Annotated in this window: 179 protein-coding genes, 3 tRNA genes, 2 pseudogenes and 1 CRISPR repeat array (2 of these 185 only partly in view); of the genes and pseudogenes, 106 read left to right on the forward strand and 78 right to left on the reverse strand. The window is 43.6% G+C overall.

What is annotated here, in order from left to right:
• From BQ7394_RS04915 to BQ7394_RS04940, 6 genes are all read right to left on the reverse strand, one after another.
• A protein-coding gene (locus BQ7394_RS04915; protein ID WP_161951776.1) for a TonB-dependent receptor crosses the window boundary here: on the reverse strand, nt 1-3,033 show its 5' portion. Its footprint begins 180 nt before the window's first position; only the first 3,033 of its 3,213 coding nucleotides appear in the window; it begins with the start codon at nt 3,031-3,033; the stop codon falls past the left edge of the window.
• 354 nt (nt 3,034-3,387) lie between these two features.
• Complete coding sequence (locus BQ7394_RS04920; protein ID WP_075556346.1) at nt 3,388-4,470, reverse strand: FecR family protein; 1,083 nt, start codon at nt 4,468-4,470, stop codon at nt 3,388-3,390.
• A gap of 125 nt (nt 4,471-4,595) precedes the next feature.
• Nucleotides 4,596-5,159, reverse strand: a complete 564-nt coding sequence (locus tag BQ7394_RS04925) for an RNA polymerase sigma factor (RefSeq protein WP_075556347.1) — start codon at nt 5,157-5,159, stop codon at nt 4,596-4,598.
• 548 nt (nt 5,160-5,707) lie between these two features.
• Nucleotides 5,708-6,892 carry a class I SAM-dependent rRNA methyltransferase gene (locus BQ7394_RS04930; protein ID WP_075556348.1) on the reverse strand — a complete coding sequence of 395 codons (1,185 nt, stop codon included), beginning with the start codon at nt 6,890-6,892 and terminating at the stop codon, nt 5,708-5,710.
• A complete protein-coding gene (locus BQ7394_RS04935) occupies nt 6,893-7,477 on the reverse strand; it encodes a 3'-5' exonuclease (protein ID WP_075556349.1) in 585 nt (194 codons plus the stop codon).
• Complete coding sequence (locus BQ7394_RS04940; protein ID WP_075556350.1) at nt 7,474-8,016, reverse strand: DUF5063 domain-containing protein; 543 nt, start codon at nt 8,014-8,016, stop codon at nt 7,474-7,476. The genes BQ7394_RS04935 and BQ7394_RS04940 overlap by 4 nt, the downstream gene beginning before the upstream one ends.
• Before the next feature lie 255 nt (nt 8,017-8,271).
• Here BQ7394_RS04940 and BQ7394_RS04945 point away from each other — a divergent pair, with 255 nt between their 5' ends.
• From BQ7394_RS04945 to BQ7394_RS05040, 20 genes are all read left to right on the forward strand, one after another.
• On the forward strand, nt 8,272-8,991 hold the full coding sequence (locus tag BQ7394_RS04945; RefSeq protein ID WP_075556351.1) for a hypothetical protein: 720 nt from the start codon (nt 8,272-8,274) through the stop codon (nt 8,989-8,991).
• Nucleotides 8,992-9,133: 142 nt separating this feature from the next.
• A complete protein-coding gene (locus tag BQ7394_RS04950; protein ID WP_075556352.1) occupies nt 9,134-9,556 on the forward strand; it encodes a 6-bladed beta-propeller in 423 nt (140 codons plus the stop codon).
• A 58-nt stretch (nt 9,557-9,614) separates the two neighbouring features.
• On the forward strand, nt 9,615-15,071 hold the full coding sequence (locus tag BQ7394_RS04955) for an alpha-2-macroglobulin family protein (RefSeq protein WP_075556353.1): 5,457 nt from the start codon (nt 9,615-9,617) through the stop codon (nt 15,069-15,071).
• A 24-nt stretch (nt 15,072-15,095) separates the two neighbouring features.
• Nucleotides 15,096-15,911 (forward strand): immunoglobulin-like domain-containing protein, encoded by an 816-nt coding sequence (locus BQ7394_RS04960; RefSeq protein WP_075556354.1) that lies wholly within the window; start codon nt 15,096-15,098, stop codon nt 15,909-15,911.
• A 98-nt stretch (nt 15,912-16,009) separates the two neighbouring features.
• Nucleotides 16,010-16,552, forward strand: coding sequence for an RNA polymerase sigma-70 factor (locus BQ7394_RS04965; protein WP_075556355.1), 543 nt, complete (start codon nt 16,010-16,012; stop codon nt 16,550-16,552).
• A gap of 21 nt (nt 16,553-16,573) precedes the next feature.
• Nucleotides 16,574-17,713, forward strand: a complete 1,140-nt coding sequence (locus BQ7394_RS04970; RefSeq protein ID WP_075556356.1) for a DNA alkylation repair protein — start codon at nt 16,574-16,576, stop codon at nt 17,711-17,713.
• Nucleotides 17,714-17,831: 118 nt separating this feature from the next.
• Entirely contained in the window at nt 17,832-18,815 is a 984-nt protein-coding gene (locus BQ7394_RS04975) for a FecR family protein (RefSeq protein WP_075556357.1), read from the forward strand.
• Between the two features lie 210 nt (nt 18,816-19,025).
• Nucleotides 19,026-22,439, forward strand: a complete 3,414-nt coding sequence (locus tag BQ7394_RS04980; protein ID WP_075556358.1) for a TonB-dependent receptor — start codon at nt 19,026-19,028, stop codon at nt 22,437-22,439.
• A gap of 10 nt (nt 22,440-22,449) precedes the next feature.
• Nucleotides 22,450-24,156, forward strand: a complete 1,707-nt coding sequence (locus BQ7394_RS04985) for a RagB/SusD family nutrient uptake outer membrane protein (protein ID WP_075556359.1) — start codon at nt 22,450-22,452, stop codon at nt 24,154-24,156.
• A 6-nt stretch (nt 24,157-24,162) separates the two neighbouring features.
• Nucleotides 24,163-25,614, forward strand: a complete 1,452-nt coding sequence (locus BQ7394_RS04990; protein ID WP_075556360.1) for a sulfatase family protein — start codon at nt 24,163-24,165, stop codon at nt 25,612-25,614.
• A 187-nt stretch (nt 25,615-25,801) separates the two neighbouring features.
• A complete protein-coding gene (locus BQ7394_RS04995; protein ID WP_075556361.1) occupies nt 25,802-28,324 on the forward strand; it encodes an FtsK/SpoIIIE family DNA translocase in 2,523 nt (840 codons plus the stop codon).
• A gap of 9 nt (nt 28,325-28,333) precedes the next feature.
• Nucleotides 28,334-29,008: an outer membrane lipoprotein periplasmic chaperone LolA1 gene (locus BQ7394_RS05000; protein WP_075556362.1), complete on the forward strand. Its 675-nt coding sequence runs from the start codon at nt 28,334-28,336 to the stop codon at nt 29,006-29,008.
• Between the two features lie 54 nt (nt 29,009-29,062).
• A complete protein-coding gene (gene trxB / locus BQ7394_RS05005; protein WP_075556363.1) occupies nt 29,063-30,016 on the forward strand; it encodes a thioredoxin-disulfide reductase in 954 nt (317 codons plus the stop codon).
• 42 nt (nt 30,017-30,058) lie between these two features.
• Nucleotides 30,059-31,537 carry a glycoside hydrolase family 10-like protein gene (locus tag BQ7394_RS05010; RefSeq protein WP_075556364.1) on the forward strand — a complete coding sequence of 493 codons (1,479 nt, stop codon included), beginning with the start codon at nt 30,059-30,061 and terminating at the stop codon, nt 31,535-31,537.
• A 47-nt stretch (nt 31,538-31,584) separates the two neighbouring features.
• Complete coding sequence (locus BQ7394_RS05015; protein ID WP_075556365.1) at nt 31,585-32,022, forward strand: hypothetical protein; 438 nt, start codon at nt 31,585-31,587, stop codon at nt 32,020-32,022.
• Between the two features lie 205 nt (nt 32,023-32,227).
• Nucleotides 32,228-34,438, forward strand: coding sequence for a TonB-dependent receptor (locus tag BQ7394_RS05020; RefSeq protein ID WP_075556366.1), 2,211 nt, complete (start codon nt 32,228-32,230; stop codon nt 34,436-34,438).
• A gap of 40 nt (nt 34,439-34,478) precedes the next feature.
• On the forward strand, nt 34,479-34,811 hold the full coding sequence (locus BQ7394_RS05025; protein ID WP_075556367.1) for a cation transporter: 333 nt from the start codon (nt 34,479-34,481) through the stop codon (nt 34,809-34,811).
• A gap of 155 nt (nt 34,812-34,966) precedes the next feature.
• A complete protein-coding gene (locus tag BQ7394_RS05030; RefSeq protein WP_075556368.1) occupies nt 34,967-35,494 on the forward strand; it encodes an RNA polymerase sigma factor in 528 nt (175 codons plus the stop codon).
• A gap of 9 nt (nt 35,495-35,503) precedes the next feature.
• Complete coding sequence (locus tag BQ7394_RS05035) at nt 35,504-36,760, forward strand: porin family protein (RefSeq protein WP_075556369.1); 1,257 nt, start codon at nt 35,504-35,506, stop codon at nt 36,758-36,760.
• 42 nt (nt 36,761-36,802) lie between these two features.
• Nucleotides 36,803-37,588 (forward strand): BFO_2992 family lipoprotein, encoded by a 786-nt coding sequence (locus tag BQ7394_RS05040; protein WP_075556370.1) that lies wholly within the window; start codon nt 36,803-36,805, stop codon nt 37,586-37,588.
• 55 nt (nt 37,589-37,643) lie between these two features.
• On the opposite strand, the gene trxA is transcribed toward BQ7394_RS05040, so the two are convergent.
• Nucleotides 37,644-37,943, reverse strand: a complete 300-nt coding sequence (gene trxA, locus BQ7394_RS05045) for a thioredoxin (RefSeq protein ID WP_075556371.1) — start codon at nt 37,941-37,943, stop codon at nt 37,644-37,646.
• A 794-nt stretch (nt 37,944-38,737) separates the two neighbouring features.
• Between trxA and BQ7394_RS05050 the strand changes: the two genes are divergently transcribed.
• Nucleotides 38,738-39,577: a helix-turn-helix domain-containing protein gene (locus BQ7394_RS05050; RefSeq protein WP_075556372.1), complete on the forward strand. Its 840-nt coding sequence runs from the start codon at nt 38,738-38,740 to the stop codon at nt 39,575-39,577.
• 87 nt (nt 39,578-39,664) lie between these two features.
• On the opposite strand, the gene BQ7394_RS05055 is transcribed toward BQ7394_RS05050, so the two are convergent.
• Nucleotides 39,665-41,035, reverse strand: coding sequence for a PepSY-like domain-containing protein (locus BQ7394_RS05055; protein ID WP_082211662.1), 1,371 nt, complete (start codon nt 41,033-41,035; stop codon nt 39,665-39,667).
• A gap of 276 nt (nt 41,036-41,311) precedes the next feature.
• On the opposite strand from BQ7394_RS05055, the gene BQ7394_RS05060 reads away from it, so the two are divergent.
• A complete protein-coding gene (locus BQ7394_RS05060) occupies nt 41,312-42,064 on the forward strand; it encodes a GNAT family N-acetyltransferase (protein WP_075556872.1) in 753 nt (250 codons plus the stop codon).
• A 65-nt stretch (nt 42,065-42,129) separates the two neighbouring features.
• Here the strand turns inward: BQ7394_RS05060 and BQ7394_RS05065 are convergent.
• Both BQ7394_RS05065 and BQ7394_RS05070 read right to left on the reverse strand, forming a co-directional pair.
• A tRNA-Asp gene (locus BQ7394_RS05065) sits at nt 42,130-42,206 on the reverse strand.
• Between the two features lie 32 nt (nt 42,207-42,238).
• Nucleotides 42,239-42,312 (reverse strand) — tRNA-Asp (locus BQ7394_RS05070).
• 290 nt (nt 42,313-42,602) lie between these two features.
• On the opposite strand from BQ7394_RS05070, the gene hisH reads away from it, so the two are divergent.
• From hisH to BQ7394_RS05135, 13 genes are all read left to right on the forward strand, one after another.
• Nucleotides 42,603-43,193 (forward strand): imidazole glycerol phosphate synthase subunit HisH, encoded by a 591-nt coding sequence (hisH, locus tag BQ7394_RS05075; RefSeq protein ID WP_075556374.1) that lies wholly within the window; start codon nt 42,603-42,605, stop codon nt 43,191-43,193.
• A 6-nt stretch (nt 43,194-43,199) separates the two neighbouring features.
• Nucleotides 43,200-43,919, forward strand: a complete 720-nt coding sequence (hisA, locus tag BQ7394_RS05080) for a 1-(5-phosphoribosyl)-5-[(5-phosphoribosylamino)methylideneamino]imidazole-4-carboxamide isomerase (RefSeq protein WP_075556375.1) — start codon at nt 43,200-43,202, stop codon at nt 43,917-43,919.
• Between the two features lie 21 nt (nt 43,920-43,940).
• Entirely contained in the window at nt 43,941-44,696 is a 756-nt protein-coding gene (gene hisF / locus BQ7394_RS05085; RefSeq protein WP_075556376.1) for an imidazole glycerol phosphate synthase subunit HisF, read from the forward strand.
• Nucleotides 44,697-44,709: 13 nt separating this feature from the next.
• A complete protein-coding gene (gene hisIE / locus BQ7394_RS05090) occupies nt 44,710-45,306 on the forward strand; it encodes a bifunctional phosphoribosyl-AMP cyclohydrolase/phosphoribosyl-ATP diphosphatase HisIE (RefSeq protein WP_075556377.1) in 597 nt (198 codons plus the stop codon).
• Between the two features lie 6 nt (nt 45,307-45,312).
• Nucleotides 45,313-45,990, forward strand: coding sequence for a cell division ATP-binding protein FtsE (locus tag BQ7394_RS05095; RefSeq protein WP_075556378.1), 678 nt, complete (start codon nt 45,313-45,315; stop codon nt 45,988-45,990).
• Nucleotides 45,991-46,055: 65 nt separating this feature from the next.
• Nucleotides 46,056-47,372 (forward strand): aspartate kinase, encoded by a 1,317-nt coding sequence (locus BQ7394_RS05100; protein ID WP_075556379.1) that lies wholly within the window; start codon nt 46,056-46,058, stop codon nt 47,370-47,372.
• Nucleotides 47,373-47,433: 61 nt separating this feature from the next.
• Complete coding sequence (gene lysA / locus BQ7394_RS05105) at nt 47,434-48,591, forward strand: diaminopimelate decarboxylase (protein ID WP_075556380.1); 1,158 nt, start codon at nt 47,434-47,436, stop codon at nt 48,589-48,591.
• A 152-nt stretch (nt 48,592-48,743) separates the two neighbouring features.
• Nucleotides 48,744-49,499 carry a hypothetical protein gene (locus BQ7394_RS05110; protein ID WP_075556381.1) on the forward strand — a complete coding sequence of 252 codons (756 nt, stop codon included), beginning with the start codon at nt 48,744-48,746 and terminating at the stop codon, nt 49,497-49,499.
• Nucleotides 49,500-49,626: 127 nt separating this feature from the next.
• Complete coding sequence (locus BQ7394_RS05115; protein ID WP_075556382.1) at nt 49,627-50,193, forward strand: YIP1 family protein; 567 nt, start codon at nt 49,627-49,629, stop codon at nt 50,191-50,193.
• A 13-nt stretch (nt 50,194-50,206) separates the two neighbouring features.
• On the forward strand, nt 50,207-50,668 hold the full coding sequence (gene smpB, locus BQ7394_RS05120; protein ID WP_075556383.1) for an SsrA-binding protein SmpB: 462 nt from the start codon (nt 50,207-50,209) through the stop codon (nt 50,666-50,668).
• 48 nt (nt 50,669-50,716) lie between these two features.
• Nucleotides 50,717-54,409: a methionine synthase gene (gene metH, locus BQ7394_RS05125; protein ID WP_075556384.1), complete on the forward strand. Its 3,693-nt coding sequence runs from the start codon at nt 50,717-50,719 to the stop codon at nt 54,407-54,409.
• 9 nt (nt 54,410-54,418) lie between these two features.
• A complete protein-coding gene (locus BQ7394_RS05130; RefSeq protein WP_075556385.1) occupies nt 54,419-55,477 on the forward strand; it encodes a DUF3810 domain-containing protein in 1,059 nt (352 codons plus the stop codon).
• A 91-nt stretch (nt 55,478-55,568) separates the two neighbouring features.
• On the forward strand, nt 55,569-57,011 hold the full coding sequence (locus BQ7394_RS05135; protein ID WP_075556386.1) for a TlpA family protein disulfide reductase: 1,443 nt from the start codon (nt 55,569-55,571) through the stop codon (nt 57,009-57,011).
• Between the two features lie 33 nt (nt 57,012-57,044).
• On the opposite strand, the gene BQ7394_RS05140 is transcribed toward BQ7394_RS05135, so the two are convergent.
• Nucleotides 57,045-57,635 (reverse strand): RNA polymerase sigma-70 factor, encoded by a 591-nt coding sequence (locus tag BQ7394_RS05140; RefSeq protein ID WP_075556387.1) that lies wholly within the window; start codon nt 57,633-57,635, stop codon nt 57,045-57,047.
• 129 nt (nt 57,636-57,764) lie between these two features.
• Here BQ7394_RS05140 and BQ7394_RS05145 point away from each other — a divergent pair, with 129 nt between their 5' ends.
• The 6 genes and pseudogenes from BQ7394_RS05145 (at nt 57,765) to BQ7394_RS05165 (ending at nt 67,871) form a co-directional block, all read left to right on the forward strand.
• Entirely contained in the window at nt 57,765-58,778 is a 1,014-nt protein-coding gene (locus tag BQ7394_RS05145) for a FecR family protein (RefSeq protein WP_075556873.1), read from the forward strand.
• A gap of 232 nt (nt 58,779-59,010) precedes the next feature.
• Nucleotides 59,011-62,307 carry a TonB-dependent receptor gene (locus BQ7394_RS05150; RefSeq protein WP_075556388.1) on the forward strand — a complete coding sequence of 1,099 codons (3,297 nt, stop codon included), beginning with the start codon at nt 59,011-59,013 and terminating at the stop codon, nt 62,305-62,307.
• 14 nt (nt 62,308-62,321) lie between these two features.
• Nucleotides 62,322-64,013: a RagB/SusD family nutrient uptake outer membrane protein gene (locus tag BQ7394_RS05155; RefSeq protein ID WP_075556389.1), complete on the forward strand. Its 1,692-nt coding sequence runs from the start codon at nt 62,322-62,324 to the stop codon at nt 64,011-64,013.
• Between the two features lie 220 nt (nt 64,014-64,233).
• Nucleotides 64,234-66,051 (forward strand): annotated as a pseudogene (locus BQ7394_RS26600) (glycoside hydrolase family 3 protein); the annotation flags it as partial.
• An 84-nt stretch (nt 66,052-66,135) separates the two neighbouring features.
• The gene (locus tag BQ7394_RS26605; protein ID WP_394333689.1) at nt 66,136-66,426 is read left to right on the forward strand and encodes a fibronectin type III-like domain-contianing protein; all 291 of its coding nucleotides are present in this window, start codon (nt 66,136-66,138) and stop codon (nt 66,424-66,426) included.
• A gap of 14 nt (nt 66,427-66,440) precedes the next feature.
• Nucleotides 66,441-67,871, forward strand: coding sequence for a family 43 glycosylhydrolase (locus BQ7394_RS05165; RefSeq protein ID WP_075556390.1), 1,431 nt, complete (start codon nt 66,441-66,443; stop codon nt 67,869-67,871).
• Between the two features lie 160 nt (nt 67,872-68,031).
• Here the strand turns inward: BQ7394_RS05165 and BQ7394_RS05170 are convergent, their stop codons facing one another.
• Complete coding sequence (locus tag BQ7394_RS05170; protein WP_075556391.1) at nt 68,032-68,637, reverse strand: HU family DNA-binding protein; 606 nt, start codon at nt 68,635-68,637, stop codon at nt 68,032-68,034.
• Between the two features lie 254 nt (nt 68,638-68,891).
• On the opposite strand from BQ7394_RS05170, the gene BQ7394_RS05175 reads away from it, so the two are divergent.
• The 3 genes from BQ7394_RS05175 to BQ7394_RS26610 are packed head-to-tail and all read left to right on the forward strand — an operon-like array spanning nt 68,892 to nt 69,854.
• Nucleotides 68,892-69,395: a BT4734/BF3469 family protein gene (locus BQ7394_RS05175; RefSeq protein WP_075556392.1), complete on the forward strand. Its 504-nt coding sequence runs from the start codon at nt 68,892-68,894 to the stop codon at nt 69,393-69,395.
• A gap of 23 nt (nt 69,396-69,418) precedes the next feature.
• Nucleotides 69,419-69,610, forward strand: coding sequence for a VapE domain-containing protein (locus BQ7394_RS25880; protein WP_161951777.1), 192 nt, complete (start codon nt 69,419-69,421; stop codon nt 69,608-69,610).
• Between the two features lie 4 nt (nt 69,611-69,614).
• Nucleotides 69,615-69,854 (forward strand): DUF3874 domain-containing protein, encoded by a 240-nt coding sequence (locus tag BQ7394_RS26610; RefSeq protein ID WP_161951778.1) that lies wholly within the window; start codon nt 69,615-69,617, stop codon nt 69,852-69,854.
• Here BQ7394_RS26610 and BQ7394_RS05190 read toward each other — a convergent pair.
• The 3 genes from BQ7394_RS05190 to BQ7394_RS05200 all read right to left on the reverse strand — a co-directional run bounded on the left by BQ7394_RS05190 (nt 69,828) and on the right by BQ7394_RS05200 (nt 71,625).
• The gene (locus BQ7394_RS05190; protein WP_075556394.1) at nt 69,828-70,652 is read right to left on the reverse strand and encodes a hypothetical protein; all 825 of its coding nucleotides are present in this window, start codon (nt 70,650-70,652) and stop codon (nt 69,828-69,830) included. The two genes, BQ7394_RS26610 and BQ7394_RS05190, sit on opposite strands and share 27 nt — an antisense overlap.
• Before the next feature lie 511 nt (nt 70,653-71,163).
• Nucleotides 71,164-71,373 carry a DUF3791 domain-containing protein gene (locus tag BQ7394_RS05195; RefSeq protein ID WP_075556395.1) on the reverse strand — a complete coding sequence of 70 codons (210 nt, stop codon included), beginning with the start codon at nt 71,371-71,373 and terminating at the stop codon, nt 71,164-71,166.
• A gap of 3 nt (nt 71,374-71,376) precedes the next feature.
• A complete protein-coding gene (locus BQ7394_RS05200; protein ID WP_075556396.1) occupies nt 71,377-71,625 on the reverse strand; it encodes a DUF3791 domain-containing protein in 249 nt (82 codons plus the stop codon).
• Nucleotides 71,626-71,922: 297 nt separating this feature from the next.
• Between BQ7394_RS05200 and BQ7394_RS05205 the strand changes: the two genes are divergently transcribed.
• From BQ7394_RS05205 to BQ7394_RS05230, 6 genes are all read left to right on the forward strand, one after another.
• Nucleotides 71,923-72,894: an aldo/keto reductase gene (locus tag BQ7394_RS05205; RefSeq protein ID WP_075556397.1), complete on the forward strand. Its 972-nt coding sequence runs from the start codon at nt 71,923-71,925 to the stop codon at nt 72,892-72,894.
• 113 nt (nt 72,895-73,007) lie between these two features.
• Entirely contained in the window at nt 73,008-76,436 is a 3,429-nt protein-coding gene (gene ileS / locus BQ7394_RS05210; RefSeq protein WP_075556398.1) for an isoleucine--tRNA ligase, read from the forward strand.
• Between the two features lie 120 nt (nt 76,437-76,556).
• Nucleotides 76,557-76,937, forward strand: a complete 381-nt coding sequence (locus BQ7394_RS05215; RefSeq protein ID WP_007657507.1) for a TraR/DksA family transcriptional regulator — start codon at nt 76,557-76,559, stop codon at nt 76,935-76,937.
• Nucleotides 76,938-77,561 (forward strand): lipoprotein signal peptidase, encoded by a 624-nt coding sequence (locus BQ7394_RS05220; protein ID WP_075556399.1) that lies wholly within the window; start codon nt 76,938-76,940, stop codon nt 77,559-77,561.
• On the forward strand, nt 77,562-78,371 hold the full coding sequence (locus BQ7394_RS05225) for a DUF4296 domain-containing protein (protein ID WP_075556400.1): 810 nt from the start codon (nt 77,562-77,564) through the stop codon (nt 78,369-78,371).
• A gap of 7 nt (nt 78,372-78,378) precedes the next feature.
• A complete protein-coding gene (locus BQ7394_RS05230; protein ID WP_075556401.1) occupies nt 78,379-78,711 on the forward strand; it encodes a hypothetical protein in 333 nt (110 codons plus the stop codon).
• Here the strand turns inward: BQ7394_RS05230 and BQ7394_RS05235 are convergent.
• Nucleotides 78,634-79,401, reverse strand: coding sequence for a TrmH family RNA methyltransferase (locus tag BQ7394_RS05235; RefSeq protein ID WP_075556402.1), 768 nt, complete (start codon nt 79,399-79,401; stop codon nt 78,634-78,636). The genes BQ7394_RS05230 and BQ7394_RS05235 overlap by 78 nt on opposite strands.
• Nucleotides 79,402-79,475: 74 nt before the next feature.
• Between BQ7394_RS05235 and tamL the strand changes: the two genes are divergently transcribed.
• From tamL to BQ7394_RS05290, 11 genes are all read left to right on the forward strand, one after another.
• Nucleotides 79,476-81,830: a translocation and assembly module lipoprotein TamL gene (gene tamL, locus BQ7394_RS05240; protein WP_075556403.1), complete on the forward strand. Its 2,355-nt coding sequence runs from the start codon at nt 79,476-79,478 to the stop codon at nt 81,828-81,830.
• Nucleotides 81,831-81,897: 67 nt separating this feature from the next.
• Nucleotides 81,898-81,971: transfer RNA gene (locus tag BQ7394_RS05245), tRNA-Arg, on the forward strand.
• Nucleotides 81,972-82,157: 186 nt separating this feature from the next.
• Nucleotides 82,158-82,709 carry an RNA polymerase sigma-70 factor gene (locus BQ7394_RS05250; RefSeq protein WP_075556404.1) on the forward strand — a complete coding sequence of 184 codons (552 nt, stop codon included), beginning with the start codon at nt 82,158-82,160 and terminating at the stop codon, nt 82,707-82,709.
• Nucleotides 82,710-82,793: 84 nt separating this feature from the next.
• Nucleotides 82,794-83,750, forward strand: a complete 957-nt coding sequence (locus BQ7394_RS05255) for a glycoside hydrolase family 43 protein (protein ID WP_075556405.1) — start codon at nt 82,794-82,796, stop codon at nt 83,748-83,750.
• Between the two features lie 39 nt (nt 83,751-83,789).
• The gene (locus tag BQ7394_RS05260; RefSeq protein WP_075556406.1) at nt 83,790-85,805 is read left to right on the forward strand and encodes a beta-L-arabinofuranosidase domain-containing protein; all 2,016 of its coding nucleotides are present in this window, start codon (nt 83,790-83,792) and stop codon (nt 85,803-85,805) included.
• Between the two features lie 80 nt (nt 85,806-85,885).
• Entirely contained in the window at nt 85,886-87,625 is a 1,740-nt protein-coding gene (locus BQ7394_RS05265; RefSeq protein ID WP_075556407.1) for a DUF6057 family protein, read from the forward strand.
• Nucleotides 87,626-87,636: 11 nt separating this feature from the next.
• A complete protein-coding gene (locus tag BQ7394_RS05270) occupies nt 87,637-89,106 on the forward strand; it encodes a TolB family protein (RefSeq protein ID WP_075556408.1) in 1,470 nt (489 codons plus the stop codon).
• A gap of 185 nt (nt 89,107-89,291) precedes the next feature.
• Entirely contained in the window at nt 89,292-90,278 is a 987-nt protein-coding gene (locus BQ7394_RS05275) for a FecR family protein (protein WP_075556409.1), read from the forward strand.
• Nucleotides 90,279-90,378: 100 nt separating this feature from the next.
• On the forward strand, nt 90,379-93,843 hold the full coding sequence (locus BQ7394_RS05280) for a TonB-dependent receptor (RefSeq protein ID WP_075556410.1): 3,465 nt from the start codon (nt 90,379-90,381) through the stop codon (nt 93,841-93,843).
• A gap of 5 nt (nt 93,844-93,848) precedes the next feature.
• The gene (locus BQ7394_RS05285; protein ID WP_075556411.1) at nt 93,849-95,681 is read left to right on the forward strand and encodes a RagB/SusD family nutrient uptake outer membrane protein; all 1,833 of its coding nucleotides are present in this window, start codon (nt 93,849-93,851) and stop codon (nt 95,679-95,681) included.
• Nucleotides 95,682-95,697: 16 nt separating this feature from the next.
• Nucleotides 95,698-96,372, forward strand: coding sequence for a DUF3823 domain-containing protein (locus BQ7394_RS05290; protein ID WP_075556412.1), 675 nt, complete (start codon nt 95,698-95,700; stop codon nt 96,370-96,372).
• A 125-nt stretch (nt 96,373-96,497) separates the two neighbouring features.
• Here the strand turns inward: BQ7394_RS05290 and BQ7394_RS25650 are convergent, their stop codons facing one another.
• The gene (locus BQ7394_RS25650; RefSeq protein WP_129735132.1) at nt 96,498-96,872 is read right to left on the reverse strand and encodes a hypothetical protein; all 375 of its coding nucleotides are present in this window, start codon (nt 96,870-96,872) and stop codon (nt 96,498-96,500) included.
• 112 nt (nt 96,873-96,984) lie between these two features.
• Here BQ7394_RS25650 and BQ7394_RS05300 point away from each other — a divergent pair, with 112 nt between their 5' ends.
• The gene (locus BQ7394_RS05300) at nt 96,985-98,811 is read left to right on the forward strand and encodes a glycoside hydrolase family 2 protein (RefSeq protein ID WP_075556874.1); all 1,827 of its coding nucleotides are present in this window, start codon (nt 96,985-96,987) and stop codon (nt 98,809-98,811) included.
• A gap of 95 nt (nt 98,812-98,906) precedes the next feature.
• On the opposite strand, the gene BQ7394_RS05305 is transcribed toward BQ7394_RS05300, so the two are convergent.
• From BQ7394_RS05305 to BQ7394_RS26440, 13 genes and pseudogenes are all read right to left on the reverse strand, one after another.
• Nucleotides 98,907-100,112, reverse strand: a complete 1,206-nt coding sequence (locus tag BQ7394_RS05305) for a DUF418 domain-containing protein (RefSeq protein ID WP_075556414.1) — start codon at nt 100,110-100,112, stop codon at nt 98,907-98,909.
• 19 nt (nt 100,113-100,131) lie between these two features.
• Nucleotides 100,132-101,124: a family 43 glycosylhydrolase gene (locus tag BQ7394_RS05310; protein ID WP_075556415.1), complete on the reverse strand. Its 993-nt coding sequence runs from the start codon at nt 101,122-101,124 to the stop codon at nt 100,132-100,134.
• A 24-nt stretch (nt 101,125-101,148) separates the two neighbouring features.
• The gene (locus BQ7394_RS05315) at nt 101,149-102,030 is read right to left on the reverse strand and encodes an aryl-sulfate sulfotransferase (RefSeq protein ID WP_075556416.1); all 882 of its coding nucleotides are present in this window, start codon (nt 102,028-102,030) and stop codon (nt 101,149-101,151) included.
• A gap of 10 nt (nt 102,031-102,040) precedes the next feature.
• Nucleotides 102,041-103,837: a c-type cytochrome gene (locus tag BQ7394_RS05320; RefSeq protein ID WP_075556417.1), complete on the reverse strand. Its 1,797-nt coding sequence runs from the start codon at nt 103,835-103,837 to the stop codon at nt 102,041-102,043.
• Nucleotides 103,838-103,842: 5 nt separating this feature from the next.
• A complete protein-coding gene (locus BQ7394_RS05325) occupies nt 103,843-106,332 on the reverse strand; it encodes an HzsA-related protein (protein WP_075556875.1) in 2,490 nt (829 codons plus the stop codon).
• Nucleotides 106,333-106,467: 135 nt separating this feature from the next.
• Nucleotides 106,468-107,163 carry a deoxyribose-phosphate aldolase gene (deoC, locus tag BQ7394_RS05330; protein ID WP_075556418.1) on the reverse strand — a complete coding sequence of 232 codons (696 nt, stop codon included), beginning with the start codon at nt 107,161-107,163 and terminating at the stop codon, nt 106,468-106,470.
• A 12-nt stretch (nt 107,164-107,175) separates the two neighbouring features.
• On the reverse strand, nt 107,176-108,210 hold the full coding sequence (locus BQ7394_RS05335; protein WP_087880591.1) for a zinc-dependent alcohol dehydrogenase: 1,035 nt from the start codon (nt 108,208-108,210) through the stop codon (nt 107,176-107,178).
• A gap of 21 nt (nt 108,211-108,231) precedes the next feature.
• Nucleotides 108,232-109,755 (reverse strand): xylulokinase, encoded by a 1,524-nt coding sequence (gene xylB, locus BQ7394_RS05340; protein ID WP_075556420.1) that lies wholly within the window; start codon nt 109,753-109,755, stop codon nt 108,232-108,234.
• Between the two features lie 17 nt (nt 109,756-109,772).
• Nucleotides 109,773-110,252 (reverse strand): Lin0368 family putative glycerol transporter subunit, encoded by a 480-nt coding sequence (locus tag BQ7394_RS05345; protein ID WP_075556421.1) that lies wholly within the window; start codon nt 110,250-110,252, stop codon nt 109,773-109,775.
• Nucleotides 110,249-110,632, reverse strand: a complete 384-nt coding sequence (locus tag BQ7394_RS05350) for a Lin0368 family putative glycerol transporter subunit (RefSeq protein WP_075556422.1) — start codon at nt 110,630-110,632, stop codon at nt 110,249-110,251. Before BQ7394_RS05350 ends, BQ7394_RS05345 begins: the two co-directional genes overlap by 4 nt.
• 18 nt (nt 110,633-110,650) lie before the next feature.
• Nucleotides 110,651-111,688, reverse strand: a complete 1,038-nt coding sequence (locus BQ7394_RS26615; protein ID WP_207213401.1) for an SMP-30/gluconolactonase/LRE family protein — start codon at nt 111,686-111,688, stop codon at nt 110,651-110,653.
• Nucleotides 111,680-114,193: pseudogene (locus tag BQ7394_RS05355) on the reverse strand (glutaminase domain-containing protein); the annotation flags it as partial. The pseudogene BQ7394_RS05355 and the gene BQ7394_RS26615, both read right to left, overlap by 9 nt.
• A gap of 439 nt (nt 114,194-114,632) precedes the next feature.
• Nucleotides 114,633-114,767: a hypothetical protein gene (locus tag BQ7394_RS26440; protein WP_262497529.1), complete on the reverse strand. Its 135-nt coding sequence runs from the start codon at nt 114,765-114,767 to the stop codon at nt 114,633-114,635.
• 230 nt (nt 114,768-114,997) lie between these two features.
• Here BQ7394_RS26440 and BQ7394_RS05360 point away from each other — a divergent pair, with 230 nt between their 5' ends.
• The 5 genes from BQ7394_RS05360 (at nt 114,998) to BQ7394_RS05380 (ending at nt 124,944) form a co-directional block, all read left to right on the forward strand.
• The gene (locus BQ7394_RS05360; RefSeq protein ID WP_075556424.1) at nt 114,998-117,805 is read left to right on the forward strand and encodes a glycosyl hydrolase; all 2,808 of its coding nucleotides are present in this window, start codon (nt 114,998-115,000) and stop codon (nt 117,803-117,805) included.
• A gap of 2 nt (nt 117,806-117,807) precedes the next feature.
• A complete protein-coding gene (locus tag BQ7394_RS05365; RefSeq protein WP_210436519.1) occupies nt 117,808-120,576 on the forward strand; it encodes a family 78 glycoside hydrolase catalytic domain in 2,769 nt (922 codons plus the stop codon).
• Nucleotides 120,577-120,735: 159 nt separating this feature from the next.
• Nucleotides 120,736-122,220, forward strand: coding sequence for a TolC family protein (locus tag BQ7394_RS05370; protein WP_075556425.1), 1,485 nt, complete (start codon nt 120,736-120,738; stop codon nt 122,218-122,220).
• 33 nt (nt 122,221-122,253) lie between these two features.
• Nucleotides 122,254-123,633, forward strand: coding sequence for a sigma-54-dependent transcriptional regulator (locus BQ7394_RS05375; protein WP_075556426.1), 1,380 nt, complete (start codon nt 122,254-122,256; stop codon nt 123,631-123,633).
• 9 nt (nt 123,634-123,642) lie between these two features.
• The gene (locus BQ7394_RS05380) at nt 123,643-124,944 is read left to right on the forward strand and encodes a sensor histidine kinase (RefSeq protein ID WP_075556427.1); all 1,302 of its coding nucleotides are present in this window, start codon (nt 123,643-123,645) and stop codon (nt 124,942-124,944) included.
• Between the two features lie 52 nt (nt 124,945-124,996).
• On the opposite strand, the gene BQ7394_RS05385 is transcribed toward BQ7394_RS05380, so the two are convergent.
• Both BQ7394_RS05385 and BQ7394_RS05390 read right to left on the reverse strand, forming a co-directional pair.
• On the reverse strand, nt 124,997-125,881 hold the full coding sequence (locus BQ7394_RS05385) for a beta-propeller domain-containing protein (protein ID WP_075556428.1): 885 nt from the start codon (nt 125,879-125,881) through the stop codon (nt 124,997-124,999).
• Nucleotides 125,878-129,207, reverse strand: a complete 3,330-nt coding sequence (locus BQ7394_RS05390) for an SUMF1/EgtB/PvdO family nonheme iron enzyme (protein WP_075556429.1) — start codon at nt 129,205-129,207, stop codon at nt 125,878-125,880. The genes BQ7394_RS05385 and BQ7394_RS05390 overlap by 4 nt, the downstream gene beginning before the upstream one ends.
• 162 nt (nt 129,208-129,369) lie before the next feature.
• Here BQ7394_RS05390 and BQ7394_RS05395 point away from each other — a divergent pair, with 162 nt between their 5' ends.
• Nucleotides 129,370-130,269 carry an AraC family transcriptional regulator gene (locus BQ7394_RS05395; protein ID WP_075556430.1) on the forward strand — a complete coding sequence of 300 codons (900 nt, stop codon included), beginning with the start codon at nt 129,370-129,372 and terminating at the stop codon, nt 130,267-130,269.
• Between the two features lie 66 nt (nt 130,270-130,335).
• On the opposite strand, the gene BQ7394_RS05400 is transcribed toward BQ7394_RS05395, so the two are convergent.
• The 6 genes from BQ7394_RS05400 to BQ7394_RS05425 form a co-directional block, all read right to left on the reverse strand.
• Nucleotides 130,336-132,753: a hypothetical protein gene (locus BQ7394_RS05400; RefSeq protein ID WP_075556431.1), complete on the reverse strand. Its 2,418-nt coding sequence runs from the start codon at nt 132,751-132,753 to the stop codon at nt 130,336-130,338.
• 10 nt (nt 132,754-132,763) lie between these two features.
• Entirely contained in the window at nt 132,764-134,476 is a 1,713-nt protein-coding gene (locus BQ7394_RS05405) for an alpha-L-fucosidase (protein ID WP_075556432.1), read from the reverse strand.
• A gap of 33 nt (nt 134,477-134,509) precedes the next feature.
• On the reverse strand, nt 134,510-137,314 hold the full coding sequence (locus BQ7394_RS05410) for a sugar-binding domain-containing protein (RefSeq protein WP_075556433.1): 2,805 nt from the start codon (nt 137,312-137,314) through the stop codon (nt 134,510-134,512).
• 260 nt (nt 137,315-137,574) lie between these two features.
• On the reverse strand, nt 137,575-139,605 hold the full coding sequence (locus BQ7394_RS05415; RefSeq protein ID WP_075556434.1) for a RagB/SusD family nutrient uptake outer membrane protein: 2,031 nt from the start codon (nt 139,603-139,605) through the stop codon (nt 137,575-137,577).
• Between the two features lie 12 nt (nt 139,606-139,617).
• Nucleotides 139,618-143,070 carry a TonB-dependent receptor gene (locus BQ7394_RS05420; RefSeq protein WP_087880592.1) on the reverse strand — a complete coding sequence of 1,151 codons (3,453 nt, stop codon included), beginning with the start codon at nt 143,068-143,070 and terminating at the stop codon, nt 139,618-139,620.
• A gap of 229 nt (nt 143,071-143,299) precedes the next feature.
• Entirely contained in the window at nt 143,300-144,352 is a 1,053-nt protein-coding gene (locus BQ7394_RS05425; RefSeq protein ID WP_075556436.1) for a FecR family protein, read from the reverse strand.
• A gap of 126 nt (nt 144,353-144,478) precedes the next feature.
• Between BQ7394_RS05425 and BQ7394_RS05430 the strand changes: the two genes are divergently transcribed.
• Nucleotides 144,479-145,066, forward strand: coding sequence for an RNA polymerase sigma-70 factor (locus BQ7394_RS05430; RefSeq protein WP_075556437.1), 588 nt, complete (start codon nt 144,479-144,481; stop codon nt 145,064-145,066).
• 87 nt (nt 145,067-145,153) lie between these two features.
• Here the strand turns inward: BQ7394_RS05430 and BQ7394_RS05435 are convergent, their stop codons facing one another.
• A complete protein-coding gene (locus BQ7394_RS05435; protein WP_075556438.1) occupies nt 145,154-146,251 on the reverse strand; it encodes a phosphotransferase enzyme family protein in 1,098 nt (365 codons plus the stop codon).
• 149 nt (nt 146,252-146,400) lie between these two features.
• A complete protein-coding gene (locus BQ7394_RS05440) occupies nt 146,401-146,655 on the reverse strand; it encodes a type B 50S ribosomal protein L31 (protein WP_028726229.1) in 255 nt (84 codons plus the stop codon).
• Between the two features lie 220 nt (nt 146,656-146,875).
• Between BQ7394_RS05440 and BQ7394_RS05445 the strand changes: the two genes are divergently transcribed.
• From BQ7394_RS05445 to cas2, 4 genes are all read left to right on the forward strand, one after another.
• Nucleotides 146,876-147,874: a class II fructose-bisphosphate aldolase gene (locus BQ7394_RS05445; protein WP_075556439.1), complete on the forward strand. Its 999-nt coding sequence runs from the start codon at nt 146,876-146,878 to the stop codon at nt 147,872-147,874.
• A gap of 691 nt (nt 147,875-148,565) precedes the next feature.
• A complete protein-coding gene (cas9, locus tag BQ7394_RS05450) occupies nt 148,566-153,086 on the forward strand; it encodes a type II CRISPR RNA-guided endonuclease Cas9 (protein ID WP_075556440.1) in 4,521 nt (1,506 codons plus the stop codon).
• Nucleotides 153,087-153,109: 23 nt separating this feature from the next.
• A complete protein-coding gene (gene cas1 / locus BQ7394_RS05455; RefSeq protein ID WP_075556441.1) occupies nt 153,110-154,042 on the forward strand; it encodes a type II CRISPR-associated endonuclease Cas1 in 933 nt (310 codons plus the stop codon).
• A gap of 1 nt (nt 154,043) precedes the next feature.
• Nucleotides 154,044-154,376 carry a CRISPR-associated endonuclease Cas2 gene (gene cas2, locus BQ7394_RS05460; protein WP_075556442.1) on the forward strand — a complete coding sequence of 111 codons (333 nt, stop codon included), beginning with the start codon at nt 154,044-154,046 and terminating at the stop codon, nt 154,374-154,376.
• Between the two features lie 108 nt (nt 154,377-154,484).
• Nucleotides 154,485-155,838: a CRISPR direct-repeat array (repeat unit 47 nt; unit sequence GCTGTATTCAATATGACAAAGATATAAGTTTGAAAGCAAATCACAAC).
• 36 nt (nt 155,839-155,874) lie between these two features.
• Here the strand turns inward: cas2 and BQ7394_RS05465 are convergent.
• A complete protein-coding gene (locus BQ7394_RS05465) occupies nt 155,875-157,278 on the reverse strand; it encodes an MFS transporter (RefSeq protein ID WP_075556443.1) in 1,404 nt (467 codons plus the stop codon).
• Between the two features lie 10 nt (nt 157,279-157,288).
• A complete protein-coding gene (locus BQ7394_RS05470) occupies nt 157,289-159,292 on the reverse strand; it encodes a hypothetical protein (protein WP_075556444.1) in 2,004 nt (667 codons plus the stop codon).
• Between the two features lie 115 nt (nt 159,293-159,407).
• Between BQ7394_RS05470 and BQ7394_RS05475 the strand changes: the two genes are divergently transcribed.
• On the forward strand, nt 159,408-160,028 hold the full coding sequence (locus BQ7394_RS05475; RefSeq protein WP_075556445.1) for a DUF4923 family protein: 621 nt from the start codon (nt 159,408-159,410) through the stop codon (nt 160,026-160,028).
• Nucleotides 160,029-160,116: 88 nt separating this feature from the next.
• On the opposite strand, the gene BQ7394_RS05480 is transcribed toward BQ7394_RS05475, so the two are convergent.
• From BQ7394_RS05480 to BQ7394_RS05490, 3 genes are all read right to left on the reverse strand, one after another.
• The gene (locus BQ7394_RS05480) at nt 160,117-160,788 is read right to left on the reverse strand and encodes a YczE/YyaS/YitT family protein (RefSeq protein ID WP_075556446.1); all 672 of its coding nucleotides are present in this window, start codon (nt 160,786-160,788) and stop codon (nt 160,117-160,119) included.
• Nucleotides 160,789-161,055: 267 nt separating this feature from the next.
• Nucleotides 161,056-163,176, reverse strand: a complete 2,121-nt coding sequence (locus tag BQ7394_RS05485) for an HRDC domain-containing protein (protein WP_075556877.1) — start codon at nt 163,174-163,176, stop codon at nt 161,056-161,058.
• 113 nt (nt 163,177-163,289) lie between these two features.
• Nucleotides 163,290-164,888: an aspartate:alanine exchanger family transporter gene (locus BQ7394_RS05490; RefSeq protein ID WP_075556447.1), complete on the reverse strand. Its 1,599-nt coding sequence runs from the start codon at nt 164,886-164,888 to the stop codon at nt 163,290-163,292.
• Between the two features lie 124 nt (nt 164,889-165,012).
• Here BQ7394_RS05490 and truA point away from each other — a divergent pair, with 124 nt between their 5' ends.
• Genes truA through BQ7394_RS05505 form a run of 3 tightly spaced genes read left to right on the forward strand, consistent with a single transcriptional unit; the run spans nt 165,013 to nt 167,349 of the window.
• A complete protein-coding gene (gene truA, locus BQ7394_RS05495) occupies nt 165,013-165,765 on the forward strand; it encodes a tRNA pseudouridine(38-40) synthase TruA (protein WP_075556448.1) in 753 nt (250 codons plus the stop codon).
• Between the two features lie 44 nt (nt 165,766-165,809).
• Nucleotides 165,810-166,706 (forward strand): DMT family transporter, encoded by an 897-nt coding sequence (locus tag BQ7394_RS05500; protein WP_075556449.1) that lies wholly within the window; start codon nt 165,810-165,812, stop codon nt 166,704-166,706.
• 10 nt (nt 166,707-166,716) lie between these two features.
• Nucleotides 166,717-167,349, forward strand: coding sequence for a DUF3256 family protein (locus tag BQ7394_RS05505; protein ID WP_075556450.1), 633 nt, complete (start codon nt 166,717-166,719; stop codon nt 167,347-167,349).
• Nucleotides 167,350-167,505: 156 nt separating this feature from the next.
• Here the strand turns inward: BQ7394_RS05505 and BQ7394_RS05510 are convergent, their stop codons facing one another.
• The 5 genes from BQ7394_RS05510 to BQ7394_RS05530 all read right to left on the reverse strand — a co-directional run bounded on the left by BQ7394_RS05510 (nt 167,506) and on the right by BQ7394_RS05530 (nt 171,413).
• Nucleotides 167,506-167,958: a PepSY-like domain-containing protein gene (locus BQ7394_RS05510; protein WP_075556451.1), complete on the reverse strand. Its 453-nt coding sequence runs from the start codon at nt 167,956-167,958 to the stop codon at nt 167,506-167,508.
• A gap of 122 nt (nt 167,959-168,080) precedes the next feature.
• The gene (locus BQ7394_RS05515) at nt 168,081-168,929 is read right to left on the reverse strand and encodes a PepSY-like domain-containing protein (RefSeq protein ID WP_075556452.1); all 849 of its coding nucleotides are present in this window, start codon (nt 168,927-168,929) and stop codon (nt 168,081-168,083) included.
• A gap of 23 nt (nt 168,930-168,952) precedes the next feature.
• A complete protein-coding gene (locus BQ7394_RS05520) occupies nt 168,953-169,393 on the reverse strand; it encodes a PepSY-like domain-containing protein (RefSeq protein ID WP_075556453.1) in 441 nt (146 codons plus the stop codon).
• Nucleotides 169,394-169,463: 70 nt separating this feature from the next.
• Entirely contained in the window at nt 169,464-170,729 is a 1,266-nt protein-coding gene (locus tag BQ7394_RS05525; RefSeq protein WP_075556454.1) for a sensor histidine kinase, read from the reverse strand.
• 3 nt (nt 170,730-170,732) lie between these two features.
• On the reverse strand, nt 170,733-171,413 hold the full coding sequence (locus tag BQ7394_RS05530; protein WP_075556455.1) for a response regulator transcription factor: 681 nt from the start codon (nt 171,411-171,413) through the stop codon (nt 170,733-170,735).
• Nucleotides 171,414-171,510: 97 nt separating this feature from the next.
• Here BQ7394_RS05530 and BQ7394_RS05535 point away from each other — a divergent pair, with 97 nt between their 5' ends.
• The 5 genes from BQ7394_RS05535 to araJ all read left to right on the forward strand — a co-directional run bounded on the left by BQ7394_RS05535 (nt 171,511) and on the right by araJ (nt 175,181).
• The gene (locus tag BQ7394_RS05535) at nt 171,511-172,020 is read left to right on the forward strand and encodes an RNA polymerase sigma factor (protein WP_075556878.1); all 510 of its coding nucleotides are present in this window, start codon (nt 171,511-171,513) and stop codon (nt 172,018-172,020) included.
• Complete coding sequence (locus BQ7394_RS05540; protein ID WP_075556456.1) at nt 172,017-172,544, forward strand: hypothetical protein; 528 nt, start codon at nt 172,017-172,019, stop codon at nt 172,542-172,544. Before BQ7394_RS05535 ends, BQ7394_RS05540 begins: the two co-directional genes overlap by 4 nt.
• 12 nt (nt 172,545-172,556) lie before the next feature.
• The gene (locus tag BQ7394_RS05545; RefSeq protein ID WP_075556457.1) at nt 172,557-173,030 is read left to right on the forward strand and encodes a DUF6108 family protein; all 474 of its coding nucleotides are present in this window, start codon (nt 172,557-172,559) and stop codon (nt 173,028-173,030) included.
• Nucleotides 173,031-173,050: 20 nt separating this feature from the next.
• A complete protein-coding gene (locus BQ7394_RS05550) occupies nt 173,051-173,938 on the forward strand; it encodes an outer membrane beta-barrel protein (protein ID WP_075556458.1) in 888 nt (295 codons plus the stop codon).
• A gap of 67 nt (nt 173,939-174,005) precedes the next feature.
• Nucleotides 174,006-175,181 carry an MFS transporter AraJ gene (gene araJ / locus BQ7394_RS05555; RefSeq protein WP_075556459.1) on the forward strand — a complete coding sequence of 392 codons (1,176 nt, stop codon included), beginning with the start codon at nt 174,006-174,008 and terminating at the stop codon, nt 175,179-175,181.
• A gap of 1 nt (nt 175,182) precedes the next feature.
• Here araJ and BQ7394_RS25950 read toward each other — a convergent pair whose 3' ends face one another.
• Nucleotides 175,183-175,374, reverse strand: a complete 192-nt coding sequence (locus BQ7394_RS25950) for a hypothetical protein (RefSeq protein ID WP_167369464.1) — start codon at nt 175,372-175,374, stop codon at nt 175,183-175,185.
• Nucleotides 175,375-175,602: 228 nt separating this feature from the next.
• On the opposite strand from BQ7394_RS25950, the gene BQ7394_RS26065 reads away from it, so the two are divergent.
• Complete coding sequence (locus BQ7394_RS26065) at nt 175,603-175,764, forward strand: hypothetical protein (RefSeq protein WP_210436520.1); 162 nt, start codon at nt 175,603-175,605, stop codon at nt 175,762-175,764.
• A gap of 20 nt (nt 175,765-175,784) precedes the next feature.
• Here BQ7394_RS26065 and BQ7394_RS26205 read toward each other — a convergent pair whose 3' ends face one another.
• The 7 genes from BQ7394_RS26205 to BQ7394_RS05595 form a co-directional block, all read right to left on the reverse strand.
• Nucleotides 175,785-175,961, reverse strand: a complete 177-nt coding sequence (locus BQ7394_RS26205) for a helix-turn-helix domain-containing protein (protein ID WP_235848674.1) — start codon at nt 175,959-175,961, stop codon at nt 175,785-175,787.
• Between the two features lie 142 nt (nt 175,962-176,103).
• Complete coding sequence (locus BQ7394_RS05570; RefSeq protein WP_075556879.1) at nt 176,104-176,661, reverse strand: NAD(P)H-dependent oxidoreductase; 558 nt, start codon at nt 176,659-176,661, stop codon at nt 176,104-176,106.
• 26 nt (nt 176,662-176,687) lie between these two features.
• Nucleotides 176,688-177,437 (reverse strand): SDR family NAD(P)-dependent oxidoreductase, encoded by a 750-nt coding sequence (locus BQ7394_RS05575; RefSeq protein WP_075556461.1) that lies wholly within the window; start codon nt 177,435-177,437, stop codon nt 176,688-176,690.
• 32 nt (nt 177,438-177,469) lie between these two features.
• Nucleotides 177,470-178,486, reverse strand: a complete 1,017-nt coding sequence (locus tag BQ7394_RS05580) for an aldo/keto reductase (protein WP_075556880.1) — start codon at nt 178,484-178,486, stop codon at nt 177,470-177,472.
• Between the two features lie 21 nt (nt 178,487-178,507).
• Nucleotides 178,508-179,155 (reverse strand): NADPH-dependent F420 reductase, encoded by a 648-nt coding sequence (locus BQ7394_RS05585; RefSeq protein ID WP_075556462.1) that lies wholly within the window; start codon nt 179,153-179,155, stop codon nt 178,508-178,510.
• A 4-nt stretch (nt 179,156-179,159) separates the two neighbouring features.
• Nucleotides 179,160-180,026 carry an aldo/keto reductase gene (locus tag BQ7394_RS05590; protein WP_075556463.1) on the reverse strand — a complete coding sequence of 289 codons (867 nt, stop codon included), beginning with the start codon at nt 180,024-180,026 and terminating at the stop codon, nt 179,160-179,162.
• A 42-nt stretch (nt 180,027-180,068) separates the two neighbouring features.
• Complete coding sequence (locus tag BQ7394_RS05595; RefSeq protein WP_075556464.1) at nt 180,069-180,917, reverse strand: aldo/keto reductase; 849 nt, start codon at nt 180,915-180,917, stop codon at nt 180,069-180,071.
• A 23-nt stretch (nt 180,918-180,940) separates the two neighbouring features.
• On the opposite strand from BQ7394_RS05595, the gene BQ7394_RS05600 reads away from it, so the two are divergent.
• Nucleotides 180,941-181,870, forward strand: coding sequence for a helix-turn-helix domain-containing protein (locus tag BQ7394_RS05600; protein ID WP_075556465.1), 930 nt, complete (start codon nt 180,941-180,943; stop codon nt 181,868-181,870).
• Nucleotides 181,871-182,310: 440 nt separating this feature from the next.
• A complete protein-coding gene (locus BQ7394_RS05605; protein ID WP_075556466.1) occupies nt 182,311-182,706 on the forward strand; it encodes a YkvA family protein in 396 nt (131 codons plus the stop codon).
• Nucleotides 182,707-183,213: 507 nt separating this feature from the next.
• Here BQ7394_RS05605 and bioD read toward each other — a convergent pair.
• From bioD to BQ7394_RS05675, 14 genes are all read right to left on the reverse strand, one after another.
• Nucleotides 183,214-183,921: a dethiobiotin synthase gene (gene bioD, locus BQ7394_RS05610; RefSeq protein ID WP_075556467.1), complete on the reverse strand. Its 708-nt coding sequence runs from the start codon at nt 183,919-183,921 to the stop codon at nt 183,214-183,216.
• Nucleotides 183,922-183,929: 8 nt separating this feature from the next.
• Entirely contained in the window at nt 183,930-184,685 is a 756-nt protein-coding gene (gene bioC, locus BQ7394_RS05615; protein ID WP_075556468.1) for a malonyl-ACP O-methyltransferase BioC, read from the reverse strand.
• Nucleotides 184,661-185,311: a DUF452 family protein gene (locus BQ7394_RS05620; protein ID WP_075556469.1), complete on the reverse strand. Its 651-nt coding sequence runs from the start codon at nt 185,309-185,311 to the stop codon at nt 184,661-184,663. The genes bioC and BQ7394_RS05620 overlap by 25 nt, the downstream gene beginning before the upstream one ends.
• Nucleotides 185,312-185,426: 115 nt before the next feature.
• Nucleotides 185,427-186,566 carry an 8-amino-7-oxononanoate synthase gene (locus BQ7394_RS05625; RefSeq protein WP_075556881.1) on the reverse strand — a complete coding sequence of 380 codons (1,140 nt, stop codon included), beginning with the start codon at nt 186,564-186,566 and terminating at the stop codon, nt 185,427-185,429.
• Complete coding sequence (gene bioA, locus BQ7394_RS05630) at nt 186,563-187,840, reverse strand: adenosylmethionine--8-amino-7-oxononanoate transaminase (protein ID WP_075556470.1); 1,278 nt, start codon at nt 187,838-187,840, stop codon at nt 186,563-186,565. Before bioA ends, BQ7394_RS05625 begins: the two co-directional genes overlap by 4 nt.
• A 13-nt stretch (nt 187,841-187,853) precedes the next feature.
• Complete coding sequence (gene bioB / locus BQ7394_RS05635; RefSeq protein ID WP_075556471.1) at nt 187,854-188,834, reverse strand: biotin synthase BioB; 981 nt, start codon at nt 188,832-188,834, stop codon at nt 187,854-187,856.
• Between the two features lie 38 nt (nt 188,835-188,872).
• Complete coding sequence (locus tag BQ7394_RS05640) at nt 188,873-189,253, reverse strand: hypothetical protein (protein ID WP_235848675.1); 381 nt, start codon at nt 189,251-189,253, stop codon at nt 188,873-188,875.
• A gap of 14 nt (nt 189,254-189,267) precedes the next feature.
• On the reverse strand, nt 189,268-190,929 hold the full coding sequence (locus BQ7394_RS05645; RefSeq protein ID WP_075556472.1) for a peptide MFS transporter: 1,662 nt from the start codon (nt 190,927-190,929) through the stop codon (nt 189,268-189,270).
• A gap of 19 nt (nt 190,930-190,948) precedes the next feature.
• Nucleotides 190,949-192,016 (reverse strand): DUF4831 family protein, encoded by a 1,068-nt coding sequence (locus tag BQ7394_RS05650; protein ID WP_075556473.1) that lies wholly within the window; start codon nt 192,014-192,016, stop codon nt 190,949-190,951.
• A gap of 276 nt (nt 192,017-192,292) precedes the next feature.
• Nucleotides 192,293-192,652, reverse strand: coding sequence for a DUF3244 domain-containing protein (locus tag BQ7394_RS05655; RefSeq protein ID WP_075556474.1), 360 nt, complete (start codon nt 192,650-192,652; stop codon nt 192,293-192,295).
• A 113-nt stretch (nt 192,653-192,765) separates the two neighbouring features.
• A complete protein-coding gene (locus tag BQ7394_RS05660; RefSeq protein WP_075556475.1) occupies nt 192,766-194,490 on the reverse strand; it encodes a tetratricopeptide repeat protein in 1,725 nt (574 codons plus the stop codon).
• Between the two features lie 210 nt (nt 194,491-194,700).
• On the reverse strand, nt 194,701-196,212 hold the full coding sequence (locus BQ7394_RS05665; RefSeq protein ID WP_075556476.1) for an NAD(P)H-hydrate dehydratase: 1,512 nt from the start codon (nt 196,210-196,212) through the stop codon (nt 194,701-194,703).
• Nucleotides 196,213-196,313: 101 nt separating this feature from the next.
• Nucleotides 196,314-197,636, reverse strand: a complete 1,323-nt coding sequence (locus BQ7394_RS05670) for a sensor histidine kinase (protein ID WP_075556477.1) — start codon at nt 197,634-197,636, stop codon at nt 196,314-196,316.
• Entirely contained in the window at nt 197,633-199,000 is a 1,368-nt protein-coding gene (locus BQ7394_RS05675; protein ID WP_075556478.1) for a sigma-54-dependent transcriptional regulator, read from the reverse strand. Before BQ7394_RS05675 ends, BQ7394_RS05670 begins: the two co-directional genes overlap by 4 nt.
• A 452-nt stretch (nt 199,001-199,452) precedes the next feature.
• Between BQ7394_RS05675 and BQ7394_RS05680 the strand changes: the two genes are divergently transcribed.
• The 12 genes from BQ7394_RS05680 (at nt 199,453) to rny (ending at nt 211,588) form a co-directional block, all read left to right on the forward strand.
• On the forward strand, nt 199,453-201,840 hold the full coding sequence (locus BQ7394_RS05680) for an ABC transporter permease (protein ID WP_075556479.1): 2,388 nt from the start codon (nt 199,453-199,455) through the stop codon (nt 201,838-201,840).
• Nucleotides 201,841-201,863: 23 nt separating this feature from the next.
• Nucleotides 201,864-204,272: an ABC transporter permease gene (locus BQ7394_RS05685; protein ID WP_075556480.1), complete on the forward strand. Its 2,409-nt coding sequence runs from the start codon at nt 201,864-201,866 to the stop codon at nt 204,270-204,272.
• Nucleotides 204,273-204,299: 27 nt separating this feature from the next.
• Entirely contained in the window at nt 204,300-204,974 is a 675-nt protein-coding gene (locus tag BQ7394_RS05690; RefSeq protein WP_075556481.1) for an ABC transporter ATP-binding protein, read from the forward strand.
• Nucleotides 204,975-205,059: 85 nt separating this feature from the next.
• Nucleotides 205,060-205,596 (forward strand): hypoxanthine phosphoribosyltransferase, encoded by a 537-nt coding sequence (gene hpt, locus BQ7394_RS05695; RefSeq protein ID WP_075556482.1) that lies wholly within the window; start codon nt 205,060-205,062, stop codon nt 205,594-205,596.
• A gap of 35 nt (nt 205,597-205,631) precedes the next feature.
• Entirely contained in the window at nt 205,632-206,204 is a 573-nt protein-coding gene (locus tag BQ7394_RS05700; protein ID WP_075556483.1) for an adenylate kinase, read from the forward strand.
• A gap of 14 nt (nt 206,205-206,218) precedes the next feature.
• A complete protein-coding gene (obgE, locus tag BQ7394_RS05705) occupies nt 206,219-207,376 on the forward strand; it encodes a GTPase ObgE (RefSeq protein WP_075556484.1) in 1,158 nt (385 codons plus the stop codon).
• On the forward strand, nt 207,330-208,172 hold the full coding sequence (pgeF, locus tag BQ7394_RS05710) for a peptidoglycan editing factor PgeF (protein WP_235848676.1): 843 nt from the start codon (nt 207,330-207,332) through the stop codon (nt 208,170-208,172). Before obgE ends, pgeF begins: the two co-directional genes overlap by 47 nt.
• 7 nt (nt 208,173-208,179) lie before the next feature.
• Nucleotides 208,180-208,869, forward strand: a complete 690-nt coding sequence (locus BQ7394_RS05715; RefSeq protein ID WP_075556486.1) for a B3/B4 domain-containing protein — start codon at nt 208,180-208,182, stop codon at nt 208,867-208,869.
• Nucleotides 208,870-208,997: 128 nt separating this feature from the next.
• Nucleotides 208,998-209,198 (forward strand): winged helix-turn-helix domain-containing protein, encoded by a 201-nt coding sequence (locus BQ7394_RS05720; RefSeq protein ID WP_028726278.1) that lies wholly within the window; start codon nt 208,998-209,000, stop codon nt 209,196-209,198.
• A gap of 148 nt (nt 209,199-209,346) precedes the next feature.
• Nucleotides 209,347-209,640 carry a hypothetical protein gene (locus BQ7394_RS05725; RefSeq protein WP_075556487.1) on the forward strand — a complete coding sequence of 98 codons (294 nt, stop codon included), beginning with the start codon at nt 209,347-209,349 and terminating at the stop codon, nt 209,638-209,640.
• A gap of 5 nt (nt 209,641-209,645) precedes the next feature.
• Nucleotides 209,646-209,942 (forward strand): cell division protein ZapA, encoded by a 297-nt coding sequence (locus tag BQ7394_RS05730; protein WP_075556488.1) that lies wholly within the window; start codon nt 209,646-209,648, stop codon nt 209,940-209,942.
• Nucleotides 209,943-210,049: 107 nt separating this feature from the next.
• On the forward strand, nt 210,050-211,588 hold the full coding sequence (gene rny / locus BQ7394_RS05735) for a ribonuclease Y (protein WP_075556489.1): 1,539 nt from the start codon (nt 210,050-210,052) through the stop codon (nt 211,586-211,588).
• 243 nt (nt 211,589-211,831) lie between these two features.
• Here the strand turns inward: rny and BQ7394_RS05740 are convergent, their stop codons facing one another.
• Both BQ7394_RS05740 and BQ7394_RS05745 read right to left on the reverse strand, forming a co-directional pair.
• Nucleotides 211,832-213,670 carry an LTA synthase family protein gene (locus BQ7394_RS05740; protein WP_075556490.1) on the reverse strand — a complete coding sequence of 613 codons (1,839 nt, stop codon included), beginning with the start codon at nt 213,668-213,670 and terminating at the stop codon, nt 211,832-211,834.
• Nucleotides 213,671-213,732: 62 nt separating this feature from the next.
• Complete coding sequence (locus tag BQ7394_RS05745; protein WP_075556491.1) at nt 213,733-215,346, reverse strand: ABC-F family ATP-binding cassette domain-containing protein; 1,614 nt, start codon at nt 215,344-215,346, stop codon at nt 213,733-213,735.
• A 248-nt stretch (nt 215,347-215,594) separates the two neighbouring features.
• Here BQ7394_RS05745 and purH point away from each other — a divergent pair, with 248 nt between their 5' ends.
• From purH to rodA, 6 genes are all read left to right on the forward strand, one after another.
• Entirely contained in the window at nt 215,595-217,118 is a 1,524-nt protein-coding gene (purH, locus tag BQ7394_RS05750) for a bifunctional phosphoribosylaminoimidazolecarboxamide formyltransferase/IMP cyclohydrolase (protein ID WP_075556492.1), read from the forward strand.
• A 19-nt stretch (nt 217,119-217,137) separates the two neighbouring features.
• Complete coding sequence (locus tag BQ7394_RS05755) at nt 217,138-218,157, forward strand: rod shape-determining protein (protein ID WP_028726286.1); 1,020 nt, start codon at nt 217,138-217,140, stop codon at nt 218,155-218,157.
• A 95-nt stretch (nt 218,158-218,252) separates the two neighbouring features.
• Nucleotides 218,253-219,107, forward strand: a complete 855-nt coding sequence (gene mreC, locus BQ7394_RS05760) for a rod shape-determining protein MreC (protein ID WP_075556493.1) — start codon at nt 218,253-218,255, stop codon at nt 219,105-219,107.
• A complete protein-coding gene (gene mreD, locus BQ7394_RS05765) occupies nt 219,100-219,618 on the forward strand; it encodes a rod shape-determining protein MreD (RefSeq protein WP_075556494.1) in 519 nt (172 codons plus the stop codon). The genes mreC and mreD overlap by 8 nt, the downstream gene beginning before the upstream one ends.
• Nucleotides 219,608-221,485: a penicillin-binding protein 2 gene (gene mrdA, locus BQ7394_RS05770; RefSeq protein WP_075556495.1), complete on the forward strand. Its 1,878-nt coding sequence runs from the start codon at nt 219,608-219,610 to the stop codon at nt 221,483-221,485. The genes mreD and mrdA overlap by 11 nt, the downstream gene beginning before the upstream one ends.
• Nucleotides 221,475-222,920, forward strand: coding sequence for a rod shape-determining protein RodA (rodA, locus tag BQ7394_RS05775; RefSeq protein WP_075556496.1), 1,446 nt, complete (start codon nt 221,475-221,477; stop codon nt 222,918-222,920). The genes mrdA and rodA overlap by 11 nt, the downstream gene beginning before the upstream one ends.
• On the opposite strand, the gene gldH is transcribed toward rodA, so the two are convergent.
• Nucleotides 222,921-223,433: a gliding motility lipoprotein GldH gene (gene gldH, locus BQ7394_RS05780; protein ID WP_075556497.1), complete on the reverse strand. Its 513-nt coding sequence runs from the start codon at nt 223,431-223,433 to the stop codon at nt 222,921-222,923.
• Nucleotides 223,372-224,829, reverse strand: coding sequence for a PSP1 domain-containing protein (locus BQ7394_RS05785; protein WP_075556498.1), 1,458 nt, complete (start codon nt 224,827-224,829; stop codon nt 223,372-223,374). Before BQ7394_RS05785 ends, gldH begins: the two co-directional genes overlap by 62 nt.
• A gap of 160 nt (nt 224,830-224,989) precedes the next feature.
• On the opposite strand from BQ7394_RS05785, the gene BQ7394_RS05790 reads away from it, so the two are divergent.
• Nucleotides 224,990-225,181 (forward strand): phage integrase SAM-like domain-containing protein, encoded by a 192-nt coding sequence (locus tag BQ7394_RS05790; RefSeq protein ID WP_075556499.1) that lies wholly within the window; start codon nt 224,990-224,992, stop codon nt 225,179-225,181.
• Between the two features lie 156 nt (nt 225,182-225,337).
• Here the strand turns inward: BQ7394_RS05790 and spt are convergent, their stop codons facing one another.
• Nucleotides 225,338-226,525 (reverse strand): serine palmitoyltransferase, encoded by a 1,188-nt coding sequence (gene spt / locus BQ7394_RS05795; RefSeq protein ID WP_075556500.1) that lies wholly within the window; start codon nt 226,523-226,525, stop codon nt 225,338-225,340.
• A 198-nt stretch (nt 226,526-226,723) separates the two neighbouring features.
• On the opposite strand from spt, the gene BQ7394_RS05800 reads away from it, so the two are divergent.
• Entirely contained in the window at nt 226,724-227,695 is a 972-nt protein-coding gene (locus BQ7394_RS05800; RefSeq protein ID WP_075556501.1) for a diacylglycerol/lipid kinase family protein, read from the forward strand.
• Here BQ7394_RS05800 and BQ7394_RS05805 read toward each other — a convergent pair.
• Nucleotides 227,680-228,396, reverse strand: coding sequence for a tRNA1(Val) (adenine(37)-N6)-methyltransferase (locus BQ7394_RS05805; protein ID WP_075556502.1), 717 nt, complete (start codon nt 228,394-228,396; stop codon nt 227,680-227,682). The two genes, BQ7394_RS05800 and BQ7394_RS05805, sit on opposite strands and share 16 nt — an antisense overlap.
• Before the next feature lie 108 nt (nt 228,397-228,504).
• Between BQ7394_RS05805 and lon the strand changes: the two genes are divergently transcribed.
• Nucleotides 228,505-230,686, forward strand: the 5' portion of a protein-coding gene (gene lon / locus BQ7394_RS05810) for an endopeptidase La (protein ID WP_374048198.1). The gene runs 278 nt beyond the window's last position; 2,182 of the gene's 2,460 nt are visible here — the first part of the coding sequence; its start codon is at nt 228,505-228,507; the stop codon falls past the right edge of the window.

A 230,686-nucleotide genomic window follows, 5' to 3' on the forward strand; every position in this document is an offset into this window, starting at 1 on the left:
TAACTGAATATTTTTACAACGAAGATAGGCCGCATTATGAATGAAAGCAGTACTAGCCGTGTTGTTCTTGCTGTTTGCGCTGTTACGCAGTATCGGATACTTGGAGTTGTAAGGATTTTCCGGAGTCCAGGCATTGTCGGTAATATCCTTTATGAGCGATTGCCCCATAACGGTAGTGAAACGGAAAGCCTGGTTGTTATAGTACACCTTATAGTCGCCTACACCCTGGAGAAGCATGCTGAAATCGAAATTGTTCCAGTTTAAACTGAGGTTTGCACCGAAGGTCAGTCTCGGACTGTCGCCATGACCGACTTCTATACGGTCGTCGGCATTCAGGTTACCGTCACCGTTCGCATCGGCAAACAGGAAGTCTCCGAGTTCGGGACGTTGATACGTAGCGAAATAATTCGGGTTCTTATCGACCAGCGATTGTACGTAATCCAGGTCGGATTGATCGCGGACAATACGATCTACATCAAGTACATAATACTGATTGATCGGTTTACCTTCCTGAAGTTTCTTCACCCCGCTGATAGAGGCGACATCACCCTGGAATTTTGTGACCTTGTTGCTCACAAAACCCATATTGAAGCCGACAGAGTAGGTCAACTTGTCGATCTGGTCGGTCCAGTTGATTTCGAGGTCTATCCCCCGGTTGTTGACTTCACCAGCATTTTGGTTAGGCACGGAGGATGTTCCATGTTCCAGTGGAACCGGAAGTGAGATCAGGATGCCTTTGGTATCCCTGTTAAACCATTCCAGAGATCCGCTTAAACGGTTCTTGAAGAAACCGTAGTCGATACCGACGTTAGTCACATAGGTACTTTCCCAGGTCAGGTACGTATTGGATAATGTGGTTTGCGAAAGACCGCCGGTGACAGCATTTCCCAATACATAATTCGTTGCGGCATAAAGCGACTGATACATATAATTGTTGGATGCCGCATTATTTCCCAGTGAACCGTAAGATACACGAAGCTTCAACGAACTCAACCAATCCTGATAATCTTCCATGAATTTCTCCTGAGTGATACGCCAGCCGGCTGATACCGACGGGAAATAACCCCAGCGTTTATTCGGTGCGAATCGGGAAGAACCGTCGGCACGTAGATTGGCTTCCAGCATATATTTATCGTCCCAGACCAGATTGATACGGCCAAAATAAGAACGCATGGCCCATTCGTTGTAATTACCGGTAATACGTCCGAGCGTAGAAGCGGCATCGAGAGCTGTCAGCGATTCGTCCACAAGGTCGTATTTCAGATAATAATCAGTATCATACTTATTGTATTCCTGACTGGCACCGGCCATAACAGAGGCATCGAGTTTATCAATTTTAAATTCGTAACGGGCGGTTACATCTGAGGCACGGAAATCATTACGATAGTTGTATCTTCTGATATACGTACGAACAACTCCGGCACGTAGTAAAACCGGTCCGTCTGCTGTGAAACGATACAGGTCACGGTCTGTTAAATGATGCTCTGTCCGGCGATCCCAGGCATTATAAGTATAAGAAGCATCGATGGTCAGCCCTTTGACCGGAGTGACGCGTCCATACATTTTAGCCACGGTACGGCGGGAGATAGTAGGGAAGTCTTCTTTGTAGAACCACATACGACGATACGGGTTGGCATTGCTGACATTTTCTTCTTCCGGATTCTGGATACCGCCATAGAGATCGGTTGCCGGATCATAGAGTGTCATACCCGGTACCGTATTGAATGCACCGTAACCCCAGATAACATCACCACCCTCGGCGGCTGTACCAGCAGAAGGGTTGTTGTAATCCACGTAACCGTATGCGTTGGCTCCGACTGTCAACCAAGGTTTGATATCGACATCCACATTGGCACGCATCTGGTAACGTTTGTAGTTCGAATGATAAATCATACCCGGATTGTTGATATAGCCGAAAGAGAGGTTGTAGCGGGCTGTCTTGGAACCACCGTTGGCTGTAACAGTGTGGTTTTGAACCACCGAAGGACTGCGGTAGATGTGGTCTTGCCAGTCGGTATTAGGATAGATCGTAGGATTTCTACCTGCATCATTACGCCATTCGTCGATTTTACCCTGTGAGAAGCGGGCAGCCTGGCCGTTGGCTAATAAACCGGCATTCTGAATCTCCATGAAATCGGCATAATCGGTAACAAGATTCAGGCGTTTGGCTACTTTTTCAAATGAAACGTTTCCGCTGTAAGTGATTCTGGCAGATCCTTCCGATCCTTTTTTAGTCGTGATCAGGATAACACCGTTGGCGGCACGTGAACCATAAATGGCTGATGAGGCAGCATCTTTCAGGACAGAAATAGACTCGATGTCCTGCGGATTGATATCGCTGATACTGGCACCAGCCATACCATCGATCACGACAAGCGGGTCTGAATTATTCAAAGTACCCTGGCCACGAATACGGATCGTCGGGCTTTCTAATCCCGGTGTACCGCCCCCTGTATTTGTAACAGAAAGACCGGCAGCCAAACCAGCCAATGCATTAGTAGCATTCGTCACGGGACGATTATCCAAAGCATCCACTTTGACTGAAGAAACGGCACCGGTCATATTGACCTTCTTTTGTGTACCGTAGCCGACAACGACGACTTCATCCAGCAATTCGTTATCCTCACTTAAAGTAATTGTCAGTTTTTCAAACGCTTTCACTTCCTGACTTTTGTAACCTATGTATGAGAACAGGAGAGTAGCTCCTTTCGGAACATTCGGCAGGTCGAAGTGACCGTCGATATCCGTTACGGTTCCGATCGTTGCTCCTTTTACGACCACGTTCACTCCGACAAGCGGCATACCTGTGTGATCTGTCACAGTGCCTCGCACGACAATGGCGTCTTGCGCAGTAACAGGTGACGACATCAGACCTGTCGACTTTTCATTTTTTACAATTACTTGCCTGCCTTTGATAACATAAGAAAAACCATTTGAAGAGAAGACTTCTTTTATAATATCTTCAATGGATTTGTCTGAAATATTGACATTGACCCTTTTCCCAAGATCTACGGCTTCTTCATATATAAACACGTAGTTACTATTTTTCTCTAAATATGAAAAAACTTCTTTCAATGTTTTGTTCTGCATCTGAACAGTCAATATTTCCCCGGAGATTTCTGAGGGATTTGATGCATGGGTAATTAACGCAGGAAATGATATTAAAGATATCAATAAACATGCTAATTTTATGTAATTAATCTTTTTTCGATTAATTGCTGTGATATTTTCCATACCTTTGTATATTAATCTTTTAAACAACTAAGGATTATTTCTCAAAATAGATCGGATAATTGCGCCAACAGTGTCCGATCTTTTTTTATTTATACTTTTTACTTCTTCATAGGCAAATCTGTTATTCGTTAATACTCTTTTTCTTTCTTCTCCCTATTCGTGAAAATGATATCCTCCGCCATTTATCTTTTCAACATTCAATGAGGCTGAAACCTTTACGATTTCCAGTACTTCATCGATGGATTCACAGAGGTCGAGTTTACCGGAAAGTTTCCGGCCGGCTATATTCTTATCATACCAAACAGGCACTCCATAATAGCGGGATAGATTGTCCAAAACCTTTGAAACGGTTTCGAGTTCTAAAAGCATGACATTATCTTTCCAGCAGATATATTTTGTTACATCCACTTTCTCTTTTTTCATTATACCATCTTTCCAGTTAACCATCTGGGAAGGATTTAAAATCAGTTTCTCTTTTGCAGATGAGTTTACCTCCACACGTCCGTTTACCAATACGACTGAAATATCATCTGCTTCATAGGCTGTTACATTAAAAATAGTCCCCAGCACCTTTACATCCAACCCTTTTGTTTTCACTATAAAAGGTACTTTCGGATTATGCGCCACTTCCAGAAACACTTCTCCTTCTACGGCTATTTCCCGTTTGTCATCACTGAAAACCGATGGATAAATGACATGACTGGCTGCATTTACATACATTTTTGTTCCGTCCGATAGCGTTATGTGGGTGCGTTTTCCTTTGGGAACAATTATATGGTTCAGATTATTTGCTCCGGTTGCCTGGTCTTCTGCAACTTCCGGGGATTGGTTATTTACGGTTACGCCACCTTTCTTATCATAATTGACATAGGCTTCGTTCTCTAACGTAACTTGTTGATTCTTGGAAAGAACCAGGTATATCTGATTTAAACTATCGATAGGTGCGACTTTTTCCAGTTCAGTAAGAAAAGAGGGCTCTTCCTGTGGTTGGTTATTATAAGGAATAGAAATAAGGAAAAGAATGGCTATCGATGCAGCAACAGATAATCCGGCAAGAACATATCGAAGGGTTTTCTTTTTATCCTTTCCTATGGACCCGGCAGATGACAATTCTTTCACGTTTGCCCACGTTTCCTCTATTTCCATATCGGGAACCTGTTCGTGTTTCTTGACTAGTGAAATGAACTGCTTCATCTCGTTGTCGAACTCTGTCTTTGGTATTTTGTTTTTAGCCATAGAAGCAGTGCTTTTTATATTAATTACAATTTGCCTGCTCCGATGGTACTCAATCAAACTGCGATTTAACACTTAAGTAACTGTGTTTAACATTTATTGTTGAATAGCCGTTAATATGGAGTGTGTTATTTATCATTCAAGGAAGGATCGGAGAGAAGTAAATCTCTTAATTTGGCAATCGATCTGAAAAGAAGATTTTTGCTGGACTGATAATTGATATTCAGCAGGTTGGCTATTTCATCATGAGTTAATTCCCTGATATAATAGAGGTACAGGATCTCCTGTTGTTTGGAAGACAGCTTTCTGAAGGCTGCACTTATAAGTTCGTTCCGGGGTGACAGATCTTCTTCATCTAAAAATTGATCTGATCTGACGGTTAGGATCTCATCGGGGTAACAGACCAGTTTGCCGTTACGGATTTGTTCGGATTTCAATTCGTTATACAAGGCATACCGGAAAGCTTTCAGTAAATAACAACGTACGGAAGCTGTTTCTGATAAGCTTGAGTAGTTGCACATTAGTTTGACGAAGAAATTTTGCAGGCAATTCTTTACGAGATCGGTATCTTTCGAATATATCTTCCCGTAATTATATAATATGGGATAATATCTCCTGTATAAAACTTCAAAAGCTTTACGATCTCCTTTAAGACAAAGGTTCCATATTATTTCATCCGTTTTTTGATACATTCTCCTGGGTTATTTCAATTACACTCGCTGTAAAATGCCGCAAATATAGCTATTACTCCTTTTCCTGGATATTACATTTCGATTAACTATTAACTACGAAATACTACAAATGTAATCATATATTTGATATATTTTCTTTCATGTTTATATATTATAAAGTCACTGTATATCACTTTACAATGACGACATTATTAATATTTTGAATACAAAAAGAAGCGGGTCACTGTCTACACTTCGTTAGGTATCGCCAGAAACCCATAGCACACGTAGACAAGCAACCCGCTAGATATAGCAAGGACTTGTACCTTGTGTGCTGTCAAAACTGGCGATTTTAACGAAAGTAAGGCACTTCCTAATTTTCTAAAATGTATTTGTTCTATCGAACATTACAAAAATAGGCATATTTCTTCACTTTAGACAAAATATAGACATTAATATTATATCATGAAAGACAAGGAAGATAAGATAATCATAAAAAATACCCAGGAATACGTTGAGTACCGTAAACCTGGGTAATATATTTTGAATAGAAAAAATCAGTCTCTTTTTTATTCTACGTATAAGACCAATCCTTTCAGATATTCTCCTTCCGGATGGTAGATATTGACCGGATGATCGGCCGGCTGCGTCAATTGGTGTAGGATACGTACGCTACGTCCTGATTGTGCGGCAGCACTGAACACTGCCAGGCGGAAATTCTCTTTGCTGACCACCTGTGAACAAGAGAAGGTAAACAGGATACCTCCCGGTTTGATCTTTTCAAATGCGATCGCATTCAGTTTGCGATATCCTTGCAAAGCGTTGCGCAATACATTCTTATGTTTGGCAAAAGCAGGAGGATCGAGAATGATGAGGTCGTAATTGCTTCCCATCTTTTCCAGAAATTTGAAGGCGTCTTCGGCAAATGCTTTATGACGCGGATCGTTGGGGAAATTCAATTCCACATTTTTATTCGTCAGCGAAATCGCTTTGGCTGAACTATCAACCGAGTGAACCACTTCGGCACCGCCACGCATGGCATAGAAAGAAAAACCACCCGTATAGCAAAACATATTCAATACCGAATGACCTTTTGCATACTTTTCCAGTAACGAACGATTCTCACGCTGGTCTACAAAGAAACCTGTCTTTTGTCCTTTCTGCCAGTCTACGCAGAATTTCAAACCGTTCTCTGTGGCAATATCTTCTACCTCTCCGCCATATAAATAGCCATCTTCACTTCCGAGATTGGCTTTGTAGGGAAGAGTTGCTTCCGATTTGTAATAGATATTTTGTAAATTTTCTCCCAGCACAGTTTTTAATGCTTCGGCAATATCATGACGAGCATAATGCATACCCACCGAATGAGCCTGCATAACGGCTGTGTGAGCATAAATGTCGATGACCAGTCCGGGGAGGTTGTCTCCTTCACCATGAATCAGACGATAGGTATCATTGTTTTCCACTTCTGCCAGTTCCAGTTCTTTACGGAGCGTGTAGGCAACACGAATACGTTCTTCCCAAAAATTCGCGTCGATCGAGATCTGCTTAAATGATAAAACACGCACGGCAATACTGCCGATCTGATAGTGGCCGATAGCCAGGAAGCGCTGATTTGTTCCATACACTTCTACCAGGTCACCCTCTTCCGGATTACCTTCAATGCTTTGGATAGCTCCGGAGAATACCCACGGATGAAAGCGAAGCAACGACTCTTCCTTTTTCGGTTTGAGAAAAACTTTACAGTAACTCATTTATTTATCTTGATTCAATTGGTTGTATATTTTCAGGCAGGCCCAGGCGTCGAGGGCTGCATATTTCTTTTGTTGTTCGGTCAGTACATCGGCTTCCCAGTTGCTCAGGCGCTGTCCTTTCGATATTTTTTTATCAAAAAGGATGGCATATATTTTTTGCAAGCTGGCATCTTCAATTCCGAATTGGCCGACATAATTCTGCAAATCGAGGAAGTTGGCCGGTTTGATGTCAGTCCGTTTCCGTATGGCACCAAAATCGTCACGCAGGGAAAGCCCGATTTTCAGTATTTTGTCATTCACAAGAAAATCTTCCAGCGACTGCGGAATACCGATCCGGTTCAGCCGGAAAAGGAAGCAGGCCTCATCTGTAGAGATCTGCATCAATGAAATTTTATAGCGTGTCCCTTTTTTAAAACTGGGACGTGTTTCCGTATCGAAACCTACCGCTTCGAATCCGGATAAATAGCTGACAGCCTTATCCGTGTCTTTCTCTGTGTCGATCACGATAATCCGTCCTAAAAATTCTTCTATTTCAAGAAGAGATATTTCTTCTTTTGTTATTGTGTGTGTATATTGTGTCATCATTCCTCGTTCGTTTCAAAAATTTCATCATCACTGTAACGGGCAGCGTGGAGTGCCTTCAATGCGTTAAGGAGTTGCTGTCCCCAGAACTCCTGGAAGTTAGTACGGCATAAGGCAATAGACTGAAGCATGACTTCTTCGTTTCCTTGACGGAAAAGTGAAACGAAATTTCCGGTATCCTGATAGACATCGGCGATATTTTCGGAGATAAAAGCGGCGATAGGCGTATCACTGTACTGCATGTCCGGATGAAAGGTTTCCAGATAAGAATCCTTTTCTCCCAGCAATCCTGCAATCCGGGTACGGACAGACTCGTACATGTCTTCCGTAACGGTCAGTTCCGGTTCATCATCTTCGTCCGGCTCGACATCCGGCAAAAGTGTTGCTTTCAGATAAAGTAACGGCAATAGTTTGACAGCTTTGTCCACAAAGTCGAAAAGGCCTTTTTCTCCGGCTGTTTCAACAAATGTACAAAACTCCAATGCTACAGTTACAAACTCCAGCGTATTACGTTCGTATATGGGGTTGTTTTCCTTTTCCATGTTACTTCTTATGGTGTACCTAAGATTTCTAACCTGCAAAAGTAACAAATATATTGCGATAATTAGAATTATTAATTCTTAATTAAGGTCTTTCTCCTTACATTGTGAAAGTTTAAAACGTATCGTCAACTAATCTTATTATTGAGTATTGTCAAAAAAATAACGGATAACCGGAATAATTCAAGGCTTTCTATTGTATATTTGTAACGAATGAAATCAGCGGCTGATAATTATGAACCGTACATTTAACTAATTATGGAATATCCTCAATCTTATTCGTTAGGAAATGGTAGCTTGTGGCAGAATGTGAAATCGAAATGGAATAACATGCCTGTACCGATATCCTGCAGCTTGTATTTGTTGAAAGAAAACCGTTTTTATATTGATATTAGTGTTAATGAGCTAATTGATGTTGTGTTTACTATGTTTCCGGCTTATGGCTATTTTTCAAAAAAAGGTAAGTTGTATTATCTGAAAGACATTTCAAGTGGAGCAGAGCTTGTGTTAGAAGAAATAAAACATTCGAATTTGTTAGTGAAGAAGGGGTTTTGCTTTATGGAAAATGAGCTTTTTCATAAAGATGAATATATTTACGATTCGGATGAAGGTGCCCTAAATTTTGATGAAGATGTAGTGAAGAGTAAAAATAGAGAAATTGATTTTAAAGAAAATAAAAAGCCGGAACCTGTACCTTTACAATTGGGTATGTATAGGAATGGAGATATTTCATTATTTTTAGAAGTCGGTTTTCATTATAAGATTCTTTTTTCTAGTGAGAGTCCTTTATGTTTGCTTTCAGAAGGAAAATGGGAAAAAGAGGGAAATGTGCTGAAGTTATATACGCCTTCATTGGATTATACGTTTTTAGCCTTGATCAGTAGTTCTGGAAAATTGAAAATGATTCGTTTCCCCAATTGTGGTTATCCTGACTGGGTATATGAATTAGCAATAGAATATCCTTTTATTATGAGGTAAAAAAGAGGTATCTGGTAATCTCTGATTTTAAATGTTTGATCTATTGAAAAATAAAAGATGTGGATGTTGTTTTAATGTTTATCTTTATGTAGTTTTACGATTGAAAGAAATTCCGGATTAAACACCTTAAAAAGATCAGCTTATGAAAACCCATATTTTTGTTTATTGCCTAATTCCATTGATGTCGCTGTTATCCTGTACGAAGGAAAAGGGAACTATTTATACGGTTGATTTCTCTTCCCGAGACTTTCCTCAAAAGAGCGTTGATCTGGATGAATATGTCGATTCTTGGAGAAAAGTGATTCTGGAAACTGATTCGCTTTGTCTGGTTGATAAGTCTGCTAATTTTTATCCATGCAAAGAATATATTATTGTCTATTCGCCCAATAAAATTATGATGTTTGATTATGATGGTAAGTTTATAAAGAGTGTTGCTCAGGGAGGTAACGGTCCGGGTGAAATTAACTATTTATCAGATTGTGTGGTTGATAAAGAAAACCAAATCTTATATTATCTTGAAATATTTGATACAGAGAATATACACTCTATATCATTAAAAAAATGATTAATATGTAACTGTGTGGGTAGGGATTGTCTGATTGTAAACAAAAAACGAAGGCTTTATGAAAAAGAATAGATTATTCCGTGTTTTTCTGCTATGTCTTTTAGTATTGTATACTGTTTCTTTCCGGACTGTAGCCCAGTCTTATGAGCAGATGTGGGAACAGGTAGAGATGATGGAACAGAAACAACTGCCGAAATCAGCTGTTGGAGAAGTTCAGAAAATCTATGATCGTGCCAGCCGGGAAAAGAATGTCCCTCAATTGATGAAAGCCTGGTTGACGAAAGCCTCTTTACATATCGATGTAACGCCGGACAGTCTACCCGGCGAGTTAGACCGGTTGAAAAAATGGGCTATCGAAGAAACGGATCCGGTACATCAAGCCGTACTGAATAATCTGTTGGGGTATTATATATTGGACACAGGAAAAAGAGATGAAGCGGCAATCGACAGTGCTATTTCTTATTTTCGTCTTTCTCTCCAAAATCCGGAGATACTGGCTACGCAACCGGCCGGGAGCTATCGTCCTATGACGGTAAGTGCGAAACTGAGTGAAACATATTATAACGATAACATGTTTCAATTGCTTGCCAGTCAGGCTATCACACGGTTGAAAGGATATTGGATCGTTGATCCGGCGTTGAGGACAAAAATAGAAACAGAAGTTCTTGCCATCCATGACCGTTTAATATCCTATTATAAGCAACAGGGAATGAGAGATGCCCTGTTGTTGTCGTTACTGGATAAGTTATATATGGAAGGGTATGATGTCGGTCGGGGAGGAGTGGGTGAAAAGCTGAGATTGAAACAGGAGCGTGTTGTCGATTTGCTGAAACAGTGGACTGTCGAGTTTGCGGATTCTCCGGTTTGTGGTGAAGTGTATAACCAGTTGGCTGTACGCTATGATGCGATGGGTGATTATGTAGCCAAACTACAAGTGGCGCAAACAGGGTTAGAGAAATATCCCCAATCGCCTTCCTGTCGTGACTTAAAAGAGCAGGTTGCTGAGGTACTGACACCTCGTTTCAATGCTGATATTCCTTTTGCCTATCCCGGAATGGATGTTGATTTTAAGATTCATTATCGGAATCTGTCGGGTTTTACTGTTGAACTCTACCGGATGGATTTGACGCCGACAAGTAGTGTATTGGCAGGTGGAGAAATTCATTCTTCAGTTGTAAAAAAGTATGGCAGGTTAGTGGATAGCCGTCATTATCAGTTAGCCGAAACTCCTGATTACAAGGAAACGGATACATTGGTACATTACAGGTTTCCGACGGAAGGTATTTATGTCGTTAAGTCTATCCCGGACGGTAATCCGGCATATACTGCTTACGGAAGAGCTTATGTTTCCACCCTCCAGGCGGTTTTATTGGATTTGCCCGATGGGAAACAGGAAATAACAGTCGTCGATAAACTGACCGGGCATCCGGTGGTTGGTACGGAAGTTGCTTATTATCGTGTGGATCAGGGAGGAGGTTTCCGGTTGATTGAAACACATCCGACCAATAATAAAGGGTGCGTGACACTGGTTCCTCCAAAAGAAGAGAACTGGTTGGGTATCAATGTGCGCAAACCGGAAGCCGATTATATGGAAATTACTTATGCGGAACGTTCTGTTCATAGATATAATGGAAATACCAAGCCGGGAGAACAGAAAAAGATATCTCTTTTTACGGATCGTGCTCTTTATCGTCCCGGTCAGATAGTCTATGTGGCAGGATGGGTCTACGGACAACAAGGAGACTCGACCTATGTGCTTCCGGCAACGGAAAGTGAAGTTATTCTGCGTGATGCGAACAGACAGGAAATAGGCAAACTGAATTTGACAACGGACAGTCTAGGTTCATTTTCCGGAAACTTTGTATTACCGGAAACCGCTCGGCCTGGGGAGTTTGAACTGGCGGTGAAAGATGGAGACAGCCGTTATATTCGGGTGGATGAATATAAACGCCCCACTTTTGATGTAATTTTTCATCCGTATCGCTCCTCTTATCAAATGGGGGATACATTATTAGTAACGGGGGAGGTTAAAACCTTTGCCGGTGTGCCGGTAGGAGAATGTGAGCTGAGCTACAAAACGGTTCGTTCACAAAATGAGTTTTGGCGTATTTCCGGTAGTGAGACGATATTGGAGACCGGAAAACTTTTGACAAATGCTGATGGAAGTTTTGAATTACCTGTTTTTCTGCGTAAACCGGATGATTTCAATACGAATGATCCCGGACGTTATTATACTTTTAACGTGACGGCCCAGGTGATTAATAAAGTCGGTGAAATGGAAAGTAATTCTCTCTCTTTGCCTGTAGGCTTACAATCGTTGGCTTTGCGTATCCGTGGATTACGTTCCAAAGTGGCACGGGAGAAGCGTGACTCCATGGAAATCCTTGCTACGAATCTGAGTGGCCAGCTTGTAAAAAGCCAGACGGTCTGTGTGGTTTATTCTTTGGATGAGGCTGGGAGAAAAAGAGATGAAGTTTGGCGAGATACCATTGAAACCCAGCGAATGTTTGTCCCCCACGAGCTATTGAAACTTCCTGCTGCTAATTACCGAATGGAAGTTGCTGCAATGGATGAACAGGGTAGATTGTGCTCGGCAAGTCAGGACTTTGTCCTCTTTTCACTGTCTGATCGTCGACTTCCGATCGCTTCGCCGGAATGGTTTTATCAAGATGGGACAACATTCTATGGAGAACAACCTGTAAACTTGTATGTTGGAACCAGTGAGAAAGATGTCTGTCTGTTTTACGATGTATTTTGTGGAAAAAAACGTATCCATTCGGAAAGGATGACACTGTCTGATGAAATCCGTCCGTTTTCTTATGTGTATAAGCCTGAGTATGGTGATGGTATTACTGTTAATTTCGCTTTTATGCGTAAGGGTGTTTTTTATTCCAAGCAAGTAAAAATAACCCGGCCTTGTCCGAAGAAGGAACTCAAACTGCAATGGAAAACTTTTCGTGATAAGTTGCTGCCGGGAGGAGAGGAAACCTGGGAACTCCGGATAATGTCACCGGCCAAGAAAGCAGCGGATGCCTGTTTGCTGGCGACTCTTTATGATGCATCGCTCGATAAACTGTATCTCAATGACTGGGACTTCAGATTGAATTATCCTCGTTTTACGCCTGACATACGGCATAATATGATTGTTCATGGCCATTCGATCTGGATGTATAGCAGTTTCCCTTATTCTGCCAGTTCTGCACATGGTTTTAGCTGGAATGACTTTAGTTATATGCGTGTTCCTCTATGGCGTGTTCCGTATGCCGGTCTTAGTTTCAAGGAAAAAGTAACAAGCCGGATGAAGAAGGCTACAAACGTTGAGATTGCAGATGAAATCTCGGTGGATAATGGTTTTGATTTTGGGGACGGAACTTCTGTGATGGCTATAGCTGAATCTTCATCTCCTCTTGAATTGGACGATAGTTCTCCGTATGTTCCCCTCCGTGAGAACTTTGTAGAAACTGCATTTTTCTATCCTTCTCTTCGGACGGATACGAATGGAGTTGTCAGTATCGCGTTTACGCTTCCGGAAACGCTGACTGAATGGAAATTTATGGGGCTTGCTCATACATCTACTATGGATTATGGTTTTATAACCGCTAAAGCGAAAGCTGTTAAGTCATTTATGGTGGAAACAAATATGCCGCGTTTTATCAGGGTGAATGATGAGGCGGTTATCAGTACGACAATTACCAATATCTCGGAAAAAACGGCTCAGGGGATTATCCGGATGGAATTGATAGTTCCGGAGACCCGCGAAGTCATATCGACTCAAAAGCGGACGTTCAATGTTGATGCCCATCGTACAATGGCAGTTTCGTTCGATGTGAAAGGGGATGATAAATATTCGGCTTATATTTGTCGGATTGTTGCCGAGACTGATGGGTTCAGTGACGGAGAGCAACATCTTCTTCCGGTTTTGTCAGATAAACAGTGGATGACAGATGCTATATCCGTCCAGTTGAATGGAACGGATAATAAAACGGTTGCATTGGACGGTTTGTATAACGACGATAGTAAAACGGCAATTCGTAAGCAACTGACAGTCGAGTTGACAGCTAATCCGGAATGGTATGCCGTACAAGCTCTTCCAATGATTGCTGAGGCGGATAACGATGATGCTTTATCGTGGGCAACTGTTTTTTATGCCAATTCTTTGTCTGATGCGATTCTCAATATCAATGCTGATAATAAGACGGCTGTTTCCCGTTTACGTGAATTGCAGTTACCTGACGGATCATGGAGTTGGTATAAAGGTATGCGAGGAAATGATTATGTTACCTACCAAATAGCGGAGATGTTTGCCCGACTGCAAGCGATGAATATATCTGTAGAACCTGTGAAAGATATGTATGATAAAGCTTTGGACTATTTAGCTGATCGCTGGATGACTACTTACAGGCAAATGATAGCAGAGGAAAAGAAAGGAAAAAAGGATTTGATGCCGGACGGACAATCCATCAATTATTTATACATCTGTGCACTGGATAAACAAGCTGCTTCCCAAATTGAAAAAAAGGCCTGTTCGTACATGATCGATAAACTTGAATCCGGGAAATCTGATTATACGATTTACGAGAAAGCCCGTGTAGCTCTCATACTATATGAGGCTGATAAACAAGCAAAGGCAAAAGAACTGGTACGCTCTATAAAAGAATATACTGTGGCTACAGATGAAATGGGACGTTATTTCGATACATCTAAAGCAACCTATTCCTGGAACAGTTTCCGTATTCCTACACAGGTCGCTGCAATCGAGGCTATATCCCGCATAGACTATGATTCCGTCATGATAAATGAAATGAAGCAATGGTTGTTGAAACAGAAACAGGTGCAAGTATGGGAGACATCTGTTGCTACTGCCGATGTGGTGTATGCTTTTCTTTCCGGCAGTAAAAAAAGCATATCCGGAAACAGTCGTGTAAAAGCAAAAATAGCAGAGAAGGAAGTGGTGACTCCTAACGATACGTTGGGGTATGCCAGTCATACGTTTTTCGGAAAAGAAGCAGAAGTTCGGGAGATAGAGATCTGTCGTTCCGGTGCAGGTATGGGATGGGCCGCTGTATATGCACAATATATGGAAGATATGGGAAAGGTTCGGAAGGCAAAAGGAAATGGTTTAAAAATAACCCGCACTTATAGTAAGAATGGAAAGACTGTTTCTCCGAAAACAGAGTTGCATGTGGGAGATGAATTAACGGTACAGCTTACGGTGAAGGCTGACCGAGACATGGATTTTATACATATCACGGATTCCCGTGCCGCCTCTATGGAGCCTAAAGAGAAATTATCCGGTTATGTTTTTTCCGATAATATCAGTTATTATCAAGTGATAAAAGATTCTTCTATCGAGTTTTTTATAGATAAGTTTCGTAAAGGCACTGTTCAGTTAGAATATAAGATCTATCTGGATCGTCCGGGAGTTTATCAGACCGGAATAACGACTGTACGATCTGTGTATGCTCCTGAGTTTACAGGGTATTCAGGAAGCACGGTTATTGATGTACAAGAATAGTTTAATACAAAATTTGACTGCTATATGATGAAAAACAAACTTTTTTATTATTTAATAGCAATTGCATGCTTGGGGTGCCAGCATAAGGAAGGGAATAAGGAGCAGATATCTTATTTACTCAAACAGGATACTGTAAATAAGTCCTCTGTCGCAATGGTTCCGGATGAGAGTTCCTTTGAAATGAGATTATATGCAGAAGTTCTCCCTGTAACAGAGGATAGAGTGTATTTTACAATATATAATCATTTGGACAGAGAAGCTGTCTTCGGTGATGATGTGAAGATTGAGTATTATGATACAATCACTTCTACTTGGGTGAATACTTATCCGGAGAATGCTGTTTACACCTTGATGGCTCATCCTGTACCTTCTCATGGATATTGTGATGGCAACGCTTTTCTATATAAGCATGAACCAGGAAAGTATCGGATTGTAAAGACAATAGATAAGGCAAACCAATCTTATTTGGTTATCGGTAATTTTTCTCTTTCCAATACGCATGAGATTGCTCAAATATATAAGGAGCCGGATTGGGGTCCCGTTCAATATAAGGATGGTTATGAGGCATTGGATATGTTTATTAAAAAAAATACATATTATCCTGCTGCATTAAAAGGATCCGGCTTGAAAGCGGTAGTGGTTTGTGAATTAACTATTGACACATTGGGACGAATACAAAAAACTAAAATATTGAGTAAAAAAACGAACCTTCTCTTTGAAGAACAAGCAATAAAGTTAGTTGGAGAAATTCCGGGAAAATGGCAGCCCGCTTGTGATAGTCATGGTCGTTATCCGGACAAATATGGAATTTTTGTGAGATTTGACGAAGGCAGTAAGTAGATTTTAATTTGTGATCTTATTTTGTTTTATCCATCAAATGAGTACTTTTACGCATATTTTATTGAGCAAACCTGTATCCGTATAAGGGAGATTGAGGAATGGATTTCGAGAACTTTTATATAACATGGTATTCGCGTGTTAAGCACTTTGCACGCGACTATGTACTTTCTGAAGAAGAAGCGGAGAACATTACACAAGATGTTTTTCTTGATTTCTATCAAAAGAGAGATTCGCTTGATTTCCATATAAATGTGATAGCCTATTTGTTTACGTCTGTAAAAAACAGGTGTATTGATTACCTGCGACGTAAACTATTGGAGCAAGAAGCAGCTTCGAGGATGCAGGAGGATTTTGACTTGTCCTTCCGTATGAAGTTCGATTCTTTGGAAGCCTTCGATATGGACGGACTTTCGGAGGATAATATAAAGAATATAATAGAAAAGGCACTTAACGCACTTCCCGAACGGTGCCGGGAGATATTCATATTAAGTAAACTGGAAGGAAAAAAGCAGAAAGAGATAGCAGAAGAACTGAATGTGTCTGTAAAAACCATTGAAACACAGATGACTATCGCTTATAAAAAGTTAAGAGAGGAATTAAAAAACTATTTACCACTATTGATATTTATTTTGTCCTTTTGATAAGGCGTAAAAATTAAAAATATGGCAGAACCTTTTAAAAACATGTACAACGAGCAATTTTTCGATAGATTTACGAAAGATTTGAAACTTGTTATCAAAGATTTTGATGCTCGTGAGTTTGTATCCCAAATAATGGATAATGAATGGGAAAACAGAGAGCTTAAACAACGTTGTATGCACATTACAACAATTCTGAAAAAGTTTTTACCGGCAGATTACAAAGAGGCGATCGCCAAAATACTAGAACTGTTGGATTATGTAAAAAATACACAGCCTGATTTTTCAAAAATAGACGATACGAAGTTTGGTTTAACATTGGAGTATGGTCCGGTTTTAGATAATTATGTAGAACAATACGGATTGGACGATTACGAAACCTCTGTTAAAGCGATAGAAAAAATCACCCAGTTTACAAGTTGTGAATTTTCTGTTCATCCTTTTATTATAAAATATCCGGATGAAATGATGCAGCAAATGTTAGTTTGGTCGAAGCATGAACATTGGGGAGTAAGACGGCTTGCGTCAGAAGGTTGCCGTCCGCGTCTTCCCTGGGCGATGGCTTTGCCGAATTTGAAAGAAAATCCTGCCCCGATCATACCAATTCTGGAAAACCTTAAAAACGATCCGGCGAGATTTGTGCGCTTGAGTGTTGCCAATAACTTAAATGATATAGCGAAAGATAATCCCCAAACGGTGATCGATTTGGTGAAAAGATGGCAAGGAGAGTCGAAGGAAGTGGATTGGATTATCAAACACGGTAGCCGGACACTTTTAAAACAAGGTAATCCGGAGATGATGGAACTGTTTGGCTTTAATTCTACTGCAAAAAGTATCCGCATTGAGAATTTTCAAATTTCAATACCCGAAGTTAAAGTTGGAGACTCGTTGGAGTTTAGTTTTAACTTATTGAATAATAGCAATAAAAGAACCAAAATACGGCTTGAATACGGAATTTACTACCAAAAAGCAAATGGAACGTTGACAAAGAAAGTCCACAAGATCAGCGAAAAGGAGTACGCCGAAAATTCTACAACACAAATTACTCGAAAACACTCTTTTCGCGTGGTAACAACCAGGAAACTTCATCCCGGACTTCACCAGGTTGCTGTAATAATCAACGGGAATGAGTTTGAAAAGTATGATTTTGAGCTGATTGAGTGATAAATACGGCATACAGTAATTAGTCTTTCCGGGAAAATTAAGAAAAATGAAAAAATAATCAGATTTCTTTAGGGGGATTATTTTTTCTGTTCGTTTACTATATAAAGAACAGTGAATAATGGATGAAAGAATCATAAAATATTGCCAGGGAGTATTACCGAAGCAGGAACAGGATCAGCTTTTAAAAGAAGCTTATAATGATCCTGAACTGAAATCTCAAATCATAGACTATCAACATTTGCATAGTCTGTTGGAGTTGGTTCCGGAAAAAATAGATGCGCAGCAGGGATCTGAAAGATATGGTAACTTTAAGAGGCTTGTGAATTCCCGCAAAAGAAGAGTTTGGCTGATCTCGTTCAGCCGGTATGCAGCAATAATTGTGATCGCCTTTGTGTCTGCTTGGATGTTGGCATCTTACGATTTCTCCGGAGATGTCACAAACCGGCAAGAGTTAATCGCTTTTCAGCAGGAATTAGTCGTTCCGGCCGGACAGCGTGCAGAACTTACATTGCCTGACGGTACGAAAGTCTGGCTGAATGCAGGTTCTAAATTATCCTATCCTTCTTTTTTTGGAAAGGAACGGAAAGTTTTTTTGTCGGGTGAAGGTTTTTTTAATGTGAGTAAAAATGAAAAGGTACCTTTCATTGTCTCTACCCGGACGATAGATGTCAAAGCTCTGGGAACTCAGTTCAACGTATTCAGCTATCCGGAAAGTAATTATACCGGCGTTTATCTTCAGGAAGGTTCTGTGAAAGCTTACTTTCCCTCTTCCGAGGCTGAAGGTGTGATCCTTTCTCCGGAACAGTATCTTGTTCAAAAAGGAAAACAGTTAGTGCTCTCTACAATGGACCCGGATGAATTATTATGGCGCGAAGGTATTTATACGTTTAAAAGGCAGAAGTTGGGAAGAATCATAGAGAAGCTGGAGTTGTATTATGATGTGAAGATCGTTGTGAAAGATCCGGAAATATTGGATTATGAATATGTCGGGAAGTTCCGTCAAAGGGATGGGGTGATGGAGATTCTTCATCTGATCCAACGGATACATAATTTTAAAATCAAAAAGAATGATGAACTGAATCAGATAATACTGAGTAAATAAAAAGAGTATTAACCTTTAAATCTAGTATGTATGAGTCCATGAAGAATTAAAAAAAATCGGCAGATATTGGCCTATCTACCGATTTTACGAAAAGTAAAACCATTTGTGTTCAAAAAATTAGTATTTACTTAACAAAGCAAAGATATGAAAATAAATCCTTTGTTACCGCATTTCTTATGTCTAAAAAATCACCAAAAGGCATTCAGAATTATGAAACTATCCTTTTTTATCCTGTTTGTTTTTGTGTGCCAGTTATTTGCATTGAATACTGATGCACAGACTGTTGTTGTCGAATTGAAATCGAATAAACTTTCAATTGAAGAATTGTTTAAGGAAATAGAAAGACAGACTGACTATCTCGTCATATATAGTACGAGTGGTGTCCGTTCAAACTTCGATTTGTCATTAACTAAGAAGAAAGCCAAAGTCTCCGAGTATTTGGATGAAGCATTGAGAGGACATGGCTTGAAATATGAGTTTGTCAATAATTATATCATATTGTCGAAAACAGAAGAGGCTGTTGTCCAACAAAATAGAATTAAGATCGAAGGGACTGTTTATGATCCGGCCGGAGAACCCATCATCGGTGCTAATGTCGTTGAAAAAGGGACAATGAATGGTATTATCACGGATATAGACGGAAAGTTTTTTCTGGATGTCGTTTCTGGTACAACTTTGGTTGTCTCTTATATAGGATATAAAACGGAAGAAGTGGCAGTCGGTAATAAACGTAACCTGTCGATAACCCTGAAAGAAGATTCGGAGACATTGGAAGAAGTGGTGGTTGTCGGTTATGGAACGCAAAAGAAAGTAAACCTGACAGGAGCTGTTTCGCAGGTAACTTCCAAGGTATTGGAAAATCGTCCGATAACGAATCTGGGACAAGGACTTCAAGGGGTGGTTCCGAACCTGAATGTTTCTTTTAACGGAGGCGATCCCAATGCTGAAGTAAGTATGAATATTCGCGGCCTGGCTTCTATCAGCGGGGAAGGTAGTTCTCCTTTAGTGATGGTAGATGGCGTTCAGATGAATATGAATATGGTCAATCCGGAAGATGTGGAAAGCGTATCGGTTTTGAAAGATGCTTCTTCTTCGGCTATTTATGGTGCCCGGGGTGCTTTCGGCGTGATTCTGATCACAACGAAAAAGGGAAAAACGGATCGTAAGCCAGTGATTGAATATTCCGGAAGTATCCAGTTGAATACACATACTTATTTACCGGATATGTTGAGTGCTCCCGATTATATGGATGCCATGAATGAATCTTCGTTCAATAATACGGGTAAAGACAAATATTCGGCTGAACAGGTACAGTGGGTGAAAGATTATTATAATGACCCGGTTAATAATCCGGTTTACCATATGATGGAGAATGGAAAAATTTTCTGGAACTCAAATAATAACAACTATAAACAGATGCTTCAGAAATGGGCTCCCACCCATAAACATACGGTAAACATCAGTGGAGGTAGCAAAGCTATCCGTTTCTATGCTTCAGCAGGTTATATGAACCAGGAAGGGATGTTTAAGGATGCGACCGATATATTTAAGAGGTATAATTTCCTGAGCAATATCTCTGCGGATCTGACTCCTAATTTTCGTGTAGGCTTTAAAGCGTCTTATACACATACGGTATATGATGCACCTCATGCTTACTCGACGAAGGGTACTAATTGGTGGGAACAGATGACACGCGGTGAACCGCAGATATTATTCCCTGTCACAACACCTGAAGACAGCCCTGTCGGCGGTGGTATTCCAACGGAGCATTTTTATAATTTCCTGACAAGCGGTTCAAGAAATGTGACAAACAATGACTTGACCCTTTTGATGGGTAATGCAGAATGGGATGTGGTAAAAGGCTTGAAGATTAAAGGTGACTTTAGTTATAGAGCTACCAATGACAGACAAAAAGATGTACAAAAGGAATTTGATTATATCCGCGATTCCTGGACTACACAGAATAGTGCGACCTTCCCTTCCTCTATCCTCGCTCAGAATGCACGAAGTAACTATTTCGCTGCGAACCTATACGGGGAATATATGACTTCGATCAACGATAAACACAATATTACAGTATTGGCAGGTTTTAATCAGGAATGGGAAACTTATCGGGAAGATTATACCAAACAAGAAGAACTGGTGTCGAGTGATATTCCATCGATCAGCCTGGGTACAGGGAAAGTAACGACAAAAGACAAGGAGTACAGTTGGGCGATTCGTGGTATGTTTATGCGTCTGAAATATGACTATATGAATAAGTATTTGTTTGAAATGAATGGTCGCTACGATGGTACATCTAAGTTCCCGCATAATTCCCGTTATGGTTTCTTCCCTTCGTTCTCTGTTGGATGGCGTATTTCTTCAGAATCTTTTATGGAATCTACACATTCCTGGCTGAACGATTTAAAGGTTAGAGTTAATTACGGTAGTTTGGGGAATCAGAATGTCAAAGGTTATTATCCTTATATTTCCACGTTCGAAGTAACGCAGCAGACTCCTTTTATCATTAATGGCTCTTTGCCTATTTCCGTTGCTGCTCCCGGAATGGTTTCTCCGGATCTGACATGGGAAACTGTGAAGTCTTTAAATCTGGGTATTGATGTAACAGTGTTGAATCGTTTAAGTGCAAGCTTCGACTGGTTTAACAGGAAAACTACAAATATGCTGACTGAAGGAGATAAGCTTCCGTCTATTTTAGGTACAGATGTTCCAAGACGTAATAATGCAGATATGAAGACTGCCGGTTGGGAGCTTTCTGTCAATTGGAGGGATCAGTTGGCTAACGGTTTTTCTTATGATTTAGGTTTGATTCTGTCTGACTATCAGAGTGAAATTACCAAGTTTGATAATAATCCAAGCAAGTTATATGATAATTATTATGTAGGAAAAAAGATTGGAGAGATCTGGGGATATGAAACCGTCGGAATCTTCCAGTCGAAAGACGAAGTGGCGACGGCTGCCAATCAGAGTAAATTAGGTAATGGCGATAAATGGGGACCTGGTGATACACACTATGCAGATTTGAATGGTGACAAAATAATAGATTGGGGTGATAAAACAGTAGATAACCCAGGCGATACGAAGGTAATTGGAAATACGACACCGCGTTATCAGTTCGGTATAACAGCCAATCTGGGATGGAAAGGTTTCGATTGTAATATCTTTATTCAAGGTATTGGTAAACGCGATTTCTTCCCGATCGGTAGTTATTTCTGGGGACATATTAATAATGGGAATGCTGTCGGTACCTATGAAGTGTATAAAAATGCCTGGAGAGAAGATAATCCGGGAGCATTCTATCCTATGTGGAAAGCTTCTTCAATGAGTTATAATGTAAGAACACAGACTCGTTATTTACAAAGCGGAGCTTATGCACGGTTGAAAAACTTTACGGTTGGATATACGATACCAGCTGAGATCACCCAGAAAGTCAGATTGAACAAAGTTCGTGTTTACTTTTCCGGTCAGAACTTATTCGAGATTACCAATATGCGAGGTAAATTCGATCCTGAGCTTATCGGAAATGTGGATGATGAAAAATCAAAGTCAAATGTAGGCAAAGTGGGTGAATTTTATCCGTTGCAGCGTTCAATTTTATTCGGTTTACAATTATCATTATAATTAGAGCAATATGAAATCAATTAAAATATTACTTACAGGTAGCATCATGTTGGCAACGTTGGTTGCCTGTAATGATGATTTTATGGATCGTTTTCCGACAACAGATATCAGTGATCAGAATTTCTGGCATTCGACCAGAGATATGGAGTTATATTGTAATGGTTTATATACTTTCATTAAAGGACACGGAACCGGTCACGATAGAAGCCCGATGTTATCCGGTGATAACCAGAGCGATAATATGGCCCCTCAGGATTATAACAAGGTGGCTGCCGGCGAACATATAATACCGGAAAGTTCTAATACCGACGAATGGAATTGGACTTTTATCCGGAAGTGTAATTATTTCCTGGCCCGTTATCAGCAGGCGGAGATCAGTCAGGAGGAAAAAGATGCGTATGCTGCTGAAGTATATTTCTTTAAAGCCTGGGATTATTTTGAGAAGGTGAAACGATATGGAGATGTACCCTGGTTGACGAAAGACCTTACAACAGAATCGGAGGAACTTTTTGGGTCAAGGGATTCACGTGTTGAAGTGATGGATTCTGTGTTAGCTTGCATCGATTGGGCTATTGAAAAGCTGCCGGCTAAAAAGAGTGCTGTTTCCGGCCGTATCAACAGGGATGTAGCACTGATATTAAAGGCGAGAATCTGTCTGCATGAAGGAACGTTCCGTAAATATCATCAGATTGATAATTCGGAAAAGTTCTTGAAAGAGGCTGTAAACACAAGTCAGACTTTAATGAAAGAAGGTCATTACCAGATTTATAACACAAATAATCCGGAGTCTGATTACCGTACGCTTTTCTGTTCTCTGGATTTGAAGGATAATCAGGAAATGATTTATTATAAAGTCTATGAAGAAGGATTGTTAGGTAACAGGACAAGTAATCTTTTGGAAGGTGGAGAATCAACTTTAGGATTTAGTGTGACAAAATCTTTAATTGATGCTTATCTTTGTGAATGTGGAAAACCGATATCTCTTTGTAAAGAACATTTCCTGGGGCATGATAGTATTCAGGCTGAAATGTTACATCGTGACCCGCGTTTGTGTCAGACGATCTGTTATCCGGGAAAAGATTTGCAACGGGATACGAAGAAACCGGCTATTCCGGGATCAAATATTTCTACAGCAAATATTCCGACCGGTTACCAGATTATCAAATATTGGGTAGATGATCCGGCAGAATATTTACGTTATCAGAACGGTATTCTGGATGCTCCTGTATTCCGTTATGCGGAAGCCTTATTGGTTTATGCGGAAGCGAAGGCGGAATTGGGTGAGTGTACACAGTCTGATTTGGACTTGTCTGTTAATTTGTTGCGTAAACGTGCCGGTATGCCGGATATGAAAATCGATCAGCTGGTGAAAGACCCGATGTCTGATTTCCCGTCTTTACCGGTATTGATAGACGAGATCAGAAGGGAAAGACGTGTGGAGTTTGCTCTGGAGAATATGCGGTATGATGATTTGATGAGATGGAAAGCGGGTAAGCTGATGGAAAAAACGGTTCGGGGAATGAAGTTTGTTCAGTCTCAGTATCCGACAGTCGTTATCGGTAAACATATCGATGTGGATAAAGAAGGTTTTATTCTGCCGTATTGGAATATTTTACCGAACGGACGTAAGTTCGATGAATCGAAACATTATTATTTCCCGCTTCCGACAGAAGAGCTGGTTATTAATAAAAACTTAAAACAAAATCCAGGTTGGTAATCGATTATGAGAAAGATTTTTTATTCTGTAGCGGCCTTGGCTACATTGAGTTGTTCGGTAGGAGCAAAGGAGAAAGAGGCTAAGAATGTATTGTTTATTTTGGTTGACGATATGCAGAAAACCTGCATTCATGCCTATGGTAATAACCAGGTCGTATCCCCTAATATTGACAGGATCGTCGATCAGGGTATTTCTTTTATGCATACCTACACGAATGGTTCTTTGGGAGGTGCTTTGTCGATGCCGAGCCGTGCCATGATCATGACGGGGAGAGGTGTCTATGAGGTAAGTGGAGACGGCGCGGTGATTCCGGAACAACAAGTTACCTTGCCGGAATTGTTGCGGTCTAACGGTTATGAAACGTTTGCCACAGGGAAATGGCATGCAGATCCCTTGTCGTTTAACCGCTCATTTGCCAAGGCGGAAAATATTTTCTTCGGAGGAATGCATTCGTATGCAACAGACGGACATGTATCTCCCCGTCTGAACCATTATGATCCGGAGGGCAAATATGAAAAGACTTTTATCGGGGATAAGTTCTCATCAGAGATGTTTGCCGATGCGGCCGTCGATTATCTGAATAAAAGAAGTAAGAATGATAAACCGTTCTTTGCCTTTGTTGCTTTTACTTCTCCGCACGATCCACGTATGAAGCATCCAGAATACGGACATCACTATAATCCGGAAGAGATGGAACTGCCTGTTAATTTCCTGCCGCAGCATCCGTTTGACAACGGAGAGTTGAAGATCCGTGATGAGGTATTGTTACCCTTCCCGAGAACAGAGGCTATGATGAAAAAAGATTTGGCTGATTATTATGGAATGATCAGTGAAGTCGATACGCAGATCGGACGTATTATGAAAACCTTGAAGGAGAAAGGGGAGTTGGATAATACCATCATTGTTTTTGCTTCAGATAACGGTTTAGCAGTAGGACGTCACGGACTTCTTGGCAAGCAGAATTTGTATGAACACAGTGTCTGTGTACCGATGGCTATGGTTATTCCCGGCATGGAACAAGGTACCCGGAAAGATGTGGATTGTTACCTGTATGATATCTATCCGACCCTTTGTGATCTTCTGAATATTAAGCCGGCAGAATCTGTTACAGGGAAATCGTTGGCTCCGGTATTGAAAGGGGCGGAAAAGCACAGGGATCAATTATTCCTGGCTTACAACAGCTTCCAGAGAGCTTTGGTGAAAGATGGTTGGAAATACATTATTTATAATGTGGATGGTGCCATTACGGAACAGTTGTTCAATCTGCAGACAGACCCAGATGAAATGGTGAATCTGGCTTCTGATGCAAAATACGATTTCAAAAAACAAGCTTATAAGCGTATTTTGAAAGAAGAGATGAAAAAGAACAATGATTTCTGTAATTTGGATTTACATTACTGGATGGGAAGACCGGGAAAGATGTCCTGGGATGAAGCTTCTAAATTGTATGTTTATTGATCTGATCTGACATCAATTTCATATTTGGAGAACCGTATGTTTTCTTTAGCGCAATTTTATATTGTCGAAAAAGAAAGCGTACGGTTTTTCCGCATACCTATGCGGCTTTATGGAGATAATCATGTATATTTGCAAGTTATAAAAGATATCTCGGACATATTTCGGATATCATTTAACGAGGATTTATATGGCAAAGAAAGCAACTACAACAAAACAAAATAGTAACAACGAACCTGGTAAGTTTGCCCTGATGAAGATGTTCTTCACCAACGAACGTACCCGTTTTATTACCGGGCTGGTAATAGCAATTATTACCATTTATATCGGATTATCCTTGATCTCTTTCTTCTTTACGGGAGGAGCCGATCAAAGTAAGATCGAGAATGTCCCGTTATCGGATCTGCTGACGAACAGAGGTTCGGTTGAGAACTGGACGGGTGTGCGCGGAGCTGTCCTGGCAGACCTGTTGATGAACCGCTGGTTTGGTATCTCTTCGTTTATGATCCTGTTTTTCCTCGGTTCGGTCGGGGCGAAGCTGATGAATCTGCGTAGGGTGTCGTTGTTGAAACGTTTCCTATTCTGTGCGGCTATGCTAGTTTGGGGATCGCTGTTCTTTGCTTTCGTTTTTATCAGCGGATATGAAGATACTTTTATTTATCTGGGAGGACAACACGGATATTACCTGTCTGAAATGATGATCACCAATATCGGTATCCCCGGAACCATTCTGTTATTGGCCGGTATTTTTCTGATCATTGCCATATTCAGCAGTAAGAAAACGATACCGTTCCTGCAAAGCCTGCTTTCTTTCGGTTGGTTGAAGAACCGCCTGAAAAGAGAGAAGAAAGAAGATACAGAAGACGATACGACTTCGGAAGATGATACCGCATCCGAACATCTTATTGCCGACCAGCCGGACGAACGACCGGAAACGGATGATTTTGTTTTTGATACGGCAAAAGAAATGGAGTCTGCCGATGAGGTGGAAAGCTATCGTAAGCCTGAACCGCGTACTGAAACTTATTCGAATATCTCCAATGATGATACATTTGAAGTAACAGTCCCCCAGGAGGAAGAAGCGTATGATATTCCGGATGCAGGAAATCAACCCGATGATCCGGAAGACCTTCCGGGAGATCCTCGTTTTACAGTGGAAGTTCCCGCCGGCGACGATGAAGTATACGATGCTTCTTCATTGGGTGAATATGACCCGAAACTGGATCTGTCCGGTTTCCGCAATCCTCCGATCGAGTTACTGAAAAAATATGATGTAAGCGACCATCAGGTGGACATGGAGGAACAGATGGCTAACCAGAAACGTATCAAGCAGACATTGGAAAGCTTTGGTATCAGTATCTCCTCCATCAAGGCGACAGTGGGTCCGACCATCACCTTATACGAAGTAATCCCGGATACCGGTGTCCGTATTTCGAAGATCAAGAACCTGGAAGATGATATTGCCCTGAACCTGTCGGCTTTGGGTATCCGTATCATTGCCCCGATGCCGGGTAAAGGAACGATCGGTATCGAGGTGCCGAACAAAGACCCGCAGATCGTATCCATGCAGTCGGTGGTGGCTTCTCGTAAATTCCAGGAGTCCAAATATGACCTGCCGGTAGTATTGGGTAAGACAATTACCAATGAGATATTTATGTTCGACCTGTGTAAGATGCCTCACTTATTGGTGGCTGGTGCTACCGGACAAGGTAAGTCGGTCGGTCTGAATGCGGTGATAACCTCTTTATTATATAGAAAGCATCCATCTGAACTGAAGTTTGTATTGGTCGACCCTAAGATGGTTGAGTTCGGTATCTATTCAGACCTGGAACGTCATTATCTAGCAAAATTGCCGGACGCAGACAAAGCTGTGATCACTGACTGTACGAAGGTTATTATGACGTTGAATTCCGTATGTAAAGAAATGGACGACCGTTATGAATTACTGATGAAAGCTCATGTGCGTAATATAAAGGAATATAATGCTAAATTTACCTCCCGTCACCTGAATCCGGAGAAAGGACATAAGTTCATGCCGTTTATCGTAGTGATTATCGACGAGTTCGGCGACCTGATTATGCAGGCTGGTAAAGAGATCGAAACACCGATTGCCCGTATCGCACAGAAAGCACGTGCCGTCGGTATCCATATGATCATTGCCACACAGCGTCCGTCTACCAATATCATTACCGGTATCATCAAGGCGAACTTCCCGGCCCGTATGGCGTTCCGTGTGATGCAGATGGTCGACTCGCGTACAATCCTGGATGCACCCGGTGCCAACCAGTTGATCGGTCGTGGCGACTTGCTGTTCTCGCAGGGTGGGGAAACGAACCGTGTTCAATGTGCTTTTGTGGATACGCCTGAAGTAGAACAGATCGTAAACTATATCTCCGGCCAGGTTGGTTATGCAACCGCCTTCCTGTTGCCTGAATATGTGGGAGAAGGTGGCGAAGATAAAGCGCCGGGCTCTGTCGACCTGTCGGATCGCGATCCTTTGTTTGATGAAGCTGCCCGCCTGATCGTTATCCAGCAACAGGGTTCCACTTCTCTTATCCAGCGTAAGTTTGCGATCGGTTACAACCGTGCCGGACGCCTGATGGACCAGTTGGAAGCGGCAGGAATCGTAGGGCCGTTTGAAGGAAGCAAAGCTCGTCAGGTGTTGATCCAGGACGAGTATAATCTGGAACAGTTACTGAACTCTTTGAAATAATCGTTATTTATGGAAAGAGAAAGAAAGATAAAGATATGGCGTATTATCGCTATTTGGGGGTTGTTATTATGTCTCCTTTTCGGTGTCAGAGTGATAAGCAGGGCACAAAATCCGGTGTCGATTCTCGATAAGGCAGCTTCTGCCTACGAAAATTCCAATGGTATCTCTGCTTCCTTTGCTTTGAATACCCGTTCCGATATGCAGAAAATGTCGGAAAGTTTCGAAGGGACGATCAATATGAGAGGGGATAAGTTTACCTTGGTCACTCCGGATATGATTACCTGGTTTGATGGAAAGACGCAATGGAGCTACGTGGAACGTAACGACGAAGTGAATGTCAGTACCCCTTCCGGAGAAGAATTACAGTTTACCAATCCCGCCATTTTATTACGTGTATATAAGAAGGGTTTTACTCCTAAATATATCGGGGAAAGTACGGCTGCGAACGGAAAAGCGGCTTACGATATAGAATTGACGCCAAAGAAGAAAGGAGATATCATCCGGGTGGAATTACAGATCGAAAAGTTCTCGAACTTCCCGGCTGCAATCAAAGTCGAAGCAAAAAACGGCATTACCAATACGATCCATATTAGTAAACTGAAAACGGGTGTAAACCAACCGGACGACTTTTTTGTTTTTAAGGAAGGTGACTATCCGGATGCAGAGGTGATCGATCTCCGTTAAAAGACAGTAGAGTGATTCCTTAAATTAATTATCAATTATCAATAAATAAACGCTATGAGCAATTCAACAAATGAAAAGGTCCGTTGCCTGATTATAGGTTCCGGCCCTGCAGGATATACAGCAGCAATTTATGCTTCACGTGCAAATTTATCACCCGTATTGTATGAAGGAATTCAACCGGGCGGACAGCTTACGACAACAACGGAAGTAGAGAATTTTCCCGGTTATCCGGAAGGCATCACCGGTCCGGAACTGATGGAAGACCTGAAGCAGCAGGCATTGCGTTTTGGTGCGGATATCCGTTTTGGAATTGCTACGGAAACCGATCTTTCCGCAGCTCCTTACAAGGTGACGATCGACGGTGAAAAAGTAATTGAAACGGAAGCCCTGATCATTGCAACCGGTGCGACTGCCAAGTATTTGGGTATTCCCGACGAACAAAAATATGCCGGAATGGGCGTTTCTGCCTGTGCTACCTGTGACGGTTTCTTCTATCGTAAGAAAGTCGTTGCTGTTGTAGGAGGTGGAGATACAGCTTGTGAGGAAGCTGTTTACCTGGCCGGATTGGCAAAGCAGGTGTACCTGATCGTTCGTAAGTCTTATCTGCGTGCCTCCAAAGTGATGCAGGAGCGTGTATTCAATACGCCGAACATTATGGTATTGTTCGAACACAACACGATCGGCCTGTTTGGCGAAAATGGTGTGGAAGGTGCTCACCTGGTAAAACGGATGGGTGAATCGGATGAAGAAAAAGTCGATATTGCCATCGATGGTTTCTTCCTAGCTATCGGTCATAAACCGAACTCGGATATATTCAAACCGTGGATCGAAACCGATGAGGTAGGATATATCAAGACAATCCCCGGAACGCCGCGTACCAAAGTGGCAGGTGTCTTCGCTGCCGGCGATGTGGCCGATCCTCATTACCGCCAGGCTATTACAGCTGCCGGAACAGGTTGTCAGGCAGCTATCGAGGCTGAGCGGTATTTGTCGGAAATTGGAAAATAACGAAAAAGTACTACCTTTGCCCCGCTGAATAAATAAGTGGAAATGAGAAAGTATTGCCTGTTATTCCTGGTCCTTTTATTGCTTCATCCGGTTGGAGCAGTTGAATCTCCGAAGCACGAGATACGTGCTGTCTGGCTAACCACCGTCTATGGACTGGACTGGCCTAAAAAGCCGGCTACAACGGAAGCGGGAAGAAAGGCTCAGCAACAGGATTTATGCAATATACTCGACCGGTTGGCTGATGCGAATTTCAACACCGTATTTCTGCAAGTTCGTTTGCGGGGGGATGTTATTTATCGTTCGGCAATAGAACCGGCATCCAAAACTTTCTCAGGTAAATATGGAACAATGCCCGGATATGATCCGTTGGCTTTTGCGATAGAAGAATGTCACAAACGGGGAATGGAATGCCATGCCTGGTTTGTGACATTTCCTGTTGGTACGGAGAAGGCAGTAAAAGAACAAGGTAAATTATCTGTTGTAAAACGCCATCCGAAACTATGTAAACGCCATAACGGGGAATGGTATCTGGATCCGGGGGTGCCGGAAACAGCCGATTATATTTTATCCCTGGTAAAGGAAGTGGTGAACGGATATGATATCGACGGGATTCAGTTTGACTATATCCGTTATCCGGAGCAGGCCAAGAGTTTTCCGGATAAAGCCGTTCATAATAAATACGGTAAATCGCAGAAACTGTCTGACTGGCGGCGCGAGAATATCAACAAGATGGTCTACCGGATTTATGACTGGGTAAAACAGGTTAAACCCTGGGTGCAGGTCAGCAGTTCGCCGTTGGGTAAGTATAACCGGATCGAACGTGTTCCCAATGCCGGTTGGACAGCTTATGAAAGTGTCTTTCAGGACCCAAAGATGTGGATGCAGAAAGGAAAGCAGGATATGATCGTTCCGATGATGTATTATCTGCATGAAAACTTCTTCCCGTTTGTAGACAACTGGGTGGAGAATTGTAACGGACGTTTGGTCGTGCCAGGATTGGGAGCTTACCGCATGGAGAAGAATGAAGCGGACTGGACAGTAAACGATATTACCGACCAGATTGATTACAGCCGTTATTATGGAGGTGCAGGCTGTACCTTTTTCCGTTGCGAGAATGTGTTGGATAATTCGAAAGGACTTTATAATGAGTTGAAAGATAATTATTATAAATACCCGGCCCAGTTATTGCCTCTCACCTGGTTGAGCGATAGGGTGCCCGCTGCTCCGGCAGAGATTCATGTGGAGAAGGAGGGGAGCGACCTGAAACTGTCCTGGCAGAAACCGCCGGTGGAGAAGGAAGATCTAACTTATACGGTTTATTATTCATTGACGGACTCTATCGATACGGCATCGGCTAAATCTATTCTGGCTACCGGAGTGCGGGATACGGTACTTTATCTTCCGGTTGCCCCGAATGCGGAGAGAGGATATAGCTTCAGCGTTTCGGCTTCTACCCGTTACCATATCGAGAGTGCTGTGTCTCCTGATACTTATTATTATCTTTCCGAATTTCCTAAATAATATTAACGGTTAGGAGCGGATAGACGAAAGCATTATCTTTGTGTCGGATGAAAAATGCTGTAACATATCTGTTTATTGTTTTCTTGGCGACTCTTATTTTTTACGGAGGTGCCGGGGTAAATCTTATTACCTATTGCTGCGGTGATTGCCGCACGGAAGGGGTTGCAGTATTGTTGAAAGATAATTGTTGCGAAGTGCACGAGCATAGCTGTTGCAGTACCACCGATGAATCTTCGGTTTGCCACTCCGGCTGCTGCGAAGATGAATGCTGTGACCTGGAACGGATCAGTTTCGACTGGAGCAGTTCCAATAATCCGATAGTAGAATTACAACCGGCAGTGATCGACCTTTTGTCGTTTGCTTCTCCAATAGCTTCACTCGTTCCGACTCCTTCCATAAAAGAATATATTGCACAGGGTCAGGATGGACCGCCTGTGGTCTGCCCGCGTATTTACCTGAATTTACTTACTACGCTTTTGATTTAGATCGTTATTAGGAAAATGTGAAACATTTTTCAATTGTCAATTGGGCTTCGCGCTCGGCGATAGAAAAAGGTGAGTCTTTTTTATGAGCCTGCGGCACAAGGCAAAGCCTTGTTGAAGACAACGACACGAATAGGCTCAAATTTGACAATAATAAAAATATCTATTCCCTTACACCGGAATACTTACCGAATCAAAACGTAAAGCAATGTTGAAACAATTCTATATTACTCTATTTATACTATTCTCTGCCATCGCTGCCCGGGCGGAAGAAGTGAAAGGGCATGTGTTTGATGATAATAACCAGCCGATAATCGGTGCCAACGTTTATTGGGAAGGAACCCAACAGGGAACCACCACTGATGTAGACGGTGCGTTTGAATTGGCAACAAGAAAAAGTACCAATAAACTGGTCGTTAGTTATATCGGCTATACAACTTTCACGATGCAGGTAACAGATCCGAAGGAACCGTTACGGATAACCTTGAAGGGGGAAGTAGCCTTGGAAGAGGTCGTGATCAGCGAACGTAAAATGGGAACGATCGCTTCCCGTACCAGTGTGTTGCAGACGCAGAAAATCACCTATGATGAAATATGCCGTGCCGCCTGTTGTAACCTGGCGGAAAGTTTCGAGACCAACCCGTCTGTCGATGTATCGTATGCCGATGCTGCGACCGGCGCCCGGCAGATCAAATTGTTGGGACTGGCCGGAACGTATGTGCAGATGTTGACGGAGAATTATCCGAACTTCCGTGGAGCCGCCTCCCTGTACGGGTTGGATTATGTGCCGGGCGCCTGGATGGAAAGCATACAGGTTTCCAAAGGTACTTCATCGGTAAAGAACGGCTACGAAGCCCTTGCCGGACAGATCAATGTGGAATTTAAAAAGCCTCCTACGGCGGATATCTTTTCAGTGAATTTATTCGGAAGCGATGCCGGACGTTATGAAGGAAATGCAGACGCCTCCTGGCATATTAACGATAAAGTATCGACCGGTTTGCTGGTTCATTATTCCAATGACAAAAAGCAACATGACGGCAACGACGACGGTTTCCTGGATACTCCGTTGAAAGAGCAGGTCAACCTGATGAACCGCTGGTATCATAAACTGGATAACTATGTGGCCCAGTACGGAGCTCGCTACCTGCACGAAAACCGCACCGGCGGACAGGCAACCAAGCATCATGATTTTGTCGATCCGTATCAGGTTCATCTGGAGACGAACCGGGCAGAACTCTTCACCAAGCAGGCCTATATCATCGATAAGGAAAAGGTGGAGAGTGTAGCCATGATCCTTTCCGGCTCTTATCATGAACAGAAATCCATGTACGACCGTACGCCTTATAATGTCTATCAGAATAATGTGTATGCCAGTTTGTTGTATGAGAAAGAGTTTTCTCCGGCACATAGCCTGAGCACCGGCCTGAGCATGAATTACGACGGTTTCGATGAAAATCTGTTGCAAGATGGTACGCGCAAGGTCTTCGACCGTACGGAAGTTGTCACCGGAGCTTATGCACAGTACACTTACAATCTGAACGATAAACTGATCCTTCTGGGAGGTATCCGTGCCGATTACAGTTCTTTGTATGATTTCTTTGTCACGCCCCGCGTACATATTAAATATAATCCGTTCGACTGGTTCCATATCCGTGCCTCGGCCGGTAAAGGGTTTCGTACGGCCAATATTCTGGCAGAGAATAATTTCCTCTTGTCGAGTAGCCGTAAGATGAATATTGCCGACAACCTGGATCAGGAAGAGGCCTGGAATACCGGCTTGAACCTGTCTTTTTATATCCCCTTGTTCGGAAAAGAATTATCTTTGAACGGGGAATGGTATTATACCGATTTCCGGAAACAGGTGGTAGTCGATATGGATAGCGATCCGCACGCCGTCAGCTTTTATAACCTCGACGGAAAATCCTATTCCAACAGTTTCCAGGTGGAAGCGACTTATCCTTTCTTCCGGGGATTTACCTTGACTGCGGCTTATCGTTACACGGATGCCAAGACGGATTACCGGAACGCAGAAGGGCTGACGCAACGGCTCAAGAAACCACTGGTCAGCGATTATAAAGGACTGGTGACGGCTTCTTATCAGACCCCGTTGAAGAAATGGCAGTTTGACCTGACCGGACAGTTTAACGGGGGAGGACGTATGCCGACTCCGGATGCAGCCAATCCGTTGTGGGAACCGAACTTTAATGCATATACCGTTGTCAATGCACAGATCACCCGGTATTTCCGTCGTTGGTCTGTCTATATCGGGGCGGAAAACCTGTTTGACTACAAGCAATCTCATCCGATCATCGATGCGGAGAACCCGCGCGGAGATAATTTCGACGGTTCGATGGTGTGGGGCCCCGTTCACGGGCGAAAGATATATGCCGGCTTACGTTTCAACATCAGCCGCGATTAAATAACAAGATAAATTACTTACCCATTAATACAAATACATTATGAAACAGTTAGTAGTAGCATTGATTTGTGCCGTATTTACTTTTTCTACGGCTTATGCACAGGATGCAAAAAAGAAAAAAGACACAGTGACTTTCTTTGTTGAAGAGATGGAGTGTGCCAATTGCCAGAAGAAGGTAGAAAAGAATATAGCTTTCGAGAAAGGAGTGACAGATTTGAAGTGCGATTTGAAAACCCGCACGGTGAACGTTACCTATAAGACAGATAAGACTTCCAAGACAAAATTGGCTTCAGCCTTTAAAAAGATTGGAATGGAAGCTGTGCCTGTCGATGACGGTGCCGGCTGTCCGGTTAACCCTGCGAAAAAAAATTAAGCAGTCTATCTCCGTTAACATGGAAATTCGTTAGAACATCTTATCTTTGCAAAAGCATACCTGTATGGGGCGGATCTATGTGTCCGCCTCTTTTATGAAAAAAAAGTTCATAAAACATGCAGCGTTTTGTACGAGAATAACATCATTATAGTTGAATGGACGAGTCACAACTGATAAGGGGTTGTAGGAAGGGGGACAGGCTGGCTCAGAAAGAGCTTTACGAAACGTATTCCCGCAAAATGATGGGAGTTTGTCTGCGTTATGTGAACGACAGGGAGACTGCCCGCGATTTGTTGCAGGATGGTTTTGTAAAAGTTTTTACCAGTATGGACTCTTATTCGGGAGCTGGTTCATTCGAGGGATGGATGCGAAAGATCTTTGTAAATTGTGCATTGGAGTATTTGCGTAAGTCAGATGTATTGCGCGAGTCGACCGATCTGGATAACACGGCGGAATTGATCCAGCCGGACAGTTCGGTTATATCGAGTATGTCGGCAGCGGAGCTGATGACGTTGGTACATGAGTTGCCAACCGGTTTCCGTACGGTATTCAACCTGTTCGCAATTGAAGGGTATTCTCATAAAGAGATCAGTGAGATGTTGAATATTACGGAAAGTACGTCACGTTCACAGTTCACTCGCGCCAAACAGATGTTACAGAAGAGGATTAACGCTTTGTATTGAAAGGAAAGAATGAAAAAGGAAAGAGATACATTTGATGATATGTTCCGCTCGAAGTTGCAGGATTTCGAAGTGGATACGATGCCGGGAGACTGGGAGGCTATTGCCGATCGTTTACCGGTAAAAGCACCGGTACCTTTCCGTCGAACGCTACGTTACTGGGCTGCTGCGGCGGTCATTTCATTACTGATGATAACGGGAAGCGTTTATATGTTTAAGTCGGAGAAAGAGGTTGCTCCGATCGCAGAGAAGATCGAAAAGGAAACAAAAAAGGTGGAGACAGAGTTGGCTAAAGAAGTCGAAGCTCCGGTTACTCCGATAGAAGAAAAGATAACCGTATCTTCTGTGGCCGCAGTGCAACAGCCGGCTGTGGTACGGTCGACATACAAAGCAGCCGTAAAGGTTGCTGATACTGAACCTGCCGTTATTTCTTCAGATGATGATTTGGAGGAGCAAGCAGAAGTAATAACTCATCCGGATGAAGACTCTGTTGTAGTTGATAGAGAAGAGGTTGTGCAGGATCATCCGGAAGTGGGTTCTATTGATACCCGGTCGTTGATAGCTGATGCTGCTCCGGTTGGAAAAGTGGAAAAGGAGGCAGCTCCGCGTAAGTGGGGATTCGGTATGGGAGGCGGTAGTGTTACAACCGGAACAAATAATTCGTTGAACACCTATGCCTTGAAGAATACAATGTTGACGGATCAGGAACTATTATTTTTGAATTCTGCTAATTTCGAGAATAATACTTATCCGAAGACGAACATACATCATAAGACTCCCGTATCCGTAGGTTTTTCGGTGAGTCGTTATTTGAATAACCGGTTTGCATTGTCGACGGGATTGAATTATACGTTTCTGTCTTCTACCTGGGATGTGGATGCTCCGGTCTATTATAATAAGACAGCACAAAAGCTCCATTTTATCGGTATTCCGGTTTCTCTGTCCTATAAAATTGCAGAATGGAACCGTTTCCAGGTATATGCAGCGGCAGGTGTTATGACGGAAGTCAATGTATCAGGAAAGCTGATAACGGAAAAATATTCAGGTAAAGAGTTATACGAAAAAGAGAATGAGCATATTCGTATGAAGGAATGGTTATGGTCTGTCAATGCCCGTGCAGGTGTGAGCTACCCGTTACTTCGTTTTGTAAGCCTTTATGCTGAGGCAGGAGTAGACTACTATTTCGATAACGGTAGTACAATCGAAACCGTACGTTCCGAAAAACCATTTAATGTAAGTCTTCAGGCCGGATTCCGTCTGGGTTTCTAAATAGAACAAATACTAATAACATAAAATAAAAAGAACAGAAAAATGAAGAAACTTAAGTTTTTAAGTGCAGTAGCTTTGGCTACGGTTTTGTTGACCTCTTGCTTGGATGGAGGAAATAATGAACAATCAGGTTATACTTATGGTGTAATAGATTTTTCTATGGATGCTATGGGAAATGTTGCTTATACAGCTGATAATGTTCCGGTGTATGCTTCAACGTTTAGTAACTTAACAACTGATGAATGCGTCTATTTTACATATACTATTAATTACGATGATCCTGCTAATAATGCAGGAAAGAAGTATTTAACAGCTACTGTCCCTCAATATGCTAGGTTGGATAATAACGGTAGGGTAGAACCTGTTGATACAGCCAAGACATCCCCGACAGCAATCAAAAAAGGTGAGTTAACAACTGTTGATGCAGGGATCGTTGCAGGGGGAGCATATAGTGCTACTATAAAAGATTATTTATTCCTGGGTTCTAGTCATGAGAAATCGGCTAACGATCAGACAAACGAGTATTTTCTGCAGATTGATCCTTCTCAGGAACCACAAGTTGTAGACGGTAAAAATGTTTATGATTTCTTTTTGCGTGTAGTTAAAAAGACAGATGGTAAAAATACAATTGGGACTTCTGTATTTAACTATGCAATTCGTGCTGGTAATTATATCTCTTCATTAGAAGCTAAGGAAAAATCAAAAGGAAGTGACACTTTTAATTTTAGAATTAACTATATCAAAGAATTTAATAAAGACACAACAGAAGCTACATGGGCTAAGTCGAAAGTTCTTTCATATATGATCAATAAAGAAACGGATAAATAAGAACTGATAATTTATAAAAAAGGAGCTTGTTTGGGCTCCTTTTTTTATGTGGTAATCAATCGATAAACTTTTTGACTTGCTGTAAAAGAGCCCCCTTTTCCATTACACCCGAAGCACGCCAAACGGCTTCTCCCTTCTTGAAGATGATTAATGTGGGTACTGATTGAATACGGTACTCGTTGGCAAGGGCTTCATTTTTGTCAACATCGATTTTCAGAACACGTGCCTGTCCGATTAATTCTTTTCCGAGTGCTTCTATTGTTGGACTCATTACTTTGCAAGGACCACACCAAGTCGCATAAAAGTCGATCAAAACCGGCTTTTCTCCATTTATAATATCTTTGAAAGTTTCCATATTGTTTGTATTTATGTTGGTTGCAAATTATAGTTTATGTTTTTATTTATAACAGTTAGGCTGTAGAGCTTGTTCATTAATTTGAGTAAATGCATTTTCCCTTTGGATGCTTTGCAAAGATATGAGGAGGATATGGAGCGAATGGACTGAATGGAACCCAATAGGAATAATAATCGATTTTCCGGAAGTTTTTTTAATTGATTTCCGTCTATAAAAACAATTGTATTTGTGTTCAAAAGCAATTGTTTTTCAAATCAAATATAATTGTATTTGTAACTGAAAGCTATTGTCTGTGTAAACACTGAAAAAAAGATAGGCAGTTTTTAAGAATACGGGGATAGGGAAGATTACCCGATTTGCCAGACAAAATGAAATGCGTTCTTTGAATCCTTTTTAAAACCGAAAAATGGCGATAGCCTTATATATCTTTATAAAGAATATTCTTTCTATATTAAAAGAGAAAAATAAAGCGATCAACGAACTCTAATATGAGCGTATATTAATTATTAGTAAGTCAGCATGTTAGCATGACCTTTTCGTAATAAAACGCTAATATGAAAATTTACCAACAATATCGGTATTGTAAAAGGCGTGTAATGTGCTGAAAAGTAGCTGGTTATGTTTTTTTTGTCGTTGTAGTCGGAGAAAGAATAATCTTTCCGCTGATGTTTTGTTAACTTTGTATGAATAAACCGTGTTATAGCCAAATGTCGGGTAAATGTCGGGTGAAAGTTCGTTGTTATATTTGTTGAATGTTTGAGTTATGCATAATCTTGTCGAAAATTTGAATGAAGATGAAACAGCCGGAATTAGGTAAGTACATTGCAGGGCTTCGGGAAACGAAAGGGTTGACTCAGGAGGAACTGGTAAGTAAATGTAATATTAGTGTCCGAACTTTGCAACGTATCGAGTCAGGTAAAGTAGTACCAAGAAGTTACACATTGAGGCTAATTGCTACTGCACTGGATTGTGACTTGTTAGCTGTTCCGGAGGTTCAGGAAATTGGTAAAGCTGAACTCCCGGTTCATTTGTCATTCAAATCTGTTTTGAAAGATTTGTTTAACTTAAAAGTACACACAATGGCAAAATTATCAGTTTTAACAACGGTATGTTTGGCTATCGGTTTTAGTTTGTATACAGTCGGTACCAAATGTAACGCACAGCAAATGATGAAAATGAATTTTGTAACAGACAATACCGGAGGATTTGAGGTACAGCTTCCCCGCGGACTCCCCGGTTATGGAAGTTATATAAATAATGATACCGTTTTTATCAGGGCGGGGAAAGATTTGATCAAAGAGCATAAAGGATCTTTGTTTCTGAACAATGCTTTTGTTGGTCATGTACAGGAAAACGATACGATAATATTTAAAAAGGGAAACTTGTTTACTAAAAAGTCTCTTATTATTAAGCCATATAGAATGAAGGCGTCTTTGATATACAAAGATATTGTTTTCGTAACCCCTCAATCTATCAGCGGGTTTACCGATGATAATGGAGACACTTTCCGATCGGGGCCTCATACTTTCAAAGAAAGAGATAATCGAATATATCTGAATGATGTTTATCAGGGGGATGCTTTTGCAGGTGATACTGTTGTCATATCCAAATCAGGAAAGCTGGAAATTAGGTGAAGTGATCCTGAAATATCGGATATATAAAGTACATAGGTGACATCAGAATTTTTCAGATGCCACCTATGTGTTTTTCAAATATGTTGCTTAGTTGTTGATTAAGTTACCCTCTAAATCAAAAGCTATTTTTGTTCCATCAGATAAAGTATATGTCCAGCCACTTCCTGCTATAAAAGTAGCAGGTCTATAAAGATTCTCAGGAAAATGGTAACGCATATATTTGTATGTTTTATCATAAGGTGTTATTGGAATATCTTCGTTTCCTAGATATTTCCCTTTTAAGTCAAATTTTACTCCCTCTCCATTTGTTAACACAATCCGGTAGCCATAGTCTACAGTTTCAACTTTTGTTATTTCTTCTTTTGCGTTTATAGCTATGTATTGATTTATTTCGTCTGGCAAAACACTTAAAAGAGCTTCAGGAAACGGATATCCGTTTCCGTTAATAGTAAGCCATTGATAATATTTATTCATAGTAATGTCGAATCCATTAGAGAGGTTAACGTTGATTATTAGTGTGATATAATCGAAAGGAACACTGATCGATTTAGATGTGATACCTGTGAAATATTTATTTACAAATTCATTTATCTTATCAATTTCAATAGTTGTATTTTCTCTCTCCGGATCAATTACTACTTGAAGTGTTTGATTAACCCGGATAGTGTATCGCGTAGAATGGGTTAGTAGGATAGACGTTATTTGAGCATCAGGATAACGATTCGTGAGATACTCTTTTACCTTTGTAGGTAAGGATTCTATAATGGAAGTCGGTAATAGCTTTCCGTAACCGTTAAGTTCTTTCCAGTTATTATTAATATCAAATTCCAGTTTAATGTTTCCATTTAACCAAACTATGTAATTATAATCAGCATCCTCATTGATGGAGGTGTTTTTTATTACGGTCTGATACTTTGCTTCTGGAAAATGATGAGATATGAATTGTTTTATTGATATAGGTAGTTCATCCAGGCTGTTTATATCCAGTGTTTCTCCCAGAAATATAGATTGATATGTCTGAAATGCAAGTTCCTTGCTGCTTTGTAATGTAAATATATTACCGAAAAAAGTAGGGGTGATTCCTATTATAGGATCATTGGGATAATTTTTCCGAATGTATTCACTCTCTTCTTCTGAAAAAAATAGATTTAATGATCCCGGAAATGTGCTGTTTGGAGAAGTGATATTTAACCAATCTCCGGTTTGATTAAACGTAATACTGAGATCGTCCTGAAAATAGACTTTGTAGTTATCCCCATTTTCCGGATCGGTAGAAGTTATTTTCTCTATTTTGGAAGGTGATTGATCAGGAAGATGATAAGTTAAGAAATTCTGTGCTTCAATCGGCAATTGCTTTGTTTTTAAATTCTCATCATCATCATCATTTGAACATCCGCCGAAAAAAGTAATACAGAAGAGCGATAGAAGTAAACACTGTATGGATATCGATCTTTTCATGGCCTTAGAGTTTAATATTAATAGTACAAATGTAGTCAAATAGTAAGCCGGGAATAAATTTGGTATGTTAAATCAGACTAAATAAATTGCACGTTTGGCAAATGAATTGCAGAATAAGATGTGAAATTGAATTTGTCAGAATGTTATTTGGGTAAAAGAGGTAATCCGTATAAATTCATTACATTTACACGTCATAATTTGTCGACAATAATAAAGTGACACAACTACGACCAGCTCTTGTTAATTGATAATATCTAATTTGAAGTGAAGATGCATATGGATACAGAATTTATAAACTTAACAACAGACAATCTTGCCGATGAGCATTTATGCTGCATTATCCGTACTAAAAAGCTCCATCCCGGTGTTGAGGCAAAGCGGCAATGGCTTTCCGAACGGCTGAATGAAGGTCATGTCTTTAGAAAGTTGAATGCAAAGGCAACGGTTTTTATAGAGTATGCCCCTTTGGAAACAGCCTGGGTTCCCATAATGGGTGATAATTATTATTATATCTATTGTTTATGGACTTTGGGCAGTTACAAAGGGAAAGGGTACGGGAAATCGCTGATGGAGTATTGTATAGCCGATGCTAAAGAAAAGGGTAAATCCGGTATTTGTATGCTTGGAGCAAAAAAACAAAAATCATGGCTTTCCGACCAGTCGTTTGCGAAGAAGTTCGGCTTTGAGGCTGTTGATGTTACCGATAATGGATATGAATTGCTGGCACTCTCTTTTGACGGAACAAAGCCGACGTTTGCGCATAATGTCAGGAAACAAGCGATTGAAAGTAAAGAACTGACAATTTATTATGATGTGCAATGCCCTTATATCGATCAAAAAATCGGGATTGTCAGACAGTATTGTGAAATGAACGATGTTCCTGTATCTTTCATCCAAGTGGATACCCTGCAAAAAGCCAAGGAACTACCTTGTGTTTTCAACAACTGGGCAGTGTTTTATAAAGGACATTTTGAGACGGTGAATTTATTACAGGATGCTGCCAGCTTAATGAGAATACTCAAAAAGTAAAATTCGGATTTATATATTTTGTAGAAATAATAAAGCCTGTTAATCATATAATTAACAGGCTTTATTGGCGGTCCGGACGGGACTCGAACCCGCGACCCCATGCGTGACAGGCATGTATTCTAACCAACTGAACTACCGAACCAAAACAAATAAGGAAATAATAATTAAAAGAGGCGGTCCGGACGGGACTCGAACCCGCGACCCCATGCGTGACAGGCATGTATTCTAACCAGCTGAACTACCGAACCTCTTTTTATTATCAATCTCTCTCGATTGCGGTGCAAAGGTAAGTATTATTTTTAATCTTGCAATACTTCATGGGAAGAAAATGTGCGTTTTTTTTAATCATACCTGATATGCAGGAGATTAAGAATTGAATTTTTTTTAGCTGTTTTCAGAACGACCGGAGTTCCTTATAAGGCGATTTAAAACAGGTTTGTCACATTTACACTCTGTTTGGCAACTTTTCATTAATCAAAGGGGAATATGTTATGATAATTTGTTACTTTTGCAACTCAATATAAAAACGGAATAAAAAATGGACGTCGCCATTATTAAGTATAATGCCGGAAATATTTACTCAGTGAGCTATGCACTGAAACGATTGGGCGTAAGTCCTGTGATTACAGCCGATCCGGAATTATTGCATAAAGCGGATAAAGTGATCTTCCCGGGCGTAGGAGAAGCATTCACTACAATGGATTATCTGAAAGAGCATAAACTGGATGCTATTATCAAGGATCTGAAACAACCTGTACTGGGTATTTGTCTGGGTATGCAATTATTGTGTCGTCATTCTGAGGAAGGGGATGCAGACTGCCTGGGGATTTTCGATACGGAAGTGAAGCGATTCATACCTCACCGTCATGAAGACAAAGTTCCTCATATGGGGTGGAACACGATCACGGAGGTTAAAGGAGGTTTATTTACCGCACAATTGGAGAACAAATTTGTTTACTTCGTACATAGTTATTATGTACCGGTAAATGAGTATACGACTGCAACCACTAATTATATTCTTCCGTTCAGTGCTTCGTTGCATAAGGATAACTTCTATGCGACGCAGTTTCATCCGGAAAAGAGTGGTTCTGTCGGTGAAGTGATTCTGAAGAATTTTCTAAAACTATAAAGATATATGATCGAGCTTATTCCAGCTATAGATTTGATTGACGGCAAATGTGTACGTCTTACGCAAGGCGATTACGATACGAAGAAAGTGTATAACGAAGATCCGCTCGAAGTAGCGAAAATGTTCGAAGCACATGGTATACGCCGTCTGCATGTGGTTGACCTGGATGGAGCACGTCAGGGACGGATCATAAACTATCGTGTACTGGAAAGGCTGGCTACACGTACTTCACTGATAATTGACTTCGGAGGCGGACTGAAACAGGAAGATGACCTGGAGATTGCTTTCGAAAGCGGGGCACAGATGGTGACAGGTGGTAGTATTGCCGTAAAGAATCCGGAGGTATTCACATCGTGGATAACCAAGTTCGGAAGTGAAAAGATTATATTGGGTGCTGATGCGAAGGATAAAAAAATAGCGATCAGCGGATGGGAAGAAACAACTAATGAGGAACTGATACCTTTTATCGGAGGATATTACGACAAAGGCATCACCAAAGTGGTCTGTACGGATATCAACCGGGATGGGATGTTGCAGGGACCGGCTATCGAATTGTATAAGGAAATACGGGATGCACTACCTTTTATATATATCATAGCCAGTGGCGGAGTCAGTTCTATTGAAGATATAGAAAAATTGGCTGAGGCGGGAATACCGGCGGTAATTTTCGGCAAGGCTATATACGAAGGAAAGATCGATTTGAAGGATCTGCTTCGTTTTACCTGATAATTAAGGGAGAATAAAAGTATGTTGGCGAAGAGAATAGTACCCTGTCTGGATATTAAGGATGGAAAAACAGTAAAAGGAATTAATTTTGTGAACTTTCGTGATGCAGGAGATCCTGTTGAACTGGGGGCACAATACAGCCGGGAGGGAGCCGATGAGCTTGTCTACCTGGATATAACCGCTTCACACGAAGGACGTAAGACATTTACCGAATTGGTGAAGAAAGTGGCCGCAAATATCAGTATACCATTTACGGTAGGTGGCGGAATTAATGAATTGAAAGATGTGGATCGCCTGTTGAGTGCCGGAGCCGATAAGGTTTCGATCAACTCGGCAGCATTACGTAATCCCTCGTTGATCGAAGAGATTGCGAAGAATTTCGGAAGCCAGGTATGTGTGGTGGCTATCGATGCCAATCATGAGAACGGCGACTGGATTTGTTACCTGAACGGGGGGCGTATCCCGACGGAGAAGCACCTGTACGAGTGGGCTACTGAAGCGGAAAATAGGGGAGCCGGAGAAATCCTGTTCACCAGTATGACACACGACGGCGTAAAAGACGGATATGCCAATGACGCATTATCGGTATTGGCCGATAAGCTGCATATTCCGGTCATAGCCTCCGGGGGAGCCGGAAAGATGAAAGACTTTCGTGATACATTCGCAGAAGGGAAAGCGGATGCCGCCTTGGCTGCCAGCGTATTTCATTTCGGTGAGATCGCTATATCCGATTTAAAACAATACCTTCATACGGAAGGAATCAATGTAAGAATATAATCATTAGAATAAGATGAAATTAGATTTTGAAAAAATGGGCGGACTTATCCCGGCAATCGTTCAGGATAACAATACCAACAAAGTATTGATGCTGGGTTTTATGAATGAAGAAGCCTATGAGGAAACAAAGGAAACCGGTAAGGTTACTTTTTTCAGCCGTACAAAGAACCGTTTGTGGATGAAAGGTGAAACCAGCGGTAACACCCTGCAGGTGGTCAGTATGATGGTAGATTGCGATAACGATACCATCCTTATCAAAGCGAATCCGGCCGGTCCGGTTTGTCATACGGGTGCCGATACCTGCTTTGGCGAAAAGAATATAGAAGATATCATGTTCCTGAAATATTTGCAGGACTTTATCGAACAGCGCCGTCAGGAAATGCCGGAAGGCTCTTACACTACTTCCCTGTTTTTGAAAGGGGTGAACCGTATGGCTCAGAAAGTAGGAGAAGAAGCTGTTGAAACAGTGATCGAAGCAACAAACGGAACAGAAGATGGCTTTATCTATGAAGCATCCGACCTGGTCTACCATCTGATCGTATTACTTACAAGCAAAGGCCTTCGTCTGGAAGACCTGGCACGTGAATTAAAGAAAAGACATAAAGCATAAATTACTATGGAAGATACAATTCTGCTCAGACTGGAAGATGTAGAGATCTGCCGCGATGAAAATGTCATACTGCACAATGCTTCTTTTACGCTTCGTAATGGAGAGTTCGTCTATGTCATCGGAAAAGTGGGTTCCGGGAAGAGTAGTCTGTTGAAATCTTTGTATTGCGAAATCCCGATCGGCCAGGGCGAAGCTTGGCTGTTGGATTATAATCTCTGTAAGATGAAGCGGAAAGATATTCCTTATCTTCGGCGGAAACTGGGGATTGTCTTTCAGGATTTCCAACTGCTTACCGACCGCTCGGTGATCAAAAACCTGGAGTTCGTCCTGCGGGCTACCGGATGGAAGAAGAAGAGCGAGATAAAAGAGCGTATCGACGATGTGCTCCATCAGGTCGGCATGCATAATAAAGGATACAAAATGCCGCACGAGCTGTCGGGTGGCGAACAACAGCGTATCGTCATAGCAAGAGCACTCCTGAATGATCCGAAACTGATACTGGCGGACGAACCGACCGGTAATCTCGACCCGGAAACAAGCGGCCAGATCGTGCAGCTTCTGCACGACATTTGCCAGAAGGGTACGGCGGTGATAATGACCACACATAACTATACTCTGGTGCATAATTATCCGGCCCGTATAGTTAAATGTGAGAATGCCCGTCTGGGTGATGTGGGAGAATGATTTTTTATGTAACTTTGCACACGCAAAATAGCAAGGAACAAACAATTTAATTATAGGAAAAGAAAATGAAAGTTTTAAAGTTTGGCGGTACTTCTGTGGGATCTGCACAGAGAATGAAAGATGTAGCAAAATTGATTTGCTCGGGCAGCCGTGACATTGTCGTATTGTCTGCCATGTCAGGTACAACCAACTCGTTGGTTGAAATATCCGACTACCTGTACAAGAAGAATCCGGATGGTGCAAATGAAATTATCAATAAGCTTGCACAGAAATATTACGGACATATTGAAGAACTGTACAGCACTGCCGAATATAAACAGAAAGCCAAAGAACTTGTAAAATCTCATTTCGATTATATACGTACCTTTACAAAAGACTTGTTCACGCTGTTTGAAGAAAAGGTAGTCCTGGCACAGGGCGAGTTGATCTCGACCGGTATGATGAACCTGTATCTGAACGAAACAGGTGTTAAGTCGGTCCTGCTTCCTGCATTGGAATATATGCGTACGGATAAGAATGCAGAGCCGGATCCTGTTTACATCAAAGAACGCCTGGTTAAATTGCTGAACGAACATAAAGATGCCGAATTATATATCACCCAGGGTTATATCTGTCGTAACGCATACGGTGAGATCGATAACCTGCAACGTGGCGGTAGCGATTACAGTGCTTCTCTGATCGGTTCGGCTCTCAATGCAGATGAAATCCAGATCTGGACAGACATCGACGGAATGCATAACAATGACCCGCGTATCGTAGACAAGACATCGCCTGTCCGTAACCTGCATTTCGAAGAAGCGGCTGAACTTGCTTACTTCGGTGCCAAGATCCTGCACCCGACCTGTATCCTTCCGGCCAAGTTGAACAATATCCCGGTTCGTCTGTTGAATACCATGCAGCCGGAAGCTCCCGGTACATTGATCTCCAACGAAACGGAAAAAGGAAAGATCAAAGCTGTCGCCGCAAAAGATAATATTATCTCCATCAAGATCAAGAGTGGCCGTATGTTACTGGCTACCGGTTTCCTGCGTAAGGTATTCGAAATCTTCGAAAACTACCAGACACCGATCGATATGGTGACTACTTCGGAAGTAGGTGTATCGGTAACGATCGACAACCGCAAGCATCTGGAAGAAATCGTAGACGACCTAAAGAAATACGGTACTGTTACTGTCGATCAGGATATGGTGATCGTATGCGTGGTAGGCGACCTGGAATGGGATAATGTCGGTTTCGAAGCCCGCATCGTCCAGGCGATGAAGGATGTGCCGGTCCGTATGATCTCCTACGGCGGAAGCAACTACAACGTTTCGCTTCTGGTGAAGTCGGCGGATAAGAAGAAAGCGCTGCAGGCGTTAAGCGATCATTTATTCAACAACTAAATAATATGAGGGCAGCCTATTCGAGACTGCCCTTTTTTTAATTTATATATAATAAAATAATATGCTCAAAGGAACATTCCCGATAGATAAACTGAAGGCACTTCCTACGCCTTTTTATTATTATGATGTGAAGTTATTGCAAGATACGTTGGATCTGGTAAAGACTGAAGCCGGCAAGTATAATTATCATGTGCATTATGCCGTAAAAGCGAACGCCAATCCACGCATTCTTTCTATTATAGCTGAAAACGGGCTGGGAGCCGACTGTGTGAGCGGTGGTGAAGTACAGGCCGCTTTGGATGCCGGATTCCCTGCCGATAAGGTGGTTTTTGCCGGTGTAGGTAAAGCCGACTGGGAAATCAACCTGGGGTTGGATAACGATATTTTCTGTTTTAATGTGGAGTCGGCTGTCGAATTGGATATACTGAACGAACTGGCTGCCGCAAAGAATAAGATCGCTTCGGTAGCCCTCCGTATCAATCCGGAAGTAGATGCACATACACATGCCAAGATCACGACCGGCATGAAGGAGAATAAGTTCGGTATCAACCTGAGCCAGCTCGGTCAGGTACTGGATAATCTTTCTACATTAAAGAATGTGAAACTGATCGGTATTCATTGCCATATCGGTTCGCAGATCACGGATATGTCTTCCTTCCGTAATTTGGTGATCCGTGTGAATGAGATACAGGAAGAACTGGAAGCTCGCGGTATCGATATTGAAAACCTGAACTTCGGCGGAGGCCTGGGTATCGACTATTATCATCCGAATCATTTGCCTATCCCTGCTTTCGATAACTATTTCGCAGTATTCAATAAGCTGTTGAAAGTTCGTCCGGGGCAGCAGGTGCATTTCGAACCGGGTCGTTCAGTAGTGGCCCAGTGTGGTACGCTTATTTCACAGGTCTTGTATGTGAAGGTCGGTGAGACAAAGAAATTTGCTATTCTCGACGCCGGTTTTACGGAACTGATCCGTCCGGCCATGTATGATGCTTACCACCGGATCGAGAACATTTCCAGTGATGAAGCAGTGGAACTTTATGATGTGGTAGGCCCTATCTGCGAATCATCCGATGTGTTCGGTAAAGATGTAGAGCTGAACAAAGCCCATCGCGGTGACCTGATCGCATTACGTTCTGCCGGCGCTTACGGAGAGGTGATGGCTTCGCAATATAACTGCCGTCGTCTGCCGAAAGCTTACTATTCGGATACCATTTAATTGTTAATTAATAATATAGAGAATGCCGGGTTTCTTTGTTTTTGCAAAGGTTCCCGGTTTTCTTGTTTGTAGTGTTTCCTTTTTTACTACCTTTGTACGATCCCTTTGTGCGGAGTCTTGAAGGCGTTAATGATTAACAGATGAAATGTGAAATGAGAAAGAAAGATTTATATTGGGTATTTGCGGTTTGTTTGATAATGTTGTCCTCCTGTCTGGGTGATTCTACTACCCGCATAACGGTTGGGCAGCAGGAGGCTGTTTATCAGGTACGTCCTTCCCGAGGCCTAGTCCTACGGGATGGTCGTTTGATATACTCTTCCAGCATAAACTCGTTGCGTGCCGACGCCGGAGATTGTTTCCTGGTAGAGTATTCTTTTGATTCTGCCAGTCCTGAATTGCAAAAGACTGACAGTCTGTCGGTAGAACTATTGGGTAATCCTATTGAAGTTCCATTGTGGACATCCGGAGGAACTGTTAAATCTGACACCCTGTTGACAGACGAACAATATATATCTACGATAGGGAGCCGTACGGCCTACATCAAAGGACGTCTTTTCCTTTGGCCTACCCTGACGGAACCGGAAAGCCAGGTGGACAGCTTTGTAATGCATTATGATACGGTTAACTGGTACACAACAGCCGATGGTTACCGCACTTATAATCTTTATTTACGTGCGATCAGAAAATCGGAAATACCGGCAGATGCAGACTCTGTAAAGGTAGCTCATACGGAAGCATTCGATATTGAAAGCTTTTTCAATAAAGCATTGGAGATGGAAACAGCTAACAATGCGGAAAAGCTTACTATTGCAATTAATTATGTTGCAAAACCCAATAAGGACACAACTGCTGTTGAATGGTCTACATTGGAGTTAGATTATACGTTGGAAAATAAGACGGGAGAATAAAAGATATACGGATAAAAATAAAGGTTTACGGTAAAGGGAGGTTACCGTTATTGACGATAAAAAGTTTTGTATAACAATTTGTATCCCTTATTTTTATACTTTTGTCATTTTAATAGAAAGCGGAGAGATGTATAAAGAGATATTAAAATGGGTAATAGCTATCATTTCCCAACCGGGGAAGGCGTGGGAAATGCTGACAAAGAAAGAAGAGAAGGGTGACGAATTCTTGTCGAAGTTTGTGTATCCGTTAATCGGATTGGTTACAGCCGCAGCTTTTCTGGGGGTATTGTTTACGCGAAAGGAGTTTGATATAGAGTTGGCTTTAAAATCCTCGATTAAGACATTGGTCGCTTCGTTCGGTGGTTTTTATCTGGGTGCTTACCTGTTGAATGAGCTTTGGCAGGGATTCTTTAAAAGAACGAAAGATATGAAACTTTGCCAACGCTTTGTCGGTTATTCCTCTTCATTGATGTTTGCACTGAACATCGTCCTGATGCTGTTGCCGGAGTTTTTCTTTCTGCGTATTTTTATACTTTATACTTTTTATATCGTATGGGAAGGAGCAGGGCCTTATATGCAGGTGGCAGAGAATGAACGCCTGAAGTTTGCCGGTATAGCAACCGTAGTTATTTTACTGACGCCAGCCGTGATTGAATTTGTGCTATTCATGTTGATGCCGGGCTTGCGTTATTGACAGATAGAAAAAGATGAAAGAGAAGATTAGTAATAATATACAGATAAAGAATAAACGGGCCACATTCGATTTCGAATTGCTCGAAACATTTACTGCCGGGATCGTATTGACCGGGACGGAGATCAAATCGATCCGCCTGGGAAAAGCCAGTCTGGTGGATACTTTTTGTATCATGGAAAGAGGCGAGTTATGGGTAAAGAACATGTATATTGCCGAATATTTCTATGGGACATATAATAATCATGTGGCACGCCGCGACCGGAAGCTGTTGTTGACGAAGAAGGAGTTGCGCAAGATTGACGGTGCCGCCCGCAACAGCGGTTTCACTATTGTTCCTACCCGTATGTTTATCAATGAGAAGGGACTAGCCAAAGTAATTGTCGCTATCGCCAAAGGTAAGAAAGAATACGATAAGCGCGATTCGATCAAGGCCCGTGACGACAAGCGGGAGATGGACAGAGCATTTAAACGGTAAGATATATTGACTTGCCGTTTTTCTTTTCACCAAGAAAAAAACATATCTATGAATAAAGAAATATTTATACGGTCCCTGCAGGAGCGTATCCTGATTCTGGATGGTGGTATGGGTACCATGATCCAGGGTTTCAAACTGAATGAACAGGATTACCGCGGCGACCGGTTTGCCGATTTCCCCGGACAGCTGAAAGGAAACAACGACCTGTTGTGTATTACCCGTCCGGATGTCATTAAATCCATTCACCGTCAATACCTGGATGCCGGGGCAGATATTTTTGCAACGAACACCTTCAATGCTAATGCAATCTCCATGGAAGATTATGCTATGCAGGAGTTTGTACGCGAGATCAACCTGGCTGCCGGAAAGTTGGGACGTGAGGTGGCTGACGAATTTATGGCGGAACATCCTGACCGGACTATCTTTGTTGCCGGTTCCATCGGTCCGACCAATAAAACCGCTTCCATGAGTCCCGATGTCAGTAACCCTGCTTATCGCGCAGTTACCTATAAAGATGTTTATAAGGCGTATAAGGAACAGGTGGAAGCCCTGGTCGACGGTGGGGTAGATATTATTCTTTTTGAAACGACTTTCGACACCTTGAACGTGAAAGCCGGATTGGAAGCGGCAGAAACTGTTTTAAAAGAAAAGGGAAAAGAACTGCCTATCATGTTGTCGCTGACGCTTTCAGCCCAGGGAGGACGGACGCTTTCCGGTCAGACATTAGGAGCCTGCCTGGCTTCGATCCAGCATGTCAACCTGGTTAGTATAGGTCTGAACTGCTCTTTCGGAGCAGCCGATATGAAGCCTTTCCTGGCAGATTTGGCAAAACATGCCCCCTATTATATAAGTGCCTATCCGAATGCGGGATTACCTAATACCTTCGGTACTTATGACGAGACACCGGAAAAGATGGCCGGCCATGTAAAGCCGTTTATCGAAGAAGGATTAGTAAATATATTGGGAGGATGTTGTGGTACGACACCTGCCCATATCGCACAGTATCCAGCCTTGATAAAAGGAGCGAAACCGCATGTACCTGTTGCAAAACCGGATTGTTTGTGGTTGTCCGGTCTTGAATTGCTGGAAGTAAAGAAAGAAAATAACTTTATCAATATAGGTGAACGTTGTAACGTAGCCGGTTCGCGCAAATTCCTGCGCCTTATCAAAGAAGGAAGTTATGAAGAGGCGCTGACCATCGCCCGTAAGCAGGTGGAAGACGGGGCCCAGGTGATCGATATCAATATGGATGACGGAATGCTCGATGCCGTGAAGGAAATGACAACCTTCCTGAACCTCGTGGCATCCGAACCGGATATTGCCCGTGTGCCTGTCATGATCGACTCTTCCAAGTGGGAAGTGATCGAAGAAGGCTTGATGTGCGTACAGGGTAAAAGTATCGTCAACTCGATCTCGTTGAAAGAAGGAGAAGAAGTATTCCTGGCTCATGCCGCCCGTATCAAACAACTGGGTGCGGCTGTCGTCGTGATGGCTTTCGATGAGAAAGGACAAGCGGATACCTTCGAACGGAAAACGGAAGTCTGCGGACGTGCTTACCGTTTGCTTCGGGAGAAAATAGATTTCGATCCGTATGGAATTATATTCGACCCGAATGTACTGGCTATCGCTACCGGTATGGAAGAACATAACGGATATGGTCTGGACTTTATCCGTGCAGTCGAGTGGATCAAACAGAATCTGCCGGGTGCGAAGATAAGCGGTGGCATCAGTAACCTCTCTTTCTCGTTCCGTGGAAATAATTATGTGCGTGAGGCGATGCATTCCGTATTCCTGTACCATGCCATCAGTAAAGGGTTGGATATGGGTATCGTGAATCCTTCTTCTGCCGTATTATATGAAGATATCGAACCAGAATTCCGGAATTTATTGGAAGATGTGATCCTGGCACGCCGTCCGGAAGCAGCAGAAGAACTGATTACTTATGCCCAGAACCTGCATGTGGAAAAGCAGGGCGGTGCGGAAGAAAAGCACGAAGCCTGGCGCGAACAACCATTGAAGGAACGGTTGGAGTATGCGTTGATAAAAGGTATTGGCGATCATCTGGAAGAAGATTTGCAGGAAGCCCTGAAAGAATATCCGCGTGCCGTGAATATTATCGACGGTCCGCTGATGGGGGGAATGAATAAGGTCGGTGAACTGTTTGGTGCCGGTAAGATGTTTTTGCCGCAGGTGGTAAAGACAGCCCGTACCATGAAAAAGGCAGTCGCTATATTGCAGCCGGCTATTGAAGCCGATAAAACGGCATCCGGTTCGGCTAAAGCCGGAAAGGTAGTCTTTGCTACGGTGAAAGGTGACGTACATGATATCGGTAAAAATATCGTGTCGATCGTACTTGCCTGCAATAACTACGAAGTGATCGACCTGGGAGTTATGGTTCCCGCCGAGGTAATAGTAAAGACAGCTATCGACGAACAACCCGATCTGGTTTGTCTGTCGGGGTTGATAACGCCTTCTTTGGAGGAAATGGTACATGTGACGGACGAAATGCAGAAAGCCGGATTGACCATACCTGTTATGGTGGGAGGTGCGACAACATCGAAGTTGCATACTGCCATAAAGATTGCTCCCCATTACGATTATCCGGTGATTCATGTGCTCGATGCTTCGCAGAATCCGTTGATTGCAGCCAAGTTGCTGAATCCGAAAACCCGTGATAATTATATTGAAGAGCTCAACAAAGAGTATGAGATCTTGCGTGCTTCTATGGATCAAAAGAAAGAAGTACTGGTCTCGTTAAGTGAAGCCCGTGCCAATCCACAGAAGATAGACTGGTCGGCTTATACTCCGGTTGTTCCTGCCCGGATGGGAGTGCATGTGGTTCCTTATATTCCTCTGGAAGAAATCATCCCTTATGTGAATTGGATTTTCTTCTTCAGTGCCTGGCGGTTGAGCGGGCGTTATGCTTCGATAACGAAAATACATGGATGTGATGGCTGTCGTGCAGCCTGGTTGGCAGACTTTTCGGAAGATGAACGCCCGAAAGCGGCAGAAGCCATGCAATTGTATAAAGATGCCGCCAAACTGCTGGATCAGTTGGTCGAAATGAAAGCGGAGTATTGTAAAGCTATTTACGGTTTCTTCCCAGCTAACAGTGACGGTGATAACATCAAAATGGGAGATATTGTACTTCCGGTATTACGTCAACAGTCGAAGAAGGAGGAAGGTATCTACAAATCGCTTGCCGATTATGTCATTCCGGCTTCCGAAGGGCGTACGGATTATGTCGGTGCATTTGTCGTGACGGCCGGTGCCGGAGCCGAAGAATTGAAGAATAAACTGGAAAAAGAAGGCGACACGTATAGCTCCATGTTGCTCCAGACATTGACAGACCGTTTGGCAGAAGCTGTTGCAGAGTATCTTCATGAAAAGGTACGAAAGGAATATTGGGGATATACCCCGGACGAATCGTTGTCGGTCTCCGATCTGTACAAGGTGAAATATCAGGGTATTCGTCCTGCGGTAGGTTATCCCTCGTTGCCCGATCAGTTGCTTAATTATACATTGGATAATCTGTTGGATATGTCCCGGATCGGTGTTAAGTTGACGGAGAATGGAGCGATGTATCCTACGGCAACAGTCAGTGGTATTTATTTTGCTCATCCTGATTCGCAATATTTCATGATCGGTTCGATCGATGAAGAACAGATGAAGGATTATGCTGCTCGTCGCAACCTGTCGGAAGCGGATGTCAGGAAGTTGTTGAATAAAAACATCATCTAAGTGACTGTGATGGTGAAAGATTGGATCAAAAGGATACGTATTCGCTGGATTGTTCTGGTCGTATGCCTGATTTTGATATGGGTTATAATGGCTTTGCCTGCATGGGGAGAAGGTTATGCCCGTACGATTTATCCATTCTTTTCGGCTGTCTTGTCACGTATATCTTCTGTCTTTCCTTTTTCCATAGGCGATTGTTTTATTTACGGAAGTATTGCCGGGTTGGTTATCTATTGGGTATATGCTATTGTGAAACGACGCTCATGGAAAATGGTAATCGGACGTACTGTCGAATATCTGTTATGGGTTTATATCTGGTTTTACATGGCTTGGGGGTTAAACTATTTCCGGGAGAACTTTTTTGACCGGACAGAGATCCCTTACCTTGCCTATTCGGAAGACGATTTCCGTTCTTTCCTGTCGGCTTATACCGACTCGTTGAATGCTTCTTTTACTCCTGTGGAAAAGATCGACCAGGCAGTTGTGGCAGAGAAAGTAGAAAGCGGCTATCGCGAAATAGCCGGACAATTCGGCCTGGTTTCTCCTGCCGCTTATCTTCATCCGAAGCCGATGCTGATCCCATCCCTGATGAGCGGTGTCGGGGTATTGGGATATATAGGCCCTTTTTTCATCGAATATAATCTGAATCCGGATCTCCTTCCGGTACAGTATCCTTTTACTTATGCGCATGAAATGGCGCATGTCCTGGGAATTTCCAGTGAAGCGGAAGCCAACCTGTACGGATTTCTGGTATGTTCCCGTTCAGGTAATCCTGAAATACGCTTCTCCGCCTATTTTGCCCTCTTGCCTTATGTGTTGGGGAATGCTTATCAGTTATTGCCGGAAGACGAATTCAAGCAATGGACGGAGACGATATCCCCGGAAGTAAAAAAGGCTTACAACGATAAGGTAGCTTATTGGCAGGCACTGTATAATCCGACAATCGGTGAGATCCAGGATACCGTTTACAACTGGTTCCTGAAAGGAAATAATATCCCTTCCGGACGGAAGAATTATTCGGAAGTCGTGGCCCTCTTGATGGCAGTTAATGCATCACAGCCGGAAAAATAATTGGCCGGTCAAAGCTTGAATGAAATATTTTCCTACATTTGTAACGGCTTCTTCTACAATAGATTTTATATAATACTTTAAAGCTAATAGAATGAAAAATCAAGTACTAGCATATATGCTGACCGGTATTGCTGCTTTAGGACTGGCTAGTTGTACTCCGCAATCGACGACTATTGAAGGAAAAGTCTCGAATATTTCCGGTAATACCATCATCTATTGGCCGACAGCGGATGGTGTATATAACTCTACCCAGCGGGATACACTGTTTGTACAGGCGGATAGTACGTATCATATAACGCTTCCTGGTAACGGGAATGAAAAAATATCTTTTTACGTCTATGGACAGAGATATCTAGGGACGATATATGTAGGACCCGGAACGAATAAGCTCGATATTGATGCCTCCCTTGAAAACTCCTTGAACATAGAGAATAAACTGGTGAAAGAGAATGAAATTGTGAAGGAGCTTTCCCGGGTGCAGGAGGATGTTTTCAATTTAAGAGCCCGTAAAGGCGACGTTTTCGACGTAGAAAAAGATACGGTGGCCTCTTCTGTTTATCAAAAGTTGACCGATTATGGGGTGTCGATTGAACAGAAAATAGTCGGTGTAGATGATCTCTTTAAGAAAAGAGCCATTCAGGATATACGTATGCAGATGCTATTGGCTTTTATGAACCAGTATTTCGGGATCAATTACCGGGGATCGGAAGATGCGAAGAAGGAGTGGGAGGCTGTTTATCCGAAAATGCTGGCGTATACAGATATAAACCAGCCGGAGAATGTATTTTCCGAAGCGTTCGCCGATGTCATAGGGAGTGCTGCCGGAATCGAACTATATATGAAGACCGGACAGCAGCCGGCCAGCCGGAATGAAAGTAATCAGAAATTGTTCGATTGGTATAAGGTTAACCTGAAAGGACGTGTACAGGAAGTTGCGATGAGTAATATTATCCTGGAAGATGCCTCGAACGAAAGCTTTTCTACCGATATCCCTTCCTTGTATGGAGAGTTTAAAGAATTGTATCCGTCCAGTAAGCTGATCCCTGCCCTGGATGAGGCTGTACAGAAAAATATTTTGTTCAACAAGCTTGATCTTCCGGAAGGTATCCATATTTTGAATACGGACAGTGTACGTTCCTTTAAAGAAATAACCGACCGGTATTTGGGTAAAGTTATTTTTATAGATATCTGGGCTACCTGGTGTGGTCCCTGCCGTGCTTCGTTTGCCCATGTGAAACCCTTGCAGCAGTATGCAAAAGAAAATGACATCGTATTGTTGTATGTTTCTATCGACCGTCCGATGAATGCGGATCTATGGAAAAAGATGGCCGGCTATTACGACCTTAAAGGCGATCATGTTATTATTAATGAGTATTTTAGGATGGATATCTATAACACCTATGGCAATAACGGAATGTTAAGTATCCCTCATTGTGCCATTATCAACAAAAAAGGAGAACTGCAATTTAAAGGAGCCGCAAGCCCTGAAAATATGGATAAGCTGGCTGAACAGTTGCAGGAAGCGGCCCAATAAGTTTTAAATAGCATATAGAGTTTCAATAAGCCTTTACGAAAGCAGGTTTTTGGGAAATAATAATAAGATTAACGGTAAGTAATCTTTTAAGCTAACCCGTAGCTGTTTCAAGGCTTGTTGGATTCGGTAATTCACAGTTTGGGTCGATACCTGTAAAATCTCGGCAATCTCCTTGTAACTTTTATTTTCGAAGCGGTGCATGACAAAAGCTTCCCGATAGCTGGCGGGTAAAGCTTGTATTGCCTGGCTGATATGTTTCTTCAATTCTTCCGTCTGCGTGAAATCGTTGTCTTGCAGCATTTCCAGCATATACTCATAGTAACGTGTCTCTGCCCTCAGTTGCGACTGCTGGCGGGTAAGCTGGTTGATACTTCTGTGATAGACTGTTTTGTACAGATACTGGCTGAAAGAGGTATTGAATATTTGTGCCTCCCTGTTTTCCCATAACCATAACATGATATCCTGCACGATCTCTTCGGCATCTTCCAGACTGACAAACCGGTTTGCATACGTACACAACATCGGGTAGTATCTTCTGAATAAGGTACCATAGGCTTTTTTATCTCCACGTTGCATGGCCGATAACAGAAATGAATCGTCTATTGCTTGTGAGGGCTTTTTCATACAACTGTCTCCTTGTCGGCAAAGTTAGCTTTTTTGTTGAATAAAAAAAATATCAAAAAAAAGTGGACTTTCGTTTAGTAATCCGTCGGAGTTCCCTTGTCTAATATATAAACAGGCATAAAAATGAAAATGGAAACATTTAATATAGATCAGATAGAAGAACTTCTTCCCCGGTATTGTTCCGGCGAGGCGACGGTAGAGGAATGTCGGATGGTGGAGGAATGGATCGGGCAATCGGAAGATAATTACCGGATTGTCAAACAAATCTATGCCATCGATCAGGTAATGGGTACGGCACAGATGGAATCGAAGGTGAATACCGAAAAGGCTTTAGCATCTGTTTGTGGCAGAATGACAAAGAAGTCCCAAGTAAACATGTTTACTTGGCTGCAACGCGTTGCAGCCATCCTCTTTATCCCTCTTCTTATTATTTGGGGGATCGAACATTTTACTCCCCGAACAGAGCTGGCTCAAATGATCGAGATAAAAACAAATCCGGGAATGACGACCACCGTCGATCTTCCGGACGGATCTAAAGTATACCTCAATTCGGAGTCATCTTTGGCTTATCCTTCTTTTTTCAGTGAAGACAAGAGATGCGTGCAGTTGAAAGGGGAGGCTTTCTTCGAAGTACAAAAAGACCCCGAACATCGTTTCATTGTTTCAGCTCCCAACCATACGCAGATCGAGGTGTTAGGTACATCCTTTAATGTGGAAGCTTTTGAGAGAGACTCATTTGTATCTACTACGCTGGTTGAAGGTAAGGTTTGCTTTGCCTATCAGAAGAACCAGCAGCCTGCCACGGTAGTAATGAAGCCCGGACAAAAATTAATCTACAATACAACTTCTTCTCAGGTCAAACTGATCCAGACAAGCGGTGAAACCGAAACGGCCTGGAAAGACGGAAAAATCGTTTTCCTGGCAACTCCGCTGCCGGAAGCGTTACGGATGTTGGAGAAACGGTTTAATGTTGACTTTGTTTTATCCAATAACCGTATTCGTACAGAGGCATTCAATGGCTCTTTCACCAATCAGCGACTGGAACGTATATTGGAAATATTTAAAATATCATCAAATATAAAATGGCGTTATCTGGATACTCAGGATACGACGAATGAGAGAACTCGAATAGAAATTTATTAACCTAATTGAAAAAATCATGAAAAGTAAACCACCCTAGAGAAAAACATCCGGTGAAATATTGGAGTATTTCACCGGATGGAAAGAATTAATTTAAAACGCTTGTTTGGAGACAAGCATAGTAAATCATTTTTATTAATTAGATCAGTACAAAGTTATGCAAAAACATTTTAATACCCAACAGTTTTGGGTAGCAGAGTTTCTGCGGTTTATCTTAAATAAAATACCGAGAGTTATGAAATTGTCAGTCTTCTTACTAGTATGTACTATTGGTTTGGCACAAGCAGCCGACAGCTATGCTCAAAAGGCGACTGTGAGTCTGGAGATGCGGAACCAAACAGTAAAGGAGATATTGGATGAGATAGAGGAACAGTCTGATTTCTCTTTCTTCTTCAATATTAAGCATGTCGACCTGCAGCGGAGAGTTTCTGTTGTAGTTGATAAAAGCGATATATTTAAAGTGTTAGAAACTGTGTTTGCCGGTACGGATGTGCGTTATTCGGTGGTGGATAGAAAGATTATTCTTTCTACGGAGAAGCAGGAAATACAGCAAATAACTCAAGATAAAAAAGTTACCGGTGTTGTCAAAGACCAACATGGCGAGCCGGTTATCGGAGCGAATGTCTCAGTAAAAGGTACGACTATAGGTACAATTACCGGTATTGATGGTGATTTTGCATTGGAAGTTCCGGTAGATGCTGTCATCCAAGTCTCTTATATTGGTTATGTCTCTCAAGAACTTCGTTTAGGTAGTAAAAAACATTTGGATGTTGTGTTGAGAGAAGACTCTCAAGCGTTGGATGAAGTCGTTGTTGTTGGTTATGGTGTACAAAAGAAGATAAATCTGACAGGATCGGTATCTGCTATTAAGAGCGAAGAATTGGAACGCCAACCGATTGTTACCATGAAAGATGCGTTGGCTGGTTTGGCTCCGGGTTTGACAGTCGTAAAATCATCGGGACAGCCCGGATCAAGTAATCCGACCATTACCGTACGTGGGGTGGGAACATGGAAAAATGCAGGTCCTCTCGTATTAGTAGACGGTATGTCGATGAGTATTGCAGATGTTTTGCCAAATGATATTGAAAGTATCTCGGTGTTGAAGGATGCAGCTTCAGCTGCCATTTACGGTTCACGTGCTGCCAACGGGGTTATTTTGATTACGACGAAAAAAGGAAAGGAAGGTAAAGTACAAGTTAATTATAATGGAAATGTCGGTTGGCAACAAGCCACACGTCAGCCGAAGTCGGCTACAGGCTGGCAATATGCAGAGTTGTACAATCGTGCTATGTTGGCTGATGGTAAGGCATTGCCCGATGGTACAACATTATTGTTCCCGCAGGACAAGATCGATCGTATGAAGAATGGTACAGGAAATATTGATCATAATGAAGCAAATACCGATTGGTTCGATGAGTTGTTACATACCGCTTTACAACATACACATGATGTTTCTATAACGGGTGGTAACGACCGTGTACAATATGTTGGAACAGTAGGATATGCTAAACAAGACGGTATTATCGAATCTTCTTACGAACGTTATAATACTCGTTTGAATACGACGGCTAATTTAGCCGATTGGTTCACTATTCAATCGAATATTGCTTATATCAATGATGTCAGTAAAGAGAGTCCGGGACTTGGTTATGCCTATTATTATGCACCACGCTCATTCCCTAATATGCCGGTAAAATATTCGGATGGTACTTGGTCGTTCCATTCTACACCGAAGAACCCGGTACGTATGACAACCGATGAATATGGTTATCAACGATATGAAACGGATAAGCTGTCGTTGTTGTTGTCACCTGAAATCAAACTGTTCGAGAACTCTTTATTTTTGAAAGGAGTATTAGGGTACGAAAGTAAAACCTCTTATGTAGATAAGTTTGAAAAGAAAGTTATTTACGATGCTTTTGAACCGGCAGGGCAGAGTGAAAATATATTCGTGGCTCGTAATACCAAGACGGATACCTGGTATCGTAATCGTAACTTGACTCTTAGTGCAACGGCCAATTATATGAAAACATTCGGCGATCATGATATTAATGTATTGTTGGGAGCATCACGTGAACAGTTCAGATATAATACGACTGCAGCTTCACGAAAAGACTTCCCAACTGATGATTTCGAAGTGATCGATCCAGGTGATGCAGCTACAGCTACGGCAACAGGGAATAAGACTTATAGTGCCTTGACTTCCGTATTTGGTAGAGTGAATTATTCTTATAAAGATCGTTATCTGTTTGAAGCCAATGTGCGTCGTGACGGTTCTTCCAAATTCGCCCGCGGACATCGTTGGGGTACTTTTCCTTCTTTCTCGGCAGCCTGGAGAATATCTGAAGAGTCTTTCTTCAATCCACTTAAGAGTGCTGTTCAGAACCTTAAACTACGTGCATCATGGGGTAAGTTGGGTAACCAAAGTATTGATGATTATCTCAGTATGTCTACATATGCCGTAGTAAATGGAGGTACTCGTTTTTATCTGTTCGATGGTACTGTTCAGTCATTGATGACGGAAAGTGTTATGGGGAACAATATTATCACCTGGGAGACAAGTACGAATCTGAATTTTGGTTTGGATGTCAATGTGCTTGACAATCGCCTGGGCTTAACATTCGACTGGTATAATCGGGATACGGATGATATTTTGTTGAGTCTCGAATCTCCCAGCCTACTAGGTATCACACCGCCTATTTCGAATGCTGGCAAAGTTAGAAACCGCGGATGGGAATTGACTATCAACTGGCAGGATCAGATAAATGAAGATTTCAGTTATAATGTCAATTTCATGTTGTCTGATGTAAAGAATAAAATTTTGGATATGCGTGGATACAAGTCGCCGACATCCAGCCTGACAACTCGTATTGAAGGAGAACCGATCGATGCACTGTTCGGTTGGCAAACGCTGGGGCTTGCCGATACGCAGGAGAAATATGAACAGTATAAAGATGTAATGTTGACATATAACTCGAATTTCTCGATGGGTGATATTATTATCGAGGATTTGGATAAAGACGGAAAGATAACGGAAGCTGATAAAAAGATTATTGGTAACCAGATACCTCGTTATACTTTCAGCCTGAACCTGGGATTTAATTATAAGGCGTTAGATTTCTCGGCCATGTTCCAGGGAGTTGGTAAAGTCGATGGTTTCCTGGGACGTGATATTATCGAACCGTTAGGTTCACAGACCGCTATGGAAGAGCATTATTTTGATTCTTTCGACCCATCGAATCCGACTACCGGTAAGTACTACCCACGTATGACATTGGCTAATCGTTTGAACTATGCCAACATGTCACATTGGGTACAGGATGCATCTTATCTGCGTTTGAAGAACTTGCAAGTTGGTTACACCTTCAAGTTCAGTGAGAAATCTCCAGTTGAAAGAGTCAGGTTATATTTTTCAGGATCCAACTTGTTCACATTGACGAAATACAGAGTCTTTGACCCTGAAAACGGATTGAATACTACTTCTTTCCCAAATTCAAGAGTATATAGCATAGGTGCTAATGTTACATTTTAAAACTTAAAATTATTATGAAATATAAACTTTTATCAATAGCTTTTCTTGTAGGATGTGCTTTGTGTTCTTGTGATGATGTGTTGGATGCACTTCCCGAAGATAAATTGCCGGAGGAAACTTTTTGGCAAACACCCGGTAACGTTCGTGCCTTTGTGGCTGATGTATATTCTCGTGCTTTCCCGTTAGAATATGAGATGCATCCCTGTTTCGACGAAGCGATGTCCGATAACTCCCACATGGCCTGGGAGGGATGGTATACCGATATTAAATTAGTTGGTAACGGTTCATATCTTACAACCACTTCTGTTGTAAATAATAATTGGGCGTATGCTTATACCAACATCCGTATGGCTTGGCAGTTTCTGCAAAATATAGAAAAATGTTCTGAGTTGGACATTACAGAAAAAGAGGCGCTTACCGGACAAATACGCTTTTTCTTAGCTTATAGTTATATTCGTTTAGTCGCCTTGTACGGGGATGTACCTTTAATAGAAAAAGTTCTAACTGAGGAAGAAGCCAAAATTCAGACAAGAACACCCAAGACTGAAGTGTTGGCGTTTGCTCATAATCAACTCGATCAAGCAATTAGAGAGTTAGATGGTAAATCACTTGGAAAAGGACGTGTTACGGCTGGAGCTTGCAAGGCGTTGAAAGCACGTGCTTATTTGTGGGAAAATGATTTCAGTAATCTGTTGATTGTAACATCGGATTTGATTGGTAAATATTCGCTTAACATAGCCGGTGAAACACCTTATGCCGACCTGTTTAACGGGAATGCCGAAGATGCAGATGAAATTATTCTGGCGCGTGAACATGCTCATACGACCGGAAGTATCACTACTGGCAACCGATTGAATCAAGCTTTTTTCCTCAAAGAAATGTCTGGCGGAGATGCACTTCGTGCGCTTACTCCTACAGGAAGTTTGGTCGATGCTTACCCCATGGCTGATGGGCGATTGATACATGAAAATGGTTCAACCTATAATCCGAAAGATCCTTATAAAGATAGGGATCCCCGTTTGGCACAATCTATTATCTATCCGACTTCTACGATCCGTGAATCGAAAACTATGACATGGGTTCTCTATGACCCGGAATCTGAAGAAAGTATCCCGGGACAACGTTATGATGCGAAAGAACCTTCGTCAACCGGATATGTATGGAAGAAGTATTGCGACTGGAGCGATCATGCTATGGTTCAAATCCTGGACGGTGGTGTAGATGTTATTTATTTTCGTTATGCAGATGTACTGCTAATGCATGCTGAGGCGCTGCTTGAAACGAAAGGGGTTGCTGCTTCTTCTGAAATATTCGCTATTATCAATCAATTACGTGATCGTTGCGGTGGTGGGCGTGTGATAGAAGCCAACTATACGTCGGAAGATGCCCTACGGTTGTTGGTTCGTAATGAACGTCGTGTGGAATTGGCAAACGAAGGTTTGCGTTTCTTCGACATCCGTCGTTGGAAGGTTGCTGAAAAAACGGTGGCAGTCTCTGGTGAGGGGATGAATGGAGAAGTGTACGGTGCTTTTATGCGTTTGGATGGTGTCGGAGCTACCGACAGGACAGTAACTGTGGACGGTGTTCCCCGCCGTTATGTTGAAATGTACAATTTTGATCCTTCTAAACATTATTTGTTTCCGGTTCCGTCTAAAGACATCGACTTGACCAATGGGGCGTTGACGCAAAATCAAGGATGGAATTAGTGAAATTCTTTCTCTTTAGTTATAAAGTAAAAGAGGTTGTGTCAATAAAATGTTGAATAGCACAGCCTCTTTTCAATCTGATAGAAATCAAATCATGAGAATACAATCGATTTTTTGCTGTATAAGTTTATCGCTGGCTATGCAATTGAATGCACAAGAACCGATCTGTCTGGATCTTACTCATCCAATAGAGGAACGAGTGAAGCATTTGATGGATGAAATGACTCTTGAAGAAAAAATAGCACAACTCGATCAATTTGCTGGTTGGAACATCAAAAGCTATAAAGAAAACTCCGATCTGTTGAACAATTGGGGAGTCGGTTCGTGGGTCGTATCTACCTTGAGTGCTGAAGAATATAATGAACTGCAGGCTCTTTCCGAAAAAACTCGTTTGAAAATTCCTTTTTTGATCGGATCGGATGCTGCTCACGGATTGGCGCAAATGCCCGGTCGGACAATCTTTCCGACTTCCATATCGCAGGCTGCTACTTTCAATCCGGAGCTGGTGAATCGTATTGCCATGGCTGCTTCCAAAGAGATTCGGGCATCGGGTGTACATTGGACTTTTGCACCTAGTATCGATGTGGTACACGATGCCCGCTGGGGGCGTACCGGTGAGACGTATGGCGAGTGTCCTTTCCTGACTTCAACACTGGTACGTCAGGCCATTCGTGGATATCAAGACCATAAAAATCTTCAAGACAAAGTGGCTGCTTGCGTAAAACATCTTGTAGGAGGAGGACGTTCGATAGGAGGTGTCAATCATGCTACATCAGAAATATCAGAGCGTATGCTGCGTAGTTTCTTTCTGCCGCCGTTTCAGGCAGCTATCGAAGAGGGTGTAATGACTATCATGCCCGGACACAACGATATCAACGGTATTCCTGCACATAGTAATAAGTGGTTGTTAACCGATATTATGCGGGATGAACTGGGTTTTAAAGGCTTTTATGTGACTGATATGAGTGATATCGAAAACCTGATCAAGCTCCATCGCACGGCTACCGACCAAAAAGATGCTGTCTGCCAGGGAATGCTTGCCGGACTGGATGTACACATGTATTCTTCATCGACGGATGCGTTTATTACTCCGTTGCTGGAGTTGGTGAAGGAAGGTAAAGTGCCGCAAAGTCGTATCGACGAGGCCGTATCAAAAGTGCTGAAAGTAAAATTTGAGTTAGGATTATTTGAAAACCGGTATGTGAAAACAGGTTTTTCTTATGGTACTCCAGAAGCGCATCAGTTGGCATTGGATGCGGCACGTGAATCGATCATCCTGTTAAAGAACGCAGATAATCTGTTACCGCTCGATAAGAAGAAGTACAAGAAGATATTAGTGACAGGTCCTAATGCCGACAACCAGTCTATTTTGGGTGATTGAACTTTTACTCAGCCTGATGACAATGTGACGACCATTTATGAAGGTATCCGTGAATACGTAGGAACAGATATTGAAGTGGTGTATAGTAATAGCGGACGTTTGAAAGGGAAAAAATCGGATGTCTCTGTCAATACTACTGATCCTGATCTGCAAAAATTGTCGTTGCAGGAAGGAGGTGAATTGAACAATTATGCCATTGCTGATGCGACCGAAAAGGCACGCTTATGCGACTTGGCTATCATAGCTGTAGGCGGTTACGGGATCCGTTCGGAATGGGGATTGCGTACCTATGGTGAATCAGCAGATCGCCCTTCTATCGATTTCTACGGTAAACAGGAGGAACTGGTACGTAGTATTGTGGCTACAGGTACACCTGTCATTGTTGTGATAGTTAATGGCAAACCACTTAACAATGAGTGGATCACCAACCATATACCTTCTATTGTGGATGTATGGGAACCGGGAATGTTTGGCGGACGTGCCTTGGCTGAGATCTTGTTCGGCGAGGTGAATCCATCGGGGCGTTTACCGATCACTATTCCCAGATCGGCAGGTCATGTGCCTCAATATTACTATCAAACGAAATCCCGTTATCTGACTGGTTATGGATTAGGTTCGTCGCGGGAGGATGATAAACCGGCTTTCCCTTTTGGTTTCGGGTTAAGTTATACGACCTTTGAGTACGGCAAACCGCAGTTGAATGATACGGTTTTGACGACAGGGCTTCCGTTAGAGGTGACAGTGAATGTAACCAATACGGGAAATCGAGTCGGAGCTGAAACTGTACAATGCTATATACAGGATGAAGTATCGAGCGTTGTAACGCCTCTTATGTTGTTGAAAGGTTTTCAGAAGGTTTGGCTCGAACCAGGTGAGACAAAAACGGTGAAAATCAGTATCCCGTTCAACGAATTTGGTTTATGGAACGAAAATATGAAGTACGTGGTGGAACCTGGGGGCTTTACGATTATGATAGGGAGTTCTTCTGCGGATATTAAGTATAAAAAGCATATAGAATATCATCACTTGTAAAAACTATTGATTACATGAACTATTATTTAAGAGCCGGTAGCCTGCTTGTGGCGGGATTTCTGGCCGGATGTCAACTAAGTGAAAAGAAGGTCTCGTCTAATCAAGGTGACAATGTCCTTCCTATTTCCACTCATCGGGCGTTGAACCCGATAGCACCTCCGGGAGTATATATAGCTGATCCGGAGGTCAGGCAGATGCCAGACGGACGTATCTATGTCTACGGGTCACGTGATGAACCCGGTAATGACTGGTGCTCGAACTCTTATCATGTACTTTCTTCTTCTGACCTTGTGAATTGGCATGTGGAGCAATTTTCTTTTGCCACTGAAGGTTTAGGGAAGCAAGTCGATTATACAGACAGGATTTTATATGCTCCGGATTGTATCTATAAGGATGGAAAATACTATCTCTACTATTGCCTGGCCGGAGGGGGGGATGATGAAGGCGTTGCCGTCTCTTCTTCTCCTTACGGTCCGTTCAGAGATGGGAAAAAGATAGAAGGGATAAGTGGTATCGACCCGTCTGTATTCATCGACGATGACGGGCAGGGCTATCTGTTCTGGGGACAATGGCATGCAAGGGGTGCAAAATTGAGCAAAGATATGCTCTCTATAGAAGGGGCTGTCCATGACAGTCTGCTGACATACAATGCGCATTTTTTCAATGAGGGCAGTTCTGTCCGGAAGAGGAACGGCATCTATTATTTGGTATATGGAAGCCATTCCCGGCATGGCAAATCTAACTGTGCGACTTTGGATTATGCGACAGCGACATCTCCGTTAGGTCCTTATACGTATAGAGGGGTTATTGTCGATAATTGGGGAAGCGACAGGAAGCTGGTGAATAACCATGGTTGTATAACTGAAATCAACGGACAATGGTATATCGCTTATCACCGTCCTACCCATGCGACTGCAACCGGAACCATGCGGAAAGCCTGCCTGGAGCCTATCACTTTTAATCCGGACGGCACGATTCCGGAAGTAGAAATGACCACGCAGGGAATCGGTGGTCCTATCTCTCCTTTTTATCGGATGGATGCGGCGAGAGCCTGTCTGATGTCGGGAAATGTGATGGTTTCGGTACGTAGACCGGAGAATGATATCCCTGTGGAGTATTTGTCTGCCATTCGTGACGGCGATCATGCTTATTGGAAATATTATGATTTTACCGATACGGATGTCAGCCATTTTGTTTGTAAGACATGGAATGAAAACAGGGCAGCAAAAATAGAGATTCGTTTGGATAGTCCGCAAGGCGAGTTACTCGGAGTATGCGATATTGCCCCGATGGATGGCCAGGTGGCTTATGCTATACATGAGACAAAAATTAAACCGGTTACAGGAAAACATGCCTTGGTACTGGTCTTTAAATCGGTCGAACCGGAAATGAAGAAGGCTGATTTAATGAGCCTGGAATGGTTTGTCTTTGAGAAAAGAGAATAGGGTGAAATTGCAGTTTCAGATAAACAGGACTATAGTGTTACCGAAGATAGCATTATAGTCCTGCATGTTTGTATATTATTGTATATGGTAAAAGTTATAACAAAAGTTTTCTAATAAAAATCCTTCATTCCTTCATCTGTATATATTATCTTATTTGTAATCATTTGTTTACAGCTGAAGGAAATGAATAAACCCTTGTACTCCTATACCCGTTTTTCTCCAATTTTCCTTCATCTATCAGCTTCTTCAGATCTTCCAGCGCACGATATTTAGAACAGCCTGTTAGCTCCCGGTAGTCACCGCAAGTGATATAATGATGTGTGTTCAGATATTCCGTTAGTCGGCGTACCCGTTCATCGAAAGAGGGCAGAACGCCTTTCCCTTCCGGCATACGCTCCAGGGAGATCGATCTTAGTTTGCTTTTCAGGTATTTGCCACAGCGGAAATTCACATTGCGGAAATGTACTGACTCGCTGCGGATCTCCTTTCTATCCATGACCGGACGCGAAACAAGTGAGACGCTGAAAAAGCCGAGGCCGTCCAATTCTACGTTATATCCTTCATCCAGCCGGAAGGCCATCGCATCGGCAATCACCCGCAAAGCCCCCTTGATGTCGGCTCCCGAAAATCCGGATCGTCCTTCTATATCCCGCATCAATTCCTCTGTACTGATAGTTCCATAAGGTACCACCCGCGGATGCAACGCCTGTTTTTTCTTGTCTCCCGTAGGGTTCGGATTACGAACCATTCGATATCTTGCACACATAACTACTATGATTTATGGTTTAACCTACTATCCGGTAATTCCGAAGTGCCTTACTTTTTTTTGTTTATCAATTGCCGTACGCTTGTTTGACAGCTGACAAACGCTTATTTGATAACTGTCTTACAAGCGTTTGCCAGTTGTCAAACAAGAAGGAATAACGGACTAAAGATATAAATAATAATTGAGAGAAGCCTTGTTTTATATGGCTTTTTTTCTTACTTTTAGGCAGAAAGTACACCTTAAATTACAAGCGAATGAATATCACACTGTACAAAGACGGAAATAAATCCGTTAAGACGCTTTCCTTTAATGATTTAATAGAAACGATGAAAGACCCGGTGGCCGGACGAACGGTAAAAGAATTTCGGGAAAAACTGGAGGAATATCCTCCGGGTTATCCTTGTCCGGCGTCAGCCAAGCTGCCCAAAATCGTTTTCGGCGCCGAATTGAATAAGAAAAAAGAGGTTGTGGAAATGAAGGCTTACAACGGGCTTATTCTGTTGGAGATCAATAATCTATCAGGTTATACGGAGGCGGTGGAGATACGGCGGAAGGCGGCCGGTTCACTGCAAACAATGCTTGCATTTATCGGTTCGAGCCGCAAAAGCGTGAAGATTGTTGTCCCTTTTACGCTGCCGGATGGATCTTTGCCTTCCAGCCGTGAGTTGGCGGAGTGGTTTCATGCGCATGCCTATCAGCGGGCACTGAATTATTACCGGATGCAACTGCAACGGGAAATTCCCGTCAGTCTTTTCTGAAATACCTGCTTCAAAAGCCCGAGGTGAATGCCCGTCGTGCCTACAAATCGAGTGTGCGGGCTTTGAAACGGTATGCCGGATTTGTCGGGACTTGTAACAATATGGATTTGTTATCCGATCCGACCGGCAGCCGGCGTTTCCTGTATGTAGAAATAAATGGTGAGATAAACCGCAGGCATTTTATCGATTATGACCAGCTGTATGCCCACTGCTGAGATTATGCAACGTATCCGCAAGCGTAGCCACCTGACTTTTAGCAACACAACCATAAATGCTTTCGGCCGCCTATTGCGTCGCAACAATGTCCCGAACCGGCATACAGAACGAGGATACTTGTATTACGTGAAGGAATATTTTTCTAAAAAAGCCATCCTACTCTCACGAGCAGGGTGGCTTATAACTGCTATACAGTTTCAGAAAAAATTATCAATTTTACCTCTTAGTTATCTCTTTATATAGTTCACAATGACCGTCAGGAGTAAAGATCCCTTTTCTTATTAATTCCCTTTCCAGTTTATTTAAAGATAAACGTCCGAAGTTGCGTTGCTCCTTTAGTGCGGCCAGTCCGTTGGTTGAAGTGAATTTCAATAAATCTTCCAGTGTACATATATCTAATACTTTGAAAATATTGATAGTCCTCATCTCCAGTTTGAGACATTGAGTTAATGGTTTGGATAATAATTTCTTTTGTTTCTCATAAGGTATTTGGAGAGTTACTTTCTTTTTGGCAGGTTGTTTGATTTCCTCCTTTATCAATAGTGCTTCCAATGAGCGTATCTTTGCTTTCAACTGGTCGATTTCCATATCTTTTCGAATACGGTTACTGAGGTGGGCCCTGACAAATCCTGACTGGATACTTATATCCGTGATGGCATTCTGAAATATCTGTTTTACTTCCAGGGAAGTGATACCTAAATGTTTCGCAACTTCTTCGACGCTTAATCTGGTGGCCAATGCATGGAATACTATCTTTTTAAGATCGGAATTAAGTAAGTTCCTCATTTCCGACACGACCAATAAATACTCGGGTGACAGGCTTTTGAACGCTTCAATAATAAAATCACTTTCTTTATCCTTATTCTCTTCTGGAGGTTGTTCGTTAGCCGTCGGAATATTTACAGATGAAGATACGACACTGGCTTCTTCCCATGTTGCCGCTTTATGATCTGTGAGTGCATTGCTCAAAAAGGTTGGCTTCTGGTCGTCGGGGAGGAGAAGTTTTACATAATCACGAATTTTAGTTAACAAGTTTATCATAATACTAGTGTTTTATCTGATATATATTACTGCTATACAATAGATACTACCCTATTCTCCCGAACCGGACAGTTGCAGAGTCCCCTCTTCACTATTCCTTTTTACTGATTGTATGATTGTTTAACATATAAATGCGTTGTAGTAAAAAGTATAGCTTGAAAAGGCATAAAAAAACGTGGTGCTATTGCTACTTTCAGACCTTGTAGGTATCCCGACCTTGACGCACTGATAGTAAGCAACAGCCCACGTCATATCATATATAACTTATGTATATACAAACAACATGGGCATTTTGTTGCTACTATCTCAATTACGTCGTGTATGTTGGGATGTTTACAAGGTACTGAGATAATATTTTAAAATGCCTTATTCTAAATATTTCTACAGAACAGAACCTAACGCCATAGTTTCTGCACTTTCTGTAATACTGCAAAGATAGTAGATGCAACGGAATAAACAATAGTTTATGACGAAAAAATGCCTATTGGGCTTAAAAATCATGTGTTCTGTTTCAGGATTGTTGTCGCTGTAATTCGATTATGATTTCATCTGTAATATATGCATCGCTCATTGTTATTAAAGGATATTCTTTATTGAGTAAAAGGGCATATGCTTTGCTGTTATAAAACAAGTGCAAAGCTTTGACCGGAGATATTTTCAGTCGTTCGGCCAGTTGCATTACGATACGGCTATATTTATTCCATACTAAAACATCTGTCATCGCTTATTCTCCTTTTTCTTTATAATAACTTTCCCAATTATCAAGGGCTTCTATCAATGTGTCTGCAATATATTCACGACTTTGAGTATGAAGCATATCATATCCTTCGATTAGATAGCGGGAAATAAGATCGACCTTTTCCAATCGATTATAAAGTGTTGGAGCCGGAATACCTGTCTTTTGTGCTGCGCATTCGATGGCGAAGACCACGAACTCCATAATCTTGCTATCTATCTTATTTTTGTCAAACATACAGAGCCTCCTTTTCGATATTTCGTTTCATATTCATTCATACGATCACATAACTTTACTAAGGTCGATTTCATAGCAGTCACCTTTTAATGAGGTCAAAGATAACCATAATTTTTTGAAAGGTAGATTACTCTGGTTTGCTAAATTCATACGGATTATATGGCTTATCTGATAATTATATAGTTTTTTGTGTTTTTGTCAGATAATGACCAAAAACAAACATATATGGAACTGTTATATTCAAGAGATTTATCGGAAATTTGTAGTTCATAGTTTATAATATCAAACAACGAAACAATGAAATATTTGAATAAAGAAACGAATGGCATTACCCTTTCCCGTATTGGTTTAGGGGCGATGAGAATGGCTGATGTTCAGCAAGGTGTCGATACTATACATGCTGCACTGGACAGTGGAATAACTTATCTGAATACAGGGGATTTCTATGGTCACGGTGAGAGCGAACTGGTTGTCCGGGAAGCGTTGAAAACTCGTAGGCGGGAAGATGTCTTTATTTCTGTCAAGTTTGGTGGGATGCTTACTCCTGATGATCGTTTTTATGGTATCGACGTACGTCCTCAAAATGTACAGAATTATTTGGCTTATACACTGAAGCGGTTGGGGACGGATTATGTCGACCTGTATCAACCCGCCCGTATCAACCCGCATATCCCGGTGGAAGAGACGATCGGAGCGGTAGCGGATATGGTAAAAGCCGGCTATGTGCGTAATGTCGGGATTACCGAGATCGATGCGGACACACTGCGTCGTGCACATGCCGTTCACCCGATCAGCCTGGTTGAAGTGCGGTATTCACTACTCGACAGGGAGATCGAACAAAGCCTGATTCCCACGGCACGCGAACTGGGTATCGGGATTGTTACTTTTGCCAACCTGTTCCATGGAGTGATCGGAGGTAGCAACCCGGCAGAAAAACTGGCAACATTGAGCCAACGAATGCCGTCGCAGGCTGCGGAAAAGTTGAAACAGGCTGTTTCACGGCTGGATATATTGAAAAAAATTGCTGCCGGGAAGAACGTTACCGTGTCGCAATTAGCCATCGCATGGGTATTGGCGCAGGGTGATGATATATTGGCTTTGGTTGGTTCCCGCACAGTCAGCCAGCTGCATGACACCGTCAAGGCGGTTGATATCGACCTGAATAAAGAAGATCTGCAACGTATCAAGCAGGCTATACCCAAAGAATATGCCTCCAATTCCGCCATGCTGCCTATCAACCTGGATGAAAACGGGTTGTTCAAATTTTGACTTTTTAGTGTTGTAACCTATATGTCATTTCCTGGTAAATTTCTTTATTGTCTAATTAGAATTAAATCACTAACTTTGCGGCATTTTTAGAAGATTGATAAAAATAACGCGATATGAGTAAGAAATTTACCGAATACTCTAAGTTCGACTTGTCGAACGTCAATAAAGAGGTGTTGAAGAAATGGCAGGATGGCGACATCTTCCATAAGAGTCTTGAAATCCGTGAAGGATACCCCTCGTTTGTATTTTATGAAGGTCCGCCTTCTGCAAACGGAATGCCGGGTATTCACCATGTTATTGCTCGTTCGATTAAAGATATTTTCTGCCGTTACAAGACCATGAAAGGATATCTGGTGAACCGTAAGGCAGGATGGGATACTCACGGCCTGCCAGTTGAGCTGGGCGTAGAGAAATCTATGGGTATAACCAAGGAAGATATCGGTAAGAAGATTTCTGTCGCTGACTATAACGCAGCTTGCCGCCGCGATGTGATGAAGTTTACCAAAGAATGGGAAGACCTCACCGACAAGATGGGCTACTGGGTGGATATGGAAAACCCGTATATCACTTACGATAACCGTTATATCGAAACATTGTGGTATCTGCTGAAAGAATTATATAAGAAAGGTTTACTGTACAAGGGATATACCATCCAGCCGTATTCACCGGCTGCCGGGACAGGTCTTAGCTCACACGAGTTGAACCAGCCGGGTTGCTACCGCGACGTGAAGGATACCACTTGTACGGCACAATTCCATATCCTCGATCCGAAGCCGGAAATGGCACAGTTCGGCGATCCGTTCTTCCTGGCATGGACGACTACTCCATGGACATTACCTTCCAATACGGCACTTTGCGTAGGCCCGAATATCACTTATGTGGCTGTTCAGACTTACAACCCGTATACAGGTATGCCGATGACAGTCGTATTGGCTAAGGATCTGATGGATGCACATTTCAATCCGAAGGCTGCAGAACTGGAACTGTCAGACTATAAGATCGGCGATAAATTGATCCCGTTCAAGGTGGTTGGCGAGTGGAAAGGCCCGGAACTGGCCGGTATGCATTACGAACAGTTGATCCCCTGGGTAAATCCGGGAGAAGGTGCTTTCCGTGTGATCACCGGTGATTATGTAACAACGGAAGATGGTACAGGTATCGTTCATATCGCTCCGACATTCGGTGCGGACGACGACCGTGTGGCGAAAGCTAGCGGTGTACCTCCTTTGATGATGGTCGATAAGGACGGTAATAATCGCCCGATGGTGGATATGACCGGTAAGTTCTATCTAATGGAAGATCTTGATCCTGAGTTCGTACAGACTCGTATGAATGCAGCCGATTACGATCCGTTCCAGGGTAAGTTCGTAAAGAATGCTTACGATCCGAAAAAAACGGACAAAGACGAAACATTGGATATCGAGATATGTATGATGCTGAAGGTGCAGAACCGTGCGTTCCGTATCGAAAAGCATGTACACAACTACCCGCACTGCTGGCGTACCGACAAACCGGTATTATACTATCCGCTGGATAGCTGGTTTATTCGTACCACTGCCTGCCGCGACCGTATGATCGAACTGAACAATACGATCAACTGGAAACCGCAGAGTACCGGTACAGGCCGTTTCGGTAAATGGTTGGAAAACCTGCAGGACTGGAACCTGAGCCGTAGCCGTTACTGGGGTACTCCGCTGCCTATCTGGCGTACGGAAGACGGTACGGAAGAAAAATGTATCGGTTCGGTAGAAGAGTTGTACAACGAAATAGACAACGCTGTTAAAGCCGGATTTATGGAGTCTAATCCATATAAGGACAGAGGTTTCAATCCGGGCGAATACAATAAGGACAATTACGAAAAGATCGACCTGCACCGTCCGTATGTGGATGAGGTGATCCTTGTTTCTGACAACGGTAAGCCGATGAAGCGTGAGACTGACCTGATCGACGTTTGGTTCGACTCGGGTGCGATGCCTTATGCCCAGATCCATTATCCGTTCGAGAATAAGGAGTTACTGGATAGTCGCGAGGTATATCCGGCTGACTTTATCGCTGAAGGCGTAGACCAGACACGTGGCTGGTTCTTTACCTTGCATGCACTGGCAACGATGGTATTCGACAGTGTGGCTTACAAAGCGGTTGTGTCTAATGGCCTTGTATTGGATAAGAACGGTAACAAGATGTCCAAACGTCTGGGTAATGCCGTCGATCCGTTCTCAACGATCGAACAGTATGGTTCCGACCCGTTGCGCTGGTATATGATCACCAATGCGTCTCCATGGGATAATATCAAGTTCGATATCGACGGTATGGATGAAGTGCGCCGTAAATTCTTCGGTACATTATATAATACGTATTCATTCTTTTCACTGTATGCAAACGTGGACGGATTCGATTACTCGGAACCGGATGTCCCTCTGAAAGAACGTCCGGAAATCGACCGTTGGATCCTTTCGTTGTTGAATACATTGGTGAAGGATGTCGACGGATTCTATGATACCTACGAACCGACGCGTGCCGGACGTGCTATCTCTGAATTCGTGAACGATAACCTGAGTAACTGGTATGTACGTCTGAACCGCCGCCGTTTCTGGGGTGGAGGCATGACAACGGATAAATTGTCTGCTTACCAGACATTATATACTTGCCTGGAAACGATCGCCAAGTTGATGTCACCGATCGCTCCGTTCTATGGAGATCAGTTGTTCTGCGACCTGATTGCCGTTACTGGACGTGAGACAGTAGAGTCTGTTCACTTGTCGGATTTCCCGAAATATGATGAAGCATTGATCGACAAGGATCTGGAAGAACGTATGAAGATGGCACAGGATGTATCTTCTATGGTATTGGCTTTGCGTCGTAAGGTGAATATCAAAGTTCGCCAGCCGCTGCAAACGATTATGGTACCCGTTGTCGATGCTCACCAGCAGGAAAGCATCGAGGCGGTAAAGAACCTGATCCTGAACGAAGTGAATGTGAAGGAACTGAAGTTTGTCGATAACGCCGCCGGTATCCTGGTGAAACGTATCAAGCCGGACTTTAAGAAGTTAGGCCCGCGTTACGGTAAGATCATGAAGAGCCTGGCTGCCGCTATCCAGGGCATGAGCCAGGAAAATATCCTTGCTTTCGAAGCTGCCGGAACATTCACATTGAGTGTGGAGGGACAGGACGCAACAGTCGAACTGGCTGATGTGGAAATCATTTCGGAAGATATCCCCGGATGGCTGGTTGCCAACGAAGGACGCCTGACAGTGGCACTGGATATTACAGTAACGGAAGACTTGCGTAAGGAAGGATTGGCCCGCGAACTGGTGAACCGTATCCAGAACCTGCGTAAGAGCAATGGTTATGATATCACGGATAAGATTACTGTTACGGTTCTTTCTTCCGATGAAATGGATGAAGCGATTAAAGAGTATAATGAATATATAGCAAACCAGGTACTGGCTGTGTCGGTTGAAATTACAGATCATGCAATAAGCGATGCAACTGTGCTTGATTTTGAAGACTTCAACCTGTCGGTTCGTATCGAAAAGGAATGAATTTTTTATTAAAAAAGAAAGGCGTCCCTTGCTGCATATAAATATTATCGTATATTTGGACTGCGACATTGGATCGCCTGATGTATATATTATGAATGTTGAACCTAAAATTATTGAACCATGGCAGAAAAGACAAGATATTCGGATGCTGAACTCGAGGAGTTTCGCGCCATTATTTTAGAGAAGTTAGAGGTAGCAAAAAAGGATTATGAGTTGTTGAGATCGGGTGTAACCAATTCTGATGGTAACGACGTGGCTGATACATCACCTACATTCAAGGTGTTGGAAGAAGGCGCCGCAACCTTATCGAAAGAAGAGGCCGGACGTTTGGCACAGCGTCAGATGAAGTTCATCCAGAACTTACAGGCAGCTTTGATCCGTATCGAAAATAAGACTTACGGCATTTGTCGTGAAACGGGTAAACTGATCCCGAAAGAAAGACTGCGTGCCGTACCTCATGCTACTTTGAGTATCGAAGCAAAACAAGGAGGTAAAAGATAAATGAAATTTTCAAAAGGTTGGGGAGCAGTGTTTATTGTAATGCTGCTCCTTCTTCTTGACCAGGCTCTCAAAATTTGGATCAAGACACATCTGCAACTGCATGAAAGTATAGAAATCACCCCGTGGTTTTATCTGTACTTTACCGAAAACCCGGGAATGGCTTTCGGAATTGAAGTGATTGGCAAGTTGTTCTTATCTATATTCCGCATCGTGGCGGTCGGCTTTATCGGTTATTACCTGTATAAGCTGGTGAAGGAGAAGTACAGTTTTGGTTTTATTGCTTGTGTCTCATTGATATTTGCAGGGGCTATCGGTAATATAATAGATTCTATTTTTTATGGAGTCATATTCGACCATAGTTTTGGTCAGGTCGCTTCACTTATGCCCGCTGAGGGTGGGTATGCCACCTGGCTGCACGGAAAAGTGGTGGATATGTTTTACTTCCCGTTGATTCAGACAGAGTTTCCGGACTGGTTCCCGATCTGGGGAGGAGAGGAGTTCGTCTTCTTCCGTCCGATCTTCAACCTGGCAGATTCGGCTATCTGTGTAGGTGTTTTTCTGTTGTTGATATTTTACAGGCATACTTTGTCGGACAGTCTCTCGAAAGAAAAAGAAAAGAAATAAATGCGGAACAATTTGCGCAGATATGGCATCGCTTTGTTGGTGGCTACTTTACTGGTTTCATGCAGTAAGGTGCCCGATGGTATTCTCTCTGAAAAAGAGATGAAGGCCGTCTTGCTCGATATGCAGCTGGCAGAGGCTATGATCAATACCGATTATAAGACTTATAGTGATGATGCAAAAAAGGAGGCGCTTTATCAGGGGGTGTTCCGCAAACATAAAATAGAACAGGCCGTTTACGACAGCTCGTTGGTATGGTATGGCCGTAACCTGGATATATATATGCAGGTGTACGATCTGGTACTGGCGGAATTGAATGAACGTCAGAAAGCGCTGGGAGACGTACAGGCTAGTGCTGCTCCGGTATCGAAACAGGATTCTGTGGATATCTGGCCGCGACTGACTTATCTTACCTTTGAACCGAATGCCTTGTTTAACGGAGTGACTATCGATATCAAACCGGAGACAAACTATCCTTCCGGCAGTACTTTCGTCCTGGGAATGCGTGTCTGGGGATTGAATGCTAATATGAAGAATCACCCGGAAATCCGCTTGAGCGCTAATCAGGGGGATACGATCATTACCGTGAATGATAAGGTGTTGAAAGACGGTTATCACGAAACGACTTTGCGTACGTTGCCGACCAAGCAGGTGAAGAGCGTATATGGCTTTATCCGTCTGGATGGGAAAGATGACTCGACTTCTTATTTCAAAGTCTATGTGGACAGTCTGAACCTGATGCGATACAATTACGGACGGTTGTCTGTTCCTAAAGACTCTGTAAACATAGCCAATAAAGATTCTGTAAAATAATCCTTGTATGCGCAGGATTGCTTCGCATTATATATACTGGAAGAAATGGTTCCGTATGCATTACCTCGAGTTGGATGCGGAAGGGTGTTTCGTCGGTGTATATCCTTTGGAACAGGAAATAGCAAATACCGAATTTTATGATGGTACATTAATCCCTGTACCGGCAGGTATAACTGTTCCGGTAGGTGGAGATTTTGTGCCAGGCCAATGGGTATCGGCGGCCGATAACGTGACGGAGGGTAGTCCGGTTTCCGTCTTCCGGTTAACCCATTTTACTCCCGCGACGTCTGAACTCAGCACAGACCACTGCGGTCGCGATTGCCACATTCAACGACTCTGAGGTTTCCCGCTCCTGCGGATAGTTGGGGATATATAACTTTTCGTTTACAAGTGCTTCGATGTCCGGACGGATGCCGTTCCCTTCATTTCCCATAATGAGGATGCCTGTGCCGGATAGTTCTTTCGTATACATATTCTCTCCGTCGAGAAAGGTTCCGTACAGGGGGATTTTCTTTTCATGTTGCGCTTGCAGGTAGGCTTGCAGGTCGGTGTAATGTACTTTCACATGGACCAGGGCACCCATAGTCGCCTGTACGGTCTTGGGGCTGAATACGTCTGCCGTATCCTGGCTGCATACGATATGTTCGATCCCGAACCAATCGGCCAGCCGGATGATTGTACCGAGGTTTCCGGGATCTTGTATCCCGTCGAGGGCGATAATCAGTTGGTTTGCCGGGTCTGCTTCTTCCAGAGACCAGACGGGACGTTTAAAGACGGCAAGTACGTCCTGCGGATTTTTCAGGAAGCTGGCTTTGCGGATATCTTCATCGTCGGCCTCCAGTAACTCTTTAGCGGGGATATCTCCCTGTGTTGCCATCCAGGATGGTTTGGCTATCAGGAGGTCGCATTCGAATGCGTGCAACATATCGGCCACGAGCTTATTCCCTTCGGCAACAAATGCATTTAACTCGTTACGAAACTTCTTTAATTCAAGCGAACGGATCTGTTTTACTTTAGACTTACTCAGCATCTTTACTCTTTTTACAAAGCAAAAGTAAGGGAATTTATTTAATTTCAGCTACATTTGCGTGCGTAAAAGGTTGAATGATGAAGGGAATCCTCCATATACTATATTTCCTATGCCTTGCTTGGATACTGGCCGCTTGCAGTACGACAAAATATGTCGGTGACGGAGAATATCTGCTGGATAAAGTAGAAATCGTTTCCGATAATAAATCCTATAAAGCCAATGAGTTGAAGCCTTATCTGAGGCAGCAGCCTAACTTTAAGGTGTTCGGACTGATGAAGTGGCAGCTTTTTGTATACGATTGGTCGGGACGGAATGAGAAACGGTGGTTGAGTAAACAGCTTCGTCGTATTGGCGAACCGCCTGTTATTCTCGATACTACTCTGGTGGATCAGTCGACGGACGAGTTGAGGCGCTTCTTTATCAACAAAGGATATGTGAATGCCGAGGTCGCTGCTACGATAGATACGTCCAGGCAAAAAAAGGCGGTGGTCACCTACCGGATTAACTCGAATAAACCTTACCGGATACATAATTATACGATGAATCTGGATGATCCGAAGATCGACAGTATCGCTCATTTAAAGGCTCCCCGGCGTTCAGCTGTGTCGTCGGCTTTCCGTATTTCTCCGGAAGATTATAATTCCCTGATAAAGGATAGTGCACTCTTTGACCGGGATGTCCTGGATAAGGAACGTCAGCGGATCACGACGTTGCTTCGCAGGAGGGGCTATTATGCTTTCAACCGCGACTATCTGGCTTATCTGGCCGATAGCTCTTATAATCGGAATATTGTGGATCTGGATATGGTCTTGAAGCCGTATCGCCAGCTTAAACCGGATGGTTCGGTTATCGATACGCTGCATCGCCAGTATTATATAAAGGATGTTACGATCGTTACAGATTATGATCCGTTGAATCAGGTGCAGAGTGATTTAAAACTGACTTCGTCTGATACGGTGAAAGTCGGTGATCTACAAATATTATATGGTAAGAGCGGAAGAAGTATTCGCCCGAGTATTTTGCGTAAGAGTACTTATATTACTCCGGGTCGCTTGTTCAATGAGCGGGGGGTGGAACAGACTTATTCTTCTTTTGCCGCCCTTCGGGCACTGAGAAATGTAAACATACGTTTTTCGGAAGTGGAGGAAGGGGATACGATGAAGCTGAATTGTACGATTCTGACTTCACCGGCCAAACTGCAAGGCTTTGGTGTCGACTTGGAAGGTACGAACTCGGCCGGTGACTTTGGTTTTGCTTCGAGTGTAAATTACCAGCATAGGAATTTCTTTAAAGGGTCGGAAGTGTTTTCTGCCAAGGTGCGTGGTGCTTACGAAGCGTTGTCTTCCCAGTCGGATGGTAGTAGTTACTGGGAGCTGGGGGCAGAGTCTTCCATTTTGTTCCCTCGCTTTTTGTTTCCTTTCGTAAGTGATAATTTTAAACGGAAGATTCGTGCATCCACCGAATTTAAGGTTAGTTACGGTATTCAGACACGTCCTGAATATCGCCGTGCGATTCTGTCCGGAGGGTGGAGTTATATCTGGCAGGACCGTTCAAATATGCAGGCGCGTCACACGTTTAAGTTATTGGACATAGATTATGTGCATATTCCGAAGATCGATTCTACTTTTCAGGCTACTTTGCCTGAGTCGATGAAGCGTTATAATTTCACCGACCAGTTTGTGGTTGGGTCCGGATATACTTATTCATTCAGCAATTATAATCCTCAGAACCGCTTAAGAAATACGCATTCGTTGCGTGTATCGTTTGAAATGGCGGGAAATATGCTTTATGCGATTTCCAAACTGACAAATGCGAAGAAGGATGAGGATGGCCTGTATCGTTTATTCGGTATCAATTATTCCCAGTTTATAAAAGGAGATGTCGATTTTAGTAAAAGTATTGTGTTGGACAGTCGTAATAAACTGGCTTTTCATGCAGGAGTAGGAGTCGGCTATCCTTATGGAAATGCGAGGATGTTACCGTTTGAGCGTAGTTACTTTTCAGGAGGTGCAAATAGTGTGCGTGGATGGTCTGTCCGCTCGCTGGGGCCGGGAAGTATGAAGATCAGTCCGGATGGTACTTTTGCCGACCAGGTGGGCGATATCCGGTTAGACCTGAATATGGAGTATCGTACAAAGATGTTCTGGAAGTTTGAAATGGCTGCTTATGTGGATGCCGGAAATATCTGGACTATGCACAAGGATAAGGATCGTGAAAATGCTAATTTCGATTTCTCCCGTTTTTATAAAGAGATAGCCGTCTCTTATGGTTTGGGTTTGCGTCTTGATTTCGACTTCTTCCTGATTCGTTTTGATACGGGTATGAAGGCGTATAATCCTCAGGAAAGGGGTAAAGATCGCTGGGCTATTCTGAATCCTAATCTGAAGGGTAATTTTGCCTGGCATTTTGCCGTAGGTTATCCCTTCTAATGAAAAAAAAGGCTTTCCGATTTGCATATTTAAAAAATAGTACTACCTTTGCACCGCAAATAAGGATGGTTCCGTAGCTCAGCTGGATAGAGCAACGCCCTTCTAAGGCGTGGGTCGAGCGTTCGAATCGCTCCGGAATCACAGTTTGAATATAGAAAGTCTTATAAGCTATAAGTTTATAAGACTTTTTTATTTTCTATTGGAACGTATTTAGGAACAAATATTATGTTTTAAAGCGTAAATATTAAATAAAAGAATCTTTTGTTAAGGATAGATTGAATCTTTGTGTATCTTTGATGTCTGTAAAAACAATCAATGAATTTAGGGATGAGCAGTAACAACGACGATATATTATTGCTAAAACTGATAAAGCAGGGTGATCAAATCGCTTTTAAGCATTTGTTTTATCAGTATACTGATTCATTGGAGCGCTTCATTACCTATTATATTCATGACCGGGAAAAGTCGCAAGAGTTGGTATTGGATATTTTTACCTATATATGGGAAAATCGCGAACGTTTTGAGATAAAGTTAACATTAAAAGCCTATCTCTTTCAGGCTGCCCGTAATAAGGCTTTTACTTATATCCGTGATAAAAAAATTCCGGTCTATTTGGAGGATCTCTCTATCAGTGAAGTGGCACAAGATTATAATTCGGATCTCGAGTTCCAGGAATTGTACCGTTTGGTAGAGGAGGCCGTATGTCTTTTACCGGAAAAGTGTAGGGAGGTATTCAGGAAAAGTAGGGAAGAGAATTTGACTAATAAAGAGATTGCCGAACAACTTCATATTTCAGAGAAGACGGTGGAGGGACAAATAACAATAGCACTTAAGAAGATCAGAGTTTATTTGGGGGATTCTTATTCATATTTGTGGTAAAAAAATTTTATTTTTTAGGGGATATAGCGTTCTTTTGAGTCTATCTTTGTAAAAGAAAACGTTTTATAAATAATTCTCAATTCCATGAATAAATTATTATTACTATTTTGGGTATTCTTTGGGGTAGGAGTTGCTTCTATCCACGGGCAGAATATTTATTTGGCAGATCCTACTATCTTTTATGAAAACGGAACTTATTATCTGTATGGTACCGGAGGAAACTCCAGTCAGGGTTTTCAGGTGTATACCTCTAAAGACTTGAAAATGTGGGAAGGACCGAAAGGAGCTTCTGACGGATATGTTTTAAAGAAAGGGGATTCATTTGGATCGAAGGGATTTTGGGCTCCTCAGGTATTTCGTTATAAAGGAAAATATTATATGGCTTATACAGCTGACGAGTTTATAGCCATAGCTTCTTCCAATAGTCCTTTGGGACCTTTTCGTCAGAATAAAATAGCAAAACTCCCGGCTGAAATCAAGCAGATCGATCCGTATGTGTTTTTTGATGAGGATGGTAAGATATATCTGTATCATGTTCGCCTGACAAAAGGGAATCGATTGTTTGTGGCTGAATTGAATGAGGATCTTACTGCTATAAAGGAAAATACGCTTCAAGAGTGTATATCTGCAACTGAAGGTTGGGAAAATACAGCGCATTCGGAATGGCCTGTCTCTGAAGGACCTACTATTCTTAAGAAAGAGGGTCTTTATTACTTTTTCTATTCAGCCAATGATTTCCGAAATATTGATTATGCGGTAGGCTATGCAACTTCCCGTTCGCCTTATGGGCCCTGGAAGAAATATGAAGGAAATCCGATTATTAGCCGTGAACTATTGAAACATAATGGGACCGGTCATGGAGATATATTTATGGACGGGAAAGGAACTATGCGCTATGTATTCCATACCCATCATTCGAATTCGGAAGTGGCTCCCAGACAAACGGCAATTGTTTCTTTACAGGAGAATATGCAAGATGGGTTTAGCCACTTTCGTATTTTACCTGAAACCTTTTTCTTTCCTCAATTGATGAATCAATAAATCTTCCGGTTATCTATCCGGAAATAAAATAATTATATTATGAAGAAAAGTATATTGTTCCTTTCTCTGATTTGTGGTGCTTGTACGGCACCACAAGACACTTTGGTGGAGCAGGTTGATAGATTGTCAACTTCAACACAGAATGATTTTTATGTGAGTAACAGAGCTCCTTTACAACCTCAACAATTTATTAAACTCCCTGCCGGTACCATTCAGCCGGAAGGATGGTTGAAGCAACAACTGGAGTTGCAGAAAAATGGTCTGAACGGACATTTGGGAGAGATCAGTGCCTGGTTACAAAAGAAGGATAATGCCTGGTTGAAAACCGGAGGACAGTGGGGCTGGGAGGAAGTTCCTTATTGGCTCCGTGGATATGCAAACCTGGCTTATATCGTTCAGGATAACCAGATGCTGAATGAAGCTAAATTCTGGATTGAAAGTATCTTGAAAAGTCAGCGGGAAGATGGAAACTTCGGTCCAATGCATCTGAATGATGGTAAACAGGATTTTTGGCCGAATATGATCGTCCTGTGGATTATGCAGTCTTATTATGAATATTCGAACGATGAACGAATTATCGATTTTATGACAAAGTATTGTAATTATCTGCTTACTGTACCGGATGAAGATTTCTTATATAGTTATTGGGAGAATAGCCGTGGTGGAGACAATCTTTGGAGTGTCGTATGGCTATATAACCACACCGGAGATAAGAATTTACTTACGCTAGGTGAAAAAATACATAAAAATACGGCTGACTGGACGAAATCGACTCAATTGCCTAACTGGCATAATGTAAATGTAGCACAGTGTTTCCGTGAACCGGCTACTTATTACCTGTTTTCAGGAGATTCTTCTATGTTATCAGCCAGTTATAATGTGCAAAGCCTGGTACGCAGGGCATTCGGACAGGTACCAGGAGGAATGTTCGGAGCAGATGAAAATGCGCGTATCGGCTTTTTTGATCCCCGACAAGGTACTGAAACCTGTGGCTTTGTGGAACAGATGGCTTCTGATGAAATTATGCTTCAGATCAGTGGTGATCCTTATTGGGCAGAAAACTGTGAGGATGTAGCATTTAATAGTTATCCGGCGGCGTTGATGCCTGATTACAAAGCTCTTCGTTATATAACCAGCCCGAATCATATTGTAAGTGACTCTAAAAATCATCATCCGGGTATTGATAATAGCGGACCATTTCTTTCTATGAATCCGTTCAGTAGCCGTTGTTGCCAGCATAATCATGGCTTCGGCTGGCCTTATTATACCGAAAATCTTATTTATGCGACACCGGATAACGGAATGGCTGCTGTCTTATATAATGCTTGTCAGGCGAAAGTCAAAGTCGGAGGCGGAACTGAAGTGACAATAAAAGAACAAACAAATTATCCTTTTGAGGAAACGGTTCGTTTTACTTTGACGACTCCGGAAAATGTGACATTCCCACTCTATTTACGTATCCCGTCGTGGTGTAAAGATGCATCGGTTGCTGTGAATGGTCAGAAGCTGGGTGTTGATTTGATAGCTGGTAAATATGCAAAAATTACGCGTGAATGGTCGGATGCAGATGAAATCGTTCTTACGGTTCCCATGACATTTAATTATCGCCAGTGGCAGGTTAATAAAAATAGTGTCAGTGTCGATTATGGTCCTCTGACTTTGTCTTTAAAGATAGATGAAGATTATCAACAGAAAGACAGTCGTGAAACTGCTATTGGCGATTCAAAATGGCAGGAGGGTGCCGATGCTTCTGCATGGCCTACTTATGAGATTTACCCGGCAAGCCCGTGGAACTATGCACTGCAGATCAATGCTCCAATCTCTGTTCAACGCAAAGAGTGGCCTTTTGATAATAACCCATTTACATTGACAAATGTTCCTTTGATATTTAAGACACAGGGGCGTCTTATTCCGGAATGGAAGATCGATGAATACGGTTTATGCGGTGTGCTGCCATATGAAGATGCCAGGAAATCAGATACATTAGACGAAATAACATTGGTTCCGATGGGAGCTGCCCGTCTACGTATTGCATCGTTTCCGACAACGGAATAAATTTATCACATTTGTTTAAGGGGTGTTCGTTAGTTTTGAGTCTTTATTAATAATAGAGGTTTAAGCTAACGAATATTATTATGAAATATAAAGATATTACTGTTTGGGGAATTGTATGCTGTAGTTTTTTCTTCTTTTTGCAGTACGAATACCAGTTCTATTTCTATTATATAGAGCAATTGCAAATATTTCCATTAACATGGGACTATTTTTCAGATGCATCAAATCAACCGGGCGGATTGGCTTTTTATCTATCAGGTTTTCTTTCTCAGTTTTATAGATTGCCGTATGTTGGTGCATTGATTACGACAGTCTTATTGTTAATGGTAGGGGTGTTGACGCAACGAATTTGCAGGCAAATTGTTCCGCATAATTTTTCTTATTTGATTTCCTTATTACCTGTGTTATCACTTTTACCTTTGCATTTGGATATGAATTATCGATTGCAAGGTACAGTGTCTTACCTATTGATGCTCGTTTTTTTTCTTTTGTATATAAGTGTACAGGTTTTTAGATTTCGGTTTCTTATAGGTTGTTTTTTGTTACTGGTTTTATTTGGGTTGGCAGGACCAGTTGCGTTTTTATTTGGAATAAGTATACTTCTTAAGGAAGTCCTTTATCGTAAAATGTATTGGTATTATATATTCTTGATATTATTGGAGTTGATTCTCCTATTTTATCTATCTGTTTATCTGGCTTGGCAAGGAGAATACCGGATGATTTTATTACCTGATTTTTATTACGAACCGCTTTTGACTTCCAGAATGATCTATTATTCATGGATTGCTTTTCCTGTCTGTATTGTTTTAACCGGTTACTTGAGAAAGAAAAATAACTTATCAGGAGTGAAAGACTTTGTAGTTGTCGCCTGTCAGTTACTTCCGGTTTTACTCTCCTTGTATTGGATACAAAGCCAAAGAAAGCCGGTATGGCAAGAGAATATGAAGCAAGATTATTATTTGAAAACTGAGCAATGGGATAAAATAATAGCTATGTTTTCATCAGAAAAGGCAAATCTGCAAACAATAAATATTTTAAATCTGGCATTGGCCAGTAAAGGTGAGCTGGGGGATAAATTATTTCATTATCCTCAATTCAGTAAAGAATGCTTGTTACCGAACTGGGACAGTTCTTTGCCTTGTGCAGTCGTTTTAACTGAAATCTGTTTTCATGTAGGAGATATTGCTTCGGCACAGAAGTTTGCATTTGAAGGATATGTTTCGTCAATAACCGGAAGCTCCTATTTTCTAAAACGTTTGGTACAAACTAATCTGATATTTGGTGCTTATCCGGTAGCAGAAAAATATATTAATATCTTGGAACGTACTTTGTTTTATCGCCAATGGGCTAATGAACAACGAAAATATTTGTATAATGATAAGTTAGTGAATGAAGATGTATTGCTAGGAGGAAAAAGAAAGGCTTTGATAGGAAAAGGCACATATGCCGTTTCTTCTACGATATTAAAAACGTTAGAACAACTGGCTGTAAACAATCCAAATAACCAGATCGCTTTTCAATATTTATTGGGATATCATATATTAGGTAAAACACTGAAAAAGTTTAATGCTTTATATGAAAAATATTATCACACAAAGGTTTGGCCATCTTTGTCTATTAGTCATCAGGAGGCAATCGTTGCTTTGTTTCAAGAGCAGCCGGCCCTGTGGGCACATAAGGGAGTGGGTCTGAAAGTGGAACAGAGGTATGGAGCATTCAACCAAGACATGAATGACAAACGCGGATATCTTAACTTTCGGGATGTAATGGCTGCTTCTTTTGGAGATACATATTGGTTTTATTTGGTATTTAAAAAATAAATAATGGTAAGATGAAACAGTTCTATTTAATTATTTTGTTGTTTTTTTTCTGGACTTGTGCAAAAGATAGACAAATATTAGGAAATATGGAAAGTTTACCTACTATATTTCCGGATTATGTAAATGTGACAATCCCTTATAATATAGCTCCGTTAAATTTTTCTGTTCAATCCTCAGGCCAACCTATTCTTGCCTTGTTTAGATATGGAGACGAAGAGTTTCAAGTAGAAGGAAGAAATGGAGAAGTTTGTATTCCCGAAAAGAAGTGGAAAGACTTACTGATCCAAGCTAAAGGTGATTCAATAGAGATAACGATTGCAAAAAAAGAACAAGACAAATGGATTGCCTATTCCCCTTTTTCGATGTATGTGACGAAAGAAGCGGTAGATCCGTATCTTGCTTATCGTTTGATAGATCCCGGATATTCATTATGGAACAAAATGGGAATCTTCCAGCGGAATTTGGAATCGTATGAAGAAACTCCTATTTATGAAAATAAGATAACAAATTATAATTGTGTGAATTGTCATTCGTTTTGTATGCATAATCCGGATAAAATGCTTTTCCATATGAGGGCCAAAATGGGCGGGACGGTCTTGGTCGATGAAGGAGACATTGAATTATTGGAAACAAAAGTTGAAGAAACAATTTCTGCATTGGTATATCCTTTCTGGCATCCTTCCGGTAAATATATCGCTTTTTCCGTGAATAAAACAACCCAGGATTTGCATCCGACTCAACGTACGGAAGTATATGATACAGCTTCCGATGTGGTTGTTTACGATATAGAGAAACATACAATCTTATCAACTCCTCTAACTACCTCTAAAAATAATTTCGAAACATTTCCAACATTTTCTCCAGACGGCAAGACATTGTTTTATTGTAGCGCTCCGGCTTGTCCCATGCCTGATTCAATAGGAAAACTTTCATATAGTTTATGTTATTTGTCTTTTGATCCGGAAACAGGGACCTTCGGTAATAAAGCAGATACTCTTTATAATGCCTACACTGATGGGAAGAGCGTTTCATTTCCACGTATTTCCCCTGATGGTAAGTTTATGCTTTGCACGTTGTCCGCTTACGGAACTTTCCCAGTCTGGCATAAAGATGCCGATTTGTATATGATTGATTTACGAACAAAGAGAGGTTTTTATCTGGACGCTGTAAATAGTGATGATACTGAGAGTTATCATTCCTGGTCGTCAAATAGCCGTTGGATTGTATTTAGCAGTCGGCGTATAGACGGCTTGTATACACGTCCTTTTTTGGCTTATGTAGCTGAAACTGGTGCTACAGCCAAGCCTTTTATACTTCCTCAAAAGGATACCGGTTATTACGATCTTTTGATGAAATCTTATAATATACCTGAATTTATTACAGGAGAAGTCGATAATAATTCTTTTAAAATACGTAAAAAAGCCGAACGGGGAGGTATTGCGGTGAAATATAGCAGGAGATCTATACCAAAATCAGAATAGATACAGGACATTAGACTGACATAGCCAGCACTATAGTGCTGGTAGAGGTGATACAGTAGTGTTGGTTGAAATCGCATAGTAATGTTGCTGTCTGTTATGCCTCTACACAAAAAGTGAAAAAAAAATCATTTTGTTTTAGGGGGTATCGGCTTTTTTTGAGTCTCACGCTGTATAAATAGAACAAAATGGATAGAAACATACCATGGGATTTAATTATACGGAAATTCAAGCATGAGATTTCGGTTGAGGAGCAGACTGAACTGGAGGTGTGGTTTGCAGACAAAGCGAATCATACCCTGTTTCTTGAATTGCAATCCGTATGGTTGTCTCTTATGGCGGAAGGTACAAATTACGTTTCGGAGGTCGATGCTTTATGGAAGAGGATGGAACTTTGTATAAAAGAAAAGGAACCTAAAATAGTAAAGATGTCCTTGTCTTCTTTTCGTTGGTTGTTGGGAGTTGCTTCTGTTTTTCTGCTTTTATTATTTTCTGCAACAAGTTATGTGATCAGTGAATGGTATCAAACCAGTTCTGCTGTTTTGACTTATTCTTCATTAAACGGTAAATCGAAAGTGATTTTACCTGATGGAACGAAGGTCTGGTTGAATGCAGAATCTACGCTTGAATATTCGACTTCTTTATGGTCAAAAAAACGTAATGTATTTTTGAAAGGTGAAGCTTATTTTGAAGTAGCGAAAGATTCGGAGCGTCTCTTTGTCGTTAATGGAGGGGGAGTAGCTGTAAAAGTGTATGGTACGGTTTTTAATGTGGAAGCGAGGGAGAATGACAAGAATGTAAATGTAAGCCTGTTGTCCGGATCGATCCTTGTTGAAAATGCAGGAGCATCTCAAATGCTTACACCCGGGGATGTTGCAGTCTGTCTTAAAAATAAGCCCAGTATCCGAACAGAACGATTTGATGTTGCTTTCTCTTCCATTTGGGCTCATGAATCTATTCGTTTTGAAAGAAAATCAATCCGTGAGTTAACCGAATATTTATCGAAATGGTATGGTGTGAAGATTGTGTTGGATCCCCAGGTTCCGACTGATCAGGCATATACGTTTTCGATCAAACACGAATCATTAGAAGAGGTACTTCGGTTGATTGCCAGGATAAATCCGATACAATACAGCTTCGATGAAAACAATGCAGTGAGAATAACAAATAAGTAGTAACAATTAAAATCGTAATGCCTATGGAATAGAACACAAGAGAAATACAATTTTTTAACATTGAATAAGTGATTAGTAAATTATTAAATCTTAAAAAGTTATGAAGAAACGAAAGTTCTTTAGTACCAGTGGTATTTTAAAATGGAGAATGCCACTTTCGTTAATTGTTTTTTTATTATGGGTTAGTTTCCCTAGATTGATCGAAGCAAAGATGCAGCTTCGTTCTATTTCTCTTCATTTAGAGAATGCATCATTAAGTGAAGCGCTAGACCAGATCGAAAAGGTAAGCGGTTATTCATTTTTTTATGATGAGAATAAAGTTGATTTGTCACATCGTGTAAGTGTAAATGCTGATAGTAAATCAGTAAAAGATGTGCTGGCTAATATTCTTGATTCTACGGGGATGACTTTTGAAATCTCAAACGACCAGATTGTATTAGTACCGGAAAGTGAAGAAGGTAATATGGTTAAATCTATAGTACCCTCGACTCCTCAACTACAACAGCAACAAAAAGTGGTGAGGGGTACCGTGCTCGATCCTTTGGGGGAACCTGTTATCGGGGCAAATGTTGTAGAGAAAGGGACGACGAACGGTATTATTACCGACTTGGACGGTACATTTACCTTAAATGTCTCTCCTGATGCCGTATTGGAAATCTCATATATAGGATATGTCACTCAGACGGTCCCTGTAAAAGGGAAGTCGTCGGTCAGTGTGACGTTGCGTGAAGATTCTCAAGCGTTGGATGAAGTCGTGGTTACCGGTTTCGGTTTAGCCCAAAAGAAAGCGACGTTAACAGGCGCTATCACACAAGTCGGTTCTGAAGATATCAGCCGCTCTGTTGCTTCTACAGCTTCCGGGGCATTGGTCGGTAAGATTGCCGGTTTGAATACCCGTCAGACAGACGGACGTCCGGGAGCAACGACCAGCATTCAGATTCGTAATATGGGTAATCCGTTGTATGTAATCGATGGTATTCAGTCTGATTCAAAGCAATTTAATAATATTGATTTTAACGATATCGAGAGTATTTCTGTATTGAAAGATGCTTCTGCTGCTATTTATGGAGTACGTGCGGCAAATGGTGTTATTGTCGTTACGACCAAGAAAGGTAAAAGGAATACTAAAAATACGGTTTCTTTGAATGCTTATTACGGTTGGCAGAACCCTTCAACTTTCCCAAAACCAGCGGATGCAGCTACTTATCTTACTAATTATGTTCAGTCCGAGACTGTTCAGGGAAAGACAGATTATACATATAGTAAAGAGGATTATCAAAAATGGTTAGCAGGCAAAGAAAAAGGATATGTCCCTTTTGACTGGTATGATTTTATCTGGGAAACAAATCCACAATATTATCTGAATGCTAATATATCCGGAGGATCAGACAAAATTAATTATTATTTGTCTGTCGGCCATTTGAATCAAGATGCCATGATTGTAAATTATGGAGGATTTAAGCGTACGAATGTGCAGATGAGTATTGATGCACAAATTAATAGTCGTTTGAAAGTCGGGGCGACAATGAATGGACGTATAGAAGATATAAAGAATCCGGGTGTTCCTGAAGTGGATGACTATTGGATGCCACGTTTTGGAACCTACCGGAATTTACCGACTAAACGTCCCTATGCAAATGATAATCCAAATTACCCGACAATGACATCTTCAAATGCAGCAACAAATTTCGCTTGGTTAAATTATGATTTGTCCGGAGAATTTCAGGAAACCTGGCGTGTGGCCCAGTTACAGGCTACGGCAGAATATGATATTTGGGATGGTTTAAAAGCTAAAGCAATGGTTGGTTATTTTTTGAACTACCATGTAAAGAATAACCAGGAGTATACATATAAATTGTATAGTTATGACGAAGCAACAGATACGTATCCTGTAATGTTTGAGAATACCAATCCCTGGAGAGAACGTGAAGTTGGACATGAGGAAGAATTAAGCTCGAATATTCAATTATCTTATAATAAAAAATTCGGCGATCATTCTGTTGCAGCAATTGTCGGTTTTGAAGCGATCAAACGTGATACTCCACATTCTTGGTTGCATTCCGTACCTACTGCAAACTCTTTGCACTTGATTGATTATCCGACAATGGATACCTATGATGATTATGGAAATGAAACACAGGCTCGTTTAGGCTGGATGTTCCGTGGAAATTATGATTATGCAAATAAATATTTGGTTGAGTTTTCTGCCCGCTATGATGGTTCTTGGAAATTCCCGCCTAATCAGCGTTGGGGATTTTTCCCTTCAGCCTCTGTTGGTTGGAGGATATCTGAAGAAGTTTTCTGGAAAGAAAGTAAGTTGGCGAATATTTTCAGTGATTTGAAGATTCGTGGTTCTTATGGTATGGTGGGAGATGATATGGAGACATCGGGTGACCCGAATAGAGATTTATATCGTCCTTTTGACTATATGAGTGGTTATAATTATAAGAACGGAGGCTCTGTCATTGATGGTGTTTATACAATAGGTTCTGTTCCCCGTGGTCTGCCTGTAACGACAATTTCCTGGTTGAAAGTAAAAATACTGGACATTGGCTTTGATGTTGCTTTTCTAGATAATCGTTTGACCGGACAGTTTGATTTTTTCCGTCGTCAGCGTGATGGGTTGCCCGCTTCCCGTTATGATGTTTTGTTACCATCGGAAGTAGGATTCAGCCTGCCGAAAGAAAATTTGAACTCGGATGTGCATATGGGATACGATGCTGCTGTACGTTGGTCGGATCATGTGGAAGATTTCACTTACTCCATTGGCGGTAATATCACTTATTCTCGTTTTTATGATTGGGAACAGTATAAACCTCGTTTCTCCAACTCTTGGGATGTTTATCGTAATTCAATCAACCATCGTTTTGGATATGTAAACTGGGGATTGGAAGCTATCGGACAGTTCCAGAGTTGGGAAGAAATCGCTACTTATCCAATCGATAATGACCGTCAGGGTAATAAAACGCTTCGTCCGGGTGATATAAAATATAAAGATGTGAATGGCGATGGTGTAATTAATAGTATGGATGAACGTCCGGTTGGTTATAGAGAAGGAGCTACTCCGGTATTGAATTTCGGTTTGAATTTTGCTTTTGGTTGGAAAGGCTTTGATCTGGCATTCGATTTGACTGGTGGAGCTATGGCTTCTTGGTATCAGGATTGGGAACAGCGTAACCCATTCCATGACGGAGGTAATAACCCGCAGTATTATATGGAAGATACATGGCACTTGGCTGATATTTGGGATGCTGACAGTGAATTAATACCAGGAAAATATCCGATGTTGCTGATTGGTAATAGTTCGCATAGTAATTATTGGAACAGTACTTTCTGGAAAAAGAATGTGCGTTATGTCAAGCTACGAAATTTGGAGTTAGGATATACGTTACCGAAACATATTGTGGAAAAAGCATTAATTTCGGATTTACGTTTTTATGTCGCTGGAACAAACTTATTTACATTAACGAATGCTCCTGGCATTGACCCTGAAACCTCTGAAGGAAATGGATTGGCATATCCGACGACGCGAATTATAAATATTGGTGTAAACCTTAAATTTTAAGTGGTATGAAGAAAAAGTATATAATAGCAGCACTAGTTGCTTGCATGTTATCGACAACTGCTTGTAGTGATTTTTTGGATCGTGAACCGGATCGGATTATGACGAACGATCAGATATTTGCTGATGCGGTTATGATTAAATCTGTTTTGGCAAATTATTATGGTCGGGTAACGTGGGGACAACACGTTGACGATTGGGGGGGATTGACTGTTTTGGATGAAGCTGCTTTTTGTAATGGCGGACCGGATCATCGTTCTACTTTTGAAGATGATCGTTGGCGTGTGTACGATTATACATTAGTTCGTGATATCAACCAGTTTTTAAAGGGAGTTCGTGAAACGGCAGCTTTGACTACTGATGAAAAAACTCCGTTGGAAGGAGAAGCACGTTTTTTACGAGCATGGTACTATTTTAATGTGTGTCGTAGTCTAGGAGGTATGCCAATAGTAGGGGACGAGATTTTCGATTATCAACCAGGTATGGATGTTTCGACTATGCAGTATCCCCGTTCAACAGAAGCTGCTACGTACGATTATGTCATCTCTGAATGTCAGGCTGTTTATTCGATGCTTCCAGCCGATAAGCAAATCAACTCGGCTCGTGCCAATAAATGGGCAGCCAGGATGTTGGAAGCCCGTGCAGCTTTGTATGCGGCATCTATTGCTAATTATAATAATAAAATGACGCAACCGATCCGTACAGATGGTGGCGAGGTCGGTATCCCGGCTGATAAGGCATCAGGTTATTATCAGATGGCTTTGGATGCTGCAGAAGATGTAATTAATAACAGTCCGTATGAGCTACAAAATAAACGCCCTGATGATAGAGGCAAGAATTTTTACGAAGCAGTTTGTGTAAAAGACAATAATACGGAAGTTATTTGGGCACGCGATTATAAATACCCGGGACAAACACATGGCTTTACAACTAACAATGCTCCAAAGTCTCATGCAGAGGATATTGATAATAGTTATTTGGGTGCTGTATTAAATTTGGTGGAGGATTATGAATTGATAAATACTCAGACTCCCGGGCAAAAGAGCTTGGTGCAAACGATGGAAAATGGAACATATAAATTTTATAATACGGCTGATGAACCTTTTAAAGACCGTGATCCGCGTTTGTGGGGAACTATTATTTATCCAGGTGCAGAATTTAAGAGCATTCCTGTGATTCTTCAAGCCGGACAGTTAATTCAGAATAATGGAAATTGGGAGTTTTTAACAGGTGATTTGGATTCAAAGGATGCGCAGGGGAATCTGTTGACTGCTATGAATGGTCCTAAAGAATCTAACGAACAGTATATCAATAAAACGGGCTTTTATGTACGTAAGTATTTGGATGAAACTCCGTCAGCCGGAACTCGTGGACGTGGTTCTGAGATGTGGATGCCTCGTTTTCGTGTAGCGGAAGCATATATGATTGCAGCAGAAGCATCGTTTGAATTGAATAATGGCAAAACCGAAGGTTATATAAATGCCGTACGTGAAAGAGCCGGTGTACAACCTTTGACAAAAGTAACATTCGATAATATCGTGCACGAGAACCGGGTTGAATTTGCTTTTGAGGATCACCGTTATTGGGATATGAAACGCTGGCGTTTGGCGGATAAAGTCTGGAATGGCAATAACAATGATGAACAGGCCCGTCATCGTCGTTTGTGGCCTTATCGTGTAGTTGCACCGGGTGATCCGAATGATGGAAAGTGGGTATTCGTAGAAGACTTTTTATTTATGTCCCCGAATGCACGTTATTTCAGAATGCAGAACTATTACAACTTCCTGGATTTGGGCTGGATCAATAATAATCCCAAATTGGTGAAGAATCCGTATCAATAATTAAAACAAATTGAATATGAAGATTATATCAAATATTTTTTCGTTAGTATTACTACTGGTTCTGTTTACTGGTTGTGGAAAAGATAATTATGATGCACCGGAATCAAAATTGGTCGGAAAAATAACTTATCAAGGACAAGCGTTGAATTTACGTGGTACTGGTGAAGCAATTCAATTACAATTGTATCAGGATGGTTATGAAAAACATGATCCGATTTCTGTTTTTGTCGGACAGGAGGGAGAATTTTCCGCTCTTTTGTTTAATGGAGAATATAAACTGGTAACTAGAGATGGTAACGGACCGTGGATGAATCGGCATGATACGGTAACGGTTAATCTGAGTGGACATTCGGAAGTGAATATTGAGGTCACTCCTTATTTTACAATATCTAACGAACAGTTAGCCGTATCCGGTACGACGATGACAGCTTCTTTTACAATCAATCAAATTGTTTCGACTGCAACGATCAACAAGGTGATGTTGATTTTAAGCAAGACACAGTTTGCTGATGATGTAAATAATGTATTTCGTAAAGATATAACCGAAATATCTGCCGGTGCAGTAAATCTGAGTGCGGATATTAGTGGTAATACAGAAATAGCCAAAGCGAAAGCATTATATGCTCGTGTCGGTGTTTTGGCTAATGGAGCTGATCAAGCCATTTATTCAACGGTTGTACGATTGAAATAGTTTCTGTTGTCTGGCTTAGCGTAGGATGAAAAGTAAAAGAGGCTATCTCATTGAAGTCTACTTCATTTTGAGATAGCCTCTTGTTTTACTTACTAAAAATAAGAAAGAAGATAAGTGAGATTGAGTTATCGTTCTATTACAAAGCAATAGGTTTCAACATTCGAGCTACCACTTTCTCCAGGAATACTGATTCTAAATCTATCTCCTAGAATTCTTACTTCTGTTGTTCCTTTTGCATAATAATATCCACCACCACCTTGCTCCCATTGCCAGTCAATACGAAAACTTGTATTTTCACCTCTTTTGAAAAAAAGATTATATGCGCTTTGATCGATGTAAATGAGATCGCTTGAAAGACGATTTCCACAAGTTTGTACAAGTGTTGGTGTTGAAGCAACATTTTCTGTTTTTACATTTTCTGTTTTGTTCTCTTTTTCAGTGAAAGAGCTTAGTCCAAGTGATAATAAACTTAGACATGTAAACATTGCAACTTGTTTCATAACTTAATAAAATTATAGATTAAACAATAAAGATATCATATATTTAGACTCTAAAAAGAAGGGGATCCCCTAAATGATTATGCATAAGAATCAAATATTAATTAGTTTTATCATGAAAAAAGTTGTGTTTCTTACTCTGGCCTTCTGTTTTTTCACGGGAGGAGTGTTTACTATGAAGGCTCAAACTCCCAAGCAATTCATCTTGCCGACCCCCTGGACGGATAAAGCTTTGCAAGCATCTGTTCCTCTGCCGGAATATCCGCGGCCACAGATGGTGAGGGCAGATTGGTTGAATCTGAATGGTATGTGGGATTATATGGGAGGGAAGGAGTTGCAGGATCCGGTATCGGCGACTACTGTTCCGACGTTTCCTGCTAAGCCGGAACAGATCCGGATTCCTTTTCCGCCTGAGGCAGAATTGTCGGGTATTGCTCGTAAAGGGGATACTTGTTTATGGTATCGCCGCTGTTTTACGATTCCAACGGAGTGGAAGGGGAAAAATGTTTTGTTGAATTTCGGTGCGGTAGATCGTATTTCGACTGTTTTTGTGAATGGAAAGAAAGTGGGAACACATACGGGAGGATATGATGCCTTTACTTTTGATATCACTGATTTCCTGAAGTCGGGAGAGAATTCGCTTGTTGTCGGTGCCTACGACCCTAACGATGGAAGGGCAGCCTCCGGTAAAAACGGACCCCGTGGCGATTATACCTTTACCTCCGGTATCTGGCAGACTGTCTGGTTGGAACCGGTGGAGAAACAATATGTTTCTCAGGTCAAACTGATCCCGGATCTAAAGAATAACCGTTTGGAAGTGATTGTTTGTGCAGATAACGACGGATTAAAAGTTTCGGCAGTTGCTAAAGACGGTGTGACGGAAATAGCGAAAGCGGAAGGAACCGTTAATAATAAGTTTTATATCCCTATACAGAATCCTCGTCTCTGGTCTCCTGAAGATCCTTTCTTATATGATTTGAAGTTACAGTTGAAGAATACGAAAGGTAAGATTGTAGATGAAGTTGCATCTTATTTTGGGATGCGTTCCGTGTCTTTGGGAAAGGTGGATGGAGTAAACCGTCCTTTGTTGAATGGTAAGTTTGTATTTCAGATAGGACTGCTGGATCAGGGATACTGGCCGGATGGCATTTTTACGGCTCCTACGGATGAAGCTTTATTGTATGATATCGAATTGGCTAAACGAGCCGGCTTTAATGTGATCCGTAAGCATATAAAGGTAGAGCCGCAGCGCTGGTATTATCATTGCGACCGTCTGGGATTGATGGTATGGCAGGATATGCCTAATCTGTGGGAACCGGATGATACGGATTCTGTTACTGTCCGTAAGCAGTTTCGTGAAGAATTGAAGGTGATGATTGATCAGCATATCAGTTCACCCTCTGTTGTGATGTGGGTTCCTTTTAATGAAAACTGGGGAGCGTTTGAAGCTACCGATATAACGGATTGGGTGAAGAAATATGATCCGAGTCGTCTGGTTAATGGTCTGTCCGGTTATAATTATGCTCCGGGTTATCGTCCGGCCTATGGCGATCCGGGTAATGGTGATTTTGTCGATCTGCATCATTATGGTAAGATAGAGCCGAAGGCGATGCCTCGTCCGGATGAGAAAAGGGCTGCCTCTCTCGGTGAGTTTGGTGGAAAAGGATTGTTTGTCAGAGGGCATTTATGGCCTGTGCGGAATGATGCCTATGAAATGATGTTGAATAAAGAGGTTTTGACAGACACCTATATTCTCATGCTTAACGAATTAGAGCAGATGATTAAATATTTTGGCTTGAGCACGGCTATCTACACGCAGACGACGGATGTGGAGCATGAGATAAACGGGCTGGTCACTTACGATCGTTGGGTTGAGAAGATGAATCTGGAAAAGGTCAAACAAATCAATCAGGAGGTAATAGAAGGTACGCGACAAAAATAAGTAGCATACCGGTGTAAAGAAGGTAGCACTAGAGTGCTGACAGGTGTAAGTCTATAGTGTCGATATACCTGAGTATATAGTGCTACCTTCCCTTGTTATTTCCGTCGTAAAGGTACTTTGGCAAACCAGGTCAGTGTACGCCAAAGCCATTCGATCGGGCCATAATAAAAACGTTTCATCCACCAGTTGCTGTAACCGATCTGGATCAGGCAAAAGACAATTCCCACCAATAAACTTTGCAGATAATTGAAATGTACAGCCAGGTTAGCCCCGAAGCCATAAAACAAAGTCACTCCGACCATCGATTGTGCCATATAATTCGTTACGCTCATACGGCCGACGGGAGCGATCTTATCCATCATTTTACTTCCGTTATACTGGTAATACAGTAACGTAAAACCGCAAATATAGATCATCATCATACCCAGGTTGGCATACGTCTTGAAAAGCGTTTTCCCGACAGAAAGGGCAAAACCTTCTACACCTAGAACCGGGAGTAACAGTACGATCACATAAAATAAAACAAACCAGACAATACTGTAAGGTAATACCATCCGGCTATATTTTACCATCTTTTCTTCACTTTTATGAATTCCCATACGTCCGATCAGCATTCCGGCAATAAACAGACCGAACAACTGAAGATAACGATAGTTGTTAAACACCCACAGGAGTTTTGCCAGTTGTCCTTTCCATAGGTTGAAATCGATGACATCCCAAAATGTACAGTTCATGAACCGTTGCGCACAGAGGTCATACAGATGATTCATATAGACAACGGTTGCCGTCGGTTGATTAGGCACGTTGTTCCCCAGCAGTGAAATAAAGCTGATAACAGCCGGTATCTGTAAGAATAATAAAACAGATAAAATAACCAGCCACTTAGACGGAACTTTATAAAGCGGAATCAAAAAGACGCCTAATATGGCATAGACAGCAAAGAATTCACCGAGGTAAACCAAGCCGTTGATATATCCGAAGACGAGTAATAAGGCCAGGCGCCAGAGGAAACGTCCGCGAAAATCGTATCCCTTGGCTGCCTGTGAATCCATTTGCATAAAGAAACTCAGACCGAAAAGGAGAGAGAAGATGGCATACGACTTACCGGCAAAAAGAAAGGACATCGAATCGAAAACAAAGGTGTCGATACGTTGCCAGAAAGGAGAATCAACGACCGGAATATAAGTCAGATCAAAACGTTCCATACAATGTAACAACATGATTCCGATTAAAGCAAAACCACGAAGTGCATCGATCGAATTAATCCGTTGTTTAGGAACGATTACAGGGTTGTTCTTCATAACTATTATTTTTCAAGATTTAGAATACGGGAGCTTCAGCTTCCAGTGAAGGGGTAGAGCCGGTTACTTCCGGCCAGTCGTTCACCCATCTGACCTGATCCAGCATCAGGACGCGGCCGGTAGGATTTTCTTTACTTACCGCATGATAAAGCATCCAGTCGTTCCCGGTTTTGTCAGTCACTATTTCCGAATTATGGCCGGTACCGACAAAGGCTTCATTTCCGCGGATCAGTATCTCGTGATGATTCTCCATCATCGGTTGCCCCTGTTTGTCCACATAAGGGCCGAACAGGTTTTCGGAGCGGCCGACTACCGTTGTATAAGTACTTTTCAATCCTTCACAGCAACTGCCGATAGAGGCGAACAGGTAATAGTATTTGCCACGTTTATGAATATAGGTTCCTTCATAAGCTGTACCGGCTACCTGTTTTTTCTCCGCTCCTTCTTTCAGGGCTAGTCCGTCGTCTGACAACTCTATCCCGTAAATACCCCGGAAGCTTCCCCAAAACATGTACTTTTTACCATTCTCTTCGATGTAATACTGGTCTATGGAGTTTTGTACGCCTATCGTATTGCTCCTAAACATCATACCCCGGTCGGTAAAAGGGCCTTCCGGTTTGTCGGCTGTTGCGACTCCGATACCGCAGGTCCACTCTCCACCCCAGACAGACATGGAGTAATATAAAACGTACTGCCCGTTGATATAATTGATATCAGGTGCCCACAGACCACCTTTAGGCTCGAAAGTCGGGCGGGTTTCGTCTGTGAAGGCTGTGCCCACTTCTTCCCAGTCCACCAGGTTTCTGGAACGATGGATAGGAAGATTACGGATATTCTCCGTTGCATACACGTAAAAGTAACCGTCACCGGCTTTGATAAGGCTGGGGTCCGGAAGACTGTAATCGATGACAGGATTCTTATAGGTCTTATTTTCTGTTTGTAGCGGCTTATCGGCCAGGCAGGCTGTAAGCGATGCGATCCCGAATAGGGATATAAAAAATAATTTCCTCATATAGCTGTTGTTTGAATAACTGTTTTAATGAAGTGAACCGGTATTTTCATCCAGGCTGAATACGGAAGACATGGTTTGTATTCCTTCCTGATCCTTTAATATACAGAGAATGTTCTTATCCCTGTCTACCAGGAACAGATGATCCCGTTTCTCAGGATTCACATGTCCGACCCAGTTTGTGAAGAGCAAACGCCCGTCGGGGAAATATTGCATACCTCCCAGAAACTTTAAAGGCTCTCCGGGAATATCCTTGTTAGATATTTCCCATACGGTGTTGCCTTTTTTGTCTAATTCGACGATGCGGGGATTCTGTGTCTTATCGGCTACGGCGACCAATGTGTGGCCGTTCGGTAACCGGATCACAGAATGGGGACCGCCGGGAACCTGTACCTGCCAGACTACTTCCCCTTTTGAATTGTATTCTTTGACATATTCCCCTCCGTAATGCGCCACCAGATAATTGCCATTATCCAGTTTGCGGGCATTACGCATAAAGGCAAATGTTCCGTCCGAAACACCTTCCGGCAGGATGCATACCTCGCTTACGATTTTCCCCTTGGGAGAAACTTCCAGTAAGCGTCCGGCATTGCATTCACCGATAAAAGTATTCCCGTTTTTCAGACGTTGGCAGGCGAAGACGGGACTTTCTGATGCGTAATAAAAGACGGTATCGTTTTGCCGGGTCACTTCCAGTACTCCTTTACCAACCGAAAACAATAAGTTCCCATTCGGAAGTACCCAGAGATCATTCGATTCCGGAGCCTCATGTTGCCAGACGATCTTGTTGTTTTCCATAATGAAAACGATCCCCTGGGAATAATCGGCTCCGGCAAAGTTCCCGCATTGTGCCAGTACACTAAAGCAGTGAATGCAGGAAAGTACAAATATATAAGCGAAATGTTTCATAATTCTTTTTTTATAGTGATAAGACATATTCTGCCAGATCGCCCAATTCATTATCTGATAATGTTTCGGCAGGGCCGTGGACTTTCAGCATTTCTTGCATGGTGTAACTGCGCCCGTCATACAGATAGGGGGCCGTTCTCCATACTTCGTTTAAGGCGGGAACATCCATTTTTACATTCTTATCCGGCCCGTTCGTCCAGTTTACCTTGTACTGTTTCATATCCGTATAATAAGTTCCGGAATGACAGGAGACACAGTTCTTCTCGAAATGTTCTTTCCCTCTTTGGGCGGCTTCGGATAAATTACCGTTTACCAGATAAGGACTTGGAACCGGAGACAATGACTTCAGGTATACATCGATGGCCGGAGCTATTTCTTCTGTCGAAGCAGCAAATAAGATATATTTGATACCTGAGATAACAGCCGTTTCTGCATCTTTACGAATACCGGAAACCATGCAGGGAGGAGTCTGGTGGGATAAAACCAATGTCTTGGTATTTTTAGGATTCCCCATGCCGTCGTTTAATAAATCCCAGTTCAGGCCGTCCATGCGGGCATCGTTGGGGTGGCAACTGGCACAACTCTGCCATTCCTGGAAACCGATGGAAGCATCGTGGAAATACATATCGCCTTTCCCTTTTTGAGTGGATGCGAGTGCCGTACCCAATGAGGAAGAAACCATATCCTTGCCGCTTTCGTTGAAGGCAACCAACTCTCCGGTATAATAATTCGCCGTATAGACTTTATCCGGTGTGGCGTACAGGGCACGGGGACCTTTCCCCTGCGTTTTATAGAAATCGCGGATACCGTATAAGAAACCGGCATCATCCGGGATATGCGCATAATCTTTGGTCGAAGGAGTTACTTTTTCGCCGTCTTTTGCCCGTGCCAAGCGGTCATGCAATGCGGTTCTGTCTACACATACCAGTTCGTGAGTTCCGGAGACAGATATCCATATTTTACTATCATCAGGAGAGACGACAACGTTCCATGGATTGGAGGCGCCTTTCTGCGGAGTGTCCAACAGAACTGTATTCTCTACTTCCTGTGTATGCAGATTGATGATGGACAGGACATTCGTACTCATCCATCCCCGGTCTACCTGGTTGGTAGGGAGCTGGTAGCGTGCCAATAAATGGACGGCGTATGCGTAATCGCCTTTGCTGTCCGTCGCTAATGCTTTTACATCTGTAGAACCGTTTGGAAGCTGTAAGCGTTTCACTACCTTTTTACTGTTTACATCGACAATATCCAGCTGGCAGGCAATCGGATAAGTGAGCGATGACATTTCGGGCAGGTTGTTGGCAATCAGTAATAAGCTGTCGCCGGCGAATGAAACGATGTCTACCGGTTCGCGGCCTACGCTGATCCGGCTCAACACTTCTTTTGTCTTCGGAGATATTTCCCACAGTTCATTATTGAAGCGTTGAGTTGTCCATAAAGAACCTGTCTGGCGGTTGAATAAGAGGGCAGAAGGAGTATGTCCCAAGGCTGTTTGAGAGATAACGGACAGGTCTTTTGCGTCCAACTCGCATAAAGAACCTCCGACGCCGTCGCATACCACCCAGATATGCCGATCGGGCGTTTCCGTCAGGTCGTTGGCGGCGGTTGGCAATGTAGCTTTGATACCTGTATTCTTTAAATGGGTATCGATGAGGCATATTTCTTTTTTATCCCGGTTTGTCACCAGAAGTCCGTTTTCTTGTCCGGCACTCCATATATGATCCGGAGCAAAAACATCATTTCCGTTGCATCCTGTCAGGGCGATGAGGCAAAGACAGGCTATATAAGTCCAGTTTATTTTCATAATCTTTACTTCTTTGCTTTTAATGATTGAAGATACTGACGGATGTTTTCTTTCTCGGCAGCCCGGGATGTTTCCCGCTTCTTCTCATAATATGTATAGTAATCTTTCTCCTCCTGTGTCCAGTTGTTTGCTTCCCGGTAATCACCGATGAAGGGTACGCACAGGTCGATCCATAAAGCGATCGTTTCCAATTCTTCCTTACTCAGCTTGCATCCGCCATGTCCGTTCTCAAGCCGTTTGATTAGATTGCTAGTGTTGGAACCTGCAAAATAAGGGGCAAGCAATGTCGGTTCGGAGAGGTTGCTTATCCAATTTACTTCCGGGTGATGAGCGTCTCCCTGCCAGGAGTCATTATCTCTCGTCATTTGGCGGGCATGAGTCAGGTTCAGATAAGAGTCTGAGAACTTACGCTTGGTTTGCTGGTCGACTACTTTCAACTCACCTTTCAGACTTAGCTTGCTTTTCACTCCGTCATGACAGGAGATGCAGTGCGCATCCCAGATGGGTTGCACCTCTTTGATATAGCTGAAGCAACGGTCGCCAATACCTTCCGGCTCGATCTTTTGGATACCGGTATTCATCGCCATAGATACCGGATGCGAGGCTACCGGAACTGTGTTTTTATGTTCATGGCATCCTACACAGCTTTGTGTTTCTCCCGGTTGCAGAGTCGACCAACTACGCATGGTCTGTACGACCCGGTTGTTTTCATCCAATGCCTGGAAGTATAAAGGTGTGCGGCAAGGCACTTTGAAGAAGGCAGAACCGTCCGGCTGCACATCTATCGTACCGAGTATTCGTTTTACGTCCCAGCTGGCATTACCGACTCCCACCGGAGAGAAGGCATGTCCTCCGCCACCTGCATCAAAGCCGAAAGCGGCACCGATACTGGCTACGCGATAGATAGGTTCGACAATCCGCAGTTTCTTGACCGTTCCCGGCCGGATACCTTTCAAACCGTTCCCTTCGTAAATATTCTGCATATAATAGATGCCTTCCTCTTTGGTGTAATCCACATTGTTTACACGCTCGAAAGGACGTTCACGTTCGGCCAGCAGGACAGGCTGATTGCAGGACAGGCTGGCATCCGAAACCAATAGTTCGCGTTCTCCGTCCGGTGTCATCCAGTAGATACCGAATTCCATCGGGTGACCTACATGATAGCCCAGCGGCGTATAGGAAATAAGGAATTCCCCTTCATTCAAGGGATAAGGGTGTTGGAACTGATCGCCGAACTGTCCGTATGTATCGACTTTTACGGCTTCCGGTTTATGAAGCGGAGCCACCAGCATAACACCTTCGTTTTCATCGCGTCCGGCTTCGGGATCGATGATGCATAGTTTACCGTGTTGAGGGGTGTGATGACCGAGAATGGTTGCCATTACCTTTCGTGTCCCGGGGATTTGGCGGGTATGCGTGACGGTGGTAGGGAAGAAGCTGTTTCCTCCGTAATACTCAGCCTGCCCGGTACCGTCCGGGTTCATCTGGCAGAGCGGTTGCATAAATACCTGGCCACGGTCATTGTATTCCCAACGGGTATAGACAACGCGACCGTCGTCGAGCAGTGTCGGATTGGAGGTATGTACCTGGTCGAATCCGACCTGACGCATATAACGTCCTTCGCGGTCGCAAAGATACAGGTTGCTGACTTCTACGGTCCAGCAATCTACGGAGCTGCCGTTGCGGGTCGAGTTGAACATGATATTTTCGTCCGGCAGATAGATTGGCTCTATGTCGGCAAATCCCAGTCCGGAAGTAAGCTGTTTCAGTTTCCGTGACGGCATTTCCATTTCATACAGGTGGAAGTCGTCTTCTTTCTGCGACTTCTTCCATGAAAACAATATATGCTTTCCATCGAAATGTACGTCCGGATCACGGAAAACGCCGGCTGTGTCTTTCAGCAACGTTTCTTCCTTCGCCCAGATACCATCCATCTTAAAGTACCCCAACTCGCCTCCGGCAAAGAAATTACATTCTGCACGGGCATCGGACAAACCTTCCGTATAGGCAAAGAAAGACGGGCGCAGTGTACGGAATTTGGTAAACACAACTTCGGGAGTGCTTTTTATAAATGAGGCCAGTCGCTGCTCCCTTCTTTTCGTACAGGCGTCGAGGTAGGAAGACAAAGCCTGTGTGATGCTTTCCGGGGTATCGGTTACTTTTGTTTCCAGCTGCAGTTTGTGCAGGCGTTCGTTGATCTGACTGGAAAAAGTTCCGTCAAACCATTTTACATTGCTTCCATCCTGTAGCCACCAGTCGTAATAGACAGGATAGTGATGATATAAATGCAGATGCGCCTCCCGGATCAGGGTTGCGGTACTGTCTTTTGAGACAATCCCTTCGGTTGCCTTTATTTTATTAAATTGGTCTTGTATTTCGGCTATAAATTCCTGCTTATCGACAGGATGGTGATCCTTATACGTCGTTTCTTTGTTCTGGCAGGCTGCCATTACAACGAGTATAAGTCCTATTCCTATTTTGTGTAAGTTATTCATGATACTCCCTTCTTTGTTAATAATCCGGTTACCGGAATAGACTGAAACGATGCTTTGTTTCAGTTTGTTTCTTCCGGATGAAACTATTGTTTCCTGCTCGGGAAACTTTTGTTTCATCCGGAAGAAACTTTAGTTTCACTTGCGGGAAACTTTATAGGCCTCTACGATTGAGACTCCGCTTGACGTACCGATGCGGGTAGCGCCTGCTTTAATCATGGCCAATGCTGTATCCAGGTCGCGGATACCGCCTGCTGCTTTCACTCCGATCTCCGGACCTACTACGCGACGCATCAGGGCAACGTCTTCAACGGTGGCTCCGGCTGTTCCGAAACCGGTAGAGGTTTTCACGAAGTCGACACCTGCTTCTTTGGCGATTTGGCAGACTGTTTCTTTTTCTGCATCAGACAGGTAGCAGGTTTCCAGAATCACTTTGCAGATCACACCTGCCGGACGGCAGATGGCTACCATATCTTCGATTTCTTTCTTTACAATATCCAATCTTCCTTTTTGCAAAGCACGGACATTGATCACTGTGTCGATTTCCGTTGCTCCTTTTTCGATGGCATCGCGTGTTTCGAACGCTTTGCATTCGGTAGTCGTCTGGCCCAACGGAAAGCCGATGGCTGCACCGACACGAACAGGCGAACCTTCCAACAGTTTGACGCAGGTTTCTACTTCTGCCGGATTGATGGCTACCATTGCGAATTCATATTTCCGTGCTTCGGCACAAAGCTTTTCGATGTTCTCTGCCGTGCCGAAAGGTTTCAGGAAGGTATGGTCGATCATTCCTGCTAATTGTTCTACTGTTAGGTTTGCGATTATTTCGTTCATGATAAATGATGTTTAGAATGTTAATACTGTTTTTATTACTTCGTTACGTTTTACGGCTTCCAGGGCCTCGTTTATTTGTTCGATCTTAAAGCGATGGGAGATAAAGTCGGAGGCAGACAACCGGCCTTCTCGTATCCACTCGGTCAGTGCGATCATGGCCCGTTTCTCTTCCGAACGGGTCGGCCAGCGGTGGATGTAGAGGTTGAAGTTGTACGGAGCCTGATCTAAATCGATCGTTGGGTTTTTGGTCATTACACCGTAGACACAAATGTCGCCGGCCATTTTGATAAGTGGCAGAGCCGAGTTAACAATGGATGGCAAACCGACTGCGTCGATGATCGTATCGTACGAACGGTTGGCAGCCGCTATAAATTCGGGGGTGGCGATTTCTGCCGGAGTATACCCGTTGTCGGCTCCCATCTGCTTGGCTAGTTCCAGTTTGGCGGGAAGCATATCGACGATATCTACCTGTCCCAGACCGAACAGTTTACCTAGTTTGACGAAACTCAGTCCGACGGGACCGGCACCGAATACCATTACTTTCTTTCCCGGTGCGAGACGGAAGTCTTTAAATGCACCGGCTATCTCACGCCAAGTACACGCAATTACTGCTTCTTCCGGTTGTATATCGGCAGGTACGGCATTCTGAATTTCAAAGCTGTCCCAGCAACCCTGTTCCGGTGTGGCGAGGCCTTCTTCCTGCAATACTTCAAAATCATTCACGACGACATATTCACTGAAACCACCCCAGGCACTATTCAATCCCGGAGTTGTAAATGTGGCATTCAATCCGCCGATGGCCCTGTCGCCCACACGGAAGTTGCGGACTTTAGCCCCGACTTCCACTACGATACCTACGTTCTCATGTCCCAACGCCATCGGGAACTGGTCTGCTCCAGGGAAATGTCCGGATATCAGTTTACTGTCGGTTGCATTACACAGGGCTACCATCTCAGTTTTTACCAAAGCCTGATACGGCGTGATAGCCGGTATATCTATCTCCCGGATCTCTACTACGCCGGGAGCTGTTGCGATTACGCTTTTCATTTGTCCTTTCATATTTCTTTCTTATAGATTTAAATTCGATAAGTCGGTATAGACCTCTTTCAAATGGTCGTATGTCTTATCGAATACTCCGATTAATTCCTGATATTTCTCTACATTGGCTGGGATAGGGCTTATCTTCTTATCGATATGGATAAAGCGGTCGGTTACGCTGAAGTCCTTGAACAGCCCTGCTCCGATACCGGCCAGGATAGCGGCACCCATCGAGGTGGCTTCTTCCAGGTAGTTCGGTATCTTTATTTCTGTCTGATAGATGTCGGCCATCATCTGTTGCCAGATGGGGTTTTTGGCACAGCCGCCTATCACGGTCATGTTCTCAACCGGCACGTGGTTGCGGAATATATTTACGATAAGTCCCAGGTTGAGGGTGATACCTTCCATGACGGAACGGAGCATATCGGCATGTGTATGTCCTACGGTCAGTCCGATAAAGGCACCTTTGGCATTTACATTCCAACGCGGAGAACGTTCACCCATCAGATAGGGCAGAAACAATAGCTTGTTGGAGCCTATCGGTGATTTCCGGATCTGTTCGTCGATCAGTTCGTATACATTTCCTTTCCGGAGTCTTGCTTCTTCCAGTTCTTGTTGACATAGTTGCTGAACCATCCAATTATAGGACGCTCCTGCCGTTTGCATCGTGCCGGATGGATGAAGCATACCGGGTACGACATGCGCCCAGTTCATCGTGCGTCGTTGTTCGTCGACAACGGGTTTTTCTACGGTCAGGGCTACCCATGAGGAAGATCCCAGGTAGTTATAAGATGTTCCCGGAGCTACGCAGCCAACGCCTACTCCGGCACAACTGCCGTCGCCGCCTCCGCAAATGACCGGTGTCCCTTTTCGGAGTCCGGTAGCTTTCGCTGCCTCTTCCGTTACCTCGCCTATTACGTCGATGGAGGAACGTACTTCCGGGAACAATGAAATGTCCAGTCCGGCGGCCTCGATGATCTCTTCACTCCAGGCCCAGCGATTCAGATCGTAGGCATTCGTACCGGAAGCATCCGACGGGTCGGTGGCTATCGTGCCGCAAAGACGGAAATTGATATAATCCTTTGCATTGAGCATCTTATAAGTATTGGCAAATACTTCCGGCAGATGTTTCCGTATCCACATGAGCTTTTCTATCGAATAAGAGGCACTGATGCGATGGCCTGTTATCTCGTAGAAATGAAGCGGGTCGATTTTTCCAGCCAGGAACGCTTCCTCCTCCTGCGAACGCTGGTCGCAATACAATAGGTGGGGATAAAGCGGATTTCCTTTTTTATCGATGCATAAACAGCCCATCATTTGTCCGCTCAGGGCAACCCCCGCAATATCATCCGGTGAAACGATTTGCAGTAAAGCGTTGGTTGTTTCAACGATCGCCTTCCACCAGTCGGCAGGATTTTGTTCTGCCCGGTTGCCGGCAGCATAATCGGTACGGTAAGAGGCAACATGGGAGGCAACCAACATACCTTCTTCGTTGAATAAAGTCGCCTTGTTACCACTCGTACCTAAGTCGTGTGCAATAACGTATTTTGACATGGTCTATAGAATATTATTTATAATGCAGCATTCGTATATCCGGTCAGTCCGACCAGAATACCTCCAACGATTCCTCCGGCTATGATAACCACCCAGCGCGGGAATGCTTCTTTCAATAAGCCCAGACGCTGCCCTTTCGGGGCACAGAGCGTATCGCAAACCACAAATCCCATCGCAATGGCCCAACCCATATCTACCCACGGAGCACTACCGCGTGCACCTTGGTGGATCAGGCTGAACTGCATCGGCAGTCCGTTTGCATCCAGGGCCAGGCCGGTGGAGAAACCGAAGCCGGGCAGTTTATGGTTTACCAGCCAGAACGTTCCTATAATTAATGCGGCGGCAATAAAGCCTCCTTTTGCTCCGAAGTCCCTGACCAGTTTAGGCCAGCAGAATATAACCGTGAATGTGACAGCAAAAGAACCGAATATACTCGTGATGATACCGGCATTGTACATACCGAATAGTTCATTGTAAGTCTGTAACCACTCGCTCATACTGCCTCCTCCTCTTTTGACAGGCGGTTGCCGCATGATCGCATCGCCCAGATGGTCAGACCGGCTAACGCTCCCCCGATCAGACAACAAAGCAGGGTAGGAGCGGCCAGAAAGAATTGTGTGATGTCGCCCTGGAAACGGACGATCCCCCAGGCTATACCGGCAGAACCGATACACCATCCCTGGTCGAGCCATATCTTTCCTTCCGGATTCAATATGGCTCCGTTGTAATGGTTCATGTACCACATGATCCCGATAATAAGTGTAGCCGCCAGCCATCCTCCCATGAGGCCGTAGGTTTTCCAAAGCTCCGGCCAGATGCCGAAAGCAAAACCTCCGCATATGGCCGATCCGGCAAATGTAGATAAGTAGTGTTTCATGATATTATGGTTAATCTGTTAGTTAAGTTGCAATTTAGCTAGTGTAAAAGGCTTGTCGTGTCCGGTATTTACTTTGTCGGGGCCTGTTACGATATCGAAGCAGGAAACGATTACCTGGCCGTTCCATACGATCGGTTCTCCCGGCTGGTCGAGTCCGCCGTCGCTTCCGTCGCAATCCGGACTCTGGGCGATACGCTGAATGCGACCGTTCTTATCGATACGGGCAACTGCATTTTCCGAGAAGTCGGCTACCCAGATATTTCCGTCATCGTCAATACACATCCCATCGGTGGTGCGTAGCTGTGAAGGATCTTGCGCCCAGATCTCATTGCCGGTAACGCTGCCGTTGGCATCCATTGTTATCCGGTGGATGGTTCCATCCCCGAAGTTGCCAACATATAAATTACCTTCCTTATCGAAAACGATACCGTCCAGTCCGTACTGTACATCCTTGTTCCTGGTGATGACGGTGGTGATCAGGTTTTTATCCGCTTTCGTATTGGTTACTTTTATGTTCTTGTCATTCTTGTCAAAACAATATACGCCGCTGACCAGTAATCCCGACGGGTCCTGAATGGAAGACAAGCTACTCTGTGTCACATACAGTTTTCCATTGCGAAAACGAACCCCATTGGGGTGCTCCATTCCTGAAGCAACCACAATGGTTTCGTCTAACCTGCCATCTTTCAGCTTTAAACACAACAACCTTCCTTTGTTTTGGGCTTTGGGGGCACCGCTCCATCCCTGGTTATCACAGATAAATAAATTACCCTCGTCGTCGAATGTGATTCCCATCGGAGCGGCCCAGCCCGTTTCCGGTAATACCGGTACATCTAACCATTTATCAATCTTCCCATCTTTCGTAATACGCATCAGGCAAGCCGGCTTCGACAAATCGGCGAAGTTCGGACAAGCCAGGATCAGGTCACCATTCGGAGCGATCGCCATACCGTCGGGGGTCGGGCAATTGTCCGGTAATTCCATAAATAGTTCGCTTTTCTGCATGGCAGGAGCATCGGTCAAAGAAGGAGCCGCCGCTGGGGCTCCCTTATACATTTGTTTTTCAAGCATCTTCATAAACAAACCGCCTACAACCGAACGGGCACGGAAACCGACTGAATTTGCGTTTGTCGTCTCATACCAGTCGCTTAACGGCATACGGGTACTTGTTTCGTTTGCATATTTATAAACGGGCGATACCAGTTGGGTAAAATCGTTCATATTGTCTGTCAGGCAAGCTGTCCAAAGGATCCAGTCTGCTTTCGTATAGGTCTTACGGCTGTCGAGCGGCAGACCGTAGGTGTTCTGTTTGGTCAGGTAGTAAGCCATTTCTTTTCCGGCAATTTCCTGCGGGAAGATACCCATTCCGAATAATTTATCCCATACCAGGTTATATTTCTGGCTCCAGGTAGCCGGTTGGTCGAAGGTCAGGCGATAGTGGTCGCCGGCATTGGCCATGGCAGCCCATTTCATCGCCATCTCTTTAGCGGCGGAAATATATTTTTCGGCAGTAACCTTATCGCCCAGCATATCGGCCAGTTTACCGTATCCGGCTATACCCATGATCGCTTTGATGGAAAGGTTTGCATTGTGTGCGAAGTGTCCGGCAAAGTCGTCCGTACAAAGCTGGTTCTCTGGATCGAGGCCTTCTTTAAGCAGATAGTTCGCCCAGGTCGTCAATGTCTCCCAGTGTTTCTTGGCAAATTCGGCATTTCCTTCACGAAGGGCGATAGCTGTTGTCAGGATCAGCATGTTGCCGCTTTCTTCTACCGGCATGTCGCCACCGTAAGTCTGGCCGTTAGCCAACGGATAAGTACCTACATCGTGGGCTGCAAACGGTTTGTTCCACTTGCCGCTTTCACTGTAATAGAAAATAGGCGTCATCATTCCTTTCAGTAATTCAGGATTGTATATCAGGTACAAAGGTGACGAAGGATAGGTAATATCGACCGTACCGATAGAACCGTTGCTGAAATTCTCTTTAGAAAGGAACAACAGATTGCCGTCTTTGTCTTCCACCAGTTTATGGGCCGCAATGGATTGACGGTAGGATATTGCACAAAGTTCGGCGTATTCCTTACCGCCGGCTTTCTCTGCATCGTTCATCATCTGTGTATCGAACTGACGGCAACGTTTCATGATCGAAGCATAATCGTTGTTTGCTTCTTCAAACGCCTGCTCGATATTTTTCTGACCGTTGTGTTTCCAATAGGCCATGCGGTTGTCGTTGAAATATTGGATAGCATACAGGTCGTCATATCCGATCATCAGGTAATTGCTGACAGGAGAGGATACGGCTCCCAGGTCGTGGCAGTAGGCCAGTACGCTCATATCCTTCTGCATGTCGGATGAAAGTCCTTCTGCTGTTGTGTTGACAGGCAGTTTTCCGTTAGCGGCAAAGTCTTGTTTGGTTGTATGATACTGTCCCATTGTCATGGTCGTATTGGCATCAGTGCCGGCTGCCAGGTAGAAATATCCCCAGTCGATACGTACGTCATCTCCTTTACGGCCCAGTACAGGCTGTTCGATTGTTCCTGTTTTCAGATAGGTGATATTGTTTTTCTCATCCCGGTCGAAAGATACCGACTGGTTATCGGTGTTAACGGCCAGCTGAGGAGTAGCCTCCATATAAATCTGTACGTCATGTTTCTGGCCATCCAACGATTTAGCTTGGTAAGAGATATAATTGACCGGACGTGTCATCAGGTCCAGATCATCCATTAATAGGGGGGAAGTGAAAATAACGTCCAGTTCGACCGGCCCGCATTCGAAGGTATAGAAAGTCTGGGTAGGCAGTACGTTGACCGACTTCTGAATGGCTGCTTCATTGAAGAATGTTTTGTTTTCTTCTTTGGTGAACAGACCGAAGTCTACGTATCCTCCTCCGGTTTTGTTATGGCAATGAGCGGCAATTACATTTTTACCGGGTTTCAATGTTGCCTTTACTTCGGCGGGAAGTTCGGATAATACATTGTTTTTCCATACATAGCCTGTCGAGATTACTTGTATGCCGTTAATATATAATTCAAAGATATCGTCGTGAGAATATTCGAGATATACGGATTGTGCTGTGTAATCATCCGAGAGATCGAATGTTCTTCTTACCCAGATGTCCTTGCTGTTCCAGGGGGTGGACAGGTCGGGCATGTCCGGAGTACCGAAAGCAGCTTGTCCTTTGGTCCATGCTGCATCGTTGAAGTCCGGTTTTACCCAGTTGGCTGCCGGTTCTTTTTCCGTATAGGCGGCTTCCCATTTTTCTTTGGCCGCTGTGGGAATAATTACTTTCAGAGGAAGGTCTTCTACTCCCATAAAACGATACGGTTGACCGTCTACGCGGACAACACCGAGCAACGGAGCTTTTTTACCTGTCCAATGACGGGTCGCATCCTCATTCAGTTTGTCGGTAAACGACCAGACGCTGGTATACGGATCGATCGTTACCAGAGGAAAGGAAGGTGCACGAAGCGCATTTTGTTTTTCGGGTTCAAAATAGTTTGAAGGTCCGCTGCAAGCAGAGAGCAGCCACGAAAACAAGATACATAATAAAGATACATTTCTCATGATATATAGCATTTTTCATTTATTGTCCTTACCGTTGACAGGAGCGATCTTAATAATGTGATTCAGAAAAGGGCAGTATCCCTTAAATGAGTGCATCATTTTAACTATTTTTCGTAGGCAAAGGAATATAAATTCATACTGACCGAGTTACAGTTATCGGTCAAAAGCTTTCAAATTTCAATCAGAGAAGCTGTAAATGAGTAGGTTTTCGCTCTATTGGAATGGATTAATAAAGAATATGTTTCTATGTGTATTTCAACATGTCCCTTACTACCAGACAATGAAAAGGCACAACTGTGATGCTTCTTTCATAATTTATTTCTGGAATATCTCCGGGTATTTGCGAATGAAATAAGTCGGTGTACAACTCCATGCATGACGAATGCCTCTTTGTCTTCTATTATATTGACTAATCCGGTCGGTTTCTTTTCTGTTACAGTTAGTCGGGGTTTATTTTGTTCAGCTTTTGCAACCAGAAACTGCGTTGAGTAGCATAGATGTCTTGCCCATTGGCCGCGATAAAACAGCAGATGAAGGTGTAATATAAAAAGAGTTTTGTCAGGGTTGTCTTCATATCCAGGCAATTTAAGCAATATATAAGAAACTTTTAAAGCATAAATGGGAAGTAAAAGTAGTCTTTATCAAGGGAATGGATGTTGCATAAATGATATTTAATGTTACAAAAATGACACGATGTTCAATGTTTGCTTATTTTGTTATTTTTAGAGTATATGCTGGTTTGTATTATAAAGTTTTTATCTACATTTACGATGTTAACTTTTTGCTAATCAATAATTCATAGATATGACTCTTTCAAGAAGAACCTTTATTAAATCGAGTGTGATGTCTGCTCTTAGCTTACCTTTCATTCAGGGATGCCGCTTTGTTGACAGTGATAATGATGAAAATGACAGACTCTTCATGTTGTTTCAGAACCCGCCTGTCATTTCAAAACCCTTTGTTCGTTGGTGGTGGAACGGGGATAAAGTGACCGCAAAAGAAATCCTGCGTGAGCTTGATGTGATGAAAGCCGCCGGTATTGGAGGTGTCGAGATTAATCCGATCCGTTTCCCCGGTGGTGATGATTTAGGGATTCCTTCTTTGGAGTGGCTGAGCCCTGAATGGATCGAGATGGTAAAAACAGCTTTGAAAGGAGCAGAAGAACGGGGGATGGTATGCGATATTATTGTTGGTTCGGGATGGCCTTTCGGTGGTGAGTTCCTGCAACCGGAGGAGCAAACCCAATTGATGACACAGACGGCTCTGAAAGTTAGTGGTCCGGCAAAAATAGAGTTGAAAGCGGCAGACTTGTTGAAAGATGCTTCCCCGCAAGTCGCTTCCAAATATGAAGGTGCAACCAGCGAGTTGTATTCTTTCTGCCTGGCTCCGGTGGAGATGTCGACTTTCGTTCCTGCACAAGACATTCCTTTCGAGAAAGGAGCGGAGGTGATCGCAATCGATATACCGGAAGGGGAACATATCCTGTATGCATTGGTGAAAGTGACCGGTTTCCAAGCCGTGATCAATGGGGCACCTGGTGCTGCAGGGCCTGTCTTGAATCATTATAACCAGGCAGCTGTGGAGAAGTTCCTGAACAGGATGTCGGATAATCTGTTTCCGGCCATCAGCGGCCTGAAAGGTTTCCGGGCCATGTTCTGCGACAGTATGGAGCTGGAAGGTGCCAACTGGTGTCATGATTTTCTTGAAGAGTTTCGTTCACGCCGAGGGTATGACGTGGAACCTTATCTGCCTTTTATCCTTTATAAAGTCGGCCATATGGGACATGCCATCGAAGGAGCGGTAGCGACCACCCTGACTGGTCAGGCGAAAGAGGAGGTTGACCGGGTCAGATATGATTTCTTTGTCACTTGTATGGATATCGTCCGGGATCGTTTCCTGAAACCATATACGCAATGGTGCAATAAATATAATTTTAAATCACGGGTACAAACTTATGGGCGCGAGTTCCATCCGCTGGAGGCCTCTATGGAGGTGGATATCCCCGAATGTGAAACCTGGTTCTGGAATGCGGACAGTTGTGAAAAGGATGCATTCATAAAGTCTCCTACCGATACGAACGTAAATAAGTTTGTGGCATCGGCCGCCCATTACTCCGGTAAGCGGTTGGTAAGTTGCGAAGAAATAACCAATACCAATAATGCATTTAACGCTACGCTGGAAAAGATAAAGATGACGGGTGACCAGAGTAATCTCTCCGGTGTAACCCATTCGATACTGCATGGCTTTAACTACACTCCACTGGAAGTTCCGTTCCCCGGCTGGATCATGTACGGAGCTTTTTTGAACGAACGCAATACCTGGTGGCCTTATTTTAATTTGTGGGCTGCCTACAAATCCCGCGTTTCGACTGTGCTCCAGGAGTCTGATTTCTTTGCAGATATTGCGGTGATGCACCCGTTGGCCGATATGTGGACGATACACGGGCCACAACGTGATCCGTTCCCTGGTCTGCATTATCCGGACTATCAGTATAAAGTATGGGAAGCGATCCACCGTAACGGGAATAGTTGCGATTATATAAGTGAAGGGATCATCCAAAAGAGTAGTTTTAAGAAAGGTAATTTGGTTTTCAATAAACGGAAGTATCATACATTGATGTTGCTGGAAGTCGAGTCGATGATGCCTGCAACGGCAGAAGCCTTGTTTGAATTTGTAAAGGCGGGGGGCAAACTGATCTTTGTAGGAAAAGAACCTTATAAATCACCCGGGTACAAAGATCACCAGGCCAATGACGAAAAGGTGAAACAGACGATCGACCGTATCCGGCAGTCTTATTCGTCCCAGGTCTTTAACGTGGAGGCCCCCGTTGAGATGGTTCCCTGGTTTCGTCAGGTACAACAGCAATGTAACATTGTCCCTTATATGAAGATCGATGTTCCGAACCCTTATGTCAGCCAGATACGCCACCAAACGGAGGATAAGGATATTTACTTTATAACGAACTGTAACCCGGAAGAAGAGATCCGGATACAGGCCTCCTTTGTCGATAACGGTAAAACTCCCTGGCTTTGGAATGCGGAGACAGGTGAACGTACTCCTTATCCTACCTCTTCCGCTCCTGATTTACAGATTGTCCTGGGACCGGCCGCTTCTCAACTGATCGTTTTTGAAAAAGCGAAAGCGGATAAAGCCACTATTCCGGCTCTACCAGTAAAAAGCCTGACTCCTCTTAGTATCAACGAATGGAATGTGCGAATGGAACATATAAACGGAGATACGAAAAAACTGGAGATCGAGACATTGGTTGATTGGTCGACTGATCCGGTGACCCGTGACTTTGCAGGTGTACTGTATTATGAGAAGACCATCGGAAATGCTGCCGGCTTTTATTATCTGGATCTGGGGAAAGTCTACGGTGTTTCGGAAGTGATTTTGAATGGAGAGAGTCTGGGATGCAAATGGTACGGTAACCGTGTCTATCAGTTGCCGGAACATTTGGCACAGGCTCCGGTGAAAACGTTACAGATAAAGATCACGACTACAGTAGGTAATTATCTGAAATCGACACCTGATAATAAAATAGGCCAGGCATGGACACATTATCAGAAGTGGTTGCCGACAGGGATGATAGGACCGGTTAAATTCGTGTGATTATGAAAAGAACAATACTGCTTATTTGTCTTCTGGTCGGTTGGGTCTTTCTTGCGGGGGCTGAACCTTTACGATTGAAAAGACTGACTTGCGAATATATAGAAAATCCGTTGGGGGTAGATGCTCTTAACCCGGTACTTGGTTGGCAACTGGAGTCGTCAGCCCGTAATCAGATGCAATCAGCTTATGAGATACAAGTTGCTTTAACGGAAGACGATCTTAAGAATGGGAAAGGGCTGGTTTGGAAAAGTGGAAAAGTCAGTAGCCATCAGAATGTAAACATTGTTTATTCCGGTAAGAGATTAAAACCTTTCACTCGTTATTACTGGCGTGTTCGTACTTACAACCAGGATGGAGTGGTGTCCGATTGGAGCCAACTTGCTTTTTGGGAAACATCCATGTTGTCTCCGGCAGATTGGAAGGCCCAATGGATTACCGACGGTTCGAAAGCTCCGGAAAAAGAAGAAGACTTTTATAAAGATGATCCGACTCCCTTGTTCCGAAAGATATTCCACCCTATTAAAACAGTAAAAGAAGCGCGTTTATACATTGCCGGTATCGGATATTATGAAGCCAGCTTGAACGGGAAACGTATCGGCGACCATATCCTTGATCCGGGTTGGACCAACTATGGGAAACAGATATTATATAGTACCTACGATATTACCTCTTTGATCGGTTCCGGTGAAAATGTCATAGGGGTTATGCTTGGCAATGGATATTATAATCCGCTACCTATGCGTATCTTCAAACCGTTAAGGGAATACCTGACTATCGGACGTCCCTGTTTAAAGGCTCAGCTTCGTATACAATATACAGATGGCTCGGGAGAAACTATCTGTACGGATGAAAGTTGGAAAACGGCACCTGGTCCGGTGATGCGTAACAATGTCTATCTGGGGGAACATTATGATGCCCGCAACGAAATACCCGATTGGGATACCTGTCCCTTTGACGATAGCCATTGGAAACAGGCTGTGCAGGTCGTGAATACACCTGCCGGACAACTGACAGCTCAGATGCAGCCGCCTATCCGGAAGATAGAGGTTATTAAACCGGTGAGGATGACGGAAACCCGCCCCGGAGAATTCATTTTCGATATGGGGCAGAACTTTGCAGGGGTAGCACGCCTTAAGGTCAGGGGGAAGAAAGGTACGACGATAAAGATTCGTTACGGTGAAGATATTTATTCGGACGGAAGCCTGAATGTGATGACTTCGGTTGCCGGACAGCAAAAGAAAGTATGGGATGCCGATTGGGAAACAGTCGGACAACCGCAGACTGCCTGGCAGGAGGATACCTATACCTTGAAAGGAGAGGGAGAAGAAACCTGGTCGCCCCGCTTTACGTTCCACGGTTTCCGGTATATCGAGATAACCGGCTGGCCGGGGCGTCCTTCCCTGTCGGATGTGGAGGGGATTCGTTTGAGTGCCGATTTGCATAAGAGCGGCTCTTTTGAATGTTCTAATCCGATGTTGAACCGCTTGAATAAAGTCTTGGATTATACCTTCCACAGCAATCTGTTCAGTGTTCAGTCCGACTGTCCGGCTCGTGAGAAATTCGGTTATGGTGGTGATATTGTCGGTACGGCGCGTACTTTCTGTTGGTTCTACGATATGGAAAATTTCTATCGGAAGGCTCTGCGTGATTTTGCCAACGACCAGCGTCCCGAAGGAGGAATGACGGAGACTGCCCCTTATAACGGAATAGCAGATATGGGGTTGGGCGATGACTCCGGACCGATCGGTTGGCAACTGGCATTTGCTTTTATGCAGAAGCAATTATATGAATATTATGGTGATCTAAGAACTATAAAAGCCTATTATCCGACCTTACGCAGGCAAGTGGAGTTTCTCCGTTCAAAAGCAAAAGATAACCTGATCGATACGTGTATCAACGATCATGAAAGTTTGGAAGAACGTGTACCCGCTTTGTTTGCTACTGCCCATTATTACCATCATGTAATCTTGTTGGCTGAGTTTGCTGTACTGACTGGCCAGTCGAAAGATACACAAATATATTCCCGGTTGGCAACGGATATAAAGGATGCATTTATTAAAAAGTTTCTGAAACGGGGAACCGGTCAAGTGGCAAATGCAACCCAGGCAGCCCAAGCCTTTGTTCTGTTCTATGATCTCGTACCGGAAAGTGAGAAGGAAGCAGTTTTTACGGTATTCCTGCAGGCAATAGCAAAATGGGATGGACATATCGCTTCCGGAATTTTCGGTGTTCCTGCAATTTTGGAAGTACTGCGATTGAATAACCGGAATGATATCGCTTATGAAATGGTTACGAAAAAGACTTTTCCCGGTTGGGGGTATATGCTTGAGTCCGGAGCTACTACTTTATGGGAAACCTGGAAATATTCCGATAATGTTTATTCTCAAAACCATCCGATGTTCGGTAGCGTAGGAGAGTGGTTTTATCAGTCATTGGGAGGAATAAATCAAGCAGCTCCCGGTTTCAGTAAGATATTAATCAAACCGCAGCCAGCCGGTGACCTGACATGGGTAAACTGTTCCTACCAATCTGTAAACGGACCGATAGTAAGCAACTGGAGGAAGGGGAATGAAACGTTTGAACTTCAGGTCACGATTCCGGCCAATACAACAGCACAAATCTGGCTACCTTCTTTAGATGGAGCAGAAATTACGGAGAGCGGTTCTTTATTGGATGCTGTACCGGATATAAAAACGATGGGCTATATGGATGGTTTTACCTGTCTCGAGGTAGGTTCGGGTTTGTATAGGTTTACTGTCAGAGATAAGTAGTATAAAATTGTACCGATCATCAGAAATACGAATAAGCTTTTCATTATCGGACATACTGTTCATTATCGGACACTTGTTGCTCTGTCTACTTTGCAGTAAATCAGATGGATATCTTTTTGGCATAGCTTTTGCCTAGGGGTGGCTAAAACATATATTACAATGAAAAAGATCTATATAGCCATTACTTCTTTATTCTTGATGAGCTTTGGTTTACACGCCGGGGAGCAGGAAAATATAGTAAGACTGACTTTGAAAGAGGCTATTAACCTGGCCCAAATCCAATCGGTGGATGCGGCTGTCGCCCTTAACGAACTGAAAACATCCTACTGGGAATACCGTACACATGTAGCAGACCAGTTGCCGGAAGTTAATTTCAAAGGGACGATACCTAATTACAGCAAGCAATATTCCCGTTACCAACAGTCGGACGGAACCTATGCTTTTGTGCAGGATAACAACCTGTCGATGAATGGTGCGATCTCCGTCGACCAGAATATAGCGTTGACCGGTGGTAAAATATCATTGAATTCTTCCCTTAATTTCTCCCGCCAGTTGGGGGATGGAGCTTTCAATGAATATATGAGTGTTCCGATCGGCTTGACCCTGACGCAACCGATCTTCGGCGTAAACGACCAGAAATGGAACCGCCGGATCGAACCTGTCCGTTACCAGGAGGCAAAGGCGGCCTATATCGAAAGTGTGGAAAGTGTAACGATCTCTACGATCGCTTATTTCTTCAACCTGTTGCTAGCGAAAGAGAATCTGGCAACCTCTATCCAGAACCTGGATAATGCGAACAAACTTTATGATATTGCGATCGCCAAACGAAAGATCGGACATATATCGGAAAGCGAACTGATGCAATTGAAATTGTCGGCTTTGCAGGCAAAAGGTAAATTGACGGAGGCGCAATCCAATCTGAATGCCAAGATGTTCCAGTTGCGCTCTTTCCTTGGTTTGAGCGAGGACGATATGATAGAGCCGGTCGTTCCCGAGTCCGTTCCCGATATGCGTCTGATATATCAGGATGTACTGGCGAAAGCGCTGGAAAACAACTCGTTTGCCAAACGTATTCTGCGCGAACAACTGGAAGCCGATTATGCCGTGGCGACAGCGAAAGGAAAACGCCGCGATATCAATCTGTTTGCATCTGTGGGATATACCGGAAAAGACAGTGATTTCAGAGGTGCTTATAATCCGCTGCGGGACAACCAGGTGGTCGAGGTAGGCTTTAGCATCCCTTTATTGGATTGGGGGAAGCGGAAAGGTAAAGTAAAGGTTGCCGAGTCCAACCGTGAAGTCGTGCTCTCCAAGAACCGGCAAGACCAGATGACCTTCAATCAGAATATCTTCCTACTAGTAGAAAATTTTAACAACCAGGCTGCCCAGCTCGAAATTGCAGCCGAGGCCGACGAGATTGCCCAGAAGCGTTACCAGACATCTATCGAAACATTTATGATCGGAAAGATCAATATCCTCGACCTGAACGACGCTCAACAATCGAAAGACGATGCCAAGCAAAAGCATATCCAGGAGTTGTATGGGTTTTGGAGTTATTTCTATAATGTTCGTAGTGTGACGCTCTACGATTTCCAGAACGATCGCAATCTGGATGTCGATTTCGAGGAAATAGTAAGAAGATAATTCGTATCTTTACAAACATAAAAAGAAACCTATATGATATTAATTGTTGATGACGACGCTGCTGTTCGTTCTTCGCTTACCTTTTTATTGAAACGGGCAGGCTTTGAACCGGAAGCTGTTCCGGGGCCTGAAGAGGCGTTGGCAATTGTACGCCGGGAAGCACCGCAGCTGATCCTGATGGATATGAACTTTACCTTGACTACGACGGGAGAAGAAGGAATTCAATTATTGAAACAAGTAAAAATATTTCAACCCGATGTGCCGGTCATCCTGATGACTGCCTGGGGGTCCATCTCGCTGGCTGTGCAGGGAATGCAGGCCGGCGCTTTCGATTTTATAACCAAGCCCTGGAATAATCTGGTCCTGCTCAAGTCGATTCGTACGGCTCTCGAACTGAATGAGCAAAAGAAGATGCAGGCCGCTCCGCTGAACCGCAACGATGCGGATAATAAATTCCATTTTGCAAAGATCATCGGGCAGAGTAATGCGCTGATGGAAGTGCTGGGTACCGTTTCTCGTATTGCTCCGACAAATGCTTCGGTACTGATTACCGGTGAAAGCGGGACAGGGAAGGAACTGATCGCAGAAGCAATCCATGCCAACAGTCCACGAATGAAAGAAGCTTTTGTGAAGGTAAACCTGGGTGGATTATCGCAAAGCCTTTTTGAAAGTGAAATGTTCGGACATAAGAAAGGAGCTTTTACGGATGCCTATATCGACCGTACCGGCCGTTTTGAAATGGCGAACAAGGGTACGATCTTTCTTGATGAGATAGGTGACCTAGAGTTGTCGTGTCAGGTGAAGCTGCTGCGTGTATTACAGGATCAGACCTTTGAGGTGCTGGGCGACAGCCGTCCCCGTAAGGTGGATATTCGTGTGGTCAGTGCAACAAACTGTAACCTACCGGAAATGGTCGCGGCCCGTACCTTTCGTGAAGACTTGTTTTACCGTATCAACCTGATCACGATCCATCTGCCTGCCCTGCGGGAACGGAAAGACGATATACCTCTGCTGGCCCGCTATTTTGCCGATAAGCAATCGGAAGTGAACGGCTTACCTCGTGTGGACTTTTCGGCCGATGCAAAAGTATTTCTGCAACGTCTTCCTTATCCTGGAAATATACGCGAATTGAAGAATCTGGTGGAAAGAACAATGCTGGTATCCGGCAAATCCTTACTGGATGTAGCCGATTTTGAAAGTCAGTGCCTTAATATGGGAAATACCCAACCTATATCCAAAGGTGGTGCTGCCAGCTTCGAAGGGATGACACTGGATGAAATAGAACGGCAAACAATCCTGCAGGCGCTTGAAACGCATAACGGTAACCTGTCGCATGTAGCATCGGCATTGGGTATCAGTCGGGCAGCCTTATACCGTCGTTTAGAGAAATATGATATTCCTACCGATAAATAAAATATACGGATGAGAATAAAAGGGTTGTTTTGGATTTTAACCGGGTTGTTGTTGACTGTGTTGGGAGTGATGACTTGGCATGTATTCTACAATTTCTCGTCTGCCATGTTTTTCATGGTGGAAGGGTTGGTACTTGTAACGATCCTTTATCTGATCCTGTTTTATCGTCGTATTATCAAGCCGTTGAATATTATTGGAAATGGTATGGAGTTATTGAAGGAGCAGGATTTCAGTTCGCGCCTGAGCCGGGTAGGGCAGAAGGAGGCCGACCGTATTGTCGACATCTTCAATAAGATGATGGAACAGCTTAAAAACGAACGCCTGCATCTGAGAGAGCAGAACCATTTCCTCGACCTGTTGATCAATGCTTCTCCTATGGGGGTGATCATGTTGAACCTGGACAATGAGATTATATCGCTTAACCCGGCCGCACATAAAATGCTCGGACAACCTACCTCTGTTGTTTTCGAAGGGAAATCTCTGACAGATATAGATTCCCCTTTGGCTATCGAATTGGCAAATATACCTTTATATGAGTCACAGACAGTGCGTCTGAATGATGCCAATATATATAAATGTACACATTCTTCTTTCGTAGACCGTGGGTTTCATCATTCGTTCTATTTAGTGGAAGGTTTGACACAGGAAGTATTCAAGGCAGAAAAGAAAGCCTATGAAAAGGTGATTCGCATGATCGCCCATGAGGTAAATAACACGACTGCCGGGATCACTTCTACGTTGGATACGCTTGAATCGACCTTTAGCGAACTGAAAAATACGGAAGATATATGCGAAGTACTGCGTGTATCCATCGAGCGTTGTTACAGCATGAGCCATTTCATTACGAATTTCGCAGATGTGGTACGTATACCGGAACCTCAGACGGTTTATCGTGAACTGAATGCTGTCGTTACTTCCTGTAAACGGTTTATGGAAACGATCTGCCAGAATCGTAATATCCGGATTGTCATGGAACTTGATGAGGTTTCTCCTGTCGTGAAGCTCGACAGCTCTCTCTTTGAACAAGTGTTGGTCAATATCATTAAGAATGCAGCCGAATCTATCGATCACGACGGCCATATTTACATACGTACTTCACACAATCCGGTCTGCCTGGAAATAGCAGATACCGGTAAAGGGATAGATAAAGAGACTGAAACCAAACTGTTCAGCCCCTTCTTCTCTACCAAGCCGAACGGACAGGGTATCGGCCTGATCTTTATACGTGAAGTTTTACAGAAACAAAACTGTTCTTTTTCCCTGCGTACTTATGCCGATGGTTTGACCCGTTTCCGTATCCTTTTCGAGTGAGTTTATTTGCTCGATCCGTAATTGCCTGCCTATTCCGCCTGAGATAGAGTCCCTATTCTGCAAAGGAGTAGACAGCCGATATATTCACTATGTCCGGATGGAGGGGTAATGTCCAAACGACTTGGTTGTCCGTATTGATTTCAACCAGTAGCGGTTGCGATTTATTTTTACTGTGACCATTCCAGTTGCTTATAAGCGTATTGCCGTTTTTATACCGGACTAATTCTGCCACGAAAAGAAGCGTGATATCCTCTATATTATCATCGCTTACATTTCTTACTATCTGCTTTCCTGTCGGATCGATTTCCACGAAGTTATGCGCATCGCCGCAGGATACGAGCCAGTTTCCATTGTCGAGTATCTGGATGGCAAAAGGGTTGCCTCCGCAATGTATCCGGTTGACGATCTTTTTGTCTTTGTTCATTTCAATCACTTCCCCTTTACCCATTAATGGGATCAGATAGGTGTTTTGCGGGGTTTTCACGATCTGCCGGAACTGGTCGTGTACACCGGTTATACTGGTGTCGAATTGTAGTTCATCGATCAGTTTCCCGTTCGTGTCGAGTTCGACGATACGGGAAGGAGTACCGCAGATAGCCAACATATAATTGCCGGAGGGGAGACGGGTGGCGGTGAAAAGCTCTTCACCCTTTTGGGTTTTGAAATCCCAGACAGTTTGTTGATCGCGGGTAATAAGCCGGGCACCGGAGGTATATGCATAGAGGATATGACCATCCACTGTCATTTCTACATCGTTACAATCTTCTCCCGGGTTTAATGGGTGACTCCATTCGATGGCTCCGGTTGCTTTATCGAGGATTGCTACCTGCTTCCAGCCACAGCCGGAAACAAGTAACTTCTCTTTGACATTGTTACATGAGCAATAAGTGCTAATAATTGCTATGAAAAACAAGTATCTGAAATAGTGCTTTATCATTCTTCTGTCATTACTACACGGAAACCTACATTATATACTTTCTGGTATTCGCGGTAAGGCAGACGGAACGAAGAGGTTGCCCGGAAAGGACGGTCGTACCAGGAGCCGCCGCGTGCAACACGTTTGCCATTTTCTGCCACCAGCTCGTTGCGACCGTCGTTTTCGTTGTACGGATAAGGCTGGTAACTGGATAAGGTCCATTCCCAAACATTTCCGTGCATATCGAACAGATCCCACGGGTTGCGGATATAACGGCCGACAGGTTCGGAGATAAATCCACCGTCATTATAGGTGGTATCGCGTGGAATCCAATCGTCGTATTTATTGGGATTTTCAATTACCATAGCACTTTCGTAGAACTTGTAGGAAGTGCAGGCGGCAAACTCTTTCAATTTGATATCCCCCAGGTTGGCATAGGTCGAGAAGTCGGTAGACATATTCCCGTACCAGAACGGCGTATCGCTTCCGGCGCGGCAGGCCCATTCCCATTGCGCTTCGGTGGGGAGTGAGAACTTCATACCGGTCTTTTCCGATAACCATTTGCAATAATCCATCGCTTCCTGCCAGGAGATACGTACTGCCGGTTGGTCGGGGTGGTTCATCGAATATCCCCTGCGTCCGAACTGATATCCGTGGCGGTGTTCGTCGCGGCTGTCGTGTTCCGGATCGTATGCCCTAAACTGTGCGTTGGTGATTTCGAAACGTCCCATCCAGAACGCTTTGTCTACCTGTACGATCGTTTGCGGCAGTTCGTCCGGATGGCGATCGCTACCCATGATAAAGGAGCCGGCCGGTATTTTAACCAATTCGAGGGTGATGCCGTTACCCAACGGGATACTCTTCTGGAAATTACCTAAAGCCAGTTGTTTCCATTGGGTGTCTCCCCATTGGGAATAAGCTTTTTGAGTAGGATCGTATACCGGCCATTTATCGAGTACCGTATCACCAAGAGGCTTTTGTTCTTTTTCGAATCTGACCGGTTCAATGTTTTGTGGGATCTCCGGCAACCATTCGGCTGTCGATTCCGGGGTACCGAACATTTCACGGTGCAGCTCCCGTAGTTCGTTACTTCTCTGCGTATCCGGGAAGTTCGGGATATCCGAACGACGTCCGTGGAAAGGTGCGTTGAAGTCGATCCAGCAGGCCAGTTTCTCTATCGACTCTTTATCCAGTTGTACATTATAATGTCCTTTCTGAAGGATTTGCATCAACTCTGTCTGGTCGGCATGTACGTCCATCGGAACTAACATGTGCATGTCGCTTTCGATACCCGGGCGGCGCACATACCGGTGTAAGTTGGCATACGACAGGGTGAAATGACCCCCGTAATCTGTTCCGGCCCGGCCACTAATCTGTGAAGTCCAGTCCGTGATCCATTGATCGCCTTTCAGGTAGGGTTTATCCGGTTTATCCTGATTGTGGCAGGAGATACAATATTTATCCAGTACTGGCTGTACTTCATGGCGATAGCTAAAACCACGTTCCTTACCGTACCATTCTTTGATCGGTTGCGGGCTTTTCTTTGAAGCCGTGGTCATTTTGGGAACAGGTATGGTATTCTTGTCTTCATGGCAGCCGATGCAGGAAAGCGTTTCGCCCGGCATTCCGGTAAACCAGCTACGCATTACCTGAAGAGCTTTTCCTTCTTCGTCGAGCGGTTGAATAAAGATCGGCGTATTGGCCGGAACGGTGAACATGGCAGAACCGTCCTCTTCTACATCTACTTCGCCGAGGATGCGTTTGATATCCCAGGGACCATCCATACCGATCGTACCTAACAGGCCCCCCTGGTTCAGCGGACTGAAACTAAAGGAACCGACGCGGAGTTTTTTCACCGTCCCGCGGGGAATACCTTTCAGGCCATCGCCATGATAGACATCCTGCATGAAGACGGTTGTGGTGGTAGAAGCCAGGTCTATGCGGTCGGGGATGATAGCCGGGGCTTTTCTGGCTTCCATCAGTACCGGATCGAGATAGGCGATGTTTTCTTCTTCGGCTATCAGGGTACGGTTATCGTAGGTATCTACCAGATAGATACCCCACAGGCTTTCGGGACTATCCTTCATCGATACTAGATAATAGGTGTCGTTCAAGGGATAAGGTTGCAGGAACTGAGGCCATACGCCGTCCGGCAAACGGTCGCGTACCAGTGGTTCTACCTTTCGTCCGGCATGGGGGATCTCGGCGATTACTCCGTCTGCCTCGTGTCTTCCCTTACGGGTGTCGATTACGAGTAGGCGTCCGCTACGGGATACGCTGTGGTGTCCGGTCGCTACTCCGACAATGGCTGACGGACGTCCGGGGATAGGGCGGGCACTAAAGAATGAGGTAGGAAAATAGGAGTTCGAGCCGTAGAAGGCCGATTGCGAAGTGCCGTCCGGATTCATGGTGAACATGACACGCGAATTGGAGTGGGGCAGGTCTGCATATTCCCAACGCTGATAGAGCAGCATACCGTTTTCCATCATGACCGGGTCCCAGTTGCTGTCCTGGTCGTAGGTCAACTGGCGGGTCAGTTGTGTCTTGGGGTCGTAAAGATACAGGCCGCACATTTTGTTTCCTCCGTTTGTACAGGGAAGTCCGAGGAAGGTCCCTGTGGAGCAGAAGATATACCGTCCGTCGGGGGTATAGCAACCGTCGAAACTGTCGAAGTCTTTATAAGTATCGGGTGTCAATTGTCGGGTCTTTCCGGTTTTCATATCCAGTTCGAACAATTGCCAGCGGTCGGAGGTCCCGATGGAAGAATACATCAGTTTGTTTCCATCGAAATGAGGTTCCGGATCAGTGATGATCATGCCCTGTTCCGGTTTATAGATAGTAGTTTGTTTTATTTTACCGGGAGCAATGTTCAGGGATACGAATTCGTTCGTCCATCCTGTTTTAGGGTTTCCTATCTCGGAGTTATTCTGGAAGTTGGAAGGTGCGATACCTAATCCGCCGCTCATGGCTTTGCGGGCATTATCGCCTAATGTCCTGCGGATAGCAACGACCTGTTTGCCGGCCAGTAGCGGGTTGGCTAATAAAGCGGCATCCAGCTGTTGCAGTAGCTTTTGGGCCTGTTTCTCCGCTTTCGGATCTTTGGCTTTCAAACCTTTGATAAGTGTTTCTTTATCTGCCTTCAGTTCTTCTAGAGCCTTTTCGAAATCTTTATCCGGACGATAACTATCCGGATATTTCTTCTTCAGATTATCTGTTGCCAATTTGTATTTTTCCGGTGAATAATAGGTAAGCCGGTTAATCAGGCTTTGCCAGGAATCCTGTGCGGAAAGTAAGAACGGACAACATAGTCCGGCCAAAATAAACAGAGCTGTAATGAGCCGTTTCATAGAGTGTTAGTATTATGTTATAAGATGATGTTTAGTAATTACAAAAATAAAGCTTCTCTTTTTCTTAACTTTGACAAAATAAGATGAATACTTTGCATAATCCGATATTGTGAATTGAATATAATTCCTATATTTACGACAGTTAACTAATAAACATCTGATATGCTTGTCTCTTATTCTCCGTATGACCTGTCGCTACCTTTGCTTTATGCCGATCATTCCCGGGTGGAAACCTGGTGGAATTATCAGGATGTCATCAGCCCTTTTTATCGGCTTTATTTGATTACCCAAGGAAGAGGTAAAGTTTATATCAATCAGAAAGGATATGAACTGTTACCCGGTCAACTGTTCCTGATACCTAAGTTTGCTTTCCATAGTTATGAATGCGATGATTTTATGGAGCATTATTATATCTGTTTCTTTGATGAAACGAAAGGAGGAAAGGGTATCAGTAATCCGATGAAGATGAATTTACAGGTGGAAGCTACTCCAATGGATTATTCTTTGATGGAGCGTTTTCTGGTTCTAAATCCTTATAAATCGTTACCGGCGTCGGATCCTAAACATTATGATAATGACCGGAATATTTATACCAAGGAAGATGAGATATCTGTTTCGACATTTTCCAACCAGGTAGAAAGTAGCGGTATTCTGTTGCAACTTTTTTCCCGTTTTATAACAGAAGAATGTCTGCTTTTACCAGAGGCGAACAGTTTGTATGAGAAGCTGGATGTGGCGATACAATATATAAATAAACATCTGGACCGACGTATTTCTGTTTCGGCGCTGGCTGATCTGATGTGTATTACTTCCGACCACTTCTCTAAGGTATTCAAACGAATAATAGGTATGCCTCCTTGTGAATATATCCAGATGAAGCGGATTGAACGGGCACAGACTCTATTGCTTACTTCTCATATGTCGATCATTGAAATAGCGGAAAAAGTAGGGATCAGTAACCTTTCCCAGTTTTCCCGCCTATTTTCGAAGATGGTCCGTTGTTCCCCGAGAGAATACCGCTTAAGACAATTCAATGCACTGAAATCCGAGAATCATATATGACCTGGCACCTTGAGGTGTAACAACACTATGACTTTCTGACTTTTGGCCGGATAATCCGTATTGTTTTTATTTGTTGAGTCTGATTCCTTCCGGTGTTCCTTTGGTGATGTAACGAATAATCACTTCCGGTGTGTCTTCGCTGGTCTGTTCGCAAGAGAAAGCGACAGCCGATGAACCGGCAGGAAGCAAGGCACTTCCCTGAGGTTGTACTTCGCTGATCACATCGTAATTCTTATCGGTCACCACCGCTTTGCCGTCAAACGTATAAAGTAGATACTGGCGGTCGGAAATCTCGCAAGGGAACTTGATTACTCCTTTAGGAGTTGTGAAAGACGGGTCTTTGATCGTGCCGTCTCCATCCACTTTCAGACGGATTGCGTATGCACTTTCATTGGGGCTTTTCCAGGACCAGTCCGCTCCGCCCGGTTGTCCCGGTTGCATTTCTGCCAGGTTACAACGGTAATGTTTAGAGATATGGAGCGGATACAGGTTATAGTTTTCTTCACTTACTTTTTCCAGATGCCATTCGGTCTGCGGATCTCTCAGCAGAGCTTTTTGTTCTTCTGTGAAAGCTTCTGCCTCGCGTAGCTTGTCCCAGTTTTTGATAGCTTCCAGTAATTTGTCGATCTGTCCGTGACGGCGTAATGTGTTACTGTTGATCGTCATGGCATAGCCGGCATCGAAACCGGCAGATTCGGATAATGCCCATTCCAGGTCTTCCAGTGAAGAACATTCGAAGTTCCGGTCTGCCAGGCGAATCAGGAACCATCCCAACATACGCGGAAAAAGATTACGTTTGAAGAATGCCTGGTTCTTGATACGGTTCTCCACCTGACCTGTACGCATGGCTTCTCCCCAGGGTTCACCCCAGTTCATGCGGGTATGGATATGCCATAAGTTATGGCTGAGGCGGCTGGCATCGTTCAGTACGTTATGGTTTAGCTGGTTGTACCAGCGATAGACGAAACGGTTGTTGGCATATTCATCCTGTCCGGTGTAGGAGCATCCTTCCAGACCGTCGAAAGAGATTTGGCAAAGTCCTGTTTTATTCATAATCTCAGCCAGGCGATCGGAGAATTTATCTTGCAGAACCAGGTCGGGGAACAGGGTTTTGTACGGATAATCCCATAGCTTGTAAAGCAGAGTTTTTTGTGAATGAGTTGCGGCTGTCGTACCGTATGCCCCTCTTTTACAGTTTTTCAGTAGGTACATTTCTCCTTTGTCTTCCATGCTTCCGTAAGTGATCAGTTCTTTGTCGATCTGCATGGCATTCAGGCTCATCGGCATAGAAAACAGATCTGATTTCTTGATCGTGATCTCTGTTTGATCCTTGTCCAGATCAGTGGTGAGTGACAATACACCCTGTTTCAATAAATGGTCAGAGGGGATCGGTGTTACATACGCATCGTTGGTAGTCATGAAGTTACTGAGTGTATGCACGCCGACGGCAATACCTTCTGCCTTTGCTTTGTCTACCATTTTCTTAACACCATCGTCACCGCTTTTCGTGAATTTAGGATCCCAGTTGAAATGACCCCAGTCCAGGAACGGACCGCTATGGTATACATACTCGAATCCGGCAATCTTGGCTTTATCGAGGATCATATCGAAATTATCTTCCGAGAAGTCGGAGATCAGATAAGATTTCATGGCTGCACGAGCTGTTTTACCCCATTCTCCGTCAAACAACGGGTGAGGAAGTCCTTGTTCGATCTCGATTTCACCGATACGGGTCAGTGCATCCGTATTCTTGCTCCCGAAGAAAGCTATTTTGGAGCCTTTGATCAGGCCGTCTTCCCCTTCAACCGGAAGAACCAGCGATTTCTCGATCTGCTGTACTTTGCGATATTCCTGTTTGTTCCTTCTGCGGGCGGAGAAATGGAATACCGTTCCGTCGGAGATATCGGCAGCCGCCAGTTTGTAATCTGGAATGCTGGCAACGGATAATTCAGCTGCTTTTCCGGTGTAACCGTAAGTTTGTGTAATCAGTTGGCCATATTCTTCCGGGATACCTGCATTTGTCTTGGTGTTCAGTGCCTGTATGCCGAAAGCAACGCCATTGCCCTGGGCTACACCGACTACATCGCCGACCACTTCATTGATAGTAACGGCTAGCGGGCCGAATAGCAATACTTCATATTTTTCCGGGATATTAGCAACTTCCAGCGTGATGCAGACATCGCTTTCCTTATGTTTCAGGGAGATACTACCCCCGTCGGACATGGTCAGTTTAAGTTGGTTGCCACTGGATGTCAATTTTGTCGGGGTCACCAGTTTGTTATCTATACAGGCCGTTACGAGCGGGTATTTTCCTGTGTGTAAGATATCTTTTCCTTCTACCTGGATGGAAGAAAAGTATCCATTGTTATCGATTCCGATTTGGGTTGAACGGGTTTTCAGGTTTACATCCTGTGCACCGACCTGAAAGACGAACGCGAATGTAAAAAGCAAAACGATTCTACCGACTAAAGAGAGGTGTTTCATGTTTGTTTATTTAATATGTTAACCTTTTAATCGTTATCTCTCCGATAGATGATGCCCCTTTATTCTTTACTTTTACGTTCAGGGTGGTCGGAAATTCATCCAGTGTCTGTTGGGAGCGAGTGATCCTGAAAGTGTATTTCTCTGGTAAAAGGGTGAACGAAGATAATTGTTTTTCTCCATACATAAAGAGTATGGGGTCTTTAAATTCCAGATCAGAGGATTTGTTACTCAGATAATCGGTCGCCAGCCGGGAGAAAACGATCTCATATTCACCGATTTGATTGACGTAAGGAGTGAGGTCGAGACTGATCTCTGTCCATCGGTCAGGGTTGAATGTCTTGGCAGACCAGGTTTCTATGACCTGGGGTTTATCCTGTAGACGATCGTCTTGCAGATCATTGAGTTCGCTGACCACATGGAATGCGGAGAAATTCTTTATGCGCGGTGTTGCTTTCGATTGCGTGAAATGAACGCGTAGCTTTTTCAGGCAGAGTGACGGAAAGTGATCTATCTTTTTATTTCCTATAGAACTACCCTTGTAAACAGGTATCCATTGATCGTCCTCCGTATATCCTTCCAACTGATAGGTGAGGACGCGCTGTCCTCCGCTCAGGTCTTCCTGCAGAATACAATGGTTGACGGTTGTCGGCTCGGAAAATTCAAGTTCAAATATGTTACCATTGCCTGCCGTTTGTTTAAGCGGGTGGGCGAACCGGTTCTCTATTTCTTTGCCGAAAGCCTGGTAGACGACGGCATGTGTCCGGGGAATGACTCCTGTCGTATCGGGCGTAGAATTAAGAAGAAGGACGGAACCTCGTCCGACTGATTTATAATACAGGTTCATCAATTGCTCCTGTGTCATCAGTAGCGTATCGCATCCGGGTGCCCAGAACCATTTATGCCCTTTGTTCTTGAGTAACGGGACATCGACTTCTACGGGCGCATAACAATCACCGTCCACATCTGAATGGAGGGCGGTGGAAACGCCGGAAGTGATGTCCTCTTTCTTTATTGTATACCAGTTGGGATAAGGGGCATAACCATCTTCATTCCCCACCCATCGGAGATTTGCCTGTTCACCCTGGAAGATGACGGAGTTGGAGGCATATTTATCGAGGATATCTTTCACTGGGATGCGGCAGTTGCCGTCGAACCAGACTTCGCTGATCGGACCGTATTGAGTGAGGACTTCGATCAGTTGGGTACGGAAGACTTTGTTGTAGGCTTCCTGTTTGGAAGGGTCTTGCGTGATTCCTCCGCTACCGATACCGGCTCCCCAGCGGTCGTCGCCCGGATAGATGTAGATACCCAGGTCGAGACCATACTTTTTACAAGATTCGGAGAGGTCTTTCAGCACATCGCCTTTACCGTTCCGCCAGGGTATTTCCTTGACTCCGTAATCGGAGGTTTCTGTTTGCCACCAGCAAAAGCCGCCGCAGTGTTTGGCAACGAACAGAACCATTCCGGCTCCCCATGATCGGGCCACTTCGCACCACTGGTCGGTATTCAAGTCGGGTATTTTCAGACGATCGAGTGGAGTCGTGAAATTATCATATTCCCGTCCTTGCCAGGCTGCCGGACCGTAATGGACGAACATTACACGTTCGTAATTATGCCAACGCAGTTGTGCTTCCGTCGGCAAAGGAATCTTATTCTCCTGTCCTTGTGCTACCGGAGATAGGAGGGACAGGAGAATAAGTATGGTTAAAGTTATTTGTCTCATGAATATTCGCTTTAATATTGATCACTGAAATCTTTATTTTTGATATAAAGCCTTCACCAATGCCGGGTCGAGCGAAGCAGACGGATTGAAACGGTCGGATGCCATATATTGCAGGATACTCTGTCGGAGCTGGCGTGCTGCCGGACGTTTATCCAGGTCTTTTTGAAGGTCTGCACTGCATACCATCAGTTTGCCGTTGCCTACTTTGCCTTCCAGCAGGATTCCCAGTTTCCGGTTCGTGAACCAGTCGTCTACCAGTTGTACTACCGGACGATAGTCTGCCGGGAAGTCATCTAGTACCATTGCATTGCAATTGCTTACCAGGTCCCACCATTGATAATCGCTGTATCCTTCGGTCGGGAAGGCTGCCAGTGCCGGATGTGCCGGGTCGCAGAGGATTCCCAATGTGTGGGGAGGTTGTTTGTTTGTCCAGGCCGTATTCCAGAAGATGGAAGAGAAACCGACACGGATATCTCCGCCTTTTTCCGGCAGGATGCTTCCGGGAGCTAACAGGAGCAGCACATTTTCGCCTTTGTCGAGGCGTGCCATTGTCTGGTTGTCGAGTGTAGAGGTAATGTAGGGCTGTTGCTCTACGGCTTCCTGTTTGGCAGGATATACCCAGATATTCCATTGGTTCTTACTGTTTGTCTCTTTCACTTCGACGCTGACGATCAGTTGCGACGGTTCACCGATACCGGAGAGGGCATATTCGATTTCGCCAGCCGGGATACAGTTGGTTAACGGAAGGTCTTTCGTGAAACTTCCTTGTGCCAGTTCATTGCCGGCACGGTCGCTGATCTGCCAGTTGATATGGGCGGCCTGTAAAGGCTTTTCTCCGAAATGGGCTATTTCGATCGGGACGTTCAATGTCTCATTGTTCAACCAGACCATTTTCGGAAAGCGGATAAGCGGAACTGTGTTATTACAGAATGTACTGTATTCCTCGCCTGTTACATATCCTTTTTCATCCCAGAACGGATCGAGAACGCCGACAAGCGCTGTTCCCTGTCCCGGGAAATCATGCAGGTCGAGCAGCTGGAAACCGGCAAAGCCCGGAGTACGTAACGCAGCTTCTATATCGGCTTTGTAACAAAGCGTTTGTAACCGGCCGGAAGCATATAAGAATGCATCGGCAAGGTCGTCCATATGATGATCTTTCAATGTTTCGCGGAATATCTCGAAGTTTTTAGCTTTCAGGACACCAGTGTATTTATCTATTTCTTTTAAGTTCGGATATACACACCACTGTCCGATCTCATGGCTGACTGTCGGCATATTTTCCCGGATAATATGGGCGAAATCGTAATCGGTACGGGGTGGTTGTGCATTGATGATGCTGCGCAATCCTTCTCCCCATCCTTGTATACGCGGATCGGGGACATTCCAGTAGTCAGCATTTTCTACGTAAGGCCATCCTCCGGAACTTGTGTAGGCACGGCGTAGATCTTTAGATTTCCAGTGGTCGATCAGTTCGGAAAGATATTTTACCTGGTTTGCTCCACCCGGTTCGTTCCCGTAGGCCATCAAGCAGAAAGAAGGATGGTTGCCGTATTCTTTCAGGATGCGGTCGCTTTCTTCGCGGAACCACTGGTCGGAGTAACCGCCGTCGCCTACGGTTGCCCAACCTGCACATTCGACCTGCAGATAGAATCCCATACTGTCGGCAACGGCGAAGGCCGCTTCGGGAGGACACCAGGAGTGGAAACGGACATGGTTCAGACCGTATGCTTTACACTGGTTATATATTTTTGTCCAGTAAGCGCGATCCATAGCGGGATATCCGGTCAGTGGGAATATACAGCATTCCAGGGTTCCCCGGAGGAATACCGGGTGGCCGTTTACTTCGAAACGTGTACCGTTTGCCTTGAACTCGCGGAGACCGAAAGTACGGTATTGCTCCTCTTTCTTTCCGTCACTCTCTACGACAGCACATAGTGTGTAAAGATTCGGACTGTGTTCCGACCAGAGCAGGGCATCCTTTCCCATAGATAGAGTGACTTCCTGCGTCATTCCGGCTTCGGGGTTGATGGTGACTTTATGAGGTTTGCCAACCACACCGCCGTCTTTTTTCTCTACTTGAAGAAGGAGGGTGGCATCGTTCGTTGTAGCCGTGCCGTCCAACGATATGGCAACTTTAATCGTCTTATCGGCGATGTTCGGATATATCTGTATGTCGTCTATATAAAGGGACGGTTTGGCTGTCAGGCTGATCGTCCCGATCACACCGTTCCAGTTCGATTGTGTATGGTCGGAAACGCTGTGTGCATTTACGCCGACTTCAATATTGACCCGGTTGTCTACGCGAAGGGTGAGCGTATGTTGACCGGGTGTCAACTCTTTAAACGTATGACGATAGGGAGTGGACAATGATTCGTGTTTCCCCATTTCGACACCGTCGAGGAAGAGTGTTGTTTCCCAATGCGTACGTTCCAGTTCGAGTTGTACCGGACTACCGTTCCAGGAGGCAGGAATGTCGATCTCTTTCTGATACCAGGCGACTCCTACATAATGTCTGTCCGGATTCAGCCAGAAAGGCACTTTGATATTTTCCGGCTGGCGGAATTTCTCATATAAAGGGGAGTCATACCATGACTTGTCGACGATCTGTCCGGTCCAGGGCGTTTCAATCCCGACCTCATCGCCGTATCCTTGTTCCTGAAGCGAACCGGGTAGATGGATCGTGTCGGTCAATGACCGGGTGTACCATTGTTCTGCCAATCCCCGGTCGTTCCGGTCGAGGGCAAAACGCCATTCACCTTGCAGTGATTGTTTATTATCTGCCTGACGGCAGGCTGTCAGAGCTAAAAAGGAAAGTAAGATCAACAAGTACTTTTTCATGAGTATTGAATTATAAATGAGATATAATGTGCATATTCTGCAAATTAACAGGATTCTGTATGAAGATTAAATAGATAAAACCATCTAAAAGATGGACAATGTTATGATTGGGGCAAGAACTGACCGTCTTCTCTCGTCGACGGTGGTCATCGGTTACCATCGACGATACCCGTCAGTGGTCGTCGACGATGTCCGTCGATGATAGGGGGCAGACATCGTATCACCCTAAATACGATGTCTGCTCTTTAAAATGATCCCTATTACAGATTTTCAGCTCCGAGGTTTGGTGTGGTTGGCCATCCCGGGTTCTGATAGATCGGGGAGGTAGCCACATCACTACCGTCTGCAGAGGTATTCAGGAAATTCTGTATGGCGATCGGTGAAAGGTAATGAGCCATCGCCCACTTGAAACCTCCCTGTTGCATGATCAGTGAATTACCTGCCACTTCCTGCGGACGCAGGTACTGACTCAGTTCCGGTGCGGAGACGTTCGATCTGGAATCGTTTGCACCATAGATCAGGATGCTGTTTCCCTCGCTATCTTTATACCAGTCTTTCATCGGTCCCCAAAGCTTGAAACCTTCGATATGATAAGGGCTGGCGATCAGTTGATCCATAGCACGCCAGCGTTTCAGGTCCATATGACGGAAACCTTCGGCCATCAGTTCGCAGTTACGCTCGCGGCGGATGTTGTAAAGCGTCGGACTGATCAGCTGACCGGCAGAATAGGCTCCCCAGTTATATTTACCCTCTTCACTCATATTGGTAGCTGCGATACTATTGTTGTAATCCGTATCGAGATGGCCCCGGGTGCGGATGGCACGCCAGTAGGAAGCGGCAGTTCCGTCGATCGCCCCGGTTCTTTCGTAAGAGGCTTCGATATAATTCAGGTAAGCCTCGGCTGCGCGGAAGGTGATGCTACCGATATACGAACCGAAGTTGGCGCAATGCTTGGCATCGAAGTTGCCGCCTTTACGGATGGCATATCCTGTGGAATAATACACGTCGGCGTTACCGATAGTGATGTCGGGAACCGGTTCAACCGGGGTGGCATGTGTTCCGTCGGAAGAAGGATAGAGCACGTTGGTCTGTCCCGGTTCTTTGAGGAAGAGCCATAGGCGGCCGTCGCGTTCTTTACGTACATCGGAGACATAATCGTCGCCAGCGTAACCCGAACCGGCAGCATAGATCGGTAATCCGTTAGCCATCAGGAAAGTATTGACCATACCGCGTGTGATACCCTGGCCTGCATTTCCTTTTTGTGCGAATTGAACGACACCGTGTGTCAATGTTAATCCTTTATCATACTGACGCCACATAAGAACTTCGTCGTAACCAGCCATATTTTCATCGGCATACATATTATAATATGGATTCGAGGCATCTTCCGTATTTTGTTGTAGGATACCATTGTTTTCTGTCAACGAAACGGCATCGGCTACGACTTTCGCCGCATCCATCGCCTGGCCGAGGAAATAGTCGATCTCATTGTCGATACTCCCTGAAGGATACTGGAAGTTAGCATTATAATCTTTGCTTTTTCCGGGCCATCCGCTACCGTCGGGCACGAATGGGGTATTGCGGAAATACTTCAGCCAGGTGCCCTCGAACAATGCAACTCTCGATTTGAACAGATAGGCGCAGTTACGGGAGAGGCGGTTCTTTTTGCCGTCGGGCGAAGCGTCTTTCAGCATAACGATCGCCGAATCGAGGTCAGCCAGGATGAAACGTGCCACCTCGTTGCGTGGTGCCCGTTTACTGGCTTCGGTCAACGCTTCCTGTTCGTCGATGACCGGACGATAAAGGATCGGGAAATCGCCGAAAGCTTGTAGCTTATTGAAATATTCATAAGCCCGGAGGAAATAGACTTCACCGATATAATGTTTCACATTCTCTTCGTTTCCGCTGATTTCTCCGGTTTTCCATTTATCCACAACCCTACCGAGGAAATAATTGCATTTGTATATCTTGGTGAACTCCCAATCGCCACCGGTCTGTGCTGTTTTCAACTCGCCGGGAACATAGTCTTTATAATCACCTTTGGCGATCATATTGTCTGTCCCGACATCCCATCCGAATGTGCCGTACCAGTTGATGTCTGTATTGTGTGAAGGCAGGATATCCGGATACACGTTATTTATATAGGAAGCCAACTGACTTTCTTCCGTCAGGTAATATTCGGGTGTGATTTGTGAGAGCGGCTCTCTGTCCAGATAATCGTTACACGAGAATAAGAGTCCGGCCAGGATAATGCCTGCTGTCTGTTTGCATATATTATTTATACGGTTCATAATGATTCTGTTTTATAAGGTTACACTTAAACCAAACGATAAAGTCTTGGACAAAGGATATCCGCTACCACCGTAACCGGCATCGATTGTTTCCGGGTCGAGGGTTTTGAATAAGCCGGTTCCTGTCCAGAGGTTTTCGCCGGAGACGAATACTCTCAGTTTGGATACATAGAATTTGTTGGTGAGAGACGAAGGCAATGTATAGCCTAACTGTACGTTCTTCAGACGGATATAAGCTGCGTTTTGCAGGTAACGGGTCTGTATGTTATGGTTCATGTTCGTACGGAAACTGGGGCGCGGGAAATAAGCATCCAGGTTCACGCCGGCTTCACCAGCCTGTACCATAACTGAATTCTCGTCACGGAAATAATCCAGATGAGGTGCATAGCAGGTCGACCACCAGATGCCGCCGTGGCTTCCCCAGAACGTAGAACTGTTCTGGTAGTAATCGCGTTTCATCACACCCTGGAAGAAGGCGCGGAAGTCGATACCTTTCCAATCGGCTGTCAGGTCAATACCGAAATGGTAGCGCGGTGTCGAGTTTCCAATGATGGAAAGGTCGCCGTGGTCGCTGATCGTGTTGGCACCGGCATCTACCTTTCCGTCGCCGTTCGTATCGGCGTACATGATATCACCGGCGGCCCAGAGCGAACCCAGGGCACTTTGTCCGCCGTTAGGCAGGCTGGCTAGATGCTGGTCCATTTCGGCCTGTGTCCTGGCGATACCGACTGTGGTATAACCCCATATTTCTCCGACTTTCATTCCTTTCCGGTACGTATCGCTTGCAATGACACCGGTTTTGTTCGGATAGCGGGTGATCTCAGTCTGTGAGTCGGACAGCATGAGCCGTACGCCGTAACCCAGTCCATTTTGCAGGCGGTCGTTCCAGCCGACAGAGAGTTCCCAGCCATAGGTTTTCAAGTCGGTGTTATTGGTACGCGGTACGTTTGTTCCTAACGTGATCGGTAGTTCCGGAGCCGGGCCGATCATATCGAGTGTGTTTCTGACGAAGTAGTCGAACGATCCGGTCAATCGGTTGTTCAATGCACCGAAGTCGAGACCTATATTCCATGTTTTTACCCTTTCCCACGTCAGGGAGGAGGCGATCAATTCCGGTGTGATGGCGATATTGGGTTGCGTACCGTTGATCATCCATTTTCCGTTCGAGGCCTGGAACTGCATCTGTGCATACGTTGGATACAGGCTTGTCGTATTCTGATTTCCTAATTCTCCGTAAGAACCTCTGAGTTTGAATGTGCCTACATGATCGGCGATCGGTTCCCAGAAACTTTCACGTGCGAGGTTCCACCCCAGTGAGAAGGAGGGGAACAGGTTCCATCGTTCCGATGAACGGAAGCGTGATGTCCCGTCATAACGCAGGTTGACTTCTGCTAGGTATTTACCCTCGTAATCATAGTTGATACGTCCGAAGAAACCAGCAGTAGCCCAATGGTCGGAAGAGCCTTTTACTATCGGTGTGATCGGGTTACCATTGATATCGACACCGGAAGTAATATCTGTTTCCGGCAGTCCCGGCACAATGATGCCGTTGCGTTGCAGGTAGGTATATTTTTTCTTCGATAACTCAGATTGGAAGCCGAACATGCCTTTGAAGTTATGGCCCGATTCCAGTTGCTTGCTGTATTCTGTATAAGCATTGAAGTTCAGGTAGTTTTCTTTCGACATATCTTCGGATACATAACTGGTTGAATTATAAACATACGGGTCGCCGGAAACGTTATGGTTATAAGTGATCTGGCGATCGGTATGTTGTGTCGAGTTGTAGATACGATAGTTTACGTCGACGAATGTTTTCCAGTCTTTGATCGGTTCCAGTACTAACTGTGCCTGCTGATACAGATAGTCAGCCTGTTTCTTGATCCTGCCACCCTCCACCAGGTCGAGTGCCGGGGTAGGAGCACTGTAAAGGTAACCGTTCGGGTCGTAAGCTGGCATAAATGGCCATGCCTGGCGGGTTAAGCCTTCGTAAACACCGTCCAGTGTCGTCGGTTTGGATATATCTTCGCGGATGAAACGGCTGCTGTAATTCAGTTGTGCCCAGTCCGTCATCTTGACGTTGATCTTTCCGGTAGCGGTATAGCGACCGAAATTATCATCGGAAATCTTTAATAAACCGTTCTGATCGAGGTAGTTCAAGGATAGATAATAAGTCACTTTGTCGTTTCCTCCGTTCAGGCTGAAATTGTGTTCCTGTGAAAAAGCCCAATGCCCGAAAATCGTGTTATACCAATCCTGGTTGGCGCTACCCGAACTGTAAGGGTCCATCCAGTAACCCGGATTGCTGGGGTTTTCGATCATGGTCGGAGTGGACGGATGTCCATCGCGGTTGTCTTTGATCCGTTGTAACCATGTTGCATCAAAATAAGGTGTTTGTCCGGCATTCGCTCTCGCTTCGTTGAAGTATAAAGCGAATTTATAGGAGTCTACCTGGTCCTGTAACAGAACGGGATCGTTCCAGCGGAAACTGTTGTTATAGTTGATGACGGGTTTGCCGCTGACACCGGTTTTCGTGGTGATCAGTATTACGCCGAAAGGTGCACGCGAACCATAGATGGAGGAAGCTGCCGCATCTTTCAATACGGAGATATTTTCTATATCCTGCGGGTTCAGTGCATTGATATCTCCTTCCATCCCGTCGATCAGGATCAGCGGACTGCCGCTTGAACCTTGTCCGATCGTGGCGATACCACGGATGTTTATATCGGCTGTCTGGCTCAGGTCACCGGAACGTTGTGTGATCTGCAAACCCGGGACCAAACCCTGTAAGGCTTGTGTGGCGGTGGTTACCGGACGGGCTTCCAGGTCTTTTGCATTGGCAATCCCGACGGAACCTGTCAGGTTTACTTTCTTCTGTGTACCGAAACCTACTACCACGACTTCGTCCAGGCTTTGTGTATCTTCTGAAAGAGTGATGGTAAGTGCTTTACCGGCTTCGGCCTTGATTTCCCGGGATAGATATCCGATATATGATATCAACAGGATGGAGTTCTCAGGAACGTCCAGGCTGAAGTGCCCGTCCATATCCGTAATAGTACCGATCGTTGTTCCTTTAACGGAAACGTTGGCACCGATAACGGGAATGCCGGCTTCATCTCTGACCGTTCCCTGTACCCGTTTACTTTGCTGGGTGGTAAACGGAGTTCCTTTTTTAGACAAAATGATTTGACGGTCTACAATGCTGTATTGTACATCCGTGTTTTTGAATAGTTGGTTCAGTACTTTGCCTATCTCCTGATTTTTAACCTGTATGTTCACCGGTTTACTGATATCGAGTGTATTGTCGGTAAACAGGAAGGTAAACTCGGTCTCCTTTTCGATTTGTTCCAATACCTGTTCGACCGTCGCATTAGAAAAAGCGAGCGATAACGACACGGATTGTGAATAGGATTCTTCAGCTCTTATCTGCAGGATCGTGATTAACAATAAAAATATACCTATTCTCATTTTTCGACAAATTTTAAAGAAATATAGGGATCCTATATCCCCGAATAATTTCTGGATTTTCATAACTTTGTTGCTGATTTAGTGATTAATTATGTCTTTGGATCTTGTGCCAAAGATGTGATTTTCGCGAACAAGAGTGAGTTGCACCTCGCTCTTGTTTTTCTTATGTCTGTATTTTCAATCTCTCTCCATAGGCTTTAATCATTTAAGTTTAACAATTCATACTGTTTTATTTTAACCAAACGTCGATTCGCTGTTTAGCAAATGTGGCATCGCTGTTTTGTTTCATCGCATTTACTTTCCACCTGATCGGTGTGGCTTGTTCCAGATAACTGAATATCTGATAGATCGTTTCGTCGGTAAATGTGGCCCAACAATTATATTCCTTATCCTTTTTCTGATTGTGGAGCACTATCTCTACATTGAAACGATGGCCGAGTACCCGGAATACGTCGTCGAGTGAGGCATTCCTGAAAACAATTTTGCCGTCTTTCCAGGCTGTATTCTCATAGATGTTGACTTTCCGGATCTCATATTTATTCGTTCGTTTGTTGTAAGACAATCTTTCTCCCGGTTTCAGGCCGGCAATGAACTTATCGTAAGAATGGATATCCACCAGTCCTTCTACCAGGATTGCTTCTACTTCTTCACGTTCATCGTATGTGTTTACATTGAATTGCGTACCGTGTGCCATCACTTTCAGACCGGATTTGGTAGTGACGAAGAAAGGGTGTTCTTTATCCGATTGTACTTCGAAATAACCTTCTCCTGTCAACTCCACTTCTCTGGTGTTTCCTGTGAAAACGGTTGGGTAACGTAGTGTACTTCCTGCATTCAGGCAGACTTTCGAGTGATCCGGCAGTTCCAGCCGTGTGACCATACCCGGGGCAGAAAGAACCTCCATGAATTGTACGGAACTTTCGATCGCCGGTGCTTGCCGTTCAAGGAACAGATATCCGAAAGTCAGTGTGGAGAGTAGGAGAGGTATACTAATAATCGCAGCGACACGCGATAAATAATTTACCAGGGTCCTTCTTTTGTTTCTCTTTTCCAACTCTCTGTTCACTTCGGCAAATGCCTCCTGCGAGTTGAACGAATTATGCTCATTTATCTTCGTTTTCAACTCCAGGGCCTGGCGGAGAACGTCTGATTCCTTTTGACAGTCATCCGATTCTTTCAGCCAGGATTCTACCTGCCGGGTTTCTTCCGGGGTGGTTTGCTTCTGCGTATATTTTATTAATAATGTCTCCTTTTCCAAATCAAAAAAATCTTTTTCTTTCATTGTCGATTATGTTATCTTTGATAGATGAAAAATATGCTCCTTTATATATAGGATAACTGACCGTAAAAAGACCGCCAGTTATTTCATAATTTTTTTTCAGAAAATTTTCAATACATTTGTATCTGTATGGAAATGACTACTCAAATACAGAATCCTGATGAATTGTTATGGAAGATTGCCATAAACGATGATAAAGAGGCTTATCGAATACTTTTCGATCTTTTTTATCCGGCATTATGTCTCTTTGCCAAACGTTATGTCGAAGAGCGGGCTGTTGCCGAAGATCTGGTTCAGGATGTATTTGTAACTTTGTGGGAAAGCAGGAAAAAAATAAGAGTGGAATCGTCTGCCAGGAATTATCTGGTTGTCAGTGTCAGGAATCAAAGCCTCAATTACCTAAAGCGGGAAGGATACAAACAAAATTATATCGATGCCTATCTGGCAAAGAATGCAGATCAGTCCGATTATGATGACTTTTATTTGCTGACCGAACTTCAGAAGCTTTTGGATGAAGCACTGGCAAAACTACCGGAGACGTATCGTCTTATTTTTGAAATGAGTCGGTTGGAGAACAATAGCAATACGGAGATTGCCGAAAAACTGAATATACCTTTACGTACGGTGGAACGTTATAAAGCAAAGGCAATTGAAATTCTGAAAAAGGATTTGAAAGATTATTTGCCGTTGCTTCTCTATTTTCACTTATTGAGTTGACAAGTAACACAGATGACAGTTAATAGTTGAATAGTATGATTGAAATATCTATTAACAGTCCACTGTCATCTGTCCACTATCACCTGTTTACAGCCATTCTTTCATAAAGCTGTCCATCTCTTCAGCATGTTCTTCCAGGCTTTGCAGCAGTTTGAACTGAGCTTTTGTACGGATCAGGTTATGTTTCGGGCTATGGATCTTATAATAAGTATCGCCGTTGATATAGTCTGTCAGGAAGCGTACGGTCTGCATATAAGTCAATAAACGACCGCCATAAGGAAGTAGACTGATTTCCAGCGGAGAAAGGAATGCCTTGGCTGTTTCCATGTAACCACGGGTATATGCTTTGAAGATATCCATGTTCACATTTACGTTGTCCAGGTTTTCATCGTCTTCAGCACCTGTGTTTGCTCCTGTACGGATAAAGTCACCGATATCCGACAAAACGAATCCCGGCATAACGGTGTCGAGGTCGATCACACAAAGCACTTTGTCTGTGTCGGCATCGAACATCATGTTGTTCACTTTTGTATCGCAATGGTTTGTGCGTTTCTGAAGTTTTCCTTCGCGATATAAACGTTCCTGGATACACATGGCTTCCGCACGTTTTTCTACTTCTTCGATCAGGTCTTTTACTTCTTCCAGACGTCCTGCGGCATTTGCTTTTACAGCATCATGGAATTGTTGCAGGCGGAATTCCATATTATGGAAATTAGGAATTGTTTCGCCCAGCGATCCTTCCGGCAGGTCTGACAACATGGATTGGAAATCACCAAAAGCTTTTCCTGCTTCATAAGACAGTTCGGGAGTCACTTCTTCATAGCTTTTGCTGTTCGGGATGAACAGGCATACACGCCAGTAACTGTCGCCGTCGAAGTAATAGGGTTTGCCATCTTTTGTCGGAAGGAAAGTCAATACTTTACGGTCGATATCGCTCTCGCCTTTGGCTTCCAGTTTCTTACGGATGTGTGTCGTTACAGTTTTGATATTGTTCTGTAACATATCTACATTTGTAAAGATCAGATGGTTGATACGTTGTAATACGTATTTGATTTCACCTTTTTCGTTCGTTACTTTCAGCGTATCGTTAATGTGTCCGTTTCCGAAAGGTTCAGCGGAAACTACTTTTTCTGCCAGTGTGAACTGGTCGAGAATGTTCAGTAATTCTTCTTTTGTTTTTGCCATGGTATTTTATTCGATTAATATAGCTTTTAACAAGCTACAAATATAGGAATATTTTTGATTTTCCCCCTTTCTTATGCCTAAAATGGGAGGGCATAAAAAAAGGCTGCGAACTAAATCGCAACCTTTTTTCAATTCCTTGCAGGAAATGATTATTTCTTATTACGGTTACCGTAACGGCTCATGAACTTATCAACACGTCCAGCAGTATCCACTAGTTTAGACTTACCAGTGTAGAACGGGTGTGAAGTGTTAGAGATTTCGACCTTTACCAGTGGGTATTCAACACCGTCGATTTCGATAGTTTCTTTTGCATTAATAGTTGAACGAGTGATAAATACATCATCGTTTGACATGTCCTTGAATACTACAGGACGATAGTTTTCAGGATGGATTCCTTTTTTCATTGCTTCTTTATCTAATTTAATTTATACTCTTATTAGTTTGGTAACCGGTAAATTGGCTTGCAAAGGTATGGATTTGCTCTAAACAAACAAAGAATTTCCGACTATTTTTTCCTAAACCTTGACTTTTGTGTTATTTTATATGCTTAATAGCATAATATATTTGGATAGTTTTTATCTTTGTACAAGATTTTCAATCATTAACGTAATAACATATACAACAATGGTAAATTACAAAGACTTAGGTTTGGTAAACACTAGAGAAATGTTTGCTAAAGCCATCAAAGGCGGATATGCAATTCCGGCTTTCAACTTCAATAACATGGAACAGATGCAGGCTATCATCAAGGCTGCTGTTGAAACAAAATCTCCGGTTATCCTGCAGGTATCTAAGGGTGCTCGTCAGTATGCTAATGCAACTCTGTTGCGTTACATGGCTCAGGGTGCAGTTGAATATGCAAAGGAATTAGGTTGCGAAAATCCGCAGATCGTTCTTCACCTGGATCATGGTGATACATTTGAAACTTGCAAGAGCTGTATCGATTCAGGTTTCTCTTCTGTAATGATTGACGGTTCTCACCTGCCTTACGAAGAAAACGTTGCTTTGACTAAGAAAGTGGTTGAATACGCTCATCAGTTCGATGTAACAGTTGAAGGTGAACTGGGTGTATTGGCTGGTGTTGAAGACGAAGTTTCTTCTGATCATCACACATATACTGACCCTGAAGAAGTAATTGATTTCGCTACTCGCACAGGTTGCGATTCTTTGGCTATCTCAATCGGTACTTCTCACGGTGCTTACAAATTTACTCCGGAACAGTGCCATATCGATCCGAAGACTGGCAAGATGGTTCCTCCTCCATTGGCATTCGAAGTATTGGACGCTGTAATGGAAAAACTTCCGGGATTCCCTATCGTTCTTCACGGTTCTTCTTCTGTTCCTGAAGAAGAAGTTGAAACAATCAACAAATTCGGTGGTGCTTTGAAAGCTGCTATCGGTATTCCTGAAGAAGAATTACGTAAGGCTGCTAAGTCTGCAGTTTGCAAGATCAACATCGACTCAGACTCTCGTCTGGCTATGACTGCTGCAATCCGTAAGACTTTCGCTGAGAAACCGGCAGAATTTGACCCTCGTAAATATCTGGGCCCGGCTCGCGATAACATGGAAAAACTGTACAAACACAAAATTCTTAACGTTTTGGGTTCTGACAATAAACTTTAATCCAAGTTACAGATTAAATATAGGAAGCCACTCTGCATTTGCAGGGTGGCTTTTTTTATTTTTACTATCCAAATGTTACAATTTTCGCCTTTTTGCTAACAGGTGAATGGGAGAATTAATCGCTTTTGGAGAAGATAGGCGGCTTTTTCGACTGTTTTGGAGAAGAGTTCGAAAAATCATCTAAATGATTTTTTTAACAGATGGAAATTAGTAGGAAAAAGAGCAAATAACGGGTGCGATGAAGGGCGAAAATGCCAGTTCTTGTGTGTGGATTAAGTTGGTATATGACTGTTTTTGAGATGACGTAATGTTTGTCGCTTTTCGAATTACCGGCTTGCTGAAAAATATCATCTGAATAATTTGCCTGAGTAACAAAAAAATAATAGCAAATCCTTCAAATTAGAAACAATGTGCTATTGCTAATCTCTGCGAGAAGCGCATATTTTCAAAGAAGCGCATGATGCGGTTGATACAGGCTGTGGAGAAAGTATGTCAGTTGACGTTTTGACAAAGTGACAGAATAAAAAAAGGGCGAGTTTCCCCGCCCTGAATGTTTTCACAACGGAATAATCCTTATTGTGATTTGCTTTCAAATTTATCTTTGTAAGTGCAAATATATATAATATTTTTAATAAAAAAAGAAATATTCGAAATAAAAGAATATATTTGAGGATACACAAATGTTAATGCCATGAGAAAAATAGTAGGACTGGATTTGGGTACCAATAGTATAGGTTGGGCACTGTTAAATGCTTCAGAGAATGAAAAAGGGCTTGTTTTGAGTGGAATAGAGCGCTCCGGGAGCAGAATTATCCCTATGGATGCAGCTATATTAGGTGATTTTGATAAAGGTAATTCAAAATCGCAGACTTCTGAACGAACGCGATTTAGGGGAATTCGGCGTTTACGTGAACGTCATTTGTTGCGGCGTGAACGTCTGCATCGTGTATTGAATGTATTAGGTTTTCTTCCTCAGCATTATTTGAACGAAATTGATTTTGACAATCATCCGGGTAAATATCTTACAGATACAGAACCGAAATTACCCTGGAAGAAAATGGCTTCAGGAAAATATGAGTTTCTTTTTAATTCATCTTTTGAAGAAATGTTGAATGACTTTAGAGATAGTCAGCCTCTGCTAGTTGGTGAAGGTCGCAAGGTCCCTTATGACTGGACTATTTATTATCTTCGAAAAAAGGCTTTACGGGAAAAAATAAATAAGGAGGAATTAGCGTGGTTATTATTACACTTCAATCAAAAAAGAGGATATTATCAGTTAAGAGGAGAAGATGAGGAAGAAAATAGTAATAAACTGGTGGAGTTTCATGCGCTGAAAGTTGAATCGGTAAAAGCAACGGATCAGAAAAAAGGTAAGGATGTCTGGTATGAAATAATATTGGAAAATGGTTGGATTTATCGTAGGGCGAGTAGTGTACCTCTTGACTGGAAAGGTAAAACGATGGAGTTTATTGTAACAACAGATATCGAAGAAGACGGTACTCCTAAAGTAGATAAAGACGGTTGTGTAAAACGTTCTTTTCGTGCCCCTAAAGAGGATGACTGGACATTAATCAAAAAGAAAACAGAAGCAGATATCGATCAATCGGCTAAAACGGTAGGAACTTATATTTATGATACTCTTTTGCAACATCCTTCTCAAAAAATACGAGGCAAATTAGTACGTACTGTTGAGCGGAAATACTATAAAGCTGAATTGGAAGCTATACTTAAAAAACAAACAGAGTTTCATCCGGAGTTACAAAATGTTGATCTTTATAATAAGTGTATCACAAATTTGTACCCCAATAATGACTCTCATCGCGAAAATATTGCAAAAAAAGATTTTACTCATCTGTTTCTGAATGATATTATTTTCTTTCAGCGTCCGTTAAAAACAAAAAAATCACTGATAAGTGATTGTCCTTTTGAATATCGGAAATATAAAGATCAGAAAACGGGTGAAGAAAAAATTTCTCCAATTAAATGTATAGCAAAATCGAATCCTTTCTTTCAAGAATTTCGTCTATGGCAGTTTATCAGTAATCTTCGTATCTATCAACGAGAAAAAGAAGTTGACGGAAAATTGAAAGTGGATGTGGATATAACTGGTGAATGGCTGAAAGATGAAGACGATTATGTAGCTTTGTTTGAGTGGCTGAATGACAGAAAAGAAATAAAACAAGATGTGTTACTACAATCTTATTTTAAGCAGAAGAAAATAAAAGGACAGACAGTTTTTCCTTATCGATGGAATTATGTAGAAGAGAAAGTTTATCCATGTAATGAAACGAGGGCTTCTATATTGAGTCGTCTGGATAAAGCTAATGTTTCAAGTGATTTTCTGACAAAAGAAAAGGAAATGGCTTTGTGGCATATTCTATATTCAGTAGAGGATAAATATGAAATAGTTAAAGCTTTGGTTCATTTTAAAGAAAAAAATCAATTGGATGATGCGTTTGTTGAGGCTTTTCGTAAATTTCCTCCTTTGAAAAAGGAGTATGGGACTTACTCGGAAAAAGCAATAAAAAAACTATTGTCATTGATGAGAAGAGGTCAGTTCTGGAGTAAAGATGATATAGATGCTCATACACGGATGCGTATCGAGAAGATTATTACAGGAGAGGTTGATGACAGTATTCTTGAACGTGTTCGTGATAAAGCTATTCACTTATTCGATATTGCAGACTTTCAGGGCTTACCCGTTTGGCTAGCTTCCTATATAGTTTATAATCGTCATGCAGAAGCACAGGAGATGACTAAATGGCTGACAGCCGATGATATGGATGTCTATATAAATTCTTTTAAACAACATTCTTTGCGTAATCCTATTGTGGAGCAGGTCATATTGGAAACATTGAGAACGGTACGTGATATCTGGAAAGAGGCCGGACAGATAGATGAAATCCATGTTGAACTAGGTAGAGAAATGAAAAATCCGGCAGATAAACGAAAACAATTAACTGAACAAACTCTTGAGAATGAAAATACAAATTTAAGAGTAAAGCAGCTGTTGATGGAATTTCTTAATCCGGAATATGAAATAGAGAACGTACGTCCTTATTCTCCCATGCAACAGGAAATATTCAGAATCTATGAAGAGTATGTCTTGAATAGTGTTGAAGTGCCTGACGATATGATGGATGTGATTAAGAAATTCAGAGAATCAGATATAAAGAAACGACCTGGAAAATCAGAGATAATGAGATATAAATTATGGCTGGAACAAAAGTATCGTTCTCCTTATACTGGGGAGATTATTCCTTTGGGGAAACTGTTCACCCCTGCTTATGAAATAGAACATGTCATTCCTCAATCCCGTTATTTTGATGACTCCTTTAGTAATAAGGTGATTTGTGAATCAGAAGTAAATAAATTGAAAAGTAATCAGCTTGGATATGAGTTCATAAAAAATCATCATGGTCAGAAAGTCTCATTGGGTTTTGGTAAGACAGTGGAGGTTTTTTCAGTATCTGCTTATGAAGAATTTATAAAACAAAATTATAGTAGTGCGAGGAATCGGTCTAAAATGAAAAAACTACTGATGGAGGATATTCCGGAAGCATTTATTGAAAGGCAGTTGAACGATAGTCGTTATATAAGTAAAGTAATCAAGGGATTATTATCCAATATTGTTCGTGAAAAAGATGAACAGGAGGCCATCTCAAAAAACGTAATAACCTGTACTGGGGGAGTTACTGACCGACTGAAAAAGGATTGGGGGCTTAATGATGTGTGGAATGATATTGTTTTTCCTCGTTTTGAACGGTTGAATCAATTGACTAACTCGGAACAATTCACAGTATATAATGAGAGAGTACAAAAATATCTTCCTGCTATACCTCTTGAGTTACAGAGGGGTTTTAACAAAAAACGTATTGATCATCGTCATCATGCAATGGATGCTATTGTTATTGCTTGTGCGACACGTAATATTGTGAATTATTTGAATAATGAGTCGGCTAGCAGACGCTCTAAATTCTCCCGGTATGATTTGCAGCATGATCTCTGTGAAAAGCGGAGAACAGATGACAGAGGAAATTATACTTGGCTGATAAAAAAGCCGTGGGATACATTTACGCAAGATGCCCGATTGGCTTTGGAAAATATTATTGTTAGTTTTAAGCAGAACTTACGCGTAATCAATAAAGCTACCAATTTTTATCAACATTATGATGCATCAGGAGAGAAGGTCTTTGTAAAACAGGTAAAAGGCAGTAATTGGGCGATACGTAAACCGATGCATAAAGAAACTGTATTTGGAAATGTGAATCTGCGCAGGATAAAATATGTAAAGTTGTCGGTTGCATTGGATATGCCAAGTATGATAGTTGATAGGTCTTTGAAAGATAAAGTAAAATCACTCATGGCATTGAAATATGAAAAGAAAAGAATAGATAAGTTTTTTAAGGAAAATGCGAACGACTGGAAAAAATATGATTTTACGAAGATAGCAGTTTATTATTATACCAATGATACAAAAGATCGGTTGATTGCTGTAAGAAAGCCTTTGGATAGTTCTTTCAATAAAAAGAAAATAGAAGAAAGTGTAACAGACACTGCTATTCAAAAAATCTTATTGAGGCATCTGGGAAATTTTGAAGAAAAGGCAGAATTAGCCTTTTCACTGGAAGGTATTGATGAGTTGAATCGGAATCTAAAGGCATTGAATGGAGGAAAGTTACATCAGCCTATCTATAAAGTTCGTGTTTGTGAGTTACAAGGAAGTAAATTTAATGTAGGTATAATCGGAAATAAATCAACAAAATATGTAGAGGCAGCTAAAGGTACAAATCTCTTTTTTGCTGTTTATCAAACGGAGAATGGTGAACGAACGTATGATTCAATTCCCTTAAATGTTGTTATTGAGCGTCAAAAACAGGGTTTGCTTTCTGTTCCGGAAGTTGATGAGAATGGAAATAAGTTATTATTCTGGCTTTCTCCGAATGATTTAGTTTATGTACCTACTGAAGATGAGGTTGTGAATAATAGAATTGGCGATAAGCTGAAAAGTAAAAGAATATATAAGATGGTTAGTTGTACAAAAGGGGAGGCGCATTTTATTCCTTGTAATATTGCATATCCTATTGTTCCTGTACTGGAGTTGGGTAGTAATAATAAAGCACAGCGTTCCTGGACTGGTGAAATGATCAAAGAGATTTGTTTACCTCTGAAGGTAAACAGGCTCGGGATTATAATACATAGAAGTAAATAAGAGTATTATTAAATCATTTTGTTATGATTAAGTGTACGTTATATTTTGGAAATCCAGCGTATTTATCTACTTGTAATAATCAGTTAATGATTAAATTACCAGAAGTAGAGAAGAATGATACTGTGCCGGAGAGCTTTAAGAAGCAGGCGGTAGTCAGTCGTCCGATAGAAGATATTGGTGTTGTTGTATTGGATAATAAACAGATAACTATTACATCCGGTGCTTTGGAAGCTCTTTTGGAAAATAATTGTGCTGTTATTTCCTGTGATAGTAAAAGTATGCCTGTCGGGTTAATGTTACCTTTATGTGGAAATACAACTCAGAATGAGCGATTTCGTGATCAACTGGATGCTTCATTACCATTGAAAAAGCAGTTGTGGCAACAGACTATAAAGATGAAGATAGAAAATCAAGCATCTGTTTTATCTGATAGTACAGGTGCAGAAGTCAGAAATATGCGTGTATGGGCAAACGATGTAAAGAGTGGTGATCCTGATAATCTGGAAGCTCGTGCAGCTGCCTATTATTGGAAGAATTTATTCTACAGAATAAAAGATTTTACAAGGGAAAGGGATGGTATTCCTCCTAATAATTTATTGAATTATGGATATGCAATATTACGTGCAGTGGTTGCCCGTGGACTGGTCTCCAGCGGTATGTTACCTACTTTAGGAATTCATCATCATAATCGTTATAATGCATATTGTTTGGCTGATGATATCATGGAACCGTATCGACCTTATGTAGATGAATTAGTGGTTGATATTATAAAAAATGGCGAAGACATAACAGAATTATCGAGAGACATAAAAGCCAAGTTGCTTAATATTCCTGTTTTGGATGTTAATATTAATGGCAAACGTAGCCCTTTGATGATTGCTGTAGGGCAGACAACAGCGTCTTTATATAAATGTTTTAGTGGTGGATTGCGCCGTATCTCATATCCGGAAAGATAGTATGAATCGATTTAGTGAATATCGCATTATGTGGGTACTTGTATTTTTTGACCTGCCAACTGATACGAAGAAAAATAAGAAGGCTTATACGGATTTCAGAAAGAATCTGCAGAAGGATGGCTTTACTATGTTTCAGTTTTCAATTTATGTACGTCATTGTGCAAGTAGTGAAAATGCAGAGGTTCATATAAAACGTGTAAAGTCTTTTCTTCCGGAGTATGGTCAGGTTGGTCTTCTTTGTATAACGGATAAACAGTTTGCTAATATTGAACTTTTTTATGGGAAAAAGATTCATGGAGTAAGTGCTCCAGGTCAACAATTGGAACTTTTCTAAAATAAAAAATCTCGTCTTTATGGCGAGATTTTTTATTTGAATACAGTAGTTTTTTATTTCCTGCATTTGCTTATAAGTTATTGAATAATAGTTGCTTGTCGATGTTGTGCTGTATTCAATATGACAAAGATATAAGTTTGAAAGCAAATCACAACCAAGAGAGATCGTGTTAACGCCTGCATCCGGCTGTATTCAATATGACAAAGATATAAGTTTGAAAGCAAATCACAACGAAATGCGGCTCATATAATCTTTCCCGGAGGCTGTATTCAATATGACAAAGATATAAGTTTGAAAGCAAATCACAACAAAAGAAACAAGCGAAATTTAATACAAAATGCTGTATTCAATATGACAAAGATATAAGTTTGAAAGCAAATCACAACCGATTGAAGGCATTCCCAGAAGCGAAAGCAGCTGTATTCAATATGACAAAGATATAAGTTTGAAAGCAAATCACAACATTGCGACCTGTAATAACTACCCACTTTGAGCTGTATTCAATATGACAAAGATATAAGTTTGAAAGCAAATCACAACCGCCGGCGAGTTGAAATGTCCGCCATTTGTGCTGTATTCAATATGACAAAGATATAAGTTTGAAAGCAAATCACAACTAACGCGAGCCATTGTTTGTTTTACTTCCTGCTGTATTCAATATGACAAAGATATAAGTTTGAAAGCAAATCACAACTTGGAATAACCATATCTATTATATAAGGCGCTGTATTCAATATGACAAAGATATAAGTTTGAAAGCAAATCACAACTAAGTTCAGTTGTTGCGTTAATTTCAGCCTGCTGTATTCAATATGACAAAGATATAAGTTTGAAAGCAAATCACAACAAAGATAAACACGCTCCCCTCAGATATATCGCTGTATTCAATATGACAAAGATATAAGTTTGAAAGCAAATCACAACAAAGCATGTTCAGAACGTCTTCTGAAGCGAGCTGTATTCAATATGACAAAGATATAAGTTTGAAAGCAAATCACAACGTACTGATTTATCCGTATAGTCGACACCGGGCTGTATTCAATATGACAAAGATATAAGTTTGAAAGCAAATCACAACGCTTTATAATTCGTTAACAGTTTAGTCTTTGCTGTATTCAATATGACAAAGATATAAGTTTGAAAGCAAATCACAACTTATTGATGCAGCAAGTGTACTTTTAGCGGCTGTATTCAATATGACAAAGATATAAGTTTGAAAGCAAATCACAACGCGAACTGTTACTTCCTGTACCCTTGATTAGCTGTATTCAATATGACAAAGATATAAGTTTGAAAGCAAATCACAACGGTGCACCCGAACCACACCACAGACCCGGCGCTGTATTCAATATGACAAAGATATAAGTTTGAAAGCAAATCACAACTATCACGGAATAACATAGCCATTGGCATAAGCTGTATTCAATATGACAAAGATATAAGTTTGAAAACAAATCACAAGTATCGATCTTATAATTGTTGTTTATAAAAACTCAGACTATTTGAATCCTTTTAGCGGCCTCGGTTGTGAAATCCTTAAACAACTGACTATTGCAGCGACAATAGCAAATCCGGTAGCTAAATATAGACAAGCCTGTGTACTGTTGTTGGGAACTAAATTGAATATCATGGCAACCAGTGTCGCTCCCAGTGTTTGTCCCAGTAGACGGGCGGTGCCCAGCATCCCGCTTGCTCCGCCACTTCGGTTGGATGGGGCGGAGGAGATGATAGTGCTGTTGTTGGGTGTCTGGAATAAGCCGAAGCCGGCTCCACAAATAAACAGGCGCCATACTATATCCATATTTGTCGGATTTTCAGGCAGTATGGCGAGAAGGAAAAGACCGGCTGCAAATACGGTCATGCCGATACCTCCTAATATACCTGCATGGATACGTTCTACCAACCGACCCGCAAGGGGAGCCATGATCATGGTGGCCAACGGCCAGGGTGTCAGAAGTAAGCCTGTCGTAACATCACTGCGTCCCAGCGAACCCTGCAGGAAAAAGGGGAGGGAGATCATTGCCAGCATTTGCCCGGTGAAAGAACAGATAGATGTGCCGATCGACATGGAGAAGATCGGGATACGCATCAGGTCGACCGGCAGCAACGGAAACTTCTCATGCAGTTGGCGGCGTACAAAGAAATAACCGATCACGAACAATGCAAATATCCCGGCTATGATCAATGTTGTGTTTTCTTTGTGGGCAATACCCTCTAACGAGAATATAAGCAGACCAAAGGTGACTGCGTTCATCAGACAACTGAGCTTGTCGAAACGGCGTCCGGTTACTTTTACCGGATTGTCAGGCAGGTGCATCAGTCCGATTGCGAGTGCAGCAATTCCTATCGGGATATTGATGGCAAAAAGCCAATGCCACGAACCCAATGAGAGAATGATTGAAGCGATTGTAGGTCCGGCAGCAATCGATACGGCAACGACAAGGGCGTTGATACCCATCCCACGACCTAGAAAACGTTTGGGATAGATGATCCGGAGCAGCGCCGTATTCACGCTTGTGATTGCGGCTGCTCCGAATCCTTGTAAGATACGGGCGGCTGTCAGCATCCAGAATGAATCGGCAAAGGCGCAGATGGCAGACGTGATGCTGAATAGCAAAATCCCTGATAAGTAAATCTTCCGGTAACCGTAAATGTCTCCCAACGAAGAGAAAGAGAGCAGCGAAATGGTAATAGCCAGCTGATAAGCATTGACTACCCAGATCGTTACGGACGGTGAAGTTCCCAGGTCACGGGCGATTGTCGGTAAAGCCACATTGGCGATGGTGCCGTCTATCACAGACATTCCAACTCCCAGGGCAGTGGCTAAAATAGCCCAGTAACGCTTGGGTAATGGTAATCCGTCGTTCTCATTTACAGATATGGCGCGATTTTGCAATATCATTTTATCATAATTACTTAATGACTTCTCTTACCGCTTCCAACATCGGTTCGACTGTCAACGGACTGCCGGTTGCCAATATCATCCACTGGTTAGGTGTCAGACATCCCTGCCGGAAGATACGTTCGACTTCATTGGCGAAATCCTTCCCTTCCAGATACTGGTCGAGTTGAAATTCGATGATCTGTCCGAATGCATAGGCCGATAAATACAGCGGATAACTGATCATATGGGAGTAAACAGCCAGTACGGTTTCATCTTTTACCCCGAAAACAGGAGCATAATATTTGTTCCATATTTCTTTAGACAATAAGATGGTTGCTTCTTTCAGCTGTTCCGCTGTTGCGTCCGGATGGGCATACATCCATTTCCAAACAGAAATATCCAGCATGGAAACACCGCAGATCTCATACATACTCCAAATCTTGTCCAGCACATCCATAGCTTTCTTCTCCGGATTCGGATCGGTGATGCCTAAAATTTCAAGGTCACGTTTTTGGAAAACAAATGCCAGCGCCTCGGTGAAAGCGGTGTTCGGAACGCCATGCAGCATATAATAATCCACATCATAAAGTGACAATGTCTGTTCCACATTATGCCCAAATTCATGAATGGCAATGTTATACCCTTTGTAATTCATTCCGGAAGAAGGAATACGGGTGCGAAGGCGCGACTGCTGTCCTTTCATCGAAGCTCCCCAGGCGTGTCCTGAACCACGGGCCGCATCTACTGTGATCTTGTCTGCCAGGTAGTTTGCGCGTTCGGCACTGAATCCCAGTTTCATCAGGATATCCGGCAGTTTGTTATCCAGTGCGGCAGCATCCGGGTAAAGAGCCTGCGTTTGTGCATCCAGCTTCGTTTCATCCAGGTTGCTGCGGGCTTTGAAACCATCGTACCAGATGTCGTAAGCTTCCAACTTACGTCCCAGGCGCTTGGAGATCATTTTACCGACTTCTTTCAGTTCGGGGGCAGAAAGAAATTCGTCAAACAGTTTTTCTACATCCTGCAGGGCTACTTCCATATCATCATTGAATTTGCGGTCGATATAAGTATTTCCGGTGTATTGGTCGATGCCTTGCATAGCTTTGAAATTGTTGAGCATCTTCTGATAACGCGTAGTCGATTCGGGTGTCGATTTTACCTCTTTACCGTTTTGTTTGATTGTGTTTGTATATGGATCCCATTCATAGGCTCCTGAATTGATTACTTCAAGAGGTATATCCTGCGATATGATACGTTTCATCACTTCGTAAACCGTACGTTGCTTATCCAGCCCTTCTTTTCCTTTGTTATAGTTCGCTTTGATCTCGTCACGCAGATTCCAGTGTGATAACAGGATCATGTCTTGCGGAAACAGCAACTGTCCTTTCTTGTTTGTCACATGCCCCATATAAATATTGTACTGGGAAATATAGATATCGGCATCGCTTTCAGCGTTTGAGGCAGCTTGCAGAAGAGAGGCCGGGATGCGTTCCGTGAACAGGTCGCCCATACGTGCGTAAGCCCATGCTTTACGGTCGGTTCCGAGTGCTTCCTTTTCTTCAAGGGTGAGATGCGGAAAATTCAGGGCAATGATAAAGGCGATTTTGTTGTTGTACAAGTCATCGTTCAGGTGAGTGGACGGACTGTACGAACCGAACTTCTCATCGATAGAGAGCAGCGGTCCGTTATCCAGATGCAGGTTTTTCTGCAGGCGCAGGGACATTTCGTTGAAATGACCGTAAATGCTTTCCAGGTAATCACTGATTTTAAGAAATGTCTGATACTTTTCTTCCGGATCAGTGATATAATTCGCTTCACAGAAAGCCTGGAAAGCGGCATCGTCGCCATCGGTTTCCAGCCAGAGACGGGCAACCTGGTTGACCCCTTTTTCAATACCGTTTTTGTTACTGTTGTCTTTGGTGGTTAATGTGTTGATTGTCGATTGTACGACGGACGGGGCGATAGCCGCTTGTCCGTACAGATACGCTAATGAGCAAATAAGCATGATGCAGATGCGTTTAGTTAGATTTCTCATAAGACAGATGTTGTTAAGTTCAAGATCTTTTGCTGCACAAATAAATGTGAAGAACAAATGTAGCTATAATATTTGTATCTTTGTACGTTTTTAAAAAGAGTAAAACTAGAGAAAAATGAAAAAAGTGTGGGGATTAGTGGTTGCTATCAGCATCCTGCTGTCTGTATCCGGTCAGGCATACGGACAATCGTTGAAAGACATCTTGAATTCATCTACCGTAAAAGATGCGGTGACTTCTGTAACAGGAGGTAAAAAACTGACGGTAGAAAATCTAACGGGAACCTGGACATATACGAATCCGGCTGTCCAGCTGGAAGGAGATAACGCCTTGAAGAATGTAGCTGGAAGTGTGGCTGCCGGTGAACTGGAGAAGAAACTGAAAACATATTGCGCCAAGGCGGGTATCGTTGAGGGTATGTTCAATTATGTATTCAATAGTGACAGCACATTTACGAATGCGTTGAAGAAGAAAACCTTGAAAGGTACTTTCTCTGTTAATCCGGATGAGAAGACGGTTGAGTTGAAATATGCTTTGGGCGGAAAACTGAAAGTGACTACGCTGACAGCTCATGTCGTTATCTCCGGTGATGAGTTGTCCTTGCTTTTCAATGCCGATAAGTTACTGGATTTTCTATCGAAGATATCTTCTATCTCTGACAATTCCACGTTGAAGTTGGTTAATAAACTGGCCAGTGAATATGAAGGGATGATGTTGGGATTTGAATTGAAGAAATAATTCAGCTTTGGAATTGATCCAAAAGCTGACAAAAGATCAAGGCTGAATCGCTTCGCTACTCCGGTGAAGCTCGTTCAGCCTTATTTTTTTATTTTAAACCGGATAATAACCTGTAAAGCGTCTTTTTCGTCATAATCTTCTGATTCAGGAAACTGACGATATACCCTGTAATGCAAGCTGCAATAAGTGAGCCTTCGCGTATGCCTTCGATCCCCTGTGTAAACATGAGCGAAATTAGTACCGCTAAAGTAACCAATGTAACATCAAAATAAACTTTAAACTTTCCAAATTCCTTGTTATAGCAACGGGAAGCATATTTTACAAACGCTTCGGCACTCATCATTGCCACTTTGGGTTTGATTTCGAGTACGACGCCGATAGACTGTACGAGGCATCCTACGAGTAGCAATCCCATCGCCATCCCATAGCTGGAAGGCTGTAAATTGCTGGTCAGTATCATATTGAAATCTATAAAAGCCGAGAAGATGAATGAAAAAGGTATCTGAAGAAGAATTTCTATTGTATCCTGTCGGCTCCTGTCTTTCCTGATCAGCCAGAATTGCCCCATGATCAATAAAATATTCACGATAAACGTCCAGGTCCCTAACGAGAAAGGTGTATTAAGACTTAACACATAATTTACACTGGAAATAGGGGTGGTGCCTAAAGTAGAGCGTACGATCAATACAATACCTACTGCTAAAAAATATAATCCTAAAATAAAAACCGAATACTTTTTTAATAATTCTTTTATCTCCATATCAAATCTCTATTTGCCTGATCTTTATCTTTTTAGACTTACTGAAAAGATATGCAAATATCCGATTTTTTTACCAGAAAGGGATGACTCTGATGGATAAATTAGTATAAAATAGTCAGATGGGAGGTAAATCTCGTTTAAAACGGGCAAAAACTCGTTTTAAACGAGCTTATAGTCCGTTTAAAACGAATAAAAATTCATTTAAAACGAGTTCCATGCTCGTTTAAAACGAGTAAATTGACTTTCAAAATTTATTTATACATACTGTTATCCTTTACGGAATTCATCAACCAGTTTCAGTAATATACTGCCGTAGTTTTCTATGACTTTCTTTCCTATTCCGGGAATAGCCAGCAATTCTCTGGAGTTGGTTGGTAATGTATTTACGATACCCAACAAGGCTTTCTGTTGCAGGATCGTGTAGGGAGGCAACTCTTTTTCTACGGCCAGCTCGTAACGCCAGTTTCTGATGCTGTTGTAAAGGTCCGGATGTAAGATGTCGCTGGAAATCTCCACTTTTGCAGTCTGCGATGAGGAACGCTCGGAGCGTTTTTTGGTCGATGCAGGCGGTTCTATCGATGCTTTGGCCTTGGCGGAGAGATAGCCAACGACAGAAAAACCGTTCTGGCACGCTTTCAATGTCTCCTGCTTCAGATGTAATTCTTCCGTAAATTTGCCGACCGCATTATTGACGGCTTTCCGGCTTTCCTTGTTGTCTATTTCGACAGCCGAGTTTTCTTCCAGAGACGTACAAAGGCTATCGATATGCTCTATAAAATAAGTAACACCTTTCCGGATACGTTCCTGTATCGCTTCGTCTTCCCGGTAATTCGGATTGCCTGTGATCATGCGGGTCAGCTGCTGCTGGAAACGTCCGCTGACCTCTGTTATCACGGAACGGAAAGCATCCCGGGTATTCGCATATTGCGTGTTGAGTTCCGGATATAGCTTTTGTAAATGTGTATAAACCATATAAGCCGCATATTGCAGCCGTTGCTGGATACTCTCGAAGTTGAAAAGTTCGATAGCCAGTTCCAGGAAATATTCTTGTTGCGCCAGTTCCAGTTGTTCTTTTTGCGGTTGTTTTTCGGCGACGGTAGAGGAAAATTCCTGTATCCGTAAATCCTTGATCATGGCATTACGGGTAATGGGACTGCTTAAAACCAATCCTTCCAGGGTTTTACACCGGCTAAGGGCAACATACACCTGGCCATGTGAGAAGGCGGCGGAAGCATCGATGATAGCATGATCGAAAGTCAATCCCTGACTTTTATGGATCGTGATTGCCCAGGCTGTTTTCAGCGGATATTGACTGAAAGTTCCGGCAATCGTCTCTGTGATCTCTTTGGTCTCGGGATTGATCGTATATTTGACGTTGCTCCAGGTTTCTTTTTCAACTTGTATCTCGTTCCCGTCTTCTCCGACAACGGTGATTTTGTTCGGGTTGATGAAAACGATCTTACCGATTTTTCCATTGTAATACCGATGTTCGCCGGAAGAATCGTTCTTGACAAACATAACCTGGGCACCGCATTTCAATTCCAGGTGCTGATCGGTCGGATAGGAGTATTCGGGAAAGTCATTGTTTATTTCCGCATTGAATGTGTACGACTTACCCGGTAATTCCGCCAGTTTACGGTTGTTGAGTTGCTGGGCCTGATAATTATGGGTGGTCAGGGTGATATATCCCTGTCCGTCATCCGGTGTAAAGTTCGGTATATAGCGTTGGTTCAGACAATGTAATGTGTCGTCATCGAACCTGTTTTCCCTGATGTTATTCAATAGATTGATAAACGAACTGTCGCTTTGGCGATATACCTGTGTCAGTTCGATGCAGTAGTAATTACTTTCCCGAAGCGCTTTGCTGTCAAAGAAAAAGGTGGAGGGATAATGTTCTTTCAATAGATTCCATTCTTCCTCTTTGGCAACCGGCGCCAGCTGTTGCAGGTCGCCGATCAATAACAGCTGTACTCCGCCGAATGGCTTTGTCCGATCTTTATAACGGCAAAGGACATCGCTGATAGCATCCAGCAGGTCGGCCCGTACCATACTGACTTCGTCTATCACGAGTAAATCCATACTCCGGATGATATTGATCTTATCCCGGCTGAATTTATTCATATAGTTGTTACTTTGATTACCTTCTCTGTTAGCGGAAGGAATGTAAGGACCGAAAGGTAACTGAAAAAAAGAATGGATGGTTACACCTCCTGCGTTTATAGCAGCAACACCGGTAGGGGCGACAATAATCATACGTTTAGGAGAAACTTCTTTTAGTTTTTTCAGAAACGTAGTTTTTCCAGTTCCGGCTTTTCCTGTCAGAAAGAGGTGCGTTCCTGTGTTCTGTAGGAAGTTGAAGGCCAGGTCAAATTGTTGGTTCATTTGCATGTTCATAGATCTATTGTTTATGGTATCTGCAAATATAAAATAAAAAAACGTGAAAAAGGGTCTTGTCTACCAAAAATCAAGCAGACAAGACCCTTTTTTATTTATACTTTTTCTTAGACAATCAGATTTGCGATCAACTGAATAGATAAAATCAGGAAAACCATTGCAATAGGGTAAACAGTTGCATAGGCAATACTTGGAGCCGAACTGTCTGTCATAGAGTCTGCAGCAGCCAGTCCAGGGGTACTGGTCATACCTCCGGCAACTGTACCGATCAGGTCGAGGATATTGATTTTAAATACCCAGTATCCGAAAATGAGGGCGATGAGCATCGGAACCATGGTTATCGCCATTCCGACCCCGAATAGCGTCCAACCGCTTTCCTGGAAGGTTGATACCAGATTGACACCGGCTGATGTTCCTACTTCAGCCAGGAATAATAACAATCCCAGCTGACGTAACAACTGGTTGGCGGAACCTGACATAGACCAGACGATCGGTCCGGTTTTTCCGATTGCACTTAAAATAAGCGCCACCATCAGGATACCTCCGGTCAGTCCCGGTGAGAAAGAGAATGAGTCGGAAAAGGAGAGATTCAGTTTTCCGAACAATACTCCTAATACGATACCTGCTGCGATAGGGAAGAAATCGGTGTCGGAAAGTTTCTTCTCGTCATTACCGAGTACCTGTCCCACTTCTTTCAGGTCTTCCTTTTCTCCGGCAATCATTAGTTTGTCTCCAAATTTCAGAGTCAGATCCGGTTCGGGAGGAAGGTCGATACCGCTTCGGCGAACACGTGTTACCGTGCAGCTGAAAGTACTTTGCAGGTTTAAATATCCCAATGTCTTATTTAGTATGTTTTTGTTAGTAACCAGCATAGACTGAAGTTCCTGGGTACTATTAAAAGGTAGATCTTCCTTGATGCGTTCACCTACTAATATTTCCAGTTGCTCCAATGACTTATCGTTTCCGACGGCCTTGATCAGGTCTCCTTCTTTTAAAACCGTATTAGCTGTAGGGATGGATGTTTTTTCATTGTGTTTGATGCGGGAAACAACAGCACCTGTCATGCTGCGCAGTTGCAATTGAGCCAGTGTCTTATCACAGATATTGCTGTTGACAATACGGAATGCGGCAGTATGGAGTGGGGGATATTTGCTTTTTCGTTTGGCTTCCAGTGCCTGTGCTTCGGCATTCAAATCGATACGGAGTATTTTGGGTAATAATTTGATAAATAAAATCACACCGATCACGCCGAAAGGATAGGCAATACCATAGGCGATAGAGGCTGAAGATGATTGGGTGGAATCGATTGCTACTGCCAAACCGGGTGTACTGGTCAGTGCTCCGGCAATCAGTCCGACGATACTCGGGGTATCGATTCCAAGGGCATATTTAAAAATGATTCCTGTCAGACTGGCTGATCCGATGATAAGCAAGGTAAGGAGAATCAGTGTTTTACCCTTTGAGCGGAAAGAGTCGAAGAATCCGGGTCCCGCTTGAATGCCGATAGTGAAAATGAATAGTACCAGTCCGAAGTTACCTAATTCTTTGGGGATGATTACTCCGAAGTGCCCGAACAGAAGTGCAATAAAAATAACGGCAGAAACGTCTAGTGAAAGTCCTTTGATCTGTATCCTGCCCAGAATAAATCCTAATGCAACGATCAGAAACAAAGAAAAATAAGACGATTGAAGCAATGTTTCAAACATGTCAAATAGTTTTATTGTGTAGATTTGAGAGTGCAAAAGTACACTTTTTTAGACGTATAGGCAATCTCCCGGCGATAATTCTGTTACCTTTGCAGCGAATTATTAAGAAGTAAATATCCTGCGCGTGAATCGTTATTTTATTTATTTAGGTTATAATGGTAAGAATTTCTGCGGATGGCAGATACAGCCCAATGGCTTAACCGTGCAACAATGCCTGGAGGAGGCTTTGGCTACGTTGTTGCGTCGGCCGGTTCCGGTAGTCGGGGCAGGGCGTACGGATGCGGGAGTGCATGCTCGGCTGATGGTGGCTCATTTTGATTGGGACGAACCGCTTGCTGATCCGGCTTTCCTGGCAGAGAAGCTGAACCGTTTGCTTCCGAAAGATATTGCCGTTTATCGTGTCGTGGCTGTCAAACCGGAGGCACATGCCCGCTTTGATGCTACTTCGCGTACGTATAAATATTATGTCACTACCCGGAAGGATCCGTTTAATTACGATCTGGTCTACCGGATGAATGGGAAACTGGATTTCGAGGCGATGAACGAGGCCTGTAAAGTGTTGTTCGATTACATCGATTTCACCAGCTTCAGCAAGTTGCATACGGATGTCAAAACAAATAACTGCCGGATCTATCAGGCGGGATGGAAACAGGAGGGGGATGTTTGGGTGTTTACGGTACAGGCGGATCGTTTCCTGCGCAATATGGTGCGGGCGATAGTGGGGACGCTGCTGGAAGTAGGCAGGGGAAAGCTGACAATCGATGGCTTTCGTAAAGTTATAGAGGCAAAAGACAGATGTAAAGCCGGGGGATCTGTTCCCGGTCATGCACTTTTCCTGGTAAACGTCACGTATCCCGAATCTCTTTTTGAAGTATAATAAACTATTAACTGTCAATTGTCAACTATCAACTGTCAACTGTTATGTGGGTAGCATTAGCATTTGCCTCAGCATTCCTGCTGGGATGTTATGAGGTGAATAAGAAGATTTCCCTGAATGGGAATGCCGTAATTCCGGTGTTGTTTCTGAATACGTTGATAAGCAGTCTTATCTTCGTCCCTTTCATACTTTTATCGTTCTACACCAATGTGCTGGACGGTACGATGTTTTATGTTCCGCGTGTTTCTTTTGAAACACATGTAGCGGTGTTGATTAAGGCGGTAATCGTATTATCATCCTGGATCTCCGGTTATTTTGCATTGAAGCATTTACCGCTAACCATCACCGGACCGATCAAGGCGACCCAGCCGGTACTTACGCTGGTCGGTGCAATGGTTATTTTCGGTGAACGGCTGAATCTGTACCAATGGGTCGGTGTGTTGCTTTCGATCGCTTCTTTTTATATGCTTTCTTCTTCCGGAAAGAAAGAGGGGATAAATTTCACCCATAATAAATGGATCTTTTTCACGGTGATTTCTATCCTGACCGGTGCTATGAGCGGTTTATACGACAAGCATCTGATGGGGAGTATGGATGTGATGACGGTACAGGTGTGGTTTAATGTATATCAATGTCTGATCATGCTGCCGATCCTGTTATTGTTATGGTATCCGCAGCGGAAAAAGAGTACGCCGTTTGTTTGGCACTGGAATATCGTCTTTATTTCTGTCTTCCTGATCATTGCCGATTGGATTTACTTTTATGCCCTGAGCTTCCCCGATTCGATGATCTCGATCGTATCCATGATACGCCGTAGCAATGTGCTGGTCACTTTTGTCGCCGGAGCGCTCTTCTTCCATGAAAAAAACTTAAAGAGCAAGGCTGTGGACTTATTCCTTGTGTTGTTAGGAATGATATTCCTATATTTGGGGACGAAATAGATAATAGAACATGAAACGACTTATTTTTTCTATATTGATTTGTGCTTTTGCTTTTGGGGTGAAAGCGCAGGAGATGGATGCTTTATTTGTATCCATGCCGGACAGTAATATTCCTCAACTGGAAAATGCCTGGCGTAAAGATTTAATCGATTTGTATAAATCGGGTAAGGAAGCCCGTTTGAAAAATACGATGAATGGCTTTTCTACCTTGAAGAAGCTGACCTCTGATTATTTATTGCTGCAGGCTACCGAACGGAGTACTATCGAAATGAAGTTATTGCCGTTAGTGAATAATACGAATGTGATTTGTATGGTGAAAACGGTGAATGGTCCGGTAGCTGACAGCCAGGTAGACTTTTTTACTACTGAATGGGAACCGTTGGCAGCTTCTGATTTGTTCACTCCGGTTTCTGCCGATTGGTTTATGAAAGAGGATGCGGATAAGAACAGTACAGCCTTTCTGGATGCTACATCCCGTTTGGATATGGATCTGATACAGTACAGTTTAAGTCCCGATAACCTGACACTGACAGCCACGTATACAACTCCCTTGTATCTTAGCCGGGAGGACCGAAAGAATGTAACGCCTTTTATAAAAGAGTCTCCGAAAGTATATACCTGGGAGAAGTTCCATTTCAAATAAGCGATTATACTTTATAAATTATAGCCTCCTCTATAAGGTGCTTTACTTTACTGGGGAGGCTACTTTTTTACTGTGTATTTAACCTTTTACTATTACCGCTGGCAGGGCACTGTCTCTTTATTGGTAAGGCTTTCGACAGATAATAGAAACTGCCCGTTACTCGACAAGTTGTCCCTCCGCGTCAAAAGTCAGCTTTACTTCGTTATTATCCATTTTCAGTTCGAATGTATAGAACATACCTGCCGGTTTTTCTATCGCATCCACTTCCAGTACTTTGTATTGATTGTAGGCGGAGCTGGCCAGTTCATCCATCACGGCAACAGGCACATCTTCCGGACGAGTGTCCCATTTGGTGCTTATCCATTCGTTCTTATCATTGAATACAACCTCTTTGTTAATGTCTTTGTCTTTTATATCCACTTCTGTGCCCTTCTTTTCCTGATCGAACTTCAGGACTGTAGCCTGCGGATACTTGGTGGAGATAAAGTTTTGGAGAGCCTGTGGGATTTCGACGGTGTTATTTACTTTCTTCTGATGATCGTTGCAGCCGGTAAACAGGGAAATGCAACATAAGACGAGAATAGCTAAAACAGATAGTTTTTCTTTCATGACGTTTAATTTTAATTGTTTATAAAAGAAAACACGAACACAATGGAGGTTCAACCATTGTATTCGTGCAGTTTATTCTCGTAAGAAACAAATAGACTATCTACAAAGTTCTTTTTGCATAGTTAATCTTTGCGGACATTCTCAATGTTTCCTTCGGCACTGATCGTTACTTCAACATCATTGTCGCCTTGTTCCAGTTCAAACAGGTAAAACGTTCCTGCCGGCTTTTCGATCTGGTCTATATCTTCGATCCGGTAATTTTTATAGTCGGATGCTTTGAGGGCATTCATGACAATAGCCGGTACTTTATCTTCCGTGATGTCCCATTCGGTAGAAACCCATTCATTGGCCGCATTGAAATATATATCTTTGTAAACGCTGTTGTGAAGAATATCCACTTCGAAGCCGTTCTTTTCCTGATCGAAATCGACGATAGTGGCACCTGCATACATTTCGTTGATTGCGTCTGTGATAGCCTGTGGAATGGTAGTCGGTTGGAAGTGACTGTTGTCATCGTCGGTATCGTTGACTACCTTTATGAGCGTGCCGTCTTCGGCATAATACAGATCGACTTCCTTTTCTCCCTGTTCGGCTTCGATCACATATATTGTGGCTGCATTGGAACGTTCGAGCTTATCGAAGTCAGTATATTTCCAATCGGCATATTCATTGGCCCGCAGGTCTTTGCGTATGGCTTCCGGAAGCAGGCCGAAATTGATTTCGGTCTTTGTCATCAACCAGTTGCCTTTATTGTCGAACCAAGCTTCTGCATCGTTGCCGCTTATATGGAAATCAGCCACTTCGTAGCCGCTCTTGGTTTCCCATTCCACTTTTCCTGCATCCGGATATTTGGTATCGAATGCCTTAGTGACTGTCTGGTCAGGCAGGTAGTTGTTGTCATCATCATCACAGCTTGTAAAAGCCAGTAAACCACACATTGCTAATGCTAATACAGATAATTTTGTTCTCATATTTCTTTCTTTTTGTTCTGTTATTAATCAAACTTTTTAAAATTGCCGTTACGGTCGAACTTGAGTTCGAGGTCCGTGTTTAGCTTGACCTCATATTCACGTGTATCTTTATCTACTGAAACAACAGTATTGTCGGGAAAGTTTTTCCGGATATAATCAGCTATTCTTTCCGGTAAAACACTTAATGGGATAGATGCGTGACGTGTTTCAATCTCTTTCCATTCACCGGACTTGTCGAACTCGACATTTGTCCCGTTCGTCAGGATGACATCGTATCCTTTAACACCCAATAGATTACTCTCGATCTTAATATGCGAAATATCCGTTTGTCCGAAATTGGCAGTGATGAAATTCCGACATACAGAAGGCAAAACCGATTTGTCTCTTGTTACCTTTTCGTTATCAGCGAAAATGGCCATGACAGATAATAACAGGCTGGCCAGAATTAATCCAAACTTCTTCATAACATTCTTCTTTTAATTTATACTGCAAAGAAAAGGAGACATTTGGGAAAGATTTGGGAAAACCACCCCATTAGAATGTTAAAATGAATTTATGCAAGCCGTTATATTCATATTTTATATCTATTCCATAAATGGAGGTGATCGACTTAACGATAGCTAATCCCAATCCTGTCGATTCTTTTTTATGCGTTTGCTTTTCGAAACGATTGAATAAGGTCGCTTCATTCAACCCAGTGCTTTCACTGCTGTTGGATATTGTCAGTGTCCGGCCGGTTACCGAAATGGCGATCGATCCGTTTTCTATATTATGTATAAAAGCATTCTTTAAAAGATTGCTGAGCAGGGTAGAGGCCAGCGATTCATTCATTGTATATATTAATGTACCGGTTTCGGTATAGGTGACATGTATATTCTTGTATTCATACATATCCTCGAAGTCTGGCAAATATTTATTGATTAGTTTATTGAAGTCTATCTCGGAAGTATCGGGGAACTGTTTGTTGTCGATACGCGAAAGAAGCAGCAAAGACTTGTTCATTTTGATGATGCCCCGAAGCGTATGGTTGATCCCGGCTATTTCGGAGAGTTGCTCTTCCGTACAATCGGGGTTTTCGCTGAGCAGTTCCAGTTTATTCATGCAGATGGCAAGTGGGGTTTGCAATTCGTGGGAAGCATTCTCTACAAATTGTTTTTGCTGGTTATACATTTCCGTACTCCGGTTGGTTGCCGTTTGGATAGCCTGGTTCAGTATTTTGAACTCTTCCACCTTGGTTTGGTTTACCAATGGAGCCTGTTGTTTTCCGGGCCGGTATTCTTTCAACCACTTTACCAACGTATAAAGCGGGCGGAAACTGGACTTGAATACGAAATGCGATACCAGCAGGATGCAACACAAAAGGCTTACATATAGAATAATGATACTCACAAAAATCGCTTCCGCCATATCCTCTTTTTCGAGGGTGGAGGTTTCGATCGTCAGTTCGTAATATTTCCGGTCGGCTGTCATGAACCAGGTGCGTAACACACGTACCGGTTCATCTTCCATCTCTATTTCGATGTAAGTTGTCGAATCGAAGAACTCGTCTTTATCCAGATTGGCTTCCGATTCGGGGACTTCGCGGATATAATATTTAGTCATTATATCCACATGGTCATGCAGGAGCGTGCTGTCGGCAAGTACCGTCTTGATGATGATCTCCTTGTAATTTTCCAGGCTATCGTTGGTCTCGTCGTCTATTTCATGCATGATGACGAAATAGAAACAACATGCCCACGCCGTTAGAATGATCAACAGCGGGATGGACAGGTTGCGGAATGTATAATGGATCAGTTTCATCGGCTATTCTTCATTTACCATTTTGTAGCCATAACCGTATACGGCCTTTATTTCCGGGACAGCTCCGGCTGACTTCAACTTCTTGCGCAGATTCTTCACCTGGCTGTAGATGAAGTCGAAACTATCCGCCTGGTCGATATAATCTCCCCAGATAGACTCGGCAAGCGCTCCTTTACTGATCAGGCGGTCGGGATTGGTGACAAAATAATATAACAGGTCGAACTCCTTCCGGTTCAAAGCCAGTTCCTCTTCATTAATATATACGGCACGACGATCCGGATAGACAGTGATATTGGATAGGTTGATATGCAGTTCGCCGTCCTGCTGCTTGCGGCGGATGATACATTTAATACGCGCATTCAGTTCTGCCAAGTGAAACGGCTTCGTTAGGTAATCGTCCGCGCCCAGGTCGAGGCCTGTCACTTTGTCTTCGATCGAGTCTTTGGCAGAGACGATGATGACGCTGTCCTTCTTTCGCATCTTTTTCAACTCTTCAAGCAGATCGAGCCCGCTGCCACCCGGCAGCATGATGTCCAACACGATACAGTCGTAATCATAATCATTGATCTTCAATAATGCTTCGTTATAGTTGGCGGCACTTTCCACGACGTAACGCTCCTTCTCCAACGAACGGATCATTATTTCACGTAAAGAATCTTCGTCTTCTACAATCAGAATTTTCATGAGCTATCTTGTTTGTTTACAAAGTTATGCAATAATTCTGGCAAAAAACTGGAATATTGATGTTATGTTTTCTTTCCTTTGCCGTCATATAAACAGAATGGAACTTGAAACGTTTAAAATAACCGTACTGCCACTCCGGGAAAAGCTGATCAACTTTTCCCTGAAACTGACGCAGGAGAGAGCCGACGCCGAGGATATCGTGCAGGAGGCTTTCCTGAAGCTCTGGTATATCCGCGAGAAGCTGGACGGTTATCATAGTGTGGAAGCCCTGGCGATGCAAGTCACCAAGAATCTGACGCTGGATAAACTGAGAGCACGCCGTCCGGAAGGCCCCGACATCGACACTTTGTCGATCGACTCGGGAAGCCGTTCGCCGGCAGAGCAGTTGGAACAAAAGGATGCCGCCGCCCGTATCCGCGAACTGATTGCCCAACTGCCCACCGTGCAGCAGACTATCATCCGGATGAAAGACGTGGAAGGCTACGAACTGTCCGAGATCGCGGAAATAACAGGATCAGCCATCGAAGCCGTCCGCAGCAACCTTTCAAGGGCCAGGAAAAAGATACGGGAACAATTTTTACAGTTAAACAAACAGGAGCAGTTATGAATATAGAAGAGGTATTAAACCGGTATTTTGAAGGAGAAACTTCGGTAGCCGAGGAACGCGAACTCCGCCGTTTCTTTGCCGGGGCGGATGTTCCGGATCATCTGTCGGTATATCGTCCGCTGTTCGCATACTTTGATGAGGAGATTGCAGCGCAGCACGATCCGGCAGAAGAGATATGGGCGGAAGTGACAGTCACGACACCGGCTGTGAAGCGTTTTGCGATGAGCCGGCGGTCGATCGTATATCTTCTGTCTACGGTGGCAGCTTGTGTGGTGGCACTGCTGGGGATCAGCCAATTGTTGTATCCGACCGACCCCTGTTTCTGTTCGGACAATTATGTAGTGATAAACGGTCGGTGTTATACCGATATCCATAAGGTACGGTCTTCTGCTTTCGAGGCGTTGCATGAGGTGGCCACTCCTGCCGACGAATATTTTCCCGAGGAAGACAGCGATGAAGCCGACCGCCGGATTATCGATAACCAGTTAAAGGAACTCGGTTCCATATTTAGTGAAGACGAATAAAAACATGTAGCGATGAAACAGATAAGATACACATTACTCGTATTGCTGGCAGCCCTTTTCCTGCTGCCTTCCGGAGCAGGGGCAACAGATGCAGAGGTTCTGCAAAAAGACCTGAAAATACAGGATGTTTTCCAGCGTTACGGCCGGAAGAAAAACGTAACGATGGTCGAACTATCCAACGAGATGCTCGAAACCTACGGCATGACCCGGTATAAGAGCATCACGATCAAGAACGATCCCGACGCCCTGCGCTTCACCCGCCAATGCCTGGAAGCCGATCAGAAGGGGGCCCGGAAGATCAAGGAAGTGACCGACGACGGCGGCGTTATCTCCGCCTACTACCAGCTACTCGGCAAGGAGGCAGACATCAACCGCTTCGTCCTTTTCAAGGTCAGCTCCAAAGGTGTGATCACCCTGGTTTATATCGAAGGAGATCTGGACAGTGACGACCTGATCACGATCCTCTTCACCAAAAAAGATTTATAAACGAATAAAACAATACAAAGATGAAAAGATTATTACTGATCGTGGCAGCCTTTCTCCCTGTGATGGGCTTGCTGGCTGCCGAAGCCGGACCAATGCCGGCCGATACAATCTTCCGGTTGGAAAAGAAACGCATAGAAGTAAAGGATAACGGCGACCGGATGAAAGTCCGCGTTTATGAAGAACAGGAAGACGGGACCGAGGTAGATGACGAAATGGTCTTCGAAGGACAATACCGTGACGGGCAGAGCTACGAGCGACGCAAACATATCAAGACGCTTAATATTCCTCTTCCTACCTGGGATCGTGATTTCTCCGCACACTGGGCGGGCTTCGGTATGGGCTTCAACAGCTTCACAGGAGACGATGTGTCCCTGCGCAAAGGTAACTCGCTGGAATACAATCTTAACTTTATGGAATTTAGCCTTCCATTCTCCCGCTACAACTGGGCGGTAGTGACCGGTGCCGGTCTGCGCTGGAACCGTTACCGCATCGACGGGAATGTTCATTTTCAGGAGGTGGACGGTATCACTCAGTTAGTTCCTGCCGCCGATGGTATCACCTATAAGAAAAGCAAGTTGAATATGACCAGTGTCACCATTCCCGTCCTACTGGAGTGGCAGACCAAGAAGGTACGGCATCGCCCGCGTTTCTTTATCTCCGGTGGTGTTGTCGCTGTAATCAAGACAACCTCTTCATCCAGAGTTGTTTATGAATACGGAAGTGGAAAGACCAGGAAGCAGAAGATGGATGGCGGCATGAACCTGCGTCCCGTGACAATGGATCTCCTTTTCCAGGCGGGTGTCGGCTGTATGGGCGTTTACTGCAAATATTCTCCTATCGAAATGTTCGAGAACAATAAAGGGCCGGCACTCCATCCGGTTTCTTTCGGGTTGCAGATACACTTATAACATAATTTTAATCTCTTTTTCCCGATGATGTGCTAACTTTGCGCCCGAAAAGTTTAGGTTATCGGTTATGAAGAAAAGTCTTATCGCCCTGGCGTTCGGTACGCTGGGGCTCGGTTTGTCCGAGTTTGTGATGATGGGGATACTGCCCGATGTAGCGAATGACCTGGGTATATCTATCCCCAGTGCCGGACATCTTATCTCCGCTTATGCGCTGGGTGTTTGTGCCGGCGCTCCCTTACTGGTTTTACTGGCCCGTACACGACCGTTGAAGCAGATCCTGCTTGCGCTGGTCGCTATCTTTATTGTCGGGAATCTATTTGTCTCGCTTTCACCTAACTACTGGACGATGATGGCGATGCGGTTTATTTCCGGATTGCCTCACGGGGCCTTCTTCGGTGTAGGCTCTATCGTGGCGGAACGATTGGCGGCGGAAGGGAAGAAGTCGGAGGCGGTGGCTATTATGATCTCCGGGATGACGGTGGCAAACCTGTTGGCTGTGCCGCTCGGTACTTATATAAGTCATGCTCTTTCGTGGCGGGCTACCTTCTTCAGTGCTGCCTGCTGGGGACTGGTGGTGTTTTGGTTTATCTGGCGGTGGGTACCATACGTGGCTGCCTTGCCGGATAATGGGTTTAAGGGGCAGTTCCGTTTTCTGCGCAACCCGGCTCCGTGGTTGTTGATCTTTGCAACGATGTTCGGTAACGGCGGGTTCTTTTGCCTGTACAGTTATATCACACCGTTGCTTACGAAGGTTTCCGGTGTTCCTGTTGCCGACATGACCTTTATCATGGTGCTTGCCGGGCTGGGTATGTGCATCGGTAATATGTTGGGAGGGAAGCTTTCCGACCTTTATACTCCGGGACGTGTGGCGGCTGTTACGCAGGGGGTGATGTGTCTGGCTTTACTGATGTTGTTCTTTTGGTCGGCCAATCCGTGGATGTCCGTCTTGTTGATGTGTGTCGGCACGACTTGTTTGTTTGCCGTTTCGGCGCCGCAACAGTTGCTGCTCATACAGAATGCCAAAGGGGGAGAGATGCTTGGAGCAGCAAGCGTGCAGATCGCTTTCAATCTCGGGAATGCGCTGGGGGCTTATTGCGGCGGACTGCCCATAGAAGCTGGTTACAGCTATCAATATGCGGCTCTTCCGGGGGCGGCTTCGGCTTTGGCGGGATTTTTACTGTTAAGTTATTTTAGCCGTAGGTTTGAATCTCGACGTATTTCAGCAACTTGTATTCCGGTCTAAATTATCCATCTTTATATGGATAAGAAACTTTTATGTATCTGTCTGAATGAATCTTCCATTCGCATTCTTTAATCAACTCGACCAGTTCGACAACAGCTCCTGTCCAACGTCGTTTGCATACATGAGGTTTCGGTAGATAAGCATCGCCGTAGTGATTCATCGAAGTCGCGGAACAGTTCTTCCGTGACAGCATGGGTGGCGGATTCCACCAAAAGATCCGCCGTGATATGATGGGTCATAAATGTTCATCTTTTTAGTTTAAAATCTGTTCTTTCAATTCTCATATTGTTCACACGACAATTGATGGTGGAGATTTATTTCTTATAAAGCGAACAGCATCAGGCCATCAAAGTAGATATGGAATAACCGTCTTGCTTTTTGTTGGCGGAAAGTCCGCTTGAAATACTGTTAATAAATTCCTATGATTGTAAACGGTAGCGGTTATCTGTTCTACATTCCGGATGACAGAAATAAACATTTCGATATTTTGTACTCGGTTTCGTTCATAGAACATGATAGCAGCCATACTGCCGATGACTGCTATCAATATGATGTACCCTATAAGTATTCGATGTTGAAGTAATAATTTCATTTGAAATAGAATTAACAATAAGTCATACCTCTCGCTGTTATGTCTGATGGTAAGATATTGTACTGACGCTTAAATGCTGTCGTAAAATACGAGCGACTATGAAAATCGACACTCCAACACACTTCGCTGACACTCTCTTTTCCTTCTTTTAGTAGTTTATAAGCTGCTTCAAGCCGTCGTACTACCAACCACTTTTCCGGTGAGAGATTGGAATACCAGCATAAACATACACGAGTACGTGTTGCGGCATACGAAATTCATTCAGCCAGTCATCGGGTAGGAAGCAACTGAATACTATATCGTCGAAATTATGTAGTCTGTCTTCAAGCATTAGAGCGTTTCGAGTAATTCGATAAGACGTTCAGCGTGCACTACCGATACATTTTTTTGTTGCTCGATAAGTTCCGGTGTGGTACGGTTGCCGTAACTTACGCCACAGGTATAAACACTGCCGCTATACTCTATTTGCGTCAGTCGGCAGGTTGCTTTGTAGCAAGCTAAAAATTCGTCGATGGTGTAGCCCATCGCCCCCTCGTGGCTATACAATGCTTCGGGTGCTCCCGTTGTGAAAGAGAGAACGAGTTTCTTGCCTTTGAGTTTGTCTCCGGTACTTCCGTGCGAGAAACCGTGACGGAAAGTCTCTTCCATCCAGCGTTCCAATATGGAGGGTGCGGAGTACCAGAAAAGGGGGAACTGCAACACGACGATGTCTGCCCGGAGCAATTTTTGCTGTTCGGCTTCTACGTCGATTTTAAAGTCGGGATAAAGTTCGTCAAGCTTTACGATTTCGGCTTCCGACAGCCGTTCGTTCAGGGTTTCGAGAATCGTTTTATTGGCTACAGATGCGGTAAGATTTGTATGGCCGCTGATAATCAATATATTTCTCATATTCATTCTTTTTATTGTTGTTTGTTTTATGCACCTACACCACCGTCCACTTTATAGTCGGCTCCGGTTACGAAGCTGGCTTCGTCGCTTGTCAGAAAAGCGACGACGGCGGCAACCTCTTCGGGTTGTCCCATTCGACCGAGAGGTACGCTTTTCGTCACCATATCCTTGTGTGCTTTCGCGGCTTCGTCCGAAAGCTCGGTCTTGCCGTAGATTGGGGTTTCGATGGGCCCCACGCCGAGTGAATTGACACGCACGCCGTCTTTTGCTAGCTCTTTCGCCCATGCACGTGTCATAGTATAGACGGCAGCTTTCGAGGCGGCATAGTTCGCCATCGTCGCGATAGGATTGGTTGTCATGGTTGTCGTGACATTCAGGATATTGCCTTTTGCTGCCTTTATCATCGACAGGCAGGCTTGTGTCAGCATGACAACGGCACGCACGTTGATGGCAAATACCTTGTCGTATTCCTCGATTTTCATCTCGGTAAACGGGGTGACGGGCGCCCATCCCGCATTATTGACGAGAATATCGAGACAACCGTACCGTTCTCCGACAGTACGGATGATGGTGCGTATCCCGTCTTCCGATTCGAGGTCAATGGCAAGATAGGAGATTTTATCACTGTAAGCAGCTGTTTCGGCAAGTGTCGTTTCCGTGCGGCCTACGATCAATACGTTAGCGCCTTCATCGGCCAGACGTCGGGCGATAGCTCTTCCGATGCCCGTTCCGGCTCCGGTTACAAGAGCTGTTTTATGATTTAATGATGGATACATATTTCTTATTTGATTTTGTTGATTTTCGTTTGCTATCTCTCCGCTTTGGCTACAGTCTGCTGCTGTCCTTCGATAGTCCCCAACTTGGCAATATCCTCGTCCGTGCGGTTTCCGTGTATGGTAATATGACTTAGAGCTTCGTTCATAGCGGCATATTCGTCAGCCGTAATAGTCACTTCCGCAGCGCCCAGATTTTCAAGAATACGGGCATCGCTACGCATACCGGGTATAGGAACAATATGACCGGAATACATCACCCAAGCTAAAGATATTTGTGCGGCGGTACAATGCTTCTCTTCCGCATAGCGGTTGATAAGATTGAGCAGGACTCGATTGGCACGCATATTCTCTTCGGAGTAACGGGTAATCACGCGCCTTACATCATCTCCCTTAAATTCAGCCGCGGAGTGGTATTTACCGCTTAAAAAGCCGCCTGCCATAGGCGAATAAGCAACAAAGCCGATACCTTCAGCCTTGCAATAGGGAATGACATCCACCTCCCACTTGCGTTCCATCAGCGAGTATTCGCTCTGTACAGCTGTTATAGGCGTAACGGCATGGGCCGTCTTGAGTTGTTCGAGGGTGGGCTCGGACTGTCCCCATGCACAGATTTTCCCCTCCTTGATCAATTCCCCCATCCAATAGGCAACCTCCGCAGGATCGTTCTCTTTGGGCACACGGTGTTCCGTGTAAAGGTCGATATAATCGGTTTGCAAACGTCGTAAAGAACTTTCGACAGCTTGTCGGATGCCGATACGACTCAATTTGCCTTCCGGATTCTCTTGTCCGGGCAAGACAGCCGGAGTGAATTTTGTAGAGATTGTTATTTCATGCCGGAAAGGTTTCAATGCCTTTCCCACGAGTTCTTCATTCTTATAACAACTGTATATTTCAGCCGTATCGAAGAAGGTACAGCCTTCCTCGTATGCTTTACGGATAAGACGAATGGATTCCTCTTCACTCGGACAAGTCCCGTAACCGTGCGTGAAACCCATACAGCCAAGGCCGACAGCCGAGATTTCCAATGTTCCGAATTTTCTTGTTTTCATCATTCTGTATCTTTTACTTGTTTATCTTACGAGTTTTATGCCCCAATTCATATTCCCGGTAGCACTAAGCGCGGCTACCCAGAACGCACCGAGCATTTCAGTGTAGCGGGACATACTGATATTTCCTAAATCAAGGGTATCTTCCCAGCCGAAATCCTTTAATAGAACCGCTACTTCGGCTTTCGCGTCAGCATCGTTACCGCAATAGAAGCCCGTAATGGCTTGCGGTAGTTGCCCCGGATGAACCATCAAATGATTGCAGAGATAGTTCAGTGTTTTTACGACTTTTGTGTCCGGCAGAAATTTTTGGGTTTCTTCTCCCAAGCTGGTTGTTCCGCTATACTTTGAATCGAGTGAAATATGCCCATCCTTGTAGATGTACGGATTTGCCAAGTCGATCAACAGTTTCCCGTTTAGATTTTCTTTTCCGGCAGCGTTTAGCGCTTCGAGCGAGTGGATGCCCTGCACGCAGTTGAATACTCTTTCACCGAATCGGGCAGCATCGGCAAAAGTGCCGTGAGAAGCCCGCTCACCATTAGCTTTTGCCCAGTTTGCAGCTTTCTCATTGGTGGCATTACGCGCGCCCATCATAACTTCGTGACCGAGTTCGGTCAATTTCGAGGCGATGTGGCTCACACCATCGCCTGTTCCCAATATTCCGTATTTCATACTTTTATTTCTTATTGTCAGGGTTAAATTGCTTGTCGTAATTCAGAAGGAATTTTACAAGTTCGGGATTACGGTGCGACCAGCGGAAGTCGGCAGGTTTGTCGAGCGGACGGATGCTTTCCATATCTTCCGGTGTGAGGGTGAAATCGAATACATCCAGATTTTGTTTCATTCGCTCGATGTGCGTGCTTTTCGGAATGGCGATGATGCCGCGTTGCACCAAGTAACGCAAGGCGATTTGCTGTACCGTTTTATTGTATCGTTCGGCCAAGGCCGTCAGTACGGGATTGGTCAGAAGGTCGGGATCGCCTTGTGCCAGCGGCGCCCAAGCCATGATACGTGTATCATAGGGCTTCATTTCAGCTTCAGCGTCCCATTGCTGACTGAATACATTGGTTTTTAGTTGGTTTACGGCAGGTTTTATTTCGGCACATTCGGCCATATCCACGAAGCGGTCGGGATAGAAGTTCGAGAGTCCGATGGCACGGACTTTTCCGGCCTTTACCGCTTTCTCCATCGCCCGCCATGTTCCCGGATAGTCGCTAAACGGCTGGTGGATAAGCAGCAGGTCAATGTAATCGGTGCGCAACTTACGGAGCGATTCGTCGATGCTGCGGGTTGCCTTTTCTTCTCCGGCATTGGTAATCCAGACTTTGGTGGTGAGAAAAAGTTCATCACGGGACACGCCGCATTTTGCAACGGCATTACCTACGCCCTCTTCGTTATAATAAGCCTGCGCCGTATCTATCAACCGATAACCCGCGCCGATGGCATCGAGCACGCAACGCTCGCACTCTTCGGGCGATACTTGAAATACACCATATCCTAATACCGGCATTTCGATGCCGTTGTTCAATTTTACAGTCTGCATATCATTCTGTTTTTAAAGTTAATATTCCATCTGTTTTTGAAATCATTCATGGATTTTGTGTAACCCGATACCTTTTACCGTAGGCAAGTCCATATCGTCGTAGATGGGACTTTTTCCTGTCTCCAGCAGGGCGATAGCATCCATTTCCTCTTTTGAAAGTGTGAAATCGAGGATATTGAAGTTTTCGATCATCCGTTCCTTATGTACGGATTTCGGGATAACTACGATGTTACGCTGGTTCAGCCAACGAAGAATAATAGCTCCGACGCCCTTACCGTGTCGCTCTGCTATCGCTTTCAATGTCGGATGGTTGAATATGTCATTCTGCCCTTCGGCAAAAGGCGCCCATGCTTCGTGCTGGATGCCTTCCTGCCGTAAGAAAGCATTGGCAGCCTGCTGCTGGAAAAACGGATGCGTTTCAAGCTGGTTTACGACGGGTTTTATTTCGTTATGCAAGAAAAGGTCTTGCAGGCGTTCATTAGAGAAACTCGTAACCCCGATAGCCCGGATGCGTCCCTCTTTATAGAGCCGCTCCATCGCCCGCCATGCGGCATAGTAATTCCCGTAGGGTTTGTGCATCAAGTAGAGGTCGAGGTAGTCCAACCCGAGTTTTTTCATCGAGAGGTCGAAAGCGCGCAGAGCATCGTCGTATTCGTAGTCCTGCACCCACAATTTTGTGGTTATGAAAAACTCCTCCCGTTTGATACCGCTTTGTCGGATGGTATTTCCCAACTGTTCCTCGTTGAAATAAGCCGCAGCCGTATCGAATTTCCGATAACCGATCTCGATTGCATCATTTACGGCTCGTTCCGTTTCATTTTCAGGAATCTGAAAGACACCGAACCCGATAGCAGGCATCATTACTCCATTGCTTAATCTTACATTTTTCATATCCTTTATGGTTTTTAATTCTGATGCAAAGTTACAGGGTACCTATCATTTTATTGTTGCATTATTCGGGGAAGAATTTTCACTATTCGTGGTTTTTCGTTATTTTCGCAGGAAATGAAAGAGAAATGACACATACAGACTTCGACGGGATTATTTTCGCCGATACATTGCAGGAATTTAATGCCTTACGATATGCTGGAAGAGTAATTCATATTCTTTGCAGCGGAGGAAATATGGGGTTTACATTTCAGGATACCCGTTATAACATCGCGGCCGGGGATTATGTAATTCTGCCCAATGCCACGCTCGTATCGGAATTTTCGGACTCCGAAGACTTTCAAGGTATTTTGATGAACCTTTCGGATGCGTTCGTTTCTTCGATAGCTATTCGCAGTAATTACGGTATTATAGGGTATCTATCGCTTTTACAGAATCCGGTTATGAAACTTTCCTCACATGATTTTCAAATATGCGAGCAGGCGATGCGCTGTATCCGGCAACGCCTGAAAGATAAAGAGCATCTGTTTTGGGAAGAATTGATGGGAAGCCTGCTTACGGCGCACATCCTCGACCTTTATGATATTCATGCACGCAGTCAGAATAACATGCAGGTATCGGAGCGTATTACGGTCTTACTGCGAAATTTCATAGAACTGTTATATAACGGCGAATATATCCGAAATCGAGATCTCGATTTTTATGCTTCCCGGCTTTGCATAACACCTCATTATCTGTCGGAGATATGTAAAAAGGTAAGCGGCAAACCTGCCACTTATTGGATCGACCGCTTTACCCTTCAAGAGATTACCCGCTTGCTGCGACAAAAAGAGTTGTCTTTAACTACGATTGCCGAACGAATGAATTTCTCCTCTGTTTCTTATTTCAGTCGGTATGTGCAAAAGAGGATGAAGATAACGCCGTCAGAGTATAGGAAAGATATATCTGTCCGCTAAAATTTGATATTCCCTGTTTTACGATACATATTAGTGAGTTTAAGAAGTTCATTGACGCCGCTTTAGTATCTCCGTATGGATTTAAGGGTGTCCGAATACAGGCCAATCTATATGCAAAGATCTACGGGCAAAATTATTCGCAGCAACTGAAAATAAAAACGGGCAGCTTCAACACCTGCCCGTTTCCTTGTTTGTCCGGTTCAATTCAGAAGCCCGTTCTTTTTCGGGGCATTGCGTTTGAGGTAAAACAAAACTTTGAATGTCGATCTCATAACTCTACAATTTTGGGGTTACAAAATTATTTATTGCAGAGCTGTTCTTCGATACGCAAACCGCAGCATATCAACGCAATCGTACTCCGGTTCTCTCTAAACCCCTTGTTTACAACCTTCTTGCTCTAATCCGCTCTAACTCTCGGTTTTTCTCCTTATCTTTGCTATATGAATAGAAATAGGATTGAAGATGTGCCTTTCGAAGAGGTGCACGAAGTACAAAAGTACGGTACGTATTATTCGGATAACCGCTTTTGGAAAAAGATAGAACGGGTAGCGAAGAAGGTCGGCGCTACGGTGCTGTTGCCTGTTTTCACACTCTATTATACATTGCAGGACGAGAAGGTGCCGGTGAAGCATAAAGCGTATATCATCGGTGCGCTCGGTTATTTTATCCTGCCGATAGACCTGATACCCGACGGGATTCTTCCGGTGATCGGCTTTACCGACGATATTGCCGTCATGACCCTCGTCATCAGTATGATCAAGGATAGCATCACCCCGGAAATCAAAGCCCGTGCCAATGAGCGGGTGGCAGAGATTATGGGGACGGATAGGGTCTGAAAGATGCTTACTGGCTGGCGATAATGTATTTAACAAATATTAGGAGACGATCTTTGAGACGATCTTGAGACAGATTTTATTTCTTGTAATGGGTTTAATAATAGCTTATTACGTAGGTGTCGTAGGTGGCTCCGAGACGAACTTGAGACGATCTTTGAGACGCTTTTCATATATTATATAAGAATATATATAAGAGAGCAAAGATGTCAAAGAACTCTTTTTATCCATAAAGATAATATCGGAAGACAGGAAGTCGTATTCCCAGTTTTCAGATATCTAAGTCTCTTTTAATTAGCTTGTTAGATAAATAAAAGGCCCTTATTTGCGTAAAATAAGGGAAGATGGCTTTTTTATGTTATGAAATACATCAAAAGATATTGTTTTTCAGCTTTCGGGGTAATATCTTTGTGATACGATCTGGTGGCGGATTATATGACCATTAACTCTTGATTATGGAGAAGTTTGTAGATACAGGCTTGGCATGCCTGTATCACAATAGTCGCCTGCCTATCTTGCAACTGTGGGTTGCCTATGCCATTCGGCTGGGATTACCATGCTGGAATTGGAAGGAGAAGGACCTGCTTTCGGAAGAAGAAGCAGATGCGTATCCGGCCATTCACGGCGAATGTATTGCCGGAGATATGCCAGTGTGTTGTCTTCAATCAGCTGGTCGGTATGCGGATATAGGTTATAAATAACGCTGTGTACTTGAATCCCTTGCTGACGGCAGGCATAGAGGCTCAGCAACGTATGATTGATGCTTCCCAGTTTGCCGGAGGTGACGAGGATAAGCGGGTATTGCTGCTCGCGAACATAGTCGATCGTTAACGATTCGAAATTGTTCGGCACCATCAGTCCGCCTGCCCCTTCGAGGAGGACGTACTCGTAACGTTCCTGCAGTTCATTCGTCGCGCGGGTGATCGTGTCGAGTTCGATCCGGCGACCGTCCCGTTCGGCTGCCATGTGAGGGGAGCAGGGATAGGTGAAGATATAGGGGCAGGTGAGGCCGGCTTTATCTTCTTCCGTAAAGGGGATTCCCATCAATTGGCGATGCATTTCAATATCTTCCGAAATGTCTGTACAGCCTGTCTGAATCATCTTTTGGGTAATGACTGTGTGACCTTCGGCTGCTAGCTGGCGGGCGAGGATTCCGGTGGCATAGGTTTTACCGACATTCGTGTCGATACCTGAGATAAATAATACTTTTCCTTTCATTTTATTTGTTATTTTTTTATTGCGAGGACGTAAACCGGGCAGTAAGTGAGTGTTACTTTGTGATCTTTTGTACCGTACAGGGCGGTGTAATTGCGGCAGAAATTTTCCTGGAGACGGCGTGTCCAGTAGCCGTCGCTCGTGGCAGTCACCCCCGTATATTTCAGATGGCGGAGTACGTCGAGCGGTGTGTCGAAGGTGAGGACGATCTCTTCTTGCCGGAGGTGAAGCAGATTGAAGTCTGCCGTCAGCCATTCTGTTAGTTGTTCGGGAGTAGGGTAGTCGAGACCTTTGCCTGTCAGTTGCTTGATCTCTGCCAGGTTACCGGGGGCAAAGGTGTTGAATACCAATGTGCCGTTGGGCGTTAACATGTCCGCCAGCTTATGCAGGAAGGTGACCGGCTCCTTCATCCATTGGAAAGCGGAAGCGGAAGCGATCAGGTCCAGACTGCCGGGGAAAGGGATTTCTTCGGCATTCCCGGCGATAAAAGCGATCGACTGACCGGGAAAGAGTCGGGTGATCTTCTCGTAGCAACCTTCACAAAGGTCATTCAAATACCATTCGTCGATGACACAACTTTCTTTCAACAGGTGGGTGAAACCACCTGTGCCGCAGCCGATTTCGAGGGCACGCCGGAAGTGCATGCCGGTGTAACGCGATAATAGGGCGGTTAGTTTCCGGCAGATTTGCTGCTGGGCTTCTGCATATTGATCGTAGCTGTCCAGCGCACGGCTGAAGCGGGTTATAATTCGTTCCACTGTTTCCATAGGTAAAAGGGGTAATGAGGGGCTGTTATTTCGGTTACCGGACAGCGGCTGTCCCACCAGGCGTGCTGGTTGGCTACCGGGAATATGTGGTCGTCTGAACCGATGACGGCACGTGTCCAGGGGAACTGCTTGCCGGCAGTATCGGTCGACGGAGCGAAGCGGTTGTAGATGGCTTCTAATTCTTCCTTTACCTCTTCCAGCGGGCGGGGCGGACAAGCATCGTATCGGGCGAGTATCTCGCGGGTACCGCACATGCGGCGGTTGAAACGTCGGAGACCTTCGGTTGTCAGATTGTCGAGTGTGCCCTTGAAAATCTTTTCGGGAATGCCGTATGTGTCATGTATCGGGCGGGAGGTTCCGTTGATGGCGGTTGCAGAGGTGAGTGTGTATTTGTCTGTCAATGCACATTCTGCCATCCGGACTCCCATCGACCAGGCGACGAGGTGTATCTCTTCGTACCGGCTGAGGTCTTCCTCGAATGCCGTCTCCCTGTAGTCGTAGCAGAGCATAATGTCTGTTTCTTCCCTGGTCTCCAACCGGGTGAATAGTTGCGGAGATGCGGACCAACCGGAGAAGAAGAGAAGGAGACGTGCGGCGTGATTATCTGTTTGTTTTATTATTTTCATATTGGGTAATTATGTATAACGGTGTCCCCGTAGGGGCAGGTTCCAAACCTGCCCGTTGTCACATCGTTTATATTATATTTTAATGTGTTATATAGGGCGGGTTTGGAACCCGCCCCTACAAGGCCTGTATTAACGGTTGCAAGTCGTCGGTTGTCACATCTGCTGTCAGCGAGAAACGTATCCGTGCCGTTCCTTTCGGTACCGTCGGGGGACGGACGGGAAGGCAGTAGAAGCCCTTGCGTTGCAGCTCTTCCGCTTTGAGGATGCAATCGTTATTATCGCCTATTATATAAGGGATGATATGGCTTCCGCTGACTTCTCCGCCCTTGCCCTTCAGTGCTTCGGCTAGTATATAGCTGGTTTGTGCCAGTCTTTCGCGAAGCGGGGTGATCTTCTCTAGCCGTTCAAAGATAAACCGTGTCCAGGCAATCTGAAAAGGAGGTAAAGCCGTACTGAATATTAGCGGGCGCATCCGATTGATCAGATATTCCCGAATAGTGCGGTCGCATACGACGTAGGCCCCCATGGAAGCAAGAGCTTTGCCGAATGTGCCTACCAGTAGGTCTATCTCTCCGATGCAGCCTTGCTCTTCCGCTATTCCCAGTCCGTTTCGACCGCGTACACCGATGGCGTGTGCTTCATCGACATATAAGACAACATTCGGATAGCTTTTCTTTAGTTCGACCAGGCGGTGAAGGTCGGCAACATCGCCGTCCATGCTGAAGATGCTTTCTGTGACAACAAAGACTTGCTCGTATTCTCCGGCAGACTTCTTCAGGAGTGTTTCCAGCTGTTCATAGTCATTGTGCCGGTAGCGTTGGAAAGGCACACCGCTCAGTAAAATGCCATCGATAATGCTGGCATGCACCAGTTTGTCGGCAAGGATAAGGCTTTGCTTATCGGCTAGTGCAGGGAGTATTCCTGTGTTGGCATGGTAGCCGCTGTTGAAGATCAGGGCGGCTTCGCGGTTGAAACGTTCCGCCAGCAGTTGTTCCAGTTCCGTATAAGCGGTAAAGTTGCCGGTCAGCAGTCGGGAAGAAGAGGAGGAGAAAGGATATTTCTGTTCCTGCCATTCTTCCAGGAAAGCCTTCTGAAGGTCGGCACAGAAAGCCAGGCCCAGGTAGTCGTTGGACGACAGGTTAAGCATTACCTGCCCGTCTTTCTCTATCCGGTTGCCGTGATGCGTTACCGTCGGTAACTGGCGGTAGCTGCCGGTTGCCTTGAGTTGGTTTAATATAGAATTATAATCTTTCATTCTTCGATACATTTTAATACTCCGGAAGTCAATCGTGTAAGTTGTTCCGGCCGAATAATAAACGGGGGCATCAGGTAAACCAGCTTGCCGAAGGGACGAACCCAGATACCGGCTTCTACAAAACGGCGTTGCAGGATGGCCATGTTGACCGGCTCCTTCATCTCAATGACTCCGATAGCCCCCAGTACGCGTACTTCCTGCACATGGTCGAATAATCGGGCAGGTGCCAGTTCCCGACGAAGTTGTTTTTCGATAGCGCCTACCTTCTCTTTCCATCCGCTTTCCAGAAGCAACGAAACGGAAGCGGAGGCAATGGCGCAGGCCAGCGGATTTCCCATAAAAGTGGGGCCATGCATGAAACAGCCTGCCTCTCCGGAGCAGATCGTCGTCGCCACTCTTTCCGTAGTCAGTGTGGCTGATAACGTCAGATAACCTCCGGTCAATGCCTTGCCTATGCACATGATATCCGGTACGACTCCCGCATGTTCCCAGGCAAAGAGCCGGCCGGTACGTCCGAACCCGGTAGCAATCTCATCGAAGATCAGCAGTACATCGTATTGTTCACATAATTCCCTGGCACGCACCAGGAATGTTGGTGAGTAGAAATACATTCCTCCGGCTCCCTGAACGATCGGTTCCAGTATCAGGGCGGCAATGTCGCTTGCATGTTGTCCCAGTAAGTCTGCCAACGGTTTCATCGCCTCTTCATTCCATTCTTCCCCATATTTTACAGAAGGTTGGGGGATAAAATATTGCACCGGAAGGCTACCTGCAAATATCCCGTGCATACCAGTGACCGGGTCGCAGACAGACATCGCATGCCAGGTATCTCCATGATAACCACTGCGGATAGTCGCAAAAGCATGCTTTGCTGTTTTCCCCAGGGACTGCCAGTATTGGATAGCCATCTTCATCGCCACTTCAACGGCAACCGAGCCACTATCGGCAAAGAATATCTTATCCATCTCAGGAGGAAGTATATCCAATAACTTTTGTGCCAGTTCGACAGCCGGTTCATGGGTGATGCCGCCGAACATGATATGGCTCGTCTTTTTCAACTGCTCGTTGGCTGCCGCATTCAATACCGGATGGTTATATCCGTGGACTGCCGCCCACCAGGAAGACATACCGTCGATCAGTCGTCTGCCGTCTGCCAGGATAATTTCCACACCTTCTGCTCCGGCTACCGGATAAACGGGAAGCGGGTCGATGGTGGAAGTATAGGGATGCCACACGTGCTCCCTGTCGTATTGTAATAATTCGTTTGTAGTCATTTGTCTGTCTGTTTTATCCGACCCAGTCGGTTTCTCTTGTTAGTGAATAGCCTGCTTCGGTGAAAAGCTCTTTATCATCATCCACACAACTTCCGATAGTTGTCAGCAGGTCGCCGATGATGGCTGCGTTTATGCCTATATATAATGCTTTCCGTTGTGTTTCTTTGCTCAACAGGGAACGTCCGCCGGAGAAACGGAGATAAGCCTCCGGATTGATGAAACGGAATAAGGCGATTGTCGTCAGAAACTCTTCTTCAGACAATTGCGGAGTACCGGCAAGCGGAGTACCTGGTATCGGTTGTAATAAATTCAGGGGAATGGAGTGTACCTGTTCTTTTTGTAATAACAGAGCCATCTCTATTCGTTGTTCCATCGTTTCCCCCATGCCGACTATTCCTCCGGAGCAGATACGGAAACCCTCTTCCCGGGCTGCATGGATCGTTTCCAGTTTTTGCTCGATCGTATGTGTCGTGCATAATGTACGGAAATAGGAGGGAGCTGTTTCTATATTACAATGGTAATTCTCTACGCCGCTTTCACGCAACTCCTTCAGCTGTTCTTTATTTAGAAGTCCCAGGGAAGCACAACATTTGATATCGCTTGCCTGCTTGATGTAGCGGACTGTCTCCGTCAGTTTCTTTATCTCTCCGTCGGATAGACGCTTCCCGCTGGTCACCAGTCCGAAACGTTCGATTCCCTGCTGGCGGTTGTGTAATGCCTGATGAACGCATTCTTCTGCCGGGAGGAGGGGATACAGGGCTACAACCGTATTGTAATGTCCGGATTGTGCACACCATTTACAGTTCTCGCTGCAATTTCCGCTTTTGGCATTGATGATGGAACAGGTGTCGAACTTATCTCCCATAAAATGACGGGTGATTTGATGTGCAGCTTTATACAACGCCTCTTTATCCGTACATCGGGAGAGAGCAGTTGCTTGTTCCTCATTTATTTTTCCCCCTTCGATAACAAACTGTTTAAGTGTCTCAATCATATCGCTTTGTCTTTTAAGAAATAAAAAAGCGGAAAGTCTCAGCATATACTGAAACTTCCCGCTTTAGGATGTATAAATAGATTAATATGTACGTGCGAAGCCGCTACCGATGTCTGTTTAACAGCCGGCAAAGAGAATAAAAGAAGCAACAGTTGCGAAATCCACGTAAAGGTTTCCGTGCCCGATCGCTCTTGTGAGCTGTCTGTTACGACCTCGGTCTCTTCTGTGTTTATCTGTCCGGCAACTAATACAGACGAGTGGTTGGAACCGTTCTTGACCTGGAATCTTTCCGATACATTGGAAGAAAGTTGCCCGATCGTAACGCTTCGGCTAAGACTGAAGAATGCAGCATACCCTTTCCGGCTCCATCTTTTGAACCGGAAAGAATTTTGCGTGAAATATCTTTGCTGCAACTTCATATTTCAGTTTTGTCTTATTTGGCTACTTTTTCCAATCGTTTCATGATAGAGAATATGAACAGTGCCGATAACAGACAGCACACGATCAGTACGCTCCATACCATCCACAACTGCATTCCTCCCCACAAGTAACCGATGATAGCCACCAGATAGTTACCGATAGCCGTAGCTACGAACCATCCTCCCATCATCATACCTTTATATTTAGGAGGTGCCACCTTGGATACGAATGAAATACCCATCGGCGATAATAATAACTCGGCGAAAGTCAATACCAGGTAAGTAGAGATCAACCAGTTAGGAGAAACCAGTACATCTGCAGAAATACCATTCGCTTCAACAGCAGCAGGTGTCGGCAGACCCAGTGAACCAACGGCCATGATAAGGAAACCGCAAGCCGCGATAACCATTCCGATACCGATCTTACGCGGAGCAGAAGGTTCTTTCTTTTTCTTTGCCAGGTAACCGAATACCGCCAGCGATACCGGAGTCAGCACGATCACGAAGAACGGGTTGAACTGCTGGAAGATCTGTGGCAGGATAGTCACTGTCGAATCCATAGAACAGTAGCTCCATCCCAGTAAGCCCAACATGATTATCAACACGCCGGCAGAGATACCTTTTGCCTTACCTGTCTTTGACTGGAACAAGGAGAATGCGGCATAAACAACAACCAGCAGGAAAGTGAGGTTTACGATATTGAATCCTAAACGATCCAGACCTGTAACAGCCTGTGCGGTATAGTCACGTGCAAAGAATGTCAGTGTTAAACCGTTCTGGTGGAATGCCATCCAGAAGAAAATAACAACGGCAAATACCAGTAACAGAGCCTGGATACGTGCTTTTGTCTGTTCCGGTGTCAGTTCTTCTTCCTGTACGTTGGCAGGTTTAGCCTGTTTAGAGTTGTAATCGGCATGTTTGAATGTCGGGCGGAACACCACGTAGATCAACATGGATACGACCAGGGAGATACAAGCAATAGCGAAGCCGTAGTTGTAAGCCTCGGATAATTTGTCGATATAAGTCGTACAGAAAGTAGCTGTATCGCCAACGAAATTCTGTGCAGCCTGTAAGCCGCTCAGCGTTGTTGCTCCTTCTTCTGTAATCGTTCCGTTCAGGAATTGATGGGCGAGCGAAGGGATCTGCGGCACATAAGTGAATCCGGCTTTTCCCAACATCTTGTTAGTGATCATAGTAGCTGCTGTCGGAGCATACATCGCACCGATGTTGATCGCCATATAGAATATACTGAATGCAGTATCACGTTTCGCTCTGTATTCGGGAGCATCGTATAGGTTACCTACCATTACCTGCAAGTTCCCCTTGAAAAGACCTGTACCACAGGCAATCAGGGCTAAAGCTCCGAACATCAGTACTTTTCCGGTAGAAGAGGGTGTCGGAATAGATAACAATACATATCCGATAAACATCACAATGATACCTGTTGTTACCATTTTTCCATATCCGAACTTATCGGCGAGGATACCTCCGACGAGTGGCATGAAATACACTGCTGCTAAGAAAGAACCGAAGATGGTTGATGTCTCGGCGGCTGTAAAGCCGAACTTAGCTTGTAAGAATAGAGTAAAAATCGCGAGCATCGTGTAATACCCGAAACGCTCGCCGGTATTCGCTAAGGCTAACGCGTATAAACCTTTAGGTTGTCCTTCAAACATAGAAATTTAAATTAGATTATTATTGAATTATTTGTTTTATGGCGCCGGTCTCCGGATAGAAATAGACTTTCACCGGAGCTTTTTTGTCTTCGAACATAACAGGAGCAAGGCCTTCGCGTGAACCGAACTGAGTGATTTGGGCTTCTCCTTTATATAGTGTTTTTTTGTTCATGCTGATCTCGATACTAGCTTTTCCCGGTACGTTATAAATAATACCTTTCAGTGATTTTTCCTTCTTTTCGGCTTCTTTCGGGTCGAGAACCGGAGCACGGTCTGTCGCTTTCAAGTTCATATAGACCGGAACGCCACCCAGGTCGTCTGCATCGACAATCCCCATCAGGTTGGAGAAACGGAATAGGACTTCTTTATCCAGGTTATCATAAGGGGTGATGTTTACCTCATAGTGAGTCGTTTCTTTGGTTATAATACCGGTGAACAGATTGGTCAATGCTTTTTCCTGTTCTTCCAACTGCTGGATAACCAGCTTCATAGCTTCACCGTCGGGAGGTAGATTATCCGCGTCTCCGGTTAATATATTCAAGCGGCTTTCACGGATACGATAGATCTGTTTGGCTGCAACTTCAGCTTGTCTGGCAGTCGATCCGGCCATAAGTAATTCTTCTGAGAATACGGATGCATCGGTCACTTTAACCGGTGCTTGTCCATTTTTCTTGATCGTTTCGAGTTCTGACTCTTCAGGAGTGTATTCGGCATTGATGGAACATAATAATCCTTCTTCTGTCAGATAAGCGTACGGAGCTACTGTCCCGCTTTTAAATTCAACGATATAAGTATTGTCAGGATCAGGTATTCCCTTGTTGACAAGCGATACTTTTCCTAACTCATAATATACTTTATCTTCTGTTATTGCATCTTTTACTCCGAGGTATTTTTCTGCATATTTGTAATAAGGCCCGGCTTTGCAGGTGACCTTTGTTACTTCCGAATCAACGATTAGTTGTGTTTTCGGTAATGAATAGGTAATACCGAAATTATTAGCTTTGACGGCATTTTTCTTTACCACTTTGGTTTGAGCCATGAGCGGCAAGCTAAACAAAAGACATGCTATTGTGATCAGATTTTTCATATCCAAACAAATTATTTTATCTCAATTATGATTGTACAAAACTAGGAAATATTTTGTTAGAAACCAACCGTAAAGTGTTCTTTTAGTCTTTTGTAATGCAGATGATACGTTTGATTTGTAGTATCTTGGTCAAGTAAGAGAGGTTTATATAGAGCATAGTTAAAGTTTTGATTAGCCAGAGCAACTTGTGAAAGGAAAAGGAGATCGAGATATGAAGGTTGGTTAAATTATCCTCACAAATTGCTCTAAAAACATAAATTTCAGTACGATGCAAAGTTATTCGATAACAAATGAGCCTGTTAAGGTTCCATAGTTATGGATTAAACTTAATGTATATTCTCCACTCTGAACGCTCAAAGGTATTGTATAACTTTGCGGAGTCGATACAGTTATATTTTCTTCATAGACTACCGCGCCTGTATTGTCTGTTACTTTAACGGTCAGATTGCTCAAGGGGTGAATGAATTCGATCGTCAAATCTGTTCCTTCAATGGATGCTGTTGGAGGTGCAGGAATAATAGAGCGAATATCTGTCTGTCCCCATTTCCCTTTAGTCGGAATTCTGTCTGCATATATAGACTGAGCACAGAACACTCCACAAATAACTAAAAATAAAGTTGCGATTAACCGTTTCATAATTCTATAAATTTAATTACCAGTTGATAAAATTGAAATTGCTCTGGCAAAATTATAATTCCTCTTTAAATCACAACTATATTTTTGTTGACAAAATTGTGACAATGTATAAGCTATTGTAAATCAGAGATAAGTGAGTCGAACTTCTCGGCGTTTTCGGCTTCTTTGGTTAGCTTTTTGTATAATCTTCTACGGCATTGGGACACTCCAGAGCTTGTAATGTTCATAAGTATGGCTATCTTTTTTACAGGAATATTGACTTTAACGAGATAGCAGATACGCAATTCTTCCTGGGATATTCGTGAGCAAAGCTCTAAGAGGCGACTGTTGAAATTGGGATAAGTAGCATCGATCAACATAAAAAGTTCAGACCATTCACTCTCGCTCAGTTTCTCCTCGGTTTGATGGATTTTTGTATATAAGGTAGATCTTTTCAGATCTTGTTCTAGTAGTTGCATCGTATCGTGCTTTAATGAAATTTGTCTGTTTTCCATTTCAAGCATTAATTTTCTGGTTTCAAACAATTGTCTTTTTACTTCGCTGATTGTTTCTTGACCGGATGTAAGCTCTTGTTCTAACAAAGATATTTTCCTTTTGTTATCCTCTATGTATTGTAAACTTTGTTTATACAACTTCTCCTTTAAATCTATTAATCTTTTCTTTTTCTGTTGTTCTCTTTTAAAGAAGAAGAAAAAGGTAATTAACAGAGCTGTAATGATAATTAATATCTGATAGATTATAATCATCCTTTTTGTTGCTTCTTGTTCATATTTGTTTTTTTCATCGGCTATGCGCTGATAATTAAACATGCTTTGCGCTATCCTGATATTTTCAAAATGCGAATCGTTCTCAATAGAATCTCTTAATTGTTCATATTTGTTCCAGTATTTCAGATAGTTTTTAAAATCAAGTTTTTGTTTTTCTATTTGAGCAAGAAAATATAAACTTCCTGCTTGTGTATATGTTACAGGGCTTTGCAGACTATAATTTAAATAATATTGAGCAGAGTCATATTGAGCTGTATTGAAATAGTATTCACCTAAGTTAAGATATAAGGGATGAACTAGTTTAGGGTTACCACATGATTGAATCGCAGCTTTAATATAATTGTATGCTTTTTGATATTCCCCTTTTTTGAGATATAAGCTGCCCAAATCGTTTTGAAGAGAGAAAATACTTTGAGGTGTGGCTATTTTTATTGCTTGTTCATAATAATAAATAGCACTGTCCGGTTGATGGGTTTCTGTGAATACACGTGCGATATTACGTAGAGCGAAAGGCATATTCGTAGAATCGTTTGTTTTTTTCAAAAGAGTCAGAGTCTTTTTGTAAAGTGGCAAAGCCATTTCATAAATATCCTGATAACTATAAAGGGTTCCAAGGTTATTATTTACCTTGACAAGTAGTTCCGGTTGATTGAGACTCTCTCCTAAAGCAAGTGCCTTTAAATAATATTGTTGAGCTTGTAAAGCATCTTGCATATCTGAATACACACGTCCTGCGTAGTAGTAAGATAAAGCCAGAGATAATAAATCATTATGTTTCTCATAATAATTTGTGGCTATCATAATTAATGAATCCGAGTCATGTATGTAGTAGTTTTTATCCAGTGCCTGAGTAAGTAGCAGGCAATAGGCGGCATATTCTTTTTCAGATAGTTTTTCAGGAGAGGTTATATTATCGAGTATGGCTAATGAACTGTCGGAAGCTATTTCCATTAACGACCTGGCCTTATCGAGCTCAGTTGAAACAGAAGTTCTGTTGGAACATGAAACTAAGCATAATAAGCTAATTACAAATGATATTTGTAAAATAATATTTCCCGGTTTATTTATCATCTCTCCTTTTCTTATAGATCTCGAATATACAGCTTTTTTTGAAAAAGAAGGTTAGTGGTGTTTATAATAATTTGCTGAAAATGTGGCAAGGGAAATGAAACTTGATTTTTACAGTGGGGGTATTAGCTTCGTTACTAAAATACGGCAACCTGTTTCTACTGAACAGAAACAGGCTGGCCATATAAGTTATTCACTAATCCTGGAATTAATTTATTTAATCTGTTTGAATGCTTTTCCCAGCATATCCGTAATATCCCCAGCTATCATACTTTCTTCTGAGCGGTAAACTGAGGCCAGGTCTCCAGCTGTGCCATGCAGGAATACACCAGCAACGGCAGCTGTTTCGGGTTCGGCTCCCTGAGCTAACAGACCGAGAATAATACCGGTTAGAACATCGCCGCTACCGGCCGTGGCCATACCCGGGTTACCGCAACTGTTGAAGTAAACGTTTCCGGTAGCCGTACAGATAGCAGTATAAGTCCCTTTGAGGATAACACAGAGCTTATGCTCGGTGGCAAATGCCTGTGCCTTTTTCAGTCGTTCGTACATTGTATTACTTTCTCCTGCGATACGGTCGAACTCTTTGGGATGCGGAGTCAGGATGCTTCTCGGCGGAATACGGTTCAACAGGTCTTTATTGGAAGCAAGCAGGTTAAGAGCATCGGCATCGAGGACGACAGGTTTCTCGGTTGTTTGGAGCAAACGTTCCAGTGCCGCCGCCGATTCCAGGTGTTGTCCCAGGCCGGGGCCGACACCGATTGCCGAATAAGGAGCTATTTCCGGTACTGTTGTGAAGTAGTCCTGATGCGGATCGAAGCTGACCATTGCTTCCGGGAAAGCAGCCTGCATGATCACCTCCCCACGTTGCGGGATATGTACGGTTAGTAATCCGGTACCGCTTCTCAGGCAGGAACGGGCTGCCAGTAAAGCAGCTCCCATCTTGCCTTTACTTCCGGCGATGAGTAATGCATGACCGTAGGTTCCCTTATGGGAGAACTTTTCACGAGGTTGCAATACTTCGGCTATATCCTCTTCGGTAACCATCATATATGGAGTGGAAGTATTGTCGACAATATCGGGATGGATACCTATATCCAATACTTTCCATTCGCCGACATATTGCGCATTCTCCGGGAAGAAGAAGGCCAGTTTCGGGAAACCGAACGTAAGCGTCAGGCTGGCTCTTATGATAGAGTCCGGATCATTTGTCTGGTTGTTCTCACCGAATAGTCCCGAAGGAATATCGATCGATACGACGGTAGCCTCCGACTGGTTTATATATTTCACCATTGCAGCAAAACCTCCGGTAATCGGGCGATTCAGGCCTGATCCGAACAAACCGTCGATTACGACATCGCGGTCGGTCAGTACAGGCGGGACAAAGTCGGCAATAACTTCCGTGAATTCTACTTTTTCCAGCCCGAGTATCCGCTGCTTATTCATTTCGCAATCGAAAGAAAGATGTTCGGTCGGGTTGAACAGGTAGGTCTCTACCTTATAACACTCGTCTTTCAATAGACGTGCGATGGCAAGTGCATCCGCCCCGTTGTTCCCTTGTCCGGCAAAGACGATGATACGTGTTTGCTTGGAATAACGGCGGCAAAATTCATGTACAAATACAGTAGAGGCGCGTTCGACGAGATCGATAGAACTGATCGGTTCGTTTTGAATGGTGTATTGATCGAGTTCTTTAACTTTGTCTGTTGGAAATATCTTTATCATAATTGTCGGATATCTAATGTTTATTCTGCATACAAATGTATAACAAACTTTGCTATGTTGTAGCTACTTATTCCAAAAAGGGGAGAAGGCATTTACTCCGGTCAGGGAAAAGTAAGCAGGAAACGGCTTCCCTGCCCGGCTTCGGAAATAACGGTGAGGTTACCTTTATGCATGTGCATGATCTGCCTGGAAATACTGAGTCCGATGCCTGAACCTGTTGGTTTGGTGGTGAAGAACGGGATGAAGATACGTTCCTGCACATCCGCCGGGATGCCTGTCCCGTTGTCACTGACCTGGATATATGTTTTCCCTTCCGCATTGATCCCGGCCGACAGTTCAATCGATGGCTCACTGCAATTCTGAGTGGCGTCGACGGCGTTTCGAATCAGGTTGATCAGTATCTGTTCGATCATAGCTTTATCCGCAATGATCTGCAAATGGGAGGTTGCGGGAAGTATCTTGACGATATCCGATTTCTCTTTGAATAATACGGCGGCACTGTTCAGCAGGCTATCGACGGTAATGATTTCGACGACAGGTGCGGGAAGTCCTGTCACTTTTCTATAATTCTCTACAAAACGGACCAGCCCGCTGCTTCTCCGGAAAATCGTATCGACTGCCTGGTTTACCTCTTCCCGGTCTTCTTCATTGTTATCCCCGGATACCTGTTTGTTTTTCAATAGTTCGGACAAAGATACGATCGGAGTCATGGAGTTCATGATTTCGTGTGTGAGCACCCGTATCAGTTTCTGCCATGCTTCCGTTTCCTTGTTCTCCAAAACGGAGCGGATGTTTTTCATGCTTACGACAGTCAACGGCTTACCCAGTACCACAAACGACATGGCCGACAGGATCAGTTGTGAATACTCTTCTTTCCGGCGGACTTGCAGGATGGAAAGCTCTCCCGGATGCAAAATACGCAGGCGGGCAGGAAGTTCCGGGTGATAGACGGCCAGGTCGTCTACCGTTTCGGCAAAGTTCAGTCCCGTTTGTATCCTGGCTGCCTGGTTCATCCATTCTATCTTCCCTGTTTCGGAGGAGTAGACCAGGACCGAAAGGTCGATATGATTCGCTAAAGCCTGGAAGTATTGCAACTGGCTTTCCTTCTGTTGCAGGTTCTTTTTATAATGCTGCAACGCTTCCTCCATCGCATCGATCAACTCTTGTGGCAAAGCCTCCGGCTTGTTTGCCGGCGGGATACCGGAAGACAGGAAGTCGGAATAACGGACAGACCAGATAAATTGCCGGAACAGACGGTCGCTTTTCCCCATCAGGCGGAAAAGGTAATATACTTCAATCAGTATGACGCCCATGACAACAAATGCAGAGATATAAAACTTCCCGGTGACCAGGAAGGCAAATACCAGGCAGGTGGTCACCAGCAAAAGGATCAGTCCGGCAGCCTTTTTCGAATACTGTTTCATAGTCCGTATTTTTCGAGTCGCCTATATAAAGATGTACGCGTAATACCCAATAGCTCGGCTGTCTGTGTCATATTGCCGGAACAATGACGCAACGCATCCTGTATGGTATTTTTTTCCAGCTCTTCGAGATTGAACTTTTCCTCTTTCTCCTGAGAGGATCGAGCCGGTATGCGGAGCATGAAGTCATCGTATTGTAACTGTTTACGGTCGGAAAGGATCACGGCACGTTCGATGACATGTTGCAGTTCACGCACGTTCCCCGGCCAGTGATACTGCTTCAGAAGTTGACGCGCTTCCTGAGAGAAACCTTCGATCTCCTTCTTATATTTATGGCAATAGTGCCGCAGGAAATGGTTGGCCAGGAGAGAGACGTCGTTTCCCCTTTCACGTAATGGAGGAATGATAATTTCGATTGTATTGATGCGATAAAGCAAGTCCTGACGGAAACTCCCGTCCTGTACGGCGGCGTGCAGGTCGGTATTTGTGGCACATATCAGGCGGACATCGATCTGAGTCTCCCGGGTCGATCCGATCCGATTGATCTTTTGCTGTTCGATAACGGTGAGCAGCTTCGACTGGAGGGTAAGCGGCAGGTTCCCGATCTCGTTCAGAAACAGTGTGCCGCCCGATGCAATCTCGAAGCGGCCCGCTTTGCTTTTTCCGGCATCGGTAAAGGCTCCTTTTTCGTATCCGAACAATTCGCTTTCGAACAGGTTATGAGGAATACTACCCAAGTCGATCGGGATGAAAGCCTCCTGGCTACGGGACGATTGTTTATGCAACGTGTAGGCAATCAGGTCTTTTCCCGTGCCGTTTTCGCCGAGCAGGAGGATGTTGGCATCCGTATTCTTTACTTTTTCCAGGGTATTGAATACGCTCTTCATGGCAGGCGAGTCGCCGATCAGCTCTATTTCCGGCTCTGTGGTGGTAAGAACAGACTTTTGTTCCTTCAGTGCTTGTACTTCCGTTCGCCGCAGGCTGAGTTCGAGGGCCGACGAGACAGTGGCCAGCATCTTCTCATTCTGCCAGGGTTTCGGAATAAAGTCGGTGGCCCCGGCTTTGATAGCTCGCACGGCTTTCTCTGTATCCGAATAGGCTGTGATAAGTATGACTACCGTGTCGGGCGAAATTTCCCGGATACGTTCCAGCCAGTAAAAGCCTTCTTTCCCGCTGACGGCATCGGCCGTGAAGTTCATATCGAGCAGGATAACGTCGTATTTGGTTCTTGATACCAGGGAGTTGATCTCTTTCGGGTCGGTACAGGTTGTAATGCTTTCCACCCGTGGGCGAAGCAGCATTTTCAGGGTGAAGAGGATATCTTCGTTATCATCTATTACCAGTATTTTTCCTTGTCGTACAGCCATAGCCTTGTTCTTCGTATATTATAGAGTCCCCCAAACTTAGGTAAAATTTCCGGATAGCCGGCATATTAGTCCGAACTATCCGAACTTTTAATAAATTACTCCCTGATGTTTACTGGTGATCCCGTAAGTCTTCGGTGCAGTGCATACAGGAAAAACATTTTGCCACTGCCTTGGCAGAGCTTTGCCACCCTATTGGCAGAACTCTGCCATGCCGATGGCAAGACTCTGCCAATAGGATGGCAAAACATATTGTCCCTGGCAGACAACGAATACCTACGTGATATCTGCACGATCTGTAATAGAATCGTGCGGAATTGTATGGGAAGTGTACGATATCGTACGGTTGCTGCTTATTGGAGGATGCTTATATGTTTAGTATTTAGTGTTTTATGAAACTGGCATGGATATTGAATGTTTCTAATCAAATAGTGGCAAATATAAAAGAAATAACCATGTTTAAACATTACATCAAAGTAGCCATCCGCCAGGTTAAACGGAGCTTTCTGTTTTCCTCCATCAACATATTAGGATTTGTGTTGGGGATGACGGCTGCTTTCCTTATCTACTTATGGATTGTGGATGAACTGACGTTTGAGGATTTCAATAAGAACGGCGATTATATCTACCGGGTGATCCGGGAAGAGCAAACCGCTAACGGTCAGGTGCCTTCTACAGTCACTCCGCTTAGTGAGACGTTCCGGAAAGAATATCCGAAGGTGGAGAACGCGACCTTTATAAAGTACGGTGGTAAATACGACATTCGTACAAAAGAGGTGGCCATAGATGTTAACTATGCATTTGTCGATACGACTTTCTTTGATGTATTCACTTTCCCCGTTGTGGCAGGCGATCCGTCCCTGCTGAAGAAAGATCCGCAACAGATCGTGCTGTCGGAAGAGACGGCCGGGAAACTGTTCGGTAAAACATCGGCTATAGGGAAAGAAGTCGAGTGTAAATCGAGTAATAAATATTATAAGGTAGCTGCTGTCCTGAAAGTTCCGCGCAAAAGCCATATCCAGTTTGAGGTATTAGGTAGCTGGGATGCTTATAAATGGCCGGGAATAGAGGATGAAGTCTGGAGCTTTTCAGAAAGAATGCATATCTTTATCCAACTGAAGAAAGGGAATACATTGACGGATGCAGACCGGTTGGCCATGCGCGATCTCTGGATGAAGCATTCGCAATGGGGGAAGCCCCTGGCGTTCCAGCCGTTGAAAGATATTCATCTGCACACACCTTTCAAGGAACCCAACGATGTATTCAACCACGGAAATATGCAACAGATTTACCTCTTTGCTGTGTTGGCTATCCTGATCGTCTTTATGGGGGCGTTTAACTTTATGACGTTGTCTACGGCTCGTGCATCCATGCGCTCCAAGGAGATCGGCGTCAGGAAGGTGACCGGGGCAAAAAAGAAAAAGCTGATTATGCAGTTCCTGTCGGAAAGTCTGGTACAGGCTTTTATCTCGTTGCTACTGGCATTGGCACTGACGGAATTATTGTTACCCTTTTTCAATATGTTTGTCGGAAAGGATATTGCTTTGCAGTTCAATTGGCAGACTTTGTTGTTTGTATTGTTCGGTATTGTCAGTGTAGGTTGTCTGGCCGGGGCTTTCCCTGCTTTCTATATGTCGTCGTTCAGTCCGTTATTGGCTTTCAAAGGAGGGCAGGCAGCCGGTAAGAAGGGGACATTGATTAAGGGACTGGTTTGTGTACAGTTCGTGATTGCAATAACCATGATCGTTTGTACGACTGTCATATTCAAGCAACTTCATTATCTGCAAAATGCCGATCTGGGGTTGGATAAAGAACATCTGATCGAAGTGGATGTTGTGGACTGGCGCCGGGGAGCGGACGGCTTTAAACAGGAGATACTTAAAAATCCGTATGTAAAGAGCGTAGCGTTGGGTGTGGAGATCACAAACTATCTGCAAGGGTATGGCTTTGAACAAGGTATGTTCAGCTGGGAAGATGAGAACGGAAAAACGGACTCGGTGAAGATGGTCGGAATGGTCGGAGATAGCGACTTTATCTCTGCTTTGGGACTGACTTTGCTGAAAGGGGAAACTTTTGGAGCGAATCCCGACCATTACTGGGATGGTTCCTATGCAAAGGAGTCGCCGATCGTTATCAATGAAACGGCATGGAAGATACTGAAGGTCGAGAATCCAGTCGGCATGTTGCTGACGGGCGGGGGCATCGGTATCCGTAACTCCAGGGTCGTAGGTGTTGTGAAAGACTTTAACTTCCAGCCCTTGAGGGAAAAGATAAAACCGGCATTCTTCTATTATACGGTTCAGCTGTTTAATTATATGTATATCCGGATCTCGGCAGAGAACCAGGTAGAGACGTTGAAGTTCCTGAAAGAGAAATATGAGGAAGCACGTCCGGATATGCTCTTCAACTACCGTTTCCTGACGGATGTGTTGAGTGATAGTTATACCCGTGAACGACAGCAAAGCCAGATGTTCCTGATCTTTACGGTGCTGGCGATTATCGTTGCCATGATGGGAGTATTTGGATTGGTTGCCCTTTCTACGGTACAGCGGACAAAAGAGATAGGTGTCCGCAAGGTGAATGGGGCACATTCCGACCGGATCGTAAAGATGTTTTGCCGTGAATATATGATTTGGGTGGGTGTTGCTTTCGTGATCTCTTGTCCGCTAGCCTACTTGTTTATGTTGGAATGGTTGAGCAATTTTGCCTATCAGACTGCGATCAGTTGGTGGCTTTTCCCGTTGGCCGGCGGCATAATACTGCTGATAACCATATTGACAGTCATAGCCCAGACCTGGCGTGCCGCTTCCAGGAATCCGGTGGAATCTTTACGGTATGAATAAAATAACAAATAAACGATAACGATATGTTGAAGCATTATGTAAAAGTAACCCTTCGCTTGATAAAGAGAAGTTTCCTGTTCTCGTCCATCAATATGCTGGGTTTTGTACTGGGGATGACGGCCGCTTTCCTGATTTACCTCTGGATCGTGGATGAACTGACTTTCGAGAATTTCCATAAGAACGGTGATTCCATCTACCGTGTGGTCGCCGTAAACCGGGAAGACGGAGGACTGGTCAAAGAATCGGCTTATACGGTAGCACCCTTAAGCAAAGCATTCCGCGAAGATTTCCCGCAAGTGGAGAATGCAACCTTTGTGCTTAATTTCGGTACGTTGAACCTGCATTCGGGAGCTAACCTGATCGAAGCCAAATATACATATATAGATACTACTTTCTTTGATGTATTCAGTTTCCCGATCCTGTCCGGCGATCCGAACCTGTTGAAGAAAGACCCGCAACAAATCGTATTGGCCAAGTCTGCGGCAGAAAAGCTGTTCGGACAATCAACGGCTGTCGGGAAAGAGGTAACCTGTCAATTCTTGGGACAACTCAACCGTTATAAAGTGGCTGCGGTGTTGGATGTACCTCGTAAAAGTCATATTCAGTTTGAAGTGTTACTGAGTGAACAGGCTTATTTCGAGCCGATGACCTGGGATTATGTGGAAGGGACGAATGTATATATCCAATTGCGAAAAGGTTCCGTTCTATCGGATACCGACCGGCAAGCTATGAGCCATGCCTGGCAGAACAGACAGGAAAATGGCCTGGTGTTGGAGTTCCAACCGTTGAAAGATATTCATTTGTATACCTGGTTTAAAGACCCGGAAGTCAGCAACTATGGGAGTATATCGCAGATATGGTTGTTCACGGCATTAGCTTTATTAATTATCTTCATGGGAGCTTTCAATTTCACCACTTTGTCGACGGCGCGTGCTTCGTTGCGTTACAAAGAGATCGGTGTCCGGAAGGTGACAGGGGCGAAACGTAAAATGCTGATTGTGCAGTTCCTGTCGGAAAGTCTGGTGCAGGCTTTTCTTTCGCTGATCCTGGCGTTGGCACTGACGGAGTTGTTACTGCCTTTCTTCAACCAGTTTGTCGGGAAAGATATTGTTTTGCAGTTTAACTGGCAGACTTTGTTGTTTATCCTCTTCGGGATTATTGGAGTCGGCAGCCTGGCAGGAGCTTTTCCGGCCTTTTATATGTCGTCGTTCAATCCGTTGCTAGCTTTCAAAGGTGGAAAGGCTACCGGCAAGAAAGGCACATTGATAAAAGGATTGGTTTGCATACAGTTTATCATAGCCATAACAATGCTTTTCTCTACCTCTGTTGTATTCAAACAACTTCATTACCTGCAAAATGCGGATCTGGGGTTGGATAAAGAAGATATGGTAGTCGTTAACTGCGGGGAGTTCGAATTGATGTCTTATTTTGGTGGTCTCGGGATAGACGATTACAGGCAGGAAGTGATGAAGAATCCGAATGTCAGGAATGTGGCAGGCGGTGTGGAACTGTCAAATTATCTCCGTGGACACAAAACGGAAGAAACAGTGTTCAGTTGGCAGGGTGAAAGCGGTCGGGTGGATTCGTTGAAACTGGTCGGTGTAGTGGGCGATGGTAACTTAATGGAGACTTTAGGCCTTGTATTGCTCAAAGGTGAGGTGTTCGGAGCCGATAAGAATGCTTATATGGAAGGCGCATATCGTAAGGAATCACCTGTCGTGATCAACGAAACGGCCTGGAAGATGATGAATGTGAAAGATCCCGTCGGCCTGGTTGTTCAGAATAACGGATGGTTCGGTGAGACGTCGAGGATCGTCGGTGTAGTAAAAGATTTCCATTTCCAGCCGTTACGGGAGAAGGTGAAACCGGCCTACCTGTATTATGCCCGTCAACTATTGAATACATTGTATATCAAGATTGCTCCGGAGAATAAGACGGAAACATTGAAATTCCTGAAAGACAAATATGAAGAAATGCGCCCCGACAATGTATTCTCTTACCGTTTCTTCTCAGATGCCCTGAACCGGAACTATGCGCATGAACGACAACAGGGACAGATGTTCCTGATATTTACGGTACTGGCTATTGTTGTCGCCATGATGGGTGTATTGGGATTGGTTGCCCTTGCCACTGCGCAACGGACGAAAGAAATCGGCATCCGTAAGGTGAACGGGGCACATTCCGACCGGATCGTGCGGATGTTCTGCCGGGAATATATGCTTTGGGTCGGGATTGCCTTCCTGGTAGCCTGTCCGCTCGGTTATCTCCTGATGGTTCGTTGGCTGAGTAACTTTGCTTATCAGACAAACATTAGCTGGTGGCTCTTCCCGGCAGCGGGCCTGGTCATTTTGCTGATCACTGTCCTGACAGTGATACTGCAAACCTGGCGTGCCGCTTCCCGGAATCCGGTGGAATCATTGAGGTATGAATAAAACAATAAGAATAATAATCAAAAGATCATGATAAAAGCAGTAAAATTAACGAAAGTATTTCGTACGGAAAGTGTTGAGACGACAGCCCTTAACGGCATCAACCTGGAAATAAACCAAGGGGAGTTCCTGGCTATTATGGGCCCTTCCGGTTGTGGTAAATCTACCTTACTGAATCTGTTGGGCTTATTGGATAACCCGACTTCCGGCGAATTATGGTTTATGGGAGAGGAAGTTTCCCGCTATACGGAGAACAACCGTACCGACCTGCGGAATGGTAACCTGGGATTTGTCTTCCAAAGCTTCAACCTGATAGACGAACTGACCGTGTTTGAAAATGTAGAACTTCCCCTATTGTATGCCGGAGTTTCGACAAAAGAACGGGTAACGCGGGTAAACGCTGCACTCGACCGGATGCAGATAGCCCATCGCTCGGAACATTATCCGCAGCAACTCTCCGGCGGTCAGCAGCAACGTGTAGCTATTGCCCGTGCCATTGTTACAAATCCCAAGGTCATCCTTGCAGACGAACCGACCGGAAACCTGGACTCTGTAAACGGTAATGAGGTGATGAATCTGCTTCTCGAATTGAACAAGGAAGGTTCAACCGTTGTCATGGTAACCCACTCGGAAGAAAACGCCCGGATGGCAGGACGGCTGATCCGTATGATGGACGGAAATATCCTGACGGAAAGCCATAAATAATATACAATGATATTTCTGCCTCGCCTAGCTGTTTGTGCTTCGCTGAAAATGTTGTACCTTTGCTCCCTCGAAAAATAAACGGCACATGAATAAGATCCGATTAAAAGATAAAGAATTCGAACTGTTTATCCCGGAGAAGGAGATCAAAGAGGCCATTGCGAAGATGGCTGAACAGATTAAAGCAGATGTGGGGGATAGCAATCCTCTGTTTGTAGGCGTATTGAACGGAGCGTTTATGTTTACCGCCGAACTGATGAGGCAGATGGATATGCACTATGAAATTACATTTGCCCGTTATTCTTCTTATCGGGGACTCAATACCACCGGAGTTGTTCGCGAGATCATGCCGGTGCAGGCCGATGTGAAGGGACGTACCCTGATCCTCCTGGAAGATATTATCGATACCGGCTATACTATGCAGTTTGTGATGGATAAGTTACGGAATGACGGCGCTGCCGATGTAAAGCTGGCAACCATGTTGTTTAAACCGGATTCCCTGAAATGTGATTTGAAGCCCGACTATGTCGGCCTGCAGATCCCCAGTGATTTTATCGTAGGTTACGGCCTTGATTACGACGAGATGGGACGTGCTTACCGGGATATATATAAAGTGATAGGTTAAAAGGATATACATTTATATAAATAAGAAACAATATTATGTTGAACGTTGTTATTTTTGGAGCTCCGGGTTCAGGAAAAGGAACACAGAGCGAGTTGATTATTAAAGAATATGGTTTGGATCACATTTCAACAGGTGATGTATTACGTGCCGAAATGAAAGGTGAAACCGAACTTGGTAAGATCGCAAAAGATTATATCGAAAAAGGTCAGCTTGTACCGGATGAACTGATCGTCGATATGCTGGCAAAAGTATTAGACAGCAAAGTTGGTTCTAAGGGTGTTATCTTCGATGGTTTCCCCCGTACTATTCCGCAGGCAAAAGCATTGAAAGAAATGTTGAACAAACGTGGTACTGATGTCTCTGTGATGTTGAACCTGCAGGTAGAAGAAGAAGAACTGATCAACCGTCTGTTGGAACGCGGTAAAGTATCCGGACGTTCTGACGACAACCTGGAGACAATTAAGTCCAGACTGGATGTATACCACAATCAGACAGCTCCTTTGGCTGACTATTATGTAGGCGAAGGCAAGCACGTGGGTATTCACGGTATGGGTACAGTCGAAGAAATCTTCGGACGTATTAAAGAAGCAGTAAATAAAGTAAAATAAGAAAGAAATAAAAAATGGCTGAATCAAACTTTGTAGATTACGTAAAGATCTATTGCCGCTCGGGGAAGGGCGGAAGAGGGTCTTCTCACTTTCGTCGTGAGAAATATATTCCGAAAGGAGGCCCCGACGGAGGCGACGGAGGGCGAGGAGGCCATGTGTATCTTCGCGGTAACCGGAATTACTGGACACTCCTCCACTTGAAGTTCGAACGTCATATTATGGCGACAAGCGGTGAAGGCGGTGGTGCCAAACGTAGTTTTGGTAAAGACGGTGAAGACCGTGTGATTGAAGTGCCTTGCGGAACCGTTGTATATGATGCCGAAACAGGTGAATACATCTGTGACGTAACAGAAGACGGTCAGGAAGTCATGCTATTGAAAGGCGGACGTGGCGGACAGGGTAACTGGCATTTCAAAACATCAACTAATCAGGCTCCCCGTTATGCTCAACCGGGCGAACCGGCTCAGGAACGTAAAGTGATCCTGCAATTGAAGTTGCTTGCCGACGTTGGTCTGGTAGGTTTCCCGAATGCAGGAAAGTCGACTTTGTTGTCTGTCGTATCGGCAGCCAAACCGAAAATCGCAAACTATCCGTTTACGACACTCGAACCGAACCTGGGTATCGTTAGTTATCGTGACCACCGCTCGTTTGTGATGGCCGATATTCCCGGTATTATCGAAGGGGCCAGTGAAGGCAAAGGACTCGGACTTCGCTTCCTTCGTCATATCGAACGTAACTCGTTACTTCTCTTTATGATCCCGGCAGACTCTGACGATATAAAGAAAGAGTATGAGATCCTTCATAACGAACTGGTTAAATACAATCCGGAATTGCTGACTAAAAGCCGTGTGTTAGCTATTACCAAAAGTGATATGTTGGACGATGAGCTGATGGAAGCACTGGAACAGGAATTACCGGAAGGTGTTCCGCATGTGTTTATCTCTTCGATCACCCAACAGGGTATTACCGAATTGAAAGACTTACTCTGGAAGGAGCTGAACAAAGAAACCTTCCATGAAGTCGAACGTATCGTTCATAAAGATATCGATGTAAGTTCGATACAGTTTGACGATGACGACGATGATTACGTCTTTCCTGTTGAAGAGGATGACCCGGACGAAGAATATGAAGAATACGAATGGGATGATGACGATGAAGAAACTGAAAAGTAATAAAGTTGAAATGTTGCAATTCTCCGGATTAAGCGGAGAATGCAACATTTCTCATTTTATAACGACCCGTCATGGTGGAGTGAGCGAGGGTAACTATGCCTTGATGAATCCGGGTGAGTATAGTGGCGACAATCCTGATTCCGTCCGGATGAACCGGCAACTTCTCTCGGATGCAATCGGAATTTCTCCCGAAAGGATTTTTGCTCCTTACCAGGTACATGAAGCGGAGATCGGTTGCATTAATGCCGATTTTCTTTCGTTGACTGCCGTTCGGCAGAAAGAAGAAATGAACGGGAAAGATGCTCTGGTCACAGATATGCCCGGAATATGTATCGCTGTTTCAACGGCCGATTGTGTACCTGTCCTGGTGTATGCTCCTGACAAGAATGTGGTAGCTGCTATTCATGCCGGGTGGCGTGGTACTGTGAAGCAGATCGTGGCAAAGACGATCGGATATATGGTTGCTCATTACGGTTGTGAACCGTCATGTATGTTGGCCGGTATTGCCCCGTCGATTTGTAAGGATTCTTTTGAGGTAGGAGATGAGGTGGTGGCAGCGTTCCAGGCAACCGGAGTCGATATGAACCGTATTATGGAACGGAATATTCAGACTGGTAAGGCACATATCGATCTTTGGGAAGCAAACCGTATTCAGTTACTTCAATCTGGTTTACGGTCGGAACATATAGAAATATCCGGAATCTGCACATTCCAGCACCACAATGACTTTTTCTCAGCCCGCCGGTTGGGTGTCAAAAGCGGACGTATTCTGTCCGGAATAATGATTAAAGACTAACAGTATTATGATACACGTTTCCATCTCAGAAGAAATAATAAAAGCCTGCCCGGATCTACATGTGGCAGTTGTGGCATGCGACGTAAAAAATACAATATCTGACGAACAGTTATGGAAGGAGATAGCTGAAGTGGAGAATAAGATACGTACGTCCGGAAAGCTGGAGGATATAAATAAATTTCCTCCCATACAAGCTACCCGGCAAGCTTATAAGCGTCTGGGGAAAGATCCGAACCGTTACCGTCCTTCCGCAGAGGCACTCCGTAGGCGGATATTCCGGGACCTGCCTTTATATAAGATCGATACATTGGTCGATATAATCAATCTGCTGTCTATCCAAAGCGGTTACTCTATCGGGGGATTTGATGCGACAAAGATAGACGGCGACCTGGTGTTGGGCGTAGGCAAAGAAGGAGAGATTTACCACGGGATAGGTCGCGGCGAACTGAATATTGCCGGGCTTCCTGTCTACCGCGATAACCAGGGAGGCGTTGGAACGCCGACCAGCGACGAAGAACGAACCAAGATCGACATGGATACAAGGAAGCTGTTAATGATTATAAACGGCTACTCGGGAAAGGAAGGTTTACAAGAGGCTGTTGCTTATGGGGTATCTCTTTTAACCCGATATGTATCAACAACTAATTTGGAAATAGAGTTAATTACACCTGAAAGTAGAGTTAAATTATTGTTATAAACGTGTTAATTATGTTTACAAACCTCAAAAGTGGCCAGTTTTATGCTAAAAAACATCTATTTCCTTTTGTAGTAACCGATTAATCTATAAATTTGCCCCCGTTAACGAATTAACAAAACGAAAAGAAAATGATCGAATTGATTGGAACAAACGCCGGCCTCGTTTGGACAGTATTGAACGAAGGCGGAAAAATGAGTGTTAAGGCAGTAAAGAAAGCAACTAAGATCAAAGCAGAAAAAGACATGTATGCTGCGTTTGGTTGGTTAGCTAAAGAAGGCAAACTTGCTTTCGAAGAGATTGAAGGTGAATTATTTGTTGCGCTGATCTAATCACGTAACCGATACTAGGTAAAGGAGGGCTGTTCGGATGATATTTGGACGGCCTTTTGTGTGTCCTGACGTTTTCGGTTCAAAAAAATGGACTGACTGTTGCTTTATTCAATTCTAAATTTTACTTTTGTATAGAATTTGGTGTGAAATGACCGAAGATCAAAAGAGATTGTTGGCAGTATTTGAGGTAAGAGTTCGCGATTTGATGGAGTTATGTAATAAGCAAAACCATAAGATTGACGAGCTCACAACTACTTTGTTTCAAAAAGAAGCAGAGTTGAAGTTGGCAAAGAATACGATTGAAGAGTTGAATACCAAATGCGATAAATTGCTGACGGCAAGAGTTGTTTCTGTAAATGAAGGAGAAATGAAAAGTGCTCGGATGCGATTATCGAAGTTAGTGCGGGAAGTAGACAAGTGCATTGCACTATTAAATGAATAGAAGCGATGGACGATAAATTTCTTATACATTTAGAAATAGCCGAAAAGAGTTACGGCCTTTGGATCGATCGAAAGGATGAAAAACTTGCGCGGGATGCCGCCAAGCAGATTCGTAATAAGATCAACCAGTATCGGCAAAATTTTGCTCAATCCGATGTGGATGTAAAAGATTTGTTAGCCATGGTAGCTTTTCAGTTGTCTATGAATAATTTGCAATTGGAAGATAAAAATGATACAAGTCCTATTACAGATAAGATACAGGAACTCACGGGTGAGTTGGAACAGTATTTGAAGGATAAGTAATTATATTATAATTGTAAGAAGAGTTTCCGCACTGCTCTGCACGGTGAATCGTGTATTGTAGTGCTTTTTTTGTTTTTTATATATATGAATTAAAACTAATAAGTAAAATGGCAGTGTATATAATCATATCATCAGTTGTAGCTCTCCTGATAGGAGGGTTGTTGACATGGTTGAGCATGCGTTTTCTTCTGAAGTCGAGATACGATTCCGTATTGAAGGAAGCTGAGAAGGAAGCGGAAGTGATCAAGAAAAATAAGTTGTTGGAAGTAAAGGAAAAGTTTCTGCACCTGAAAGCGGATCTGGAAAAACAAGTGTCGGCAAGGAATGCCAAGATCCAGTCGGTTGAAGGAAAGCTGAAACAACGTGAATTAACACTTAATCAGCGTCAGGAAGATTTGCAGCGTAAAAACTGTGAGGTAGACGCTGTAAAAGAAAACCTGGCAGCTCAGTTAGAACTGGTAGATAAGAAGAAACTTGATCTGGAAAAACTTCACCAGCGGGAAATCGAACAACTGGAAGCCCTTTCCGGACTTTCTGCTGACGAAGCTAAAGAACGATTGATCGAGTCGTTGAAAGATGAAGCTAAATCGGAAGCAACTTCTTTTATCAATGAAATAATGGAAGAAGCCAAGATGACTGCAAATAAGGAAGCGAAAAAGATCGTTATCCAGTCTATCCAGCGTGTAGCGACTGAAACGGCTATTGAAAATTCTATTACTGTATTCCATATCGATTCGGATGAGATCAAGGGACGTATTATTGGTCGTGAAGGTCGTAATATCCGTGCTTTGGAAGCAGCAACAGGTATTGAGATCGTTGTGGACGATACTCCTGAAGCAATCGTTCTTTCCGGATTTGACCCTGTTCGCCGTGAGATAGCCCGTCTGGCATTACATCAGTTGGTTCAGGACGGACGTATCCATCCGGCCCGTATCGAAGAAGTGGTTACAAAAGTAAAGAAACAGGTGGAAGACGAAGTGGTTGAAACCGGTAAGCGTACCGTGATTGACTTGGGTGTACATGGTTTGCATCCTGAATTGATCCGTATGATCGGTAAAATGAAATACCGTTCTTCCTATGGTCAGAACTTGTTGCAGCATGCCCGTGAAACGGCTAATCTTTGTGCTGTGATGGCTTCTGAGCTTGGACTGAACCCGAAAAAAGCAAAACGCGCAGGTTTGTTACACGATATAGGTAAAGTGCCTGATGATGAACCGGAATTGCCACACGCTATTCTGGGTATGAAACTTTGTGAAAAATACAAAGAAAAACCGGATATCTGCAATGCAGTGGGTGCTCACCATGATGAGGTTGAAATGCAGACACTGTTGGCTCCGATCGTTCAGGTTTGTGATGCTATCTCTGGTGCTCGTCCGGGTGCTCGTCGTGAGATTGTAGAAGCTTATATCAAGCGTTTGAATGATCTTGAACAGTTGGCTCTTTCTTATCCGGGTGTTGTTAAGACTTATGCTATCCAAGCTGGTCGCGAACTTCGCGTAATTGTAGGAGCAGACAAGATTGACGACAAGGATACAGAAAACCTGTCAAATGAAATAGCAAAGAAGATACAGGATGAAATGACTTATCCGGGACAGGTAAAGATCACGGTTATTCGTGAAACTCGTGCCGTAAGTTACGCGAAATAAAGTCTTTAAATAAATTTTGTATACATAATATTAAGGTGGCTGATCTGAGAAGATCGGCCATTTTTATTTTGTACAGCTGTTAATTATTGGGTGCTTTTGCTGTTTTATACTATGATCTGCTTACGTAGTGCCTATGAGAAGAAAGTAAATGCTGAAAAAGCGGAAGAAAGAAAGGAGTAAATATCTGTATGATATAATGATAAAAAAGAAGTTGCAGTTTCTACTGCAACTTCTTTTTTATTGTTACCGGCTACCTAAATCGTCATACAGTGTTTGTAGAAGAACTTTCCCGTTATCCAGACGGGTTTTGCTGTCTGTCGAAGGCTTTTCCAATAGCGGCCTGTTACTTTCATTATCGTAGACTGAGACGCCAGTACTGTCTATATATCCAAAACCGTTTGAGAATGTATAGAAGGAATACTTCGGATAGCCCGGATCAAGTATATCCCGGCTGAATGTGAACTGATCGTGCGGCAGTTTCAACTGACTTAATAGTGTAGCAGCCAGGTCTGTTTGATTAGCATATATGTCAATGATTGCCGGCTCTTTGACTGCTCCGCCCAGCCATATCATCGGGATATGGAAACGGCGAGGTTCATAATCAAGCATGGGTGAAGGGTAGCGATAGCCGTGGTCGGATATCAATACGATCAACGTATTCTGCCAAACAGGCAGTTCTTTCAGTTTGTCGACAAAGCTACCGATACAACTGTCCGTGAAAGCAACAGAGTTGAGGTAAGGATCTTCCAGGTGATGGAAAGGCACTTCAAATGGTTCATGGCTGCTTAACGTCAGGAAAGTGCTGAGCCATGGAGTCTTTTCGTTCCTCTCCCTGATCGATTCATACAGATGAGAAAAAGTAATATCATCGTTAGCTCCCCATTTGCTTAGGCGGCTGCTTAGCGGAAAGTCGCGATCGGCCGTGATCTTGCTGTATCCGGAACCGAAGAAATAACTCTGCATATTGGTGAAGTTGATATCTCCGCCATAAAGCATATCGGCTGTGTATCCCTGTTCACCAAGGCTTTTGGCAATGGATGGGAGTGTCTGGCTTTTAGCCGGATATTTCATGATGGAAGTTGTAGGTTGTGCCAGGTATCCGTTCAGTACAGCCACCAGTCCGCGATCGGTACGGAAAGAGTTGGCATACATATTAGTGAATGTTACCCCTTCTTTACTTAGCCTGTTTAGATTGGGAGTGATGCCTGCTTCTCCACCGACAGCTTCAATAGCATTGGCTGTGAAGCTTTCCAAAAGGATGATAAGGATATTGGGACGGTCGGTAGTCAGCAGTTCTGTCTTTTCCGCATTGTTTGTCAGGCTATCGTTGTATTGGGTGAGTGTAGTGTAACGTTTCTGTCTTTCTTCTTCGGGAAAGAAATTGAACTGTGCGGCAAAGTCCTGTTGTTTACTCATCGATGCGATCAGGCTGAATGTCGGGTTGATCGCAGCGTGGTTCAGGAATTGGTTCTTGCTGAAATAAACCATGCCGACATTTGCTGTAGAAGTAGTTACACCTCCCCGGATAGGGATGAACAGGATGCCGCCTACCAGCAGGATAACGATTGTTCCGCCTAATCGCCTGCGCACTGGGGTAGAGGGAAACAATGGAATGATCAACCGTTTGAATAGCCAGTAGATGACCCATGCATAGGCTGCGAACATCACCAGTTGCAGGGCGAAAGTTTTTAGCGGCACACTGGCCAGCGCATCTTTGGGTGATTGCAGGTAAAAGAACAAGGTCGCATCCAGTCGAAATCCCCAATAACCGTATAATGCGACATCGACGGCATAAATTGCTGCCACAAGGATTGCAATAATAAGAAAGTAACCTTTCAATATTTTTTTATAGACAGAGCCCGGCAGCCAGATCGATACCAGTACACAAAGAAGAGGAATGACAGTCAGATATCCGCTGATTGTACAATCCAGTAATACTCCATGTAAGATTACCTGTAGGTAATCAGTTAGAGAACAGCTGTTCTCTAAAGCATGGTATAGCATGAACAACGGTTTCTGGATAGCGAAAACCGGAAGCCAGAGGGCGAACACTGCCAAAAGGAAGATCAATCGTTTACTCATAATGTCGGATATATGGTCTATTAAGAAACGAAGGGCGACTGATACAGCCGCCCTTCATCTGATTATTTATATAACTTTTCGCGTAGTTCGGCTACTGTTGGATCGGTGATGTAATCATCGTAATCCATCATCTTGTCGATGATGCCGTTAGGGGTCAGTTCAATAATACGGTTTGCCACAGTTTGAATAAATTCGTGGTCATGGCTGGAGAACAGTACGTTTCCTTTGAATGACTGCAATGTATTATTGAAAGCCTGGATCGATTCCAGGTCCAGGTGATTGGTCGGTGTATCCAGGATCAGACAGTTTGCGTCCGTCAACATCATACGGGAAATCATACAACGCATCTTTTCACCTCCGGATAATACGCTCACCTTTTTCAATAGCTCTTCACCCGAGAACAACATACGGCCAAGGAATCCTTTCAGGAATACTTCGTTGGTATCGCCTGCAAACTGGCTCAACCAGTCGATCAGGTTATAGTCGGAGTCGAAATATTTGGCATTATCCAGTGGCAGATAGGTTGTTGTGATCGTTTGTCCCCATTGGAAAGTACCGGCATCCGGCTTTTCTTCCCCGTTGATGATCTGGAAAAGAGCTGTCATGGCACGAGGATCGCGGCTGATAAAGACAATCTTATCATCTTTTTCCACATTGAAGTTTAAATCTTTGAATAAGGTCTTGCCTTCAATGCTTTTAGTCAGTCCTTTCACTTCGAGAATCTGGTTGCCCGGTTCGCGGTTCGGTGTAAAGATAATACCCGGATAACGGCGTGAAGAAGGCTTGATCTCTTCGATATTCAGCTTTTCGATCATCTTCTTACGGCTGGTAGTCTGTTTGGATTTCGCTACGTTGGCACTGAAACGGCGAATAAACTCTTCCAGTTCCTTTTTCTTTTCTTCCGCTTTCTTATTCTGGTTCTGCTGCTGACGAAGTGCCAACTGGCTTGATTCGTACCAGAAGCTATAGTTACCGGCAAACATCTGCAACTTGTTGAAGTCGATGTCTACAGTGTGTGTACAAACGGAGTCAAGGAAGTGACGGTCGTGGCTCACAACCAGGATTGTATGATCGGAGTTGGACAGGTAATTCTCTAACCAGCCTACTGTTTCTAAGTCGAGGTCGTTGGTCGGCTCATCCAAAAGCAGGTTGTCCGGCTGTCCGAAAAGCGCACGTGCCAATAATATACGTACCTTTTGCTTACCGCTCAGGTCTTTCATCATGCTGTAATGATACTCTTCGGCAATCCCCAGGCCGCTTAAAAGATTGGCTGCATCACTCTCGGCGTTCCATCCTTCCATTTCTGCAAACTTCTCTTCCAGTTCCGAAACACGGATACCGTCGGCATCACTGAAGTCCGGCTTTTCGTAAAGCGCATTCTTTTCGCTCATAACCTCCCACAGTGTGGTGTGCCCCATCAGGACCGTATCCATAACTGTATGTTCGTCGAAAGCAAAGTGGTCCTGGCTTAATACCGAAAGACGTTCTCCCGGACCTAAAGTAACTGTACCGCGTGTCGGATCCAGCTGTTTGCTGATCACACGGAGGAACGTTGATTTTCCGGCACCATTGGCGCCGATAATACCGTAGCAGTTGCCCGGCGTAAACTTCATATTTACATCCTGAAAAAGGATACGTTTGCCGAACTGTACGTCCAGATTGTTTACCGTTATCATATTTTGTATACCTATTAAATTTCGAAAGAGAGCGCAAAGGTACTAAAAAATATCGGTATAAGAGGGTGTTAAGCTGATCCTTTTCTTTGATTTTCCTATATAGTAGGAAAGAGGCAGGAGCACAGTTTTCAACAGATTCTAAGTTTTATTAAAGAATTCGTCCGGGAATAAAATAGTTACATTAATGTACATATTGAAAATAATTGTCTACTTTTGTGCTCTAAAACATTAAAATAAACTCAACAAAGATGGCTGCAACAAAACGTATTAAGCGTGCATTAGTCTCTGTATTCCATAAAGAGGGACTGGATGAAATCTTAAAAAAGCTTCATAGCGAGGGCGTTAGCTTCGTTTCAACAGGGGGAACACAAACATTTATCGAATCATTAGGCATTCCTTGTGATGCGGTGGAAGACCTGACCGGATATCCTTCAATTTTAGGAGGACGTGTTAAGACTCTTCACCCGAAAGTTTTCGGTGGCATCCTTAACCGTAGAGACAATGATGGCGACAAAGCACAGATTGCAGAATATGAAATTCCTGAAATTGACTTGGTGATTGTAGACTTGTATCCGTTTGAAGAAACAGTAGCTTCTGGTGCGGAAGAACAGGCAATCATCGAAAAGATAGATATAGGTGGTATCTCATTGATCCGTGCCGCTGCAAAGAACTTCAAAGATGTAGTGATCGTAGCATCTAAAGCACAGTATCAGCCTTTGATGCAAGTGCTGAATGAAAAGGGGGCAGAAACTTCCCTGGAAGACCGTAAATGGTTTGCCAAAGAAGCTTTTGCTGTTTCATCAGGCTATGATTCTGCTATCTTCAATTATTTTGACGGACGTGAAGGCTCACACTTCCGTGCAGCCGTAGACCAGCCGATGAACCTGCGTTATGGTGAAAATCCTCACCAGGCCGCTAAGTTCTATGGTAAGTTCAGCGATATGTTCGACCAGATACACGGTAAAGAGATTTCTTACAATAACTTGTTGGATATCGATGCTGCTGTCAGCCTGATCGACGAGTTCAATGAATTGACATTCGCTATCCTCAAACATAATAACGCTTGTGGTATCGCATCCCGTCCTACCGTGCTGGAAGCATGGAAAGATGCACTGGCCGGTGACCCGGTTTCTGCATTCGGCGGTATTCTGATTGCCAACAGCGCAATTGATAAAGAAGTAGCTGAAGAGATCAACAAGATTTTCTTCGAAGTGATCATCGCCCCGGAATATACAAAAGACGCTTTGGAAGTATTGATGCAAAAGAAAAACCGCATCATCCTGATCCGTAAGGAAACAAAGACTTGTCCGATGCAGTTCCGTTCACTCTTGAATGGTGCATTAATGCAGGAAAAAGACCTCAGTATCCAGACTGTTGCAGATCTGGAACCGATGACAGACAAACATCCCTCTTCTCAGGAAGTGGAAGACCTGTTGTTCGCTAATAAACTGGTGAAACACAGTAAATCAAACGCTATCACGCTGGTAAAGAATAAACAGCTTTGCGCTAGTGGTATCGGTCAGACATCGCGTGTAGACTCTTTGAAACAGGCTATTGAAAAGGCAAACTCTTTCGAGTTCGATCTGAAAGGTGCCGTTATGGCTTCGGATGCATTCTTCCCATTCCCAGACTGTGTTGAAATTGCTGATAAGGCAGGTATTACTGCTGTTATTCAGCCGGGTGGTTCTGTAAATGACAAGTTGTCCGTTGAGTATTGCAACGCGCATGGCTTGGCTATGGTTAAGACGGGAGTCCGTCATTTCAAACATTAAAAAAACACCTTATTAAAAAATGGGATTATTTTCTTTCACACAAGAAATAGCGATGGACCTGGGTACTGCGAATACCATCATCATCAGTGGTGGTAAAGTAGTAGTAGATCAGCCATCGGTAGTTGCCCTCGACAGACGTACCGACAAAGTATTGGCTGTTGGCGAAAAGGCACGCCAGATGCACGGAAAGACGCATGAGAACATTCGTACGATCCGTCCGCTTCGCGACGGTGTGATTGCCGACTTCTTTGCTGCAGAGCAGATGATACGCGGCCTGATCAAAATGATCAATCCGAAACACCGCTGGTTTTCTCCTTCACTCCGTGTAGTGGTATGTATCCCTTCCGGTAGTACAGAAGTAGAGATTCGTGCCGTACGCGACTCCGCCGAACATGCCGGAGGCCGTGATGTATATATGATTTATGAACCTATGGCCGCTGCAATCGGTATCGGTATTGATGTCGAAGCTCCCGAAGGCAACATGATCGTAGATATAGGCGGTGGAACAACCGAGATCGCTGTTATCTCGCTGGGAGGTATCGTATCCAATAAATCAATCCGTATTGCCGGTGACGACTTGACGGCTGATATTATGGAATATATGCGTCGCCAGCACAACGTGAAGGTAGGCGAACGTACGGCCGAATTGATCAAGATCAATGTAGGTTCAGCATTAACGTTCCTGGATAATCCTCCTGAAGATTATATCGTACACGGTCCGAACCAGATGACTGCTCTTCCGATGGAAGTTCCTGTTTCTTATCAGGAAATCGCGCACTGTCTGGAGAAATCTATCTCGAAGATGGAAGCTGCTATCCTGAGTGCATTGGAACAGACGCCTCCTGAACTGTATGCCGATATCGTACGCAACGGTATCTATCTGGCCGGTGGGGGTGCCCTGATGCGCGGACTCGACAAACGATTGACAGATAAGATCAACATCCCGTTCCATATCGCTGAAGACCCGTTGCATGCGGTAGCGAAAGGTACAGGTGTAGCGTTGAAGAATATAGATAAATTTAATTTCCTTATTCGATAAAATAGTTGACAGTTGACAAGTGACGGTTGACAGCTTAGTTTTTCTAATCTAACTGTCCACTGTCACTTGTCAACTGTCAACTTGTTAAATTGATTATGCGTAAACTGCTGGACTTCCTGGTAAGAAAGAGGCATTGGTTTCTGTTTGTTTTGCTTGAGATTGTTTCGGTAATGCTGATTTATCGCAATAGCGCATATCAGCGGAATATAATCTTTAGTTCTGCAAATGTATTGACAGGACATATTGCTTCTGTTTCCGGTTATGTTAGATCCTATCTCGACCTGCGCGAGATAAACAAGGAATTGTTGGAAAGGAACGGGCAACTGGAAATGGACCTGTTGGAGTTACAGGATCGGCTGGATATGATGATGGCCGATACGGTGAACTTTGCCGGGTTTGCTCCCGACTCGATCGAGCAGTTTCAGTATAGTTTTATCTTAGCGGAAGTGGCCAATAACAGTGTGAGTCATCTTTCGAATTATATCACTGTAAACAAAGGACGTAAGGACGGGATAGCTCCGGATATGGGAGTTGTTTCCGAACGCGGAGTTGTTGGGATTGTTTCAACAGTGGCAGATCATTTTTCAGTAGTTATTCCGTTACTCAATCCTAAGTCTAGACTTAGTTGCAAGGTGTTGGGGAGTAGCTATTTCGGTTCATTAAGCTGGGACGGGCGTAATACACGTTATGCCAATCTGGAAGAACTGCCGAGGCATGTGGAGTTTCAGAAAGGCGACACGATTGTGACCAGTGGTTTTTCAAGTGTATTCCCTGCGGGGATTATAGTCGGAACAGTTGCTGATTTTGAAAAACAGCATGACGATAACTTCTTTACACTGAAAGTCGAACTGGCAACGGATTTCCAATCGTTGAATAACGTCCGTATCATAAAAAATTTTAATCAGGAAGAACAGATAAGGGTAGAACAAGAAGCAAGAAGAAATGATTAATAATTTAATAAGAGGATTGCTTTATTTTGTTGTATTGGTGTTGGTCCAGGTATTGATCTTGAATAATATTCATTTTCTGCGGATCGCAACACCATTCCTGTATCTTTATTTTATTATAAAGATGCCGGTCGGTTCGCTACGCGATCTGGTCGTTCTTTTCTCGTTCCTTATCGGTCTGGTGATCGATTTATTTTCAAATACTCCCGGAATGCATGCAGCAGCATGTACCTTGACCGGATTTATACGTGAACCGCTGATACGTTTTTATATGGGAAAGGATCTTCCGGACGGAATATATCCTTCTTATAAAACATTCGGTTATGGAGGTTTTTTCCGGTATGTACTGTCGTTAGTGCTGATTCATCATGTAACGCTGTTTCTGATCGAATCGCTGACCTTATTCGATCCGTTATTCCTTGCTATCCGTATCGGAGCGAGTGTAATAACGACTACATTATTAATTTGTACAATAGAAGCATTCAATATAGAGACCCAAAAGAGTGGAGACTAATGCAAAGTATACACTTGAGAACAGGCGCTATGTTATTATAGGTGCCGTTGTTCTGTTGGTCATCGTTTTTATTATCCGTTTGTTCTACCTTCAAGTGGTGGAGAACGATTATAAAGCGTGGGCTGACAGCAATGCGTTCCTGAAAAAGACTTTATTACCTTCCCGCGGTATGATTTACGACCGTAACGGGAAATTACTTGTTTATAACCAGCCGGCGTATGAAGTAATGCTTATCATGCGTGAGGTTCAGCCGTTCGATACGCTTGACTTTTGTAATATCCTGAGCATAACCAAAGAGCAGTTTGAAAAGAGGATTGCCGATTTGAAGAACCGCCAGTTGAATCCGGGTTATTCGTCGTATGTCCCGCAGGTGTTTATGAACAATCTTTCTGCACAGGAGTGCGGGGTATTGCAGGAAAAGTTATATAAATTTCCTGGATTTTATATTCAGAACCGTACGATCCGGCAATATGAGTATCCTTATGCCGCTCACATTCTGGGTAATATCGGTGAAGTGGACCGGAAAGATATAAAAAAGGACGATTATTATGTGCAAGGCGATTATTCCGGCCGTGCAGGTGTTGAACGCTCGTATGAGAAAGAGTTGCGTGGTGTAAAAGGAGTAGAGATCCTTTTACGGGATGTGCATGGGCGTATAAAAGGAAAATACGATGAAGGTAATAGCGACGTAGCCCCGGTGTCCGGAAAGAACCTGAAACTTTCCATCGATATGGATTTGCAGGCTTACGGAGAAAAATTGATGAAAAATAAGGTCGGTAGTATCGTTATGATCGAACCGGAAACGGGAGAAGTACTTTGTATGGTCTCTTCTCCTAATTATGATCCGAGCCTGTTGGTTGGACGCCAGAGAGGAAAGAATCATAAAATCCTGGAAGAAGACCCTCGAACACCGCTTATCGACCGTTCCATAACCGGATTTTATCCTCCCGGCTCAACATTTAAACCTACACAGGGATTGATCTTTCTGCAGGAAGGCGTCATTACCCCTGAAACAATGTACACCTGTGCCCATGGATATACTTTCCGGGGAGGAAAGCCGGCCTGTCACGGACATCCTTCTCCTTTGAGCCTGGTTCCGGCTTTGGCTACTTCATGTAACTCTTATTTTTGCTGGGGATTGCATGATATGTTGGATAGCCGTCGCCGGTATCCTACTGTTCAGGAGGCGTTTGAGGTCTGGAAGAACCATCTGGTTTCGATGGGGTATGGTTATCCGCTCGGTATCGACTTACCTGGAGAGAAAAGAGGATATATACCGAATAGTAAAGTGTACGACAAGGCATATAGAGGTCGTTGGAATTCGAGTACCGTTATTTCCATAGCGATCGGTCAGGGGGAAGTTTCAGCGACGCCTTTACAAATATGTAATCTGGCTGCGACAATTGCTAACCGGGGATATTTCATTACGCCTCATGTTGTAAAAGAGGTGCAGGATACTCCTTTGGATACGCTTTATACGAACAGGCGTTATCCTACGATCGACTCGAAATATTATGATGTAATAGCAGAAGGGATGCGGAATGCCGTAGTGGGCGGAACTTGTTGGAAAGCCGCTATTCCCGGTATCGAGGTATGCGGTAAGACCGGTACGGCTGAAAACCCTCATGGTAAGGATCACTCGGCATTTATCGGTTTTGCTCCTTATAAAAATCCGAAAGTAGCGATTTGTGTTTATGTGCAGAACGGAGGTTTCGGGGCTGTCTTCGGTGTGCCGATCGGTAAACTGATGATGGAACTTTATCTGAAGGGAGAAATCTCTCCGGAAGATAAGGCTCTGGAAGAACAAATAAGTAATACGGTAGTAGAATCTGATAAGATATATTCTTTAGTAGATCGTGGGTTATAGGAAAACAGAAATATGGAAAACAGTCGACTGGTTCACCATCTTACTTTATATATTGATGGTTGTAGCCGGTTGGTTTACTATTTGTGGAGCTAGCTTCGAGTTTGACAGTGTCGGCTTGTTCGATATAAGTGGTCGCCCCGGTTCCCAGTTGATGTGGATCGGAATATGTATGGCTGTTGTATTTATCATACTCATGCTGGAAAGCGACTTTTTTGACGTTTTCGCTTACCTGATCTATGCAGCCATTATTGTATTGTTGATAGCGACGATATTTCTGGCCCCTGATATTAAGGGGTCTCATTCCTGGCTGAAGTTTGGGAGCTTCCGTATACAGCCTGCTGAATTTGCAAAATTCGCTACGGCACTGGCTGTGGCCAAGTTTATGAATTCCTATGGTTTTAAATTGACGACTCCGAAGAATTTCGGGATAACTCTTTTGATCGTTTTCTTACCGATGATCTGCATTATTTTGCAGAAGGAAACAGGCTCCGCCCTGGTGTATCTGGCCTTTTTCCTGATGCTGTATCGTGAAGGAATGTCTGGGTATATATTATTATCGGGAGTCTGTGCAGTGATTTTCTTTGTTACAACCATGAAGTTTTCGGAGGTTGTTCTCGGAGCTACGCAGATGGGAGAGCTGATCGTGTCATCCATCATCCTGTTTATTACATATATTTTGGTGACGGTAGTTCGCCGGGACAGGACGGCCCTGCTCGTGATGTTGAGCGGTACGGCGATAGCTTATCTGGGAGGATATATCGTGTCGTTATTCGTTCCTGTCAATTTTGCTTGGATAGCTATGGGGTTGGTAGGGCTGGCGGTTATCTATCTTATCTATTTGTCTGTGAGGAACTGGGTATGGCATTATGCTTTGATAGCTAGCTTTGCCTTGGGGTCATTGGCCTTTATGTACTCGGTAGATTATGTTTTCGATAATATACTGGAACCGCATCAACAGATACGCATAAAAGTCTCTTTGGGACTGGAAGATGATCCGAGCGGTGCCGGATATAATGTAAATCAATCGAAGATCGCTATCGGTTCGGGGGGATTGACCGGCAAAGGATTCCTCAATGGGACGCAGACGAAATTAAAGTATGTACCGGAACAGGATACCGACTTTATCTTTTGTACGGTCGGAGAGGAGCAGGGCTTTATTGGTTCTACAGCCGTATTGATCTTGTTCGGTATATTTATTATCCGGTTAATTATGCTTTCCGAAAGACAGAATAGTACATTTAACCGGGTTTATGGATACAGCGTAGCCTCCATCTTTATTTTTCACCTGGCTATTAATGTAGGGATGGTGACCGGGTTGACTCCGGTAATCGGTATTCCACTACCATTCTTCAGCTATGGAGGCTCCTCTTTGCTTGGATTTACGATTCTGTTATTTATCTTTCTTCGCCTGGATGCTTCCCGTAGAGAACGATGATTATTTTGCTTTCTCTACGCGGAAACCTATTTCCTGGATTCCTTTCAATGTACTGTCTCGCATTCCCTGGCGGAAACTGAAGGTGTACATTCCCGGATGTTCGAATGTATATTTCTCCCGTATGGGAAAGCTAGATTGAAATAAAGAAATACCATGTCCGTACCACTTCCCGAACTCGTCTGCCAATACGCATTCTATGGTATCCCGTTTAAGAGGGCCTATCGGTTGTTCTTCGTTGCAGAATAACCAAAGGTTCTGGTAAGGATACATATTATTATTACGTACCTCGAGCGTAAGATTGTAAGGACAGGAAATGTCGTCTACCTGAAAAGAGAAATAGTATTCCTTATCCTTCTCCCACGCTGTATTATCAATGGCCTGGTACTGGTCGTACAAGGCCTGTTGATCGCAGGAGAAGCATAAGAATGTAAATAGAACGACAATGAGTCCTTTAAGCTTCGGGCTTATTCTCCGGTTTATTTGCCGGTTTAGCTGGTTGCTGAGGTTTGTCATTATTCGCAGGCTTGTCATTATTTCCTTTAGGCTTTTGTTTGTTTCTGTTATTCCGGTTGTTATTATTGTTGTTGCGGTTGTTGTTGCCGTTATTGTTTCCTCCGCCTTTGTTACCGTTATTGTTGTTACCGGAATTCCTGTTGTTGTCGTTGCCGGGTTGCTTTTCTCCATTTCCGGGACGATTGTTTGCCGGCCGAGCATTTACTATCGGTTTGTTATTTCCGTTTTCATTATTAGCCGAGGCATTGTTATTGGCCGGAGCGTTGTTATTGCTGCCACCATTGCCACCGCCGTTATTTCCCGACGGACGTTTTTTCTTCTTTTTCTTAACAGAATCGAAGCGGGTAACACTGTCCTGACCGAGAATATCCTGTGCGTCGCGTTTAGGCGGTTGCGGTTTCGTGTCGGCTTCCAATGTAACCGGTTTACTTCCTTTCTTATTCATGTTGATCACATCGAACGCACGGTCGGCTGATATGGTAACCAGGTTTGCAGCAAACGACTTATCTGTAGAATAAGTGATCTCACGTTTGAAGATATCTGTTTTGAAATGATAGTAGTTGTTGTCTTTCGTTTCCAGAACGATCTCCCTGGAAGGTAAACGCTTCTGTGCTTCCACGTAAGCATCCACTTCATAGTTGATGCAACATTTCAATTTGGCACATTGTCCGGCCAGCTTCTGAGGGTTCATGGATATATCCTGATAGCGGGCTGCTCCGGTTGCAACGGATACGAAACTAGTCATCCAACTGGAACAGCATAGTTCACGTCCGCACGGGCCGATACCTCCGATACGTCCGGCTTCCTGGCGGGCTCCGATCTGCTTCATTTCGATACGGACGCGGAATGCTTCTGCCAGAACTTTGATCAGTTGGCGGAAATCGACACGTTCGTCGGCAATATAATAGAAGATCGCTTTGTTACCGTCTCCCTGGTACTCTACGTCTCCGATCTTCATATTCAATCCCAGGTCGGCAGCGATCTGGCGCGAACGGATCATGGTGGCATGCTCTTTCGCTTTTGCCTCTTCGTACTTCTCTATGTCAGTCGGTTTCGCTTTGCGATAGACCTTTTTAGGTTCATAACCTTCGCCGGTACGTACATTGTTCTTTTTCATTTGAAGAAGGACAAGTTTTCCGGTAAGGGTAACTGTACCTATGTCATGTCCGGGACTGGCCTCGACGGCTACCATATCCCCTTTTTCCAAAGGTATTTTAGAACTGTTCAGGAAATATCCTTTACGGGTATTCTTAAATTGTACTTCTACGTAATCGGTTGCATTCTCCGCATCGGGTACATCGCAAAGCCAATCGTAGGTATTCAGTTTATTATTTTGTATTTTGCTGCATCCTTTTTTTCCCATGCAGCAACCACCTGTATTTAGTTTGAAATCCATTGTCTGGTAATATATATGTGTATTTATAGTGTCTACAATTACGCAAAAATAGTCAAATATTCTCAGAGAATGAGCAAGGTGCTATGAAAAAAGGTTCGATAAATTATTATGGAACAATAGTTCTGATATTTGTTCTTTATTCTTTATCACATATAAATATATGAGACATTCCATTTTTAGTTACCTGAATGTACAGGTTTCCCGAAAGCGGGAAGCCGGAAAAGAAAGCACTGCCGACCTCTATCGGGTGGTACAAAATCGGTTGTACCGCTTTGCGGCAGGTAAGCCTTTGTACTGGACCGACATTACCGTGGAACTGGTCGATGCCTTTGCCGGATTACTCCTCGTATGAGTGTCAAATTCAAAGCAGGCAAAGATTTATTGTCTATGATGAATAAAAAGGATGAAAGGAGATAAAGCATTATAATCGAGTGGTGAAAAACAGGAAAAGGCTGTCAAATAATAAAATTGACAGCCTTTTCATATAAATATCTTTTAGACAATACGCTTATTTTACTAAGCCGTGACTTTTAAATACTCTGTGGATCGCTTCGAGTGCCTTATCCAGTTGCTCTTTTGTATGAGTGGCCATCAAAGAGAAGCGGATTAGCGTATCTTCCGGGGCAACAGCCGGTGAAACAACCGGGTTTACAAAGATACCGGCTTCGAATAGTTCCTTAACGATAAGGAATGTCAAGTCGTTGTTACGGATGAACAACGGGATAATCGGAGTTGACGTATGTCCGATTTCACAACCCATATTCCGGAAACCGTCTAGTGCGTAATGCGTCAGGTCCCAAAGGTGTTCGATACGTTCCGGTTCGCTCAACATAATATCGAGTGCGGCACCTGCTGCAGCAGTAGCGGCCGGCGTGTTACTAGCACTGAAAATGTATGAACGTGAATTGTGACGGAGGTAGTTGATTGTATCTTTATCTGAAGCGATAAATCCACCGATAGAAGCCAGTGATTTACTGAATGTGCCCATGATCAGGTCTACGTCGTCGGTAACACCGAAGTGGTTACATGTTCCGCGTCCGTGATCTCCCAGAACGCCTAAACCGTGTGCTTCGTCTACCATAATGCTGGCATTATACTTTTTAGCTAAAGCGACGATTTCAGGAAGCTTGGCTACGTCACCTTCCATACTGAATACACCATCGATAACGATCAGTTTCACTTTATCCGGTTCGCACTTCTGAAGTTGCTTTTCCAGTGAATCCATATCGTTATGTTTATATTTCAACTTGGTCGAGAAGGAAAGACGATGACCTTCGATAATAGAGGCATGGTCTAATTCATCCCATAGGATGTAATCTTCACGTCCTGTCAGACAGGATACTACTCCCAGGTTGACCTGGAAACCTGTAGAATAAACGATTGCGTCTTCTTTTCCGACAAATTCAGCCAGACGTTTCTCTAATTGAATATGGATGTCGAGTGTACCATTCAGGAAACGCGAACCTGCGCAACCTGTGCCATATTTCTTGATCGCTTCAATTGCAGCTTCTTTTACTTTAGGATGGTTGGTTAATCCTAAATAAGCGTTAGAGCCAAACATCAAGACTTTTTTGCCGCTGATCATTACCTCAGTGTCCTGATCGCTTTCGATCATTCTGAAATAAGGGTAAATTCCTGCAGCCATTGCTTTTTGAGGAGCATCGTACTTTGCTAGTTTCTCTTGTAAAAGTTTCATATTATTATTGAAGAGAATGATTTTCTCGCTTATTAAAATTCTATTCAAAGAATTGCAGGTTTGTCGCATACATATTCACCTATGTTTCGGCAAATCCAGCCGCAAAAGTAGTAAAAAAATAACTTATAGTTGCCTTAATGCTTTAAAAGTTTTACAAAAGCATTATTTTTGTCCCTTCAATCTTTATAAACAGTTAGGATGGACGGAAAAAGAATAAAGGTGCAGGCTATAATAAATCCTATATCCGGAGTAGGTTCGAAGAGAAAGATACCCAGAATGATAGAGCAGATGTGCGAGAAAGGCAACTGTTTGCTGGATATCTCATTTACCGAATACCGGGGGCATGCAAGTGAGTTGACGAAAAAAGCGATCGATGAGGGGGCTAATTGTATTATAGCAGTAGGTGGCGATGGCACGGTGAATGAAATAGCCCGTTCTATGCTCCATTCTGATGCCGTGTTAGGGATTGTTCCGAAAGGATCTGGTAACGGACTGGCTCGCGAGTTGCATATACCGATGGATGCTAAACGGGCATTAGACCTGATTATCAAAGGGCATATTTCCACAATCGATTGTTGCAAAGCCAACAACCAGGTGTTTTTCTGTACTTGTGGAGTCGGTTTTGATGCCGCTGTAAGCCAGAAGTTTGCAGAAGAAAAACGTCGCGGATCTCTGACCTATATAAAGAATACAGTAGAAGAATATCTAAGCTATAAACCGGAGCCTTATGAGTTGTTGGTCGACAACCAGACAATCAAGGAGAAAGCGTTTCTGGTGGCATGTGCCAATGCGTCCCAATATGGGAATAATGCGTTTATTGCTCCACATGCCAATATCCAGGATGGACGGATGGATCTGACGATCTTATCTCCTTTCACTCCGCTGGATATAGCTCCTCTGGCTATTCAGCTTTTTACGAAACAGATAGATAGGAATAGTAAGATCAAGACACTGAAAGCCCAGCAGGTTACAATTATCCGGCAGAATCCGGGGGTAATGCATTTGGATGGTGAACCGGTGATGGCCGATAGTCGGATCGATATTTCTGTCATGCCGCAATCATTGCATGTTATAACTCCCGAAGTGGTTTCTTTTACGAAGGAGGTACATAACCTGTTTGGTGAGGTGACCCGTTTCTTTGATAAAAGATTACCTTACATTTTCAGATAGAACTCTTTGGTGAGTGCAATATATTCCGGGGTATACTGATGGCGGGCTTTTTCTATAATCAGTGTATCCCGTTTTGTTATGCTTTCTTCTGTAGCTGACAATTCTATCAGTAATCGCTTGGGTTGTGCTCCGGGGACAGGGATTACGTCTGTTTGCCTGTAAATATATAAATCGTTTATGGACGCGAGTTTCCTGACTTCATCTATTTGTTCATGGGGTAATACCAATGCGATTCGTCCCGTAGGAGATAACAAGGTCCGAACTTCCCGGATCAGTTCCGGAAGTCGTAGTGTTTCGGTATGGCGGGCAATCGTACGTTTAGTATCCGGACATTTCAGTGAATTTATAAAGTAAGGAGGGTTGGATACGATCAAATCATATTTCTTCTGTGGATTTGACATCACAAAATCAGTACATGAAGAATGTATCACTTTTATTCTTTCGGCAAAAGGAGAGGCTATTACGTTTTCTGTCGCTTGTATGTATGCATCTTTATCGATATCGATCGCATCGATTTCCGCCGAACTCCGTTGAGCCAGCATTAAAGCGATAATGCCGGTTCCGGTTCCTATATCCAGTATGCTTTTGCATTGGGTAGTTTCAGCCCAGGCTCCCAGCAACACGGCGTCGGTTCCGACCTTCATTGCGCATTTATCATGATAAATTGTAAATTCCTTGAATCGGAAATAAGGATTTGCCATATAATATTTATAATGTAAGGTGCAAAAGTAGTTAGAATTGACTGAAAAAGCTGTAACTTTGGCACGTTTATTGTATCAATACATACAATTGATAGGGAAGAAAATATGATGAAAGAAAGAATGAAGAGGTTTACTGAAGAGTCGTACGACGATTTAGATGATAATATTGGTATTGTAATGCCTATCCTGACAGAGTGCGATGTGGATGAGGATTTTACAGAGGGTATAGAGAAAGTCGGTAATGAAATACCTATTCTTCCGTTGAGGAATATGGTTCTTTTTCCGGGAGTAGCTATGCCGGTTATAGTCGGTCGTCCGAAATCTATGCGTCTGATAAAAGAAGCTGTTTATAAGAAAGCACTGATCGGTGTGGTATGTCAGAAAGAGATGAATACGGAAGATCCCGGTTTGGATGATCTGTACACAACTGGTGTGATTGCTGATATCGTGCGTGTTCTGGAAATGCCGGATGGTACGACAACCGTGATCCTGCAGGGGAAAAAACGTTTCGCTTTGGAATCTTTAAAAGAGACAGAGCCTTATCTGAAGGGCAAAATATCTTTGCTGGAAGATAAAATGCCGAAAAAGTCAGATCGTGAGTTCGAAGCGCTGATCTCCACAATTAAAGATCTTACCATAAAAATGCTGGGGGCTTTGAATGAGCCGCCACGTGATCTGATATTTTCCATAAAGAATAATAAGAATGTTCTTTACCTGATTAATTTTTCTTGTAGTAATATTCCCAGTGGATCGGCTGAGAAACAGGAACTACTGTTGATCGGTGACCTGAAAGATCGTGCATATCGTTTGTTGTTTATCCTAAATCGTGAATATCAGCTGGTAGAACTTAAAGCTTCTATCCAGATGAAGACGCATGAAGATATCAATCAGCAACAGAAGGAATATTTCCTCCAGCAACAGATCAAGACGATCCAGGAAGAGCTGGGTGGAAATATAAACGATCTCGAAATAAAAGAATTGCGTGAAAAGGCTGCCCGTAAGAAGTGGCCGGCAGCTGTAGCTGAAATATTTGAAAAGGAAGTTCGTAAGCTGGAACGTCTGCATCCGCAGTCTCCTGATTTTTCTATACAGACACAATATGTACAGACAATAATCAACCTTCCATGGAATGAATACAGCAAGGATAACTTTAATCTGGCTCATGCCCAGAAAGTTCTTGATCGCGATCATTATGGTTTGGAAAAGGTGAAAGAGCGTATTATAGAACATTTGGCTGTATTGAAGTTGAAAGGAGATATGAAATCGCCCATTATCTGTTTATACGGACCTCCGGGAGTTGGTAAAACTTCTTTAGGTAAATCTGTTGCTGAAGCTTTACATCGTAAATATGTGCGTATTTCGTTGGGCGGTTTACATGATGAAGCTGAAATACGTGGTCATCGCCGTACCTATATCGGTGCGATGAGCGGGCGTATTATCCAGAATATTCAGAAGGCGGGAAGTTCTAATCCTGTCTTTATCCTGGACGAAATAGATAAGGTAACAAACGATTTTAAAGGTGATCCGGCTTCTGCATTACTGGAAGTATTGGACCCGGAACAGAACTCGACATTCCATGATAATTATCTGGATATTGACTATGATTTAAGTAAAGTCATGTTTATAGCTACGGCTAATAATCTGAATACGATTTCTCAACCGTTACTGGATCGTATGGAACTGATTGAAGTAAGTGGTTATATCCTGGAGGAAAAGGTGGAAATTGCAGCCCGCCACCTGGTCCCGAAACAACTCGAAGCTCATGGCCTTAGCAAAGGTAAGGTGAAGCTCCCCAAAAAGACTTTACAGGTAATAATTGAATCATATACCCGTGAGAGCGGTGTTCGTGAACTGGATAAGAAGATTGCCAAGATCATGCGTAAGCTGGCCCGTAAAGTGGCTTCCGACGAGGCAATCCCGTCACAGATCAAACCGGAAGATCTCCATGAATATCTGGGACAAATCGAATATAGCCGGGATAAATATCAAGGTAACGAATATGCCGGTGTTGTTACAGGATTAGCCTGGACTGCAGTAGGAGGGGAGATTCTGTTTGTGGAATCGAGCCTGAGCCGTGGTAAAGGTTCTAAGTTAACTTTGACAGGTAATTTGGGAGAGGTAATGAAAGAATCTGCCATGTTGGCACTTGAATTTATTCATGCTCATGCTTCTTTATTCGATATTAACGAAGAATTATTTGAAAACTGGAACGTACATATTCATGTCCCTGAAGGGGCTATACCGAAGGACGGACCTAGTGCTGGTGTAACGATGGTGACTTCTCTTGTGT

It is taken from the genome of Parabacteroides timonensis, assembly GCF_900128505.1.
GTDB lineage: Bacteria > Bacteroidota > Bacteroidia > Bacteroidales > Tannerellaceae > Parabacteroides > Parabacteroides timonensis.

Coding starts and splice junctions, on each gene's coding strand:
- BQ7394_RS04920 (WP_075556346.1), bottom strand. CDS start 4,470: ATGGCTAAAAACAAAATACCAAAGACAGAGTTCGACAACGAGATGAAG.
- BQ7394_RS04925 (WP_075556347.1), bottom strand. CDS start 5,159: ATGTATCAAAAAACGGATGAAATAATATGGAACCTTTGTCTTAAAGGA.
- BQ7394_RS04930 (WP_075556348.1), bottom strand. CDS start 6,892: ATGAGTTACTGTAAAGTTTTTCTCAAACCGAAAAAGGAAGAGTCGTTG.
- BQ7394_RS04935 (WP_075556349.1), bottom strand. CDS start 7,477: ATGATGACACAATATACACACACAATAACAAAAGAAGAAATATCTCTT.
- BQ7394_RS04940 (WP_075556350.1), bottom strand. CDS start 8,016: ATGGAAAAGGAAAACAACCCCATATACGAACGTAATACGCTGGAGTTT.
- BQ7394_RS04945 (WP_075556351.1), top strand. CDS start 8,272: ATGGAATATCCTCAATCTTATTCGTTAGGAAATGGTAGCTTGTGGCAG.
- BQ7394_RS04950 (WP_075556352.1), top strand. CDS start 9,134: ATGAAAACCCATATTTTTGTTTATTGCCTAATTCCATTGATGTCGCTG.
- BQ7394_RS04955 (WP_075556353.1), top strand. CDS start 9,615: ATGAAAAAGAATAGATTATTCCGTGTTTTTCTGCTATGTCTTTTAGTA.
- BQ7394_RS04960 (WP_075556354.1), top strand. CDS start 15,096: ATGATGAAAAACAAACTTTTTTATTATTTAATAGCAATTGCATGCTTG.
- BQ7394_RS04965 (WP_075556355.1), top strand. CDS start 16,010: ATGGATTTCGAGAACTTTTATATAACATGGTATTCGCGTGTTAAGCAC.
- BQ7394_RS04970 (WP_075556356.1), top strand. CDS start 16,574: ATGGCAGAACCTTTTAAAAACATGTACAACGAGCAATTTTTCGATAGA.
- BQ7394_RS04975 (WP_075556357.1), top strand. CDS start 17,832: ATGGATGAAAGAATCATAAAATATTGCCAGGGAGTATTACCGAAGCAG.
- BQ7394_RS04980 (WP_075556358.1), top strand. CDS start 19,026: ATGAAACTATCCTTTTTTATCCTGTTTGTTTTTGTGTGCCAGTTATTT.
- BQ7394_RS04985 (WP_075556359.1), top strand. CDS start 22,450: ATGAAATCAATTAAAATATTACTTACAGGTAGCATCATGTTGGCAACG.
- BQ7394_RS04990 (WP_075556360.1), top strand. CDS start 24,163: ATGAGAAAGATTTTTTATTCTGTAGCGGCCTTGGCTACATTGAGTTGT.
- BQ7394_RS04995 (WP_075556361.1), top strand. CDS start 25,802: ATGGCAAAGAAAGCAACTACAACAAAACAAAATAGTAACAACGAACCT.
- BQ7394_RS05000 (WP_075556362.1), top strand. CDS start 28,334: ATGGAAAGAGAAAGAAAGATAAAGATATGGCGTATTATCGCTATTTGG.
- trxB (WP_075556363.1), top strand. CDS start 29,063: ATGAGCAATTCAACAAATGAAAAGGTCCGTTGCCTGATTATAGGTTCC.
- BQ7394_RS05010 (WP_075556364.1), top strand. CDS start 30,059: ATGAGAAAGTATTGCCTGTTATTCCTGGTCCTTTTATTGCTTCATCCG.
- BQ7394_RS05015 (WP_075556365.1), top strand. CDS start 31,585: ATGAAAAATGCTGTAACATATCTGTTTATTGTTTTCTTGGCGACTCTT.
- BQ7394_RS05020 (WP_075556366.1), top strand. CDS start 32,228: ATGTTGAAACAATTCTATATTACTCTATTTATACTATTCTCTGCCATC.
- BQ7394_RS05025 (WP_075556367.1), top strand. CDS start 34,479: ATGAAACAGTTAGTAGTAGCATTGATTTGTGCCGTATTTACTTTTTCT.
- BQ7394_RS05030 (WP_075556368.1), top strand. CDS start 34,967: ATGGACGAGTCACAACTGATAAGGGGTTGTAGGAAGGGGGACAGGCTG.
- BQ7394_RS05035 (WP_075556369.1), top strand. CDS start 35,504: ATGAAAAAGGAAAGAGATACATTTGATGATATGTTCCGCTCGAAGTTG.
- BQ7394_RS05040 (WP_075556370.1), top strand. CDS start 36,803: ATGAAGAAACTTAAGTTTTTAAGTGCAGTAGCTTTGGCTACGGTTTTG.
- trxA (WP_075556371.1), bottom strand. CDS start 37,943: ATGGAAACTTTCAAAGATATTATAAATGGAGAAAAGCCGGTTTTGATC.
- BQ7394_RS05050 (WP_075556372.1), top strand. CDS start 38,738: ATGAAACAGCCGGAATTAGGTAAGTACATTGCAGGGCTTCGGGAAACG.
- BQ7394_RS05055 (WP_082211662.1), bottom strand. CDS start 41,035: ATGAAAAGATCGATATCCATACAGTGTTTACTTCTATCGCTCTTCTGT.
- BQ7394_RS05060 (WP_075556872.1), top strand. CDS start 41,312: ATGGATACAGAATTTATAAACTTAACAACAGACAATCTTGCCGATGAG.
- hisH (WP_075556374.1), top strand. CDS start 42,603: ATGGACGTCGCCATTATTAAGTATAATGCCGGAAATATTTACTCAGTG.
- hisA (WP_075556375.1), top strand. CDS start 43,200: ATGATCGAGCTTATTCCAGCTATAGATTTGATTGACGGCAAATGTGTA.
- hisF (WP_075556376.1), top strand. CDS start 43,941: ATGTTGGCGAAGAGAATAGTACCCTGTCTGGATATTAAGGATGGAAAA.
- hisIE (WP_075556377.1), top strand. CDS start 44,710: ATGAAATTAGATTTTGAAAAAATGGGCGGACTTATCCCGGCAATCGTT.
- BQ7394_RS05095 (WP_075556378.1), top strand. CDS start 45,313: ATGGAAGATACAATTCTGCTCAGACTGGAAGATGTAGAGATCTGCCGC.
- BQ7394_RS05100 (WP_075556379.1), top strand. CDS start 46,056: ATGAAAGTTTTAAAGTTTGGCGGTACTTCTGTGGGATCTGCACAGAGA.
- lysA (WP_075556380.1), top strand. CDS start 47,434: ATGCTCAAAGGAACATTCCCGATAGATAAACTGAAGGCACTTCCTACG.
- BQ7394_RS05110 (WP_075556381.1), top strand. CDS start 48,744: ATGAGAAAGAAAGATTTATATTGGGTATTTGCGGTTTGTTTGATAATG.
- BQ7394_RS05115 (WP_075556382.1), top strand. CDS start 49,627: ATGTATAAAGAGATATTAAAATGGGTAATAGCTATCATTTCCCAACCG.
- smpB (WP_075556383.1), top strand. CDS start 50,207: ATGAAAGAGAAGATTAGTAATAATATACAGATAAAGAATAAACGGGCC.
- metH (WP_075556384.1), top strand. CDS start 50,717: ATGAATAAAGAAATATTTATACGGTCCCTGCAGGAGCGTATCCTGATT.
- BQ7394_RS05130 (WP_075556385.1), top strand. CDS start 54,419: ATGGTGAAAGATTGGATCAAAAGGATACGTATTCGCTGGATTGTTCTG.
- BQ7394_RS05135 (WP_075556386.1), top strand. CDS start 55,569: ATGAAAAATCAAGTACTAGCATATATGCTGACCGGTATTGCTGCTTTA.
- BQ7394_RS05140 (WP_075556387.1), bottom strand. CDS start 57,635: ATGAAAAAGCCCTCACAAGCAATAGACGATTCATTTCTGTTATCGGCC.
- BQ7394_RS05145 (WP_075556873.1), top strand. CDS start 57,765: ATGGAAACATTTAATATAGATCAGATAGAAGAACTTCTTCCCCGGTAT.
- BQ7394_RS05150 (WP_075556388.1), top strand. CDS start 59,011: ATGAAATTGTCAGTCTTCTTACTAGTATGTACTATTGGTTTGGCACAA.
- BQ7394_RS05155 (WP_075556389.1), top strand. CDS start 62,322: ATGAAATATAAACTTTTATCAATAGCTTTTCTTGTAGGATGTGCTTTG.
- BQ7394_RS05165 (WP_075556390.1), top strand. CDS start 66,441: ATGAACTATTATTTAAGAGCCGGTAGCCTGCTTGTGGCGGGATTTCTG.
- BQ7394_RS05170 (WP_075556391.1), bottom strand. CDS start 68,637: ATGTGTGCAAGATATCGAATGGTTCGTAATCCGAACCCTACGGGAGAC.
- BQ7394_RS05175 (WP_075556392.1), top strand. CDS start 68,892: ATGAATATCACACTGTACAAAGACGGAAATAAATCCGTTAAGACGCTT.
- BQ7394_RS26610 (WP_161951778.1), top strand. CDS start 69,615: ATGCAACGTATCCGCAAGCGTAGCCACCTGACTTTTAGCAACACAACC.
- BQ7394_RS05190 (WP_075556394.1), bottom strand. CDS start 70,652: ATGATAAACTTGTTAACTAAAATTCGTGATTATGTAAAACTTCTCCTC.
- BQ7394_RS05195 (WP_075556395.1), bottom strand. CDS start 71,373: ATGACAGATGTTTTAGTATGGAATAAATATAGCCGTATCGTAATGCAA.
- BQ7394_RS05200 (WP_075556396.1), bottom strand. CDS start 71,625: ATGTTTGACAAAAATAAGATAGATAGCAAGATTATGGAGTTCGTGGTC.
- BQ7394_RS05205 (WP_075556397.1), top strand. CDS start 71,923: ATGAAATATTTGAATAAAGAAACGAATGGCATTACCCTTTCCCGTATT.
- ileS (WP_075556398.1), top strand. CDS start 73,008: ATGAGTAAGAAATTTACCGAATACTCTAAGTTCGACTTGTCGAACGTC.
- BQ7394_RS05215 (WP_007657507.1), top strand. CDS start 76,557: ATGGCAGAAAAGACAAGATATTCGGATGCTGAACTCGAGGAGTTTCGC.
- BQ7394_RS05220 (WP_075556399.1), top strand. CDS start 76,938: ATGAAATTTTCAAAAGGTTGGGGAGCAGTGTTTATTGTAATGCTGCTC.
- BQ7394_RS05225 (WP_075556400.1), top strand. CDS start 77,562: ATGCGGAACAATTTGCGCAGATATGGCATCGCTTTGTTGGTGGCTACT.
- BQ7394_RS05230 (WP_075556401.1), top strand. CDS start 78,379: ATGCGCAGGATTGCTTCGCATTATATATACTGGAAGAAATGGTTCCGT.
- BQ7394_RS05235 (WP_075556402.1), bottom strand. CDS start 79,401: ATGCTGAGTAAGTCTAAAGTAAAACAGATCCGTTCGCTTGAATTAAAG.
- tamL (WP_075556403.1), top strand. CDS start 79,476: ATGATGAAGGGAATCCTCCATATACTATATTTCCTATGCCTTGCTTGG.
- BQ7394_RS05250 (WP_075556404.1), top strand. CDS start 82,158: ATGAGCAGTAACAACGACGATATATTATTGCTAAAACTGATAAAGCAG.
- BQ7394_RS05255 (WP_075556405.1), top strand. CDS start 82,794: ATGAATAAATTATTATTACTATTTTGGGTATTCTTTGGGGTAGGAGTT.
- BQ7394_RS05260 (WP_075556406.1), top strand. CDS start 83,790: ATGAAGAAAAGTATATTGTTCCTTTCTCTGATTTGTGGTGCTTGTACG.
- BQ7394_RS05265 (WP_075556407.1), top strand. CDS start 85,886: ATGAAATATAAAGATATTACTGTTTGGGGAATTGTATGCTGTAGTTTT.
- BQ7394_RS05270 (WP_075556408.1), top strand. CDS start 87,637: ATGAAACAGTTCTATTTAATTATTTTGTTGTTTTTTTTCTGGACTTGT.
- BQ7394_RS05275 (WP_075556409.1), top strand. CDS start 89,292: ATGGATAGAAACATACCATGGGATTTAATTATACGGAAATTCAAGCAT.
- BQ7394_RS05280 (WP_075556410.1), top strand. CDS start 90,379: ATGAAGAAACGAAAGTTCTTTAGTACCAGTGGTATTTTAAAATGGAGA.
- BQ7394_RS05285 (WP_075556411.1), top strand. CDS start 93,849: ATGAAGAAAAAGTATATAATAGCAGCACTAGTTGCTTGCATGTTATCG.
- BQ7394_RS05290 (WP_075556412.1), top strand. CDS start 95,698: ATGAAGATTATATCAAATATTTTTTCGTTAGTATTACTACTGGTTCTG.
- BQ7394_RS25650 (WP_129735132.1), bottom strand. CDS start 96,872: ATGAAACAAGTTGCAATGTTTACATGTCTAAGTTTATTATCACTTGGA.
- BQ7394_RS05300 (WP_075556874.1), top strand. CDS start 96,985: ATGAAAAAAGTTGTGTTTCTTACTCTGGCCTTCTGTTTTTTCACGGGA.
- BQ7394_RS05305 (WP_075556414.1), bottom strand. CDS start 100,112: ATGAAGAACAACCCTGTAATCGTTCCTAAACAACGGATTAATTCGATC.
- BQ7394_RS05310 (WP_075556415.1), bottom strand. CDS start 101,124: ATGAGGAAATTATTTTTTATATCCCTATTCGGGATCGCATCGCTTACA.
- BQ7394_RS05315 (WP_075556416.1), bottom strand. CDS start 102,030: ATGAAACATTTCGCTTATATATTTGTACTTTCCTGCATTCACTGCTTT.
- BQ7394_RS05320 (WP_075556417.1), bottom strand. CDS start 103,837: ATGAAAATAAACTGGACTTATATAGCCTGTCTTTGCCTCATCGCCCTG.
- BQ7394_RS05325 (WP_075556875.1), bottom strand. CDS start 106,332: ATGAATAACTTACACAAAATAGGAATAGGACTTATACTCGTTGTAATG.
- deoC (WP_075556418.1), bottom strand. CDS start 107,163: ATGAACGAAATAATCGCAAACCTAACAGTAGAACAATTAGCAGGAATG.
- BQ7394_RS05335 (WP_087880591.1), bottom strand. CDS start 108,210: ATGAAAAGCGTAATCGCAACAGCTCCCGGCGTAGTAGAGATCCGGGAG.
- xylB (WP_075556420.1), bottom strand. CDS start 109,755: ATGTCAAAATACGTTATTGCACACGACTTAGGTACGAGTGGTAACAAG.
- BQ7394_RS05345 (WP_075556421.1), bottom strand. CDS start 110,252: ATGAGCGAGTGGTTACAGACTTACAATGAACTATTCGGTATGTACAAT.
- BQ7394_RS05350 (WP_075556422.1), bottom strand. CDS start 110,632: ATGAAACACTACTTATCTACATTTGCCGGATCGGCCATATGCGGAGGT.
- BQ7394_RS26615 (WP_207213401.1), bottom strand. CDS start 111,688: ATGTATAAGGGAGCCCCAGCGGCGGCTCCTTCTTTGACCGATGCTCCT.
- BQ7394_RS26440 (WP_262497529.1), bottom strand. CDS start 114,767: ATGAAGACAACCCTGACAAAACTCTTTTTATATTACACCTTCATCTGC.
- BQ7394_RS05360 (WP_075556424.1), top strand. CDS start 114,998: ATGACTCTTTCAAGAAGAACCTTTATTAAATCGAGTGTGATGTCTGCT.
- BQ7394_RS05365 (WP_210436519.1), top strand. CDS start 117,808: ATGAAAAGAACAATACTGCTTATTTGTCTTCTGGTCGGTTGGGTCTTT.
- BQ7394_RS05370 (WP_075556425.1), top strand. CDS start 120,736: ATGAAAAAGATCTATATAGCCATTACTTCTTTATTCTTGATGAGCTTT.
- BQ7394_RS05375 (WP_075556426.1), top strand. CDS start 122,254: ATGATATTAATTGTTGATGACGACGCTGCTGTTCGTTCTTCGCTTACC.
- BQ7394_RS05380 (WP_075556427.1), top strand. CDS start 123,643: ATGAGAATAAAAGGGTTGTTTTGGATTTTAACCGGGTTGTTGTTGACT.
- BQ7394_RS05385 (WP_075556428.1), bottom strand. CDS start 125,881: ATGATAAAGCACTATTTCAGATACTTGTTTTTCATAGCAATTATTAGC.
- BQ7394_RS05390 (WP_075556429.1), bottom strand. CDS start 129,207: ATGAAACGGCTCATTACAGCTCTGTTTATTTTGGCCGGACTATGTTGT.
- BQ7394_RS05395 (WP_075556430.1), top strand. CDS start 129,370: ATGCTTGTCTCTTATTCTCCGTATGACCTGTCGCTACCTTTGCTTTAT.
- BQ7394_RS05400 (WP_075556431.1), bottom strand. CDS start 132,753: ATGAAACACCTCTCTTTAGTCGGTAGAATCGTTTTGCTTTTTACATTC.
- BQ7394_RS05405 (WP_075556432.1), bottom strand. CDS start 134,476: ATGAGACAAATAACTTTAACCATACTTATTCTCCTGTCCCTCCTATCT.
- BQ7394_RS05410 (WP_075556433.1), bottom strand. CDS start 137,314: ATGAAAAAGTACTTGTTGATCTTACTTTCCTTTTTAGCTCTGACAGCC.
- BQ7394_RS05415 (WP_075556434.1), bottom strand. CDS start 139,605: ATGAACCGTATAAATAATATATGCAAACAGACAGCAGGCATTATCCTG.
- BQ7394_RS05420 (WP_087880592.1), bottom strand. CDS start 143,070: ATGAGAATAGGTATATTTTTATTGTTAATCACGATCCTGCAGATAAGA.
- BQ7394_RS05425 (WP_075556436.1), bottom strand. CDS start 144,352: ATGAAAGAAAAAGATTTTTTTGATTTGGAAAAGGAGACATTATTAATA.
- BQ7394_RS05430 (WP_075556437.1), top strand. CDS start 144,479: ATGGAAATGACTACTCAAATACAGAATCCTGATGAATTGTTATGGAAG.
- BQ7394_RS05435 (WP_075556438.1), bottom strand. CDS start 146,251: ATGGCAAAAACAAAAGAAGAATTACTGAACATTCTCGACCAGTTCACA.
- BQ7394_RS05440 (WP_028726229.1), bottom strand. CDS start 146,655: ATGAAAAAAGGAATCCATCCTGAAAACTATCGTCCTGTAGTATTCAAG.
- BQ7394_RS05445 (WP_075556439.1), top strand. CDS start 146,876: ATGGTAAATTACAAAGACTTAGGTTTGGTAAACACTAGAGAAATGTTT.
- cas9 (WP_075556440.1), top strand. CDS start 148,566: ATGAGAAAAATAGTAGGACTGGATTTGGGTACCAATAGTATAGGTTGG.
- cas1 (WP_075556441.1), top strand. CDS start 153,110: ATGATTAAGTGTACGTTATATTTTGGAAATCCAGCGTATTTATCTACT.
- cas2 (WP_075556442.1), top strand. CDS start 154,044: ATGAATCGATTTAGTGAATATCGCATTATGTGGGTACTTGTATTTTTT.
- BQ7394_RS05465 (WP_075556443.1), bottom strand. CDS start 157,278: ATGATATTGCAAAATCGCGCCATATCTGTAAATGAGAACGACGGATTA.
- BQ7394_RS05470 (WP_075556444.1), bottom strand. CDS start 159,292: ATGAGAAATCTAACTAAACGCATCTGCATCATGCTTATTTGCTCATTA.
- BQ7394_RS05475 (WP_075556445.1), top strand. CDS start 159,408: ATGAAAAAAGTGTGGGGATTAGTGGTTGCTATCAGCATCCTGCTGTCT.
- BQ7394_RS05480 (WP_075556446.1), bottom strand. CDS start 160,788: ATGGAGATAAAAGAATTATTAAAAAAGTATTCGGTTTTTATTTTAGGA.
- BQ7394_RS05485 (WP_075556877.1), bottom strand. CDS start 163,176: ATGCAAATGAACCAACAATTTGACCTGGCCTTCAACTTCCTACAGAAC.
- BQ7394_RS05490 (WP_075556447.1), bottom strand. CDS start 164,888: ATGTTTGAAACATTGCTTCAATCGTCTTATTTTTCTTTGTTTCTGATC.
- BQ7394_RS05500 (WP_075556449.1), top strand. CDS start 165,810: ATGTGGGTAGCATTAGCATTTGCCTCAGCATTCCTGCTGGGATGTTAT.
- BQ7394_RS05505 (WP_075556450.1), top strand. CDS start 166,717: ATGAAACGACTTATTTTTTCTATATTGATTTGTGCTTTTGCTTTTGGG.
- BQ7394_RS05510 (WP_075556451.1), bottom strand. CDS start 167,958: ATGAAAGAAAAACTATCTGTTTTAGCTATTCTCGTCTTATGTTGCATT.
- BQ7394_RS05515 (WP_075556452.1), bottom strand. CDS start 168,929: ATGAGAACAAAATTATCTGTATTAGCATTAGCAATGTGTGGTTTACTG.
- BQ7394_RS05520 (WP_075556453.1), bottom strand. CDS start 169,393: ATGAAGAAGTTTGGATTAATTCTGGCCAGCCTGTTATTATCTGTCATG.
- BQ7394_RS05525 (WP_075556454.1), bottom strand. CDS start 170,729: ATGAAACTGATCCATTATACATTCCGCAACCTGTCCATCCCGCTGTTG.
- BQ7394_RS05530 (WP_075556455.1), bottom strand. CDS start 171,413: ATGAAAATTCTGATTGTAGAAGACGAAGATTCTTTACGTGAAATAATG.
- BQ7394_RS05535 (WP_075556878.1), top strand. CDS start 171,511: ATGGAACTTGAAACGTTTAAAATAACCGTACTGCCACTCCGGGAAAAG.
- BQ7394_RS05540 (WP_075556456.1), top strand. CDS start 172,017: ATGAATATAGAAGAGGTATTAAACCGGTATTTTGAAGGAGAAACTTCG.
- BQ7394_RS05545 (WP_075556457.1), top strand. CDS start 172,557: ATGAAACAGATAAGATACACATTACTCGTATTGCTGGCAGCCCTTTTC.
- BQ7394_RS05550 (WP_075556458.1), top strand. CDS start 173,051: ATGAAAAGATTATTACTGATCGTGGCAGCCTTTCTCCCTGTGATGGGC.
- araJ (WP_075556459.1), top strand. CDS start 174,006: ATGAAGAAAAGTCTTATCGCCCTGGCGTTCGGTACGCTGGGGCTCGGT.
- BQ7394_RS25950 (WP_167369464.1), bottom strand. CDS start 175,374: ATGCTGTCACGGAAGAACTGTTCCGCGACTTCGATGAATCACTACGGC.
- BQ7394_RS26065 (WP_210436520.1), top strand. CDS start 175,603: ATGATTGTAAACGGTAGCGGTTATCTGTTCTACATTCCGGATGACAGA.
- BQ7394_RS05570 (WP_075556879.1), bottom strand. CDS start 176,661: ATGAGAAATATATTGATTATCAGCGGCCATACAAATCTTACCGCATCT.
- BQ7394_RS05575 (WP_075556461.1), bottom strand. CDS start 177,437: ATGTATCCATCATTAAATCATAAAACAGCTCTTGTAACCGGAGCCGGA.
- BQ7394_RS05580 (WP_075556880.1), bottom strand. CDS start 178,486: ATGAAAACAAGAAAATTCGGAACATTGGAAATCTCGGCTGTCGGCCTT.
- BQ7394_RS05585 (WP_075556462.1), bottom strand. CDS start 179,155: ATGAAATACGGAATATTGGGAACAGGCGATGGTGTGAGCCACATCGCC.
- BQ7394_RS05590 (WP_075556463.1), bottom strand. CDS start 180,026: ATGCAGACTGTAAAATTGAACAACGGCATCGAAATGCCGGTATTAGGA.
- BQ7394_RS05595 (WP_075556464.1), bottom strand. CDS start 180,917: ATGAAAAATGTAAGATTAAGCAATGGAGTAATGATGCCTGCTATCGGG.
- BQ7394_RS05600 (WP_075556465.1), top strand. CDS start 180,941: ATGCAAAGTTACAGGGTACCTATCATTTTATTGTTGCATTATTCGGGG.
- BQ7394_RS05605 (WP_075556466.1), top strand. CDS start 182,311: ATGAATAGAAATAGGATTGAAGATGTGCCTTTCGAAGAGGTGCACGAA.
- bioD (WP_075556467.1), bottom strand. CDS start 183,921: ATGAAAGGAAAAGTATTATTTATCTCAGGTATCGACACGAATGTCGGT.
- bioC (WP_075556468.1), bottom strand. CDS start 184,685: ATGGAAACAGTGGAACGAATTATAACCCGCTTCAGCCGTGCGCTGGAC.
- BQ7394_RS05620 (WP_075556469.1), bottom strand. CDS start 185,311: ATGAAAATAATAAAACAAACAGATAATCACGCCGCACGTCTCCTTCTC.
- BQ7394_RS05625 (WP_075556881.1), bottom strand. CDS start 186,566: ATGAAAGATTATAATTCTATATTAAACCAACTCAAGGCAACCGGCAGC.
- bioA (WP_075556470.1), bottom strand. CDS start 187,840: ATGACTACAAACGAATTATTACAATACGACAGGGAGCACGTGTGGCAT.
- bioB (WP_075556471.1), bottom strand. CDS start 188,834: ATGATTGAGACACTTAAACAGTTTGTTATCGAAGGGGGAAAAATAAAT.
- BQ7394_RS05640 (WP_235848675.1), bottom strand. CDS start 189,253: ATGAAGTTGCAGCAAAGATATTTCACGCAAAATTCTTTCCGGTTCAAA.
- BQ7394_RS05645 (WP_075556472.1), bottom strand. CDS start 190,929: ATGTTTGAAGGACAACCTAAAGGTTTATACGCGTTAGCCTTAGCGAAT.
- BQ7394_RS05650 (WP_075556473.1), bottom strand. CDS start 192,016: ATGAAAAATCTGATCACAATAGCATGTCTTTTGTTTAGCTTGCCGCTC.
- BQ7394_RS05655 (WP_075556474.1), bottom strand. CDS start 192,652: ATGAAACGGTTAATCGCAACTTTATTTTTAGTTATTTGTGGAGTGTTC.
- BQ7394_RS05660 (WP_075556475.1), bottom strand. CDS start 194,490: ATGATAAATAAACCGGGAAATATTATTTTACAAATATCATTTGTAATT.
- BQ7394_RS05665 (WP_075556476.1), bottom strand. CDS start 196,212: ATGATAAAGATATTTCCAACAGACAAAGTTAAAGAACTCGATCAATAC.
- BQ7394_RS05670 (WP_075556477.1), bottom strand. CDS start 197,636: ATGAAACAGTATTCGAAAAAGGCTGCCGGACTGATCCTTTTGCTGGTG.
- BQ7394_RS05675 (WP_075556478.1), bottom strand. CDS start 199,000: ATGGCTGTACGACAAGGAAAAATACTGGTAATAGATGATAACGAAGAT.
- BQ7394_RS05680 (WP_075556479.1), top strand. CDS start 199,453: ATGTTTAAACATTACATCAAAGTAGCCATCCGCCAGGTTAAACGGAGC.
- BQ7394_RS05685 (WP_075556480.1), top strand. CDS start 201,864: ATGTTGAAGCATTATGTAAAAGTAACCCTTCGCTTGATAAAGAGAAGT.
- BQ7394_RS05690 (WP_075556481.1), top strand. CDS start 204,300: ATGATAAAAGCAGTAAAATTAACGAAAGTATTTCGTACGGAAAGTGTT.
- hpt (WP_075556482.1), top strand. CDS start 205,060: ATGAATAAGATCCGATTAAAAGATAAAGAATTCGAACTGTTTATCCCG.
- BQ7394_RS05700 (WP_075556483.1), top strand. CDS start 205,632: ATGTTGAACGTTGTTATTTTTGGAGCTCCGGGTTCAGGAAAAGGAACA.
- obgE (WP_075556484.1), top strand. CDS start 206,219: ATGGCTGAATCAAACTTTGTAGATTACGTAAAGATCTATTGCCGCTCG.
- pgeF (WP_235848676.1), top strand. CDS start 207,330: ATGAAGAATACGAATGGGATGATGACGATGAAGAAACTGAAAAGTAAT.
- BQ7394_RS05715 (WP_075556486.1), top strand. CDS start 208,180: ATGATACACGTTTCCATCTCAGAAGAAATAATAAAAGCCTGCCCGGAT.
- BQ7394_RS05720 (WP_028726278.1), top strand. CDS start 208,998: ATGATCGAATTGATTGGAACAAACGCCGGCCTCGTTTGGACAGTATTG.
- BQ7394_RS05725 (WP_075556487.1), top strand. CDS start 209,347: ATGACCGAAGATCAAAAGAGATTGTTGGCAGTATTTGAGGTAAGAGTT.
- BQ7394_RS05730 (WP_075556488.1), top strand. CDS start 209,646: ATGGACGATAAATTTCTTATACATTTAGAAATAGCCGAAAAGAGTTAC.
- rny (WP_075556489.1), top strand. CDS start 210,050: ATGGCAGTGTATATAATCATATCATCAGTTGTAGCTCTCCTGATAGGA.
- BQ7394_RS05740 (WP_075556490.1), bottom strand. CDS start 213,670: ATGAGTAAACGATTGATCTTCCTTTTGGCAGTGTTCGCCCTCTGGCTT.
- BQ7394_RS05745 (WP_075556491.1), bottom strand. CDS start 215,346: ATGATAACGGTAAACAATCTGGACGTACAGTTCGGCAAACGTATCCTT.
- purH (WP_075556492.1), top strand. CDS start 215,595: ATGGCTGCAACAAAACGTATTAAGCGTGCATTAGTCTCTGTATTCCAT.
- BQ7394_RS05755 (WP_028726286.1), top strand. CDS start 217,138: ATGGGATTATTTTCTTTCACACAAGAAATAGCGATGGACCTGGGTACT.
- mreC (WP_075556493.1), top strand. CDS start 218,253: ATGCGTAAACTGCTGGACTTCCTGGTAAGAAAGAGGCATTGGTTTCTG.
- mreD (WP_075556494.1), top strand. CDS start 219,100: ATGATTAATAATTTAATAAGAGGATTGCTTTATTTTGTTGTATTGGTG.
- gldH (WP_075556497.1), bottom strand. CDS start 223,433: ATGACAAACCTCAGCAACCAGCTAAACCGGCAAATAAACCGGAGAATA.
- BQ7394_RS05785 (WP_075556498.1), bottom strand. CDS start 224,829: ATGGATTTCAAACTAAATACAGGTGGTTGCTGCATGGGAAAAAAAGGA.
- BQ7394_RS05790 (WP_075556499.1), top strand. CDS start 224,990: ATGAGACATTCCATTTTTAGTTACCTGAATGTACAGGTTTCCCGAAAG.
- spt (WP_075556500.1), bottom strand. CDS start 226,525: ATGAAACTTTTACAAGAGAAACTAGCAAAGTACGATGCTCCTCAAAAA.
- BQ7394_RS05800 (WP_075556501.1), top strand. CDS start 226,724: ATGGACGGAAAAAGAATAAAGGTGCAGGCTATAATAAATCCTATATCC.
- BQ7394_RS05805 (WP_075556502.1), bottom strand. CDS start 228,396: ATGGCAAATCCTTATTTCCGATTCAAGGAATTTACAATTTATCATGAT.